This window comes from Paraburkholderia sp. EG286A (assembly GCF_040965375.1).
GTDB lineage: Bacteria > Pseudomonadota > Gammaproteobacteria > Burkholderiales > Burkholderiaceae > Paraburkholderia.
Map to the genome: position 1 here is coordinate 1 of NZ_JBFRCB010000009.1, position 230,048 is coordinate 230,048.

Consider the following 230,048-nt stretch of genomic DNA (forward strand, 5'->3'; position numbering starts at 1 on the left):
CAGCTGTGTATAAGAGACAGGAAGGTGGCGCACGCCCCTTCGCGCGTCGGGCCGAGGGTGATGATCGCCGTCCGCCGCGCAGCCGCGAAGAAGGCGGCGCACACTCTTTCGCGCGCCGCCCCGAGGGCGATGACCGCCGCCCGCCTCGCAGCCGTGACGAAGGTGGCGAACGCCGCTTCGAACGACGCACCGAAGGCGATGACCGACGCCCCGCACGTGGCCGCGACGAAGGCGGTGCACGCCCCTTCACGCGCCGCCCCGAAGGCGACGACCGCCGCCCGCCCCGCAGCCGCGAGGAAGGTGGTGCACGCTCCTTCGCGCGCCGCCCCGAGGGTGATGACCGCCGTCCTCCGCGCAGCCGCGAGGAAGGTGGTGCACGCTCCTTCGCGCGCCGCCCCGAGGGTGATGACCGCCGTCCTCCGCGCAGCCGCGAGGAAGGTGGCGAACGTCGCTTCGAACGGCGCACCGAAGGCGATGATCGCCGTCCGCCGCGCAGCCACAGCGAAGGCAGCGAGGGACGCTTCGCCCGCCGCACGGACAGCGACGAGCGGCGCCCCGCACGCGCACACGACGAGGGCACGGAGCGCCGTTTCGCGCGCCCGGTGAAAGCCACCTCGCGCGATGACCGCGAAGGCGGCGGCCGCAAGACCGCCAGCCCGGTCAAATCAGCCGGGAAAGCCCCACGCCGCACCGAGGACGCCGACTCCGCACCGCGCCGCGCGCCGCGGGAAGAAGTCGACGGCGACAACACCCTGCGCCTGTCCAAGCGCATGTCCGAACTGGGCCTGTGCTCGCGCCGCGAAGCCGATGAATGGATCGAGAAAGGCTGGGTCTATGTGGACGGCGAAGTCGTCGACACGCTCGGCGCCAAGGTCACGCCGAATCAGCGCATCGAAGTCGATCCGGCCGCGCTCGCGGCGCAGGCTCGCCAGGTGACGATCCTGCTGCACAAGCCCGTGGGCTACGTGTCGGGCCAGGCCGAGGACGGCTATGAGCCCGCCGCTACGCTCGTCACCGGCGAGAATCATTGGGACGGCGACCACTCGGGTATCCGCTTCTCGGCGAAGCATCTGCGCACGCTCGCACCCGCCGGCCGGCTCGACATCGACTCGACCGGCCTGCTCGTGCTGACCCAGGACGGTCGCGTGGCCAAGCAGTTGATCGGCGAGAGCTCGGACATCGACAAGGAATACCTCGTGCGCGTCACCTACAACGACATCGAGACCGAAGTCGACCAGCACTTCCCGCCCGAGTCGCTCGCACAGCTGCGCCACGGCCTGTCGCTCGACGACGTGCCGCTCAAGCCCGCGCAGGTGAGCTGGCAAAACGGCGAGCAGTTGCGTTTCGTGCTGCGCGAAGGCAAGAAGCGCCAGATCCGCCGCATGTGCGAACTGGTCGGCCTCAAGGTCGTTGGCCTCAAGCGCGTGCGCATGGGCCGCGTGCTGCTCGGCGCGCTGCCGCAGGGCCAATGGCGCTATCTGGCCGCCGACGAAGCGTTCTAACGTCACATCGGGTCGCATCGGCGCCTGACGCCGCGCCAAATGAAAACGGGAGCCATCTGGCTCCCGTTTTTTCTTGATGCTTCGATCTTCAGTCGTCGCGGTTCGGGTCGAGTTCCGGAAACAGGACATCGGTGAAGCCGAACTTCGAGAAGTCGGTAATGCGCATGGGGTACAGCTTGCCGATCAGGTGATCGCATTCGTGCTGGACGACCCGAGCGTGAAAGCCCTCGGCCACCCGCTCGATGGGCGTGCCGTACTGATCGAAGCCGTCATAGCGGATCATCGAATAGCGGCTCACGGCGCCGCGCATGCCCGGCACCGACAGACAGCCCTCCCAGCCCTCTTCCATGTCGTGCGACAGCGGATGGATGACCGGGTTGATGAGCACCGTTTGCGGCACGGCCGGCGCCTCGGGATAGCGCTCGTTCTGCTCGAAACCGAAGATCACCACCTGCAGGTCGACGCCGATCTGCGGGGCGGCGAGTCCGGCGCCGTTGGCCGCGTGCATGGTGTCGAACATATCGGCGATGAGTTCGTGCAACTCGGGCGTGTCGAAGTGATCGACTGGCCTCGCTATGGCAAGCAGGCGCGGATCGCCCATTCTGAGAATTTCGCGAATCATGTCGTTTGCCCCTCCAGGAGCTTGCGCATTCCTTCTTCGTCGAGCACCGGCACGCCGAGTTCCTCGGCTTTCGCAAGCTTGCTGCCCGCGTCGGCGCCCGCCACCACATAGTCAGTCTTCTTCGACACCGAGCCGGCCACCTTCGCACCGGCTGCTTCCAGCATCTCCTTCGCCTCGTCGCGCGAGAGCGTGGGCAGCGTGCCGGTGAGTACCACCGTCTTGCCGGCCAGCACGCCCACCGGCGCCTTCGGCGCGGGCGGGCCTTCCGCCCATGTTACTTTGCCCGGCGCACGCAGTTGCTCGATCACTGTGCGGTTATGCTCTTCCGCAAAAAACTCGTGGATCGCGAGCGCGACGATCGGGCCCACATCGTTCACTTCGAGCAATTCTTCGACCGACGCGCTCATGATCGGATCGAGCGAGCCAAAGTGCTTCGCAAGATCCTTGGCCGTCGATTCGCCCACGTGCCGGATGCCGAGCGCGTAGATGAAGCGCGCGAGCGTCGTGGCCTTGGCCTTCTCGAGCGAGTCGAGCAGGTTCTGCGCCGACTTGTCCGCCATGCGCTCGAGCTGCGCGAGCGTGCCGAAGCCGAGATTGAACAGATCGGCGGGCGTGCGCACGAGGCTCTGGTCGACCAGCTGGTCGATGATCTTCTCGCCCAGGCCGTCGATATCGAGCGCGCGGCGCTGGGCGAAGTGCCAGAGCGCCTGCTTGCGCTGGGCCGGACAGAACAGGCCGCCCGTGCAGCGTGCGATTGCCTCGTCGGGCAGCCGCTCGATGCGCGATCCGCAGACCGGGCATTCGGTCGGCATCACGAATTCGTGGGCGTCGGCCGGACGGCGGTCCATGAGCGCGCTGACCACCTCGGGAATCACGTCGCCGGCGCGTCGCACGATCACCGTGTCGCCGATGCGGATGTCCTTGCGCCGCACCTCGTCTTCGTTGTGCAGCGTGGCGTTGGTCACGGTCGCGCCGCCGACGAACACCGGCTCGAGCCGCGCCACCGGCGTAATCGCGCCCGTGCGGCCGACCTGAACGTCGATGGCCAGCAGCTTCGTGAGCGCCTCCTGGGCCGGGAACTTGTGCGCGAGCGCAAAGCGTGGCGCACGCGAAACGAAGCCGAGCGCGTCCTGCTCGTCGCGGCGGTTCACCTTGTAGACCACGCCGTCGATGTCGTACGGCAGGCCGTCGCGCTTCTCGCCCACGGCGCGGAAGAATTCCAGCAGGCCTTGCGCGCCCTTCACGACCGCGCGCTCGGCATTGACCGGCAGGCCCAATTCCGCGTACCAGTCGAGCAGCTCGCTATGGGTGGCCGGCATCGGCTCGCCCTCGAGCACGCCAATGCCGTAGGCGAAAAACGACAGCGGCCGCTGCGCCGTGATTTTCGGATCGAGCTGGCGCAGGCTGCCCGCCGCCGCGTTGCGCGGGTTCGCGAATTCCTTGTGGCCGGCGTCGCGCTGACGCTGGTTCATGCGTTCGAAGTCGCGGCGGAACATCAGCACCTCGCCGCGCACGTCGAGCACCTTCGGCACACGCTTGCCCTTCAGGCGCAACGGCAGCGAGCGGATCGTGCGCACGTTCTCCGTGACGTTCTCGCCGGTCGCGCCGTCACCGCGCGTGGACGCCTGGACGAACACGCCGTCGACGTAGCGCAGCGAGATGGCGAGGCCGTCGAACTTGAGTTCGGCGGCGTATTCGACCTCGACGACGCCGGCGCCCTCGATCTTGCCGAGCGCGTCGGCCACGCGCTTGTCGAACGCGACGATGTCCTCGTCGGCAAAGCCGTTGTTGAGCGACAGCATCGGCACGTCGTGGACCACGGGCTCGAAGCCCCCGGCGACTTCGCCACCCACGCGCTGAGTGGGCGAATCGGGTGTGATGAGGTCGGGGTGCTCGGCCTCGATTCTCTGAAGTTCGCCGAACAGCTTGTCGTATTCCGCGTCGGGCAGCTCCGGCTGGTCGAGCACGTAGTAGGCGTGATTCGCACGCTCGAGTTCGGCGCGCAACCACACCGCGCGCTGCGCAGCGGTGGCTTCTTCGGGAGGACGGGCGGGAGTACGGACCATGCCTTGGGCAACTCGCTGTTGAAAATGATTTCGGACGTCAGATTATCTCAGGAAGCGGCACCTGTCGCATCGGCCGAGCGGCCATCTTCGTGCGCCGCCGAACGGGCCTCGCCAGCGTCCTGGCCGAACGGCGAACGCCGCCTCCGTCGCATTGACGCCCAGGTCCTGCAAGACGAACCCAAATGCACTGCAACACGCGTGCCGATACCCGCTACGCTGTACCGCCTGCGCGCAAAAAAAGCGCGGCGCCCTTAGGGCGTCGCGCCTTGTGTGTTGGCCGCCTGCAGGCCTGCGGCGTTACTGGCTGAACAGACGCCGCGTGGCCGGCGAGCCGGCCGGAATACCGGCCTGCTCCAGCTTCGCGTAGAGCGTCATGAGCTGCTTGTCGATCGACTGCAGCACCGATTCCGGCAGCGGCCGGCGCTGGTCGTCGACCACGCGCCCGCCAATGCGCTCGGCGAGCGATTTCGCGTAGTCGCACATCAGGCGGAACGGCAGGATGTCTTCGTCGGCCACGGGCACGTCGAGGATCAGCGTGATCAGCTCGCCGCCCTTGTACGTGAGGTCGTCGCGCAGGAAGTTGGTATCGCCGAACTGCAGCATGAAAACCGGGCTCTGCTTCGCGTCGAGCTTCACGAAGCGCGTGCCGTCGCGCGAAAGCAGCAGGCCGTCCTGCGCCGCCACCGCCTGCACGTAGTTTGCCGACCACGGCGCGCCATCCGACATCACGTTGACGGAAAGCTGTGCGTCGCATTGCGCCGCGAAGCCGTCCAGTTCGCGCGCCATGGCGACCGTTTCCATCATGTCCGGGAACTCGGGCGCGGCGTCGAGCGCGTCGGCGAACTGCTGCACGCCGGTCACGAATTCCGAGAATTCGAGTTCGTTGAGCGGGCCGTTGCGATTCGCGAGTTGCGCAGCCGCGCGCAGTTCTTCGTAGCGCACGCCGCTCTGGAGCAACTCCCAGCCGTCGCCCCCTTCGGGCTTGCCTTCGATGTGAACCGGCTTGCTGCCCGCGCGGCGCAGCCGCTGCGCAAACGGAATCACCCGCTCGCCCGCCACCGGCGCACCGAGCCGGATCGGCACGATGCAGTCGATGCGACGGTCGACCACGGCGGGCGGCGCCGAAGAGATCGTCGTGGCGGCCGGCATGACCGGCTCGATGCGCCCGGCTTCGTCGGCGTCGTCCTTCGCGGATTGCGGGGCAGCCGCACTTGCAGCCGGCGCCTTGTCAGCAGCCTTGTCGGCAGCCTCCTCCGCACCGGATTCGGCCTCCGGAAAGCCGTTGGGCGTCGTCGTTTCCGCCTGGATGTCGGCCGGCGTGTCGAGCGGCGCCGCGGTCCCGAAACCCGGCTCCACGCGCTCGGCTTCCGTGCCGCCCGCGAGCGACGGCTCACGGCGCGACGGCGCATGCGCCGGTTCGATGAACGGGCTCGGCTCCTGGAACTCGTCGCGCTGCGGCGCTTCGACCGCCTCTTCGGGCATCGGGCGCGGCATGCGCCGGCGCACCCTCGCGCCCTGCCACGCGTTGTACACCACCACGCCCCCGACGACCACGGCGCCCGCGCCGATCAACCCGAGAGTCAACTCATCCATGCATGCTCCATCAGCAATTCTTATTCGACGGCGCGCGCACTCTGTGCGCCGTTGCTCTGGCGAGCGCATTGCGCGCGGCGGCTGCCTCACCGATGGCGCCGCCGGCCGCGCATTGCGCGCCGTCCGTTAGACCGTATAAATCGATTAGACCGTATTTTGGGCGAAACCCGCCGCAGTTTCCATGTCGACCGCGACGATGCGCGAAACGCCCTGTTCCTGCATCGTCACGCCAATGAGCTGCTGCGCCATCTCCATGGCGATCTTGTTGTGCGAAATGAACAGGAACTGTGTTTTGTCCGACATCGCGCGAACAAGGTTCGCGAAACGCTCGGTGTTCGCGTCGTCGAGCGGCGCGTCCACTTCGTCGAGCAAACAGAACGGCGCCGGGTTGAGCTGGAACATCGCGAACACGAGCGCCGTGGCCGTGAGCGCTTTCTCGCCGCCGGAAAGCAGGTGAATCGTCGAATTCTTCTTGCCGGGCGGTTGCGCCATCACCTGCACGCCGGCGTCGAGAATCTCGTCGCCGGTCATGATGAGCTTCGCCTGACCGCCGCCGAACAGGCGCGGGAACAGCTCGCCGAAATGACGATTCACCTCGTCGAACGTGCCCTGCAGCAGCGTGCGCGTTTCCTGGTCGATCTTGCGAATCGCGTCTTCGAGCGTTTCGATTGCGCTCGTGAGGTCGGCCGACTGCGCGTCGAGGAAGGTCTTGCGCTCCTTCGCCGCGGCCAGTTCGTCGAGCGCGGCCATGTTCACGGGCCCAAGCGCCGTGATCGCGTTGTTGATGCGCGTGACCTCGCCTTGCAGATACGACGGCTTCATATCGGCCGTGAGCTTTTCCTGCAGCGCGGCCTCGTCGACGCCCGCGGCCTGCAGCTGCTCGACGAACTGCTCGCCGTTCAGGCGCGCGGCCTGCTCCTTCAACTGAAGCTCGGTGATGCGGTCGCGCAGCGGCTGCAGCGCGCGCTCCGCGGCGAGGCGCGTTTCGTCGGCGGCGCGCAGCTTCGCGCTCAGGTCGTCGAGTTCGGCGCGCGCGGCGCGCAGCGTGTCTTCCTTCTGCGCGCGAATTTCCAGCGCGTCCTGCAGGCCCGTGTGCGCGGTCTGCTCGTTGATCGTTTCCAGCTCGGCGCGCGCGTCTTCGAGCGATGCGGCCACGCGTTCGCTCTGATCGTGCGCGACCTGAATGTTGCGCTTCAACTCCTCGATGCGGTTCGCCATGTTGCGCGCGGCAAAGCGCGCGTCGGCCGCCGCGCGTTCGAGGTCGCGCGCCTCGTTGCGAGCCGCGCCGAGTTCCTCGTCGAGCGCCTCGAAGGCGAGCTGGTTGTCCTCGAAGCGGGCCTGCAACTCGGCGAGTTCCACGTCGTGGCGCTCGAAGTTCGCTTCCGACTCCGCGCGCAACGCGCGCTGCTCTTCGATCTGCGTGCGGATCTCGTCGAGCTCTTCGCGGATCTGCGTGCTGCGCGCCGTGTAGCGCTCATGCGCCTGGGTCAGCTTGAGCACGTCCATCTGCAGCGCGTGCACGCGCTGGGTCGCGCGCTCGGCCTGCTGGCGCACATCGGCGAGCACCTGGGCAGCCTGCGTGTGCGCCGCTTCCGCGCGCACGACAGCCGTGCGGGCGTCGTCGGCGAGCAGCGCCTGGGCGCGCACCTGGCGCTCGAGATTCTCGATTTCCTGCTGACGCGCGAGCATGCCGGCCTGCTCGGTGTCGGCGGCGTACAGCTGCACACCCACGCGCGTCACCATATGACCGGCCTTCACGACGAACGCACCACTGCCGGGCAGTTGCGCACGCTGGGCGAGCGCCTCGGCGAGGTCGCCCGCGACGTAAGTCGAGCCGAGCCATTCGGTGAGGACCGCGCGCAGGCCCGCATCGTCGATACGCACGAGCGAGAGCAGCGGCGTGAGACCCGCGGCCGCAGCGGGAGCCTGACCCGCGGCCGGCGGCGAATAGAACGCGAGCTTCGCGGGCGGCGCATCGCTCGCGAAGGCCTTCACCCAGTCCAGGTTCGACACCTCGAGCGCGGCGAGCCGCTCGCGCAGCACCGATTCGAGCGCCGTTTCCCAGCCCGCTTCGACGTGCAGCTTTTTCCACAGTCGCGGCAACGCGCCCAGTTCGTGACGTTCGAGCCACGGCTGGATCTTGCCTTCTGTCTGCACGTTTTCCTGCAACTGCTTGAGCGCAGCGAGACGGGCTTCGAACTGGTGGATCTGTGCGTTTTCCGCCTGCACGCGCTCGTGCGCGGCGCGGCGTTCAGCGTCGAGGCGCGGCACTGTTTCCTGCGCATCGGTAAGGCGCGCCTGCGCTTCGTTAAGGACTTCCTCCTGCTCGGCCAGCTGCATGCGCAGCTCTTCGAGCTGGGCTTCGTCGGGGGCGTCGAGGCCGCCTTCCTCCGACTTCAGACGCTCGTGGCGCTGCTGAAGCTGCTGGAGCATCTGGTCGGCGTTGCGTTGATGCGCGGCTTCGAGCTTGATGGCCTGCTCGGTGCGCGCGATGCCCGCGCGCTCGTCGTTCAGTTGCGCCTGCGCGTCGCGCCAGCGGTTTTCGAGCGCGGGCAGCGCTTCCTGCTTCGCCGCTGCATCTTCCTCGGCCAGCGCCGCCTTTTCCTCGGCGATCGCCAGCTGTTCTTCGGCGTCTTCGATATCGTCCTGCGCCTTCTGCGCCTGGACCTGCCATTGCTCGCGCTGCGCGGTGAGCGCGGCGATCTGCGCCTGCACGCGGTTGCGCGACTCGACGATGAACTTGATCTCGGCCTCGAGGCGGCTCACCTCGGCGTTCGCTTCGTAAAGCGCGCCCTGCGCGCCCTGCATGGCGTCGCTCGCCGAGTAGTGGGCCACGCGCAGCGTTTCGAGCTGCGCTTCCACTTCGCGCAGCTGCGCGGTATGGCGCTCCAGGTCGATCTGCGCCTGCTCGATCGCGCGCTGCTGGCGTTGCTGCTCGCCCGCTGCCTCGTTCTTGCGCAGGAGCCACAGAAGGCGCTGCTTTTCCTCGCCCTCGGACTGCAGCTCGCGGTATTTCGTGGCAACGACCGCCTGGCCCTCGAGCTTTTCGAGGTTGCTGGACAGCTCGCGCACGATGTCCTCGACACGCGTGAGGTTCTCGCGCGTGTCGTGCAGGCGGTTCTCGGTCTCGCGGCGGCGTTCCTTGTATTTCGACACGCCCGCGGCTTCTTCGAGGAACACGCGCAGCTCTTCGGGCTTCGCCTCGATGATCCGCGCGATCATGCCCTGCCCGATGATCGCGTAGGCGCGCGGGCCTAGGCCCGTGCCGAGGAAAATGTCCTGGATATCGCGCCGGCGCGCCGGCAGGTTGTTGATGTAGTAGCTCGACGTGCCGTCGCGCGTGAGCACGCGCTTCACGGCGATTTCGGCATACTGGCCCCACTGCCCGGCGGCGCGGCCATCGGCGTTGTCGAACACCAGTTCGACGCTCGCGCGGCTGCCCGGCTTGCGCGCGGTGGAACCGTTGAAGATGACGTCCTGCATCGACTCGCCGCGCAGCTCGGACGCCCGGGATTCACCCAGCACCCAGCGCACCGCGTCGATGATGTTGGATTTCCCACAGCCGTTTGGCCCGACCACCCCGACGAGTTGGCCCGGAACCTGGAAATGCGTGGGATCGACGAAGGATTTGAAGCCAGCGAGTTTAATCGAGGTCAGACGCACGGCGATATCGCTGTTTGAATAGTGGTGAACGGGACCGCCCGTGCCGTACCTCGCTTGCCGCCGCGCATCCGCAACCAATCGCGCGACGGCGGAGTGCACACTGGGCAGCCGCCACGGCTCGCCGTACGAACGCGCATGCGCGCGTGCGGCCGGCGGGAATCAGCGGCAATCATACCATCGCACGCGCGCCATTCCGCGCGCGGGAAGGCCCTGGGCCCGTGCCGCCGCCTGCGCTGCCATCGCCGTTGCCGTTGCCGTTGCCGCCGCCGTTGCCATCGTCGCCGCCGGGGCCATTGCCGTCGGCGTCGTCCGCGTCATCGGTGCGGCTCGCGTCGGCGTGGGTCATGACGCTCGCATCGGCGCTCGCGTGCGCGCCGCGCTTGCGCGCGTCCTGCGCCCGGTGCACCCAGCTCGACAGCAGGGAAGCCAGCACGATGCACGCGCCGCCCGCCCATTCGCGCGGGCCCGGCGTCTCGCCGGCGAAGAGCCACGACGTGAGCGCCGTCACGACGATCTCGAACAGCATGATGATGGAGGCGCGGTTCGCCGGCACGCGGGCGAGCCCGTACTGAACGAGCATGTTGTTGCTGCCGAGCACGATGCCGAGCGCGAGCACGAGCAGCACGACACGCGCGAGATGCTCACCCGCCGGTGCAACCGACATCGGCTCGAAACAGGAGGTCAGCAAGCCGAACAGCGCCGCGCCCGCGAAGATCACGGCGGTGCGCATCTCGGGCTTCATGTGCGGCAGCACGCGGCTCGTCTTCACCACCAGCACGTTGCTCATCGCGAAACCCATGCCGCCGATGAGACCCGCCCATTCGGCCGCGTTGGCCGGCAGCGGCACGCCGAGCCGCGGCGACCAGAGCATCAGCACCGCACCGAGCAGCGAAAGCGCCGCAAGCGCGCCGCCCGCCCAGTTCAGGCGCTCATGCAGGATGAAGTGCGCGAAGATCGCCGTCCACGCCGGGGTCAGATAAAAGAGCAGCAGCACGCGCATTACTTCGCCGTGGATCGCGCCCCACACGAAACCGACGTTGGTCACGCCCGCGGCAAGTCCGAGCATCGGCAGCACCCAGTGCCAGCGCACGCTCGCGAGCGAGCGCCAGCGCAGCACCAGCACGAAGAGACAGCCGGCCGCGCTCGTTGCCGCGCTCGAGGCCGTACCGGTGAGCCCGGCGGCCGCCAGCATGCGAAGCGGATACCAGACAAAACCCCAGACGGACGCGCCAATCATGATGGCGAGCGTCGGCCACGCGGCGCGCAAGCCCGTGCTGTGGCTCATGGCTCGCGCTTCCCGTGGCCCGGCCGCGGGTTCGCGGCACGTGCGCCGCGGTTCGAAACGTCGTTCGAGAATTTCATGCTTTTCCTTTATTTCGTCGCCCGGCAGGCACCGGCGGCGCCGGGGCGGGATCCGGCCGGCGCCCGCAGCAGCAGCGGCGCCACGCTATAATCGACCGCTTGCAGCCGCAAGGCCGCGCCGCGCATCCGTGTTGTTTCGCCCAGCGCGGCGCAACCGGCTCGCCGGCCCGCAGTGGCCACTCTCATCCTGCGCGCCACGCCATCCGTCTTTCGCTCACGCCTGTCCAGCCCCAAGTGAATCCGCTACTCGACACCCTTCAGTCCTATCCCTTCGAAAAGCTGCGCGTGCTCTTCAAGGACGTCACGCCGAACGCCGGCCTGCGCCACATCAGCTTCGGGATCGGCGAGCCGAAACACCCGACGCCGGCGCTGATCCGCGACGCCATCGTCGCGTCGCTCGACGGCCTCTCGTCGTACCCGGCCACGGCGGGCACCCCGGCACTGCGCGAGTCGATCGCGAACTGGGTAAAGGCGCGCTACGGGCTGCCGGCCATCGATGCGAACACGGAAATCCTGCCCGTGTCCGGCTCGCGCGAGGCGCTGTTCGCGCTCGCGCAGGCCGTGATCGACCCGACGGCGGGCGTGAAAGACCCGGCAAAGCGGGCGATCGTACTCTGCCCGAACCCTTTCTACCAGATCTACGAAGGCGCCGCGCTGCTGGGCGGCGGCGAGCCGTACTTCGTGAACAGCGATCCGGCCCGCAACTTCGCCTGCGACTATTCGCAGGTTCCCGAAGAAGTCTGGGCGCGCACGCAGCTGCTGTACGTGTGCTCGCCGGGCAATCCCACGGGTGCCGTGATCACGCTCGACGACTGGCGAGAGCTGTTCGCGCTTTCCGACCGCTACGGCTTCGTGATCGCCTCGGACGAGTGCTACTCGGAGATCTACTTCGACGAAGCCACGCCGCCGCTCGGCGGTCTCGAAGCGGCACACAAGCTGGGCCGCGGCTTCGAGCGCCTCGTCATGCTGTCGAGCCTTTCGAAGCGCTCGAATGCGCCGGGCATGCGCTCGGGGTTCGTCGCCGGGGACGCCGCCATTCTCAAGCAGTTCCTGCTGTACCGCACCTATCACGGCGCGGCCCTGTCGCCGGTCTGGCAATCCGCCAGCATCGCGGCCTGGGGCGACGAGGCGCACGTGCGCGAAAACCGCGCGAAGTACGTGAAGAAGTTCTCGACCGTCACACCCATGCTCGCCGACGTGCTCGACGTGAAATTGCCCGACGCCGCGTTCTACCTCTGGGCCAACGTCGCGCGCACCGGCCTCACGGACACCGCGTTCGCCCAGCGTCTCTACGCCGACTATAATGTGACGGTTCTGCCCGGCTCGTTCCTCGCGCGCGAGGCGCACGGCACGAATCCGGGTAAAGACTTCGTGCGCATGGCGCTCGTCGCCGACGTCGAGGAGTGCATCGAGGGCGCGCAGCGCATCGTCGAGTTCTGCCGCTCGCTCAAACCGTAAAGCCTTTTTCGTGCGCGCCGGGGTCCCGCACCTCGCGGCGCGCAACACCGCTTTCAACCATCAATCTCACGAAATCACCACCATGTCGCAACAACTTCAGCAGATCATCGACACCGCCTGGGAAAACCGCGCCGACTTCTCGCCCAAGTCGGCTCCGAACGACGTGCGCGAAGCCGTCGCCCACGTCATCGCCGAGCTGGACAAAGGCGCGCTGCGCTGCGCCGAGAAGAAGGACGGCGACTGGGTCGTCAACCAATGGGTGAAGAAGGCCGTGCTGCTGTCGTTCCGCCTGGAAGACAACGCACCGATGCCCGCCGGCGGCTACAGCCAGTTCTACGACAAGGTGCCCTCGAAGTTCGCCAATTACACGGCCGAAGATTTCGCCGCGGGCGGCTTCCGCGTCGTGCCGCCGGCCATCGCGCGCCGCGGCTCGTTCATCGCGAAGAACGTCGTGCTGATGCCGTCGTACACCAACATCGGCGCGTATGTCGATGAAGGCACGATGGTCGATACGTGGGCCACGGTCGGTTCGTGCGCGCAGATCGGCAAGAACGTGCACCTCTCGGGCGGCGTCGGCATCGGCGGCGTGCTGGAGCCGCTGCAGGCCAACCCGGTCATCATCGAAGACAACTGCTTCATCGGCGCGCGCTCGGAAGTCGTGGAAGGCGTGATCGTCGAAGAGAACTCGGTCATCTCGATGGGCGTGTACCTCGGCCAGTCGACCAAGATTTACGACCGCGAAACCGGCGAAGTCTCGTACGGCCGCATCCCGGCGGGCTCGGTCGTGGTCGCGGGCAACCTGCCCTCGAAGGACGGCTCGCACAGCCTGTACTGCGCCGTGATCGTCAAGAAGGTCGACGCCAAGACGCGCGCCAAGGTCGGCCTGAACGAGCTGCTGCGAGGCGACTGATGGCGAAATCCGCCAAGACCGTCGTCTACGGCATTCCGAACTGCGACACCGTGAAGAAGGCCCGTGTGTGGCTCGAAGAGCACGGCGTCGAGTTCGAGTTTCACGACTTCAAGAAAGCGGGCGTCTCGAATGCGCTCGTCCAGGACTGGCTCAAGGACGTGTCGCTCGATCAGCTCATCAACAAGCGCGGCACGACCTGGCGCGGCCTGTCGGACGTGCACAAGGCCGAAGCCGACACGACCGCCGGCGCGATCGCGCTGATGATCCACAAGCCGTCGATCATCAAGCGGCCCGTCGTCGTGGTGAACGGCCGCGTGAAGACGCTCGGGTTTTCCGCCGACCAGTATGCGGAGCTGTTCGCTTGAGCGCCGCATGAGACCGGTGCGCCTGAACTGCTGCATGGCAGGTCGGGCACACGGTCATGACAAGTTGTTGCCGGCCCCTGCTCCATCAGCAGTGCCGGCATTTTTATTGAAAGTGGTCTTTTTATGTCCGCCACCCTCGCCCTTACCGAAGCCCTGATCGCGCGCGCGTCCGTCACGCCCGACGACCAGCACTGCCAGCGCATCATGACCGAACGCCTTGGCGCGCTCGGCTTCGCGTGCGAAACGATCGAATCCAACGGCGTGACCAACCTGTGGGCCGTCAAGCGCGGCACCGCCGGTGCGCAAGGCCCGCTGCTCGCCTTCGCGGGCCACACCGACGTCGTGCCCACCGGCCCCATCGAGCAATGGAGTTCGCCGCCGTTCCAGCCCTCGCATCGCGACGGCATTCTCTATGGCCGCGGCGCCGCCGACATGAAGACCTCGCTCGCGGCCTTCGTGGTGGCGAGCGAAGAGTTCGTGGCGGCGCATCCGCAGCATCGCGGCGCCATCGCGTTTCTCATCACGAGCGATGAAGAAGGCCCGGCCACCGACGGCACCGTGAAGGTCGTCGAGGCGCTGCAGGCGCGCGGCGAGAAAATGGATTACTGCATCGTGGGCGAACCGACTTCGACGCATACGCTCGGCGACTGCGTGAAGAACGGCCGCCGTGGCTCGATGTCGGGCAAGCTCGTCGTGAGGGGTGTGCAGGGGCATATCGCCTATCCGCATCTCGCGAAGAACCCGGTGCATCTGCTGGCGCCCGCGCTCGCCGAACTCGTCGCCGAAAAGTGGGACGACGGCAACGAGTACTTCCCGCCCACCACGTGGCAGGTGTCGAATATGCACAGCGGCACCGGCGCGAGCAACGTGATTCCGGGCCACGCCGACGTGATGTTCAATTTCCGCTTCTCGACCGCGAGCACGGTGGAAGGCCTGCAAAAGCGCGTACACGCGATCCTCGACAAGCACGGCCTCGAATACGACCTGCACTGGAGCGTAAGCGGCCTGCCCTTCCTCACGCCGCGCGGCGCGCTCTCGAATGCGCTCGAAAAAGCGATCCACGACGAAACCGGCGTGAGCGCCGAACTTTCGACCACGGGCGGCACGTCCGATGGCCGCTTCATCGCCCGCATGTGCGAGCAGGTGGTGGAGTTCGGTCCGCCGAACGCCAGCATCCACAAGATCGATGAGCATATCGAAGTGAAATTCATCGATCCGCTCAAGAACGTCTATCGCCGCGTGCTCGAACAACTGATCGCCTGACCGGCCCACCGAACACGCTCTGGAGTCCAGAACATGACCCATCCGCTCGCCGCTACCTTCGCCACCGTTCGCGACCTGCTGCGCTACGGTGTCTCGCGCTTTTCGGCCGCGCAACTCGCGTTCGGCCACGGCTCGAACAACGCCTACGACGAAGCCGCGTACCTGATCCTGCACACGCTGCATTTGCCGCTCGACCTGCTCGACCCGTTTCTCGACGCGCGCCTCACGAGCGAGGAAATCGACAAGGTGCTCGGCGTGATCGAGCGCCGCGCGACCGATCGCGTCCCCGCGGCCTATATCACGCAGGAAGCGTGGATGCACGGCCTGCGCTTCTACGTCGATGAGCGCGTCATCGTGCCGCGCTCGTTCATCGGCGAACTGCTCGCAGACGGCCTGCAGCCCTACGTGGAAGATCCCGAACAGGTCACCGCGGTGCTGGAGCTGTGCACCGGCTCGGCGAGCCTTGCGATTCTCGCGGCGCACGCGTTTCCGAACGCCGACATCGACGCCGTCGATCTGTCCGCGCCCGCCCTCGAAGTCGCGCGGCGCAACGTGCACGAACACGCTCTCGACGAGCGCATTGCCCTCTTCGAAGGCGACCTGTACGCGCCGCTGCCCGAGCGCCGCTACGACGTGATCATCACGAACCCGCCCTACGTGAATGCCGACTCGATGCAGGCGCTGCCGCCCGAGTACCGCCACGAGCCGGAAATGGCGCTCGCGGGCGGCGCGGACGGCATGGACATCGTGCGCCGCATCGTCAAGGAAGCACGCAACTGGCTCACCGACGACGGTGTGCTGGTGATCGAGATCGGCAACGAGCGCGAGAACGTGGAAGCGGCGTTCGGCGGCCTCGATCTCGTCTGGCTCTCGACGAGCGCCGGCGACGACCAGGTCTTCCTGATTCAGGCCTGCGACCTGCCGGTCTGACTGTCTTGTGCGACCGAGCCGCGGCGCCCGAGCGCCGTGTCTCGCCGCGTGCAGGACCGGGACGATCACCGTCATCGCAGCGGGTTCGGTAAGATTGAGCCCTCCGGCTGTGCGCTTCCCGGCGCGGGCCGGTCCTGCGTCCGGCTGAAGGAGCGTCCCACGCATCTATGCGATTCGACTGGTCACACCTCGGTACGCTGCTCGCGCTCATCCATCTGCTTGGACTGATCGCAGCGTGCCACGCCATCCTCAACACGCGCACCTCGCAAGGCGCGATTGCCTGGGCCGTCTCGCTCGCGACGATGCCCTACCTCACGCTCGTCCCGTATCTCTTTCTCGGCCGCAGCAAGTTCGCGGGCTATGCGGACGCGCGGCGCCTGCGCAACGAAACCTTGCGCTCGCGCGCCCACGCGCCCGACTGGGACAAGCTCGTCTCCGCGGGCGAATGGCCCGCCGACGAGCTGGGCGTACGCGTGATCCGCACGTTCGCGCGCCTGGGCGGGATGCCGCTCGTGCCGGGCAACGCCGTGCGCACGCTCGTGAACGGCGAAGCGACCTTCTCCGCCATCTTCGATGCGATCGAGCAGGCCCGGCACTACGTGATCGTGCAGTTCTTCATCGTGCGCGCCGACGCGCTCGGCGACATGCTCAAGGACGTGCTGCTCGACTGCAGCAAACGCGGCGTGCGCGTGTACTTCCTGTACGACAGCATCGGCTCGTTCGACCTGCCCGCCAGCTACGTGCACGAGTTGCAGGACTCCGGCGTGGAAGTGCACCCGTTCTCCACGAAGCGCCACTTCGTGAATCGCTTCCAGCTCAACTTCCGCAACCACCGCAAGATCGTCGTGGTAGACGGCCAGCACGCGTTCGTGGGCGGCCACAACGTGGGTATCGAATATCTGGGCGCGAACGCGCGGCTTTCTCCGTGGCGCGACACGCATATCGAGCTGCGCGGACCGGCGGTCGCCAACGTGCAGTTCGCCTTCACCGAGGACTGGTACTGGGCCACCCAGCAGCTGCCCGGCTGCGAGCCGCCCGCGGTCGTGCCGCAGGACGGTGACGACATGTATTGCCTCGTCCTGCCCACGGGGCCGGCGGACCGCCAGGAGACCTGCTCGCTTTTCTTCGTCGAGGCGATCAACGCCGCGAAAAAACGCCTGTGGATCACGACGCCCTACCTCGTGCCCGACGAGGCCGTGTTTTCGGCCCTGCGCCTCGCAGCGCTGCGCGGCGTGGACGTGCGCATCATGATCCCGAGCCGGCGCGACCATTACGTGGTCTTCGAGGCGTCGATGCTGTACGCCTTCGATGCGGTGCGCGCGGGCATCCGCATCTTTCGCTACAAGCCGGGTTTCCTGCACCAGAAGGTCGTGCTGATCGACGACGTGGCTGCCGCCATCGGCAGCGCGAATCTGGACAACCGCTCGTTTCGCCTGAACTTCGAGATCATGGTGCTGACCGTGCATCGCGGCTTCGCGGCCGAAGTCGAAGCGATGCTGCTGCGCGATTTCAGCGAGACGTTCGAGATCGATCGCAGCGAGTACCGCGACGCGCCCGCGTGGCGCAAGATCACGATGCATCTCGCGCGGCTCTTCGCGCCGATTCTCTAGCGCACCGGTGCCGCCCGGCTGCGTTCAGAGCTGCTTTTCGATGTCCGCCGCAATGGCCTCGGGTTTCGTCATCGGCGCATAGCGCTTCACCACGTCGCCGTTGCGATCGACCAGAAACTTCGTGAAATTCCACTTGATGGCGCCGAGCCCGAGCAGCCCCGGCGCCTCGCCCGTGAGCCAGCGATACAACGGATGCGCGTTCGCCCCTTTCACGTCGATCTTTTCGAACATCGGGAACGTGACCCCGAAGTTCTTCTCGCAGAAGCTGCCGATCTGCGCGGCGTCGCCGGGTTCCTGCTTGCCGAACTGGTTGCACGGAAAGCCGAGCACCGCGAGCCCGCGCGCCGCGTACTGGTCGTAGAGCGTTTGCAGACCCGCGTACTGCGGCGTGAAACCGCATTCGCTCGCGGTGTTGACGATCAGGAGCACCTTGCCCGTATAGCGCTCGAGGCTCACCGGCTCGCCGCCGCCGAGCGGTTGCGCCGAAAACGAATAGATCGATGTCATCTGGCTCTCCCGTGGAAAAGCGCCAGTCTACGTGAGAAAACGCGCAATTAGCACTCGACCAGACGGCTAGCCGTCCGGCCAATGTCGGCCGGAGCACGCCCAGGCTGCGCGCCCCGGTCTGCGCGCCCCGGTCTGCGCGCCCCGGTTTAAAATACCGCCTTCTTTGGTTTTCTTCCCGCCGGCGCCGTCGTGATCCGCTTCAACCAATTCAGTCTTGCCCGCGGCACCAAGCCGCTTTTCGAACAGGCCTCGTTCACGCTGAACCCGGGCGAAAAGGTCGGTCTCATCGGCGCGAACGGCGCGGGCAAATCGACCCTGTTCGCCGTGCTGCGCGGCGAACTGCACGCGGACGCCGGCGACTTCTCGCTGCCGCCGTCCTGGCGCATCGCGCACGTCGCGCAGGAAACTCCGGCGGTCGACCGCACCGCGCTCGACTACGCGCTGGACGGCGACGCCGCGCTGCGCGACATCGAGGCCCGCATCGCCGCGGCCTCGGCGGCGCACGACGGCGCGGCCGAAGCCGAAGCGCACGGCGCCTTCGCCGACGCCGATGGCTACACCGCCCCCGCGCGAGCGGAAGCGCTGCTGCTCGGCCTGGGCTTCACGCTCGAGCAGACGCGCCAGAGCGTCTCGAGCTTCTCGGGCGGCTGGCGCATGCGCCTGAACCTCGCGCAGGCGCTCATGTGCCGCTCCGACCTGCTGCTGCTCGACGAGCCCACGAACCACCTGGATCTGGACGCGATCGTCTGGCTCGAAGACTGGCTGCACCGCTATCCCGGCACGCTCGTCGTGATCTCGCACGACCGCGAATTCCTCGACTCGATCTGCAACGTCACGCTGCATCTCGAGAACCAGCAGATCAAGCGTTACGGCGGCAATTACTCGCAGTTCGAGATCCTGCGCGCGCAACAACTGGCGCTCCAGCAAAGCGCGTATGAAAAGCAGCAGCGCACCGTCGCCCATCTGCAGAGCTTCATCGACCGCTTCAAGGCCAAGGCCACCAAGGCGCGCCAGGCCCAAAGCCGCGTGAAGGCGCTGGAAAAGATGGAGCTGATCGCACCGGCGCACGCCAGCTCGCCGTTCACGTTCGAATTCCGCACGCCCGACTCCGCGCCCAACCCCATGCTCGTGATGGAAGACGTGCGCTGTGGCTATCGGGCGGAAGACGGCAGCGAAACGCCCATCGTCGAGCGCGTCACGCTCTCGATCCAGAACGGCCAGCGCATCGGCCTGCTCGGTGCGAACGGCCAGGGCAAGTCCACGCTCATCAAGACGCTCGCGGGCACGCTCGCGGCGCTCTCCGGTGAGCTGGGCACGGGCAAGGGCCTGCAAATCGGCTATTTCGCGCAGCACCAGCTCGAAACGCTGCGCCCGGACGACTCGCCGCTCCAGCATCTCGCCCGTCTCGCGCCCGACACGCGCGAGCAGGAGCTGCGCGACTTCCTCGGCGGTTTCAACTTCCCAGGCGAAATGGCCACGGCGTCCATCGCGCCGTTCTCGGGCGGCGAGAAGGCGCGCCTCGCGCTCGCGCTCATCATCTGGCAAAAGCCCAACCTGCTGCTGCTCGACGAGCCGACCAACCACCTCGACCTCGAAACGCGCCATGCGCTGACCATGGCGCTCGCGCAGTTCGAAGGCACGCTGATCCTCGTGTCGCACGACCGGCATTTGCTGCGCGCCACGACCGATCAGTTCATGCTGGTGGCGAAGCACCGTCTGCAGCCGTTCGACGGCGACCTCGACGACTACCGCGACTGGCTGCTGCAACACGCGGCCGAGCAACGCGCGGCGCTCAAGGAGGCCGCTTCCGGCACGGCCGATGCGCCAAACGGCGCAACTGCCGCCGATGGCGTCAATCGCAAGGAGCAGCGCCGCCAGGAAGCCGGGCAGCGCCAGAAGGTTGCGCACCTGAAGAAGCCGTTACAGGCGAAAATCGGCAAGATCGAAAAGGAAATGGATGCGCTCAACAGCGAAAAGAGCACGCTCGACGCCTTCGTCGCCGACCCGGCGAGCTACGAGCCTCAGCAGAAGAGCCGCCTGACCGATGCGATTCGCCGCCAGGCCGAAGTCGCCGCGCGCCTCGAAACGCTCGAAGCCGAATGGCTCGATGCGCACGAGGAACTCGAGCAGATCGGCTAAGCGCAGCGCTGAGTCACCATCGCGCCATTTGGCGCTTTCGCCAGGTATTTTCGCCAGGGAGCCACGAGTGTCGTCACCCGCCGCATTGCAGGGCCTTCGCGTACTGGATCTGACCCGCCTTCTGCCCGGGCCCGTGGCCACCTTGCGGCTCGCGGAAATGGGCGCCGATGTCCTGAAAATCGAGCCGCCCGGCGCCGGCGACGCGGCGCGCGTGATGATGCAGAGTGCGGTGGACGAAGTGGCCGCGCGCCCCGGTGCGTTCTATCGCCTCGTCAATCGCGGCAAGCGCGAAACGCGCGTCGATCTGAAGACCGAGAGCGGCCGCTCGGTGTTGCTCGCGCTCGCGCGCGACGCCGACGTGCTCGTCGAAAGTTTCCGGCCCGGTGTGATGGACCGCCTCGGCGTAGGCTACGAAGCATTGCGCAAGGTCAATCCGAAACTCGTCTACTGCGCAATCACGGGCTACGGCACGACCGGCCCGTTCGCCGGCCATCCGGGCCACGACATCAACTATGTCGCGTATTCGGGCGTACTCGACCAGTTGGCCACGCGCGACGGCGTGCCGGTGCTGCCCAACTTCCAGATCGCCGACCTGCTTGGCGGCGCGCTCAGCGCGGTCACGCAGATTCTCGCGGCGCTCTGGCATGTGGCGCGCGGCGGCGAGGGTCGATTCGTCGATGTTTCGATGGCGCACGCGAGTTACGCGCACAACGTGGTCGCCCAGGTCGCGCTGGCCAACGACGACGCCGCGGCGCTGCAACCGGGCGGCGGGCTGCTCAACGGCGGCGTGCCCTGCTACAACCTCTATCGCACGCAGGACGGACGGTGGCTCGCCGTCGGCGCGCTCGAACTGAAGTTCTGGCAGACGCTGTGCCAGGCCATTGGCCGCGACGACTGGGCCGAGCGCCACTGGAGTCTCGGCCAGGCGATCGGCGGTGCCGATGCCGCCGCGCTCACGCGCGAGCTGGCAGCCATCATCGAGTCGGAGTCGCTGCAGACCTGGATCGACCGTCTGGAGGCGATCGACACCTGTGTTTCGCCCGTCCTCACGCCAGGCGAGGCGTCGCGCCATCCCCTCTTCAATGCCGAAGTGCTGCAGGCCATGATGGACGAAATGGCCGCGAGACAAGCGCAGCAGGCGGCGCCCGGCATGCAGCCGGCGCCTTTTCAGCCGGGCGGTCAGCCGCCGGGCACGCATGCCGTCCAACCTGCCCGGCCGATCCAACCCGGCCAGCCTGCGCAACCTGGCCAGGGCGCCGAAACATCGGGCGCGCCTGGCGGCAAAAAGCCCTTCACTTACGGGCCCTGGGGCTAGTCCTCGCCGTATCCCGCATCGTCCGTGGGCACAATGAAAAATGGGCGCTGCGCAGCGCCCATTTTTGCTTAGCGTCGCGGCAGCGTTTGCCGCGGCGACCGTTCGTCGTCGTACATCACGTATTTGCGGCCTTCCACGTGGTGCGCAATCGTGCTGCGCACTTCGGCCGCCGTCACGTCTTCCGCCACGACGCGGCGCGAAATGCGCCCGTCGCCGTCGATCCACTCGACGATGCGGCACGTGCTGCCCCAGGGTTGCATGAGCGGCTCGGACACCCGGCAGCCGCGCACGACGATCGAACGACCGTCGAAGGACGTATCAGTCTGTTTCAAGTCGCTATCCTTTCCGCTCGACACGGGTTGAACACCGCGCCAAGGATAGGGAAATCGCAGTCTGAAATGGTTACAGCCGGAACCAGGGTTGTTACTAATCATTACGCGCCAGTACACGCCATCGGCACGTGCGCGACGGGCTCAATCCAGCTCGCGTATCCGGTCGATCGCTTCTTCGAGGCGCTCCACGGCAATCACCTGTAAACCTTCGATCGGCTGTTTCGGCGCATTGGCGCGGGGAATCAGGGCGCATGAAAAACCGAGCTTCGCCGCTTCCTTCAGACGATCCTGGCCGCGCGGCGAGGGTCGGATCTCACCCGCGAGGCCGACTTCGCCAAAAACGATCAGACCCTTGGGCAACGCCTTGTTACGCATCGAAGAATGAATGGCGAGCAGCACAGCGAGATCGGCGGCCGGCTCCGTGATCTTCACGCCGCCTACGGCGTTGAGGAACACATCCTGATCGAAGCACGCGATGCCGGCATGGCGATGCAGCACCGCCAGCAGCATGGCAAGCCGGTTTTGTTCGAGACCGACGGCGAGGCGCCGCGGATTCGGCACGTGCGCCGTGTCGACGAGAGCCTGCACTTCGACGAGCAGCGGCCGCGAGCCTTCCTGGGTCACGAGCACGCAGGAGCCCGGCACGCTCTGCTCGTGCTGCGAGAGGAAGAGCGCCGACGGATTGGCCACGCCGCGCAGGCCTTTCTCGGTCATCGCGAACACGCCCAGCTCGTTGACCGCGCCGAAGCGGTTCTTGAACGCGCGCACCAGCCGGAACGACGAATGCGTGTCGCCCTCGAAATACAGCACGGTGTCGACGATGTGCTCGAGCACCCGCGGCCCCGCGAGGTTGCCCTCCTTCGTCACGTGGCCGACCATGATGATCGCCGTGCCCGACTGCTTCGCGATGCGCGTGAGCTGCGCCGCGCACTCGCGCACCTGCGCGACCGAGCCGGGCGCGGAAGTCAGCGCTTCGGAGTAGATCGTCTGGATCGAGTCGATGACCGCGACGTCGGGCTTCTCGGCCTCGATCGTCGCCTGGATCTTTTCGAGCTGGATCTCGGCAAGCAGCTGCAGCTCGCTCGCCATGGAGCCGGGGTCGAGCAGCGCCAGTCGTTGCGCGCGCAACGCGATCTGCGCCGCCGATTCTTCACCGCTTACATAGAGCGCGCGACGCTCAGCCGCGATTTGCGCGAGCGACTGCAGCAGCAGCGTCGATTTGCCGATCCCGGGGTCGCCGCCGATCAGCACCACGCCGCCCGCCACGAGGCCGCCGCCCAGCACGCGATCGAACTCGCCTACGCCGGTCGTGAAGCGCGGCACGTCGGACGCCTCGATATCGGCGAGACGCCGCACCGGGGCGCTCTTCGCGAGCGACTGGAAGCGGTGGCTGCTCGCCGTTTCGGCAACGCCTTCCACGAGCGTGTTCCACGCGCCGCACGCGGGGCACTGGCCCTGCCACTTGGGCGCCTGCCCGCCGCATTCGGTGCACGTATACAGTGTCTTGACCTTCGCCATGCTCTTTGCCATGGCGTTATTCGGCCCGCACGGGAACACGCGGCGCAACGGCGCACATCAGCTCGTAGCCGATCGTGCCGCAGGCTTTCGCGACGTCGTCGATCGGCAGATTGTTGCCCCACAGTTCCACGCGCGCGCCCACGCCCGCGGTGTGCACCGGCGTGAGGTCGACGGTGAGCATGTCCATCGAGACGCGGCCCACCACATGCGTGAGCACGCCGTCGACGATCACGGGCGTGCCTTCGGGCGCGACGCGCGGATAGCCGTCGGCATAACCGCACGCCACCACGCCGATGCGCATGGGCTTGCGCGCCGTGAAGATCGAGCCGTAGCCAACGGTCTGCCCTTCGGCCACATGCTGCGTGGCGATCAGTTCGGACGCGAGCGTCATGGCCGGCTGCAGACCGGTGCCTTCGAGCGCCGAGGCGAAGCCCGATGGCGACGCGCCATAAAGAATGATGCCGGGGCGCACCCAGTCGAAGTGCGTCGACGGATGCCAGAGCGTGGCCGCCGAATTGGCGAGGCTGCGCGCGCCGGCAATGCCTTGCGCGCCGCGCTCGAACGTCTCCATCTGCTCGCCGACGCCGCGCGGCGTGTCGGCGTCGGAGAAGTGCGTCATCAGCGTGATCTGGCCGATGCCCGCGCAGGCGCGCGCACGCTCCCATGCGGCACGGTACTTCTCCGGCGTGTAGCCGAGCCGGTTCATGCCGCTGTTCATCTTGAGCTGGATGTTGACCGGCTTCGACAGACGCGCCATTTCGAGCATGCGCATCTGCTCGTCGCTGTGCACGACGGTCGTAAGGCTATAGCGGTCGATCACGTCGATGTCGGTCGGCCGGAAAAAACCTTCGAGCAGGAGGATCGGCCCGGCCCAGCCGAGTTCGCGCAGCTTCACGGCCTCCTCGAGGTCGAGCAGGCCGAAACCGTCGGTTGCGCGCAGGCCGGGGAACGCGCGCGCAAGCCCGTGCCCGTAGGCGTTGGCCTTCACCACGGCCCAGATTTTCGACTTTGGCGCGTACTTGCGGACGACGGCGAGGTTATTGGCGAGAGCGGCGGTGTGAATCGTTGCTGAGAGGGGGCGCGGCATGGGAGATTTTTTCGCAAAGACGCTTTCGAATCAGGAGCTTACAGGGTGTTTTCAGCACCCCGCAGGCCCGCCTGACGGGCGCTCAAGGATTGTGCTAGTCCGAATGCACCTATTTTCGTGATATAAAGCCCTGCGCACAACCCATTTCGAACGTAATAAGCCCGGATGCCTCCCACCCGTCCGGGGCGGACGGACCGCAGCGAGGAAAGCATCGCATCAGATGAAAAAAGGCTTTTACACCATCATGGCCGCGCAGTTTTTTTCGTCGTTGGCCGACAATGCGCTCCTCATCGCTGCAATTGCACTGCTGAAAGACCTCAACGCCCCGAACTGGATGACGCCGCTGCTCAAGCTGTTCTTCGTCCTCTCCTACGTCGTTCTTGCCGCCTTCGTCGGCGCCTTCGCAGATTCCCGCCCCAAGGGCCGCGTGATGTTCATCACGAACACGATCAAGGTCGTGGGCTGCGCGATGATGCTGGCAGGCACCCACCCCTTGTTGGCCTATGGCGTAGTGGGTTTCGGCGCTGCGGCTTATTCGCCCGCCAAGTACGGCATCCTGACCGAACTGCTGCCGCCTGAGCGCCTCGTCGCCGCCAACGGCTGGATCGAGGGCACGACAGTCGGCTCGATCATTCTCGGCACCGTACTCGGCGGCGCTTTGATCAGCCCCCACATCGCCTCGCATGTGCTGCGCCATACGCCCGCCGCGATCAGCACGCCCGCCGAAGCCGCGATGGTCGTCATCATGGTGATTTACGTAATCGCCGCCCTCTTCAATCTGCGCATTCCCGACACCGGCGCACGCTACCCGCGCCAGCAGCACGGTGTCATTCGCCTCATCACCGACTTCGCCGACTGCTTCAACACGCTCTGGAGCGACAAGCTCGGGCAAATCTCGCTCGCGGTCACGACACTGTTCTGGGGCGCGGGCGCGACGCTGCAGTTCATCGTGCTGAAATGGGCAGAAGTCTCGCTCGGCATGTCGCTTTCCGAAGGCGCGGTGCTGCAGGCCGTGGTGGCCGTCGGCGTGGCGGCCGGCGCCATGATCGCTGCCGCGCGCGTGCCGCTCAAGAAGTCGCTCTCGGTGCTGCCGGTCGGCATCATCATGGGTCTTGCGGTCATGCTGATGGCGTTCTACACGCGCCATCTCTTTCCGCCGCATTGGGGCTTGCATATCGGCCACATGCGCATTCCCGGCTACCTGATTTTCGCGTACCTCTTCCTCATGGTCGTGGGCGGCCTGTCGGGCTTCTTCGTCGTGCCGATGAACGCGCTGCTCCAGCACCGCGGCCACGTGCTGCTCTCCGCCGGCCACTCGATCGCCGTGCAGAACTTCAACGAGAACCTCTCGGTGCTCGTGATGCTGTGCCTCTATGCCGTGCTCGTCTGGCTCGACGTCCCGGTGACCATCGTGATCGTGCTGTTCGGCACCTTCGTCTGTCTGATGATGTGGCTCGTGATGCGCCGCCACCAGGCGAATCAACGCTCGTTCGACTCGGTCGCCCTGATCGGCGAAAATCACAGGCATTGACGGGCGTGCCTGTGCGCACACCATCCGGCCGCCACGTCTGCTGAATCGATCCTTCCTCCCTGCGCACGCGCGGCACGTCTTGTCGACCCGGCCGCGCGCGACGCGCACCTGACGCTGCCATGACTTCACCGATTTCCAACGTTCTCACGATCGCCGGCTCCGACTCGGGCGGCGGTGCGGGCATTCAGGCCGACCTCAAGGCGTTCTCCGCGCTCGGCGCGTACGGCGCGAGCGTCATCACGGCGCTCACCGCGCAGAACACGCGCGGCGTCACCGCGATCCACGCGCCCGACGCGGGTTTCGTCACGGCGCAGCTCGACGCCGTGTTCGACGACATCCGCATCGATGCCGTGAAGATCGGCATGCTCGCCAACGCGCAGATCGTGCGCGCCGTCGCCGACGCGCTGCGCCGCCATCGGCCGCCGCGCGTCGTGCTCGACACCGTGATGATCTCGAAGAGCAATCACGCCCTGCTCGCGCCCGAAGCCGTCGCTGCGCTGCGCGACGAGCTGCTGCCGCTAGCGGGCGTCGTCACGCCGAATCTGCCGGAAGCCGCCGCGTTGCTCGGTGTGCCGCCCGCCGCAGACGAAGCCGCGATGGTCGAGCAAGGCGAAGCGCTGCGCGCGCTCGGTGCGCAGGCGGTGCTGATGAAAGGCGGGCATCTGGGCAGCGCGGACAGCCCCGACTGGCTCATCGAGGCCGGCGGCACACTGCGCCTGGGCGGCCCGCGCGTGCCAGTCACGAATACGCACGGCACGGGCTGCACGCTTTCGTCTGCGATTGCCGCACTGTGGCCGCAGCGCGGCGCGCTCGCCCCGGCCGTTGGCGAAGCCAAGCAGTATCTGACGGCGGCGCTGGAAGCCAGTGATCGGCTCGACGTCGGTCATGGCGTCGGCCCCGTGCATCATTTCTGGCGCTGGTGGTGAGCGTGCTTGCTCGCGCTCATTGACGTGCAAATGTCGCGGCGCGAGCAGGCCAGTCGTCGGGAACGATGAAGCCGCGCGACTGTTCGCGGTAGCCGCCTGCGCTGTCGACCGTGAATGCCGCGATCAGTACGGGGTCGTCTGGCCGGGCCAGCGCGTCGAGTAACGCGTTGGGGTCGACGGTGGGCGCAGCCGCCAGCCTGCGCGGCGCGAGCCACGCGAGCCTCGGCAGCACGCTCCAGCCATCGGCCGCCTGTTGCCCGGCGAACGCCGGCCAGTCCGAGCGCGTCACCCACCAGCCGCGTCCATGATCGGCGGCCAGTTCAGGGGCGTCTTCCACGCGTGACGGCGCCGCCTCTCCCGCCCGGTAGAAAAGCCAGCCCTTCACGAACATCTGCGCAAGCCACTGGCCTTCGTAGCCCAGCGAGGCGAATGCTTCGTGCGCGCTCAACCGCAGTTGACGGTCGCGCAGGTGCGTAAGTTTCAGATCGAAGCGATCGCGCAGATTCGGCCCGACGAATTCGGCAAGCGAGGCACGTGCGTCACCGCCGGGTCCTGCGTGCAGGTAGCACTTCACCGCCAGCTCCCAATGCAGACGTTCTCCGGCGCGCGTGCGCACGAGAAAATCGCATTCGCCGAGCGTGAGCCCGGCACGCCGCAGCGGCACGTTCTGCGCGACGAGCCGCGCCGCCGGTCCATGCGCGAGAAACCATCCCAGCAGGTTTTCGGCATAGCGGCCAAGGCGATGCGTCGGCGCGGCCAGAAGCGCTTCGTGCAGACGCGCCGGATCGCGATCGAGTTGCGCGAGCCAGTCGCGCGTGGCGTGCGCTTCGTCGGCATCGGCGCACCATTGCGCCAGCGGCGCTAGCGGTGGTTGCGCACGCAACAGATCGGCGCTGAAGAGCAGCCACGCGAGGTCGCGCACGGCCGGATCGGCGAGGCGATCGAGTCCGTCGCGGTTCGCGCCTGTACCGGGCACGTGTTGAGACCCAGCCTCATCTTGCGGCCCGCCGTCGCCCCCGGCACCTTGGGCGCCGGAACCGTCCGCGGGCCGCGCGGCGTTCATTGCTCGCCGCCGGACGCCGCGCGCCAGGTGTCGCGCGCGAGACAAAGGTCGGTCCAGGCCTTCGCCTTGTCGTGCAGGCTGCGCAGCAGATAAGCGGGGTGATAGGTGACGATGACGGGCACGCCCTCGTACTCGTGGACGCGTCCGCGCAGCGACGCGATGCTGCCGTCGGTCTTGAGCAGGCTCTGCGCCGCGAATCGCCCGAGCGCGACGATGATCTTCGGCTTCACGAGCGCCACCTGACGCTGCAGATACGGCTCGCAGCGCGCGACCTCTTCGGGCTCCGGATTGCGGTTGCCAGGCGGGCGGCACTTGATGACGTTCGCGATATAGACGTTCTCTCCACGGGCGAGCGAGAGCGCGCGCAGCATGTTGTCGAGCAGCTTGCCTGCCTGGCCGACGAAGGGCTCGCCCTGGCGGTCCTCGTTCTCACCGGGCGCCTCGCCGATCAGCATCCAGTCGGCCTCGCGATCGCCTACGCCGAACACGGTGTTGGTGCGCTTTTCGCACAGGCGGCAGCGCGTGCACGAGGCCACGCGTTCGGCGAGCGCGTCCCAGTCGAGCGTCGCGACATCGTTGCGCGGTGCGCCGCCAGCCCGATCCGGCTCGGCGTCGTGTGGCAGAACCGGCTGGGCCACAGTGTCGAACCAGGCGAAATCTTCGTCGGTGAGGGGCGGCGGTTCGTCGGACGAATGCGGTGCGAGCGTCGATGGCGAAGCGGCGCGCGCAACGGGTTGCGACGGTTGCGAGCGCTCCTCGGCGGCCGGTCGTGCTTCGGCCGGCTGCGGCGCAGCGACCGGACGCGTGGTTTGCACGACCGGCACCGCAGACGCCAACTGCGCTTCGGCTTCGGCGCGCGTCACCGCGGACGACGGCGCAACGGCCTCACCTTCGCGACCCGCTTCGAGCGGCGCGGCACCCCGCGCCCCTTTACGCACCCAGCGCGGCGCGAGCCCAAGCTCCTCCAGCGCGATCTCATCGAGCGACATCCGCGCCCTCCCCTGCAAAAGAAAAACGCATCACGAGTGCGTCCTCGCGGCTGTGATGCCGGGCCGGATAGTAGTTCTTGCGGCGGCCGATCGTGACGAAACCGAACTGTTCGTAAAGCCGGATTGCCCGGTGATTCGACGGCCGGACTTCGAGCAGCAGGCCTTCGAGACCCTGCATGCGCGCGATGCGCACCGCCTCGCGCAGCATGGCGAGCCCCGCGCCCGCCCCCTGCGCCTGAGGCGCGACGCACAGATTCAGCAGATGCATCTCGTCGACCACGGGCATCAACACGCAATAGCCGATCAGCGTGCCGGTGACGTGACGCATGCACAGCCCGTAGTAGCCGTTGCGCAGCGAGTCCTCGAAGTTGCCGCGCGACCACGGAAACTCGTACGCGGAGCGCTCGATGATCGCGACTTCGTCCAGGTCGCTCTCGGTCATCGGCGACAGGTAGCGGTCGGTCATGAGCACGCCGCTCATTGCGCGCCCTCGCCGCCTGCGCCACCGTGGGCGGCGGCCTTCGCGGCAAGCCGCTCGGCCGTGGTCTGCGCGACCTTGTTGCGCACGTATTCGGGCGCGGCCTGGTCGGCGGGTTGCGTGCGGCCCGCGCGATACGCGCGCAGCGCCGCGTGCGCCAGCGGCAACGCGTGCGGGAGCGCCTCGGCGTCGATCGTGCGCGCGGCGGCAGCCGCCGTCAGGCGCGCGCCGAACGCGGCGGCGGCGTTGCCCGCCAGCGTGAACGGTGCGTCGGGCGCGGCAATGTGCTCCGGCGAGTCGAGCGATGCGGCCTGCAGCGTGCGCCAGTCGCCGGCTGCGGCGTCCCACGCGTAGTCGGCCCAGTAGGCTTCGTCCATGCGCGCGTCGAGCGCAGCCAGCACGCGGGTCGCGGCGGGATCGCGCAGCCGCGCGCTCTCCGCACACACGAGCAGCGTGCCCACGGGCACCACCGGGATATCGAGGCCGAACGCGAGCCCCTGGGCCACGCCCGTCGCCGTGCGCAGCCCCGTGAAGGAGCCCGGACCCGCGCCGAACGCGATCGCATCGCAGTCGGCGAGCGTGAGGCCGGCTTCGTCGAACAATTCGCCGATGGCCGGCAGGAGCCGCGTGCTGGAGACGGCGCCCGTGGCTTCGTGGCGCACCCAGACGCTGACTTCCGAGCGCGACGCGGTAGCGGCCTCGCCGCCTGTAGAGGGAGAACGATCTGCGTCGCCAGGGGCGACGCGAAGCAGCGCGACCGAGCAATATTCGGTCGAAGTATCGAGGGCAAGCAGCACGGTTTCGGTCATGAGCGCTATTGTAATGCCCCGCCCCCCGCGCGGGCCCAGGGCTCTCGCCAACTGGCGGATGCGCAGGCGTCAAGGCCGCTTTTGACTCATCCATGCCCGGCGCGAGTGGAGGAATCGCTCCAGCTTTTCCGGGGTCTGCGCTGCTACCATCGGCGCGCTGACCTGAACCACTATGCGGAGGAAACAACCATGAGCGACTTGAACACACAGTTCGCCCAAGCCCAGCAAGACGTGCAGCAACTGCCGGAGCGTCCTGGCAATCTGACGCTGCTGCGCCTCTATGCACTCTTCAAGCAGGCCACCGAAGGCGACGTGCACGGCGACAAGCCCGGCTTCACCGATATCGTCGGCAAGTACAAGTACGAGGCATGGGCCGCGCTGCAAGGCACCGCGCAGGAAACGGCCAGGCAGCAATACGTCGAACTCGTCGAATCGCTCAAGAGCGGCGCCACGAGCTGAACCCGCGCAACTGACACGGCGCGCGTGACGGAGGCGGGCCGCCCCGCCTTCTGCTGCGTCACGCCGCCGCACCCGTCCCCGCGCGGTGCGTCGCTCTGGCGCGCCGCAACAAAACAAGCTATACTTCGCGCTGCGTTGCGCTCCGGTCGCCCGTTCGATCAGCACAACGCCTCGTAGCGTTAAGCTCCAATCCAGTTTAGAACCTGTCCCCCCTGCCATGGCCCTGTTTTTCGGGCCGTCAATATCAGGCTGGCGGCTGGCCAATCCCGGCCTGAGCCGCACCCAAAACAGCTTCTAACGAAAAATCCGCCATTGTGGGCGGATTGCCCCCGTTTTTCGATTTGCTCGCAAAATCCGACGACTTGGGTATGCCGATTGGCGCCGACGTTCTATTTCCTGTGTAACAAGGATTTTCATGACTTCGAGCAATACCCAAAGCCCCCTGGACGCCATCGCCGATCAGGCCCTCGGTCTTTCCGCCGCCGCCGACGCTTCCGCTGAAGCCCCCGCGCAGGCCGCCGATGCGACCGACGGTTCGGAGTTCGCGTCGCTCGGTCTGTCGCCGGAGATCGTCTCCGCGCTGATCGCAGCGGGCTACAAGGCCCCGACGCCCGTGCAGGAACGCGCCATTCCTGCCGCCATCGCCGGCCGCGACCTGCTGGTCTCGAGCCCGACCGGTTCGGGCAAGACCGCAGCCTTCATGCTGCCCGCCATCGAGCGCTTCGCGCAGATCCAGAAGGCCCAGGCCGCCCAGCCGCGCGAGCCGCGCCCGCAAGGCGCGAACGGCCAGCAAGGCGATCGCCGCCAGCGCCGTCCGCAACCGGTGGCACGCCCCGGTCTGCTCGTCCTCACGCCTACGCGTGAGCTGGCGATGCAGGTGACCACGGCCGCTTCGACGTACGGCAAGCACCTGCGCCGTCTGCGCACGGTCAGCATTCTCGGCGGCGTGGCGTACGGCCAGCAGCTGATGCTGCTCGCGAAGAACCCCGAGATTCTCGTGGCGACCCCGGGCCGTCTGCTCGATCACCTCGAGCGCGGCCGCATCGACCTGTCCGAACTCAAGATGCTCGTGCTCGACGAAGCCGACCGCATGCTCGACATGGGCTTCATCGACGACATCGACACGATCGTCGCCGCGACGCCCGAAACGCGTCAGACGATGCTGTTTTCGGCCACGCTCGACGGCAAGATCGCGTCGATCACCGGCCGCCTGCTGAAGGACCCGGAGCGTATCGAGATCGTGCGCAAGGTCGAAGCGAACTCGAACATCGCGCAGACCGTGCACTACGTGGACGACCGCGATCACAAGGATCGTCTGCTCGACCACCTGCTGCGTGACGAGAGCCTCGACCAGGCCGTCGTGTTCACGGCCACCAAGATGGACGCCGACCAGCTCGCCGGCAAGCTCGCCGACGCCGGCTTCGAAAGCGCCGCGCTGCACGGCGACCTGCCGCAAGGCGCGCGTAACCGCACGATCCGTGCGCTGCGCGAGCGTCGCGTGCGCGTGCTCGTCGCGACCGACGTCGCGGCGCGCGGTATCGACATCCCCGGCATCACGCACGTGTTCAACTACGACCTGCCGAAGTTCGCCGAAGACTACGTGCACCGTATCGGCCGTACCGGCCGCGCTGGCCGCTCGGGCACCGCGGTGAGCCTCGTGCATCATGCCGAGCAAGGCGCCCTCAAGCGCATCGAGCGCTTCGTGCGCTCGCCGCTGCCCGTGAATGTCGTGGAAGGCTTCGAGCCGCGCAAGGCGCCGCCGGCCAACCGTGGCTTCGGCGGCCGCGGCCGTCCGGGTGGTGGTAACGGCGGTGGCCGTCGCTTCGGCAACGGTAACGGCAAGCCGGGTGGCTACGGCGCCCGTGGCGGCAACGGCGGCAACGGTGGCGATCGCAACAGCAACAGCTGGGGCAACAAGCCGGAAGGCTCGCGCGGCGGCTACGGTGCCCGTGAAGGCGGCTATAACTCGGGTTCGCGTGAAGGCGGCTTCGGCGGCGGCTCGCGCGGCGGCGAAGGCAACCGTGGCGGCGGCTACGGCCAGCAACGCGAAGGCTACGGCCGCTCGCGCGAAGGCGGTGGCGGTTACGGCGCGCGCCGTAGCGACGGCCCGCGTGGCGCACGTCGCGACAGCTAAATCGCCCTAAACGGCGCGCGGCGCGGCCTTCGAGCCGCCCCGCCGCCGCAGCGAAATACCCAGGACCGGTGCTCAGGCACCGGTCTTTTTTTATCTCCGCGCAGATTTCACGATACGAGAAATTTTTTTGCTTCGTAAAAAATCGTGCTGCGTGGCACAAAGGGACCCATTGCAAGATGGAAAATAACGTTTCACATCTCAAAATAAACCACATAACTTGTTGATTTTTTTCAAATAAAAAACCTCGAAAAAGCTCATTGCCCGCCTGTTGCCGGTCGATCGATTTGCCTAGACTCTTATATAAGAGTTCGCGAAACGAAACGCCCAACCCAGAACCCCGGCGCCTGCGTTTCGCGAGATTCAGCGGTTCAGCAGTTTCGTTTCAGCGATCCACTCATCAGGCAAACGAAGGAGCCCACCATGTCGACTCGTCAACAGCAAGCTCAGCAACTCCAACAGCAATGGGAAACCGATCCGCGCTGGAAGGGCATCAAGCGCAACTACACGGCTGAAGACGTGGTGCGGCTGCGCGGCTCGCTCCAGCCGGAGCACACGCTCGCGAAGCACGGCGCCGAAAAGCTCTGGAAAGGCGTGAACACCGAGCCGTTCATCAACGCACTGGGCGCGCTCACGGGCAACCAGGCCATGCAGCAGGTGAAGGCCGGCCTCAAGGCGATCTATCTCTCGGGCTGGCAGGTCGCGGGCGACGCCAACCTCGCCGGCGAAATGTACCCGGACCAGTCGCTCTACCCGGCCAACTCGGTGCCGCAGGTGGTCAAGCGCATCAACAACACGCTCACGCGCGCCGACCAGATCCAGTGGTCCGAAGGCAAGAACCCCGGCGACGAAGGCTACGTCGATTACTTCCAGCCGATCGTGGCCGACGCGGAAGCCGGCTTCGGCGGCGTGCTGAACGCGTTCGAACTGATGAAGGCGATGATCGAAGCGGGCGCCGCGGGCGTGCACTTCGAAGACCAGCTCGCCTCGGTGAAGAAGTGCGGCCACATGGGCGGCAAGGTGCTCGTGCCGACGCGCGAGAACGTCGCCAAGCTCACGGCCGCGCGTCTGGCCGCCGACGTCTGCGGCGTGCCGACCGTGCTGCTCGCCCGCACCGACGCGGAAGCCGCCGACCTCGTGACCTCGGACATCGACGACAACGACCGCCCGTTTCTCACCGGCGAGCGCACCGTGGAAGGCTTCTTCCGCACGAAGAACGGCCTCGACCAGGCGATCTCGCGCGGTCTCGCCTATGCGCCGTACGCCGACATGATCTGGTGCGAGACGGGCAAGCCGGATCTGGAATTCGCGAAGAAGTTCGCCGAAGCGATCCACAAGCAGTTCCCGGGCAAGCTGCTCTCGTACAACTGCTCGCCGTCGTTCAACTGGAAGAAGAACCTCGACGACGCGACGATCGCGCGGTTCCAGCGCGAGCTCGGTGCGATGGGCTACAAATTCCAGTTCATCACGCTCGCGGGCTTCCACTCGCTCAACTACTCGATGTTCAACCTCGCGCACGGCTACGCGCGCCAGAACATGAGCGCTTTCGTGGAACTGCAGCAGGCCGAATTCGCCGCCGCCGAGAAGGGCTTCACCGCCGTGAAGCATCAGCGCGAAGTGGGCACCGGCTACTTCGACGCCGTGACGCAGACGGTCGAGCGCGAGGCTTCGACCACGGCGCTGCACGGTTCGACGGAAGACGAGCAGTTCTTCGACAAGAAGGTGGCGTAAGACCACCGGCAGCATCGGCGGCGCCAGCCGCCGCGCTCGAACGGGCAGCCGGCACGCGTACCTTGGCGGGGCGCGCCGGCCGCCTGCCGACGCGGCCCAGGCGCTTGCCGCAGGACGTTCAGGGAGGAAGCGGCAAAGGACACAGGCCGCGCGTGCTGGACAGAATCCGGCCCGCGGCTCGCCCAGCCAACGCAGCGGGCGAGCATGGCCTCGTGCTTCATCGCGAATCCACGCGAACACGCCTGCTAGCGATACACGATCACCGGAATCTTCGTATGGGTGAGCACGCGCTGCGTCTCGCTGCCGATCAGCAGGCTGCCGAGCCCGCGACGCCCGTGCGAGGCCATGAAGATGACGTCGCAGCCGCCCGCTTCGGCGGCTTCGATGATGCCGAGATACGGCGAAGGATGCACGCTCGTGCGGCTGTCGCAGATCACGCCTGCGTTGCGCGCCGCCGCCTCGATTTCGTCCAGATGCACGCGCGCCTCTCGCTCACTGCGCGTCTGGAAGTCGCCGGGCGGCTCGATCACCACGTCGGCGTAAGGCGAGTACGGATATTGCGGCAGGCACGCGTAGGCCGTCACGCGCGCGCCCACGGTACGGGCGAGGTCGATCGCGCCGTCGATCGCCTTTTTCGACAGTTCGGAACCGTCCGTCGGAACGAGGATGTGCTTGAACATGGCGCCCTCCGTGGTCTATCGGATTACGGGCAAGGCTAGGGTCAAAGTCAAGAATGAAGCCGCGGGGCAACGACTCGGCGGACGTCTCGCGCAAGCAAGCGCCTGGGCCCTCAGGTCGATTGTAGTGCGCGAAAAATCAGTGCAAGCCGTGCGTGCGGGTCATTCCGGATATCGGAAACACGCACGGCGCCCCTATCCCCAGTAACCGGGTTGACCGTAGGTATGCTTGAGATAGTCGAGAAAGAGGCGTACGCGCAGCGGCAAATGGCGGCGCTGCGGAAACACGGCGTGAATGCCGATGGGCGGAGCGGCGAACGCGTCGAGCACGGTCACGAGCCGGCCCGCCGCGATGTCCTCGCCGACTTCCCACCACGAGCGCCACGCCAGACCGTGGCCTGCGAGACACCACTCATGCAGCACGGCGCCGTCCGAGCATTCCATCGTGCCCGCCACGCGGATCGACACCACCTTGCCGTCCTGCTGGAACGCCCAGCCGCGCTGCTGGTTCAGACTCGCGCCGAAGGCGAGGCAGTTATGGCGCGCGAGGTCGGCGGGCGTTTCCGGCTCGCCGCGGCGCGACAGATACGCGGGCGCCGCCACGCACACGCGGCGGTTCTCGCCGAGCTTGAGCGACACGAGAGACGAATCGGGCAATTCGCCGAGGCGCACGGCGCAGTCGAAGCCTTCGTTGACGAGATCGACGAGCCGGTCCGAAAGATCGAGCGCGATGCTCACGTCCGGATGCGCAACCGTGAAATCGGGCACGAGCGGCGCGACATGGCGACGCCCGAAGCCCGCCGGCGCGGACACGCGCAGGTGCCCGCTCGCCTTCACGCCGCCCTCGGACACACTCGCCTCGGCGTTCTGCATGTCGTGAATGATGCGCTGGCAGTCCTCGAGGAACGCCGATCCTTCGAACGTGAGCGTGATGCGCCGCGTGGTGCGCACGAGCAGCTTCACGCCGAGGCGCTCTTCGAGCGCGTCGATGCGCCGGCCGATGATCGCGGGCGCCACCCCCTCGGCCTGGGCGGCGGCGGAAAGGCTGCCCTTGGCAGCCACGGTGACGAAGGTCTCGATCTGCTTGAAGCGGTCCATCGGTCGATGCTGCGCGCACTGGGCGACAGAAACAGTGGAAAAGAGAAGACAGGTCGACAGATTAGGTGGGTAAAAGTAAAAGATCAAGTGATCAATCTCGCCTTTTTCAGTGATACGACTCATGAATACAATCGACCTCGACCTCTGAAGATGGAGTGCAAGGCTATGTCGGCCACAACGACACCCTCAACGACACGATTTCCCAAGGCAGTGATCTTCGACGCGTACGGCACGCTGTTCGACGTGCATTCGGTCGTCGCCGCCGCCGAGCAGATGTTCCCCGGACAGGGCGAAGCGCTCTCGCAGCTGTGGCGCCTCAAGCAGATCGAGTACACGCAGCTGCGCACGCTCTCCGACCCGGCCGGCGCGCGCTATCGCCCGTTCTGGGACATCACGCTCGACGCGCTGCGCTACGCCGCGCGCCGCCTGAACCTGTCGCTCACGGGCGCGGGCGAAAAGCGTCTCATGGACGAATACGCCTGCCTGTCGGCGTTCCCCGACGTGCTGCCCGTGCTGCGCCGCCTGCGTGAGCCACGCGAAGACGGCACGCGCATGGGCCTTGCGATCCTCTCGAACGGCAACCCGCAGATGCTCGACATCGCGGTGAAGAGCGCCGGCATGAGCGGCCTCTTCGACCACGTGCTGTCGGTCGATGCCGTGCGCGCCTACAAACCTGCCGCCGCCGCATATTCGCTCGGCACGGGTGCCTTCGACGCCGCGCCACGCGAGCTGGTGTTCGTGTCGTCGAACGGCTGGGACGCCGCCGGCGCCGGCTGGTTCGGCTACACCACGTTCTGGATCAACCGCCAGCGCCTACCCGCCGAAGAGCTCGGCGTGGCGCCGCATGGCACTGGCAGCGGCATGGCAGAACTCGCCGCCTTTCTCGAAACCGCCGCGCCCGAACGACAAGGCCGCCCTCGCCCCAGCCCGGGCGCGTGACGGACACGCCGCTCGCCGCAGCCACAACAACCACACATTCACAAACTGACCGACCAAGGAGCAAGCAAATGGCGAACACATTGCAGCTGCCGCAAGGCATGCAGATCACGGCTGACATCCAGCCCGGCTTCGAAACGATCCTCACGCCCGAAGCGCTCGAACTCGTCGCGAAGCTGCACCGCGCGTTCGAGCCGCGCCGCCAGGAACTGCTGAAGGCACGCGTCGAGCGCACGAAGCGCCTCGACGCCGGCGAGCGCCCCGACTTTCTTGCCGACACCAAATCGATCCGCGAAGGCGACTGGAAGATCGCGCCGCTGCCGAAGGATCTCGAATGCCGCCGCGTGGAAATCACGGGCCCGGTCGAGCGCAAGATGATCATCAACGCGCTGAACTCGGGCGCGGATGCGTACATGACCGACTTCGAGGACTCGAACGCGCCGAACTGGGAAAACCAGATCGTCGGCCAGCTCAACCTCAAGGACGCGGTGCGCCGCACGATCTCGCTCGAACAGAACGGCAAGACCTACCAGCTCAACGACAAGACCGCCACGCTGATCGTGCGTCCGCGCGGCTGGCACCTCGACGAGAAGCACGTGACGGTGGACGGTCAGCGTGTGTCGGGCGGCATCTTCGACTTCGCGCTCTACCTCTTCCACAACGCGAAGGAACTGATCGCGCGCGGCAGCGGCCCGTACTTCTATCTGCCGAAGATGGAAAGCCACCTCGAGGCGCGTCTGTGGAACGACGTCTTCGTCGCGGCGCAGGAAGGCGTGGGCATTCCGCGCGGCACGATCCGCGCGACGGTGCTGGTCGAGACGATCCTCGCGGCGTTCGAGATGGACGAAATCCTCTATGAACTGCGTGAACACAGCTCGGGTCTGAACGCCGGCCGCTGGGACTACATCTTCTCGGCGATCAAGAAGTTCAAGAACGACAAGGACTTCTGTCTTGCCGACCGCGCGCAGATCACGATGACGGTGCCGTTCATGCGCGCCTACGCGCTCGAACTGCTCAAGACCTGCCACAAGCGCAACGCACCGGCGATCGGCGGCATGAGCGCGCTCATCCCGATCAAGAACGACGCGGCCGCCAACGACAAGGCCATGGGCGGCGTGCGTTCGGACAAGGCGCGTGACGCCACCGACGGCTACGACGGCGGCTGGGTGGCGCACCCGGGCCTCGTGCCCATCGCGATGGAAGAGTTCGTGAAGGTGCTCGGCGACAAGCCGAACCAGATCAGCAAGCAGCGCGCGGACGTGAATGTCGCGGGCAAGGATCTGCTCGACTTCCGTCCGGAAGCGCCGATCACCGAAACGGGCCTGCGCAACAACATCAACGTGGGCATCCACTACCTCGGTTCGTGGCTCGCGGGCAATGGCTGCGTGCCGATCCACAACCTGATGGAAGACGCCGCGACCGCCGAAATCTCGCGCTCGCAGGTGTGGCAGTGGATCCGCTCGCCCAAGGGCAAGCTCGAAGACGGCCGCAAGGTCACGGCCGAACTCGTGCGCGAACTGATCCCGCAGGAGCTGGACAAGGTGAAGGCGTCGGTCGGCGGCGACACGAAGCCGTACGAGCGTGCCGCGCAGATCTTCGAGCAGATGTCGACGTCGGAAAACTTCGTCGAGTTCCTGACGCTGCCGCTGTACGAAGAGATCTAATCGCTCGGCACGTCTAACGAATCGCCGATGAAAAAGGCCCGGCGGGTGTGAGCCCGCCGGGCCTTCGTGTTTTCATGCGCCGCGTCTTGAGAGCGATCAGCGCGTGCGCCGATGCGCGACCCAGTCGCCGCCTGCGATCTCGGGGCGCCCGGCAATGGCGGCGGACGCCACCGGATAGTAGAGGCAAGCGATGCGTTCGCCCTGCACCTCGATATCCACTTCCTGCGAAACGAACAGATTGTCGACGCCCGGATACACCTGCTCGATTTCGTCGAGCACGGCGAGGAGCGCGTCGTCGATTTCGTAGACGTCGCCGACGACCGTCGATTTCGCACCCGCCGACCCGGCCACCATTCCAGGGTAGCTGCCGAAGTCGAAGAGCCGGCCGGCGAGCGTGGTGAGACCGAGGTGCCGCGGGCGCGCGATCGCGTTGCGATCCGCCGCGAGGTTGATGTCGTTGATCTCGCCCGCGCGCAGCGTGCCGTAGACGAACACGTATTTCATGGCTTTTCTCTCCTTCAGGGCGGCTCGCGCCACACGAGCACGCTGTCGATTCGCCCACATTATGCCCGGCCATAAATGCGTGCGGCCCAAGCCTTCGCGCGCGAGACGTCTACAATGAATGCGCTTATCGCCAAAGTCGTCGCCAAACCCGCCGCCCTGCCCGTCATGCCCGAGGACCTGCCCAACTCCGCATCCAGCGGCGCTCGCAACGCGGCGCTGCCGCGCGCCGAACTCGTCGATATCCCGCCCGAGTTCGCGCCGACACCCACGCATCCCATCCGCGTGCGCTCGCGGCCCATGCCGGCCGGTGTGTGCATCGCGCAGCACACGCACGCGTGGGCGCAACTCGCCTACTCGTCGCGCGGCGTGCTGCGTATGGCGACGCCGGGCACGACGTGGATGGTGCCGCCCTCGCGCGCGATCTGGGTGCCGCCTCACATCACACACGAAGTGGCGATCGTCGAGGACGCGTTCCTGCGCACGCTCTACGTAGACGAATCGGTGATTCCGCCCGGCCTCGGCGCGTGCCGCGTGGTCGAGGTCTCGGGCCTCCTGCGCGAGACAATCGCGGCCCTCGACGAGCGCGGCATTCCCACCGCGCGCGAGCGCCTGCTCGGCGCGCTGGCGCTCGACGAGATCACGCGCTCGGCGCCGCTGCCGCTCGCCGTGCCGATGCCCGAGGAAAAGCGCCTGCGCGCGCTGTGCGAAGCGCTGATCGCCGACCCGGCGGGACCCGGCTCGCTCGAATACTGGGCTGCTCACGTGGGCGCGAGCACGCGCACGATCGCACGGCTCTTTCGTCAGGAACTCGGGGTGAGCTTTTCGCAATGGCGTCAGCAGGCGATCCTCGCGCGCGCGATCCCGCTGCTCAATCAGGGACGCCCGATGGCCGTCGTGGCGCAGGAACTCGGCTACCAGAGCCAGAGTGCGTTTTCGGCGATGTTTCGCCGCGCCTTCGGCGAGAGCCCGCGCGCCTTCATCGCGCGCGGCACAGGCGATCGCGACTACGACGAACCGGAAGATTCCGTGGCCGCCGGGCGTGACGACCACGTGGGTTGAGCGAGTGACTGGCCAGCGTCAGACGAGCCGCGTCATGTGGCGAATCGAGCCGAGGCGAGCAAGCCTCGGACCCGCCACGCGATACCCCATGCGCAGATAAAGACGCGCCGCCGGATTGTCGACGAACACGCGCAGCTGCAACTCGCGCAGGCCGCGCTCGCGGGCCCACTGGTGCGAGATGTCGAGCAGGAACGTACCGGCGCCATTGCCGCGATACCCCTGGGCGATCTGCACGTCGCGAATGTGCAGCGAGTCGCCCTCCTGCGTCACGCGCAGCACGCCAATCGGCTCGCCGTCGAGTTCGAGGATGAAATTCTCCGACTCGCGATAGCTCGCCAGAAAGAGATCACCGCGCCAGACAAGGTGATGCCGCAGATAGTAGCCACCCATGTTGTTGCGCGTGAGCGTCTCCGCGAACTCGAAATCGTCCATGGTGGCGCGGCGCAGCTGAAACGGCGATGGGATGTCGTTCGGTGCGAACATGTCGGCAAGCGAGGAAACCAGGTTTCGACAACGCTACGATAACGCGCGGCCGCCGGCAATCGCAGATTGTCCGTACGGCCAACGAAATGAAGGATGCGGATGGACGCGGGAGAAACGTCTGTGGAAAAAGAAAAAGCCCGTTGGACGTATCCAACGGGCTTCGTTCTGGCGGAGCGGACGGGACTCGAACCCGCGACCCCCGGCGTGACAGGCCGGTATTCTAACCGACTGAACTACCGCTCCAGCTTGCTGCTCACCGGCGGGCGTCGGTCGATTCCCGCTGGCGGCGTCGCCACACTGCTCGCAGTACTACTGCTTTGGCGCCGCATTTTGATTTGGCGTCCCCTAGGGGATTCGAACCCCTGTACTCACCGTGAAAGGGTGATGTCCTAGGCCTCTAGACGAAGGGGACAACACGGGTATAAGCGCAGGCTTACACCTTTGAACTGCAGCGGTTCGCAGTTGCCGAAGCAACGTCGGAACGGCTTTGAATCTGGCGGAGCGGACGGGACTCGAACCCGCGACCCCCGGCGTGACAGGCCGGTATTCTAACCGACTGAACTACCGCTCCAGCTTGCTGCTCACACCGGCGGGCGTCGGTCGATTCCCGCTGGCGGCGTCGCCACACTACACTTTGGCGCCGCATTTTGATTTGGCGTCCCCTAGGGGATTCGAACCCCTGTACTCACCGTGAAAGGGTGATGTCCTAGGCCTCTAGACGAAGGGGACAACACGGGCTTGCGCCTGTAATCGTCACTTTAACTAAAAAGCCCGCTCACAGTTTCTGAACGGGCTCGATCTGGCGGAGCGGACGGGACTCGAACCCGCGACCCCCGGCGTGACAGGCCGGTATTCTAACCGACTGAACTACCGCTCCAGTTCGACACAGTCAGATGGATGTCGGTTGATTTCCACCTGATGCCTCGCCAATCTCATTGACGACGCTCATGTCTGGCGTCCCCTAGGGGATTCGAACCCCTGTACTCACCGTGAAAGGGTGATGTCCTAGGCCTCTAGACGAAGGGGACATGATCTTTTCAGATAATGCCTTTACCGCACTCTACTGCTTACTGCGTGTTCTGTTGGTGGAGGTAAGCGGGATCGAACCGCTGACCTCTTGCATGCCATGCAAGCGCTCTCCCAGCTGAGCTATACCCCCTTGCAGAACAGAAGCGAGATTTTAAACATCAATTTCGCTTTCGTCAAGAGCTTTTGAATCGTTTTTTGAAGCGCTTCGAGGTTTCCTTGAAACATCGTTGCCCGATTCTGCGGCTCTTTGCGTGAGATTTACTGCTCATTTGCCGCTTATTGGCGACTCTCTCGCGCTCCGTATTCAACGGAGCCCGAATACTACAAGAACTGCCGCCCGGGCGCTAGGGTCCGGGCGAAAAATTCTTCAAAAAATTTAATTTCCAGCCGAAATGCCCTTCTCGAGGCGGCTCACCACTGCATCGCGACCGAACAGCACGAGCACCGCATCGACCGACGGCGTGTGCGTCGTCCCCGCCACGAGCAAGCGGGCCGGCATCGCGAGCTGCGGCATCTTGAGCTTGTGGGTGGCGAGCGTGGCCTTCAGCGCGGCCGAGACACCCGCCTTCGTCCACTCCGCGCCCTTGAGCGCGACGGCGAGATCGGCGAGCGCGGGGCGCACGGCGTCCGTGATGTGCTGCGCCAGCGCTTCGGCTTCCGGCTGCGGCTCGCGATAGAACATCATCGCGCTCTCGGCGATCTCCTTGATCGTGTTCGCACGGTCCTTGAAAAGCGCGACGACGCCTTCGAGCGATGGCCCCCTGGCGAGCGCCGCGTCGTCCACGCCGAGCGCGGCAAAGAACGGCTTCGAAAGCTCGGCGAGGCGCGCGTTGTCCACTTCCTTCAGGTAGTGGTTGTTGAGCCAGTTGAGCTTGTTGTGGTCGTACTGCGCGGGCGACTTGCCGAGATGCTCGAGATCGAACCACTCCACGAACTGCTCGCACGTGAATACTTCGGCGTCGCCATGCGACCAGCCCAGACGCGCGAGATAGTTGAGCACCGCTTCCGGCAGATAGCCAGCGTCGCGATAGCCCATCACGCTCATCGCGCCGTGGCGCTTGCTCATCTTTTCACCCTGCTCGTTGAGCACGGTAGGCAGGTGCGCGTAGACCGGCGGCTCGCCGCCGAGCGCGCGCAGGATGTTGATCTGGCGCGGCGTGTTGTTCACGTGGTCGTCGCCGCGAATCACGTGCGTGATCTTCATATCGAGGTCGTCCACGACCACGCAGAAGTTGTAGGTCGGCGTGCCGTCCGGGCGCGCGATCACGAGGTCGTCGAGCTCTTCGTTCGAGATCTCCACGCGGCCCTTGACGGCGTCCTCCCATGCCACCACGCCCGTGAGCGGGTTGCGAAAACGCAGCACCGGCTCCACGCCCGCCGGCGGCGTGGGCAGCACCTTGCCCGGCTCCGGGCGCCACGTGCCGTCATAGCGCGGCTTCTCGCCGGCGGCGCGCTGGCGCTCGCGCAACGCGTCGAGCTCTTCGGTCGACATGTAGCATGGGTACACGAGGCCCTGCTCCTGCATATCCTTGAGCACTTCGCGATACCGGTCCATGCGCTGCATCTGGTAGAACGGACCTTCGTCGAAATTCAGGCCGAGCCACTCCATGCCTTCGAGGATCGCATCGACCGATTCCGACGTCGAACGCTCGAGGTCGGTGTCTTCGATCCGCAGCACGAAGACACCCTTGTTGTGGCGTGCGAACGCCCACGGGTAAAGCGCGGAACGGATGTTGCCGAGGTGGATGAAGCCGGTCGGGCTCGGCGCGAAGCGGGTACGGACAACAGAGGTAGTCATGGGCGATTACTCGAAGACGATGCCATCCGGAGCGCGGCGCTGGCGATACAGGCAGCGACGGCGGCGGACGGCCGGGGTTCGCGGCGCGTTCGGCCCGCGCGGCTAGCGCGGGAACGCCGGGGCGCGCGCAGCCTCGCGCACACGAACGGGAATCCGGAAAATTAGAGACGGGATTATACCCGCCATGCACCGCTTCGGCCTGCGGGCGAGGCCCGCAGCGCGTGTGCGGACGCCCCGTTTCTCACCTGCAAACGTCCGCGCGCCCGCAAGCCGCCGAGCACGTTGTCATCTGCCGTCACATCGTGGACACATCGCGTTACATGCACGCCTGCTAAACCGGCCGCGCTTTGCCTTATGATGTCGGCGCGCCGCCACCACGATGCGGCGTCGCGCGCGCAAACACAGATACTCGGCCGCCCGCGCGAGCAGACCGGGGTACCGCGTCGTTCCTTGCCGGACACGCCCGCGGACCGCATGGAGAACCTTCTTGAAGCAGTCATCGCCCTCGTTGAGCCGCCGGCACTTTTCGCTTGCGGCCGCCTCCTCCGTCCTTGCCGCGTGCACGACCGCGGGCACGCAGACCGCCAGCGTCCCGCCGCCCGTCACCACCGCGCCCCCGCCGCCCGTCGCCAGGCCGGCGCACCCGGTTCGCGTGGGCCTCGCGCTCGGCGGTGGCGCGGCGCGTGGCTTCGCGCATATCGGCGTGATCAAGGCGCTCGAGGCGCGCAACGTGCAGGTCGACTTCGTGGTCGGCACGAGCGCAGGCTCGGTCGTCGCGGCGCTTTACGCCTCGGGCATGAACGGCTTCGCGCTCAACAAGCTCGCGCTGACGATGGACGAAGCCTCGATCAGCGACTGGGCAATGCCGTTTCGCACGCGCGGCCTCCTGCAGGGCGTGGCGCTCCAGAACTATCTGAACACCACACTGCACGACCGGCCCATCGAGAAGATGGCGAAGCCGCTCGGCGTCGTCTCGACCGACCTGCGCACGGGCCAGCCCATCCTGTTCCAGCGCGGCAACACGGGCATTGCCGTGCGCGCGTCGTGCAGCATTCCGTCGATTTTCGAGCCCGTGAAGATCGCGGGACATGAATACGTGGACGGCGGCCTCGTGAGCCCGGTGCCGGCCTCGTTCGCGCGCAAGATGGGCGCCGACTTCGTGATCGCCGTGGACATCTCGGCGCGCCCGGAGACGGCCTCGACGCTGAGCCAGTTCGACGTGCTGATGCAGACCTTCACGATCATGGGCCAGACGATCAAGACCTACGAACTCGACAAGTACGCCGATGTCGTGATCCGCCCGAACCTCAACGCGATGTCGTCCAGCGACTTCACGCAGCGCAACGCGGCGATTCTCGCGGGCGAGGAAGCCGCTGCGCGCATCATGCCGGAGCTCGAGCGCAAGCTCGCCGCAGCGCGCCTGACGGCTTGATCGCTTGATCTGAGCGCCCCTTCGGCGGGCGCAGGGGCGCAGAAAACGCAAAAAGCCTGCTTCGCAAGAAGCAGGCTTTTTTGTTCGCTACAAAACCCCGATCAGTTGCCGCCGTTGCCGTCGAACTGAGCGCTCACGCGCTTGAGGTTTTGCTGCTGGTCCGGCGTGAACGACGTTTCGACGCGGCGCGCACCCGTGAAGCGCTTTTCCCAGTAGCCGTCGTCGAGGTCGTCGACACGGATCGTGCTGCCGGTGGACGGCGAATGCACGAACTTGTTGTCGCCGATGTAGATGCCGACGTGCGAGAACGTGCGGCGCATCGTGTTGAAGAACACGAGGTCGCCCGGCTTCAGGTTGCTCATGCTGACCTTCTCGCCCACGCGGCTCATTTCCTCGGCGCGGCGCGGCAGCGACATGCCGAGCGTGTCCTGGAACACGTAGCGCACGAAGCCGCTGCAGTCGAGGCCGGAGTCGGGCGTGTTGCCGCCCCAGCGGTAACGCACGCCGATCATATTGAGTGCGCCGACAACGACGTCGCCGGCTTTGCCGGCCATGCCGGACAGGAATGCCTTGGCGCCGCCTTCGGTCGGGGCCGGAGCCGCCGCCGGGGTCGCCTGGTTGGCATTCTGGAGGGCGTTCTGAACTGCGGGGATGGACTGCGGATTCGCCGAATTGCTCGGCGAAAATGAGGCATTCTGGTTAAAGCTGCTTACTTCGTCGGCGAACGCGCCGGGAGCTGCGGCCATCAGTACGCCGATGAACATCCCGGCGACGACGCGCGTGCAAGCCTGGGTCAGGTATCGGTGCTGCATTGGTCGGTAGAAATTGCCCGTAAATCAGGGAGTTAGTAGAAAAGTTTGGACGATACTAGCCAGTAAGTATTTGTGTGTCAAAACAAATAGAAAAATTCAATCGCGACATTCACCTCATTGGTGAATTTCACCGAAATTCACTCTAAAGTTCCGCCAAAGCCTAGCGATCGAATGCAGCCTTCAACAATTTTCGGGTGTAAGGATGGGCCGGTCTGTCGAAGATATTCGCGACCTCTCCTGCCTCGACGATCGCCCCGTCCTGCATCACCACCACCCTGTGCGCCATCGCGCCGATCACCTCCAGGTCGTGGCTGATGAACACGTAGCCCAGGTTGTACTTGCGTTGCAATTCCGTCAACAATCTCAACACCTGTTGCTGGATCGACACGTCGAGCGCACTGGTCGGTTCGTCGAGCACGATCACACGCGGCTCCAGCACCAGCGTGCGCGCAATGGCGATACGCTGGCGCTGGCCGCCCGAAAACTCGTGCGGGTATCGTTGCAAGGCGGTGCGATCGAGGCCCACTTCACGCAGCACGCCGACGACGCGCTTGCGCCGCTCCTCGCTGGAGAGATCGGGCCGATGCAGCGCGAGCCCCTCCCCCACGATGCGCTCGATGGTCTGGCGCGGAGAAAGCGAACTGAACGGGTCCTGAAAGACAACCTGCAAATGCGAGCGCAACGACAGCCTGTCGCGGCCCTTGTAGCTCGCGATCGGCCGCCCCTGGAACTCGACGACACCGCCTGCCGTTCGCTGCAATCCCAACATCGCCATCGCCAGCGTCGTTTTTCCCGATCCTGACTCGCCGACGATGCCGAGCGTCTCGCCCTGGCGCACCGCAATGTTCGCGTCGTTCACGGCGCGATAGCGCCCCTTTTGCCACCAGCCGCGAAACCCCGGCAGCTTCGTTGCGAAGTCGACGATCACGTCCTTCGCCTGCAGGAGAACCGGCGCGATCGGCAGGACGGGCAGCACGTGGCGCTCGGGCCGGCTCGCGATGAGCCGTTGCGTATACGGGTGTTGCGGCGCCTCGAAGATCTGCTCGACGCTGCCCGACTCCACGAGCCTGCCCTTCTCCATCACGGCCACGCGCTGCGCGAAGCGGCGCACGAGGTTCAGGTCGTGCGTGATGAGCAGCACCGACATGCCGCGCCGCGCCGCCTCCTCGCGCTGCAGTTCGAGCAGCAGATCGACGATCTGGCCGCGGATCGTCACGTCGAGCGCCGTGGTCGGCTCGTCGGCGAGCAACAGGCGCGGACGGCACGCGAGCGCCATCGCGATCATCACCCGCTGGCGCTGGCCGCCCGAAAGCTGATGCGGATAACTCGACACGCGCCGCCGCGCATCGGTGATGCCCGTGCGCTCGAGCAAGCCCACCGCCTGCTCGTAGGCCGCGCTCTTCGAGACGCCGTCGTGCAGCACGATGGTTTCCGCGATCTGCTCGCCGATCGTGTAGAGCGGATTGAGCGCCGTCATCGGCTCCTGGAAGATCATCGCGACGTCGTTGCCGCGCAGGCCGCGCATCGCGCGCTCGCTCTTTGCGAGCAGATCGTCGCCGTCGAGGCGGATGGTTCCGCTGATCTGCGCGTCCTGCAGGAGGCGCAGCACCGCGAGCGCGGTGACGGTCTTGCCCGAGCCCGACTCGCCGACGAGCGCCACGCGCTCGCCGCGCCCGATCGCGAGCGTGACGTCGTCAACGGCAAGCGTCTCGTCAAAGCGCACGCTCAGGTGTTCGATCGAGAGGAGCGGCGCGGCGGCGTCCTGTGGCACGGCGCTCACTGGTTGCCTCCGGCCTTCATGGCGTCGGAAATGCGCGTGTCGAGCGCGTTGCGTAGCGCGTCGCCGATGAACGTGAGCAGCAGCAGCGTCGCCACGAGCACCCCGAAGGTCGAGAGCGCGATCCACCATGCGTCGAGATTGCGCTTGCCCTGCGCGAGCAGCTCGCCGAGGCTCGGCGTCGGTGCGGGCACGCCAAGGCCCAGGAAGTCGAGGCTCGTGAGCGCGAGAATCGCGCCGCTCATGCGAAACGGCAGGAACGTGATGACCGGCGTGAGGCTGTTGGGCAGCACGTGATGCCAGATGATCTGCCAGTTCGACAGGCCCATAGCGCGCGCGGCGAGCACATAGTCCTGGTTGCGGTTGCGCAGGAATTCGGCGCGCACATAGTCGGATAGTCCGATCCAGCCAAACAGCGAAAGCAGCACGATCAACAGCACGAAGCCCGGCTCGAAGATCGCTGCAAAAATGATCAGCAGATAAAGCTCGGGGAGCGAACTCCAGATCTCGATGAGACGCTGCCCGAAGATATCGACCTTGCCGCCGAAATACCCTTGCACCGCGCCCGCCAGCACGCCGAGCAGCGTGCCGATAGCGGTCAGCACGAGCGCGAACTCCACCGACACGCGAAAGCCATAGAGCAGGCGGGCAAACAGGTCGCGGCCGCTCTCGTCGGTGCCGAGCCAGTTCTGGCGCGACGGCGGCGCCGGGTTCGGCACTTTCGCGAAGTAGTTGAGCGTGTCGTAGTAGTACGGGTTCGGCGGATAGATCGCGAAGTTGCCCGGCGCGTCGAAGCGGTGCCGAATGTATGGATCGAGGTAGTCGGCAGGCGTCGGAAAATCGCCGCCGAACGTGGTTTCCGGATAGTCCTTGAACAACGGGAAATACAGGTGCCCGTCGTAGTGCACGACGAGCGGCTTGTCGTTGCACCAGAGCGGACCCGCGAGACTCGCCGCGAACGCGACGAGAAACACGATCAGGCTCCAGTAGCCAAGACGCTGCTGCCTGAAGCGCAGCCACACGCGGCGGGCCGGTGTGGGGGACTTGAAGGCGTGCACGCTCTCGGTACGCAGTTCGGGCTCGGCGCCAGCGCGGACTCGGTTCAACTCAGCGCTCCAGTTGTTCGAATTGGATGCGGGGATCGACCCACACGTAGCACAGATCGGAGATCAGTTTGGTTAGCAGTCCGATCAACGTGAAGAGGTACAGCGTGCCGAGCACGACCGGATAATCGCGCCGCACGACGGATTCGTACGAAAGCAGCCCGAGCCCGTCGAGCGAGAACAGCGTTTCGATCAGCAGGCTGCCGGTGAAGAACGCGCCGATGAACGCCGCCGGGAAGCCCACCACGAGCGGCAGCAGCGCGTTGCGAAAGACGTGCTTCCAGAGCACGGTGCGCTCCGAGAGGCCTTTCGCACGCGCGGTCAGCACGTATTGGCGGCGGATCTCTTCGAGAAAGGCGTTCTTGGTCAGCATGGTCGTGACGGCGAAACTGCCCACGACCGAGGCCGTCACGGGCAGCGTGATGTGCCAGAGATAGTCGAGAATCTTGCCGCCGAGCGAGAGCGTCTCCCAGTTGTCAGAGGTGAGATTGCGCAGCGGGAAGAGCTGCAGGAACGAGCCGCCGCCGAACAGCACGAGCAGCAGCACGCCCAGCACGAAGCCCGGAATCGCATAACCGACGAGCACGACGAGACTCGTCACGAGGTCGAACCGGGAGCCGTTGCGCACCGCCTTCGCGATGCCCAACGGCACCGATATCAGATACGTGAGAAAGAAGGTCCAGAGGCCGATGCTGATCGAAACCGGCAGCTTGGAAATAATCAGCGACCACACGCTCTGGTGATGGAAATAGCTCTGTCCGAGATCGAAGCGCGCAAAGCGCCCGAGCATCAGGAAATAGCGTTGCAGCGGCGGCTTGTCGAAGCCGTAAAGCTGCTTGAGCTGCGCGATCTGCTGCGCGTCCACGCCCGAATGCGCGCGCATGCCGAACGGCATGCCCTGCTCCGCGCCCCGCCGCAATTCGCGCACCGCCTGTTCGACGGGGCCGCCGGGCACGAACTGGATCACGCCGAAGGTCAGCGTGAGCACGCCGAGCAGCGTCGGGATCATCAGCAGCAGGCGCTTGACGATGTAGCTCCACATGATTCGTTGCTCCCGTCGTGTCCGTTGTCAATGACCGGCCGCTTGGGGCTCGGGCTGCGGCTTGAACCACCACGTCGAGATGATCCAGTCGTTCGCCCCATAGTACAGCGGCAATTTCGCCGGATACGCCAGCGTGTTCTTGAACGCCACCCGGTGCGTCGCGCTGTACCACTGCGGCACCACATAGTAGCCGTGCATCAGCACCCGGTCGAGCGCATGCGTGGCGTCGAGCAATTGCTGGAGCGTCTGCGCCTGCGTGAGCGCCTTGAGGATCGCATCGACGGCCGGCGACTTCAGGCCGAGCAGATTGCCCGAGCCCGGCTCGTCGGCGGCCTTGCTGCCGAAGCGGTCGACCTGTTCCGCGCCCGGCACCTGGACGTCGGGGAACTTGATGGTCGTCATGTCGAAGTCGAAGGCATCGAGCCGCTTCTGGTAGAGCGCGAAATCGACCGAGCGATAGTTCACCTGGATGCCAAGGCGCCTGAGCGCCTGCGTGTACTGCGCCATGATCGGCGCCCACTGCGCCGAAGCGCTCGTATCGTCGAGCACCTCGAACGTGAACGGTTCGCCCTTCTCGTTGCGCAGCGCGCCGTCGCGATAGGTCCAGCCGGCCTCGGCGAGCAGCGCGCGCGCCTTGAGCAGATTCGCGCGCAGCGAGCCCGGCGGGGTCGTATCGGGCTGCAAGGGCGGCGGCCCGAACACGGCGGGATCGAGCGACTTGCGCCACGGCTCGAGCAAGGCAAGCTCGCCAGGCGATGGCAGACCCTTCGCCTGCAGCTGCGTGTTCGCGAACCAGCTGTCGATGCGGCGGTACTGGCTATAGAACAGCATGCGGTTGAGCCACGGGAAGTCGAGCGCGAGATCGAGGGCGCGGCGCACGCGCACGTCCTGGAACACGGGCTTGCGCAGATTCATGACGAAGCCCTGCATGCCCGTGCCGTTGTGCTGCGGAAATTCTTTCTTGATCAGCTCGCCGCTGTCGAAGCGCTTGCCGACATCGCGCCGCACCCAGTTGCGCGCGACGTATTCGACGAGCGCGTCGTACTCGCCCGCCTTGAAGGCCTCGAGGCGCGCCACGTCGTCCGAATAGAGCTTGTAGGTAATGCGCTCGAAGTTGTTGGTGCCCACGCGCACCGGCAGGTCCTTGCCCCAGTAGTTGGGGTCAAGTTTGTAAGTGATCGTGCGGCCGTTCGAGTAGCGATCGATCATGTACGGGCCGCTGCCGATCGGTTGCTCGAACGCGAGCTGATCGAAGGCGATGCGGCTGCCGTCCGGGCGCAAGCCCCACTTGTGCGAGAACACCGGCATGCCGCCCGCGATGAGCGGCAGCTCGCGGTTGTTGCTGCGGAACTCGAAGCGGATCGTCGCGGGATCGACCACCACCGCGCGCGTGATCTCGCTGAAATACGCCTGCATGGAGGGCGCGGCCTGGTGGCTCTTGAGCGTGTCGAGCGAGAACTTCACGTCTTCGGCTGTCACCGGATCGCCGTTCGAGAAGCGCGCCTTCGGGTTGATGTGGAACGTCACCGAAAGCGCGTCGGGCGCGATGCGGATGTCGTCGGCGAGCAAACCATAGGCCGACGCCACTTCGTCGAGGCTCCCCGTCGTGAGGCTCTCGAACAGCATGCCGAGCCCCGGCGCCGCGTTGCCGCGCAGCGTGAACGGGTTGAACTTGTCGAAGCTCGTGAGTCGGTCGGGATTGGCGAGGACGAGCGTACCGCCCTTGGGCGCATCCGGATTCACGTAGTCGAAGTGCGCGAAGCCTTGCGGATATTTGGGCTCGCCGTACTGCGCGATGGCGTAGACCGCGTGCGCGCACGGCATGGCCAGCAGGCCGCATGCGAGCGCCAGCCCCATCGCCGCCAGCCTTTTGGCAAGTGCGAGCCGAGCCGCAGGAACGGTTGCCCCAAGCGCGCCAAGCGCCGTCCTGCCTCGCGTTCCTGTCGTCATAGATCGGTAATTGTCCAGGCTGCCTTGTCAGTTGTGAGAGAATTCTACCCAAACCACGCGGCGCCGCCCCCACTGGCGCTGGCGCATTGACCTGATTTAGGAGAATTCATGGGCTTCCTCGCTGGCAAACGCATCCTGTTGACCGGCCTGCTGTCGAACCGTTCGATCGCGTACGGCATCGCGCAGGCATGCAAGCGCGAAGGCGCGGAACTGGCGTTCACGTACGTCGGCGACCGCTTCAAGGACCGTATCACCGAGTTCGCGCAGGAATTCGGCAGCGACCTCGTGTTCCCCTGCGATGTGGCCGACGACGCACAAATCGAAGCGCTCTTCACGAACCTCAAGCAGCACTGGGATACGCTCGACGGCCTCGTCCACTCGATCGGCTTCGCGCCGCGCGAAGCGATCGCGGGTGACTTCCTCGACGGCATGACGCGCGAGAACTTCCGCATCGCGCACGATATTTCGGCATACAGCTTCCCGGCGCTCGCCAAGGCCGCCAAGCCGATGCTCGCCCAGAACGCTTCGCTGCTGACGCTGACCTATCTCGGCGCGGAGCGCGCGATTCCGAACTACAACACCATGGGCGTCGCGAAAGCCGCACTCGAAGCGAGCGTGCGTTATCTCGCGGTGGCGCTCGGGGCGCAAGGCGTGCGCGTGAACGGCATTTCCGCCGGTCCGATCAAGACGCTCGCGGCAAGCGGCATCAAGGGCTTTGGCAAGATTCTCGACTTCGTCGAGCAGAACGCCCCGCTGCAGCGTAACGTGACCATCGAGCAGGTCGGCAACTCCGCCGCGTTCCTGCTCTCCGATCTGGCTGCCGGCGTGACCGCCGAGATCATGCACGTCGACTCGGGCTTCAACGCCGTGGTTGGCGGCATGGCCGGCCTCGAGTAAGCCTCTCTTCGCGGCGTCGTTGCGCGCACAACGGCAAGAATGCAAAAGCCGCCCACTGGGCGGCTTTTCTTTTGGCGCGACGCCTGGTGTGCGATGCGCACCGTGTCACGCGCATCACGCCGGCAACGAGCCTCGCGGCTTAGTGCCAATGTCCCGGAGGACCACCGTGGTCGCGGTCGTAGTGGCCGCGGCCCGGACCGCCATAGCCGCCGTGGTGGCGATACCAGTCGTCGCGCCCCCAGTAGCGGCGGCCATCCCAGTAACGATCGCCGTGCCAGCCGATGACGATGGCCGGCGGCGCCGCATAAACAGGCGCCGGCTGATAGACGACCGGCGGAGGCGGCGGCGCGTAGACCGGTTGCGGAGCGACATAGACCGGGGCCGGAATACCGATGTTGACACCAACGCTCACGCCAGCCATAGCAGCACTCGATGCGCCGATAGCCACGCCCCCGAGCAGCATTGCAACAACACGTGGGAACTTCATGGACTCACCTTTCGGGTTTGATGTTTTGTTGAAGCCAATATAACGCACGGCTTTCGCCCGCGTATTTCAAACTTGTAATAACTGATGCACAAACCTGGCCTGCGTTCGATGTCGTTACGTCTCGTTACACTGGGCGGCGGATGGCCAACAGCGCCGGGGAGAATAGCATCGCTTGCGCCGGTGTGCAGGAGACTCCGCACGACTCGCGAAGCCTGTTCCATTTATCGGCGCCTCAATGCAAAACCTTTGTCCGCGAGTGCGCCACCACATTTTACCTGGCATTCCTGAGGACACTTGCAGCACCTATTCCCTCCCTTCGAACGACGACTCATTGCTTCCTCAGATGGAGCAATTTACGCTCCGGAAAAACAAAAACCCCGCAAGCCGAGACTTGCGGGGTTTCGCCGCCATTACTGGCGGAGACGGAGGGATTCGAACCCTCGATCCAGGTTTTGGCCCAGATGCTCCCTTAGCAGGGGAGTGCCTTCGACCTCTCGGCCACGTCTCCCGAAAACTTCGTTCGCGCCAGGGAGGCAACGCAACGAAGCCAAGATAATAGCGGGTTAGCGCCTTCCGGTCAATTCATACGACGCTTTTTTGCAAAGTTTTTTCTGCAAGCGCACAACCAACGTCATGCGCGGCATCGCGAAGCGGAATTGAGCGGAAAAACCGCGTCACACCCTCGTCACACAAACAAAACGCTGCACAAAAACAGCGCGATTTACGCGTGCTCGAGGTCGAACGCCTTGTGCAGCGCGCGCACCGCCAGTTCCATGTACTTCTCGTCGATCAGCACCGAGATCTTGATTTCCGAGGTCGAGATCATCTGGATGTTGATGCCCTCTTCCGAGAGCGTGCGGAACATCTTGCTCGCCACGCCCACGTGCGAGCGCATGCCCACGCCGACCACCGAAACCTTCGACACCTTCGCGTCGCCGAGCACCTTCTCCGCGCTCACGTGGCCCTTCACCTGGTTGTTCAGGACGTCGATCGCGCGCTGGTAGTCGCCGCGCGGCACCGTGAACGTGAAGTCGGTCTTGCCGTCCACGCTCTGGTTCTGGATGATCATGTCGACGTCGATGTTCGCGTCCGCCACCGGGCCGAGGATCTGATACGCGATGCCGGGCTTGTCGGGCACGCCCATCACGATGATGCGGGCCTCGTCGCGCTGGAACGCGATACCCGAGATGACTGCTTTTTCCATGGTCTCGTCTTCTTCAAAAGTAATCAGGGTGCCCGAGGACATTTCCTCGTCGAGGTTCATCATCGGGTCGGTCAGGCTGGAGAGCACGCGCGTCTTCACCTGATACTTGCCCGCGAATTCAACCGAGCGGATCTGCAGCACTTTCGAGCCGAGGCTGGCCATTTCCAGCATCTCTTCGAACGTAATGCGGTCGAGACGGCGTGCGTCGTCGACCACACGCGGGTCGGTCGTGTAGACGCCGTCGACGTCCGTATAGATCAGGCATTCGTCGGCCTTAAGCGCCGCTGCGACTGCAACCGCCGACGTATCCGAGCCGCCGCGGCCGAGCGTGGTGATGTGGCCTTCCGGGTCGATGCCCTGGAAGCCCGTGATCACGACCACCTTGCCGTCGTCGAGATCGGCCAGCACGCGCTCGCCGTCGATGTCGTTGATGCGGGCCTTGGTAAACGAGCTGTCGGTTTTGACCGGCACTTGCCAGCCGGTGTAGCTGATGGCGTCGACGCCTGCTTCCTGCAGGGCGATCGACAGGAGGCCGACGCTCACCTGCTCACCGGTCGACGCAATCATGTCGAGCTCGCGCGGGCTGGGCTGCGGCGAAATTTCTTTCGCGAGACCGAGCAGACGATTGGTTTCGCCGGACATCGCCGAGGGCACGACGACCATCTTGTGGCCGGCCTTGTGCCATTTGGCGACGCGCTTGGCGACGTTCTTGATGCGCTCGACCGAGCCCATCGAGGTGCCGCCGTATTTGTGTACGATGAGTGCCATTGTCGTTCTGAACTGGAGATGTTACCGCGCTGGCGCACTGAAGAACCGGGCCGCCCGGACGCCTTGGGGCCACGGCGGCGGCTTCAGCGCGTGCAGCACGCGCGGGGTTTTGCCTCAGGGGCGCGAAGGCCGGCGCATCGTATAGACGCGCGCTGGTGCCTTGCACTCGCGCCCTGCCCGCATGCCGCTACGACGTCCCTGCAACCGTCGGATACCGCTCGAAGGAAAAATCGCGCCTTCACGAGACACGCCGCTTTTGACGGCGTCCGCGAACGCGAAAAAGCGGGCTGGACAAACGACTTACACTACCCGATTGACGCCCAAATTACAAGACAGAACACGCTTGCGGATGCCGAAAAAGGCTTGCGCCGCAAGGATTTGCGGGGGAACGATCACCCTTCCATTGGAGGACTGGACGGTGTCTTCGCATGCGCATTCAAGCGATCAGCAGATCCTCGCGCCATTCGATGCGACGCCAGGCCGCGCCAGGTTCGCCGCGTGTCGCACCGAACGCCGACCGGTTCACGCCGATACGGGGCACGAACAGCAAAGTCTCGCCCACATAGAGCAACGGCACGTCGCGCTCCCATGCAGGCACGCCGCGCGTCTGGAACAGGTTCTTGAGCGTGCGGCTCACGTTCGCGGCTTCGTCGCGCAGGCGCTCGCCGCCGCTGCGCTCGCGCGCGACGAGCGGCGCGCTCGCGAGCACGCGCTCCGGAACGGCGTCGGCATCGTCGGGAGCGGCGGGCGCGAAGACGTAGGTCCCGCGCCATGCCGGCAGCCGCCAGACTTCCTCGCCGCGCCAGGTCAACGACACGGGCGCGCGCGCATGAGCGGCGCCCTCGCCTGCGCGTTCGTCGCGCGCGCGCACGGCTTCCCACGAGACGATGCCGCGATACACGCGCAAGCGGTGTCCGGCGTGATCGACGCGCAATGCGTGACCGCTCACATCATCGCGCGCAATCTCGCGCAACTGCCGCAACATATCCGCAAGCCGCGCCGTCGATGCCGCCGGCAGGCCAAGCGCGCGCATCCAGTAACGCAGCACATTGAGCGCGCGCGCATCGTCGAGCGCGAGCAGCGCGGTGTGTGAGAGCGCGCGATCGCCCTCGCGTCCAGCGTCGCGCAAATCGATGCGCGCGAGATCGTCGAGCAGACGCTGCGAAGAAGCCGCATGCGCCGCCGTGCGCGCGAGCGCATCGCGATAACCGGGAAAATGGGCCGAGAGCGCCGGCATCACGTCGTGACGCAAGGCGTTGCGCGCGTAGCGCGTGTCGTCGTTCGATTCGTCGTCGATCCAGTGCAGGCCGTGCGCGCGGGCATAGCGCTCCAGTTGCGTGCGCAACAGCGCGAGCAGCGGCCGCATGCGCGCCACGCCATTCACGCTCGCCCGTGCGGGCGCCATCGCCGCGAGCCCCGCGAGCCCGGCGCCGCGCAGCAACTGCAGCAGCACCGTCTCCGCCTGATCGTCCGCATGCTGCGCGAGCCAGAGCGCCTGCACGCCGTGCGCCGCGCACATCGCGTCGAGCGCGCGGTAGCGCGCGTCGCGGGCAGCCGCCTCGACGCCGGCCGCGTCGTCGCGCGCCAGCTCTACGCGCCTCGCGTCGAACGTCACGCCATACGCGTGCGCAGTCGCCTCGCAGTGGGCAAGCCATGCGTCGGCATTCGGGCTCAGGCCGTGATGCACATGCAGTGCGACGAGACGCTGCGCTCCGGCCGCCCGCACCGCGGCGTCCAGCAGCACGGACGAGTCGAGCCCGCCGCTATACGCGATCGCGATGCGTGCGTCGTCGGCAAGCGTGGAAAGCACAACGCCGAGCGCATCGAGAACGATGCGCCCGGCGTCGGATTCGGGATGGTCGGTCACAGCAGGACCGCAGACGTCGAGGAGCGTTGGCGTCGCGCGCCTTACGCGCCCGGCGTCGTTTCCTTGAACTTGCCGTAGGCCATCAGGCGCTCGAAACGGCGCTGCTTCAGGTCGGCGATGCTCATGCCCTGGAACTGGCGCAGCGAGTCCGCAAGCGCACGGCGCAGCAGCGCGGCCATGCCCTTCGGGTCGCGATGCGCGCCGCCGAGCGGCTCGTTCACGATCTTGTCGATGAGGCCCAGCGCCTTCAGACGGTGCGCCGTCAGGCCCAGCGCTTCAGCGGCTTCCGGCGCCTTCGCGGCGCTCTTCCAGAGAATCGACGCGCAGCCTTCCGGCGAAATCACCGAGTAGGTCGAGAACTGCAGCATCATGACGGTATCGGCCACGGCCACGGCGAGCGCGCCGCCCGAACCGCCTTCGCCGATGATCGTCGTGATGACCGGCGTCTTGAGTTCGGCCATCACGTAGAGATTGCGGCCGATGGCTTCCGACTGGCCGCGCTCTTCCGCGCCGATGCCCGGGTACGCACCCGGCGTGTCGACGAACGTGAAGATGGGCAGGCCAAACTTCTCGGCGAGGCGCATCAGGCGTTCGGCCTTGCGATAGCCTTCCGGGCGCGGCATGCCGAAGTTGCGCGCGGCGCGCTCCTTCGTGTCACGGCCCTTCTGATGGCCGATCACCATGCAGGCCTGGCCATTGAAGCGCGCGAGGCCGCCGACGACGGAAAGGTCGTCCGCGAACGAGCGGTCGCCATGGAGTTCGTGAAAATCGGTAAACAACTCGTGCACGTAGTCGAGCGTGTACGGACGCTGCGGATGACGCGCGATCTGCGAAACCTGCCACGGGCTCAGGTTCGCATAGAGGTCCTTCGTGAGCTGCTGGCTCTTCTTCGACAGCCGCTCGATTTCTTCCGAAATATCGACGGCCGAATCGTCCTGAACGAAGCGCAGTTCTTCGATCTTCGCTTCCAGTTCAGCGATCGGCTGTTCGAAATCCAGAAACGTGGTCTTCATGTGTGGGAATCCTTCACTTTGCGGCAGCGCGTATTCTAACCGCGCCAGCCCGCGCCGAAATCGGCTCAGAACTATCGATTTCTTCGATCGATAGCATTTTTCTTAGTCACTGACGACTGCCCCGGGCCTCACGACGGCTCGAGGCTGCGCCACATATACCAGGTCGCGACGGTACGCCACGGCTCCCAGTTGGCCGCGACTTCGCGCGCTTCGCTGCGCGTGACCGGCTCGCCACTGAAATAGTTGACGCTGATCGCGCGGATCAGGCCCAGATCGTCGAGCGGCAGCACATTCGGGCGCGCGAGATTGAAGATCAGGAACATTTCGGCGGTCCAGCGGCCAATGCCGCGAATCGCCGTGAGCTCCGCGATCACGTCTTCGTCGTCCATCGACGTCCACTTGCCGACGTGCAACGCACCCGAAACGAAATGCTGCGCGAGATCGAGGATGTATTCCGTCTTGCGTTTCGAGAGGCCGCACGCGGCCAGCTTTTCGTGACCGAGTTTGAGGAATTGCTGCGGCACGAGCTTTGGGCATGCGGCTTCCACACGCTGCCAAAGCGCCTGCGCCGCCGCCGTCGAAATCTGCTGGCCGACCACCGAGCGCGCGAGCGTGACGAACGGATCGTCGCGGCTCAACAAATGCACGGGGCCGAACTTCGGAATCAGCTTCTTGAGAATACGGTCGCGCTTGACGAGGTCCGCGCAGGCCTTGTCCCAATAGTCGGGACGCTGCACTTCGAACTCGAGATCGCCCAGCGCGTTCGCCGCGGGCTCCACGGCTTCGAGTGCCGCCGGACCATTGGAGAGCGCAGCCTCGATGGCCGCGCCGTCGAGCACTTCGTGCGAGCCGGACGCGCCGTTGGTTTTCCCACGCGCCGTCTTCGCAGCCGCCTTTGTCGCTGCCTTGCCGCCCGCTCCATTGAGCGCACGCTTTGCACCTGCGGGTGCGCCCGCAGTTCCGCCCGTTAGCGACGCAGACCGCCTGGTCTGCGTCTTCGTGGCCGTTGCCATCCTGCCTCCTGCCTCGCGAATCGATCAGTGGAAACTGGACAGCCCGCTTACACGCGGCGCCACTCGGTCAACCCGCCCGGTTTGTCTTCGAGCGCGACACCGGATTCGAGCAGTTCGGCCCGAATCCGGTCCGCCTCCGCATATTGCTTCGCCTGCTTGGCCGCCGTGCGCGCCGCGATCTTTGCTTCGATCGCTGCCACGTCGAGCGCGCCTGCATCTTGTGCGCCCGCGGCCTGTTGCAGGAACACGCGCGGCTCGCGCACGAGCAGCCCGATCACACGTGCGAGGCGCTGCAGCTGACGCGCGAGCATGGCGTCGCGCGTGCGGTTCACCTCGCTCGCGAGTTCGAACAGCACGGCGATCGCCACCGGCGTGTTGAAATCGTCGTTCATTGCCGCACGAAAACGTTGCGCGTACGGCTCGTTCCAGTCAAGCTCGCCCGCGTCCGGCGCCACGTCCTTCAACGCGGTGTAAAGACGCGTGAGCGCGTTGCGCGCGTCGTCGAGATGCGCGTCGCTGTGATTCAGCGGCGAGCGGTAATGCGCGCGCGCCATGAAGAAGCGCACCACTTCGGCATCGTACTTCGCCAGCACTTCGCGGATCGTGAAGAAGTTGCCGAGCGATTTCGACATCTTCTCGTTGTCGATATTCACGAAGCCGTTATGCATCCATGTATTGACGAACGTCTTGCCGGTCGCGCCTTCGCTCTGTGCGATCTCGTTCTCGTGGTGCGGAAACTGCAGGTCCTGGCCGCCGCCATGAATGTCGAAGTGCTCGCCGAGCAACGTGCAGCCCATGGCCGAGCATTCGATATGCCAGCCCGGACGCCCGCGTCCATACTTCGAGTCCCAGCTCGTGTCGGCCGGCTCTTGCGGTTTTGCCTGTTTCCACAACACGAAGTCAAGCGGATCCTGCTTGGCATCGTTCGTCGCCACACGCTCGCCCGCGCGCAGGTCTTCGATCGACTTGCCCGAGAGCGCGCCATAGTTCGCGAACTTGCGCACCGCGTAGTTCACGTCGCCGTCCGCACCCTGGTACGCGTAGCCGTTGCGCTCGAGCTTGCCGATCATGTCGAGCATCTGCGGGATGTACTGCGTCGCGCGCGGCTCATGATCGGGACGCTCGATGCCGAGCGCGTCCGCGTCTTCGTGGAGCGCTGCGATGAAGCGGTCGGTGAGCTGCTTGATCGTCTCGCCGTTTTCTACCGCACGACGAATGATCTTGTCGTCAATATCGGTAATGTTGCGCACATAGGTCACGTTGTAGCCGATCGCGCGCAGCCAGCGTTGCACGATATCGAACACCACCATCACACGCGCATGCCCGACATGACAATAGTCGTACACCGTCATCCCGCAGACGTACATACGCACGACGCCGGGCTCGAGTGGCACGAAATTTTGCTTGTCACGCGCGAGCGTGTTGTAGATGCGCAGTGATTCCATAAAGGCGATGGATACGTGGGTCGAAAGAAATCCGCGGCGGCGCCGACCGCAGCCAGCGGGTGATGCCCGCATTGCTCAGGCTGCTGTCTGTCGGCGTCCGGACTGCAACCAGGTTGCTATCGGGGCGGAGACGACCACGAGTGGCGTTGGAAAGCCCGGCGACTCGCGCAGCGCGCCCGGAATGCGAATGAAACGGGCGAGGGACAAAGCGCGCGACGAAAACGCACAGACCTTTTGTTAGAATGGCTCGGAGTATAACACCGCGACCTCACCCTATGAAACCTTCCAGCGGCCGCGCGCCCCGTGCTGCGACCCTTGCCGCGTCGGCTCTCTCGAGCGTCGCGATCGTGCTGTGCAGTGTCAGCATCGCGCATGCCGCGCCCCCGGCGACCTCCGACGCGACGCCCGGCGCCGACGCCGCGATCAGCCAGCACGACTGGGCTGGCGCGCTCAGCCAGCTCGACGCGCGCATCAAGACGAACCCGCGCGACGTGCAGGCGAAGTTCAAGCGTGCGACCATTCTCGCGCGCCTGAACCGCGACGACGACGCGATCGAGGCGTTCACCGAACTCACGCAGCTCTACCCCGAATTGCCCGAGCCTTACAACAATCTCGCGGCGCTTTACGCGAAGCATGGCCGCTACGACGAGGCGCGCGTCGCGCTCGAAACCGCGGTCAAGGCGAACCCGTCGTACGGACTCGCGTGGGAAAATCTCGGCGACCTGTACCTGCGTCTGGCCGACGCGTCATACCGCCGCGCGCAAACGCTTGGCCATGCAAGCGCCACCACGCAGCAGCGCCAGGCCGACATCGCGAAGATCATCTCGCCGCCGCCCGCGCAAAAGAAGTCGGCCGCCGCAGCGGCTGAAGGCGCATCGGCCGCGAGCCCGTCGGCCATCGTGCCCGCGCTCAGCAACCCCGCGTACCAGTTCGGCGGCTCGACGGGGTCGCTCGCGATGCCGCCTTTCGTGGCGCCGTCGAACTAACATCTGGCGCGCAGCGTGCGCGCCCCGACACGTTTTTCCCGCACTTCCGAGGATACTCATGAAATGGTTGATGTTGGCGCTCGGCAGCGCCGCCCTGATCGCGAACGCACCCGCCTTTGCGCAAAACGGCCAGCCGGCCGCCGCGCATCCGCAAGTGCTCTTCAAGACCAGTGAAGGCGACATTCGCGTCGAGCTCTATCCGGAGAAAGCGCCGAAGACCGTCGACAATTTCCTGCAGTACGTGAAGGCTGGCCAGTACAACGGCACCATCTTTCATCGCGTGATTCGCGGTTTCATGATCCAGGGCGGCGGCTACACGCAAAGCTTCGTCGAGAAGCCCACGCGCGCGCCGATCGCGCTCGAGAGCAAGAACGGCCTGAAGAATCTCACGGGCACGATCGCGATGGCGCGCACGAGCGACCCGAATTCGGCCACCGCGCAGTTCTTCATCAACACGGTCGACAACGCCGGCCTCGACTATCCGAACCCGGACGGCAACGGCTATGCCGTGTTCGGCAAGGTCACGCAAGGCATGGACGTCGTGAAGAAGATCGAAGCGGCGCCCACCACCTCGCGCGGCCCGATGGCCGACGTGCCGCAAAAGGAAATCGTGATCGAGTCGGCGACCGTCGTCGGCAAATAAGCACGCCGGCAACACGCCAGTTAATCATCGACTAACCGGGCGGCAGCGCCGCCCTCACCCGTCGCACGTCGCGGCGCCGGCACACGCGTTGGGCAACACGCCCCGCCTCTTGCCGATGCAGCGACGTTCATTCCCCCAGCCACAGGCAAAGGAACCCATCATGGTCGAACTGCACACGAACCACGGCGTCATCAAGCTCGAACTGAACGCCGAGAAGGCCCCGAAGACGGTCGCCAACTTCCTCAACTACGTGAAGAACGGCCACTATGACGGCACGGTGTTTCACCGTGTCATCGACGGGTTCATGATCCAGGGCGGCGGCTTCGACGCCGGCATGAAGCAGAAGCCGACCGAAGCGCCGATCGAAAACGAAGCGAACAACGGCCTGAAGAACGAGCGCGGCTCGATCGCCATGGCGCGCACCAACGACCCGCATTCGGCGTCGGCACAGTTCTTCATCAACGTCGCCGACAACGACTTCCTGAACCACTCGTCGCCGACGCCGCAAGGCTGGGGCTACGCCGTGTTCGGCAAGGTCGTGGAAGGCCTCGAAGTGGTCGACAAGATCAAGAAGGTCAAGACGGGCTCGAAGGGCTTCCATCAGGACGTGCCGGTCGACGACGTCGTGATCGAGAAGGCTGTCGTCGCCGAATAAGCTTCATACAACTCTCACGCCCCCCCTTCATCGATGCTGCAGGAAAAGGCTTTACGACACGCTGCCGCGGGCGTGCCCGGCGAGGGCAAGCGCCCGCACGCGGCTCGTCCGTTTCTGTTCATTTCCGATGTGCATCTGAATGAAGGGATTCCGCGCACGGTCGCCGCGTTCGAGCGCTTCATCCGGGTCACGGCCGATCAGGCCGACTCGGTGTTCATACTCGGCGACCTCTTCGAATACTGGATCGGTGACGACATGCTCACCGATGCGTTCCCCGCGCGCATGGCTGCGCTGATGCATACGCTCTCCGAGCGCGGCATCGCGCTCTACATCATGCACGGCAACCGCGACTTTCTGATGGGCAAGCGCTTCATGAAAGCCGCGGGCGCGATCTGGCTGCCCGACCCCATCGCGATCACCGCGTTCGGCACGCGCCTCGCCCTCGCGCACGGCGACGCGATGTGCACCGACGATCACGGCTATCAGCTCTTTCGCAAGCTCGCGCGCAACCGGCTCGTGCAGTTGCTGTTTCTGGCGTGGCCGTTTCGCTGGCGGCGGGCGATCGCCGAGCGGGCGCGCCGCGCGAGCGAGAACAAACGCAGCGGCCCGCGTCTGCCGAAGTACGACGTCACCGTCAAAGGTGTCGCGGCGCTTTTCAAGCGCGCGCGGGCGAACACCATCGTGCACGGCCACACGCACCGGCCGGCGCGCCACCAGGAGCCCGGCGGCACGCGTTGGGTCTTGCCCGACTGGGATCTCGATCACGGCAAGCCGCGCGGCGGCTATCTGCGCGTGGATGCCGAAGGCTTCAGGGTGCTGCCGCTGGACTGAGGCGCGACGCTTTTACTTTTAGCCCCGCGCTTTTGGCGCCTCGCTTTTAGCACCCGCCTCGCGCCACGCCTCAAACGCGCGCAGGCGCCTTCTCTTCTTCGCGGCTCGACGCTTCGGCTTGCGGCCCGCCGCATTCCAGCCCCTCGGATAGACGCCGCAATTCGGCGAGCGCCGCATCGGCGCCGTGCAGCGCCTCGAGTCGCGCGCCGAGCCGCTCGAGCGCGACGACGATCGCATCGACGCGCTGCGTCTGCGTAGCCGCGTGGTCGATCAGGCCGTGGATCGCGAGCGAAACCGGGTCGTCGGCATTGGGCGTGATGCCATAGGCGCAAAAGCCCTCGCGCGCCGACGCCGGCCTGGCCTGCACCGGCGCGGTCTTCGCGGGCGCGACGACACGCGCGGGGTTGCCCACCGCCGTCGCGCCTTCCGGCACCGGCTTCACGACCACGGCGTTCGAGCCGATTTTCGCCCCGGCGCCCACCGTGAAGCCGCCGAGCACCTTTGCGCCCGCACCGACGATCACGCCCGGACCCAGCGTCGGGTGGCGCTTCGCGCCCCGCGTGAGCGACGTGCCGCCGAGCGTCACGCCCTGGTAGATCGTGCAGTCGTCGCCCACCTCGGCCGTCTCGCCGATCACGACGCCCATGCCGTGATCGATGAACACGCGCCTGCCGATGGTCGCGCCCGGATGGATCTCGATGCCCGTCAGGAAACGCGCGACTTGCGAAACGTAGCGCGCGAGCCAGCGGCGCCTGGCGAGCCAGCACGCATGCGCGAAGCGATGCAGCACGAGCGCGTGCAGACCCGGATAACAGGTCAGGACCTCCCATGCACTGCGGGCGGCGGGATCGCGCTCGCGGATCGTGGCAATGTCTTCGCGAAGTCTCTTGAACATGGCAGTCACGCTAAAAACGGGTGAAACATGGGGAATGGCGGCCGCGCGACGCCGCAGCGTACGCGCAAGCGGCGCAACGGCTATTGCAGCCGCGCGCATTTGCTTATGAATTTTTCGCCGGTTTTCAGCCGATTGTAGGCGCAAAGCCGATTCGAGGTCGGAAGCCCCCGTCGGCGGCAAGGTTGGAGCCGGCGCGCACGCAGCCGCGCCGGCGCAGAGGATCAGCGGTTCTCGCCCTTGCCGTCGCCTTTGCCCTTGAGCAGGAGGATGTGCTTGGCGATACCGCGCACGATATTGACCTCCTCGCGCTCGAGCCCCGAGCGGGCGAACAGCCGGCGCAGCCGCGACATCAGCTTCTTCGGGTTGGCGGGGTCGAGAAACTCGAGCGCGATGAGCGCGTTCTCGAGGTGCACGTACATGCGCTCGATGTCGTCGCTCGTCGCGAGCGGCGACCCGGCCGCAGGCTGGGCGGCGCCGCCCGCTCCGCCCGCCGCTGGCAGTGCGGCGGCTGGCGCGCTCTCCCCGAGGTACGCGAGGCGCAGCTCGTAGGCGAGCACCTGGACCGCCTGGGCAAGATTGAGCGAGCTATAGGCGGGATTGGCCGGAATATGCGCAAGCGCGCTACAGCGCTCGACGTCGTCGTTCGACAGGCCCGTGCGCTCGTTGCCAAACACGAGTGCGATGTCGCCGCCGTGCACCGCCTGGCGGCAGGCGTCCTGCACCGCCTGGCGCGGCGCCGCAGGCGGCGGACCGTACTCGCGCGTGCGCGCCGTGAGCGCGAGCGACCATTGCACGCCCGCCAGCGCGTCGGCGAGCGTCGGCACGATGTGGGCGGCCGCGAGCACGTCGTCGGCGCCGCTCGCCATGGCCACGGCTTCCGGGTCGCAGTGGACCTGCGGCACGCGCGGGGCCACCAGCACGAGGCGCGAGAATCCCATGGTCTTCAGCGCGCGCGCGGCCGCGCCGACGTTGCCGGGGTGGCTCGGCTCGACGAGCACGAAGCGGGTAGACGTGAAGCCGCCGCGCAGCGGCTCGTGGGCGTCGCCGGAAGCCGGCGCCGTAGCGTGGGAAGTTGCGTGGGAATCAGGTGAATCGGGGTGCGCCAAGATGGTTCTCTAACCGCGAAAAGGATATTGAAATGTCTATGTTAGCGCGCCCGGCGCCGCGGCGATGCGCGCTCATGCACGTCCTGCCGCGCATGGCCGCCGTGCGCCACGGTTGCCTGGGCGGGCGCGCTGACCGAACGTCCTATCCATAGAAATCCCGATATCCTGCCCGGGGGAAGCCATGGAAACGCCGATACTCGGGTAAAATGGCGGTTTCGCGCGCGTCGGGCGAATCGTGCAGCCGTTTTGCTGCCCGCCAGGCGCCCGGCAAGTCGCTGGCCAACAGCGCCGCCGCGCCCCGCTCTTATCCAATTCGTCTCCGTTGACGGGACAGGTTCCGCAGGTCCGCTCGAGGCCCGCGCCCTGTCCAATCGTTAGACGCTTTTATCTTTTGCACCACCGGCGCGCATCCAGCCTTCGCGAGCGCCGGACAACAAGGATCCTGGCTCATGCATCCCATGCTCAACATCGCTGTCAAGGCCGCGCGCCGCGCCGGACAGATCATCAACCGCGCGTCGCTCGACCTCGATCTCGTGCAGGTCGCGAAGAAGCAGCACAACGATTTCGTCACGGAAGTCGACAAGGCGGCCGAAGCCGCCATCATCGAAACGCTCAAGACCGCCTACCCCGACCACGCCATCCTCGCCGAGGAATCGGGCCAGTCGGAGAACGAGTCCGAGTACCAGTGGATCATCGATCCGCTCGACGGCACCACCAACTTCATCCACGGCTTCCAGTACTACTGCGTCTCGATCGCGCTCGCACACAAGGGCCTCGTCACGCAGGCCGTGGTCTACGACCCGACGCGCAACGACCTCTTCACCGCCTCGCGCGGCCGCGGCGCGTTCCTGAACGACCGCCGCATCCGCGTGGGCCGCCGCGACCGTCTCGCCGACGGCCTGATCGGCACCGGCTTCCCGTTCCGCGAAAAGGACGGCCTCGACAGCTACTGCGAGCTGTTCGCCGCAATGACCAACGCATGCGCGGGCCTGCGCCGCCCGGGCGCGGCCGCGCTCGATCTGGCCAACGTCGCCGCCGGCCGCATGGACGGTTTCTTCGAGCAGGGCCTCAACCCGTGGGACGTCGCCGCGGGCGGCCTGCTCGTGACGGAAGCCGGCGGCCTGATCGGCAACTACACGGGCGACTCGGACTTCCTGCACGTGGGCGAAGTCGTTGCGGGCAACCCGAAGATCTACGCGCAGATGGTGCCGATCCTCTCGAAGTACACGCGCGTGCCGAAGGCGGCGTAAGCGCCATCGCGCGTCGCGGTGCACGCCTTGTTCCACCGCGACGCGTGCAGAGCGCGCGCCAGGTGACGCCTGGCCCACGCATGCGCAGCGAGCGGCTTCGGCCGCTTTTTTGTTTCGCCCGTCGCCCGGCTGCAAGAGGACCACGCACGCATCCGATGAAAAAAGGCTTCTACACGATCATCGCCGCGCAGTTCGTGTCGTCGCTCGCCGACAACGCGCTCCTCATCGCGGCGATTGCGCTGCTCACGGTGATTGCTTCGCCCGCCTGGGTGACCCCGCTGCTACAGATCTTCTTCACGATCTCCTACGTACTGCTCGCGCCTTTCGTGGGTGCGTTCGCCGACGCCCTGCAAAAGCGCCACGTGATGTTCGTCTCGAACGCGCTCAAGGCGTGTGGCTGCCTGCTGATGATCGCGGGCGTGCATCCGATGATCGCGTACGGCGTGGTCGGCTTCGGCGCGGCGGCTTATTCGCCGGCAAAGTACGGAATCCTGACGGAATTGCTGCCGGCCGAAAAGCTCATCGCCGCCAATGCGTGGCTCGAGTCGGCCACGGTGCTTTCCACCATCGTCGGCACGATGATGGGCGGCGCACTCGTTTCGACTTACGCCGACCGCTTCGTCACGCGTCATCCGTGGCCGGCGATCCATTCGGCCGCCGACCTCGCGATGCTCGCCGTCATGATCACGTACGTGTTCGCCGCGATCATCAACATCGGCATTCCCGACACGGGCGCGCGCTATGAGAACCGGCTCAGGGAGCCGGCTCGCCTCATGGGCGATTTCACGCATAGCTTCAACGTGCTCTGGACGGACAAGCTCGCGCAGATCGCACTCTGGGTCACGACCCTGATGTGGGGCGCTGCAGTCACGCTGCAGCTGCTCGTGCTCAAGTGGGCCGACGCGAATCTCGGACTCTCACTCTCGAAAGCCGCCGTGATGCAGGGCGTGACGGGACTCGGCATCGCGCTCGGCGCGGGCGCGGCCGCCGCATGGGTGTCGCTGCGCGCCTCGCTGCGCGTGCTGCCCGTGGGCGTGCTGTGCGGCGCGGTGGCGATCGGCATGGCGTTCTACAGCAAAGGCCTCTTTCCGCAAGGCGTTGGCGTGCGCTTCGGCACGTTCATCGTGCCCTTCTATCTGCTTTTCGCGTACCCGCTGATGGTGCTGCTCGGCGTGCTCGCCGGTTTTTTCATCGTGCCGATGAACGCCCTGCTCCAGCATCGCGGCGCGACGCTGCTTTCGGCGGGTCACTCGATCGCGGTGCAGAATTTCAACCAGAATCTCGCGGTGCTGCTCATGCTCGGCGCGTATGCGCTGCTGCTCACCGCGAAGATCCCCGTGCAGTGGATCATCGTCGTGTTCGGCCTGTTCGTTTCGACGATGATCTGGCTCGCCATGCGGCACAGTGCGGCAAACGCGCGCACCGTGGACCTGCAGGCGCTGGTCGACGAATGACGGAAGCACTGGTGACGGCGTTAGCCGAAAGGCTGGCTTTACATGCAATCGGCGCGCGTTAAACTCACGCCCTGAACCCCTAGCAAGACACCGAGGATGGCTACACACACCGCAAGCGCTGCCGACATCGCGCAACACACTCCCATGATGCAGCAATACCTGCGCATCAAGGCCGACCATCCGGGCACGCTCGTGTTCTACCGCATGGGCGACTTCTACGAGCTCTTCTTCGAAGACGCCGAGAAGGCCGCGCGCCTGCTCGACCTCACGCTCACGCAGCGCGGGGCCTCGGCGGGCAATCCGATCAAGATGGCGGGCGTGCCGCATCACGCCGTCGAGCAATATCTCGCGAAGCTCGTGAAGCTGGGCGAGTCGGTGGCGATCTGCGAACAGATCGGCGACCCGGCCACCTCCAAGGGTCCGGTCGAGCGCAAGGTCGTGCGCGTGGTGACGCCCGGCACGCTGACCGACGCCGCGCTCCTTTCCGACAAGAACGACGTCTACCTGATGGCCGTTTGCCCCGGCCACAACCGGCGCGGCGCGACCGTCAACGTGGGCCTCGCGTGGCTCAATCTCGCGAGCGGCGCGCTGCGCCTCGCGGAAGTCGCGCCGGAACAGGTCGCCACGGCGTTCGAGCGCATTCGGCCCGCGGAAATTCTCGTCGCGGAAATGCCGGCGGAAACCGCCGCCTGGGCGCCGCCGTCCGGATCTGGCGCGCTCACCCGCGTGCCTGCCTGGCACTTCGACGTCGGCTCGGGCAAGCAACGCCTGTGCGACCAGCTCGACGTGGCGAGCCTCGACGGCTTCGGCGCGCAAACGCTCACGAGCGCGTGCGGCGCGGCGGGCGCGCTGCTGCTCTACGCGGCGGCCACGCAGGGGCAGCAACTGCGCCACGTGCGCAGCCTGAAGGTCGAAGCCGAATCGGAATACATCGGGCTCGATCCGGCCACGCGCCGCAATCTCGAGCTCACGGAAACGCTGCGCGGCACCGAATCGCCCACGCTCTGCTCGCTGCTCGACACGTGCAGCACGGCCATGGGCAGCCGCTTGCTGCGTCACTGGCTCCATCACCCGCCGCGCGAAGCCGCGATCGCGCAAATGCGCCAGCAGGCCATCGGCGCGTTGCTCGAGGCGCCGCCGCAAGCGAGCGTCGATACGTTGCGCGGCGCCTTGCGCCAGATCGCCGACGTCGAGCGCATCACCGGGCGCCTCGCGCTGCTTTCGGCGCGCCCGCGCGATCTGTCGAGCCTGCGCGACACCTTTGCGGCACTGCCCGCGCTGCGCGAACAGGTCGCCGCCGCCAGCGGCGCGGCCACGTCGCTCGCGCACATTGCCGAGGCGCTCGAACCGCCCGCCGAGTGCGCGGCGCTCCTGCAGCGCGCGGTCGCGCCGGAACCGGCGGCGATGGTGCGCGACGGCGGCGTGATCGCACGCGGCTACGACGCGGATCTCGACGAACTGCGCGACATCTCCGAGAACTGCGGTCAGTTCCTGCTCGACCTCGAAACGCGCGAACGCACGCGTACCGGCATCGGCAATCTGCGCGTCGAGTACAACAAGGTGCACGGCTTCTATATCGAAGTCACACGCGGCCAGACCGACAAGGTGCCCGACGACTATCGCCGTCGCCAGACGCTCAAGAACGCCGAGCGCTACATCACGCCGGAACTGAAGACGTTCGAGGACAAGGCGCTGTCGGCGCAGGAACGCGCGCTTTCGCGCGAAAAGGCGCTCTACGACGCGCTGCTGCAGTCGCTGCTGCCGTTCATTCCCGATTGCCAGCGCGTGGCCGCCGCACTCGCGGAACTCGACCTGCTGGCCGCGTTCGCGGAACGCGCGCGCGCGCTCGACTGGAATGCGCCCACGTTTACGCAGGCACCCGGCATCGAGATCGAGCAAGGTCGCCATCCCGTGGTCGAAGCGCAGGTCGAGCAGTTCATCGCCAACGACTGCCTGCTTTCGGCCGAGCGCAAGCTGCTGCTCATCACCGGCCCGAACATGGGCGGTAAATCGACCTTCATGCGGCAGACCGCGCTGATCGCCTTGCTCGCTTACGTGGGCAGCTACGTGCCGGCAAAGCGCGCGAGCTTCGGGCCGATCGACCGCATCTTCACGCGCATCGGCGCCGCCGACGACCTCGCGGGCGGCCGCTCGACCTTCATGGTCGAGATGACCGAAGCCGCGGCCATTCTCAACGACGCTACGCCGCAAAGCCTCGTGCTCATGGACGAGATCGGGCGCGGCACGTCGACGTTCGACGGCCTCGCGCTCGCGTGGGCCATCGCGCGACATCTGCTCGCGCACAACGGTTGCCACACGCTCTTCGCCACCCACTACTTCGAGCTCACGCAACTGCCGGCCGAATTTGCGCAGGCGGCGAACGTGCATCTTTCGGCCGTCGAGCATGGCCACGGCATCGTCTTCCTGCATGCGGTGCAGGAAGGCCCGGCGAACCAGAGCTACGGCCTGCAGGTCGCGCAGCTCGCGGGCGTGCCTGCCGCCGTGATCCGCGCCGCGCGCAAGCATCTCGTGCATCTGGAGCAGCAATCGGCGGGGCAGCCCACGCCGCAACTCGACCTGTTCGCCGCGCCCGCCGCCGAGTATGAGGACGATGCACCCATCGTCGAAGATCGCGCCGCGCCGGTCGAGGAAGATCGTGGCGCGTCGCTCGTCGCACAGCGGCTGCGCGAACTCGATCCGAACGAACTGCGCCCGCGCGACGCGCTCGACCTGTTGTACGAACTGCATGAGCTGGCCACGGCGCCGGACGCCAATCGCTGAGCGTCGCCTCGCGACGCCGCCGCGGCCACCGCAACCGGCGGGCCGCGGCGGTCCCCGCGCGCGCTATCTGAAAATGATGCGCCGTGCGTCGTGCACGTTGATGCTGGCTGCTTCGCTGGGTTCGCCGCTCGCGGCGTTCGCGCAGGCGCCGCGCTATGCCTTCGCGGTCGTGGCGAACGCGCTCACCTCGCAGTCCGAGGAGGCGTCGGCGCAGCGACTCATCGACGCCATCGGGCGCGATCCGCAAATCGCGTTCACGGTCTACGACGGCAATCTCAAAGGCGCACACGAAACCTGTGCCGACCATCTTTACGAGCAGCGTCACGACCTGCTCGATGCGTCACGTGCGCCAATCGTGTTCGTGCCCGGCGAACGCGACTGGGTCACCTGCGGCATGAACGGCTCGGGCGCCTACGATCCCACTGAACGACTCGACTTCCTGCGCCAGAACTTCTTCTCCGATCCCAACGCGCTCGGGCAAACCCCCTTGACGCTCACGCGCGAGAGCGAAGTCTCGCGCTTCCGGCCGTACCGGGAAAACGTGCGCTGGCAACTTGGCGACACCGTGTTCATCGGGCTGAACGTGCCGGACGGCAACAATCACTATCTCAATGCGGGCGGACGCAACGGCGAGTTCGAAGACCGCGTGATCGCCAACGGCTTCTGGCTCGAACACGCGGCCGAGTATGCGAAGCGCCGCAACGCGCGCGCGATCGTCATCTTCATGCAAGGCAACGCGATGCCCGAGCATTACGAGCGTCCCGACCGCTTCGCGTGGCTGCGCTTTCACCGCGCACCGCGCGACGGCTATCTCGAGTTGCGCCGCAGCCTCGTGAAGCTCGCCGAGATTTTCCGTGGCCAGATCATCGTCGTGAATGCCGACGACTCGAAGCTCGCACATGGCTTCACGATCGATCAGCCGCTGCGTAACGACAAGGGCGCAAGGATAGAAAACGTTACGCGCATCGCATTCTCACTGCACGATCCGCTCACGCAATGGCTACAGGTGGACGCCGACATGGCGCGCCGTACGCCGCTGCGCGTGAGCGTGCGCGATGTGCCGAAGCACCTGCCGCTGTTGCCCGCGCAGCCTTCGCCGTACACGCCCGGCGCGGGATCGTCGCCCGCGATGCCGGAAATGCCCGAAGTATCGTCGATGCCGGACGTGACCGAGATTCCCGGCATGCCGCAATCGCCCGATGTCGCGCCCGCGACGCCTGGCGCATCGGGAACCGCCGTGCCGCCCGGCTTGCCGCCGGCCGGCAACGGCGTGCTGATGCCAGCGTGGCCCACCCAGGGTGGCCCGAATGGACTAAATGGTCGGAACGATGCGAACGGCCAGAACGGCCAGGAGGGTGGAAACGGCAGCGGCAATGGCCAGCCGCCTGGTCAGCTGCAGCCGCCCGGCGCACCGGCGTCAGGCGGCTTCGCGCATTGAGCGGCGCTTAGTGCAGGGTGGGTTTCGAGGCGCCTTCGTCGCCGTCGTCTTCTTCGTCTTCGTCAATGATTTCGAGGCCGTCCGCGCCATGCGCGTGCTCATGCTCGATTTCGTCTTCGGTGGCGGTGCGCACTTCCTTGACCGTCAGCGCGAAACGCAGCGCCATGCCCGCCAGCGGATGGTTGCCGTCGAGCACGACCTTGTCTTCGGCAACATCCGTGACCGTATAGATGAGCGTGTCGAGATCTTCATCGCCTTCTTCGGGCGTGCCTTCGAACTGCATGCCGACTTCGAGCGGCTCGGGAAAGCGGTTGCGCGGCTCGATCTTCACGAGCTCGGGATCGTACTCCCCGAAAGCGTCCTGCGGCTCAAGCTGGATCTGGGTCTCGAAGCCCGGCTCCTGCCCGTCCAGCACTTCCTCGATCTTGGGGAACGTGCCATCATAGCCGCCGTGCAGATAGACCATCGGCTCGTCGCTTTCCTCAATCAGATTGCCCTGCGCATCCGATAGCTTGTAAGCGACCGACACGACGGTGTCCTTTGCAATTTTCATTCGTTCCTCCAGATTACAGACCACATTATACGATGCCGAAGCGGTCCCCAGACCACCCGGTGGACGCGCGCAAGCGGCGCGCCTCCCTCCCCCTGGCATGCCCCGCGCCCGATGTTGCCACGCCGCTTCTGGGCGGCCTGACGCCGGCGCAGTTCATGCGCAAATACTGGCAGAAAAAGCCGCTGTTGATCCGCCAGGCGATTCCCGACATCGAAGCGCCGCTCTCGCGCGAAGCCCTCTTCGCGCTCGCAGACAGCGACGATGTCGAGTCGCGTCTCATCACACATTTTCGCCGCCGCTGGGCGCTCGAGCACGGCCCGTTCTCGCAGGACGACCTGCCGACGCCGAAGACCCGCCAGTGGACGCTCCTCGTGCAGGGTGCCGACCTGCACGACGACCGCGCGCGCGCCCTGCTCGAGCGCTTTCGCTTCGCGCCCGACGCGCGGCTCGACGACCTCATGATCTCGTACGCATCGGACGGCGGCGGTGTCGGCCCGCACTTCGATTCGTATGATGTCTTCCTGTTACAGGTGCACGGCAAGCGCCGCTGGCGCATCGGCGCCCAGCGCGATCTCTCCCTGCAGGAAGGCCTGCCGCTGAAGATTCTCGCGAACTTCGAGCCTGAAGAAGAGTGGGTGCTGGAGCCGGGCGACATGCTGTACCTGCCGCCGCACATCGCCCACGATGGCATCGCCGAAGGCGAATGCATGACTTGCTCGATCGGCTTTCGTTCTCCTTCCACGAACGAATTGACGAGCCAGTTTCTTTACTGGCTCGCCGAGCGCGGCGCCGATGACGGCAACGGCAAGCCCACGCTGTACCGCGACCCCGACCAGCCGGCCGTGGCGCATCCCGCGCAGCTTCCTCCGGCACTCGTAGAGCGTGTCGGCGGCGTGCTTGCTAAAGTGCGCTGGAGCGACGCCGACGTCTCCTCGTTCGTGGGCTCGTGGCTGTCCGAACCGAAAGCCAATGTGGTGTTCGACGCCCCCGAAAAACCGCTCGACGAAGCCCGTTTCGTTGCGCAAGCGGCAAAAAACGGGATAACACTCGACCGCAGGACGATCCTGCTTTACGATTCGCGGTCGTATTACCTGAATGGGGAACAGTACTTGCTCAAAGAGGCAAGAAAGTGGCTGCCGGCACTGGCCGACAGGCGCTCTATGGACGGGAAACGCTTTGTAACACTCTCACACGATTCGTGTGTGACAGCGTTGCTACACGAGTGGTATCGTGCGGGCTGGATTCGGACCGGGGTGCTTGCCTAAGCGCTTCGGACTGTTATACCGTACTAAAATAGTGCTTGTATGAGAAAGACAACGTATTGTCCCCGGATTTGTCGACGGTCGATACGAAAGTGCCTATAATTTCCGGCCAGGCCGTAGGGAAGATTCACGCTCTTGCAGTGCGTCTCCACCAGCGGCTCAGGTCGGTGTTGGGGCACATTTACCGGTATTATTTTGCGCTGTTGCTTACCTTTAACCATAAAAGGACGTGATCATGAAGAAATCCCTCCTCGTAGCATCCCTGCTGGCAGCTGTTGCACTTGCTGCGTGCAACAAGAGCAGCGACCAAGCTGCTGCGCCGGCTAGCGATGCTGCTGCTGCTTCGGCACCGGCTGCTGCTGCTTCGGATTCGGCAGCTGCTGCTTCGGGCGCTGCTGCTGCTGCGAGCGACGCTGCTGCTTCGGCTACCGCCGCTGCTTCGGACGCTGGCGCTGCTGCTTCGGACGCAGGCGCTTCGGCTCCGGCTGCTGCTTCGGGCGCAAGCCAGTAAGTTGCGTTCGCGCGACGCTCGCCCGGGGCCTCGGTCCCGGCGGGCATCGCAGCGAATCGCCGTACGGTCTGCTGCTTGCGTCAAACGCGCTTCAGACATACGGCGGGCAAGCAAAAAAGCCACGAACTCACGTTCGTGGCTTTTTTGTTATGCGGTGCGCATGAAACTCAATGCGCTTCGCCAGGCTCCCCCGCCTGCCCGTTCTTCTCTTCGAAGAACGCCTGCACCACTTCGATCTCCCGGGTCCGCTTGAACGGCGGCAGGCTTTGCCAGATGCGTCGTCCATACGGCTTGTCGACGAGACGGGTGTCGCAAATCATCAACACGCCGCGGTCGGTTTCCGCGCGGATCAGTCGCCCCGCGCCCTGCTTGAGCGTGATCACCGCCTGCGGGAGCTGGTGGACCGCGAACGGGCTCAGACCTTTCTTCGCCAGCGCGTCGAGGCGCGCCGCCAGCACTGGATCGTCGGGCGGCGCGAACGGCAGCTTGTCGATAACCACGAGCGAGAGCGCATCGCCGCGCACATCCACCCCCTCCCAGAAGCTCTGGCTGCCCACGAGGATCGCATTGCCATAGGCGCGGAAACGCTCGAGCAGCTCCGTGCGGCTCGCGTCGCCCTGCACGAGCAGCGGCGTGTTCCAGCCGCGCGCCTCGATCGTGTCGCGCAGCTTCTGGGCAATGCGATCGACGGCACGCAGCGTCGTGCATAGCATGAAGACACCGCCGCCCGACGCCTCGATCGCCGGCAGCGCCGCATCGAACACGGCGTCGGTGAACTGCGGCGACGACGGCTGCGGCATGTTGCGCGGCACGTAAAGCAGCCCTTGCGTGGGATAGTCGAACGGGCTCGGCAGCGTCATCGAACGGCGCGAACTCAGGCCCATTTGCGCCGCGTAGTGCGTGAAGTCGCCACGCACCGAAAGCGTCGCCGACGTGAAGACCCAGGTGCGCGGCACGCCGGCGCGCTGCTTGGCGAAGATCGGCGCCACGGAAAGCGGGGTTTCGTGCAATTGCACCGTGTGCGAGAACACCTCGACCCAGCGGACTTTCTCGTCCGCGTCGGCCGGCGCGTGCGCGTTGTCGTCCTGCCCGTCCGCGTCGGCCTTTAGTGTTTCGCGCGCTGGCGCGGCGCCCTGCGGCGCGGTCCAGCCCGCGAGGATGCCCTGCAGCTCGCGCGCGCGGCGCAGGCACGCGCCGATCGATTCAGCGCGCTCGGCCTGCCCCGCGAGTGCCGTGGCAAGCGTGCCCAGTTCGGTCTGCAGCGCGTCGAGCGCATCGAAGAGCGGGTGATCCTCGGGCAACTGCGTGATCGACAACCGCAGCGAATCTTCCTTGAACGCGAGCCGCACGTCGCGTGCAGCGCGTTCCAGCGCCGCGCCGAGCTTGACCCACTCCACCGCGTCGCGCGCGTGGCTCAGGCCTTCGGCCACGCAATCGCGCGCGAGCTCGAGGAACTGCGCCGTCGAGAGCGTTTCGCCGAAAAAGAGCGTTGCCGTTTCGGGCAGCTGGTGTGCTTCGTCGAAGATGATCGTATTCGCGCTCGGCAGCAGTTCGGCCATGCCGGTGTCGCGCAGCATGATGTCGGCGAAGAACAGATGGTGATTGACCACCACGATATCGGCCTGCTGCGCCTCGCGGCGCGCCTGCATCACGAAGCAGTCCTTGTAATGCGGGCACTCCTGGCCAAGACAGTTATCGCGCGTCGACGTGACCATCGACCAGACGGCCGCCGTCTCGGGCACGCTCGCAAGCTCGGCCTTGTCGCCCGAGCGCGTGATCTTCGCGAAGCGCACGATCTCCTGCAGATACGCGGTTTCCTGGCGCGACGGCAGCCGACCATTGTCGGCCGTGCGCTGCAGGTAGTAGTGGCACAGATAGTTGGCGCGCCCCTTGAGCATCGCCACGCTCACGGGCACCGCCAGGGCGTCGCGCACGGTGGGGATGTCGCGCGCGAAGAGCTGGTCCTGCAAATGCTTCGTGCCCGTCGAGACGACCACCTTGCCGCCCCACAGCATGGCCGGCACGAGGTACGCATAGGTCTTGCCCGTGCCCGTACCCGCCTCGACGATCAGCGTGTTGTCGCCGTTCTCGGCCGCGGCGCGCGCCGCTTCCCCGGCGGCGGGCTGCGCCGGCGCACCACGCTCGACCCGCCGCGCCGGGCGCGACTGGAGTTCGAACGCCGCGGGATCGGGCAGGGATTGCGCGGCGGCTTCCATTGCGGCCGCGACCGCGCGCGCCATTTCGATCTGGGCAGCGCGTGGGCGATAGCCGTCGATCTCGCGGGCGAGCAAGCCGTCGGCCGCGAAGAGCTCCTCGAGCTCGGCGGCGCGGCGTGCGCTCAACATGGGTGCAGCGGCTGTTTGCGCCGCGCGCGCGTCGGCCTCCGGCGCGCCGCCTTCGCGCGCGGGCCGGGAACGGGAAACGGTCGTTGAATTCAAGGCAAGCGGTTCCTGCTCGGTCCGGAACGGCGCAACGCGCCGACTGCCGCGCCCCGGCGCCTGCCAGGACCCGGAATCAGGCGTGCCCGTCCGAAGTCTTCGTTGAATCGGGGTCCAGCTGCAGTTGCAGCAGGAGGATGTTGTCCTTGACCTTGAGCTTGCGCTTCTTCAGCCTCTGCAGTTCGAGATCGTCATAGTCCGGGGTGTCGGACATCCTGTCTATCAGGCGGTCCAGATCGCCATGTTCCGATTCCAGTTGCAGAATGCGGTCACGAAGGACCTCGGTCTTGACTTCACGATGCTCGCGCATGCTCGCCTCCTCGACATATGCGGCGCGCGCTTGCGAAGGACGACGCGCCTGAGGTTGCAGTCCGGCTGAAAAAGCGTGCTACTCGTGCTACTGGTCCTGCTGTTGTTCCTGCTGCTGCTTTTCCTGTTGCTTCTGCTGTTCTTCTTGTTGCTGCTTTTGTTGCGCCTTGTCGGCCGCCTGTTTCTGACGCTCTGCGACATCGGCCTTGTGCTTCACCGCGTCTTCCTGCTTCTGCTGGTAGCGCTGGGCCTTGTCGGCGCGTTCCTGAGCCTTTTGTTCGCCCTGGCGGTGCGCTTCGTCGAGCTGGTGCTGGTAGTTCGCCTGCTTCTGGTCGTACGCCGCCTGGTTCGCGTTGCGCTGCGATTGCTCGCCCTGGCGCTGTGCCTGGGCCAGCGCATGCTGCCGCTGCTTTTCCTGATACGCCTGCTCGTTCGCCGCACGCTGCGGCGCTTCGGCCTGGCGCTGCGCCTGATCGAGCGCGTGTTGCTGCTGCTTCTGTTCGTACGCCTGTGCGCTGGCAGCTTCGTTGGCGGCGCGCTGCGGCGCATTGGCTTCGTCCTGCGCGCGTTGCAAGGCGGCCTGCTGGTCGCGCTGCTGCGCATGCGCGGCACGTTTTTCGTCGTCGAGCGCCAGTTGCTCGCGGCGGATATCGGCCTGCACGACACGCATCTTGTCGCGCGCCTTGCCGATGCAATGATTCACGAAGAACGTGCTGTAGCAGTCGTGCTGCGCGACTGCAAACTGATAGTCGTTCTCCGCGGTACGACGGTCCAGCACCTGTTGCCGCGCGTCGAAATCGTTCTGCTGCGACGAGGGCGTGCCGGCGATCCCAGCCGCGTCGGACGCCGCGAGCGGCGCGTTGCCCGAAGGCGCCGGCTGCACCGGCGCAGCTGCCGCACCTTGCTGCTGCAGCGGCCCTGTCACCCCGACCGCCTGCGCGAGGGCCGGAACGCTTGCACCGAGGCTCAACGCGACGGCACAAATTGCCCCAAGAGCGGGGAACCGCCGCGTGACGCCATGAGGCGTGCGAAACCGGGCAAGGGGCAAATCAGGGGAGAAGCGGGAGGTCGTCAACGTCTTCTGTGGGCAGCGGAACATGAGGGAAATTCTAACACCCCCCGGGTTGAGCGCTCGGCCATTTATGGCAAAATGCCCCGCTCCACCGGCCGGCGGACGCACCCGGCAACGTGCCGTTTTGCACACCGGGCGCCCCGGGCGCTCGAGCCCGCACCGGCCGCCGGACCGCAAACCCGGACCGCAATCCGATCCTCGCAGGAATATCCAGACCCTATGACGGAAACCGTAGCACTCAAGATCGTCCAGCGTATCGCCACTGAACTGAGCGTGCAGCCGCGCCAGGTCGCAGCCGCCGTGCAGCTTCTCGACGAAGGCTCGACCGTTCCGTTCATCGCCCGTTACCGCAAGGAAGTCACGGGCAATCTCGACGATACGCAACTGCGTACGCTCGAAGAGCGCCTGCTTTATCTGCGCGAACTCGAAGACCGCCGCGCTGCGATCCTCGCCAGCATCGAGGAACAAGGCAAGCTCACCGACGAATTGCGCAGCGCCATCGAAGCGGCCGACAGCAAGCAGGTTCTCGAAGACCTCTATCTGCCCTACAAGCCCAAGCGCCGCACGCGCGCGCAGATCGCGCGTGAAGCCGGCCTGCAGCCGCTCGCCGACGCTCTGCTCGCGAACCCGCTGCTCGACCCGCAAACGGAAGCCGCACAGTACGTCGACGCCGAAAAGGGTGTCGCCGACGTCAAGGCCGCGCTCGACGGCGCGCGCGACATCCTTTCCGAGCAGTTCGGCGAAACGGCCGAGCTGCTGGGCAAGCTGCGCGACTGGCTGCACAACCAGGGCGTGGTGATGTCAAGCGTGGTCGAGGGCAAGGAGAACGAGGAAGGCGAGAAGTTCCGCGACTACTACGACTATTCCGAGACCATCAAGACCGTGCCGTCGCACCGCGCGCTCGCGCTGTTCCGCGGCCGCAACGCCGGTGTGCTGATGGTCAAGCTCGGCCTCGGCGGCGAGCTGGACACGCAGGTACCGCATCCGGGCGAAGCGATGATCGCGCGCCACTTCGGCATCGCGAACCAGAATCGCCCGGCCGACAAATGGCTCTCCGATGTCTGCCGCTGGTGCTGGCGCGTGAAGGTGCAGCCGCATATCGAAAACGAGTTGCTCACCAACCTGCGCGAGCAGGCGGAAAACGAAGCGATCCGCGTGTTCGCGCGCAACCTCAAGGATCTGCTGCTTGCCGCGCCGGCCGGCCCCAAGGCCGTGATCGGCCTCGATCCGGGCCTGCGCACGGGCGTGAAGGTCGCCGTGGTCGACCGCACGGGCAAGCTGCTCGCCACCGACACGATCTACCCGCACGAGCCGCGCCGCGACTGGGACGGCTCGCTCGCGAAGCTCGCGCGCATCGCCGCGCAGACGCAGGCGGAACTCATCAGCATCGGCAACGGCACGGCCTCGCGTGAAACCGACAAGCTCGCGAGCGAGCTGATCTCGAAGCATCCCGAACTGAAGCTGCAGAAGATCGTGGTTTCCGAAGCCGGCGCATCGGTTTATTCGGCGTCCGAACTGGCTGCGAAGGAATTCCCCGAGCTCGACGTGTCGCTGCGCGGCGCCGTTTCCATCGCGCGCCGTCTGCAGGACCCGCTCGCCGAACTCGTGAAGATCGAGCCGAAAGCGATCGGCGTGGGCCAGTACCAGCACGACGTGAACCAGCGCGAACTCGCGCGTTCACTCGACGCCGTGGTCGAAGACTGCGTGAACGCCGTGGGCGTCGATGCGAACACGGCCTCCGTTGCCCTGCTCGCCCGCGTGTCGGGCCTGAACTCGACGCTCGCGCGCAATATCGTCGATTTCCGCGATGCGAACGGCCCGTTCCCTTCGCGCGAGCATCTGAAGAAGGTGCCGCGTCTGGGCGACAAGACCTTCGAGCAGGCCGCCGGCTTCCTGCGCATCAACGGCGGCGACAACCCGCTCGATCGCTCGTCGGTACACCCGGAAGCGTACCCCGTCGTCGAGCGCATGCTCGCGAAGATCAAGCGTACGATCGGCGACGTGCTCGGCAGCCGCGAAGCGCTCTCGGGCCTCGCGCCCACCGAGTTCGTGGATGAACGTTTCGGTCTGCCGACGGTGCGCGACATCCTGAGCGAGCTGGAAAAGCCGGGCCGCGATCCGCGCCCCGAGTTCAAGACGGCGACGTTCCGCGACGGCGTCGAGAAAGTCTCCGACCTCGTGCCGGGCATGCTGCTCGAAGGCGTCGTGACGAACGTGGCCGCGTTCGGCGCATTCATCGACGTGGGCGTGCATCAGGACGGGCTCGTGCACGTCTCGGCCATGTCGACGAAGTTCATCAAGGACCCGCATGAAGTCGTCAAGGCCGGCCAGGTCGTGAAGGTGAAGGTGCTCGACGTCGACGTGAAGCGTCAGCGCATCGCGCTCACGATGCGTCTGGACGACGACCCCTTGAGCGCCGGCGCGTCGCGCAGCGGCGGCAGCGCGGGCCATTCGGGCAACCGCGACAATCGCGGCGGCGGTCGTGACAACCGCGGCGGTCAGCGTTCGCGCGATGCGGAACCGGCAGGCGCGATGGCGGCGGCGTTCGCGAAACTCAAGCAGCGCTGATGTCCGCATGACGCAGCGTGGGCCGCAGCGGCTCGCGTTGCGTGCGCAACAAAAAGGCACCCGAGGGTGCCTTTTTTACGGGTCGAAACGACGCGATCAGATCTCGATCTTCGTCCCGAGTTCGACCACGCGGTTCGCAGGAATGCTGAAGAAGTCGGTGGGCTTCGCAGCGTTCTGATGCATCCACGCGAACACGCGTTCGCGGAAGATCGACATGCCCGGCAACTGCGTCGGTACGACCGTCTCACGCGCGAGGAAGAACGACGTGTCCATCATCTCGAACGTCATGTTGTGGGTTCGCGAAATCTCGTCGAGCACCGCCTGCACGTCGGGCGTTTCGTTGAAGCCGTAATCGGCCTTCACGAGATAGAGCCCGCCGCCGATATCCTTCACCGTCACGCGCTCGGCGTCCGCCACATACGGAATGTCGCGAATCACGAACGTGAGGAAGATCGTGCGTTCGTGCAGCACCTTGTTGTGCTTGAGGTTGTGCAGCAGGCTCACCGGCACGAGCGACTCGCTGCCCGTGAGATAGATCGCCGTGCCCGAAACGCGATGCGGCGGATGCGCGAGCAGCCCCTGCAGGAAGGGCATGAGCGGAATACCGTCGGCGGCCGTGCGGTCCTTCACGATCATGCGGCCCTTGAACCAGGTCATCAGCAGGAAGAACAGCAGCGCGCCGATGCCGAGCGGCAGCCAGCCACCCTCCTCGACCTTCAGCAGGTTCGCGCCGAAGAAGCCCAGATCGACGGCCAGCAGCACCGCGATGATGCAGGTGACGAGCGCCTTGTTCCACTTCCACACCTTCGTCATCACGACGGCGACGAGCACCGTGGTGATCACCATCGTGGCGGTCACGGCGATACCGTATGCGGCCGCCAGGTTGTCCGAACTCTTGAAGGCGACCACGATGCACAGAATGATGAAGAGCAGCATCCAGTTCACGACCGGCACGTAGATCTGGCCGATGGCGAGGTCCGACGTGTGGAGCACCTTCATGCGCGGCACATAGCCAAGCAGAATGGCCTGGCTCGTAAGCGAATACGCACCCGAGATCACGGCCTGCGAAGCGATCACGGTCGCCACCGTGGAAAGCACGACGAGCGGCAGCAAGGCCCATTCCGGCGCGAGCAGGAAGAACGGATTTTCGATCGCGTGATGGTCCTGCATCAGCAGCGCGCCCTGCCCGAAGTAGTTGAGCACGAGCGAGGGCATCACGAGCGCGTACCAGGCGAAGCGAATCGGCTTCGCGCCGAAGTGGCCCATGTCGGCGTAGAGCGCTTCCGCACCGGTCAGCACCAGCACGACCGAGCCGAGCACCACGTAGGCCTGCAGCATGTGCGCGCCCATGAAACTGACCGCGTAATACGGGCTGAGCGCCGCGATGACGCCGGGCGCCTGGACGATGCGCGAGACGCCGAGCACGCCGATGGTGATGAACCAGAGCACCATGATTGGGCCGAACAGGCGGCCGACCAGCGCGGTGCCGTGCCGCTGGATCCAGAACAGCAGGATCAGGATCACCATCGTGAGCGGCAGCACCAGATGCGTGAGCTTGGGCGCGGCGATTTCGAGGCCTTCCACCGCCGACATGACCGAGATGGCCGGCGTGATCACGGCATCGCCGTAGAACATGCATGCGCCGAAGATCCCCAATGCCGTGAGGAGCGCAGCCGACCTGCTCTTGCGGTTGAACGAGCGCATGGCAAGCGCCATGAGCGCGAGCACGCCGCCTTCGCCGTTGTTGTCGGCGCGCATCACAAAAAGGACATATTTGACGCTCACGACGATCACGATCGCCCAGAACAGCAGCGAAATGACGCCGAGAATGGACGTGTCGTTGAGCGGAATGCCGTGCGATGGGCTGAAGGCCTCTTTCAGCGAATACAGCGGGCTTGTGCCGATGTCGCCGAACACCACGCCGATGGCCGCTACGGCGAGAGTAGGTAGCGGCTGCTTGGCCACGTGTGTGCTAGTTGTCATATACGCGGTAATCCGTTGCGAGGCGGAAAAAACGAGCGCTATTCTAAACCGGGCTGCGGCGGAAACCGAGCGGTCGTCGCGGCACTGCGACATCCGCCGATCCCCGCGCAGTTTAGCACCGGCCCCAGATGCCGTCTGCCCGCCTGCGCCGCCGCCGGCGAATCAGTGGGCGACGCACAAAAAAAACGGAGCCATGAAGGCTCCGTCACTGGATCTGGCCGCCGCGGGTATGGGAACCCTGGCGGCGGCACGATCCCTGCATTACTTCTGCGCGTCTTGCGCTCGCTGCAGACCACGCTTGATCCACGCACTGAGATTGTGCGGGCGCACCGTATCCCACTCCTCGAACGGCTGGTGGATCCACGGATTGGTCGGCAGATGCTGGACGAAATAGTCCGGCGTCACCTTCGAGCAGCCCTTGTACCAGAGCACCGCCGAACGCACGCCGGTCACGGCCGGGTAGCGCTCCTTGAGGTGCTCCTGCACGCGTGCGAGCGTGACGCCCGAGTCGACGAGATCGTCGACGAGCAGCACGTTGCCTTCCAGGTGACCGCGCGTCATCGTGATGTACTGCGCGATGTCGAGCTCGCCCTGCTCCGTGCCGGCGGCTTCGCGATACGAGCTGGTTGCGAGGATGGCCAGCGGCAGGTCATAAATGCGCGAGAGCTGGTCGCCCACGCGCAGACCGCCGCGTGCGAGGCACAGGATCTGGTCGAACTTCCAGCGCGACTCGTGCACCTTGAGCGCGAGCAGTTCGATCAGCCGGTGATACTCGTCCCAGCCGACCCACAGGTTCTTTTCGTCGTTGCGCGGGTCCATCATTTGAATCATTTTTGCTTCTGCCTTCTTACCACTTAGACCTTGAACGGATGACGCAGCAGGATCGTTTCGTCGCGATCCGGGCCGGTCGAAACCATGTCGATCGGCACACCGGCGACTTCCTGCACGCGCGTGAGATACGCCTGCGCGCTCTTCGGCAGCGCGTCGAACTGCGTGATGCCGATGGTGCTTTCGTTCCAGCCTTCGAACGTCTCGTAGACCGGCTCACATGCGGCCACTTGCGAGGCGCCGCGCGGGAGGATGTCCACGTCCTTGCCGTCCACCTTGTAGCCGACGCAGAGCTTCACTTCGTCGAGACCGTCGAGCACGTCGAGCTTCGTGATGCACAGACCCGTCACGCCGTTGATCTGGATCGAGCGGCGCAGCGCGGCGGCGTCGAGCCAGCCGGTGCGGCGCGGACGGCCGGTGACCGAACCGAATTCCTTGCCGACCTTGGCGAGCGTGAGGCCCACTTCTTCCTGGCGATCGGCGTTGTCGGCGTCGTACAGTTCGCTCGGGAACGGGCCCGAACCGACGCGCGTGCAGTACGCCTTGGTGATGCCGAGCACGTAGTTGAGCTTTTGCGGACCCACGCCCGCGCCAGCGGACGCCGCGCCCGCGACGCAGTTGCTCGACGTGACGAACGGATAGGTGCCGTGGTCGATGTCGAGCAGCGTGCCTTGCGCGCCTTCGAACAGGAGGTTGCCGCCTTCGTGGTTCACGTCATACAGACGACGCGAAACGTCCGTGACCATCGGCTTCAGACGATCGGCGTACGAGAGCATCGTGTCGAGCGTTTGCTGATAATCGACAGCCGGCGCACCCAGGTACTGCGTCAGCACGAAGTTGTGGTAGTCGAGGTTCTCGCGCAGGCGCTCGGCGAAAGTTTCCGGCTCGAACAGGTCCTGCACGCGCAGGCCGCGGCGTGCCACCTTGTCTTCGTAGGCCGGACCGATGCCGCGACCCGTCGTACCGATCTTCGCGGCGCCGCGCTTGGCTTCGCGCGCCTGGTCGATGGCGATGTGGTACGGCAGGATGAGCGTGGTGGCTTCGGAGATGAACAGACGCTTCTGGACGTCGATGCCCGCATCTTCGAGCTCGCCGATTTCCTTGAACAGGGCCTCGGGCGAAAGCACCACGCCGTTGCCGATGTAGCAGGCGGTGCCGGCACGCATGATGCCCGACGGGATCAGTCGGAGAATGGTCTTCTTGCCGCCGATGATGAGCGTATGGCCGGCGTTGTGACCGCCCTGGAAACGCACCACGCCTTGCGCGTGGTCCGTCAGCCAGTCGACGATCTTGCCCTTGCCCTCATCGCCCCATTGGGTGCCCACGACGACGACATTGCGCCCCGGGGTTACATTCACTGCGCTGGCAGACATGGTGTTTCGTTAGCTGGTTAAAAACGTATTCTACCTGGGTTCAGCGGCAAGGCCGCCTTTTTTTCCCGAAATTCGCGGAATTTCCTTTTGCACTCAACGGCATGCGCGATCCGAAGCGTGCTTTGGCACGCTTGCGCGGAGGCTTGCTGGGCGGCGCGAATGGCCGCCCGAATGCGGTATCAGGCGTGCTTTTCGACGACCCAGACGCCGTCGCGCTCGACCAGCACGCGGTCGCAGGCGAACTCGTCCATGTCATGCTCGTGGCCCGGCAGCGCCTGGATCACGACCTCGCCTGCATCGCGCAGCGCGGCGACCGCGGTGCGCAACGCGTCGTCGTGGCGCCACGGCGCGAGAATCGCGCTGCTGCGCGCTTCGACCGGCGAAATACGCGCCACTTCGCGCAAATCGAGCGAGAAGCCCGTTGCCGCGCGGGCACGCCCGTAAGCCAGGCCCACCTTATCGTAACGGCCGCCGCGGGCCACGGCGTTCGGCACGCCGTCGACGTAGGCCGAGAACATCACACCGCTGTGGTACGCGTAGCCGCCGAGATCCGCGAGGTCGATCATCAACTCCGCACCCTTGATCTCGCGCACGAGGAACGCGAGGTCGTCGAGCGCACGGGCAATGCCCGGCAGCGCCGGCAGACGCGTGCGCGCCTCGTCGATCACGCTCGCGTCGCCGTAGAGCGACGGCAGCGCGCGCAAGGCGTCGCGCGTGGCGGCTCCGAGGTTTTGCGTGAGTTCCGCGAGACGCGGCACGTCCTTGCCAGCGAGCGCTTCATACAAAGCATCGCCGAGCGCCGCCGCAGCGGGATCCGCTTCGAAGATCGCCGCGAGCACACCGGCGTGCGAAAGGTCGAGACGCACCTTCGCGAGGCCCGCGAGGCGCAGCGCATCGAGCATCAGTTGCTGGATTTCGAGGTCCGCTTCGAGGCCCGCGTGACCGTAGATTTCCGCGCCGGTCTGGATCTGTTCGCGCGTGGCGTGCAGACCGCGCGGCAGCGTGTGCAGCACGTTGCCCGCGTAGCACAGGCGCGTCACACCCTGGCGGTTCAGCAGGTGCGCGTCGATGCGCGCGACCTGCGGCGTCATGTCGGCGCGCAGGCCGAGCGTGCGGCCCGAGAGCTGATCGACGAGCTTGAACGTGCGCAGGTTCAGGTCGCGGCCGCTGCCCACGAGCAGCGACTCGAGATACTCGAGCAACGGCGGCATGACCATTTCGTAGCCATAGGCGCGAAAACGGTCCAGCAGGCGGCGGCGCAGCTCTTCGATCTTGCGCGCTTCGGACGGCAGCACGTCCGCAATATTCTCGGGGAGTAACCAGGTCGACATCGGTTGAGTCCTACCACAATGAGGGCCGCGCGCGGCCAAACGCCACGCGGCCCGATATTTCGGAATCCGTCAAAAACGCCAATCGCACACCGCCTCTGAGGGCGACTGCGGCACGAGGCCGTCAGGTCGCCAGCATCAGCAGGACGAGGCCGAGCCCCATCACGATGAGCCCGCCGATCCTGATGTGATGCGGCGGCCGTTCCGCGATTTTACGGAATGTGTCGCGCCACGCCGTCGGAAAGACGAACGGGAACATGCCCTCGATAATCAGCATCAGCGCGATCGCGAGCAAGAGGGAGCCAGCTATGTCCATGCGAAGAAATACGCCGCGCAGAGCGCGGCGCGTGTGTCTCGTTTTGTCTAGTGTTTGCGCGGGGTGGCGGAAGCGGGAGCGTTATCCCCGCTATTCGCGCCGCCGTTCGGACCACGCATGAAGCGGAAGAAGTCGCTCGACGAATCGACCACGATGACATCGCCAGGCCGGAAGCTCTCGCGGTACGCGAGCATGCTCTGATAGAACCGGTAGAAGTCCGGGTCGCGCCCGAACGCCTCGGCGGCAATCGCGGCGGCCCGGCCGTCACCTTCGCCCTTGATCGCTTGCGCCTGAGCATAGGCATCGGCCAGCACGCCCTGCTGCTTGCGCTCCGCGTCGTCCTTGATCTGCTGCGCTTCGGCCACGCCCTTCTCGCGAATCTCGGCAGCGGCCTGCTCGCGCGCGGCGCTCATGCGCTTGAAGACCGTCTGCGCCAGCTCCGGCGGGTAATCGACGCGCGTGAGCTCGATCGCGATCACGTCGATGCCGAGCGGCGCCGCGGTTTGCCTCAGCGCGTCGCGCGCGCCGTTGGCGATGGCTTCCTGCTGCGCGAGCGCCTCGCTGAGCGTGACCTTCGAGATCGCGTCGCCGAGCGCGTCGCGCGACAGCGAAGCGAGACGATCGGACAGCGTCTGCGCATCGCCCTTGGTCGCTGCGAAGAGCTTGAGCGGATCGGCAATGCGGTAACGCACGACCGGGTTCACGAGCAGCTCGGTCTTGTCCGAGGTCGTGTAGCGGTCGGCGTCGGGCGCATCGAACGCCTGAATGCGCGTGTCGATGAACGTGACGGTCTGGAACGGCGGCGGCAGCTTCACATGCAGCCCGGGACCGGCGAGCGTGGCATTGGCCCCGCCCGACGAAGAAATGATGGCGACGTGGCGCGGATCGACCATGAAGACGGCCGATGACGCAACCAGCACGACAACCACGACGGCAACGACGAGCGCAATGATCTTGTTCATATCGGCGCGCCCCTTATTGCACGTCGCTTTCGCGGCCGCGCGAGCGGAACGCATCGCGCGAACGGAAGGCGTCGCTCGCGGCGGCTGCCGCGTCGCTGGCCGTGGTTGCGGGAGCCGCGCCTTGCTGCTGCGAGCCTTGCTGCTGGGCGCCCGGCTGGGCCCCTGGCTGTGGCTCGCTGCCCGCTGCCGGCGCGGAAGCCGCATTGGCGTCCGAAGCCGCGCTTGCCGGCGCAGCGCCGCCGCCCGAGGCCGCAGCCGCGCCCGTTGCGCCCGCCGCCACGGCGGCGCGCTGACGCGTCGTATCGACGAGTTTGTCGAGCGGCAGATAAATCACGTTGTTGCCCGACTTGCTGTCGACGAACACCTTCGTCGCATTCGAATAGATGTGTTGCATCGTCTCGAGATACATGCGCTCGCGAATCACAGCCGGCGCCTTCGCATATTGTTCGTAGACCTGCGTGAAGCGCTGCGCGTCGCCCTGCGCCTGCGAGACCACGCGTTCGCTGTACGCCTTGGCTTCGTCGACGAGACGCGCCGCCTCGGTCTGCGCACGCGGCAGCAGCTGGTCGGCATAGGCCTGCGCGTCGCGCTTCGCGCGTTCGCGGTCCTGGCGCGCCTTGGCTTCGTCGTCGAGCGCGGCCTGCACCTGATCGGGCGCCGAGACGCTCTGGATCGCGACGCCGGTCACGCCGAGGCCCGTCTTGTACTCGTCGAGCGAGTGCTGGATCGTATCGGCAAGCTGGGCGCGAATCGGCTCGCGGTCCGCGTACAGCATGTCGTTCGTGCTGCGCGCGCCCACCACGGTGCGCACCGCCGCCTGGGCGGCCTGCGTCACGGTGAGGTCGGGATCGACGCTGCGGAACAGGTAGTCGGTTGGCTGCTTGACCTGGTACTGCACGGTCAGGCGCACGTTGAGAATGTCGCCGTCATGCGTGATGACCGCGGCATCCTTCACGTTTGCCGGACGCACGAGGTTGCTGCGGCCGATCTCGACGGTGCGGATCTGACCGATGTTGACGATTTCGTGAGTCTGGAACGGATAGGGCATGCGCCAGTGCACGCCCTGGCCAACCGTGTGGCGATACTGGCCGAACTGCAGCACGACACCGGCCTGGCCTTCCTGCACGACGAACACGCCGCTGCCCACATAGATCGCGATCAGCACGCCGAGCACGATGCCCACGCCGATGCGCGCGCCATGGCCATTGTCCGGGCGCGGTCCGAAGCCGCCCGGACCCTTGCCCTTGCGGCCGAAGAAAGCGGACATGCGGCGGTTGAAGTCGCGCCACATTTCGTCGAGGTCCGGCGGACCGTCGCCCTTGTCGCCGTTGCCACCCTTGTTGCCGTTATTGCCCGGCGGGCGGCGCCCGTCGTCAGAACGCTGGCCATTGCCGTCGCCTCGACCCCAACGCGGGTCGTTCAGCGAGAAAATGGCGCGCGCGCGCTGCCAGCCAGTCCGCTTGTTGTAATCGTTCACCTGTGTTCGTTCACCAGAGTAGACAGCGGGTCAATTGCGTGCGGATTCCGTCGGAGCCGCTGGGCCGGCCTTGCGTGCAAGACAATGCCGGGCGCGCCTCAGCGCTCGTGTTCGGGTTCCCAGCGAGGTTCTTCCTGCACCGCGCTCCAGTCTGCGGCCAGGGACTGCGGCGCATCGGCAAGCGGCTCGGCAGTCGCGATTTCGGCGATGACGGAGCGCAGCGCATCCAGTCCGACACCTGTGCGGGCGCTCAAAAAGACGCGCGAAATATTACCATATTCATCACGCTCGACCGTTCCGCCGCGGGCCGCCAGTTCCGGCACGGCGTCGATCTTGTTGAAGACCAGCACCTGGCGGATCGTGTCCGCGCCGATATCGTGCAGCACCCCGTTCACCTGATCGATCTGATCGAGGCGCACGGCGCTCGACGCGTCCACCACGTGCAACAGCAGGTCGGCCTGCACCGTTTCCTGCAGCGTCGCGCGAAACGCGGCGACGAGCTGGTGAGGCAGTTCGCGGATGAACCCGACCGTATCGGACAGCACGATCTGCCCCACTTCGTCGCCGAGCCAGACGCGCCGCGAGGTCGTGTCGAGCGTCGCGAACAACTGGTCGGCGGCGTAGGCCTGCGCCTTCGTGAGCGCATTGAAGAGCGTGGACTTGCCCGCGTTCGTATAGCCCACGAGCGACACCGACATCGTGCGGTTGCGCTCGCGCTGACGCCGCTGCGTGCCGTGCTGGCGACGCAGCTTCGCAAGCTTGCCCTGCAGCATCTTGATGCGCTCGCCGATGAGCCGGCGGTCGGTTTCGAGCTGCGTTTCACCCGGGCCGCGCAGGCCGATACCGCCCTTCTGGCGCTCGAGGTGAGTCCAGGCGCGCACGAGGCGCGTGGCGAGGTATTGCAGCTGCGCGAGCTCGACCTGCAGCTTGCCTTCGTGGCTGCGGGCGCGCTGGGCGAAGATGTCGAGGATGAGGCTCGTGCGGTCGACCACGCGGCGATTGAGCGCGCGCTCCAGATTACGTTGCTGGGCGGGCGACAGCGCGTGATTGAAGATGACGATTTCGATGTCGTTCGCCTCACAGGCGAGACGCAGTTCCTCGGCCTTGCCGCTGCCGATGAACATGGCGGCGTCAGGGCTGGAGCGTCGCCCGGTGAGCGTGACAGCGGGAGTGGCGCCCGCGCTTTTGGCGAGCAGGCTGAGTTCTTCGAGACTGGCTTCGAACTCGGTCTTGCCGAAGTCGATGCCGACGAGTGCGGCGTTGATCAAATTAGAGGATGTCAAAATGAAAGCGGCCGGACCAGAGCAGCCTGCGAGGCGCCCCGGGCCGGCCGCGTCATGGGTCAGGACGCTTCCGTATCCGGGTGGAAGTTCACCGGACGGGCCGGAACCACCGTGGAGATGGCGTGCTTGTAAACCATTTGCGTAACCGTATTACGGAGCAACACGACGTACTGGTCGAACGATTCGATGTTCCCTTGAAGCTTGATGCCGTTGACCAGATAGATCGAAACAGGCACGTGCTCCTTGCGCAGCGCGTTCAGAAACGGGTCTTGTAACAATTGCCCTTTGTTGCTCATAGCAAACTCCGTATTTTTTTGCAGGTTTAACTTATATTGGGGTGAAGAAAAAGAAATCCACCACCAATCGCTACACTATAGCCGATTCTCGTTCCCCCGCGCGGTTCCTGGCGGTTCGGCCAGGAGGCCTTTGCGGGGTAGCGAACGCTATTCAGCAACAGCCTAGTTTTTCTCAGTATAGGGATTCGTCGAGGAGCGAAACTCTATGCGCAATGGAGTGCCGGTGAGCGAGAAAGTTTCCCGGAAACGGTTCTCCAGATAGCGCTTGTAGGTCTCCGTCACGGCGTCGAGTGCGTTGCCGTGAATGACGATGATCGGCGGGTTCTGTCCCCCCTGGTGCGCGTAGCGCAGCTTCGGACGCACGGGGCCGCGGCGGCGCGGCTGCTGGAACTCCACGGCTTCGATGAGCGCGCGCGTGAGCTTCGGCGTGGGCAGTTTCGCCATGGCGGCGGCGTAGGCGTCGTCGACCGAGCGCATCAGCGGGCCGATGCCGAACTTCTCGGTCGCCGAGATGAAGCGCATTTCCGCGAAGTCGAGGAACTTCAGCTTGCGCTGCAGGTGGTGCTTGGTGCGCTCGCGCGCGTGATCGTCCATGCCGTCCCACTTGTTCACGCCCACCACGAGCGCGCGGCCCTGCTCGACCACGAAGCCCGCGATATGCGCGTCCTGGTCCGAGATTTCCTGCTGCGCATCGAGCAGCAGAATCACGACGTTGGCGTCGGCGATCGACTGCAGCGTCTTCACCACCGAGAACTTCTCGATCGCTTCGAACACCTTGCCGCGGCGGCGCAGACCCGCCGTGTCGATCAGCGTGTACTTCTTGCTGTTGCGCTCGAAATCCACATAGATCGAATCGCGCGTCGTGCCCGGCATGTCGAATGCGATCACGCGGTCTTCGCCGATCAGCGTGTTGACGAGCGTCGACTTGCCTACGTTCGGGCGGCCGACGATCGCAATCTTGACGCCGTGCTTCGCGGCGTCCTCTTCGCTTTCTTCGGGCTGGTCGGCGTACGCCTTTTCGAGCGCCTCGTTGATCATTTCCGTCACGCCGTCGCCGTGCGCGGCGGAAATCGCGCGCGGGTCGCCGAGACCGAGTTCGTAGAAGTCGGCGGCCACGGCGCTGTACTTCATGCCTTCGGCCTTGTTGACGACGAGGAAGATCGGCCGGCCGGTCTTGCGCAGGTAGTCGGCGATGTGCTTGTCCTGCGGTGCCAGGCCATTGCGGCCGTCACAGATGAACACGACGATATCGGCTTCTTCCACGGCCTGGCGCGTCTGGCGAGCCATCTCGTGCAGGATGCCGTCCTTGGCGACCGGCTCGAAGCCGCCGGTGTCGACCACGAGATACGGGCGATCGCCCGTGCGCCCTTCACCGTAGTGACGGTCGCGCGTGAGGCCGGGCAGGTCGGCCACCAGCGCATCGCGCGAACGCGTGAGCCGGTTGAACAGCGTGGATTTCCCCACATTGGGGCGCCCGACGAGGGCGATTACGGGTTTCATCTGATCTTTTCTACAGTAAGGCGCAGCGCCGGCGAGTCCGGCGCGCTGCGCGGCAAACCCCGCGCCTGCGGGGCTGCATCAGTTGCAAATTATCACGAAATTCACGGGCCGGGCCGTGGCCCCGAGCCGAAAGCGCCGCGCGACCGGGGCGGGACGCCGCGCAACCGCCGGGTGGCGGTAACGGTAAACGGCGGGGTCGTGCACGCCGCCATCCTAAAATGCGCACGGCCGGCTTCAGCCGGCCAGCGGGCGAGGCGTCGGAACCTGCGGGCTCCAGCGCCTCATGCACCTGCATCCATCCGCGCGACGCTCGTGAGGCGCCGCCGCAGACGACGCTTAATGCGGACGCAGACCGTACAGGTCGCCGTCCTTCGTCTGCACGACGAGCGTGTTGCCAGCGAGCACCGGCGCGGCCGTGATCGGGCTGCCGTCGGTCTTCACGCGCGAGACGAAGCTGCCGTCGTCGAGCGAGAGGAAATGCACGTAGCCCTGAAAATCGCCCAGCACGACCGCGTGGCCCAGCACGGCGGGCACGCTCACGTCGCGGCTCTTGAGCTTCTCGTTCGTCCAGGTCGGCTCGCCCGTCGACACGCTGAAGGCCTTCACGACCGACCAGTCGTCGCCGCCCACCACCGTGGTTTCATCCTGCGCGATGCCGCTCGTGCTCGAGAACGGCTTTTGCCACATCGGACGACCGGAATTGGCGTCGAAGCAGCCAAGCTGACCCTGGAACGTGACCGCGCAGGTCGTGGCTCCGACCAGCGTGGGCGGACCGCTCACGTCGTTGATGCGCTCGACTTCCGTCACGCCCTTCGGGTACGAGACCGGCGTTTCCCAGAAGGCGTCGCCGCTTTGCAGGTTGATCGCCGCGAACGAGCCGCCCGGGAACCCGGCCAGCACGGCCTGCTCGCCCGCGAACGTCATGCCGGCCGAAACGCGCAGGTTCAGCGGCACGGCGCGGTTGCGGTAGATCCACTTCTGCTCGCCCGTCTGGCCGTTGAAGGCGACGATCTGGCCGTCGATCGTGCGCACGATCACGAGGCCGTTACCGACGAGCGGCGGCGAGATGATCTCGCCCGGCGCCTTTGCCTGCCACGAGAGCTTGCCATTCGAGTCGAGCACGTAGACGTCACCCTTCAGGCCGCCGACTGCCGTGAGATTGCCGTCGCTGCCCACGCCTGCCGAGAGGTCGTCCTTGAGCTTGGTGCGCCAGACGTCCTTGCCCGATGCGGCGTCGATCTTCGCGACCGAGCCGTTCTCGCCCGCCGCGTACACAGCGTCGCCCACGGCGACCGGCGCGAACAGATAGCGACCCGCCTTGCCGACACTCGACTTCCACACCTGCTGGACGTCCAGCGCCGGCTTGAATTCGGTCAGCGGCACCGGCACGCGGCGCACGTCTTTCGTCGATGAGCAGGCTGCGAGAGCCAGGACGGTCATCGCGAGCGCGACGGGCACAACGGTTCGTTTCAGCAGATTCATCGGTGAACGACGCATGAATGAAGTTGGTTTGAATGGTTTCGCAACGCGGCGCGCACGTCCGGCACGCTTCGCAATTTAGCCAGCGATTCAGCCGCCGAGCGCATCCAGCTTGAACTGGATCAGCTGACGCTCGGAAGCGTCGCTCTTCGGCAGGCTGTCGAGGGCCAGCTTGTAGGCCGCGCGCGCGTCGTCGCGCTTGCCGGCCGCGGCCAGCAGATCGCCGCGACCGTCGGCCACGATGCCCTTGAACGGACCCGAATCGGGTTGCGGAATCAGCGCGAGGCCCTGATCGTAGGCCTTTTCGTCGAGCAGGAGCGAAGCGAGACGCAGCTTTGCGATCTGGCGGAATTCGTCGTCCTTGGCGTGGTCGGCGGCCCATTGCAGCTGTGCCTTCGCGCCGGCCGTGTCGCCCGCCATGTAGAGCGCCTTGGCCACGCCGAGCGCCGTCATCTGCGCGTACGCCGTGCCGCCGAAGCGATCTTCCATGTCGGACGCCACGCGCGTGAGCATGGCCTTGTCACTGCTGTTCGCGGCCTGCTGCACCTGGTCGTACAGCACGGCGGCTTCGGCCGCCTCGCGGCGCTGCCAGAAGTTCCAGCCGTTCCACGCTGCGAGCGCGAGCAGAACGATCAGCACGACCCACGTAGTGGCGTTACCCCACTGCCCCCACCATGCCTTGAAGCTCTCGATCGATTCCTGTTCGTCGTGGTAACTCATCGCGTAGCGATTCCTCGTTTATTCTGAAGCCTGTTTTCGAATGCGCAGCGACCTGGGCAGCCCCACCGGGGCGGCCCCTTGGGCGGCCCTGTTAGTCGTCGCCGTCTTCGGCGGATGCAACCATCGCATTGATCAGATATTCGGTCAAGTCCTCAAGCGCTACCGTTTGTTGCTCGCTGCGGGCCTCCGCAGCCGTGCCGCGCAGCGCCTTCACACCGGCCTCGCCCCTGGCCACTTCGTCCTCGCCAAGCACCACGGCAAAGGCCGCGCCGCTGGCATCCGCACGCTTCATCTGCGACTTGAAGCTCGCGCTCTGACCGTCGGCGCTGCAATGCAAGATCACGTCGAGACCCGTATCGCGCAGACGCTCCGCCACGATGAACGCCTGCTCGCGCGCGGCTTCGCCCTGGTGGACAACGTAGACGTCGCAACCATCTTCTTCCGGCACGAGGTCCTCTTCCTTGAGCAGTTCGAGAATGCGCTCGATGCCCATGGCCCAGCCGCACGCTGCCGTCGGCTTGCCGCCCAGCTGCTCGATCAGCGGATCGTAGCGGCCGCCCGCCGCGATGGTGCCCTGCGCGCCGAGTTTGTCGGTCACCCACTCGAACACGGTCAGATTGTAGTAATCGAGACCGCGCACGAGACGCGGGTTGATCTTGAACGGAATGTTGTTCGACTTGAGAATGCGCTGCAGCCCTTCGAAGTGCGCACGCGATTCTTCGCCGAGGAAGTCGATCAGCTTCGGCGCCTTGTCGGCGATCTCCTGCAGCGCGGGATTCTTCGTGTCGAGCACGCGCAGCGGGTTCGTGTAGAGGCGGCGCTTGCCGTCTTCGTCGAGCACCTCGACGTGCTGCTCGAGATACTTGATCAGCTCGACGCGATGCGCCGCGCGCTCTTCGGCCACGCCGAGCGAGTTGATCTCGAGCTTGATGCCGGTAAGGCCGAGGTCGTCCCAGAGGCGTTGGCACATCAGGATGATTTCAGCGTCCGCATCGGGGCCCGCGAAACCGAGCGCCTCGACGCCCACCTGATGGAACTGGCGATAGCGGCCGCGCTGCGGACGCTCGTGACGGAACATCGGGCCGATGTACCACAGGCGCTTCGGACCGTCGTAGAGCATGTTGTGCTCGATCGACGCGCGCACGGCGGCCGCCGTGCCTTCCGGGCGCAGCGTGAGGTTCTCGCCGTTGAGCGCGTCGGTGAAGCTGTACATCTCCTTCTCGACGATATCGGTCACTTCGCCGATTCCGCGCGTGAACAGTTGCGTGTGCTCGACGATCGGCGTGCGGATATTTTGATAGCCGTACGAACGAAGCAGCGACTTCACCGTGGTTTCGAAGAACTCCCACAGCCCTGCCTCCTGCGGCAGGATGTCGTTCATGCCCTTCACGCCCGAGAGCTTTTCGGGCTTGCGTTTTTGTTCAGTCATTGCGTTGCGAATTGGCTTTATGCGGTTGTGCGTATCGAGCGACAAACGAGCGACAAGCGGGCTACATGCGAACTACGAGCGGATCGACCGGCCTGCTCAGTTCGTCGCTTCGGCCTTGCCGTACTTGCGCGCGACGTAGTCGCTCACGATCTGCTGGAATTCTTCGGCGATGTGCTCGCCGCGCAGCGTCTTCACCTTTTCGCCGTCGATGAAGACCGGCGCCGCGGGGTTCTCGCCCGAGCCCGGCAGGCTGATGCCGATGTTCGCGTGCTTCGACTCGCCCGGGCCGTTCACGATGCAGCCCATCACGGCAACGTTCATCGTCTCGACGCCCGGATACTCGTCGCGCCACAGCGGCATCTGCGCGCGCAGATAGCCCTGGATCTGCGAAGCCAGTTCCTGGAACAGCGTGCTGGTCGTGCGGCCGCAGCCGGGGCACGCGATGACCATCGGCGTGAACGAGCGCAGGCCCATGGTCTGCAGGATTTCCTGGCCGACCACGACTTCGCCCGTGCGCGCACCGCCCGGTTCCGGCGTGAGCGAGATGCGGATCGTGTCGCCGATGCCCTGCTGCAGCAGCACGGAAAGCGCCGCCGTCGACGCGACGATGCCCTTCGAGCCCATGCCCGCTTCCGTCAGGCCCAGGTGCAGCGCGAAATCGCAACGCTTCGCGAGTTCCTGGTAGACGGCGATCAGGTCCTGCACGCCGCTCACCTTGCACGACAGGATGATCTTGTCGCGGCCGAGGCCGAGTTCGACGGCTCGTTCCGCCGAGCCGATGGCCGACTGAATGAGCGCTTCGTACATCACGCTCTGCGCTTCCCACGGCTCCTTGCGCGCGCCGTTCTCGTCCATCATGCGCGCGAGCAGGTCCTGGTCGAGGCTGCCCCAGTTCACGCCGATACGCACCGGCTTGTCGTACTTGATGGCCGCTTCGATCATCTGCGCGTACTGCGTGTCGCGCTTCGCGCCCTGGCCCACGTTGCCCGGGTTGATGCGGTACTTCGACAGCGACTCGGCGCAGGCGGGATAGTCGCGCAGCAGCAGGTGGCCGTTGTAGTGGAAGTCGCCGACGAGCGGCACCATCACGCCCATGCGGTCGAGCTGCTCGCGGATATGCGGCACGGCCGCTGCCGCTTCCGGCGTGTTGACCGTGATACGCACGAGCTCCGATCCCGCCTGCGCGAGTTCCTTGATCTGGATCGCGGTGCCGATGGGATCCGCAGTGTCGGTGTTGGTCATCGACTGCACGCGCACCGGCGCGTCGCCGCCGATCGTCACCAGCTGGCCGCCCCAGCGCACATGCACGGCATGCGACTTGCGGCGCGGCGCGTGGCCGCCGAGAACCGGCTCGTTCGAGCAGATCTGACTGTTGCTGGTCGAGGATTGCGTTTCGCTTTGCATCGAAAAACCCATTTACGCCTCACGCGCACTAGCGCCGGCTAGCCGGCGGCGGCACTGCGTGAATTGAAAAAGCGTCGCGGCCGGCAATCAGACTTGCCAGGCCGCGACGCATGCCATGTCTTGATCAGGGCAGCACGAAGCGCGCGACATTGCCACGCGCCGACGCGTACTTCGACGTGTCGACCGGCTGGCCGTCGATGGTCATCGACTCGATGCCGGCCTTGTTGCCCACGGTGACCTTGAGCGGCTCGGTGCCGCTGATCTCACGCGCGTCGCTGCCGTGGATCATGCCCGAGAACACTTCCTTGCCGTCCTTCTGGCGCACGCTGACCCAGGTGTCCTGCGTCACGCGGATCGCGAACGTCGAGGTGTCGGCGCCGTTGTCGGCTGCCGCGGTCTGCGCTGCCGCTGCGGCCGGCGCGCTCCCCGCCTGGGCGCGCGCAGCGCTGGCCGCGTTGGCAACGGCCGCAGCCGGCGCGGCGCTTGCAGCGGCGGGCTTCGCGGCCTGGGGCGCCGGCTGCGTTGCTTGAGGCGCCGGTTGCACCGCTTGCGGCGCCGTTTGCGGTGCACTCGCAGCGCCTTGATCGGGCGCCGCGTTGGCGTTGTCGCCCGCGTCGTTTGCGTCACCGGCCTGCGGCGCAGCGGACTGATCCGTGCCCTGGGCGGCCGATGCATCTGCGCTGCCGGTCGCAACGCCCTGCGTGACTGTGGGCGACGATGCGCCCGTCTGCACGCTCGCGCCGTTCGCCATCGCCTTCAGACGCGCAAACCAGGCCGACGATTCGCCACTGTTCGTATGCCACATGGAAATCGCGAGCACCGCGATCACGATGATCGCCACACCCCACAGCCACGACGCGCGGCGGCGCGGCGCCCGCGCGCCACTGCCGCCGAGCGAGAGCGAAACGCGGCCACGCGGCAGATCGGAGCCCGCCGAAGCCGGCATCGACAGATCCGGCTGCGCCATGCCGCGCTCGCGGCGCAGCGCCTGCGTAAACGGCGCGGAATCGGTACCGAGCAGCTTCGCATAGGCGCGCACCACGCCGAGCGCGAACGTCGTGTCCGGCAGATGGCTGATATCGCCCGCTTCGAGTTCGCGCAGCTTCGACACCGACACCTTCAGGCGCGCCGAGACGTCTTCGATCGCCCAACCCTTGGCCTCGCGCAGCTGCGCAAGACGCGCGCCGGCTGCGGCCAGCGTGTCGGGCACTGCCTGCACCGGCGAAGGTGTGGCGCCCGGCGCCGAACGACCTGCGTTGCTGTCAGTTCCGTCTGTCCCGAAAGGGTGCTGCGGCTCGCTCATCCCAAAGTCCTTGCGTCGATTCTTTTCAATACTGGAACCGGTTGGGCGCGTCCCGCCCCGCCTCTACCCGATTCGCAGACCGTTTATAACAAAATGTGCGGCCAGTGTGCCGCTTCCGATCGCTTCTGCAACGTTTCTTTTACTACCGCCCACGGCCGCGCGTTTCCCCCGCACGTGGCCGTCGGCCCTCCTGATGCCGGCTCAGTGCTGAACCGGCCGTACTTCGATGACCTTGCCCGCGGCCCGGCCCGTGCGCTCAGCGAGGCGCGTGCGGTCCTTCACCTCGCCGGCGAGCTGCCCGCAGGCCGCGTCGATGTCGTCGCCGCGCGTCTTGCGCACGGTCGTGACGACGCCCGCATCCATCAGGATCTGCGCGAAGCGCTTGATCTGGTCCGATTTCGAGCGCAGCAAGCCCGACTCGGGGAACGGATTGAACGGGATCAGATTGAATTTGCATGGCACGTCACGCGTCACGGCGAGCAACTGGCGTGCGTGCTCTTCCGTGTCGTTGACGCCGTCGAGCATGCAGTACTCGAACGTGATGAAGTCGCGCGGCGCCACTTCCAGGTAACGCTGGCACGCCGCCATCAACTCGCGCAGCGGGTACTTGCGGTTGAGCGGCACGAGTTCGTCGCGCAGCGCGTCGTTCGGTGCGTGCAAGGAAACGGCGAGCGCCACGGGCAGCTCGGCGCCGAGACGATCCATCATCGGCACGACGCCCGACGTGGACAGCGTGACGCGCCGGCGCGACAGGCCGTAGGCGTTGTCGTCGAGCATCAGGCGCATGGCGGGCACGACCGCGTCGTAGTTCAGCAGCGGCTCGCCCATCCCCATCATCACGACGTTCGTGATGACGCGTTCGCCCTTGCCGTCACCGCCGGTCGCACGGCCTCCAGCCTCGCCCAGAAGCGAGGCGCGCAGGGCGAATTCCGCCATGCGCAACTGGCCGATGATCTCGGCGGTGGTGAGATTGCGTGAAAAACCTTGCTTGCCGGTGGAGCAAAACCGGCAGTTGACCGCGCATCCCGCCTGCGACGACACGCACAGCGTGCCGCGGTTGTCTTCGGGGATGAACACGGTTTCGACCGCGTTGCCGTTGCCGACATCCACGAGCCACTTGCGCGTGCCGTCGGAGGAAACGTTGTCGCTGATGATGCCGGGCATGCCGATGGTGGCGCGCCCTTTGAGCTTCTCGCGCAGCGATTTGGCGAGATCCGTCATGCCGTCGAAGTCGGCGGCGTTGTACTGATGGATCCAGCGCTGAAGCTGTTTGGCGCGAAACGGCTTCTCGCCCAGGCTCTCGCAATAGGCGACGAGCCCTTGGGCGTCGAGATCGAGAAGGTTGACGGTGGAACTGCTCGTCATGTCGAATCCTGCCATTTCAGTGCGAGAGCGCGCTCACCGCCCGCGCTGCCCGGCTGCCTGCGCACTTGCGCGGCATCGGGAACTGGACGGTGAGCGTCATCGCCGTTCGCGACCCTATGCTACTACTGCAGTCAGCTCGCGCCGTGCTTAGCGCGAGTAGACGTTGACTTGCGGGAAGAAGAACGCGACTTCCACGGCTGCCGTTTCAGCGGCGTCCGAGCCGTGCACGGCGTTCGCGTCGATGCTGTCGGCGAAGTCGGCGCGGATCGTGCCCTTCTCAGCCTTCTTCGGATCGGTTGCGCCCATCAGATCGCGGTGCTTCAGGATAGCGTTCTCGCCTTCCAGAACCTGGATCACGACCGGACCCGAGATCATGAAATCGACGAGGTCCTTGAAGAACGGGCGCGCTGCGTGAACAGCATAGAACTTCTCAGCGTCGGCGCGCGAGAGGTGAACCATGCGGGAGGCAATGATCTTCAGGCCAGCGTTTTCGAAGCGGCTGTAGATCTGGCCGATCACGTTCTTCGCCACAGCGTCCGGCTTGATAATCGACAGGGTGCGTTCGATCGCCATAAAAACTCCAGAAAATTAAGAGGTTACAGATTCAAATGAATCCGCAATTGTAGCATGTTCCCATGTATGATTGCGATTGAACCCTCATAGCCCGGCAAACCGGGGCAAATGAGCGCAAGCCTGGCACATGCACTGCGCTGCCGTACCATTCAGAGAGGCTTAAGATTGGCGGCATACGCTGTGCAAACATAACGGAAACTGTGTGGCAACCCGTTGAAACTCTGGGTCGGCGCACTTATCTTATGGGGGAGCGGACCGCGCACCTGCGCGCCCTCACCCACGCGTCTCACGCAAGGAGAAAGCATGAACGAGTATCCCTATAACTTCGGCCGCGGCGGCAGCGTCACCTCGGCGGAGACCCGCAACCGCGTGCTGCGCAACACCTATTGGCTGCTCGCGCTGTCGATGGTGCCGACGGTGCTCGGTGCGTGGGTGGGCGTCGCGACCGGCTTCTCGCTTTTTGCCGCTACCAGCCCGGCCATGAGCCTGCTCGCGTTCTTCGCGATCGCCTTCGGTTTCATGTTCGCCATCGAACGCACCAAGAACAGCTCGATCGGCGTGTTCGTGCTGCTCGGCTTCACGTTCTTCATGGGCCTGATGCTCTCGCGCCTGCTGTCGTTCGTCCTCGGCTTTTCGAACGGCCCGCAGCTCATCATGCTCGCGTTCGGCGGCACCGGCATCATTTTCACCGCCATGGCCACCATCGCCACGGTCAGCAAGCGCGACTTCTCGGGCCTCGGCAAGTGGCTCTTCATGGGCGTGATCGTGATCCTGCTGGCCGGCGTCGCGAACATGTTCCTGCAGCTGCCCGCGCTGATGCTCACGGTTTCGGTGCTCGCCATCGCGATCTTCTCGGCCTACATGCTGTTCGACGTGCAGCGCGTCGTGAACGGCGGCGAGACGAACTACATCTCCGCCACGCTCGCGATCTATCTGGACCTGTATAACGTGTTCACGAACCTGCTGGCCATCCTCGGCATCTTCGGCGGTAATCGTAACTAAAGTCTAATCAAAGCTTGGCGGGGCCGGATCGACGGATTCCCGCCTCTACAAGCAAAAAGCCCATGACTTTCGTCATGGGCTTTTTTTCGTCTATTCGTTTGGCTGCGTCGCGGGCGCGGGACTCAAAGCACAACCCAGTCGAAACCCTCGGCCTGCGAAGCGACCCCGATTTGTGTCGCGGCATTGCCCAGAACCGCGGCCATCGCCGCACGCGCAAGCTCCGGCGTGTTGTTCTGCTGGCTCAGGTGCGCAGCGATCAAATGCCGCAGCTTCGCGCGATCGAGCCCCGCGAGGATGTCGCCGGCCGCCTCGTTGTTCAGGTGGCCATGCGACCCGCCGATGCGCGCCTTGAGCGAAGCCGGATAGCGGCTCGCCGCGAGCATCTCGAGGTCGTGGTTGCATTCGAGCACCAGCGCGTCACAGCCGCTCAGCACATTGCTGATATGCGAGGTCGACTCGCCGACGTCGGTCAGCACGCCAAGTCGGCTCGCGCCATCGCTGAACACGAACTGCAGCGGCTCGCGCGCGTCGTGCGGCACCGTGTAGGGCAACACGCCGAGTTCGCCGATCTCGACCGTCTCGTCGCCCCACAAGACGTTGAGTTCGACGCCAGCGGCGTCGTCGGCCCCCACGGCCTGCGCCGTGCCCCAGCTCATGCAAAGCGGAATCGACCAGCGGCGCGCGAGCGTAAGCGCGCTGCCGATGTGATCGCTGTGTTCGTGGGTGATGAGAATCGCGGTGAGCGAGTCGGCGGCCAGGCCCGCGCGGGCGAGGCGCCGCTCGACTTCCTTCGCTGAGAATCCGCAGTCGAGCAGCACGCGCGTGGGCGTCGTGCCGCTGCCTGCTTCTACGACCAGTGCGTTGCCCTCGCTGCCGCTGCCGAGGCTCGCAAATCGCATATCAGCGCACGTTAGTTCAGCTGCGCGTGGAGCGCGGAGACGATACGCTGTGCGTCCGACGAGGTGTCGACGCGGCCGCTCTGGTCGACCACGGCAACCTGGGTCGAATTGCCCGTCGAGCGCACGGCTACGCGGTATTCGGGACCCTGATCCTTCGTGGCCTTCTTCGGGTTGTAGAAAAGCTTGCCGAGCAGGCCGTCACCCTTGAGCTCCTGCATCGAATCGGCGTAGCGCACGAAGTAGAGGCCCTTCTCGCGGTCGCGGTTGTCGACCGTGAAGTTCGTGCGGTCGAGCGCGAGGCCCACGCGCAGCCACGCGGTGTCGAACGCTTCCGGCAGGTCGAGCGTCGTGCCGTCAGGACCGGCGGCGACCTTGACGCCAGCCGTCGACGGGCGCGCGTCGGTCAGCAGCTGCTTGGACTGCGCGTCGGTCAGGCCGAACTTCTGCATGATCTTGGCGAGGAAGGCGGCTTCGAGCGCCGGGTCGCGCGGACGCTCGACCCACTTCGACCCCGTCTTGTCCTGCCCCGTCAGCACTTCTTCCATCGCGTTATGCGTGACGGAAATATCGGTTTGACCGTCCGGGCCACGCGAGACCAGCACGCGGAAGCGGTCGCGCGTACCCGACGAGTACGCGAAGTCGATCACGCGGCCGATCGTGCGGCGGAACCAGTCGTCCGGAATGTTGGCGCGGTTCTCGGCCCAGTCGGTCGTCATGATGCCCGTGGACGGCGAGTCGGTCGTCAGCGTGAAGCCGTTCTCCGTCCAGAATTCCTGCAGTTGCGGCCAGACGTCGTCAGGCGAGCGGCCGTCCACCACGAGCCAGCGGCGGTCGCCGTCGCGCTCCACGTGCATGCCGAACGGATCCTGCGCATCCGGCACGCCGAGCGTGGCGTTGCCGGCCGGCGTGACCGTGCGCTGCGCGGAGCCGCCAAGCGTGATCGTGGGCGGCGGCGCGACGTACTTCTGGTCGTTCGGCGCCGACGACAGATCCTGCGGCACATTCAGCGGCGGCGCGGTCGGCGTGTCCTTGTAGTTGACGCGATCGGACGCGAACATGTCGTTCAGCGACTCGCAGCCTGCGAGCGAGCCGAGGGCAAGCGCCAGCACCGCCATGCGGGTTGCGTGGAGGGAAAAAGCGGAACGTTTCATGTGGGCCTTCGTGATACGGGAACGCTAAGCCTTGCTCTGCGAGACGGTGGTCCGGGGTCGGTCCGAGGTCTATCAGTGAATGGGCAGTTGGGCCTTGGCGGCGTCGGTTGAAAAATCGGCGACTGGCTGATCGGATCAGCCAGCCAGACCGGCTTCGCGCAGCGCGGCGCGCACCACGTCGTGGTAGCGCACGTCGAGCGGCGTGAGCGGCAGTCGGATGCCGCCTTCGATGCGGCCGAGTTCCTGCAGCGCCCACTTCACCGGAATCGGATTCGATTCGATGAACAGGTTCTTGTGCAGCGACAACAGCTTCATATGGATCGCACGCGCCGTTTTCACGTCGCCGGAGAGCGCGGCCTTGCACAGGTCGCTCATCTGGCGCGGCGCAACGTTCGCAGTCACCGAAATATTGCCGTGGCCGCCAAGCAGCATCAGCGCGATCGCCGTGGGATCGTCGCCACTGAAAATCTTGAAGCCTTTCGGCGCATGCTTGATGAGGTGCGCGGCGCGGTCGATATTACCCGTCGCTTCCTTCACCGCGATGATGCCCGGCACTTCGGCCAGACGCAGGATGGTCTCGTTCGCCATGTCCGCGACCGTACGGCCCGGCACGTTGTAGAGGATGACCGGCAGGTCCACGTCCTCCGCGATCTTCGCGAAGTGGCGGTACATGCCTTCCTGGGTCGGCTTGTTGTAATAGGGCACGACCTGGAGCGACGCCTGTGCGCCCACTTCCTTCGCGTGCTTCGTGAGTTCGATGGCCTCGGCAGTGGAATTGCCGCCGGCGCCCGCGATGATCGGCATACGGCCGGCAGCGTGCTCGACCGCCGTCTTGATCATCAGGATGTGTTCTTCGACGTCCAGCGTGGCGGACTCTCCGCTCGTACCGACGACGACGAGGGCATCCGTCCCCTCTTCCACGTGCCAGTCGATCAGTTTGCGGAATGCCGGCAGGTCGAGACTGCCGTCCCCGTGCATGGGGGTGACGATCGCGGGAATGCTGCCTTGCAGCGTAATGCCGTCCTGAGTGCCGTTAGCCATGAAACGCCAGAAAAATGAGTCGGTTAAACCGCGATTGTAGCGGATTAGCCGGTCAGATCGTAACGCGTTACGGGTAGGCCCTGGTTCTCAGGTACATTACTGGCTCTTTCGAGGGACACTGAGGTCGTTTTTTCCCGTACCGCGCAGATGCGCTGAATATACGCCTCACGCGGTTGCGAAAGAAATCCGTCCTGATAGGCGATTACCCGCAGCGCCGGCGTACAGACGGCCAATAACTCGCCCGGAGCGAGCAGGAAAGCGGGGTTCGATGGCTTTCCTACCGTTTCGTTGCCTTGCGCGAAGGTTTCGTAAATCAGGACGCCGCCCGGCGCCAGCGCCTCGATGAGACGGGGCATGAGCGGGCGATGCAGGTAGTTCGTGACGACGACGGCCGCGAAGCGGGCGTCCGGTGCGAGCGGCCAGGGCGCGCCTTCGAGGTCGCACTCTAACGTCGCGACACCCGCTACGTCATGCAACGTGGCGAGTGCGGCGGCGTCGCGATCGAGCGCCGTTACCGGGTGCCCCTGGCTGGCCAGCCAGCGCGTGTGCCGGCCCGCGCCGGAGGCCACGTCGAGCACCGTGCCGCCGGGCGCGATGAGGTGCGCCCAGCGGCGCACCCAGCGCGACGGCTCGGAAAGCCCATGGGCGTGCGAACCGGCGGCAGGCGTCGACGTCATCGGCGCGATCAGCTGTACGAGAGGCCCATGGCCTCACGCACGTCGCGCATCGTCTCGTTGGCGAACTTGCGCGCCTTGTCGCAGCCGTCCGCGACGATTGCACGCAGCAGCGAGGGGTCGTCCATGTACTTCTGCGCGCGCTCGAGCATGGGCTGCTGCTCGCGCAGGATGCCCTCGATCACGGGCTGCTTGCACTCCAGACAACCGATGCCGGCCGAACGGCAGCCCTTCTGCACCCAGTCGTGCGTCTGCTCGTCGGTGTAGACCTGGTGGAGCTGCCACACCGGGCACTTGTCCGGATCGCCCGGATCGGTGCGGCGCACGCGCGCGGGGTCGGTCGGCATGGTGCGGACCTTCTTCGTGATCGACTCGGCGTCTTCGCGCAGGCCAATGGTGTTGCCGTACGACTTCGACATTTTCTGGCCGTCGAGACCCGGCATGCGCGAGGCTTCCGTGAGCAGCACCTGCGGCTCCGGCAGGATGATCTTGCGCGAGCCTTCGAGGTAGCCAAAGAGGCGCTCGCGATCGCTCATCGAGAGGCTTTGCGACTCGGAAAGCATCGCGCGGGCCTGTTCGAGCGCCTCTTCATTGCCTTCCTGCTGATAGGCGTTGCGCAGCTCGTGGTAGAGCTTCGAGCGCTTGCCGCCCAGCTTCTTCGCCGCATCGTTGGCCTTCTCTTCGAAGCCCGGCTCGCGGCCGTACATGTAGTTGAAGCGGCGTGCCATTTCGCGCGCCATTTCGACGTGCGGCACCTGATCCTCGCCCACCGGCACGAGCGACGCACGGTACAGCAGGATGTCGGCGGCCATCAGCACCGGGTAGCCGAGGAAGCCGTAGGTACCGAGGTCCTTGTCGCGCAGCTTCTCGATCTGCTCCTTGTAGGTCGGCACGCGTTCGAGCCAGGACAGCGGCGTGCTCATGCCGAGCAGCAGCGCGAGTTCGGCGTGCTCGGGCACGCGGCTCTGGATAAAAAGCGTGGCCTGGTTCGGGTCGATGCCCGAGGCGAGCCAGTCGATCAGCACGTCCCAGACGTTCTTCTCGATGACATCCGGCGTTTCATAGTGCGTGGTGAGCGCATGCCAGTCGACCACGCAGAAGAAGCACGGATACTCGGACTGCAGGCGCACCCAGTTTTTCAGCACGCCGTGATAGTGGCCGAGGTGCAGCGACCCGGTGGGCCGCATGCCGGAGAAGATACGGTCTGGGAACATGATGTTATGAAAAGAGCGACACAAGTGGGGTAAGGATGGCCGTGACCGCGTCGTAACCTAGACTCACGAGCGGGCGCAGCCAGAATCGCGTGAAGATGCCACTCACGAGCAACCCCATCACGATGATGAAACCATAGGGCTCGATACGGGCGAGCGCAATGCTCGCGCGCGTGGGCAGGAGCGCCCCGAGCACGCGGCCGCCGTCGAGCGGCGGCAGCGGAAAGAGGTTCAGCACGCCGAGCACGAGATTCACGCCCACGCCGGCGGCGGCCATGCGCGTGAAGAACGGCTCGTCCACGCCGAGCACCGCGAGCCCCACGCCGAACACGCCCCATACGATGGCCTGCACGAAGTTGCACAGCGGTCCGGCCGCCGCGACCCACAGCGTGCCCCAGCGCGGATTGCGCAGATTGCTAAAAGCGATCGGCACCGGCTTCGCGTAACCGAACACGAACGCGCCGTTCGTCAGGAAATAGAGCACGAGCGGCATGGCGATCGTGCCGATCGGGTCGATGTGGCGCATCGGGTTGAAGGACACGCGGCCGAGCACATACGCGGTGTTGTCGCCGAGCATGCGCGCGACGTAGCCGTGCGCTGCCTCGTGCAGCGTGATCGCGAAGATCACGGGCAAGGCGTAGACGACGATCGTCTGAATCAGATTGGCTTCCATGGCGGGCTATTGTATCAATGCGTCAATGCGCGCTGGCCACGGTGATGCCGGGTTTATCCGCGCATGTCTCATCACGCCTCTTCTTCTTCGATGCCGAACGGCGCGAGCGCCCCCCGGCCCGGGCGCACGAGCACCGGTTCCTCGCCCGTGAGATCGATCACGGTAGACGGCTCGCACGGACATGCCCCGCCGTCGATCACGAGATCGAGCTGTTTCTCGAGGCGCTCGCGAATCTCCTCGGGGTCGTTGAGCGGCTCCGTGTCGGGCGGCAGGATCAGCGTGGTGGCCAGCAGCGGCTCGCCCAGTTCTTCGAGGATCGCCAGCGGAATCGGATGACCGGGCACGCGCAGGCCGATCGTCTTGCGCGACGGATGCGAGAGGCGCCGGGGCACCTCTTTCGTCGCCACCAGCACGAACACATATGGCCCCGGCGTCACCGACTTGATGAGCCGGTATTGGCGGTTGTCCACCATGGCGAAATTCGCGAGTTCGGACAGGTCCCGCACCATCAGCGAGAGCAGCGCCTTTTCGTCGAGCCCGCGGATGCGGCGCAGGCGTTCGGCGGCGTGCTTGTCGTCGATGCGGGCGGCGAGCGCGTAGCTCGAATCGGTCGGCAGTGCGATCACACCGCCGTCACGGATGATCTCCACCGCCTGCTTGACGAGACGCGGCTGCGGGTTTTCTGGGTGAAGCCGAAAGAACTGGGACATGGCAGTAATCAGCTGACGAATGGCGATGAAAACAGCGGGCGATGAAAGCAGCGGGACGATGCGCGAGAACGGCAGGCGACGGCACGTAGTTACCACAAAGCGACGACAAAGCGGGATTGACCGGCGCGAAACGCCTTGCAGCAAACCGGCGGGATCAGTGGGCCGCGCGCCGTGCGCGGCCTACAGCCATCGCTCCCAGACAGGCTTGAGGTCGGAAGGCAAAGGCGGCAGCGTGCCGGGCTCGATCGCGTCGGGCCCGGGCGCATGGAAGTCGGAGCCGCGCGACGCCTCGAAGCCAAAGCGCCGCGCAACGGCCGCGTACTCGCCGTACTGGTCGGGCGTATGGCTGCCGGTGACGACTTCGATGGCCTTGCCGCCCAGATCGAGGAATTCGCCGAAGAGCGTGTCGAATTCGAGCTGGGTGTAAGCATAGCGGCCCGGATGCGCGATGATCGCCTCGCCGCCCGCCGCCTTGATCCACGCGACGGCGTCGGCGAGCTTGGCCCAGCGGTGCGCGATGTAACCGGGCTTGCCTTCGCCGAGCCAGCGCGAAAACGCGTCCTGGGTGTTCTGCGCACGGCCGCTTTCGACGAGAAAGCGCGCGAAGTGGGTGCGCGAGACCAGGTCGGGATTCGAGACGTACTGGAACGCGCCTTCGTACGCGTCGGGAATGCCGAGTTCGCCGAGGCGCTCGCCAATCGCTTCGGCGCGCGCCGCGCGGCCGTCACGCGTGCGCGCGAGCCCGTCGACGAGCGCGGCGCACTCCGGATCCACATGCAAACCGACGATGTGCACCGTACGCGACGCCCAGGTGACCGAGATCTCGACGCCGCTCAGATAGCGCATGCCGAGCGCCTCGGCCGCCTCGCGCGCTTCGCGCTGGCCGCCGAGCACGTCGTGATCGGTGAGCGCCCACAAGCCCACGCCACCCGCTTTCGCCAGCTGCGCGACGGCAGCCGGGGCCAGTTGCCCGTCGGAGACAGTGGAGTGACAGTGGAGATCGGCGTTCATTGGATGCGTGAAAAGGATGAACGTTTATTTTACTGCAACGCAGTGAAGTCGTCGGGCGGCGCCGCGTGCCTCGCCGCCGCCCGAATGCGCACTCGAAGTGCCTTGTACTCAGGCGCAGAACGCCTCGATCAGGCGCGCGACCTCTTCCGGCTGGTCGTGGTGCACCATGTGCCCCGCCCCTTCGACGATCCGTTCACGCCAGTCGGGAAACGCCTCGAAACGCTTCTTGAATGCGTCGATGGGCACCGCCCCGGCGAGCCGCGCGAGCGTTTCGGACCCGGCTGCTTCGACGTGCAGCACCCTCGCGCTCACCTGCGACCAGATCGCCATCACCTCGTCGAGCTGGTACAGCAGCGGACCGCGCATCTTGTGCGCCGGATCGCCGAGCAGCAGGTAGCCGCCCTCGCCGTCGGGCTTCGACCAGTGCTGCGCGAGAAAGCGCGCGCGCGGTGCGATCAGACGCGGATTGGTCTTCACGAGCCGCGCGGCCACCTCGTCGAGCGACGCGTACGTGCGCAGTTGCGGTGGCGTGCGCACCTCGTCGAGCCACTCGCGCATGCGGGCCGGCGCCTGCCTGGGTGACGGCGCCGGCAGCCCGAAACCCTCCAGGTCGACCACGCGCCGCACGCGCTCGGGCCGCACACCCGCATAGAGGCAGACGATGTTCGCGCCGAGACTGTGCCCGACGAGATCCACCTGCCCCTCGGGCGCGTAATGGGCGAGCAGCGCATCGAGATCGGCGAGGTAGTCGGGGAACCAGTAATTGCTGCCCTGCCCCTGCGCAACGGGCCAGTCGGACAGGCCGAAGCCACGCAGGTCGGGCGCGATGACCTGCCAGTCGCCGCCGCGAACATCGAGCGCATCGACGACGAACTGGAACGACGCCGCCACGTCCATCCAGCCGTGCAGCATGAACAGCACGGGCGCGCCCTCGGCGCCCCAGCGGCGCACGTGCAGCCGGATGCCATTGACATCGACGAATTCGGATCGGGATTGATTCATTTGCGCCGCCGCAAAAAAGAATGATCGTTCGATTATATAGGCGCTGGGCGCTTGCAGTACGTCATCCGTTCGACTGACGCCCCGTTGACTGCTTCGAGGCGGTCTGTTCCGCGGCGTCCTGGGCCGCCAGCGTGTCCAGTTCGGCTTCGTCGAAGCCCGCCGAGCGGCGCGCCTCGAAGTTGAACGGACCGCGCATGCGCGGCGCGTGGTACTGCTCCGCGAGCGTGAGCCATGCCGCGTGCGGGTCGAGACCGCGCGCCTCGCACAGGTGGCGGAACCAATGGTTGCCGATGCGCACGTGTCCCACTTCGTCGCGCAGGATGATGTCGAGGATCGCGGCCGATGCGTCGTCGCCAGCCTGCTTCAGGCGCGCGCGGATGGGCGGCGAGGCGTCGAGCCCGCGCGCCTCCAGCACGCGCGGCACCAGCGCCATGCGCGCGAGCACGTCGGCGCTGGTGCGCTCGCACATCTCCCACAGGCCGTTGTGCGCGGGGAAATCGCCGTACGCGTGACCATAGTCGGCGAGCCGCGCACGCAGCAGCGAGAAGTGATACGCCTCCTCCGCCGCGACCTTGAGCCAGTCGGCGTAGAAGGCGTCGGGCATGGCGGGGAAGCGCCAGACCGCGTCGAGCGCGAGATTGATCGCGTTGAATTCGATGTGGGCCAGCGCGTGCAGCAGCACGACGCGGCCTTGAGGCGTGCTCATGCTGCGGCGCTGCAGCTCGCGCGGCTCGACGAGCGGTGGCTCGGCGGGGCGGCCAGGCAAGCCGGCCGGCGTCGGGATAACGCGCTGCGGCTCCCAGCGAGGCGCAGCGGCCTGCGCCTGACTCTGCACGTGCAGCGCGCGCACCGCATTGGCCTTGGCGACCGGGTCGCATTTGCGCAGCGCGGCAAGCGCGGCGAGGCGCCAGCAGGCGGGCTCGACATCGGTGGGTCCTGGGACATCAGCGCTCGCGCCGGCGGCAGAGAAAACGGAATTCATCGGCAAAAGAAACAGGGACCGAAAAGCGGGAGTGGAAAACTGTCGCGCGGGGGCGCCCGAAAAGCCCCCAAGCGGACCGCGCACGCAACCGTTTACAATACGCGATTCACCTGCCTCGCGTCGTGCGCAGCCGTTGCGCGTCGCCCGCAGACCGGCAGCAGCCCCGAAAGACACAGGAGACTCAACACCGTGGCCATCTACAAGCTTGGCGAAGCCGCACCGACCATTCACGAAAGCGTGTTCGTCGCGGACAACGCGACCGTCATCGGCAAGGTCGAACTGGCCGAAGACTCGAGCGTCTGGTTCGGCGCGACACTGCGCGGCGACAACGAGCCGATCACCGTCGGCGCGCGCAGCAACGTTCAGGAAGGCGCGGTGCTCCACACGGACCCCGGCTACCCGCTCACGCTCGAAGCGAACGTGACCGTGGGCCATCAGGCCATGCTGCACGGCTGCACCGTGAAGGAAGGCGCGCTGATCGGCATTCAGGCCGTGGTCTTGAATGGCGCGGTGATCGGCCGCAACTGTCTGGTTGGCGCGGGTGCGGTGGTCACGGAAGGCAAGGTGTTCCCCGATAACTCGCTGATTCTCGGCGCGCCGGCCAAAGTCGTGCGCGAGCTGACCGAGGCCGACATCGCCGGCCTCAAGCGCAACGCGGATGTCTACGCGCAGCGCCGCGAATATTTCAAGGCGCAGCTCGTGCGCATCGGCTGAGAGCGGCACGCTCTCGCCGTGTGCGGCGCGGGCCGCGCCGCCCCGATTGAAACGAAGGAAAAGATTGTGAACGACCAGTTGCAAAAATTCATGTTCAGCGCAGCGCCGGTGCGCGGCGAGATCGTCTCGCTGGGCAACACGTGGCAGGAAGTGCTCAAGCGCCGCCAGTATCCGGCGCCCGTGCGCACCGTGCTCGGCGAGATGATGGCGGCGTGCTCGCTGCTCTCGGCGAATCTCAAGTTCGACGGCACGCTGATCATGCAGATCTTCGGCGACGGCCCCGTGAAGATGCTGGTCGTGCAGTGCGGCTCGGATCTGACGATGCGCGCCACCGCCCGCCTCGGCGAAGACTTCACGGGCGAGAACGCCCTGCCGCTCGGCGAGGAACTCACGTTCGCCGACCTCGTCAATCCGGACGGCCAGGGCCGCTGCGTGATCACGCTCGACCCCGCGAAAAAGCAGCCGGGCCAGCAGCCCTATCAGGGCATCGTGCCGCTGAATGGCGAAGACGGCCCGCTCAAGTCGATCGCCGCCGTGCTCGAGCATTACATGCATCACTCGGAACAGCTCGACTCGCGCCTGTGGCTCGCCGCCAACGACGACCGCGCGGTCGGCATGCTGCTGCAGAAACTGCCGGGCGACGGCGGGATCGTGCCGCACCAGGGCGAGCACGACCTCGATACGTGGGAGCGCGTCTGCACGCTCGGCAGCACGCTCACGCGCGACGAAATGCTCAAGGAAGACGGCGAGACGCTGTTCCGCCGCCTCTTCTGGCAGGAGAACGTCCGTCACTTCGAGCCGCTTGCGCCGCGTTTCCAGTGTTCGTGCTCGCGCGAGAAGGTGGGCGCGATGCTCAAGATGCTGGGCCGCGAGGAAGTCGACGGCGTGATCGAGGAACGCGGTCATGTCGAGATTCATTGCGACTACTGCAATCAGCGCTATGAGTTCGACCCTGTGGATGTGGCGCAACTTTTTGCCGTGACGGGCCTCTCAGAAAGCGTGAGCCCCGCCGCGGAGCGTCGTCACTGAGGCAAACTGAGGCGCACAAGGGCACATTGAGGCGATAACACCGAGGCGGCGCAACGCGAGTTGCGTCGCCTCCCCGCGCAGCGGCACGCAGGCAGGACCGGGAACCGTGTTGAAATGCGGAGCTGCCTTCATCGCAAATTGCTTAGGCGTCCGACAGATGGAGAGAAGCATGATCAAGAACAGGCGCTTCGTACGTCCCTTCGCACGTCCACTACGCGAGCGCATGCCGCGCGTGAGCGCGTTGCTCGTACTCACAACGCTCGGCGCGGCCGTTGCGTCGACGAGCGGCTGCATGATGGACCCGCCGGGCCCGTCGCCAATCTACAGCCGGCTGCCCCCGGCGCAGTCGGGCCTCCCGGACAACGCGCCCGTGCTCACGCCCGACGAAAAAGCGCGCTACGACGCGATCGACCGTCAGGTACTCGCCGAGCAGGACAACGCCATGGCTGCGGAAGCTGCCGCACAAGCCTGGTCGCGCGCGTATGCGCCGCCGGTCTCCGTCTACGGCAGCTATTACAGCGGCGGCTGGGGGCACGGCTGGGGTACCGGGATTGGCTACGGCTATCCAGGTTGGGGCTGGTGATCGCGCGGCGTCGCGACGTGAACGCACACAACGAAAAAAGGCGCGGCTCAATGCCGCGCCTTTTTGTTTGCTCCTGGCTTGCTCGCCTGCTCGGCGCAAGCGGACCGCTCAACCCGCCTTCTTCGCTTCCTTCGCGTGCCCGTGCTTCTTCTCTGGCACACGCGAAACCGGGTTCGGCACCACCCTCACCGGCGCCGCCGACATCTCGCCGCGCGTCGAGGTATTCGACGAACCGCTCGGCGTAACCGGCGGCGTCTGGTTCGGCGAGACGAACTGCACGAACACCTCGCTGTCCTTCACCATGCCCATCTCATAGCGGGCCCGCTCCTCGACCGCCGCCGTGCCGTTCTGCAGATCCTGCACTTCGCCCGCAATGCGTTCGTTGCGCAGTTTCTCGTCGTCGTTCTGCTTTTGCTGCTGCGCGAGTTGCTGCTGCAGTTCGTGGACACGTAGCCAACCACCATGGCCCCACCAGAGCGGATACTGGATCAGCACGAGCAGGATGATCAGAACGACAGTGACAAGCCGCATGAAAGGTGCCGGATAAATACACGCCGCCCTGCGCTATACGCAGGGCGGCGGAGAGAGATGACGAAGGGTGACAGCAAGGCTGCTGCCGGCGCTGGGTCCGCTTAGCGGAGGTTATAGAACGCCGACTTGCCCGGGTAGCTGGCGATATCACCGAGATCTTCCTCGATGCGCAGCAGCTGGTTGTACTTCGAGATGCGGTCGCTGCGCGAGAGCGAACCGGTCTTGATCTGACCCGCGTTCAGGCCCACGGCGATGTCGGCGATCGTCGAGTCTTCGGTTTCGCCCGAGCGGTGCGAGATCACGGCCGTGTAACCCGCGCGCTTGGCCATTTCGATGGCCGCGAAGGTTTCCGTCAGCGTGCCGATCTGGTTGATCTTGATCAGGATCGAGTTGGCGATGCCCTTTTCGATGCCTTCCTTCAGGATGCGCGTGTTGGTCACGAACAGGTCGTCGCCCACGAGCTGGACCTTCTTGCCGAGCTTGTCGGTGAGCGTCTTCCAGCCGGCCCAGTCGCTTTCGTGCATGCCGTCTTCGATCGAGACGATCGGGAACTTGTCGGCGAGGTTCGCCAGGTAGTCCGCGAACTCCGTCGACGACAGTTGCAGGCCTTCGCCCGCGAGCTGGTACTTGCCGTCGTGGTAGAACTCGCTCGCTGCGCAGTCGAGCGCGAGCAGGACGTCTTCACCGGCGCGGTAGCCAGCCTTTTCAATGGCTTGCAGGATGGTCGAGAGGCACTCGTCGTTGCTGCCGAAGTTCGGTGCGAAGCCGCCTTCGTCGCCCACTGCCGTGCTCATGCCGCGATCCGAGAGGATCTTCTTGAGCGCGTGGAACACTTCCGCGCCGCAACGCAGCGCTTCGCGGAAGGTCGGCTGGCTCACCGGCACGATCATGAATTCCTGGATGTCCAGGCTGTTGTTCGCGTGCGCGCCGCCGTTGACGATGTTCATCATCGGCACCGGCAGTTGCATTGCGCCCGAGCCGCCGAAGTAGCGGTACAGCGGCAGGCCGGCTTCTTCAGCGGCGGCCTTCGCCACGGCCATCGAAACGGCCAGCATGGCGTTTGCGCCGAGGCGCGACTTGTTGTCGGTGCCGTCGAGCTCGAGCAGGGTCTTGTCGAGGAAGGCTTGTTCCGACGCGTCGAGGCCCATGATCGCCTCGGAGATTTCGGTGTTGATGTGCTCGACGGCCTTCAGCACGCCCTTGCCGTTGTAGCGGCCGGCTTCGCCGTCGCGCAGTTCGATCGCTTCGCGCGAGCCCGTGGATGCGCCCGACGGCACTGCCGCGCGGCCCATCGTGCCCGATTCGAGCAGCACGTCGCATTCGACGGTGGGATTGCCGCGCGAATCCAGAATCTCGCGACCGATGATATCTACGATTGCACTCATGGTTTCCTCAGGAAATGACAGTAATTCTTGCGCGAGCTGCGCCGCCTGCTGCATCGGCCCGCGAGGCACAGTTTCTATGCTCGTTCGGGGCACACCGTCACATGGGACAGGCTGCGTGCTCGCCAGGTTCAACTTGCCGCAGCGCGAGGCTCACGTTCCCGTGACCGATGCGCTGCCACGCTGCCTTGTACATCGAGCGCGGTGCGGTGGCTGCACTGCGCACAGCATGATGTCGTTGCATGACACCGCTGTGCGCGCGTTCCTGCGCCGCGCTGCTCCTCCATCGCGCCGCTCATGCAATCGAAGCGGCGCGCCGTACTACGTAATTCCCTGCTCAGCTGAAGTCGTTCTCGAGGAACGGCGTGCGCTTGACCGCCTGGTCGAGCGTCACGAGGGTTTCGAGCAGGTCGGCCATGCGGTTCAGCGGCACGGCGTTCGGGCCGTCGGACTTGGCCTGCGCGGGGTTCGGGTGCGTCTCCATGAAGAGACCCGCCACGCCCGTGGCGACGGCCGCGCGGGCCAGCACCGGCACGAATTCGCGCTGACCGCCCGAGCTCGTGCCCTGCCCGCCCGGCAACTGCACCGAGTGGGTCACGTCCATCACGACCGGCGCACCCGTCTCGCGCATGATAGCGAGCGAGCGCATGTCCGAGACGAGGTTGTTGTAACCGAACGAAACACCGCGCTCGCAGGCGAAGAAGCGGTCTTCGGAAAGACCTGCCTCGCGCGCGGCTTCGCGGGCCTTGTCGATCACGTTCTTCATGTCGTGCGGCGCGAGGAACTGGCCTTTCTTGATGTTCACAGGCTTGCCCGAGCGCGCGCACGCGTGGATGAAGTCGGTCTGGCGGCACAGGAACGCGGGCGTTTGCAGCACGTCCACGACCGAAGCCACGGGCCCGATCTCTTCTTCCGAGTGCACGTCGGTCAGCACGGGCAAGCCGAGCTGACGCTTCACTTCGGAAAGGATGCGCAGGCCCTCGTCCATCCCGAGGCCGCGAAACGACTTGCCGCTCGAACGATTGGCCTTGTCGTAAGACGACTTGTAGATGAACGGAATGCCGAGCTTCGACGTGATTTCCTTCAGGCGGCCCGCCGTGTCGATCGTCATCTGTTCGGATTCGACGACACAGGTGCCTGCGATCAGGAAGAACGGCTTGTCGAGGCCTACCTCGAAACCGCACAGATTCATGCTTTCTCCTCGGCGCGCGCCTCATGGTGCGCGACTGCCGCTTCGACATACGCCTTGAAGAGCGGATGGCCGTCACGCGGCGTGGACGTGAATTCCGGGTGGAACTGGACGCCGACGAACCACGGGTGCATGTCGCGCGGCAGTTCCATCATTTCCGGCAGATCTTCAGTCGGCGTACGGGCGCTGATGATAAGGCCGCCGGCTTCGAGCTTGGGCACGTAGCCGTTATTGACTTCATAACGGTGACGGTGACGCTCGTTCACGTCCTTGCCATAGATCTCTGCTGCGAGCGTGCCGGGCTTGATCGGGCAGCGCTGCGAACCGAGGCGCATCGTGCCGCCGAGGTCCGAGTCTTCGGTGCGCTTCTCGACCTTGCCTTCGCGGTCGGCCCATTCGGTGATGAGCGCGACGACGCGGTCGGGCGTGTCCGGATCGAATTCCGTGCTGTTCGCGTGCTTCAGGCCCACTACGTCGCGCGCGAATTCGATCACGGCGAGCTGCATGCCGAGGCAGATGCCGAGGTACGGCACCTTCGCTTCGCGGGCGTACTGGATGGCCTTGATCTTGCCTTCGGTGCCGCGACGGCCGAAACCGCCCGGCACGAGGATCGCGTCGAGATGCTTGAGGCTCTCGACACCTTCTTCGTCGATCTGCTCGGAGTCGATGTACTCGATGTTCACCTTCGCCGAGGTCTTGATCGACGCGTGGCGCAGCGCTTCGATGAGCGACTTGTACGACTCGGTCAGGTCGACGTACTTGCCGACCATGCCGATCGTGACTTCGTGCTTCGGATGCTCGAGCTTCTCGACCATTTCCGCCCAGATCGACAGATCGGCCGGCTTGGCGGAGAGCTTCAGTTCGTCGCAGACGATCGAGTCGAGGCCCTGGTCGTGCAGCATCTGCGGGATCTTGTAGATGCTGTCGGCGTCCCACACCGAGATCACGGCGTCTTCGGGCACGTTCGAGAACATCGAGATCTTCGAGCGCTCGTCGTCGGGGATGCGGCGATCGGCGCGGCACAGCAGCACGTTCGGATAGATACCGATTTCGCGCAGCTTCTGCACGCTGTGCTGCGTGGGCTTGGTCTTGAGCTCACCCGCCGTGGCGATGAACGGCACCAGCGTGAGGTGCACGAAGCACGCGCTGTTGCGGCCAAGGCGCAGGCTCATCTGACGCGCGGCCTCGAGGAACGGCAGCGACTCGATGTCGCCCACCGTGCCGCCCACTTCGACGATCGCGACATCCGGCTCACCGCACGTCGCCGATGCGGCGCCGCGTTCGATGAATGCCTGGATTTCGTTCGTGATGTGCGGAATGACCTGCACGGTCTTGCCCAGATAGTCGCCGCGGCGTTCCTTGCGGATCACCGATTCGTAGATCTGGCCCGTGGTGAAGTTGTTGGCCTTGCGCATCTTCGTGGTGATGAAGCGCTCATAGTGGCCGAGGTCGAGGTCGGTTTCCGCTCCGTCTTCCGTCACGAACACTTCGCCGTGCTGAAACGGGCTCATCGTGCCGGGGTCGACGTTGATGTAGGGATCGAGCTTGAGGAGGGTGACTTTCAGACCGCGCGATTCGAGGATCGCGGCGAGGGAGGCGGCGGCAATACCCTTGCCAAGGGAGGAAACTACGCCGCCGGTGACGAAAACATATTTGGTCATCGCTGGATGCTCGCGGGAAAAACGGATTATACCTGAAAGCAAGGGCTAACCCTGAATTTTGAGCGAGCCGAATATGGGTCGAACGCGATGCGCGACGCGTCGCCCCGCGCTCCACCCTGCCCCGCAAGCAACCGCGCCGGAAAGCGGCCGCTCAGGCTCCGTTTTCCATGGCGTAAAGCATGCGCTGCACCGCGCGCGCGGTCTCGATCGGACGCTCCATCGGATACAGATGACTGCCCTCGATCCACTCGAAGCGCTCGCCGGCGATGCGCCGAGTTGCCGCAAGCCCGACCTGGCGGACTTCGCGCGACTGCGTGCCCGCGAGGAAGCTCACCGGCACGGGCGAGCCGTGCGCGAGTCGCGCGCCGAGCGTGTGCGGCAGCGTGCGGTAGATCATGTATTCGGTCTGGCGGTCGAAGGCGAGCGTGCGGCCGCCGTCGACCGAAGTCTGAGGAATGCCGAAGTCCACATAGTCGGAAAGCACGCGCTCGTCCCAACGCGCGAACGCCGCCTTCGAATGGAAATGCCGCCAGGCCTCGTCGCGGCTCGCCCAGTCCGTGCGGCGCGTGCGCGTGGCGACGGCTGGCGACAGGCGCTCGTCGAGGCCGGTCCACTGCGAGACCCGCAGCATGCTGCTGCGCCAGCCCGCGATCACGGGCGAATCGAGCATCACGACGCCCTTGACCCACTGCGGTTTTTTCAGCGCGGCCATCAGCGACAGATAGCCGCCGAGCGAATGGCCGACGAGCCACACGGGCTCCTCGTAGCTGCGGCCGATGTCGTCGAGCAGCTGCTCGACGAGATGCGGCCAGTCGCGGGTGACGGGAAAGCGCGCGTCGTGCCCGATGCGCTCGATATAGCGCAGCTCGTAGTTGTCGCCCAGTTCGGCGAAGAACGTGCGATACGTCGAGGCCGGAAAGCCGTTCGCGTGCGAGAAATGGATGACGTTTTTCAAAGGCGGCGTGTCTCTCTATTTTGTTGATCTCTTTCGTCGTGCGCGCTTTCCTTCACGCTGCTAGCGGCCCGGCACGTCAGTCCTGCGTGGGCGGGTCCATCCAGTAGCGCCGCTGCGTATCGCGAAAGCGCTCGACGGCGAGTGCGCCGGGTCGCGCCTCGACGCGCACGGCGCCATGCGCGTCGCTGCGAGCGAGCACGATCTGGCGGGCCGCGTAGCGCGCGTAGACGCCCGGATGCGGGTGATGAAAGCGGTTCAGATAGCCTACCTGAAATATCGCGACGAGCGGCCAGACAGAATCGAGGAACGGTTCAGTCGACGAGCTGCGGCTGCCGTGGTGCGGCACCACCAGTACCTGTGCGCGCAGCCGCCCGCGGTCGCGCGCGACCAGCGTGCGCTCGCCGCCCGCTTCGATGTCGGCGGCGATCAGCGCGGATACCGGCGCTGCCTGTGCGTCGGACGCGGCGCTGGCCGCCGCCGTCGTCACCCGCAGGACGCAGCAATGCGCATTGGGTTTGCCCGCGAGCGGCCCGGGGTCGGGCCACAGCACCTCGAAGTCGACGCCGTCCCATCGCCAGCGCTGGCCGGCGGCGCACTGCACGGTCTGCGCGCCCTTCATACGCGCGCTCGCCCACAGCGGATGCGCGGGCAGAACGGCCGCCACGAATGCCCCTACGTCGACGGCATCGAGCACGGCTTGTGCGCCGCCCGCATGATCGGAGTCGTCGTGGCTGATCATCAGCGCGTCGAGGCGCCCTATGCCGTGCGCCTGCAGATACGGCACGACGATGCGCTCGCCCGCCTGGGTCGATTCGGGGCCCGGGCCCGCGTCGAACAGCAGGCGATGCCGGGCCGTCTCGACCAGCACCGACGTGCCCTGCCCGATGTCGAGCGCCGTGAGCCGGAAAGCGCCCGGCGGCGGCCCCGTGGGCGCGGGCACCAGTAGCGGCAGCCACGTGAACGGCGCGATCCAGCGCAGCGGCCAGCCGCGCGGCGCAAGCCACCAGGCGACGCCCACAGCTGCGCTGGCGAGCGGCCACGCCCCGGGTTGCGGCAGACGCAAAACCGCCCACGGCAAGCCCTCCAGCGCGCTCAGCGCCACAACGAGCCAGTCGAGGCAGATATGCGCCGCGCGCAGCGCGAGGGCGTCGATCGGCGCGGGCATCGCGGCGCTCGCGATCACCAGCGGCGCGACGAGCATGCTCACCCAGGGAATCGCAAAGGCATTGGCGATCGGACCGATGAGCGGTATTTGCGCGAACCAGTAGACCGTGAGCGGCGCGAGCGCCAGCGTCACGGCCCACTGCACGCGAGCGCCATCGCAAAGGCGTGACGCAAGACGTCGCATCGCGCCACGCCAGCCGCCCGGTGGATAGGCGATGGCGGCGAGACGTCGAAGCCAGCCGCCGCGCGCGGTTGGCTCCGCTAGTGGCTCAGATCGCTCGCGCATCGGATCGGCAGCGTCCGCGGCAGCATCTTGCGGCGCGTCCCTGTGCAAGCGCGGCACGCCACTCGCTGCGAAGAGGATCGCCGCGACCGCGCAAAACGAGAGCCAGAAGCCGGCTGCGGTCACCGCCCACGGATCGCGCAGCAGCACGAGCCCGAGCGCCCACGCCAGCACGTGCGAGCGCGCGACCTCGCGCCCGGCGCACAGCGCGAGCGCAACGACCGCCAGCATCCAGAGCGCGCGCTGCACCGGCACGTTGAAGCCGGCGAGCGCGGCATAGACGCCCGCCGCCAGCAACGCGCCCGCAACGGCTACCTTCTGCGCGGGCACGATGAGCGGCGCCTCGACGCCGCGCCAGCGGGCGCGCCGCCACAGTGCGCCCGCGATCCCCCCGGCGAGCCCCGCGACGAACGCGAGGTGCAGCCCGGAGATCGCCACCAGATGGCTCGTGCCCGTATTGCGCATGAGACGCCTGTCCGCGTCGCTAAGCGCGTCCTGCGCGCCGGTGGCGAGCGCAATGACGATGCCGCGATGCGGCGCGTCGCCGAGCACCGCGTCGATGCGCGCACGCAGCGCGGCACGCGCCCGCTCGATGCGCACGCCGATGCCGCTGGCGTCAACGGGCAGAAGCACGGCATGCCCGGGATCGCTCACGTAGCCGACGGCGCGCACGCCGCGCGCGAGCAGCGCGACTTCCGTATCGCGCAGGCCGAAGTTGCCGTTGCCATGCGGGCGTTTGAGCCGCACGGCGAGGCGCCAGCGCGCGCCGGGCACGAGCGGCGGCAGCGGCGCTTCGCGCGCCACCCACGACAGTTGAATCAAATGCGGTAGCGGCGTGGCGGCTTTGTGCGTTGCCCAGGATTCGACACGAAAGAGGAAGCTTGCGCCGTTCGCGCCGTAAGAAGGCAAGCTGGAAATATAGCCGGTGATGGTGATGTTGCGCGCCTGCCAGGCAGCGGGAAGCGCCTCAGCAAGCCGCGTTTCGGCGCGCCACGCCGCGTAGCCGAAGCCCGCGCATCCGGCCGCAAGCCACACCGCCGCCCAGCCGAGCGCCATACGCCAGCGTCGCGCGCAAGCCAAGCCGAACGCACGGCGCGCCGCCTCGTGAGATTCGTCCGCCGGTGGCGCGGCGCCCAACGCCCACGCGGCCCACCCGGCCGCAAGCGTGCTTGCCAGAACGAGCCCGACCCATGCGCCCCACCCCGGCAACGCCGCCTGTCGCTGCAAGACAATCACGCCCAGCGCAAACCCGCACCAAATCGCCCGCATCCCGCCTCCTCGCAACGAGGGGGCTCAATGCCCGGGCCGCGTCAATCGCGCCGCTCCAAATGCACGCCGTGCACGCCACCCTGGAAACGATTATGCAGACGAAAGCGCGAGCCGCGGCAGCGCAGCCGCCGCGTTAGCCGTCGTGCCAAGTGCGAGTTCCTCGGGGCTCAAGCCCCGCAAGCCCGCGAGCACGGCGCCGATGCGCGGCACCTGGTCGGGCGTGTTGCGCGCGCGATAAAGCCAGGCGGGCGAAATATCCGGCGCATCGGTTTCCATGACGATGGCCTCGAGCGGCAACTGCTGCGCGAGCCTGCGAATCTGCAGCGCGCGCTCGAACGTCACATTGCCGCCGAAGCCCAGATGCATCCCTTGATCGATGAACGCTCGCGCCTGCTGGAAGCTGCCGTTGAACGCATGCGCGATGCCGCTTTTCACGCCGTTGCGGCGCAGCCCCTTGAGCACCTGATCCTGCGACTTGCGCACATGGCAGATCGCCGGCAAGCCGAACTCGCACGCAAGGCGCAGCTGGGCATCGTAGAAGTGCTGTTGACGCGCCTCGTCGAGGCCCGGCACGAAGTAATCGAGCCCGATCTCGCCAATGCCGACGAAGCGCGGATCATCGAGACTCGCTTCGATCTCGCGGCGCAACACTTCAAGGTCTTCGTCGCGCGCCTGCGGCGTATAGAGCGGGTGAATGCCGAGCGCGTAGACCGCGCCCTGGGTGCGGTGCGCGAGCGCGCGCACCACTTCGAAGTTCTCGCGCGCCACCGCCGGGATCACGATGCGCGACACGCCCGCCGCGCGCGCCGCCGACGCGACCGCGTCGCGGTCGGCGTCGAACTCGGCGGCATCGAGATGGCAGTGCGTATCGATCCACATGGCGCTCGCTCGCGGGAAGGCTCAGACCGGCACGACCGGTTCCTCGTGCAGCATGCCGTCGCGCAGGCGCACAATGCGGTCGCAACGCGCCGCGAGGTCGGCATCGTGCGTGACGATCACGAAGCTCGTATCGAACTGGTCGGAGAGTTCGAGCATCAGGTTGAAGACGTTATCCGCTGTCGCGCCGTCGAGGTTACCCGTGGGCTCGTCGGCGAGCACGCATGCGGGCTTCGTCACGAGCGCGCGCGCGATGGCCACGCGCTGGCGCTCGCCGCCCGACAGCTCGCCCGGCCGGTTGCGCGCGCGATGCGAGAGGCCAACGCGCTCGAGGATCTGCATCGCCTCGGCACGCGCGTCTTCCTGCGTCATGCGGCGAATGCGCAGCGGCATCGCCACGTTGTCGAGCGCCGAAAACTCCGGCAGCAGATGGTGGAACTGATAGACGAAGCCCAGCGCGCGATTGCGGAGTTCGTTGCGCTCGCGCTCGGACAGCTCGGTGAACGGCTTGCCGAGCACCGAGACCTTGCCCGCGCCCGGCTCGTCGAGTCCACCGAGCACGTGCAGCAGCGTGCTCTTGCCCGAGCCCGACGCGCCCACCACGGCGAGCTTCTCGCCGCGCTTCACTTTCAGATCGGTGTCGTGCAGTACCTGCACGGCAAGCGGGCCCTGGCCAAACACCTTCGAGACACCGTGCGCTTCGAGCACGTACGGATAATCGCCAGCCGCGGCGATCAGCGATTGACGGTCATTCATAGCGCAGCGCCTCCGCGGGACGAACCTTGGCCGCGCGCCAGCTCGGATAGAGCGTGGCGAGCGCGGACAGCACGAAGGCGATCACGCCGATGCGGATCACGTCGGAAGGCACGAGTTCCGAAGGCAGCTCGCTGATGAAATACACCGAAGGCGGCAGGAACTGGATGCCGAGCAGATGCTCGATCGCCGGCACGCTCCATGGAATGCTCCATGCGATCAGGCAACCGAGCGCGATGCCGATGGCCGTGCCCACGAAGCCGATCGTCACGCCCTGCACGACGAAGATCTTCATGATCGAGCCCGGCTGCGCGCCGAGCGTGCGCAGGATCGCGATATCGGCCTGCTTGTTGGTGACGGTCATGACGAGAGACGAAACGAGATTGAACGCCGCGACCGCGATGATGAGCGTGAGAATGATGAACATCATGCGTTTTTCGATCTGCACGGCCGAGAACCAGGTCTTGTTCTGCTGCGTCCAGTCGCGGATATAAAGATCGCCCGAAAGCGTATGCACGAGCTGGCGCGCCACCGCTGGCGCGCGCTGCATGTCCTTCAGGCGCAGGCGCACGCCGCTTGGCGCGCCGAGGCGATAGAGCACTTCGGCGTCGCGGATGTTGGTGAGCGCGAGCGTGCTGTCGTACTCGTAGTGGCCCGACTCGAACACCCCCATCACCGTGAACTGCTTCAGGCGCGGCAGCATGCCGGCCGGCGTGATCGAACCCTCGGGCGCGACGAGCGTGACCTTGTCGCCCACCGTCACGCCCAGGTTCACGGCGAGATCCGCGCCGAGCACGATGCCGAAGCTGCCGGGCGTGAGGTCGTTCAGGCTGCCCGCCTTCATTTCCCTGCCGATGTCCGAAACCTGCGGCTCCTCGGAAGGCTCGATGCCGCGCAGCGCGACGCCGTTGACGCTGTCGCCGCGCGTGAGCAGCGCCTGGGCGTCCACGTAAGGCGCCGCGCCGATGACTTCAGGATTGGTCTTCGCTTCCTTCGCGGTGAGCTGCCAGTCGGGCATCGTGCCGGTGGGCGAAAAGATCTCGATGTGCGCGAGCACGGAAAGCATGCGGTCGCGCACGTCACGCTGGAAGCCGTTCATCACCGAGAGCACGACGATCAGCGCCGCGACGCCGAGCGCGATGCCCGACATCGATATGAGCGCGATGAACGAGATGAACCCGTTGCCGGTCGTGCGTTTGCCGGCGCGGGTGTAGCGCCAGCCTATCTGCCATTCGTAGGGAAGTTTCAAGCGAATCCTTTTGCGTCTTCGTTGCGCTCCGGCGCCGTATTGACCCTGGGGCCAGTGCGCCGGACGGCCGGAGAATATCGTGCCGGGTCGGGCGGCGATCAACCGCGAAGTTTGCCACACTGGCGGCGGGTCACGGATATTCGACGAAGTTCCCCACGCACTTTCGCGCGTGAGAACCGCTACCCGGCGTCCGCCCGCCCTCTGCTTCGAGCCGCAATTCGCCCACAAGTGCCGCAGCGCCAGCATAACGGGTCGACGCGATACCGTTGCGGCACGCCCGAGGGCCGCCCGGCGCACGAAGCGCCGAAGTACAATGCGCACCATCATGCCCGCCGACCGACTCCATCTCCTCGTCCCCTTTGCCTTGCCGTCCGCCGCGGCCGCCTCCACCGCCCTCGCGGGCCTCGAATACCCGGCGCTCGCGAAACTGGTTGCGCGCGCGACACTCGGCGAGCAGGTGATCGGCGAGGACTTCCAGCGCACGCTGCCGCACGAGCGCTGGGTCGCGCGCCAGTTCGGCGCGCTCGGTCCGGCGAGCGCGAACCGCGCAAACTCCGCGCCGGCCGCCGACGACGAAGCACCGCTTGCGCCCTACATGCTGCTCGCCGATGGCGGCACGCCCGGCGACGCCACGTGGGCGTGCGTGCAGCCTGTGCACGTGCGCATCGCTCACGATCACCTGGTGCTGATCGACCCCGCCTCGCTGGAACTCGCCGACGCCGACGCCGCCACGCTCTACACCATCGCCCGCCCGCTGATCGAAGAAATGGGCGTGCGCATCGAGGCCCCCACGCCGCAGCGCTGGTATCTCTCGTCGGAAGCGTTCGGCACGCTAGCGGGCGCGTCGCCCTTGCGCGCGAGCGGCCGCAACATCGAGATCTGGCTGCCGCACGAGGCCCATTCGGGCCAACGTTCGCGCGCCTGGATGAAGGTGCAGAACGAAGTGCAGATGGCGTGGTTCGAGCATCCTGTGAACGAGGCCCGCGAAGCGCGCGGCCTGCCCGCCGTCAATTCGATCTGGTTCCACGCCCAGGGCGCGCTGCGCACCGTCACGAGCCCCTATGCGCGCGTGCGCTCCGATGCGGCCGCCACGCGCGGCCTGGCACTCGCCGCAAAGGCGGAAGTCGGCGCCGCGCCCACAACCTTTGCCGCGCTCGCAGCCTCGCTCAACAACGGTTCGGGCACGGGCGCGACGCTCGTCGAACTCGATCCGTTCTCGGCGGCCTTCATCCAGCAGGACTGGGGCCGCTGGAACGCCGCGTTCGCCCAACTGGAGCGCGACTGGTTCGCGCCCGCGCTCACGGCGCTGCAAACGGGCGCGCTCGCCGCGCTCGAGCTCACGCTGTGCGGCGACACCGGCTCGGTCACGCTGTCCATCACGCGCGGCGATTTGCGCAAGTTCTGGCGACGCCGCCTGTTCGCGTCGCTCTTTATCGAATGATCCCCGAATGACTTCTTTTTTCCGCGCTCACGCATGACCCGAATCGTCACCCGCGCCTGCTCGCCCGCCGACACCGAAGCGCTCGTGCGCCACGGCCTGCATCCGGTGCTCGCACGCCTCTACGCCTCGCGCGGCGTTTGCCAGCCCGACGAGATCGAAACCGGCCTCGCGCGCCTGATCCCGCCCACGGGCATGAAGGGCCTCGACGAGGCCGCCGAACTGCTCGCCGACGCGCTCGAAGCCGACTGCCGCATGCTCGTGGTCGCCGACTACGACTGCGACGGCGCGACGGCCTGTGCCGTGGCCGTGCGCGGCCTGCGCATGTTCGGCGCGCAGATCGACTATCTGGTGCCGAACCGCTTCGAGTATGGCTACGGCCTCACGCCCGAGATCGTCGCACTCGCCGCGCAACGCAAGGGCGGGCCACCCGACGTCCTGATCACGGTGGACAACGGCATCGCCAGCGTGGAAGGCGTCGAAGCCGCCAACGCGCTCGGCATCGAGGTGCTCGTGACCGACCACCACCTGCCCGGCGACACGCTCCCCGACGCGCGCGCCATCGTCAACCCGAACCAGCCGGGCTGCGAGTTTCCGAGCAAGTGCATCGCGGGCGTGGGCGTGATGTTCTACACGCTGCTCGCGCTGCGCGCGGAGCTGCGCAAGCGCGGCTTCTTTGGCGACGGCAAGCCCGAGCCGCGCCTCGACGGCCTGCTCGATCTCGTCGCGCTCGGCACTGTCGCCGACGTCGTGAAGCTCGACTGCAACAACCGCGTGCTCGTCGCGCAAGGCTTGCAGCGCGTGCGCAACGGCCGCATGCAACCGGGCATCGCGGCGCTCTTTCGCGCGGCCGGCCGCGACGCGAAAAGCGCCTCGGGCTTCGACTTCGGCTTTGCGCTCGGGCCGCGCCTGAACGCGGCGGGCCGGCTCTCGGACATGTCGCTCGGCATCGAGTGCCTGACCACCGACGACGTGGGCCGCGCGTGGGAGCTTGCGCAGCAGCTCGACGGCATGAACCGCGAGCGCCGCGAGATCGAAGCCGGCATGCAGCAGCAGGCGCTAGCCGATCTCGCCGACGTCGATCCGCAAGGTAAGGCCACGCTTACGCTGTTCAACGAAGGCTGGCACCAGGGCGTGATCGGCATCGTCGCGGGACGGCTCAAGGAGCGCTTCCACCGCCCTTCGTTCACCTTCGCGCCTGCCGACGATGACGGCGCACTCGTGAAGGGCTCGGGCCGTTCGATCCCCGGTTTCCATCTGCGCGACGCGGTCGATCTGATCAGCAAGCGCGAGCCCGGTCTGATCCAGAAGTTCGGCGGCCACGCCATGGCCGCGGGCATGACGATCGCCGCCGCAGACGTGCCGCGCTTCGCCGAGGCGTTTGAGCGCGTGGGCCGCGAGTGGCTCACCGAAGAGGCCCTCGCGCGCACGGTCGAAACCGACGGCGATCTCGAAGACGCCTACTTCACGCCCGATTTCGTCGAGATGCTCGATGCCGCCGTGTGGGGCCAGGGCTTCCCGGCGCCCGTGTTTTCGGGGGAATTCGAGGTGGCCTCGCAGGCGCTCGTGAAGGACAAGCACCTCAAACTGCAACTGCTGCGCGGGCGCCAGCGCTTCAACGCGATCTGGTTCAACCACACGGAGTCGTTGCCGCAGCACACCACGGTCGCCTACCGGCTCGTGCGTGACACCTGGAATGGCGTATCGCGCGTGCAGCTCGTGGTGGAGCACGCTGCGCTCTAAACCCGCTTCGAACTGCACGTTACGCTGAGAAGCGCGGGCCGCCCGAAGCGCCCGCGCCGCCCTTGATCCGGGTCCAATCGGCTATAATTCAATGTTTTACACGCCGGATCACGACACAAATGGAAGCGGAACGTCTCAACGCGATCGAAGCCCTTTTGGCGGACCTGCGCACGCGCGCGGGCGAGCTACGGGGGTATCTTTGACTACGACGTAAAAGCCCGACGGCTCGTCGAAGTCAACAGCGAACTCGAAGACCCCAACGTCTGGAACGACTCCAAGCACGCCCAGGGTCTCGGCAAGGAAAAGAAACTGCTCGAGGGCGTGGTGCACGTGCTCGACGGCATCGAGAACGACACGCGCGACACCCAGGATCTCTTCGAGATGGCCCGCGAGGAAGGCGATGAAGACACGCTCGTCTCCATCGAGTCCGACGCTCACGCGATCGAAGCGCGCGTAGCCGACGTCGAGTTCCGCCGCATGTTCGCGAATCCGGCCGACCCGAACAACGCGTTCATCGACATTCAGGCCGGCGCCGGCGGCACCGAGGCCTGCGACTGGGCGTCCATGCTGCTGCGCCAGTACGTGCGCTACTGCGAACGCAAGGGCTTCAAGACCGAAGTGCTCGAAGAATCCGAAGGCGACGTGGCCGGCATCAAGAGCGCGACGATCAAGGTCGAAGGCGAATACGCCTACGGCTTCCTGCGTACCGAAACCGGCATTCACCGCCTCGTGCGCAAGTCGCCGTTCGACTCGTCGGGCGGGCGTCATACGTCGTTCTCGTCGGTGTTCGTGTATCCGGAAATCGACGACTCGTTCGAGATCGACGTCAATCCGGCCGATCTGCGCATCGACACATACCGCGCTTCGGGCGCGGGCGGTCAGCACATCAACAAGACCGACTCCGCCGTGCGTATCACGCACGTGCCGTCGGGCATCGTCGTGCAGTGCCAGAACGACCGCTCGCAGCACCGCAACCGCGCCGAAGCCATGGCCATGCTGAAGTCGCGCCTGTACGAAGCCGAAATGCGCAAGCGCCAGTCGGAACAGGACAAGCTCGAAGCGGGCAAGTCGGACGTGGGCTGGGGTCACCAGATCCGCTCCTACGTGCTCGACAACAGCCGGATCAAGGATCTGCGCACCAACGTCGAAATCAGCAATACCAAGGCCGTGCTCGACGGCGATCTCGACGCCTTCATCAGCGCGAGCCTGAAACAGGGCGTGTAAGCTTGCCGCACGCCACGGGCGCAGCAGTTCACCGCATGCCGCCCTCTCCTGCTGCGCCGCGCGCCTCGACTGCGAGGCGCGCGACGCGCAGCGGGAACCGAAGTCCGCTTATCTGCGCGCAATGCGCGCCGTGTCCCGCGAAGGACCATGCCGGGGCCGCAGCCCCGAAAACTCGCCGAAACACCTGCGAATCAAAGAACTCCGAGCCATCATGACCGAACCGACCCAGCAGAACGCGCCCAGCGCCGCGCCCGAACTCGACGACAACCAGATCATCGCCGAGCGCCGCGAGAAACTGCGCGCGCTGCGCGAGGCAGGCGTCGCCTATCCGAACGACTTCCGCCCGACCCACCACGCCGCCGACCTCGCGCGCGACTACGCCGACACCGACAAGGACGCGCTCGAAGCGAATCCGCTCGAAGTGGCGATCGCCGGCCGCATGATGCTCAAGCGCGTGATGGGCAAGGCGAGCTTCGCCACGGTGCGCGACGGCTCGGGCCAGATCCAGTTCTTCATCACGCCCGCCGACGTGGGCGAGGCAACCTACGACGCGTTCAAGAAGTGGGACCTCGGCGACATCGTCGCGGCCAGGGGTGTGCTGTTCCGCACCAACAAGGGCGAGCTTTCGGTGCGCTGCACGGAACTGCGTCTGCTCTCGAAGGCGCTGCGTCCGCTGCCGGACAAGTTCCACGGCCTCGCCGACCAGGAAATGCGCTATCGCCAGCGCTACGTCGACCTGATCGTCACGCCGGAAGCGCGTCAGACCTTCCAGGCGCGCACCAAGGCGATTTCTTCGGTGCGCCGCTTCATGGCCGACTCGGGCTTCATGGAAGTCGAAACGCCGATGCTGCACCCGATCCCGGGCGGCGCGGCCGCCAAGCCGTTCGTCACGCACCACAACGCGCTCGACATGCAGATGTTCATGCGCATCGCGCCCGAGCTTTATCTGAAGCGTCTGGTCGTGGGCGGCTTCGAGCGCGTGTTCGAGATCAACCGGAATTTCCGTAACGAAGGCGTTTCGCCGCGTCACAATCCAGAATTCACGATGATGGAGTTCTATGCCGCGTACACCGACTACGCGTGGCTCATGGACTTCACCGAGCAACTGATCCGCCAGGCCGCCATCGACGCGAGCGGCACCGCTGTGCTCACGTATCAGGGCCGTGAACTCGACCTCTCGAAGCCGTTCCATCGCTTGACGATCGTGCAGGCGATCCAGAAGTACGCGCCGCAATACACGAACGAACAGCTTGGCGACGCCGCCTTCCTGCGCGCAGAACTCAAGAAGTTCGGCGTGGACGCGAACCAGCCGCAATTCCTCAACGCGGGCGTGGGTTCGCTGCAGCTGGCGCTCTTCGAAGAGACGGCCGAGTCGCAGTTGTGGGAGCCGACCTACATCATCGACTACCCCGTTGAAGTCTCGCCGCTCGCGCGCGCTTCGGACACGCTGCCGGGCATCACCGAGCGCTTCGAGCTGTTCATCACGGGCCGCGAGATCGCCAACGGCTTCTCGGAGCTAAACGATCCGGAAGACCAGGCTGCGCGCTTCAAGAAGCAGGTCGAGCAAAAGGACGCCGGCGACGAAGAAGCGATGTTCTACGACGCCGACTACATCCGCGCGCTCGAATACGGCATGCCTCCGACGGGCGGCTGCGGCATCGGCATCGACCGTCTGATCATGCTGCTCACGGACAGCGCGAGCATCCGCGACGTGATCCTCTTCCCGCACCTGCGCCGCGAAGACTAAGCCGAACACTGCCTGACAAGACGGGGCGCATGCGGTTCACACCGTATGCGCCCCGTTTCCGTTGGGGCATCTGAAGTGCACACGTTTGTAACCATCGGTAAAATCTGCCTGCGAGCGCAGCGGCTGGGATGGGTACGTCAATTGCGCCCACGTGGAAAACCGCGCTGTGCAACGCTGCGCGACGACCACGCGCTCAGCGTCTGCCCACACCCACCGCGCGGGGTTACAAATTGAAACGCTCACAGAATTCGATTGGCTCAAACTGGGTCTCACAAGAGAGCCAACTCTGCCAAAGACGGAGCCTGTCATGAACACAACCGATCCGACCACACCGAAACGCCGCCTCCATCCGCTGATCGCAACCGCGGCGGCAGCCGTCATCGTCGCGAGCCTTGCGGCCACGGCGGCCATCACCGGCGTTTTCCCGAAAGCTTCCAGCACCGCCGAACAGAGCGCCCAGGTTCAGACGGGCCAGACGGCCATGACGGCTTCCCAGCCGCCGGTCGTCGACTCGACCAAGCCGGTGCAGGCCTCGCAATACGCGCAGAACGAACAGAATGCGCCCGCCGAGCCGCAACCGGCGCCGGCTCAAGCGCAAGAGCAAGCGCCGATGCCGGTCGCCCCGGCGCAGCAATATGGCCAACAGCCTGCCCAGCAGCAGCAGCCTTCGCAGCAGCAGTACGCGCAGGAAGCGCCGCCCGCCCAGCCCGCATGTTCGACGTGCGGCACGGTCGTCGCGATTTCCGCGGTCAAGCAAGAAGGCCACGGCACCGGCATCGGCGCGGTAGGCGGCGCGGTGGCCGGCGGCGTGGTCGGCAACCAGTTCGGCTCGGGTAACGGCCGCACGGCCATGACGCTGCTTGGCGCACTGGGTGGCGGCTTCGCGGGCAACTCGGTCGAAAAGCACCTGCGCAGCACGACGACCTATTCTGTGCGCGTGCGCATGGAGAACGGCAAGATGCGCTACTTCACGTATCACGACGCGCCGCCGTTCCAGCAGGGCGAGCGCGTGCGTGTGGAGAACGGCACGCTGGTCGCGGGCTGATCGCGCCTAAGCTGGCAGTGCAATAAAAAAGGCGATTTGCCGTACTGGCAAATCGCCTTTTTCTCGTCTGCTTGCCGGGCGTACCGGAAATCAGTAGTCCGCGTCTTCGATCCACGCGGCCTGGATCGCTTCGAGAATCTTCTCGTTCGAGCGCTCGGGGTCGTCGTCGAAACCGTCGAGCTGGGTGATCCAGCGGTGCAGATCGGTGAAGCGCACGTACTGCGGATCCACTTCGGGATGGGTGTCCGTCAAGGCCATCGCGATGTCCTGCGTATCGGTCCATTTCATGGCTGCGCGCTCCTCCTGGTGTTCAGTGGCTCAGTGGTTTTCTTTCGCGTGGTTGATCGAGTAACGCGGAATCTCGACCACCAGGTCGTCGTTCGCGGGCACGATGGCCTGACACGACAGCCGCGACGTCGGCTCGAGGCCCCACGCCTTGTCGAGGAGATCGTCTTCGTCTTCCTCGGACGGCACGAGCGCATCGAAACCTTCGCGCACGATCACGTGACAGGTCGTGCAGGCGCACGACTTCTCGCATGCGTGCTCGATTTCGATACCGTGTTCGAGCAGCGCGTCGCACACGCTCTCGCCCGGTTTGGCGTCGATGACCGCGCCTTCAGGGCACAGTTCGACATGGGGCAGCACCACGATTTGAGGCATTGTGATTTCCGTATCCAATAACTTTCATATCGGGCGCATGCCCCGCCTCCGACGGCGGCATGTGCCCATTCTACTGTCGGTGCGCGCTCAGCCACATCGGGAAAGCACGCACGCGTGCGCCGTTTGCTAACGACGCGTTCGCCTTTACGCTGTTGAGGCTGCAGGCGCGCTCCTGGCCGCGCCTTTAGCCGATCTCGTCGAGCTTCTTGCCGGCCAGCGCGCGCTTAATGCCCTTGTCCATGCGGCGCGCCGCAAACTCGTCGGTGCCCTCGGACAGTGCCTTGGTGGCGGCTTCGATCGCGCCGGCGTCCTCGCCCTGCGCGACTTGTGCCAGCGTGACGATCAACGCATCGACTTGCGCGCGCTCGGCTTCGTCGAGCAGTTCGCCGTCGGCGCCCAAAGCGGCGTTCGTCGCTTCGATGATGCGTTGCGCCTCGACCTGCGCCTCGCGCAGCGCGCGGGCGCGCATGTCGACTTCGGCGGTCTTGAAGCTGTCTTCGAGCATGCGGGCCACGTCGTCGTCGGCGAGACCGTAGGACGGCTTCACCACCACCGAGGCTTCCACGCCCGAGAGCTGCTCGCGCGCGAACACCGACAAGAGACCATCCGCATCCACCTGGTAAGTCACGCGAATGCGCGCCGCGCCCGCCGCCATCGGCGGAATGCCGCGCAGTTCGAAACGCGCGAGCGAGCGGCAGTCGGCGACGAGTTCGCGCTCGCCCTGCACCACGTGAATCGCCATGGCCGTCTGGCCGTCCTTGAAGGTCGTGAAGTCCTGCGCACGCGCGACCGGGATGGTCGAATTGCGCGGGATGATCTTCTCGACGAGGCCCCCCATCGTCTCCACGCCGAGCGACAGCGGAATGACGTCGAGCAGCAGCCAGTCGTCCTCGCCGCCGCGGTTGCCCGCGAGCAGGTCGGCCTGGATCGCCGCGCCGAGCGCGACGACCTGATCCGGGTCCAGATTCGTGAGCGGCGCCTGGCCGAAGTGCTGCTCCACGGCGCGGCGGATCACGGGCATGCGCGTCGCGCCGCCAACCAGCACCACGCCCTTCACGTCCTTCGCGGCGACCTTCGCGTCGCGCAGCGCCTTCTTCGTCGGCGTGAGCGTGCGCTGCACGAGCGCCTGCGTGAGCGCTTCGAAGCGCGGCTCGTCGATCGTCAGCGCGATCTGCTGGCCGCTCGACAGGGCCGCCTCGATGCGCGCCTCGGGTGCGGACGAGAGCGCTTCTTTCGCATCGCGCACGCGGTCGAGCAACAGACGCACGTCTTCGGGCGCGAGCGTCGCGCGCTCGATGCCGGACTGCTCCAGCGCGTAAGCAAAGAGCGCGTGGTCGAAATCGTCGCCGCCGAGCGCCGAATCGCCGCCGGCCGCCAGCACTTCGAACACGCCCTTCGTGAGCTTGAGAATCGACAGGTCGAAGGTGCCGCCGCCGAGGTCGTAGACCGCGTAGAGGCCTTCGGCGCCGTTGTCGAGCCCGTACGCGATCGCCGCCGCGGTCGGCTCGTTGAGCAGACGCAGCACGTTCAGGCCGGCGAGACGCGCGGCGTCCTTGGTCGCCTGGCGCTGCGCTTCGTCGAAGTACGCCGGCACCGTGATGACGGCGCCGACCAGTTCGTCGCCGAGCGTGTCTTCGGCGCGCTGGCGCAGCGTCGCGAGAATTTCCGCCGAGACTTCGACGGGGCTCTTCACGCCGTCGATCGTCTGGATTTGCACCATGCCCGGCGCATCGACAAAGTCGTACGGTGCGTTGGCCGCGCCTTCGACCTCGGACTTGCCGCGGCCCATGAAGCGCTTGACCGACACGATCGTGTTACGCGGGTCGGTCGCGGCTTGCGCCTTCGCCGTGCGGCCGATGCGCCGGCCGCCGTTCGCGAGATAGCGCACGACCGAGGGCAGCAGCATGTGGCCGTCTTCGTCGGGCAGCACGTCGGGCACGCCGCTGCGCACCGCGGCGACCAGCGAGTTCGTCGTGCCGAGGTCGATGCCGACGGCGAGTCGCCGCTGATGCGGCGCCGGCGCCATGCCGGGTTCGGAGATTTGCAGTAAGGCCATCTGTGTGATCTGCTTTTTAACCTGATGGGCGCGAGCGCCCGATATCCGTTTGCGCGCCCGGTCTCAGCCTTCGAGCCGCTCGATCTGCGAGTCGATTTCGCTCGCCACGCGCTCGATGAACATGAGCTGGCGCACCGCCTCGGCCGCGGGCTGGTTCGAGCCGCTGTCGAGCAGCGCCGCGAGTTTCGTGAAGCGCACGCGTTCGTCGTCGCGCAGCTCGCCCGCGAGTGCGTCGAGCGCATCGACGTTCTTCGCCGCGACCGCGTCTTCGATCGACTCGCGCCACTCCATCTGCTGCATGAGGAACGCGGGCTCCATCGCGGTGTTGTTCTCCGCGCCCACGTCGATGCCGCGCAGATGCAGCAGGTACTTCGCGCGCTTGAGCGGATCGCGCAGCGTCTGATACGCCTCGTTCGTGCGCGTGGCCCATTGCATGGCGATGCGCTTTTGCGCCTCGCCGGCCGCCGCGAAGCGGTCGGGATGCACCTGCGCCTGCACCGTGCGGTAGGCATGGTCGAGCGCGTTCGCGTCGATCGCGAACTGCTCGGGCAGGCCGAACAGCACGAAGTGGCTGTCGGAGAGCGACCGGGAAGGCGTGGAAGGCGTGCTCATCGGCTGGAACGTTCTTGTGGGGCTATGAGGGGCTGAGAGGGGCTGAGAGGGGCTAACCCGCGGCCGTCAAAATCAAAAAGGCGGCACAGGCCGCCTTTTCACCGCTCGACGCGGGCTCAAACGCGGAAGGACTCGCCGCAGCCGCACTCGTCCTTCACGTTCGGGTTGTTGAACCGGAAGCCTTCGTTCAGCCCTTCACGCACGAAGTCGAGCTGCGTGCCGTCGATATAGGCGAGACTCTTCGGGTCGACGATGACCTTCACGCCGTGGCTCTCGAAGACGTTGTCTTCGGGCGCGAGTTCGTCGACGTACTCGAGCTTGTACGCGAGGCCCGAGCAGCCCGTCGTGCGCACGCCAAGACGCAGGCCCACGCCCTTGCCGCGACGGGTCAGGTACTTTTGCACGTGCTGTGCCGCTTTTTCAGTCAACGTAATTGCCATAGCATCTTCGCCGCGCCTCGCGCCGCCAGTTGGGCTTTCGCCTTCCCTCGCGTCGCGACGCAACCCTGCTGCATCCAAAATCGTTAGTCCCAGAGCGCCGGGTTTTCAGGCCGGACGCCGTCCTGCATCTATTACGCCGCAGCGCCGTGCTTTACGCCGCGTCGGCCTTCGCTTCGGTCGTGTGACGCTGGCGATAGTCCGCAACTGCTGCCTTGATCGCATCTTCCGCGAGAATCGAGCAGTGGATCTTCACCGGCGGCAGCGCCAGTTCTTCGGCGATCTGCGTGTTCTTGATGTCGAGCGCCTGGTCGAGCGTCTTGCCCTTCACCCACTCGGTCACGAGCGAGCTCGAAGCGATCGCCGAGCCGCAGCCGTAGGTCTTGAACTTCGCGTCTTCGATCACGCCGTCCGCGCCCACGCGGATCTGCAGCTTCATCACGTCGCCGCACGCCGGTGCGCCGACCATGCCGGTGCCCACTGCGTCGTCGTCCTTGGCGAACGAGCCGACGTTGCGCGGGTTTTCGTAGTGGTCCAGAACCTTGTCGCTATATGCCATGATCACACTCCTTCAATTCGTGTTTGCCGCGCTGCACGCAGTTGACTGCTCATTGCGCTGCGGCCGGTTCGTTGTTCGCTGCTAACTGCGCCGCCTTGCTTAGTGCGCGGCCCACTGGATGGTCGACAGATCGATGCCGTCCTGATGCATTTCCCACAGCGGCGACAGCTCGCGCAGCTTGGCGATCTTCGTCTTCAGCAGGTTGATCACGTAGTCCACGTCCTGTTCCGTCGTGAAGCGGCCCACGGTGAAGCGGATCGAGCTGTGCGCCAGCTCGTCGTTGCGGCCGAGCGCGCGCAGCACGTACGACGGCTCGAGCGATGCGGAAGTGCACGCCGAACCCGACGACACCGCCACGTCCTTCACCGCCATGATCAGCGACTCGCCTTCGACGAAGTTGAAGCTGATGTTCAGGTTGTGCGGGACACGCTGTTCCATGTCGCCGTTCACGTAGGTTTCTTCGATTTCCTTCAGGCCGCGCAGGAGCTTGTCGCGCAGCATGCGCACGCGCTCGTTTTCCGTGGCCATCTCTTCACGCGCGATGCGGAACGCTTCGCCCATGCCGACGATCTGGTGCGTGGCCAGCGTGCCCGAGCGCATGCCGCGCTCATGGCCGCCGCCGTGCATCTGCGCTTCGATGCGCACGCGCGGCTTGCGGCGCACGTACAGCGCGCCGATGCCCTTCGGGCCGTAGGTCTTGTGCGCCGAGAACGACATCAGGTCGACCTTGAGCTTTTGCAGGTCGATGGGCGCCTTGCCGGTGGATTGCGCAGCGTCGACGTGGAAAATGATGCCCTTCTCACGGCAGATTTCGCCGATCGTCGCGATGTCCTGGATCACGCCGATCTCGTTGTTCACGTGCATGACGGAAACGAGGATCGTGTCGGGGCGCAGCGCGGCCTTGAACGCTTCGAGGTCGATCAGGCCGTCGTCCTTGACGTCCAGATACGTGACTTCGTAGCCTTCGCGCTCGAGCTCGCGGCAGGTGTCGAGCACGGCCTTGTGCTCGGTCTTCACCGTGATGATGTGCTTACCCTTGCTCTTGTAGAAGTGCGCAGCGCCCTTGATCGCGAGGTTGTCCGATTCGGTGGCACCGGAGGTCCAGATGATTTCGCGCGGGTCGGCGTTGACGAGCGCTGCGACCTGCTCGCGCGCCTCTTCGACGGCGCGCTCCGCATCCCAGCCATAGGCGTGGCTGCGCGACGCCGGATTGCCGAACTGCTCGCGCAGATACGGAATCATCTTGTCCACCACGCGCGGGTCGACGGGGGTCGTCGCGCTGTAGTCCATGTAAATGGGCAGGTGGGGAATGTCGTTATTCATCTATCGCTCCGGGGAATCTTGTGTGCTGCGCTGTACTGTGTATTGCTTTCTGGCGACGCTCGAAGGACTTACGAACCCGCCATGTTGAAGATCGAGTTCGGACCCAGCGGCATCGCCCTGACCGGCTCCACCGCCGGCGCCTCGGCGCGGCGATCGCGCAGGACGGCGGGCGCGGCGCCTTCGCGGGCGCGCTGCTTGTCCACCAGATCCTTGAGCGACACCGAATCGAGGTACTCGACCATTTTCTGGTTCAGCGTCGACCAGAGTTCGTGCGTCATGCAGTGGCCGTCGTGCTGCTTGGTGCCCTCGCAGGCGCCCTTGCCGCCGCACTGGGTGGCGTCGAGCGGCTCGTCCACCGCGATGATGATGTCCGCGACCGTGACGTCCTCCGCGCGGCGCGCGAGGTTGTACCCGCCGCCCGGCCCACGGACCGATTCGACGATTTCATGACGGCGCAGCTTGCCGAACAGCTGTTCGAGGTACGACAGCGAGATGTGCTGCCGCTGGCTGATACCCGCAAGCGTCACCGGGCCCTGCTCCTGGCGCAGCGCCAGGTCAATCATCGCCGTGACGGCGAAACGGCCTTTGGTGGTGAGTCTCATGATGTATGGGAACCGCAATTCTCGACAATTTTCGTCAAGTATAAATACATGACTAGTTTAGTCAAGTATCAACGTCGCGATCTGGGTTATTAGGTGCGCGGCGAATCGCAAAAATGGCGCGATTTCTGCATTCGGCAGATCCGCGCCGCTCATCTCAATCCGCCAGTTGCGGACGCAATGCGGCGAGCAGACCCGCGCAGGCGGCTTCGCATTGATCGAGCACCGTTTCGAAGCCCGCGTCGCCGCCAAAATAGGGATCGACCACGACGCGCGTTTCGGCCTGCGGCGCGAATTCCATCAGCAGGCGGATCTTGTCGCGCTCGCTCGCCGGGCAGACGCCCTGAAGCGCGCTGACGTTGGCGTCGTCCATCGCCACGATCAGGTCGAAACGGCGAAAATCGTCGGCGTCGATCTGCCGGGCGCGCAACGCCGCGAGCGCGTAGCCGCGCAGGCCGCCGGCGCGCTGGGCGCGCTCGTCGGGCGCCTCGCCGATGTGCCAGTCACCCGTTCCCGCCGAATCGACCTCGACGCGACCCGCCAGCCCCGCCTCGTCGACGAGACGCAGCATCACGGCCTCGGCCGTGGGCGAGCGGCAGATATTGCCAAGACAAACGAAGCAGACGGAAACCTTTTTCATTCGTGGGGGCTGGGGCAACGGAAGGCGTTCAGCGCGCGGCGGCGAATCTCAAATTATACAAAGCGCACGAACAACGCGCTGCGCGGCGCGTTGGCGCCGGCGCGATCATCAGATCGCGTTCGAGCGCGGCAGCGTCGCGATGCCGTTCATCGCCTTCACCGGCGTCTTGCCTTCGCTGCCCACGAGGCCATACGACACGGCGCGAGCGAGTTCTGCCGTGACCTGATCGGCGGCGAGCGGCATTTGCTGCTCGGCGGTCTTCCATGCATGGATCCATGCGATCACCGCGAGCGGCACGATCAGCGCCAGCGGCCAGTACACCGTTATTTTCTTTCTCATGATGCGACTCTCTATCGACTGTGAAGCGACAGGTGCGGACGCACTATCGCCAGTCGAGATGATATAGAGAGTCGCAATCAGGAAAAACCCGGTCCGGATGAACACACTGTTGCGCCAGCTTAAATAGTCGGCAAACCCGACTTGACCGATGCGCGCGCGTCAGGCCTGCTCGGAGCGCTTCGTCGTGTCCAGGTGCGTGTGCCGCGCCGCGTACAACTCGCGAAACGTGCGCCCGACCGGCGCGGGCATGTCGCGCCCGTTGCTCCAGCCGTGCGCGAATGGCAGCTTGCGAATGAGCCTGGCCTGCCCGCCCATGCGCTCGAGTATGCGCACGCCGAGCTTGGTGAGCAGCGCGTAGGCCGTTGGGTGAAGCGCGAGCCAGCCCCAGGCTGCGAGCGCCGCGCGCTCGCGCCACGGACGCAGGTGCCGCTCTGTTTGCTTCTCGCGCAGTTTGCGCAGCAGGTCCGAAAGCGGGATGCCCACCGGGCAGACGCTATTGCACTCGCCGCACAGCGTTGCGGCCTGCGGCAGATCGAGCGTCTTTTCGATGCCGACGTAGCTTGGCGTGAGCACCGAGCCCATCGGCCCCGGATAGACCCAGCCGTACGCGTGGCCGCCCACCTTCTGGTAGACCGGGCAGTGGTTCATGCACGCCCCGCAACGGATGCAGCGCAGCATCTCCTGGAATTCGCCGCCGATCAGGCCGGTGCGGCCGCCGTCCACGAGCACGACGTACATGTGCTCGGGGCCGTCCCGGTCCTCGGGCCCGCGCGGGCCTGTGAGAACCGAGAAGTAGTTCGACGTGGCCTGCCCCGTTGCCGAACGCGGCAACAGACGCATGGCGGTGGCGAGGTCTTCGAGCGTAGGCAGCACCTTCTCGATGCCCGTCACCGCCACATGCACGCGCGGCATCACGGTGCACATGCCCTCGTTGCCCTCGTTGGTCACCAGCACGACCGAGCCCGTTTCCGCGACGAGGAAGTTGCCGCCCGTCACGCCCATGTCCGCCGACAGAAAATGCGGGCGCAGGACTTCGCGCGCCTCGCGGGTCATGTCGGGGATTTCGGTCAGGCGCGGCTTGTGGTGCGTCTTCGCGAAGAGATCGGCGATCTCGTCCTTGTCCTTGTGGACGACGGGCGCAATGATGTGGCTCGGCGGCTCGTTGTCGTTGATCTGCAGGATGTACTCGCCCAGATCGGTCTCGATGGACTGCACGCCCATTTCCGCGAGCACCGTATTGAGCCGCATCTCCTCCGAAACCATCGACTTGGTCTTGATGACCTTGTGCACGTCGTGGCGCCGCGCGATGTCCGCGACGAGCTTCGCCGCGTCTTGCGCCGTTTCCGCGTAGAGCACGGTCACGCCGCGCCGCGCCGCCTCGGTCTCGAACTGCTCGAGCCAGACGTCGAGATTGTCGAGCGCGCGGTTGCGGCGCGCCTTGAGCGCCGCGCGCGTGGCCGGGAAATCGATCGCGGTGATCGCTTCGGCGCGCGCGGAGACGAACTTGGTCGAAAGTTTCTTGAGGTTGTGCTGCAGACGCTGATCGGCCAGCTTCTGACCGGCGCGCGCCTTGAACTGCATCGATTGGACTTGCATGGCGTGAGGGCGAGGTTGAGCGGTGTTCGGCGAGGTCTGGGGTCGAGGTCCGAGGCTATTCGGACGTTCCGCACGAAGCGAGCGGCGGCAGCCGGCGGCGCATCACACGTCGCCGGCCAGCACTTGCGCGATGTGCAGCACGCGCGTGGTGGTGTCGCCGGTGCGGCGCAAACGCCCTTCGATATTCAACATGCAGCCGAGGTCGCCGAGCACCACCGCGCCCGCGCCGCTCGCCTGAACATTCGCGCATTTTTCGTCTGCAATGGCCGTCGAGATGTCCCCGTACTTCACCGCAAAGGTGCCGCCGAAGCCGCAGCAGTGCTCGCAGTCCTTCATCTCGCGCACTTCGACGCCGCGCTGGGCGAGCAACGCGCGCGGCTGCGCCTTGACCCCAAGCTCACGCAGGCCTGAACACGAGTCGTGATACGTCACCGGCCCGCTGAACTCGCCTTGCGGCAGCGTGACCTTGGCGACGTTCACGAGGAAATCCGTGAGTTCGTAGACGCGCTCGCGCAACTTGCCGTAGCGCGCCATCAATTCCGGATCGTCGCGAAACAGATCGCCGTAGTGCACGCGGATCATGCCGCCGCACGAACCCGAAGGGACGACGAGATAGTCGAACTGCTCGAATTCGCGCAGCGTCTTTTCGGCGAGGTCACGCGCGATGGCGCGCTCGCCGGAGTTGTAGGCCGGCTGGCCGCAGCAGGTTTGCGCGGGCGGCACGACGACTTCATAGCCCGCCTCTTCGAGCAATTTGAGCGTCGAAAAGCCAATTTCCGGACGCATCGTGTCGATGAGGCACGTGACGAACAAACCGACTCGCATGGGAACTCCTCGTGAAAACCGTCCCCGATTATCCTTTGTTTCGCCGCCATGACCAACGCCGGCCTGCATCGCCCTCGCCCGTCGCGCGCGATGCCGCAGCGCAGCGCGAGTCTTGGTCCTGGCGCTTACTTTTTTCACAATACGAGATACAATGCATTTTCCGCCTCACGTGTCAAACGAATCTGAACTCATGAGCGACACCCATCCAGATCCGAAGACCTCGATTCAGGTGATCGAGCGCATGATGCGCCTGCTGGACGCGCTGGCCGCGCACAGCGACCCTGTCAGCCTGAAGGAACTTGCGCAGCGCACCGAACTGCATCCTTCGACTGCGCACCGCATCCTGAACGATATGGTGAGCTGCCGACTCGTCGACCGCTCCGATCCCGGCACCTACCGGCTTGGCATGCGGTTGCTCGAACTCGGCAACCTCGTGAAAGCGCGGCTTTCGGTGCGCGACGCGGCGCTTACGCCGATGCGCGAACTGCACCGTCTCACGGGCCAGACCGTCAACCTCTCCGTGCGTCAGGGCGACGAAATCGTCTATATCGAACGCGCCTATTCGGAGCGCTCGGGCATGCAGGTGGTGCGCGCGATTGGCGGCCGGGCTCCGCTGCACCTCACTTCGGTCGGCAAGCTCTTTCTGGCCGCCGACGAAGCGAACCGCGTGCGCGCGTACGCCACGCGCACCGGCTTGTCGGGTCACACGCGCAACAGCATTACCGACCTCGGACGCCTCGAGCGCGAACTCGCTCACGTACGCCAGCAATTCTGCGCACGTGATAACGAAGAACTCGAACTGGGCGTGCGCTGCATCGCCGCCGGCATCTACGACGACACGGGCAAACTGGTGGCGGGCCTTTCGCTCTCGGCGCCCGCGGACCGCCTGCAGGATTCGTGGCTCGGCCAGTTGAGCAAGACGGCGCTCACGATTTCGGAGTCACTGGGCTATCACCCGGAGCCCGCCGAAGGCAACGTGCAGCCCGCCTGAAGTCGGGGCGAAGCACATCGAGAAGAGCGGAGGCGTGCCCTCCGCTTTTTTTTGGCTCGCCGCGTGCCTCACGCGACCACTTCATCGAGTTTGCGGCTCAGCTTCGTGTCGAGATGGCGCGCTTCTTTTGCCAAGTTCACCTGCTTCGCCGTTCGCGCCGTTTCGAGCAGCGCCATGTCGATGCTGTATGCGTCGCGCCCCTTCAGCCAGGCCAGGATGTCGCTAAGATGCCATAGCGACGGATTGCCCTCGTGCACGGGCTGAGGAAATTCCGCCGCGTGCCCGAGCATCAGCTTGCGCAGGTTCTGGCGGGACATGCCGGTCATGTCCGCGGCATCGGTCAAACCGACAAAGTCTGGTGCGGCTTCCACGAGGCGCGCGGTAGGCACCGCCTGCTTCACGTCCTGCAGCGCCGTGAAGATTGCCGACCATGCGTTCGCACTGTCGCGCGAGAACGTCAGCGCGATTCGGCCCGGCAACCCCACACCGATCGTCGCGTCGTCGCAGCCGGCAACGGCGAGGCGCTCCACGAGATCTTCGTGATCGCTGTCTTCGATTGCCAGCTGGTACTTGAGAGTGAACAGGTAGTTCATGACTTACTCCGGCGCTTCGGCCGCCGCACACGCAGCTGCCGCGTTGATACGATGTGTCGTGCAGTTGTCGACCACGCGTTTGAGCACATAGGCGTGATTGCCTGCATTACGCGGCGTGCTCCAGATGCTCGTAATGCAGAATTCCCCGCAACGACAGGCAGCGTCGTTGTATGGGCAGTACATTCGCCCCCATGCGTGCCCGTGACTCTTACCTGGTTGAACTAACCAGCCCTGTTTCTCGGCATGAACAAGCACGGCCTCGATTTCTTTCTTTGGGTGCAATCGTCTCATCGACAGACTCAGTGTATGCATGATCACTATGGTTGTCAATTGACAACCATCAAGAGCCAGCATCACCGCGCGCCGAAGTCAGGCGGGATTGGACGCCAGGCCACCATTGAATGAACAATGTTGCCGACGAACCAAACGACGAAACAGTCTGCCGATCGTCATAGGACGAACGGCACGCACCAGAAAGCAAAACGCCCCGCGGTTGCGGGGCGTTTGTCGGGAAATCCGCAAAGGCGGGGATCAGGTCCCAGCGCCGCCTGCGTCGGCGCTCGTAATGCGCGGCTGCTGGTCGGCGCCGCCATTGTCGAGCCACGTGCGCACGCGCGTTGCATCCGCGAAGCGCGAGTACTTGCCGCTCGAATCGAGCAGGACCATGATCACCGGACGATTGTGGATCGTCGTCTGCATGACGAGGCACTCACCCGCTTCGTTGATGAAGCCCGTCTTCTGCAGGCCGATGTCCCACGACGCATTGCGGACCAGCGCATTCGTGCTGTTGTAGGCGAGATTGCGCTTGCCCGTGAATACGTCGTAGCTGCGGTCGGTCGAGAACTGGCGAATCATCGGGTACTGGTACGCCGCGTTCACCATCTTCACGAGGTCACGCGCGGTCGAGACGTTGTGGCTCGTGAGCCCCGTCGAATTCTCGAAGTGCGTATCGGTCATGCCGAGTTGCTTCGCCTTCGCGTTCATCGCTGCGATGAACGCCGGACGCCCGCCCGGGTAATAGCGCGAGAGCGCCGCCGCCGCGCGGTTTTCCGACGCCATCAACGCGATGTGCAGCATGTCCTCGCGCGAGAGCACCGAACCCACCGAAAGACGCGAGCCCGTGTTCTTCTCGTAGTCGCGGTCTTCGTCCGTGACTTCGATCGGTTCCGAGAGCGACGCCTTCGAGTCGAGCACGACCATCGCGGTCATGAGCTTCGAGATCGAGGCGATCGGCACGACGGCGTGCGAGTTCTTGTCGAACAGCGGCTCGAGCGTGTTCTGGTCGACCACGTACGCCACGCCCGAGCGCAGCATCAGCGAGTCGGGCGAATCGTGCAGACCGAACGCCTGACCCACGGTCGGCTGGCGCGGTTCGAACGCGACACGGCGCACCGCCGAGTGGTGGCGACCGTTCATCGTATAAGTGACGCGGCGTTTTTTGGCCACCGGACGCGCATCGTCGTCCTTTGCGGCGACGGTACGGGTTGCGCCCGCCTTCTTGCTGGCCTTGGCCGTTTCCGGCTCGGCCTTCGCAACCTTCTTGGTGGCTTTTTTCGCCTTGGCCGTTTTGGCCGGCGCAGCGTCTTGCGACGCAGCAAAGGCGCCCTCAGGCGCCACGAGCGTCGCACTGATCGCGACGGAAACAGCCACCGACAATGCGGTGCTGATAACCGACGACGGCATCAGTGAGAACGACAGGAGCTTGTCGGATTTCATTAGTGTTCTTGATGGAGCGGCGGGATCGTTCGCCAAGTGTAGTAAAACCACGAAAAATTCGCAAATTGAAGCACTTATAGGCGCTCATTAAACCGAAGTATGACCTCCGATTGAGCTGGCCAATGCACTTCCCGCATTCGATGGAGTCAGACAATTGCCAAGCCACTCCTCTCGCCGCGACGCCGTTTTCTGACAACGTTTGCGGCACACGCAAAATGCGCTTGCTGCGTTAACGGCGTTCGTCGCAGGAACTTGAACTGAGGAAAAAACGGGTGAGATTTGTCTGACTACCAGTGCCGCCGTGCCGCGCGACGCGCGTTCGACCGCAATGGATCATTAACGTTCCATGAAGGAATTCGGTGGACGCACCCAGGTGAAATCCTATAGACGCGTTCACGTGATCCATGCCGCATCTTGCCAGAAGCCGCGTTTGCGCGCTTGCCCCACCCTGCGCGCTGCCTTCGTCAACGCGCCGCGAGCCCCGCGCTACGGGGCATTGGCAGGTTGTCGCGGTTGCGCGATGCGCCGGGCATAAGTGATTGTTTAATAATAAATTATCGACATTGTGCGACGCACCAAAAAGCCTTGACTTTCTTCTGGAGCATCCTAAAATCGAATCAATGTTGCGACGCACAAAGCGAGCGACAGAGCACCAGCGCCGTGCCACTTACTTCAGGCGACCCACGAAGGCCGCCGACATCCAGGAGCGTAAACATGAGTCTGCTGACCCCTGAGCAATTCGCCGCTGCCCAGAAAGCCAACCTCGAAACCCTGTTCGGCCTCACCGGCAAGGCATTCGAAGGCGTGGAAAAGCTCGTCGAATTGAACCTTCAGGCCGTCCGCTCGAATCTGGCGGAATCGCAGGAACACGCCCAGCGCGCACTGTCGGTGAAGGACGCGCAGGAATTCCTGGCCCTGCAAACGAGCTATGCCCAGCCGCTGACCGAAAAGCTGCTGTCGTATGGCCGTCATGTGTATGAAATCGCCTCGGCCACCCAGGCTGAGTTTGCGAAGGTCGCCGAAGCCCACTACGAAGAGCAGAACCGCAAGGTTCAATCGCTCGTCGACAACGTCGCGAAGAATGCGCCGGCTGGCTCGGAAACCGCAGTCGCCGTGATCAAGTCGGCCATCAACGCCGCGAACACGACCTACGAAACGGTCCACAAGGCGACGAAGCAAGCCGTGGAAATGGCGGAAAGCAACTTCAACGCCGCCACCGCTGCTGCGAGCAAGGCTGCCGCCCAGGCGTCGCGCTCGGCTGCCGCTTCGGCCACGGCCAAGAAGACGGTCTGAAGGTTGTAGCTTGATCCGGTGCGTGCGCTGAAGCAGCGTCGCACCGGGCGCCGGACCTGAACGCTCCGGCATGCCGCCTGGCATGTCACTTGCCCGGTCGCCGACCGGGAATCTTTTTTACGCTCCGGCGCCTCTCGCAGCACCTACCGCAGAACCCAAAAGCAAACGGCGCACCCCTCACGGAGTGCGCCGTTTCTTCATGCGCGCCGCAACGAGCGGCGCGGCACGAACTCACTTCTTCTTCTGCGGCGGCAGGTCGGTACAGACGCCTTCGTACAGCTCGGCGGCCATGCCGATCGACTCGCCCAGCGTCGGGTGCGGGTGGATCGTCTTGCCGATGTCGGTCGCATCCGCGCCCATTTCCACCGCGAGGCAGACTTCGCTGATGAGGTCGCCCGCGTTCAGGCCGACGATGCCGCCGCCGATCACGCGATGCGTCTCTTCGTCGAAGATCAGCTTCGTGAAGCCTTCGTCGCGGCCATTGGCGATCGCGCGGCCCGAAGCGGCCCACGGGAACACCGCCTTGCCGTACTTGATGCCTTCGGCCTTGCACTGGTCTTCGGTCTTGCCGGCCCACGCCACTTCCGGATCGGTGTAGGCCACCGAAGGAATCTGCAGCGCGTCGAAGTAGGCCTTCTCGCCGTGCGCCGCTTCCGCCGCGACGTGGCCTTCATGCACGGCCTTGTGCGCGAGCATCGGCTGGCCGACCACGTCGCCGATCGCGAAGATGTGCGGCACGTTGGTGCGCATCTGCTTGTCGACTTCGATGAAGCCGCGATCCGTCACCGCCACGCCCGCCTTGTCCGCGCCGATCTTCTTACCGTTGGGCGAGCGACCCACGGCGACCAGCACGAGGTCGTAGCGCTGTGGCTCGGCCGGCGCCTTCTCGCCCTCGAACGACACGTAGATGCCGTCGTCCTTCGCCTCGGCCATCGTGGTTTTGGTCTTGAGCATGACGTTCGCGAAGCGCTTCGCGTTGTACTTCTCCCAGACCTTCACGAGGTCGCGGTCCGCGCCGGCCATCAGGCCGTCGAGCATTTCCACGACCTCGATCTGCGCGCCGAGCGTCGCGTAGACGGTGGCCATTTCCAGACCGATGATGCCCCCGCCGATGACGAGCATCTTCTGCGGAATCTGGCGCAGTTCCAGCGCGCCGGTCGAATCGACCACGCGCGGATCTTCCGGCATGAACGGCAGCTTCACGGCCTGCGAACCCGCAGCGATGATCGCCTGCTTGAACTTGACGATCTTCTTGCCGTTCTCGCCCACCACTTCCATGTGGTTCGGATCGAGGAACGAACCGACGCCCGTCACGACTTCGACCTTGCGCGCCTTCGCCATGCCGGCGAGGCCGCCCGTGAGCTTCTTGACGACGCCCGACTTGAAGTCGCGCAACTTGTCGAGATCGATCTGCGGCTTGCCGAAGGTAATGCCGTGCGAGCCGAGCGCTTCGGCTTCATCGATCACGAGCGCCGTGTGCAGCAGCGCCTTCGACGGAATGCAGCCCACGTTCAGGCACACGCCGCCGAGCGTCGAATAACGCTCGACCAGCACGGTCTTCATGCCGAGGTCGGCGGAGCGGAACGCCGCCGAGTAGCCGCCGGGGCCCGCGCCGAGCACGAGCATGTCGCATTCGACATCGGCGCTGCCGCTGAAGCTGCCGGCTTGCGCAGCCGGCGCTGCGGCCTTCGGGGCTTCGGCGGCCTTGGGCGCTTCCGCCTTCGGCGCTTCAGCCTTCGGAGCCGGCGCGGCCGCCCCTTCCGACGCTTCGACCAGTGCGATCACCGTGCCCTGCGAAGCTTTGTCGCCGGCCTTGATCTTCACTTCCTTGACGGTGCCCGCGACGTCGCTGGGCACTTCCATCGTGGCCTTGTCCGACTCGAGCGAGAGCAGCGTCTGCTCCTTCTCGATGACGTCGCCCGCCTTGATGTTGACTTCGATGACGTCGATGTCCTTGAAGTCGCCGATATCCGGCACTTTCACTTCGACGAGACTCATGGTGTCCCCTACCCCTAAAGGATGACCGGCCGCGCCTGCCGCAGCGCGCACGTCGTGGACGTGCGGCGCGTCGGCGCGAGCCGGTCAGATCGGTTTTACAGAATCACGCGGCGGAAATCGCCGAGGATCGTAGCGAGGTACGCGTTGAAGCGCGCGGCGGCTGCGCCGTCGATCACGCGGTGATCGTACGAGAGCGACAGCGGCAGCGTGAGGCGCGGCACGAACTGCTTGCCGTCCCACACCGGCTTCATCGCGCTCTTCGACAGGCCGAGAATCGCCACTTCCGGTGCGTTGATGATCGGCGTGAAGTGCGTGCCGCCGATGCCGCCGAGCGACGAGATCGAGAAGCAGCCGCCTTGCATCTGGTCCGGCTTGAGCTTGCCTTCGCGCGCGAGCTTCGAGAGCTCGGCCATTTCCTTCGCGATGTCGGCGAGGCCCTTCTTGTCCGCGTCGCGGATCACCGGAACGACGAGGCCGTTCGGCGTGTCGGCGGCAAAACCAATGTGGTAGTACTGCTTGAAGACGAGGTTGTCGCCGTCGAGGCTCGCATTGAACGCCGGGAACTTCTTGAGCGCCGCGACGCAGGCCTTGATGACGAACGCGAGCATCGTGAACTTCACGCCCGCCTTCTCGTTTTCCTTGTTCAGCTGCACGCGCAGCGCTTCGAGGTCGGTGATGTCCGCTTCGTCGTTGTTCGTGACGTGCGGGATCATGACCCAGTTGCGGTGCAGGTTCGCGCCGGAGATCTTCTTGATACGCGACAGCGGCTGCGTATCGATCGGGCCGAACTTCGTGAAGTCGACCTTCGGCCAGGGCAGCAGGTTCAGACCCGCGCCGCCCGCAGCCGGTGCGGCGGCAGCGCCGGCCGGTGCTGCGAGCTGGCCCGTCATCACGCCCTTCACGAACGCGGTGACGTCGTCCTGGGTGATGCGGCCCTTCGGACCCGTACCCGTCACGCGGGCAACGTCCACGCCGAGTTCGCGCGCGAACTTGCGCACGGACGGCGAGGCGTGGCTCGGGCGGCGCGAGCCGCCTTCGCCTGCCGGAATGATCGGCGCCTGCGCGAGTGCCGACGGTGCGGCGGCCGCGGCCTTGGCCGGCGCTTGCTGGGGCGCATCCGACGGCTCTTCGACGTGCTTCGCAGCCGGTGCGGCGGCGGGCGCCGCGGCGCCTTCCGCTTCGACGACGACGATCTCGGTGCCTTCCGACACGTTGTCGCCGACCTTGACCAGGATTGCCTTGACGACGCCGGCCACGGGGCTCGGCACGTCCATGGTCGCCTTGTCCGACTCGAGCGTGACGAGCGACTGTTCCTTCTCGACCCGGTCGCCGACCTTCACGCCGATCTCGATGACCGGCACGTCCTTGTAGTCGCCGATGTCGGGGACCTTGACCGACTGCGCGCCGCCGCTCGCGGCGGGTGCTGCAGCGGGTGCCGGCGCAGCCGCTTGCGCGGGCGCGGCGGCAGGAGCGGCCTTCTCTGCCTTCGCGGCGGGCGCGGGAGCGGCGGGCGCAGCGCCTGCACCGGCGCCGTCCAGCACCAGCACGAGCGAGCCTTCCGACACGTTGTCGCCGACCTTGACCTTCACTTCCTTGACCGTGCCCGACGCCGGGCTCGGCACGTCCATGGTCGCCTTGTCAGACTCGAGCGTGACGAGGGACTGCTCTTTTTCGACGGTATCGCCCGCCTTCACCAGCACCTCGATCACAGGAATGTCCTTGTAATCGCCGATGTCCGGCACCTTGACTTCGATCGCTTGACTCATTGTTAGTGTCTCCGGGGCCGCATACGACACGCCTCCCCGCTTCGGGGAGGCGCACATGCCATGCACAGGGGTGATGGGTTAGACGGTCATCGGGTTGGGTTTGGACGGATCGAGGTTGTACTTGGCGATCGCCTCGCCAACCACCTTGCGCTCGATCTTGCCTTCGTCTGCGAGCGCGTTGAGCGCTGCAACCGTGGTCCAGTAACGATCGACTTCGAAGAAGTGACGCAGCTTCTCACGCGTATCCGAACGGCCGAAGCCGTCGGTGCCGAGCACCACGAACTTGCGCGGCACCAGACCGCGGATCTGGTCGACCAGTGCACGCACGTAGTCGGTCGAAGCGATGATCGGACCTTGCGTGTCCTTGAGCAGCTTCTCGACGTGCGATTCGCGGCGCGGCTCGCTCGGGTGCAGCAGGTTCCAGCGCTCGACTTCGTGACCTTCGCGGGCGAGTTCGGTGAAGCTCGGCACGCTCCAGAGGTCGGCTTCGACGCCCCAGTCGTTCTTCAGCAGGTCGGCGGCGGCGATCACTTCGTTGAAGATCGTGCCCGCGCCCATCAGCTGAACGCGCGGCGCCTTGGCGTTCGCGTCGGCCTTCCTGAACGAGTACATGCCCTTGATGATGTCGGCCGCCACGCTCTCGCCCTGCGGGATCGCCGGGTGCTCGTAGTTCTCGTTCATCACCGTGACGTAATAGAACACGTCTTCCTGGTCCTGCACCATGCGGCGCAGACCGTCCTGCATGATGACCGCGAGTTCATAGCCGAACGTCGGGTCGTAGCTGACGCAGTTCGGCACCGAAGCGGCCCACAGGAGCGAGTGGCCGTCTTCGTGCTGCAGACCTTCGCCGTTGAGCGTCGTACGGCCCGCCGTACCGCCCAGCAGGAAGCCGCGCGAACGCATGTCGCCCGCTGCCCAGGCCAGGTCGCCGATACGCTGGAAGCCGAACATCGAGTAGAAGATGTAGAACGGGATCATGATCTCGCCGTGCGTCGAGTACGACGTCGCAGCTGCGATCCAGTCCGACATGCCGCCGGCTTCGTTGATGCCTTCCTGCAGGATCTGACCGGTTTCCGATTCCTTGTAGAACATCAGCTGGTCGGAATCTTCCGGCACGTACTTCTGGCCTTGCTGATTCCAGATGCCGATCTGGCGGAACAGGCCTTCCATACCGAAGGTACGCGACTCGTCCGGCACGATCGGCACGACGCGCTTGCCGAGCGCCTTGTCCTTCAGCAGGATGTTCAGGATCCGCACGAACGCCATCGTCGTGGAGATCTCGCGGCCCTCGCCCGTGCCCTTGAGCAGCGGCTCGAATGCGTCGAGCGCCGGCACCGGCAGCGACTCGGCCTTCTGGCGGCGAGCCGGGAGGTAGCCGCCGAGGTCCATGCGCTTCTGGCGCATGTACTCGAGTTCCTTCGAGCCTTCCTCGAACGTGAGGTACGGCACGTCGACGATCTGCTCGTCCGTGATCGGCAGGCGGAACTGGTCGCGGAACTTCTTGAGCTGATCCACCTGCATCTTCTTCTGCTGGTGGGTGATGTTCATGGCCTGGCCGGCTTCGCCCATGCCATAGCCCTTGATCGTCTTCGCGAGGATGACGGTCGGCTGGCCCTTCGAGTTCGATGCTTCGTGGAACGCCGCGTAGATCTTGTGCGGGTCGTGGCCGCCGCGGTTCAGGTTCCAGATGTCGTCGTCGGACCAGTCGGCGACCAGCGCCTTCAGTTCCGGCGTGTTGAAGAAGTGCTCGCGCACGAACGCGCCCGACTCCGACTTGTACGTCTGGTACTCGCCGTCGACCACTTCCATCATGCGGCGCATCAGCGCGCCCGACTTGTCGCGTGCGAAGAGCGCGTCCCAGCGGCTGCCCCAGATGACCTTGACGACGTTCCAGCCCGCGCCGCGGAACTCGCTTTCGAGTTCCTGGATGATCTTGCCGTTACCGCGCACCGGGCCGTCGAGGCGCTGCAGGTTGCAGTTGATGACGAACACGAGGTTGTCCAGACGCTCGCGGCCGGCCATGCCGATCGCGCCGAGCGATTCCGGCTCGTCCGTTTCGCCGTCGCCGAGGAAGGCCCAGACCTTGCGGCCGTCGGTCCTGGCGATGCCGCGCGCCTGCAGGTACTTCATGAAGCGCGCCTGGTAGATCGCCATGATCGGGCCGAGACCCATCGAGACGGTCGGGAACTGCCAGAAGTCCGGCATGAGCCACGGGTGCGGGTACGACGAGATGCCCTCGCCGCCCACTTCCTGGCGGAAGTTGTCGAGCTGCTTTTCGGTCAGACGGCCGAGCAGGAACGCGCGCGAGTAGACGCCCGGCGACGAGTGGCCCTGCACGAACACGAGGTCGCCGCCATGCTCAGCCGAGGGCGCGCGCCAGAAGTGGTTGTAGCCGACGTCATAAAGCGTGGCCGCCGATGCGAACGAAGCGATGTGGCCGCCCACGTTCGTGTGCTTGCCCGCGCGCAGCACCATGGCCATGGCGTTCCAGCGCGTGTACGAGCGGATGCGGTGTTCGATGTCCTGGTCGCCCGGGTTCTTGGCCTGGTTGGCAACGGGGATCGTGTTGATGTACGGCGTGTTCGCCGAGAACGGCAGATGCTCGCCGTGCACGCGGGCGAATTCGATCTGCTTTTCGATCAGGTAGTGGGCGCGATCAGGGCCGACAGTCGAAATAACGCCATCCAGCGCTTCAAGCCATTCGGCGGTTTCCTGGGGATCCTCGTCCTTGTCGGCGGCAACGTACTTGAGGACTTCGTCGGGTACAGCGGACATGCTCGTCTCCTGGATGTAGGGGAACGCTGTTGATCGGACCATGCGGGCGGCAACGCTTAAGACGTGACCGGGCCAACCGCAGCAGCTTCGGGGCGATTGTAATGACCCCCCTCACCATTGCGCAACAAAATTTTCGAATTGCGAGATGTGATTTTATAATGTGAAAAATTGGTGCAGCGCACGCTTAATCGTTCGCGCCCCTGCGCCGATAACGGCCAGTTTGCACCTGTTTATCGGCGATTTACGGCTTTTTTCGCGGCATTTCCGTGTCTTACGCTGAGCTACAATCCTTGCCATGTTGACCGAACGGCTTTTCGCACGCTCGGCGCGGCCGCCCGGAACGCCCGGCGAGTCGTCGCCATCCCGCTGGCACCACGGACCCTGGTGGTCGAATTCCTATTTGCTGACGCCGCTCCTGTCGATCCTCGTGTTCCTGATCGTCATGAGCCTGATCTTGTGGAGCCTGAACCGCCGCGAGCAACAGCAGCAGGAAGACACGCTCTACCGCAACGTCGCATGGGCCCAGCAGCAGATCCGGCTTTCCATGACAGGCGCGCAGGAGCAGCTGCAGGCGCTCGCCCGCGACCTCGCCGCGGGCCACAGCGATCCGCAATATTTCCAGACGTCCACCACGGACATCATGCAGGGCCATCCGGAGATCCTCTATCTCAACTGGTACACGAGCCAGGAGGAGCCGCGCTGGCCCAACACGGCAATGCCGGTCTTCGGCCAGCGCCTCGCGAAGCCCAACGACGCGCAAATGGACGAGGCCGTGAAGGCCGCTTTCGCCGAGGCGCGCGCCACGCGCCGCCAGGTGTATTCGCCGCTTATTTACGACGACGTCGGTAACGGCTACATCACGCTGCAAACGCCGGTATACCGCGATCGTGAATTTCTTGGGTCGATCGCGGCCGTGTTTTCGGTCGAAGGCATCCTGAAGCACGACATCCCGCCCGAGCTGTCGGCCAAGTACAAGATTTCGATTCTCGACGCGAACAACCGCGAGCTCGCGACCACCTCGACGCGTCCGCGCCTGCCGCGCGACGTCTATTACGACCTGCCGCTCGACCCGCCTGGCCAGGGTGTTTCGGTACGCGTGTACTCGTATCCGCAGATGACCAACTTCACGAACAACACGCTCGTGTGGCTGGTCGCGGGGCTGTCGTGCTTCGTGCTGTGGAGCCTCTGGAGCCTCTGGAAGCACACGCGGCAGCGCTTCGAGGCACAGCAGGCGCTTTACGCGGAGGCGTTCTTCCGCCGCGCGATGGAAAACTCGGTGCTGATCGGCATGCGCGTGCTCGACATGCACGGCCGCATCACGCACGTGAACCCGGCGTTCTGCCGCATGACCGGCTGGGACGAAAGCGACCTCGTGGGCAAGAACGCACCGTTTCCCTACTGGCCGCGCGACGCCTACCCCGAAATGCAGCGCCAGCTCGACATGACGCTGCGCGGCAAGGCGCCCTCCTCGGGGTTCGAACTGCGCGTGCGCCGCAAGGATGGCTCGCAGTTCCACGCGCGGCTCTATGTCTCGCCGCTCATCGACAGCTCGGGCCGCCAGACTGGCTGGATGTCGTCGATGACCGACATCACGGAGCCCAAGCGCGCACGCGAAGAACTCGCCGCGGCGCACGAGCGCTTCACCACCGTGCTCGAAAGCCTCGACGCCGCCGTCTCGGTGCTCGCCGCCGACGAAGCCGAACTGTTGTTTGCGAACCGCTATTACCGCCATCTCTTCGGCATCCGTCCGGACGGCCATCTGGAACTCGCGGGCGGCGGCGGCTTCGATTCGGCGAGCGCCTCTTCCGACTCGATCGACATGGTCGACGCCTTCGCCGGCCTGCCCGCCACCGCGCTCACCGAGAGCACGGCGGACGCGCAGGAGGTCTACGTCGAGAGCATCCAGAAGTGGTTCGAAGTGCGCCGCCAGTACATCCAGTGGGTGGACGGCCACCTCGCGCAGATGCAGATCGCGACCGACATCACCACGCGCAAGCAGGCGCAGGAACTGGCCCGCCAGCAGGACGAGAAGCTCCAGTTCACGAGCCGCCTGATGACGATGGGCGAAATGGCCTCGTCGCTCGCGCACGAACTGAACCAGCCGCTCGCCGCGATCAACAACTATGCCTCGGGCACCGTCGCGCTCGTGAAGTCGGGCCGTGCCGCGCCCGACAACCTGCTACCCGTGCTCGAGAAAACGGCGCAGCAAGCCGTGCGCGCGGGCATGATCATCAAGCGCATCCGCGAATTCGTGAAGCGCTCCGAGCCCAAGCGCCAGGCCACGCGCGTGGCCGACATCGTCGCCGACGCAGTGGGCCTCGCCGAGATCGAGGCGCGCAAGCGCCGCATCCGCATCGTGACCGACATGCGTTCGCGCATGCCCGTGATCTACGTCGATCCGGTGCTGATCGAACAGGTGCTCGTCAATCTCTTGAAGAACGCCGCGGAAGCCATGGCCGAAGCGCGCCCGAATGCGATCGACCCGGTGATCCGCGTGATCGTGAAGCGCGAAGGCGGCAACGTCTGCATCAGCGTGGTCGATCAGGGCCCCGGCGTCGACGAAGCCACGGCCGAGCGCCTCTTCGAGCCCTTCTACAGCACCAAGTCGGACGGCATGGGCATGGGCCTGAACATCTGCCGCTCCATCATTGAATCGCACCGCGGGCGTCTCTGGGTGGTCAACAACGTCGAATCCGACGGCCACATCAGCGGCGCAACGTTCCATTGCAGTCTGCCTATCGGCGAATCGGACACCCTCTCGCGGAACACCGACGAACCGACTCCACAAACCGTTACGGGAGAGCCATGAACAGCCCAGTCACCACCCAGGAAACCGTCTTTGTTGTCGATGACGACGAGGCCGTACGAGACTCCCTGCGTTGGCTCCTCGAAGCGAACGGCTACCGCGTCCAGTGTTTCAATAGCGCGGAGGAGTTCCTCGAGTCATACCAGCCGGCGCAACAGGCTGGCCAGATCGCCTGCATGATTCTGGACGTGCGCATGCAGGGCATGAGCGGCCTCGAACTGCAGGAACGTCTGATCGCCGAAAACGCCTCGCTGCCGATCATCTTCGTGACGGGCCACGGCGACGTGCCGATGGCCGTCTCGACCATGAAGAAGGGCGCGATGGACTTCATCGAGAAGCCCTTCGACGAAGCCGAGCTGCGCAAGCTGGTGGAGCGCATGCTCGACAAGGCGCGCAACGAAAGCACCAACGTGCAGCAACAGCGCGCGGCCGCCGAACGCCTCGGCAAGCTCACGGCGCGCGAGCACCAGGTGCTCGAGCGCATCATCGCGGGCCGCCTGAACAAGCAGATCGCCGACGACCTCGGGATCAGCATCAAGACGGTGGAGGCGCACCGCGCCAACATCATGGAGAAGCTCAACGTCAACACGGTCGCCGACCTGCTGCGTCTCGCGCTCTCCAACAAGCCGCAACAGGCGCAACAGTAAGCGTGCGTCTTTCTCCGGCAGCATTCGCGCGCCACGCCGCGCGAATGCTGCCGGCGGCATCTCGCCGCAGCTCTCTTCCCTCGCCCATCGTCCGTTCAGGGCGGAGCACGCCCGCCGCGCGGGTATAATGTCGGCCTTCGAATGGCGCCCGCCCCACGCGCGCCAGCGCTCGCGCCCAAACGAGCCCAAACAGAGCCCGCATTGCCCACTCTCGACCCCGACCGACCATGACTGCCACTATCATCGACGGCAACGCCCTCTCCAAGAAACTGCGTGCGGAGGTCGCCACGCGCGCCGCCGCCCTCACCGCCCGCGGCCATCAGCCGGGACTCGCCGTCGTGCTGGTCGGCGACAATCCGGCGAGCGAAGTTTACGTGCGCAACAAGGTCAAGGCCTGCGAAGACAACGGCCTCTACTCGTCGTACGATCGCTATCCCGAGTCGCTTTCCGAAGCCGACCTGCTCAAGCGCATCGACGAACTGAACCGCGACCCGAAGATCAACGGCATTCTCGTGCAGCTGCCGCTGCCCAAGCACATCGACAGCCACAAGGTGATCGAGGCCATCGCGCCCGAAAAGGACGTGGACGGCTTTCACGTCGCCAACGCGGGCGCGCTCATGACGGGCCAGCCGCTGTTCCGCCCCTGCACGCCCTATGGCGTGATGAAGATGTTCGAGGAATACAGGATCCCGCTCGAAGGCGCGAACGCCGTGGTGATCGGCCGCTCGAACATCGTCGGCAAGCCGATGGCGCTCCTGCTGCTCGAAAAGGGTGCGACGGTCACGATCTGCCACAGCAAGACGCGCGACCTCGCGAAGCACACACGCGACGCCGATATCGTGGTCGCCGCGGTGGGCAAGCGCAACGTGCTGACCGCCGACATGGTCAAGCCCGGCGCGACCGTGATCGACGTGGGCATGAACCGCGACGACAACGGCAAGCTCTGCGGCGACGTCGATTTCGCGGGCCTGAAGGACGTAGCCGGCTTCATTACGCCGGTGCCGGGCGGCGTCGGCCCGATGACCATCACGATGCTCCTCGTGAACACGATCGAAGCCGCGGAGCGCGCGGCAGGCGCGTAAGCCACGCGCTGCGACGCGTCGCAGCATGACATTTTCCGAAGCGGCCCATCACGGGCCGCTTTCTTTTTGCGGCGCCGCCCGCGTGAACGAGCGCAGCCGCGATTGCGGCACCGCCCCCCGACATCTGTTAATTTGCTCGGATAACCCGGTTGGAAAGCGCGCCTGGCGCCCCAATACTCTGGCTATCGGGCGCGCGTGCCGCGCCCCCGGTCCCCTAACCCGCGACAGACAGGAACAGGAAGCATCATGGCTACTACCCCCTCCGACAATCCGCTCCTCGACTTCACCGGACTGCCGCGCTTTGGCGAAATCCGCCCCGAGCACGTAACGCCCGCGCTCGACGTCCTGCTCGCGAACGCGAAGGCCGCGGTCGAGCGCGCCGCGCAACCCATGACGCCCGCGCAATGGAGCGACGTGGTCGAACCGGTCGAACGCGCCAGCGAGCCGCTTTCGCGCGCCTGGGGCGTGGTCGGCCACCTGAACGCCGTCGCCGACACGCCGGAACTGCGCGCCGCCCACGGCGAGAACCTGCCGCGCGTGACCGAATTCTGGTCGAGCGTCGGCCAGAATCTCGAGCTTTTCAAGAAGTACAAGGCCATTACGAATCACAACTCGTTCGAGCTGCTTTCGGGCGAGCGCAAGAAGATCCTCGACAATTCGCTGCGCGACTTCCGCCTCTCCGGCGCGGAACTGCCCGAAGACCAGAAGCCGCGCTTCGCCGAGCTGCAGGAGCGCCAGGCCGCGCTCGCCAAAGCCTTCTCCGACCACGTGCTCGACGCGACCAACGGCTACGCGTTCTATGCCACGACTGAAGCCGACCTCGCGGGCCTGCCCGAGGACGTGATCGCCGCCGCGCGCGAAGCCGCCGAGCGCGAGAACAAGGAAGGCTGGAAGTTCACGCTGCACTTCCCCTCGTACTTCCCGGTGCTGCAGTACTCGGAAAACCGCGCGATGCGCGAGACGATGTACCGCGCCTACGTCACGCGCGCGTCCGAGCTTGGCCCCGTCTACGGCGGCGGCAAGACCGAATGGGACAACACGGCGATCATCGAGGAGCAGCTGAAGCTTCGTGCCGAAGAAGCGAAAATGCTCGGCTACAACAACTTCGCCGAAGTCTCGCTCACGCCGAAGATGGCGGAAACGCCGGCCCAGGTGATGAGCTTCCTCGAAGACCTCGCCACGCGCGCGCGCCCGCACGCCGAAAAGGACTGGGAAGAGCTGCGCGAATTCGCCGCGAGCGAACTGGGCCTCACGCAGATCGAGCCGTGGGACATGGCATTCGCCGCCGAGCGTCTGCGCCAGAAGCGCTACTCGTTCTCGGAAAACGAGGTGAAGCAGTACTTCCCGGAAGACTTCGTGCTGCAGGGCCTGTTCAAGGTCACGGAAACGCTGTTTGGCGTGCGCATCCGCCCGGACACCGCGCCGGTATGGAATCCCGATGTGCGTTTCTTCCGCGTGGAAAACGCGGACGGCACGCTCGTCGCGCAGTTCTATCTCGACCTCTATGCACGCGAAGGCAAGCGCGGCGGCGCATGGATGGACGACGCCCGCTCGCGCCGCAAGCTCGAAGGCAATGACGTGCAAACGCCCGTCGCGTATCTCACGTGCAACTTCTCGGCCCCGGTCGGCGGCCGCCCTGCGTGCTTCACGCACGACGAAGTCATTACGCTGTTCCACGAGTTCGGCCACGGCCTGCACCACATGCTCACGCGGGTGGACGAACTGGGCGTGTCGGGCATCAACGGCGTGGAGTGGGATGCCGTCGAATTGCCCTCGCAGTTCATGGAAAACTTCTGCTGGGAATGGGACGTGGTGCGCGAAATGAGCTCGCATGTCGAGACGGCCAAGCCGCTGCCGCGCGAACTCTTCGACAAGATGCTTGCCGCGAAGAACTTCCAGAGCGGTCTCGGCACGCTGCGCCAGATCGTGTTCTCGATGTTCGACATGGCGCTGCACGTGGACTTCGACGCTTCGAAGGGCAAGAGCGCGAACGACCTGGCACGCGAGATCAACGAGCGCTACCACGTCATTCCGCAGGCGCCGTTCTCGCGCTGGCCGAACACGTTCAGCCACATCTTCGCGGGCGGCTACGCAGCCGGCTACTACAGCTACAAGTGGGCCGAAGTGCTTTCCGCCGATGCCTATGCGGCCTTCGAGGAAGCCGCACAAGCCGCGAAGTCGAGCGTGCTCGATGAAGCGACCGGCACGCGCTACCGCAAGGAAATCCTGGAAGTGGGCGGCAGCCGCCCGGCGATGGAATCGTTCAAGGCCTTCCGCGGCCGCGAGCCGAACATCGACGCGCTGCTGCGCCACAACGGCATGGAGCAGCCGCCGTCACAGCAGTGATCACGTGACTCGTTCGTAAGCGATCCGAACGAAAACCGCGCATGGGTGGGCAACCCATGCGCGGTTTTTTATTGCCGCGCCTTTTATCGATGCAGCCTGAAATCGACGCTTTGCGGCCGTCCTTCGAGCGCAAGCGCCGCGCGCTGTGCGGGCTGCCGGCTCACCACCCTGCCCCGGCTCACGACCGCGAGCCGCGCCGCGCGCAGCCGGATCGCCTCGATGGGATCGCGCGCGTCGAGCACCACGAGGTTCGCCGCGCAACCGGGCGCCACGCCGTAGCCTTCGAGGCCGAGGATCGTCGCGGCATTCACGGTCACCGCATCGAAGCAGGCTCGCGAGGCGTCGGTGCCCGTCATTTGCGCGACATGCAGGCCCATGTGCGCGACTTCGAGCATGTCGCCCGAGCCGAAGCTGTACCACGGGTCCATCACGCAGTCGTGGCCGAACGCGACGGTCACGCCTGCCGCCATCAACTCGGGCACGCGCGTCATGCCGCGGCGCTTCGGGTAGGTATCGGCGCGCCCTTGCAGCGTGATATTGATGAGCGGATTCGCAATCGCCGCGACACCCGACTCGCGCATGAGCGGGATCAGCTTGCTCACGTAGTAGTTGTCCATCGAATGCATCGAGGTGAGATGCGAGCCAGTCACGCGCCCATGCAGGCCCAGCCGATGCGTCTGCGCCGCGAGCGTTTCGATGTGGCGCGAGAGCGGGTCGTCGGACTCGTCGCAATGCATGTCCACGCGCAGGCCCTTGTCGGCGGCGAACTCGCAGAGCAGGCGCACCGATTCGGCGCCCTCCGCCATCGTGCGCTCGAAGTGGGGAATGCCACCCACCACGTCCACGCCCATCGCGATCGCGCGCTTGAGATTGTCGAAGGCACCGGGGCTGCGCAATACGCCGTCCTGCGGAAACGCCACGAGCTGGAGATCGAGATACGGCGCGACGCGGCGCTTCACTTCCAGCAGCGCCTCGACCGCGAGCAGCCGTGCGTCGCATACGTCGACGTGCGAGCGGATCGCGAGGAGCCCGCGCGCGACGGCCCAGTCGCAGTACTGCAGCGCGCGTTCGACGAGCGCCTCCTGCGTGAGATGCGGCTTGAGCTCGCCCCATAGCGCGATGCCCTCCAGCAGCGTGCCCGACGCATTCACACGCGGCAGGCCATACGAAAGCGTGGCGTCCATGTGGAAATGCGCATCGACGAACGGCGCGCTCACGAGCGCACCCGCGGCATCGATCTCCTCGCGCGCCGCCGTCGTGAGCTGCGGCTCGACGGCCGTAATGCGCCCGCCCTCGATGCCGATATCCACCGTGGGATACCCGGCGGGATGCGCATGCGCGAGCACCGCGCGGCGAATGATCAGGTCCATCTGCGGCTCCTTGTTCTGGCGTGGCACTTTCGTTAAGACTCGCGTCGATTCTATCGACGCCAGAATGACGCCGCCAGCGGCGTGGCCCGCCTCTACGCGCAGGCGTCAGACGGGCGCGATCGGACCGTCGTCTTCCGCGGGATCGTCGTCGAAGAGTGCGAATTGCCCGCGCAACGCCGGGTTGTCCTCTTCGAGCCGCACGCCCACGCCGAGCAGTCGCACCGCCAGCTTGCGCCGCGCGAGCCCTTTTTCGAGCATCAGCAGAAGGGTGCGCACATCGGCGGCGTCGGCCACACACTCGACCGTCGTACGCTGGAAGTCGGCGAAACGGATCTTCACGAAGAGCTTGCGCACCGCGTGCGCGCAAGCCGCGCGTTCGATGCGCGCGTCGAGCTGCACCGCAAGCCGCTTGAGCTCTTCGCTGCACGCTTCGAGCGTGAGCAGATCGTTCACGTAGGTCGTCTCGACGCTCACCGACTTGCGCTCCTGATCGGCTCGCACAGGCCGGTCGTCCAGGCCGCGCGCGAGTTCGTAGAGCCGCTTGCCGAAGACGCCGAAATGCCGATGCAGATCGAACAACGACCACGTGCGCAGTTGCGCGCAGGTCGTGAGCCCGAGGTTTTCGAGCTTCGCGGCCGTGACCTTGCCGACGCCGTGGATCTTGCGCACGGGCAGCGCGGCGACGAAGGCATCGACTTCAGGCGGGCGCACGACGAAGAGGCCATCGGGCTTGTTCCAGTCCGAGGCGATCTTGGCGATGAACTTGTTGGGCGCGACGCCGGCCGATACCGTCACGCCTACGGTTTCGCGCACGCGCGCGCGTATTTCCTCGGCGATCAGCGTGGCGCTGCCCTTGCAGCGCGAGGCGCGCGTGACGTCGAGATAGGCTTCGTCGAGCGAGAGCGGTTCGACGTCGGGCGTGTAGTCGCGGTAGATCGCCATGATCGCGCGCGAGGCGATGCGGTACTTCTCCATCGCCGTGGGCAGGATCAGCAGCTCGGGACACTTGCGCATGGCGAGCGCCGACGACATCGCCGAATGTATGCCGAAGCGCCGCGCCTCGTAGTTGCAGGTGGCGATCACGCCGCGCTGGTCGGGCCGGCCGCCCACCGCGAGCGGACGGCCGCGCAGTGAGGGGTCGTCGCGCATTTCGACCGACGCATAGAAGCAGTCGCAATCGCAATGGATGATCTTGCGAGCGGCGGCGATAAGTGCGGCGGCGGAGCGCTCCGGGGCGGGCGCAGCCGGCGGCGCGAGGTCGGAAGAAGGCGAGTTCACGGTCTCGATACTGTACAAAAACACAGTACTATTTTCAAGACAAGTGTCCGCGCCCTTTATCGGCTCCCGTACCGCTTCGGATCGGCCAGACCGTCTCTGGACTGCTGGCTGCGCGGGCCTATACTCGTGCGGACTGAACAGGCCACGAGAGCGAGGAACGAATCGATGAAGACGATCGGCGTGATTGGGGGGATGAGCTGGGAATCGTCGGCCGAGTATTACCGGCTGCTGAACCGCCACGCGAAGGCGCGTCTGGGCGGCCATCACAACGCGCGCAGCCTGATGGTGACCGTGGACTTCGCGCAGGTCGAAGCGCTCCAGCGCGCGGGCGACTGGGACGCGCTGGGCGTGCAGATGGCCGAGGCCGCGCAGCAGCTCGAACGCGGCGGCGCCGAGATCGTGCTGCTCGCGACGAATACGATGCACCGCGTGCGCGCGGCGATCGAGGCGACGATCTCGATCCCCTTCCTGCATATCGCGGACCCGACCGGCCAGGCGCTGCGCGCCGCGGGCTTCACGCGGGCGGGCCTGCTCGGCACGCGCTACACGATGGAACAGGACTTCTACGTGGGGCGACTGCGCGAGGCGCACGGCATCGAAGCAATCGTGCCGAACGAACACGATCGCGCGGACGTGCACCGGATCATCTACGACGAACTGTGTCACGGCAACGTGGATGGAGAGTCGCGGCGCGTGTATCAGCGCGTGATCGAAGACCTCGCGGCACGCGGCGCGCAGGCGGTCATTCTCGGCTGCACGGAAATCACGCTGCTGATTGGACAGAACGATTCGGCACTGCCGGTGTTCGACACGACCGCGTTGCACGCGCAGGCCGCGGTGGATTGGGCGATTGGAGGCGAGGCAGGTGCCTAGCGATGGCGCTCGTTGCAGCTTCGAGCCGCAGAAAACAAAAAACCCGCTCAGAGCGGGTTCATTGTTTGGCACGAGGCCTTGCTGCTTAAGACGTTTGGTTGCGGGGGTAGGATTTGAACCTACGACCTTCGGGTTATGAGCCCGACGAGCTGCCAGACTGCTCCACCCCGCGTCCGTCAGAGAAAAGAATTATAGGGTGCCTCGATCACTCCGTCAAGCGTCTTTTTCACACGACTGAAACATCACGCATTCGGACATCGTCGAGCCGGCGATCGTGACGCGAATCTCAAAGCGAGAATTACTTCGGACAACCTGGCACATTTCACTGTGCCTGCGGGGGTTCCACCAGCGTGCGCACCTCTTCCGCCCACGCAAGCCACATCTCCTGCGTATGGATGCCCGCCTTGAGGATCGCGTACTGCAACTGCTGCCCGCGCGTGAGCGATGCCGCGCCAAAATCGCGCTGCTCGATCTCCCGATAGGTCGCGAGCCGCGCACGATTTTCTTCGATGAGCCGCGCGAGTTCCTCGGCGAGGCCGAGCGGCCCGATCACGGCATCGGCGCGCAGCTTGAGCAGAAACACGTTGCGCGAATCGAGGTCGAGCGCGGTCTCGCGCACCCAGCGCGCCACTTCATCCCGCCCGACCGGCAACACGCAATACACCTTCTTGCGCGACGCGGCGGCCGTCTCGTCCTCGATGACCGACACCCACCCCGCGTCGACCATGCGGCCCAGTTCGCGATAGATCTGCTGATGGGTGGCGTGCCAGAAGTAGCCGATCGCGCGATCGAAGCGGCGCGCGAGGTCGTAGCCCGATGAAGGCTTTTCCAGCAAGGCGATGAGGATGGCATGCGGCGTCGACATGCGGCGATTCTAAACCACGCCCCGCCCGATACCGGATCTGTTGCGGAGCGAATTTTCCCACTATGCAACTGGTTGCATAGTTTCGGCGGCTTTGCTATGTTTGAGCCTGCCAGCCGGCGCGTACGCCGGCGCATCGAATCACGCGACGGCAGCCGCACCCGGCGGCCGCCCCAGTCCAGGAGATATGGATGTCCCTTCCCGCCGTGCTGCGCCGCGGCCTGTCGATTCCGGTCGTCGGCTCGCCCCTCTTCATCATTTCGAATCCCGATCTCGTGATCGCCCAGTGCAAGGCAGGCGTCGTCGGTTCGTTCCCCGCACTCAACGCGCGCCCCGAGCACGTGCTCGGTGAATGGCTCGACCGCATCACCACCGAACTCGCCGAGTACAACGCGAAGCATCCGGACGCCCCGGCGGCGCCGTTCGCCGTCAACCAGATCGTCCACAAGTCGAACGACCGCCTCGAGCACGACCTTGGTGTGTGCGCCCAATACAAGGTGCCGATCGTCATCACGTCGCTCGGCGCGCGCGAAGAGGTCAACCACGCGATCCACGCATGGGGCGGCATCGTGCTGCACGACGTCATCAACAACACGTTCGCGAAGAAGGCCATCGAGAAAGGCGCGGACGGCCTCATCGCCGTGGCCGCCGGTGCGGGCGGCCACGCGGGCACGCTCTCGCCGTTCGCCCTCATCCACGAGATTCGCGAATGGTTCGACGGCCCGCTGCTGCTGTCGGGCGCGATCGGCAACGGCAACGCAATTCTCGCGGCGCAGGCGGCGGGCGCCGATCTCGCCTATATCGGCTCGGCGTTCATCGCCACGCACGAAGCGAATGCCGTCGACGCCTACAAGCAAATGATCGTCGAAGGCGGCGCGGGCGATATCGTCTACTCGAATCTCTTCACGGGCGTGCACGGCAACTATCTGCGCCAGAGCATCGTGGCGAGCGGCCTCGATCCGGAAGCGCTGCCGCAGTCGGATCCGTCGGCGATGAATTTCGGCTCGACGCGCGTGAAGCCGTGGAAGGACATCTGGGGCTCGGGCCAGGGCATCGGCGCGGTGAAGAGCGTCGTGCCTGCGGCTGAACTCGTCGCGCGTTTGCAGCGCGAATACGAGGCGGCGCGCGTGCGTCTGGGCGTGGTCGCCACGCCGCAAGCCGAGGAACAAACGGTGGAACAAGCCGCGCTCTGATGCGCGGCGCGAGGCGGGAGCGATCATGCCGCGCCCGCCTCGCCTCGTGCTGCAGCGCCGCGTTTTATGCGTGCGACTTCACACGCGCGATTTCCTCTTCGACGTCGCGCAGTTGATCCTTGCCGAAGTACATTTCGTCGCCGACGAAGAACGTCGGCGAGCCGAACGCGCCGCGCTCGAACGCCGACTGCGTGTTCGCAAGCAGCGCGGCCTTCACATCGGCGCCCTGAATCGCCGTTTCGAATGCCGTGGCGTCGAGGCCGTCCGCCTCGAGCGCCGCGCGGATCACGGCGGGGTCGTCCATCTTGAGGCCCTCTTCCCACATGTGCGCGAACATGCGGTCCACGTAGCGCTCGAACGTGCCGTTGCGCTGCGCCGCAATGGCGCCGCGCATGATCTGCAACGTGTTCACCGGGAAGTGCGGATTGTGCCGATAGGCGCTCAGCCCATGCTGCCCGATGAAGCGCCGCATCTCGAGCATCATGAACTTGCGTTTGTTCTCGATGTCCGCGAACGCCTCGGCCGGCGAGCGATTGCCGCTCAGCTTGAAGAGGCCGCCGAGCAGGATCGGCACATATTCGAAACGCACCTGCTGGCGCGCTTCGATGCCGCCGATCACCTTGTGGCACAGGTAAGCGTTAGGACTACCGAAGTCGAACAGAAACTGCACCTTGATGTCAGCCATCGTGTCTCCCTTATGTGAATGCGCGCACCTTTGCCCGGGCGCGCCGACGTCCTAAGATACCTGAAACCGGGCCGCTGTAATCGACAGTGAGACAAACACCATGACGCAAAAGAAAGCCGTACTGGTAATCGGCGCAGGCGACGCCACCGGAGGCGCCATCGCGCGCCGCTTCGCACGCGAGGGCTACATTGCCTGCGTGACGCGCCGCAATGCCGACAAGCTCGCGCCGCTCGTCGCGCAGATCGAAGCCGAGGGCGGCGAAGCGCACGCCTTCGGCTCGGACGCGCGCAAGGAAGAGGACATGATCGCGCTCTTCGCGGAGATCGAAACGCGCATCGCGCCCATCGAGGTGGCGATCTTCAATATCGGCGCGAACGTGCGCTTCGGCATTACCGAGACCACGGCGCGCGTCTATCACAAGGTCTGGGAAATGGCCTGCTTCGCCGGGTTTCTGATGGGCCGCGAAGCCGCAAAAGTCATGCTGCCGCGCGAGCGCGGTTCGATCTTCTTCACGGGTGCCACGGCGAGCCTGCGCGGGCGCGAGGGCTTCGCGGCGTTCGCGAGCGCGAAGCACGCGCTGCGCGCCCTCGCCCAGTCGATGGCGCGCGAACTCGGACCGCAGGGCATTCACGTCGGGCAGATCATCGTCGATGGCGCGATCGACACCGAGTTCATCCGCGAGAATTTTCCCGAGCGTTACAAGCTCAAGGAACGCGACGGCATCCTGAACCCCGAGCACATCGCCGACGCCTACTGGACGCTGCACCAGCAGCCGCGCGATGCGTGGACGCACGAACTCGATCTGCGGCCGTGGCTGGAGCAATGGTGAGGCAACAGTTGCCCGCTCTGCGAAGCAGGCGATAATGGCGGCGAAGTGCACCGAACGCACACCGTCACCCTATCGAGCCTCACATGAAAATCGCAACGTGGAACGTCAACTCCCTCAAGGTCCGTCTGCAGCACGTCATCGACTGGCTCAACGAGAGCAAGACCGACGTGCTCTGCCTCCAGGAGCTCAAGCTCACCGACGACAAGTTCCCGCGCGCCGATCTCGAGGCGCACGGCTATCGCAGCTGGTTTGCGGGCCAGAAGACCTATAACGGCGTGGGCATTCTTGTGCGCGAAGGCCTGTTCGTCGACGAGGCCACCGTTGTGCGCAACATTCCGGGCTTCGAAGATCCGCAGCAGCGCGTGATCGCCACCACGATCGGCGATGTGCGTATCGTGAGCGCGTACTTCCCCAACGGCCAGGCGCCCGGCACGGAAAAGTTCGCGTACAAGCTGCAATGGCTCGACGCCATGCACGACTGGCTCGCGCAGGAGATGCAGCGCTACCCGAAGCTCGCGCTGCTCGGCGACTACAACATCGCGCCCGAAGACCGCGACGTGCACGATCCGAAGGCCTGGGAAGGCCAGAACCTCGTCTCTCCCGAAGAGCGCGCGCAGTTTCGCCGGCTGATCGAACTGGGTTTCGTCGATGCGTTCCGCCAGTTCGAACAGCCCGAAAAGCTCTTCACGTGGTGGGACTATCGCATGTTCGCGTTTCGCCGCAACGCGGGCTTGCGCATCGACCATATCCTGCTCTCGCCCGCGCTTGCCGGGCACCTCACCGCGTGCGAAGTCGACAAGGTGCCGCGCAAGTGGGAACAGCCGTCCGACCACACGCCGGTGATCGCCACGCTCGATATGGCGGGCTGAACGCGCGCCTTACCAGTTCCCCGCGAGCGTGGTCCACAGAAAGCGATAGACGAGCGCGTCATACTCCGCGCGCTCGAGCGAATCGCTGCCGGGGCCGTGACCGCCTTCGGTGTTCTCCAGATACCAGACATTCGCGTGCCCCTGCTTCTCCATGCGCGCGACCATCTTGCGAGCGTGCGAGGGGTGTACGCGATCGTCGCTCGTCGAAGTCGTGAACAGCGACGGCGGATACACGACGCCTGGCTTCACATGGTGGTAAGGCGAATAGGCGGCCAGCGCGCCCGATTCTTCGGCATCCTCAGGATCGCCATATTCGTCGATCCATGACGCGCCCGCATGCAGCAGCGGGTAGCGCTGCATGTCGAGCAGCGGCACCTCGCACACCACGGCGCCGAACAGCTCGGGGCGCTGCACCATGCAGGCGCCCACCAGCAGCCCGCCATTGCTGCCGCCCTTGATGCCCAGTTGCGCGGCGCTCGTAAAGCCATCGGCGATCAACTGCTCGGCCACCGCGATGAAGTCGTCGAACGAACGCTGGCGATGCTCGCGCTGCGCCTCGACGTGCCAGGCGGTGCCGTACTCGCCGCCGCCGCGAATGTGCGCGATCGCCACCACGCCGCCCTGCTCCAGCCAGCCGATGCCCGAGCCCACGAGATATTGCGGCGTGAGCGCGATGGCGAAGCCGCCGTAGCCCGTGAGCAGGCACGGCGACGCCTTGCGCGACTCGCCTTCGAGCACGGCCTTCGGGCCGATCACGGTGAACGGGACGCTCGTGCCGTCCGCCGAACGCGCGTGCGAGCGGATGACCGTGAGCGGGCCGGAGTCGAACTGCGTGGGCCAGCGGTCGAGCAATTCCCACTGCTGGAGATCGGTTTGCGCGAGATCGGCGAGCCAGTATTCGGGCGGCAGCAGATAATCGTCGACGTCGACGAAAACCTCGTCGTTGAGCGTGTCTTCAATGGGCGAGACATCGACCTGCGAGCTCGCACGCGCAGGAAACACGCGCGACTCCCAGCGCCATGCGCCCTCTTCCTGCTGCGGTTGCCACAGCATCGTGCGGCTCTCGACATCGTCGAGCCACGAGACGATCAGGACGTTGAGCGTATTGGTCCAGTCGCACGCCGACGTTACCGGCGTGGGCGTGAAGAGCGGCGTGAACGCGCGCTCGCCCGCAAGGAACGCCTCTTCGCGGATCACGAGCAACGCGCCGCCCTTGTACGTCACGCCCGCAACGCTCCAGTCGAGCCGCGGCTCGAGCAGCAGCCAGCCATGCCACGCGCCCACCGAGACATGCGTGGGCACGTCGTACACCTGCCAGTCGCCACGCTCGTCGAGACGATACGTGTATGAATCGAAGAAGTCGACGCTGCGCACCACGTCGTGGCGCTTCTCGACCGGATCGTAGTCGCCCTCCACGCTGATGTCGTCGAACTCGCCGCTGAAGACCACAGGCGCATCGGCGAGCGCGGTGCCGCGGGTCCAGCGGCGCACGTCGCGCGGGTAGCCCGAGCGCGTGAGCATCTTCTTGCCGCTCTTGCCGCCCGCGTCCCAACCCAGGTACACGGTATCGCGATCGATCCACGAAATGATGTGCTTGCCTTCCTTCGCGATGGCGAAGCCATCGCCGAGGAATTCGCGCTTCTCGATGTCGAACTCGCGCACGATAACGGCGTCGGAGCCGCCATCGGAAAGCTGGATCAGCGCGCGGTCGCCGTCCGGGTAGAGGATATCGATGCCCGCGCACACCCATGGCTTGCCCTCTTTCGCGCCGAGCGCGTCGAAGTCGATCAGCGTTTGCCACTGCGGCTTGTGGGCGCGCCAGTCGGCCCAGAGCGCGCGGCGCCACAGGCCCTTGGGATTGTCCTCGTCCTCCCACAGGTCGTAGGCCCACTCCTGCCAGCGGCTCGGGATCACGGGCCGCTCGCGCGGCAAATAGGCCTGCGCAAGGCGCTTTTCGAGCGCCTCGAAGCGCGCACCACCTTGCCACGCGGCGCGTGTGCGCGCGTTCCGCGATTCGACCCAGGCCATGACGGCGGGGTCGTCGAGCGATTCGAGCGAAAGGAACGGATCGGCCTCGGTGGGCCAGGGAGAAGTCACGGGCATGATCGGTCGTCGACAGGAAAACAGCGTCGATTATGCCCTGTGTGCGCGCCGATGGACTGCGCGCCGGGCCGGCTCGCGTGGCGCGAGGCCGGCCCGGTGCTCCATGCTAGTCCGCGCTCATTCCAGATTGAGTTCCTGGATCTTGCGCGTGATGGTGTTGCGGCCGATGCCGAGACGCTCGGCCGCCTCGACCTTGCGCCCGCGCGTAAAGTCGAGCGCCTCGCGGATCACGGCGGCTTCGAAGCGCCGCGAGAGTTCGTCCATGACGTCGGCGCTGTTTTCGCGCAACAGACGCGCGACTTCCGTGCGCAGACCGCTCTCCCACACGCTCAGCGGCGAGACCGCGGCAGCAACGCCGTTGGACGCGCCGAACGCCGGCGTGCCGAACACCACGCCGCCCGGGACGCCGCCGATCGCGCCGGCCACGGCGCCCCCAACCGGCGATACGCCGCCCGCGCCATTGGTCGCCGCACCCGCTTCGGAAGCGGCCGAAGCATCGGCGAGATGCACCACCGAACCCGCCGAGCCGTGCGCAGGCACGAGGTCAGGCGGCAGATCCTTGATCTCGATGGTTTGCGCGGGCGCCATCACGGTGAGCCAGTTCGCGAGATTCTCGAGCTGGCGCACGTTGCCGGGAAACGGCAGCGACGACATCCACGCCAGCGCCTCGTCCGATACGCGCTTGGGCTCGACGCCCAGCTCTCGCGCGCTTTTCTGGAGGAAGTGGCGCGTGAGCAGCGGAATGTCCTCGCTGCGCTCGCGCAGCGCAGGCAAACGCAGCCGAATCACGTTGAGCCGGTGATACAGGTCCTCGCGGAACAGCCCCTGGCGCACGCGCGTTTCGAGGTTCTGGTGCGTCGCGGCGATCACGCGCACGTTCGCACGCAGCGGGTTGTGCCCGCCCACGCGGTAGAACTGGCCATCGGAGAGCACACGCAGGAGGCGCGTTTGCAGGTCGAACGGCATGTCGCCGATTTCGTCGAGGAACAGCGTGCCGTTCTCGGCCTGCTCGAAGCGGCCCTGGCGCATGGCCTGCGCGCCCGTGAACGCGCCGCGCTCGTGGCCGAACAGTTCGGATTCCAGAAGATCCTTCGGGATCGCCGCGGTGTTCAGCGCGATGAACGGACCGTTCGCGCGTGGGCTATGTCGGTGCAAGGCGCGCGCGACAAGCTCCTTTCCGGTGCCAGACTCGCCGGTGATGAGCACGGTGGCCGCCGAATGCGAAAGCCGTCCGATGGCGCGGAACATGTCCTGCATGGCCGGCGCCTGGCCGAGCATCTCGGGCGCTTCAGCGGGACGCTCGTCCCACTGCTGCTCGCCGCGCATGCTTTCGTCCACGGCGCGGCGAATCAGCTCGACGGCCTTGTCGACGTCGAACGGCTTGGCGAGATACTCGAACGCGCCGCCCTGAAACGCGGCAACTGCGCTGTCGAGGTCGGAGAACGCCGTCATGATGATGACGGGCAAGCCCGGCACACGCTCACGCACGGTTTGCAGCAGCTCGAGGCCCGAGCCGCCCGGCATGCGGATGTCGGAGACGAGCACCTGCGGGCTGTCGTGATCGAGCGCGCTCGCGGCTTCGCGCACGTTCGAAAAGCTGCGGGTGGCGAAGTTTTCGCGGGCAAGGGCCTTTTCGAGCACCCAGCGTATCGATTGGTCGTCGTCTACTATCCAGATCGGCTTCATAAGATCGGTCAGAAGTCCTGGTGGCGTGCGGTATCGGTAAATCTAAATTCAGGCTTGGCTATCGATGCAACGGATTCAACTATCGAGCGGCAGCAAGATCTGAAACTCGGTGTGACCCGGCCGGCTATCCACTTCGATGAGTCCGTCGTGCTGCTGGACGAACGTTTGCGCGAGCGTGAGGCCGAGACCGCTGCCATCCTCGCGTCCGGAGACGAGCGGATAGAAGATGCGGTCGCGAATATCCTCGGGAATGCCGGGTCCGTTGTCAGTGATATGCAAGTCCAATGCCAGCTTGCACAGGCGTTTGGAAATCGTGACCTTGCGCGCGATGCGCGTGCGCAATTCAATGCGCGCGTCGCCCTGCGAAATGCGTTCGCGCAGCGCCTGCGCCGCATTGCGCACGATGTTCAGCAGTGCCTGGATCAACTGCTCCTTGTCGCCGCGCAGGTCGGGCACGCTCACGTCGTAGTCGCGCTCGATGGTGAGGCCGCGCGGGAATTCCGCGAGGATCACGGCGCGCACGCGCTCGCACACTTCGTGAATATTCACGTCGCCGACGATGTGCGGATGCCGGTGCGGCTCCAGCAGCCGGTCGACGAGCGTCTGCAGGCGGTCCGACTCCTTGATGATCACCTGCGTGTACTCGCGCAGCTCGTCGCGCTCCAGCGTGCCGAGTTCGAATTCGAGCAGCTGCGCCGCGCCGCGAATGCCGCCGAGCGGATTCTTGATCTCGTGCGCGAGATTGCGGATCAGATGCTTGTTCACGGCCGTGAGGTCGTGAATGCGCTCCTCGCGGTCGCTGCGCAAATGACGCTCGTTCTCGAACAGTTCGAGCAGCACGTAATCGGGCGTGCTCTCGAGAAAGCCCACGACCACATGCACGTTCAGCGGTTCGCGTCCGGGGCGTTCCAGCGAAGCGTCGAGCCGCGTCGCGTGAAAGCGATGCTCGGCGATCGACGCGATCGTCGAGAGCAGTTCGTCCGCGTTCGAGAATAGATCGGACCACGCCATCTGCGCGAGCTGACGGCGCGAGAGATCGAGCATCGCCTCCGCAGAAGGATTCGCGAAGGCCACGCGCAGCGTGCGCTTGTCGAGCACGAGCACGACCGTGGGCAGCGCCTCGAAGCCGGGCAACAGGCCCGACTCGACGAGCGGCGCGTCGTCGGAGAGCGGTTCGGCGTGGCCCTTTCTTGCCTTGATCAGATTCTTGAGCACCATGTTTCAGGCCGGCCGCCATACGGCGCGCCAGCAACGGTCCTGGTCGTTAATTCTGGTCAATACGCTGGTCAACAAGCGGGTCGATACGCCTCGTCGACGAGCGACAAGGCGTCCCAACGAAAAAGGGACGGCACCGCCGTCCCTTGGAGACCCAACGCGCACGCGTCCTGCGAGTCGAAGACACTGAACCGGCGCTTCGCTGTGTAGCAGGCAGCGAAGCGCCATCGCCAATTACAGCGAGTAGTACAGTTCGAATTCGACCGGGTGCGTGGTCATACGCACGCGTTGCAGTTCGCTTTCCTTCAGCGCGAGGTACGCGTCGATCATGCCGTCGGTGAACACGCCACCGCGCGTCAGGAACTCGCGATCCTTGTCGAGCGCTTCGAGAGCCTGGTCGAGGCCGGCGCAAACGGTCGGGATCTTTGCATCCTCTTCCGGCGGCAGGTCGTACAGGTTCTTGTCGGCGGCTTCGCCCGGGTGGATCTTGTTCTGCACGCCGTCCAGACCTGCCATCATCAGTGCCGAGAAGCACAGGTACGGGTTGGCGAGCGGATCCGGGAAGCGCGTTTCGATACGGCGGCCCTTCGGGTTCGACACGTGCGGAATACGGATCGATGCCGAACGGTTGCGTGCCGAGTAAGCGAGCTTGACCGGCGCTTCGAAGTGCGGCACGAGACGCTTGTACGAGTTCGTACCCGGGTTCGTGATGGCGTTCAGCGCGCGAGCGTGCTTGATGATGCCGCCGATGTAGAACAGCGCGAATTCCGACAGGCCAGCGTAGCCGTTACCCGCGAACAGGTTCTGGCCGTCCTTCCAGATCGACTGGTGAACGTGCATGCCCGAACCGTTGTCGCCGACGACCGGCTTCGGCATGAACGTCGCCGTCTTGCCGTACGTGTGCGCCACGTTGTGGACGATGTACTTCAGCTGCTGCGTCCAGTCCGCGCGCTGAACCAGCGTCGAGAACTTCGTGCCGATTTCGTTCTGGCCCTGGCCCGCCACTTCGTGGTGATGCACTTCGACCGGAATGCCGATCTGCTCGAGCAGCAGGCACATTTCCGAGCGGATGTCCTGGAACGTGTCGACCGGTGCGACCGGGAAGTAGCCGCCCTTCGTGCCCGGACGGTGACCCGTGTTGCCGCCTTCGATTTCGCGGCCCGACGACCACGGTGCTTCATCCGAGCCGATCTTCACGAAGCAGCCCGACTGATCCGTGTTCCACTGGACCGAATCGAAAATGAAGAATTCCGGCTCCGGACCGAAGAAGGCGGTGTCGCCGAGGCCCGTGCTCTTCAGGTACGCTTCAGCGCGCTTGGCGAGCGAACGCGGGTCGCGCTCGTAGCCCTTGCCGTCGGCCGGCTCGACCACGTCGCAGGTCAGCACGAGCGTCGATTCTTCGTAGAACGGGTCGATGAAGGCCGTGTTCGGGTCCGGCACGAGCAGCATGTCCGAGGCTTCGATGCCCTTCCAGCCAGCGATCGACGAACCGTCAAACGCATGACCCGACTCGAACTTGTCTTCGTCGAATGCCGACATCGGAACCGAAACGTGCTGCTCCTTGCCGCGCGTGTCCGTGAAGCGGAAGTCGACAAACTTGACGTCTTCGTCCTTGACGAGTTGCATGACGTCGGCCACGGATTTACTCATAACCTATTCTCCTGATTAACGATTTCGGCGAACGCTGCCGCCGTCCCAATCTTGTTGATCCCCCGCCGGCCGCCTCCTTCCCGGGCCTGTCCTGCTGACCCCGGTTGGCCGGCTGCGAATCGATCGAGACATATAAAGCAGCTTCCGTGCCATGCATGCGCCAACGTGGCGCAAATCCCTTTCGCGACATGCACTTGGAGTCAAAAATCGTGCGCCGCGCTTTTATGGAGCCGCCAGTGTGGCGGCTCATCGGCACCAAATTCGTGCAATCCCGAATTTGGCGCGCGAATCTCTCTTCATTATGGTGCAAAACACCTCGCATGCACCATTTCAATGCATCCCGCCCTTTGTGCCGCGAAGAGCATCGCTTACGCCCGGTTTCACAGTGCCCGGATCGTCCTGCCCGCTCCGTCCCCACGCGCTAGAATGGTTTTTTGGTCCAACGCGAAACAGGAGATCCGTTGTCATGAGTACGCTCGAACAGTTGTACGCCCAGGCCGAGAAACGCCGCGTCGAGAACCAGCTGCCCTACGCGGGCGCGGTGTCGCCCGCAGAGGCATTCGAGCTTCTGCAGCTCGACCCGCGTGCGCGCCTCGTCGATGTGCGCACGCGCGCTGAACTCGACTGGGTCGGCCGTCCCGTCGTGGGCGACGGCCAGTATTCGCACGTCGAATGGACCCGCTATCCGGGCGGCGTGCCTAACGCCGAGTTCCTCACCCAGCTCAAGAGCGCCGTGGAAGCCGACGCGCCAGTGCTGTTCCTGTGCCGCAGCGCCGCGCGCTCCAAGCTCGCCGCCATCGAGGCCGCCAAGGCCGGCTTCACGAAGGCCTATGACCTGCTCGAAGGATTCGAAGGCGACAAGGACGGCCAGGGGCATCGCAAGACCGTTACCGGCTGGTGCTTCCGCGGCCTGCCGTGGATCGGTGCCTGACACCGCCCCGCTCCGGCCCAGCGGGCCACTCTGAGCGCCCCGTGTGACACGCCGATGATGCGTCGCCGGCCCTCGAGCCGCACGCGGCGCCCCTCCGCGCGCTGGATCAAAAACCGGCGCGCGGCCCGCTGCGGCGCTCGCGATCGGGCGTCCCCTCGCCCGGCGCCGCCGGCTCGACCACATCGCCACCCAGCTCGTGCACGCCTTCGCGCAGCTTCACGAAGGCGGCCGCCACGGCCTCGGGCTCGCCCTTCACGCCCAGATCGATGTGCCGGCGCGCATAAATGCCGCCGCGCTCCGTATCGCCCACGCTCGGCAGGCTGAACACCCGCACGCCCGGAAAATCGCGCTCGATGCGCTCCATGAGCGGCGTGAGCGTCGACTCCGGCAGCTCGAACACGAGCAGCGACTTCTCGGCGTGCGGCGTCTGGTGATGCAGATGCGCGTACTTCGTGTCGAGCACCCACTCGATCATCGGCCAGGCCATCACGGGGAAACCGGGCACGAAGTAGTGATCGCGAATCGAAAAGCCCGGAATCTTGTTGTAGCCGTTCGGGATGATCTCGCAGCCCTGCGGGAACGTGCCCATCTGGAAGCGGTGCAGATTCTCGGGCGACTGGTAGTTCACGGGATCGGCGCCGGTGTGCATGTCACGGATGCGCTCGCGGATCGCCACCCCGGCGTCAGGGTGCAACACGAGCGGCACGCCCAGCGCCGCCGCCGCGCACTGGCGCGTGTGGTCGTCCGGCGTCGCGCCGATGCCGCCCGTCGAGAACACGATGTCGCCCGAAGCGAACGAGCGCCGCAGCGTCTCGGTGATGCGCTCGGGGTCGTCGCCCACGTACTGGGCCCACTCGAGCGAGAGGCCGCGCGCGCCGAGCAGTTCGATGACCTTCGGCAGATGCTTGTCGGAGCGGCGCCCCGAGAGAATCTCGTCGCCGATGATGATGACGCCAAATGCCATGGGTCGCCTCGTTGATTGTCTTGATGATTGAGCGTTAGTGCACGATCGTCACGTCGCCGGACGCCTGCTGCACTTCGTGCGCGCGCATGCGCTGCAGCGCGCGCAGGCAGTAGTGCCCGAACCAGAGCGCCGTGAACACCAGAATGAACGCATAGATCCAGATCGTCACCGCCGCCAGCACCGGGAAGAACAGCAGCAGCCACGCGGACACGGCCCAGATCGCCGTGGGCAGCGAGCCGAGCAGTCCGCTCACCACGCCGATCACGAGCAGCGGCAGCCGGTGGCTGCGCACCAGCGCGCGGCGCTCCTCGACGGTTGCGTGCAGCGCGAGCGCATCGTAGGTCATCACCCGATACGTGAGCCAGCCCCACAACAGCGGCGGAATCAGCGCGAAGAACGGCGGAATGAGCCACAGCGGCAGCGTCACGATCATCACGATCAGGCAGACGACGGTCGTGACGAGCGAATAGAACAGGCTGCCGTACCAGCTGCCGCCGCGCCGCATCTCGAGCATCCCGTACTGGCGCTTCGATAGATGGCCGATCACGCGCGGCATCGAAATCGCGACGATCAGCAGCAGCACCGTGATCACGATGAGCGGAATCGTCAGGATGATGACGAGAAACGGCGCGATCGTCGCGCGCAGCCAGCCGAAGCCGAGCGCGTCGAACAGATGATAGAGGTAGGCCGTCGAGGACCAGTTCGCGAGCGCGCCGCGCATCAGGTCGAGCAGCGGCTGCCAGAACACGTAGAGCACGGCGCCCCACACCGCCGCCGCCACGAGAAATGGCACGAAGGTGAGCAGCAGCATGGCGGGATGGAACACGCTCGCGAGCGCGCGTCCGAACGAACGCAACAGGTCATTCATGCGAGCGGAATACGGCGAAAAGGACGGGTGGAGAACACGGTGTCGGCGAAATCGGTGCGACCAAGCCGACAGCATAAACCACCGCGCGCATGGCGGGTAAGACGGCGGCGAGGAAGCGCGAGGACGCCGCGCCGGCCGCTCAGGTCACGGTGGCGTCGTCGCGCGCCTCGGCCGGCGCGGCGGTGGCGGCGTGGGCGCGCGAACGCAGGCGCCGCGCGATGCGGCCGAACGCATAACCCTGCTGCGCCCAGAAGCCCTCGCCATAGCTCGCGCCTTCGAGCTGGTCGCGAATGCCCGTGGGCTCGATCTCGCGATTGAACGACGCGCTGCCGAACAGCATGTCCCACCAGGGGAACAGCACGCCGAAGTTGCAGCCATAGTGGGTGCCTTCGTGGCCATAGCCGATGGCGTGATGGCGGCGGTGAAAGCGCGGGCTCACCAGCAGCCGCTCGCCGAGCCAGCCGAAATGCACGCGAATATTGGCGTGCTGCACGCTCTGCACGAAGTTCGTGAGCGCGACGAGCACCACGAATTGCGCGGGCGGCACGCCGATGACGAGCGCCACGGCGGCGAACATGCACGACTGGCCGATCACGTCGAGCAAATGGTTGCGGTCATCGCACCAGAGCGACATCTTGCGCTGGCTGTGATGCACGGCGTGCAGCTCCCACCAGACGCCGTACCGATGCGAAAGCCGGTGATACCAGTAGCTGAAGAAGTCGAGCACCACGAGGTAGATCGCGAACGCCACGAGCGGCTGCGTGGTCACGCCCGGCCAGAGATTGTCGAGGTCCACCGTCTTCACGCCCATGAGCCGCAGCGCGCCCTGCGCACGGTCGAAGAACGGCTGCATCGTGAAGAAGAACAGCAGGTTCAGAATGCCGAGACGCGTGATCCACGTGTAGAGCGCATCGACGCCCACGCCCTTGCGGTCGCGCCACTTCTCCGCGGGCACGAGCGCTTCGAGCGGGCGCAGCAGCGCGTACATCAGGCCCACTTCGAGCAGGCCCACGATCACCCAGTACAGCGCGTCGTAGGTGTCTTCGTCCACGTTCATCATGCCGATGCGGAAGAGCAGCGGCTGAATGACGTCGATGTAGAGAAGCGTTTGCAGCCAGGAGACGAGGTCGTCTGCCGAAGCGACCACGGACTGCCCCGCGTGCGCGACGAAGGCCAGCAGCGACGCCACCGTATCCATGCGCGCGCCCCGCTGCCTTACGCCCCGTTCGGCGCCGTGACGGGCGCGCGATCGTAGAAGTAGATGCCATGCGGCGAGCGGCCCACGGCGATGGTCTTGATGAGCTTCCTCGTTTGCATGTCGATGAGGCCGATGTGCTTCGCGAAACGGAACGTCACCCACAGGTAGCGCTTGTCGGCGGTCAACTCCATGTCGTCGGGGCCGGGCATCAGGCCGCTGATCTCGCCGGTCTTTTCGAGCGTGTCCTCGTCGATGATGCTGATGACGTTCGCCACGCGGCTCGACACCAGCACGTGGTGGCCGTCCACGAGCGAGCGGAAGTTGTGCGCGGCCTTGCCCACCTGGATCGTCTTGACGATCTTCTGGTTGCGCCAGTCCACCACCGCCACGTAGTCGGCGCCCGTCATGCCGATGAGCAGGTACTTGTCGCCGGGCGTGAGCCACAGGCCAGCCGGCGCGGCGCCGACCTTCATCTTCCAGAGCACCTTTTGCGTCGGCAGATCGACCGCGGCGATTTCGCCCGACACCTGCAGCGAAACGAACACGGTGCGGCTGTCGTTCGTGAACGCCAGGTGGCTCGGCATGGCCGAGAGCGGCAGGCGTTTGGCGAGCGTGATGTTGCTGCCGCCCGCGTAGTTGTAGATGTCGAGGCGGTCGAGGCGCAGGCCCGTGGTCACGAACCACTTGCGGTCGGGCGAGAAGCCGAGCTGGTACGGGTCTTCGACGTTTTCGACCCAGCGCTGCGGCTTGCCGGTTTTCGGATCGACGAACAGGAGGTTGTTCGACACCGAGTTCGCGACGATCAGCGAGGTGTTGTCCGGCGTGGGAAAGAGGTGATGCGGTTCCTTGCCCGTGGGCACGGTGCCGACGACTTCGTGCGTCTTGTCGTCGATGAGGCTCAGCGTGGCTTCGCCCGAATTCAGGACGATGATGTTGTTCGCGTAAGCGGCCGTGGAGGCGAAGGTGGCAACCGTCGCTGCGCAGGCGAGCGCAAACATTGCGGCCTTGGAGGCGACGCGGCTAAAAGTGTTGTTGTTCGGCATGAAGAATCGTTCCCGGGCAGATTCGTGATTGTAGAACGTCTACCCGCACGCAAGGTTGACGTAGGGCCCTTGAAATATGCAAGGGGCGCAATCAAGCGCCCCTTTTTCGAACCATTCGAACAACTGTTATGGCCCGCAATGCGCTTTATCGCTGCATTGATTCCCATACCTTGTGGAGACGCTTGACCGAGACCGGCATCGGCGTGCGCAATTCCTGCGCGAAGAGCGAGATGCGCAGCTCTTCGAGCAGCCAGCGGAATTCGGAGAGACGCGGATCGAACACGCCGCCGCGCTGCGAGAGCGCGCGCTGATACTGCTGCGCGAGCGGCTGGAATTCGGCGGCCTGGCGCGCGTCGCGCGCGGGGTCGGCGCGCAGCTTGTCGATGCGCAGCGCGACGCCCTTCAGATAGCGCGGGAAATGCACGAGCTGCGCATAGGGCGTCTCCAGAATGAAGCGCTTGCTGATGAGCGCGTCGACCTGCGCCTGCATGTCCGCGGCTGGCGCGCCGAAGGCCTTGGCCTGCACGAGCTTCTTCGCCAGCGACGCATATTCGGCAAGGATCTGCCCCACCAGACGCGCGATTTCCTGCGCGAGCAGCGAGAGACGTCCGCGGCCTTCGTCCTTGCGTGCGTGGAAGCTCGCGTCGTCGTCGGGCAGCGGGTCTTGCAGGCAGGCGCGGTCGAGCGCGAGTTCGACCAGCTGGTCGCGCAGCTCCTCCTGCGTGGCGCGCGCCATGAACTGCATCGCCATCTCGCGCAGACCCGGCAGGTTCTTCTCCAGGTAGCGGATCGGCTCGCGCAGCTGCAGCGCGAAGAGCCGGCGCAGCCCGGCGCGATGGATGCGCGCGGCCTCCTCCGGCGAATCGAACACTTCGACGTCGCAATGCGTGCCGCGATCGACGAGCGCCGGATAGCCGAACAGCGTCTGTCCGCCGCGGCGGATTTCCAGCAGCTCGGGCAGCTTGCCGAAATTCCACGTCGTGAGGTTTTCGTAGAGCGCCGTGGCAGGCGCGGCGTCGCCCGGCGAGGGTGTGTGCGGCGCATTGCTCTTCTGCGGCGCGTTGCCGGGCGCATCGCGCCCGACCTGAGCGTTCTGCGGTGCCTCACCGCCCTGCGCGTGCGTTTCCAGCGCAGCGAGCGCCGTCGCGCTCGCGAGCTTCTGGAATTGCTGCTGCGCCTGCGCGCCGAGTTCCGCGCGCAGCTGCGCGAGGTTGCGGCCCATCGCGAGCTGGCGACCGTGCTCGTCGATCACCTTGAAGTTCATGAAGAGGTGCGCGGGCAGCGTCTCCAGCTTGAAGTCGGCGGACTTCAGGGCGATCTGCTTTTGCTCGCGCACGTCGGCGATCAGCGCTTCCAGCAGGCCGCCCGCGCCGAAACGCTCGCCGCCCACGCGCTCCGCGAAGCCGGCCGCGTACTCGGGCAACGGCACGCAGTGGCGGCGCAGCTTCTGCGGCAGCGACTTCAGCAGCAGTTGCGCCTTCTCCTTGAGCATGCCCGGCACGAGCCATTCGCAGCGGCGCGCATCGACCTGGTTGAGCGCGTAGAGCGGCACCGCGAGCGTCACGCCGTCGCGCGGCGAGCCCGGCTCGAAGTGATACGTGAGCGCCATCGCCACGCCCGACATCGTCATGCGCTTCGGGAACAGTTCGGTCGTCACGCCCGCCGCCTCGTGGCGCATCAGGTCGTCGCGAGAGAGGTACAACAGACGCAGCTTGTCCTCGGGCTCGCCGCCCTTCCTCACCTCGTCGCGATACCAGCGCTCGAACGACGCGCCCGAGTAAATGCCTTCGGGAATCGCCTGATCGTAGAAGCCGTAGATCAGCTCATCGTCGACCAGCACGTCCTGGCGGCGCGACTTGTGTTCCAGTTGCTCGATATCGGCGAGCAGCTTGCGGTTGTGCGCGAAGAACGCGAGCTTCGTGTCGAATTCGCCTTCCACGAGCGCGCCGCGAATGAAGAGTTCGCGCGCACGCGCCGGGTCCTGCCTGCCGAACGCCACGCGCCGGCGTTGATAGACCGGCAGGCCATACAGCACGCCACGCTCGAACGCGCTCACCTGCGCCGCGCGTTTTTCCCAATGCGGCTCGGAGAGCGACGTCTTCAGCAGATGCGCGCCGACCTTCTCGAGCCACTCGGGTTCGATCTTCGCGATGCAGCGCGCGTAGAGGCGGCTCGTCTCGACGAGTTCCGCGGCCACCACCCAGCGCCCCGCCTTCTTCACGAGTGCCGAGCCCGGCCACAGATGGAACTTGATGCCGCGCGCGCCGAGGTAATGCGGCTCGTCGTCGGCCTTCAGGCCGATATTGCCGAGCAGGCCCGTGAGCAGCGCGTGATGGATCTGCTCGTAGGTCGCATCCGCTTCGTTGATGCGCCAGCCGTGCTCGCGCACCACCGTCAGCAATTGCGAATGCACGTCGCGCCATTCGCGCAGACGCAAGTGGGACAGGAAATTCGCGCGGCACGCATCGAGCAGCTGCCGGTTGGACTTCTTGTGCGCAACGGCCTCTTCGAACCAGGCCCAGATCTTGAGCCACTGGAGAAACTCGGAGCGCTCGTCGGCAAAACGGCGATGCGCCTGGTCCGCCTGCTCCTGCGCTTCGATCGGCCGGTCGCGCGGATCCTGCACCGAAAGCGCGCTCGCGATGATCAGCACTTCGCGCAGCGCCTGCTCGTCGCGTGCGCCGAGAATCATGCGGCCCACGCGCGGATCGAGCGGCAGGCGCGCGAGTTCGCGGCCGAGCGGCGTGAGCGCGTTGTCGTCGTCCACGGCGCCGAGTTCGTTGAGCAGCTGGTAGCCGTCGGCGATCGCGCGGCCCGGCGGCGGCTCGATGAACGGGAACGTCTCGATCGCCGTGAGATGCAGCGACTTCATGCGCAGAATCACGGCGGCGAGCGACGAGCGCAGGATTTCGGGATCGGAAAAGCGCGGCCGCGCGATGAAATCCGCTTCCTCATAGAGCCGGATGCAGATGCCGTCCGCGACGCGCCCGCAACGGCCCGCGCGCTGGTTCGCCGCCGCCTGCGCAATCGACTCGATCTGCAGCTGCTCGACCTTGTTGCGGTACGAATAGCGCTTCACGCGCGCGAGGCCCGTATCGACCACGTAGCGGATGCCCGGCACCGTGAGCGACGTTTCGGCCACATTGGTCGCGAGCACGATGCGGCGCGCGTTCGACGCCTTGAAGACGCGCTCCTGCTCCTGCGCGGAAAGCCGCGCGAACAGCGGCAGGATTTCCGTGTGCGGCGGATGATGCTTGCGCAGCGCTTCCGCGGCGTCGCGAATCTCGCGCTCGCCGGGCAGGAACACGAGCACGTCGCCCGAGCCTTCGCGGCAGAGTTCGTCGACGGCGTCGACGATCGCCTCCATCAGGTCGCGATCCGTGTCGCGTTGCGACTTCGCGCCTTTTTCACGGCCGGTCGTGCCCTGCGCGGCCTTCACCGCCGGGCTGTCTTCCTGCACCGGGCGATAGCGCACCTCGACGGGATACAGCCGCCCGCTCACCTCGATCACGGGCGCGGGCTGCTCCTCGCTGCCGAAGTGGCGCGCGAAGCGATCGGCGTCGATGGTCGCCGACGTCACGATCAGCTTGAGGTCGGGCCGGCGCGGCAGAATCTCCTTCAGATAGCCGAGCAGGAAGTCGATATTCAGGCTGCGCTCGTGCGCCTCGTCGATGATGATCGTGTCGTAGGCCTTGAGCAGCGGATCGGTTTGCGTCTCCGCGAGCAGAATGCCGTCGGTCATGAGCTTGACCGAAGCGCCCGGCGAGAGATTGTCGGTGAAGCGCACCTTGTAGCCGACCACTTCGCCGAACGGGGTATTGAGTTCGTCGGCGATGCGCCGCGCCGTGGCCGAAGCCGCGATCCGGCGCGGCTGCGTATGACCGATCAAACCCGTGCCGCCCGTGCCGAGGCCGCGGCCCAGCGCGAGCGCGATCTTCGGCAACTGCGTGGTCTTGCCCGAGCCCGTTTCGCCGCTCACGATCACGACCTGATTCTGCGCGATCGCACGCGCGATTTCTTCGCGGCGGCCGGAGACCGGCAGCGCTTCGGGGAACGTGATCGGCGGGACCTTGTTCGGCTCGACGTTCGTGCGTGGTGCACGCGGCGCTCGTTCCTGGCGTTCGGCGCGCGGCGGACGTTCACGCTCGCCTTCGTTGCCGGCGCGCGGCGCGTGTTCGGATTTCGGCTTTGCGGGTCGCTGCGGATTCGGCGGGTTCTGCGGCCTCGCCTGCTTCGGAGTCTGCTGCGCGCGCGGCGGTTGATTACGCGGCGCCTCGGGGCGCGCCTCGCGCGATTCGTTGGAGCGATCTCGCGGTGCGTTTCGCTGCGCCGGACGTCGATCGTCGCGCTCCTCGCGCGGCCTGGCCGGCTGCGCGGCGCTGCGCTCCGTGCGCGGTTCGCCTCGCGATGGCGATTGTGACGGCGGCCCGGCTTTCGTTTCGCTTCGCTGCTCAGGGCGTTGATCCGGGCGCTGCTCCGCGTGCGGCGGCGTCTGCTGTTGAGGCTGCGGTTGCGGCTGCGGTTGCGGCTGTGGTTGCGTCTGCTCCGCACGCTTGTCCTGCACGCGCGCGCCGCCCAGCGCGCCGCCGCCCATCAGCGCGGCAAGCTTGTCCGTCGACGCGAGCTTTTGCCCGTCGCCATACTTCTGCGACGCGCTTTTCGCTTTCGCGCCGTCCTGCGCCGTTTCCTTCCCGGCCGGGGTGTTGCTGCCCTGCGCCGAGGCAGGTCTTTTGGGTACATTCGACATGGGGGCGCATTATAATCCCGGGCATGAATTCCCAAACCGACCTCGTCCCCGCCACCGCCAGCGCGCCGGCCTCCGCCGCCGCTGCGGATTCCGACTCGCAGATCATGGCGCAGCACGCGCAGTTCGTCGACTGGATGCGATCGGTCGCGCCCTACATCCACGCGTTCCAGGGCAAGACGTTCGTCGTCGGTTTCGGCGGCGAGGTCGTGCACCAGAACCTGCTCAACGCGCTCGTCGCCGACATCGCGCTGCTGCAAGCCATGGGCATCCAGATCGTGCTCGTGCACGGCTCGCGCCCGCAGGTCGAAGAGCAGATGAGCCTGCACGGCGTCGAGTCCGAGTTCTCGCACGGCATGCGCATCACCAATGCCCGCGCGCTCGAATCGGCGAAGGAAGCGGCCGGTGAAGTGCGTCTCGACATCGAGGCCGCGATCAGCCAGGGTCTGCCGAACACGCCGATGGCGCACGCGCACATCAGCGTGGTGTCGGGCAACTTCGTGACGGCACGGCCGGTCGGCATTCTCGACGGCGTGGACTTCCAGCACACGGGCGTCGTGCGCAAGATCGACGCCGATTCGATCCGCCACTCGCTCGCGAGCCGCAAGCTCGTGCTGCTCTCGCCGCTCGGTTTTTCGCCCACGGGCGAGGCGTTCAATCTGTCGATGGAAGACGTCGCCTCGGCGGCGGCCATCGCGCTGCGCGCCGACAAGATCATTTTCCTCACGGAAACGCAGGGCCTGATCGACGAGGAAGGCGAGCTGATCCGCGAAATGTCGCTCGACGACGCCTACAAGCTGCAGGAAGGCGGCACCGTGCTCGGCGACGAGGGCTTCTACCTGAAGCACTCCATTCGCGCCTGCCGCGGCGGCGTGGGCCGCGCGCACATCATTCCCTACGCGCTCGACGGCAGCGTGCTGCTCGAACTGTTCCTGCACGATGGCGTGGGCACCATGATCTCGTACGAGAATCTGGAGAGCCTGCGCGAAGCCACGCCGGACGACGTCGGCGGCATTCTCACGCTGATCGAGCCGCTCGAAACCGACGGCACGCTCGTGCGGCGCGGGCGTCACCAGATCGAGCGCGACATCGACCACTTCTCGGTGATCGAGCACGATGGCGTGCTGTTCGGCTGCGCGGCGCTTTATGCGTACTCGCAGGAGCGTATCGGCGAAATGGCGTGCCTCACGGTCTCGCCCGAAGCACAGGGCTCCGGCGACGGCGAACGTCTCTTGCGCCGCATCGAGCAGCGTGCACGGGCACGCGGCCTCACGCGCATTTTCGTGCTCACCACGCGCACCGAACACTGGTTCCTGAAGCGCGGCTTCGTCAAGGCAACGGTCGACGACCTGCCCGAGGACCGCCGCCGCCTCTATAACTGGCAGCGCAAATCGCTCGTGCTGATGAAACAGCTCTGAGCGCGCCGCCACCCACACATACGACTACAGGAGAAGCACAGCATGGCCCGTATGATCCAATGCGCGAAGCTCGGCAAGGAAGCCGAAGGTCTCGACTTTCCGCCGCTGCCGGGCGAGCTCGGCAAGCGCATCTACGAAAACGTTTCGAAAGAGGCATGGCAGCAGTGGCTCAAGCAGCAGACCATGCTCATCAACGAAAACCGCCTGAACATGGCCGATCCGCGCGCGCGCCAGTACCTGATGAAGCAGACCGAGAAGTTCTTCTTCGGCGAAGGCGCCGACCAGGCTTCGGGCTACGTGCCGCCGACCGAAGGCTAAGGCCTCGCGATGCGCGCCGGGATCTGTCCCTGAGCGGTACATACGCAGCAGATTGCCCTGCAAAAACCGCGCCCCCGGCGCGGTTTTTTTATGCGCTTCATGGGCTTTCCGGGCTGCGGAAACGGTTCCATCGAAACGGCGCAATCCCCCGCCACATGGGGCTTCCAGCCCGCGCCCCGAATCCCCGCAGATACCGGGGTTTGCGCGATCTTCCGTTATCGTGCTAACATGTGGCCTCGTTCAACAGGCATTAGCCATTAACTGCATTTGGAACGGCACCCCAAAACGCCAGTATCCCGAATGCGCATATGACAAAAGGAACGCTCCGCCACGCGGGCTTCTTTTTCGTTTCAGCGGCGCTTTGACCAGGCAACCCCAGGCACCTCGTGCCGGTCCAGCGTCCTCATGCGACCTGCCCCCCATCCACGGCCACGCAGGCGCAACGTTAACAACAATTTGTCCGAGTGTCGTTTCGCGACACTTCAGCATTGCTTTCGTGCGCCGCTCGCCTTGTGCGATGCACCATCGGCCCGCCCTCGTCTCTGACGCAACGTGGCGTGCCGTGCGCGAAATGTCGCCGCTATCGCGAAACGGTACTCTCCGGCAACCGTGGCGGGCCCACGTGGGTTCGTCGCAGTCATTGGAGATGCAGACCTTGACCGCTTCCACTTCCGGCGCGTCGGCCCAGACCGACCTCACCCTCGACGACATCACGATCGTCGATAAAAGCCTCCTCAAACGCGCCGTCGGCGCCATGGCACTCGGCAATGCCATGGAATGGTTCGACTTCGGCGTGTACAGCTACATCGCCGTCACGCTCGGCCAGGTGTTCTTCCCGTCGAGCAGCCCTTCGGCGCAGCTCATCGCCACGTTCGGCACGTTCGCGGCCGCGTTCCTCGTGCGCCCGATCGGCGGCATGGTGTTCGGACCGCTCGGCGACCGCATCGGCCGCCAGCGCGTGCTCGCGATGACGATGATCCTGATGGCCTGCGGCACCTTCGCCATCGGCCTGATTCCCTCGTACAAGTCGATCGGCATCGCAGCGCCGGCGCTGCTGCTCGTGGCGCGCCTGGTTCAGGGCTTCTCGACCGGCGGCGAATACGGCGGCGCGGCGACCTTCATCGCCGAATTCGCCACCGACAAGCGCCGCGGCTTCATGGGCAGCTTCCTCGAATTCGGCACGCTGATCGGCTATGTGTTCGGCGCGGGCACGGTTGCCGTGCTGACCGCTGTGCTCTCGCACCAGCAGCTGCTCGACTGGGGCTGGCGCGTGCCGTTCATGATCGCGGGCCCGCTCGGCCTCGTGGGTCTCTATATCCGCATGAAGCTCGAGGAAACGCCCGCGTTCAAGCGCGAAGCGGAACTGCGCGAAGCCGAAGAGCACACGCGCCCCAAGCTCACGCTGCATTCGCTCCTCACGCAGCATCTGCGTCCCTTCCTGTTGTGCGTGGGTCTCGTGCTGATCTTCAACGTGACCGACTACATGGCGCTGTCGTACCTGCCAAGCTACCTCTCGGCGACGCTGCACTTCAACGAGACGCACGGCCTCTTCCTCGTACTGGTCGTGATGGTGCTGATGATGCCGATGACGCTCGCGTTCGGCCGCCTGTCCGACGCCGTGGGCCGCAAGCCCGTGATGCTCGCGGGCTGCGTGGGCCTGATCCTGCTGTCGATCCCCTCGCTCACGCTGATCCAGACGGGCGAGCTCGTGCCGGTGTTTTTTGGTCTCCTGATTCTCGGCGCACTGCTCTCGTGCTTCACGGGCGTGATGCCGTCGGCGCTGCCGGCGCTGTTCCCGACCGCGATCCGCTATGGCGCGCTCGCCATCGGCTTCAACGTCTCGGTGTCGCTGTTCGGCGGGACCACGCCGCTCGTGGCGGCATGGCTCGTCGAGCACACGCAGAACCTCATGATGCCCGCGTACTACCTGATGGGCGCGGCGGTGATCGGCATCATCTCGGTGCTGGCGCTGCATGAAACGGCGCGCCGCCCGCTGCCGGGCTCGGCGCCGAGCGTGAGCACCAAGGCGGAAGCGCACGCGGTGCTGCGCGGCGTGCGACTCGCGCGCGAACTCGACGAGGAATACGCCGTCGCCAACGCCGTGCGCGCCTGATACGGCACCACTGAAACGCAAAAAGGCCAGCTTCGTGCTGGCCTTTTTTCTTGTGCGCCCGCTTGGGGCTATTCGACGAGCGTGACGTGCTCCACGTCCAATGCGCCGTCGCGGCCGACAGTCAGCATCGCCGCCGAGATCGGCAACTTGAAGCGGCGCGGCCCCGCGCTGCCGGGGTTCGCGTACAGCACGCCCTCGCGCGTTTCGAGCGCGGGCTTGTGCGAATGCCCGCTCACGACCACGGCAATGCCATCGGCGGCGGGATCGCCCTGCAGGTCGGGCAGTTCGTGGACCACCGCAAGCCGGACCCGACCCAGCGCGACGGTGGTCTGCACCGGCAACGCCTCGGCCCACGCGCCATGATCGTTGTTGCCGCGCACGGCGGTGAGCGGCGCGATGGCCGCGAGCGTGTCGAGCACGCGCTGATCACAGATGTCGCCCGCATGCACGATGGCGTCCGCGCCCTCGACGAAGGCGAGCAGCTCCGGACGCAGCAGATTGTGCGTGTCGGACACCAGGGCGATACGTAGCGGAGGTAGCGGATGTTTCGCGGACATGACGTTGCGCTTCGGTTGAATACTGCCGATTATCGCCGCGCTCACGCCTCGCCGTCGCCTTCCCCAGGCGCTGCGCCGATATACACCGCGAGCCACACGCTCGGCACCGTCGGATCGGTCCACGACACGCGATGCCGGCAGTGCGCCGGAATGTGCACATAGTCGCCGGGCAGCAGGCGTCGCGGCGGCTCCGCCGGGTCCTCGAATTCCAGCGTCGCCGCGCCGGCGAGAAGCGCCACCCATTCCTCGCGCGCGTCGTCGTACCAGAAACCCGGCGGGCTTGCCTGGCCCGTGGAGACGATGCGCTCGATGAGCACGCCGTCGCGAGAAACGAGCGTATCGAAGCGCTCCTCACTGGCGTCGCTGTCGATGCCTGCGAAGAGATTGCTGAATGCGGCGGTGTCCGGTTCGTTCATGCCAATGCGCTCATTCGAGAGGTTTCAGGCCGTCGAGCAAGGTCGGCACCAGCTCGCTCACGGTCGGGTGGATGTGCATCGCGTATTGCAGCGTCGTATAGGGCGCGTCGGCCGTCATCGTGTCGATGAACGTATGGATCGCCTCGTCGCCCTCGATGCCGAAGATCGCCGCGCCGAGAATCCGTTGCGTCTGCGGGTCCACCAGCGCCTTCATGAAGCCGTCCGTCTCGCCGCGTTCGCGCGCGCGGCCCACACGCGACATCGGCATGGTGGCGATGAGCGCGGGTTTGGCGCGCTCGCGCACCTCGCGCTCGCTCATGCCGACGCGCGCGAGCGGCGGATCGACGAACACCGCGTAGGCGGGAATGCGGGTGTCGGCGCTGCGCGCCTTCCCGTCCAGCAGATTCGCCGCGACGATCTGAAAGTCGTCGTATGAAGTGTGCGTGAACGCGCCGCGGCCATTCACGTCGCCGAGCGCCCAGACGCCCTCGACGCGCGTGCGCAACTGGCCGTCCACGGCGATGAGCCCATGGGCGTCGCGCTCGATGCCCGCGGCGCCCAGCCCCAGATCGTCCGTGTTCGGCAGGCGCCCGGTCGCAAAGAGCAGATGCGAAACATCGAGCGGGCCGGTGTCGAGCGCGATGCGTACGCCCGCCTGGCCATCGAGCGGCGCGACGCTGCGCGGCTCTGCGCCAAAGCGAAATTCCACGCCTTCGCGCGCGAGCACGTCCTGGACCGCGCGCGAATAATCCTCGTCCTCGCGCGCGAGCACGCGCTGCCCGCGCACGAGCACCGTCACGCGGCTGCCGAAGCGGCGGAACATCTGCGCGAATTCGAGCGCCACGTAGCTGCCGCCGCAGATCGCCAGATGCTCGGGCAGCTGCTCCAGCGCGAGCAGCGTCGAGTTGGTCTCGTAGCGGATCGTCTCGACGCCGGGAATGGCAGGAATCAGCGCGCGCGTGCCCGTGTTGATGAAGATCTCGGGCGCTTCGAGATCGACCTGCGCGCCATCGTGCGCCGCCACGCGCACCGTGTGTGCGCCCGTGAAGCGCGCGTGCCCCTTGAATACGCTGACGTTTGGCGCGTGGCGCAGCCACTGCTCGACGCCATCGCGCGACGCCCCGATGATGCGCTCCTTGCGCGCCTTAACGAACGCGAGATCGACGCGCACGTCGCCCGGCTGCGCGCCCTTGCCGATCTGCACGCCGAAGTCCGCCGCATGGCGCGCGACGTGCGCGGCACGCGCGCAGGCGACATACGCCTTGGTCGGCGTGCAGCCCACGTTCACGCAGGTCCCGCCGAACAACGCGCGCTCGATCACTGCGGTCTTGCGGCCGCTCTTGCCGAGCCGCACCGCGAGAGGCGGGCCGCTCTGCCCCGTGCCGATCACGATCGCATCGAAACGTTGTGCCATGCCGCTCTCCTTTGCCGTTGACGCGAGTTGAGCCGCGAGTCGCGAAAGGCGGCCGATCGCGCCATCTTACGCGCGACGAATGGCCATCGCCCGCAGCGTGATGCTGCGAATCGGGTACGCATCGGTGTGTATTGCGGAGGGAAACGAGCGCGCAAAAAAAGAGCCGCCTCGCACGTCGAGGCGGCTCACAGGGTGACGCTACAACAGCAAACGGGCGAAGCCGCTGCGCGTCAGGGGGATCGTCGAACGCGCGGCGCGCTTGCGTCAGGCGTTCGGTGAATCTGTGACTGGAGATTTAGTCGTTAGAGTGTGGGAAGCTCAGTGCGCGTGCAATCAGCACACAATCAGTGCACGCAATCGGTGGCCGCAGATTCTCCGTGGCCCGCGTTCCAGAGTTCGCGCGAGCGCAGGAATGCGGCGCGCGCGCCGCGCGTCGCCATCATCAGTCCGACTTGCCCCATGTTGAAGTCGTGCGACACCATCAACTGCATCAGGTCCACCATCGGCAGGACCAATGCTGGCTGATATAACTGTCGTTCGATAAAGGATTTCATGACCGCTCCCGCTGCATGCCCCGCGTCCTCCTGACGCAAGGTCATTCGATGGTTGTCATTCTAGGAATGCAGCGTGCGCGGATAAATGGGCCGCCCGCGAAGTCACTTGTCGAAAATTGCAAACAATCGACCCGGATGCGGAGGCAGAGGGCGCGGCGGCGCGCCCGCCGTGCCCGCCGGGTATCGCGCGCGACCGCGCCACACGGTGCTTTGCACGAATGCTGGCCGCGCGGAAGCGCTTCAGTCGAGGGGCGTCGCGACGAATTCCGGCAGCGTCTCGGCGCGCGCAGAAAGCGCGGCGATCGCCGGATATCGGGCGGGATCAGCGCAGCCAGGCAGCATGTACTGGTTGAAACGCCACGCAACTGCCGCGGTGATGTCGGCCTGCGTGATGCGGCCCGCGCACAGCCAGCCGTCGCGGCCCGCGACGAGCTGGTCGAGCACCGCCCAGGCGGCATGCATCTGGGCGTTCACGCGCTCGAACCACGGCTCGTGCTGGCGCTCGGCGGGGCGCAGCTGGCGCTCATAGACCTGCTGCACCGTCTTTTCCATGGCCGCGAGCGCGAAGCCGTTCACGCGCAGCGCGAAGGTCCGCTCCTGCGTCTCCTCCGGCATCAGCCGCCGCGCGGCGGGCACTTTGCGGTCCAGGTAGTCGAGGATCAGCGTCGAGTCGATCAACTGGGTGCCGTCGTCGTCAATGAAGGTCGGCGCCTTCACGACGGGATTGATCTGGGCAAATTCGTCGTACTGCCGAAATACCGAAATGCTGCGGTGCTCGAACTCGAGCCCGAGCACATGGAGCGAAATCGCGACGCGACGCACATAGGGGGAGTCCATCATGCCGATCAACTGCATGGGTTCACCTCGCACAGAAAAAAGGGATCGGACGTCGATCTTGCAGGAAGCCCCATCGCATTTCAAGACACGTTGAGCCCACCCGGATCGACGTCATGCCGACGCGGCGCGTTGTGCAAAAACACACCGTGTCGATGTGCCACGTCGGGCTCGCCGCACAACGGGGCTACATTTGTTAGCAGACGTCGAATCTGACGCGGCGCGGCATTGTTGCGACGCAGCGCCCCGCCCTGCGTACCGGCGCTTTTTTACCGTGCCGCGCTGCTCAAGGCGCAGCGGTGCGCGCGGTGCAAGCGAAGGATGCCGAAGCATTACGCAGACCGCATGAAAGCGGGCTTTTGCGCGCCACATGTGCTGCAGTGCATCGCCGGGAAACTCCTGGATTCGGACGCCGAACGGCTGAGATAGTCTCAATGCACAAGGAGACGAAATCATGAGACAGGCATTCAATGTTGGTGTTGTCATCGTCCTCGCACTCCTCCTCGCGAATCGTGCCATGACACGTGTGCAGGCTCACGAGGCTGGCTCGCTTACCTGTGCCCAGGGCTCCGCACTCGTCAAGGCCGAAGCACTCGTGCGCGGTTTCGGCGAACGCGGCGCGAGCGCCCAGAGCGAAAACTTCCTCTCTTCCTGTCTCGTTTCGGGCCAGGGTCAAGTCGGCGACCTGATCGCCCACGACTGAGCGCCCTGCGCGCCGCGACCGCCCTGGCGCGTTGCGCGGCGCGGACGCCGTTCAACGGCGCGGCGCATATTACCAGGCTCGCTTGCGGCGCCACCGCCGGTGCGCGGTCGTGACGAGCCCGCGCAACGCCGTACATCATCCGGCTGCACCGGGCTACACGCCCGCCGCCGCGGACCACCTTGGCCGCGGCCGCCCCGATTACCCGCCAGAAGTGAACGCCTCGCCGCGCGTCACACTCGGGCGTCGCCCCGGGCGCCTGTCCCGGAATATTCACGCGCTGCCTGCTGGAAACCGGCTCGCCCGTGGCCGCCAGGTGGGCGAAGTTCGCCGCCACACTCCCCGAAATCGATACCCGCGCTGGCGCGGTTCGGTCGCTCCCGCGCGACGACGCCAGCGCCAAGGCGCACCGACGCGGGTTGCCAATGCCCCGGGTTGGCGGCGAGAATGCTCGCGGACCACGGAGAATCTATGAAAGGTTGCATCCTGTTGTTTGGAGTCAGCATGCTGGCGGCGTGCACATCGGTGACGGCCGTCAATTCGAGACAGGATGGCCATCTCACCGTCACGAGCCGCGCGCGCTGGGATCTGGTTTCGTGGAACCACGTGCGCGCAGCCGGGCTCAGCGAAGCCGAAGACTACTGCGAGAAACAGAAGAAGCAGTTGCACACGGTCGAGATCCACAGCGAAGGCCTGCGCGGCGTGACGTCCCAGACAGTAGAAGTCATCTTCGACTGCATCTGATGGGGGCCGCACTGTCTTCTCGCTCATCCGCGCCAAACGGGCGTTGCAGCCCGTTAGCGCGCTGTTGCAGACGAAATTGCTCGCGATAGCGCAATAGTTTGTTGTCGTTCACCCTGATACTCAAAACGCATGACAGCGCTAAACTGACGATACATTTTGTTACGTTTAGGGCCGAGTCACATGTTGACCGCATTCTTCATCGCCTGCCCGTTTGGCATCGCGGCATTGTTCGGATTCGCAAGGCTGATCAATCCGCTGACGGGGAAGATCGGTAATCGTTGAGTGCGCAAGCGCCTTGTTGCGGCGCAGCGCCCGACCGATCCTCGCGCCGCCATTCTGCGCGGCTGCTGCGGGTTTTTCCCGCCCTCTCCTGTTTTTCCCTCCGCCGTAGCCAGATCTCTTTGTGCGCCCCGCACGGATTTAGCCATGCCAATAAAAAACCCGCGAAGCGTCAAGCCATCGCGGGTTCTCGGAATCCAGTGCAATTCACTGGAACAACATCTGGTGCCGGGGACCGGACTCGAACCGGCAAGCCGTTAGGCGGCGGATTTTCGTCACACCACGTCTTTCGACGCCTCGCGTCCCGCCTGGACGCGCGTTCGTGCGCTGGACTATGCCTTCGCCGTCGCCCAGCGCAGCGTATCTCACGCCGCGCCTGGCCTTAGGCGCCCCCCGTCTAGTCTCTACACCTTCCTGATCGCCGCTTTGCGCGGCAGCCGGCTTGGCTCGGCGTTGCCTCGGCGCCTCGCGCGCAACGCGCTTCCAGGCCCAGGGGGTTCGCCGAATTTGAGGGGTTCTGCACCGGCCGTTTCCGGTCGGGCACTCAATCGTTTCTTAAGTCCGCTATGTTTACCAATTTCATCACCCCGGCAGGGCGGACGCGATTCTACCATTGCCCGGCGCGCGTCCCAAAGGCGCGACGGGGGACGGCAGCCGTCATCTGCCGGTCATACGCGTTTTTCATAATCGGCCCCATCGAAAACGTTTACATACGACGCCGGGGCCGCTCGCATGACGCCAACCATCAAGGATGTCGCCGCACACGCCGGATTCTCGATCGCCACCGTGTCGCGCGCAATCAACGCGCCTCACACCGTCAACCCCATCACGCTCGCGCGAGTGCGCGAAGCGATCGACGCGCTGAAGTTCCGCCCGAACCCGCTCGGCCGCCAGTTGCGCGGCGAGCGCACGCGTCTGATCGGCGTGGTGCTGCCCACCCTCGCCAATCCGGTGTTCGCGGAGTGCCTGCAGGGCATCGACGAACTGGCCGCGGCGCAGGGCTTTCGCCTCATGCTGATGACCACGCAGTACGACGCGGAACGCGAGCGTCATGCGATCGAGACGTTGCGTGCGCAACGTGTCGAAGGTCTGATCCTGACCGTCGCCGACGCCGACACCCACCCGCTGCTCGACGAACTCGACGCGGACGGCCCGCTCTACGTGCTGATGCACAACGACACGAAGCGCCGCCCGTCGGTGTCGGTGGACAACCACCAGGCCGCCTGCGACGGCGTGCGCATGCTCATCGCGCACGGTCATCGCCGCATCCTCATGCTGGCCGGCACGCTGGCCGCCTCCGACCGCGCGCGCCAGCGCCATGCCGGCTATGCCCTCGCGATGCAGCAAGCCGGCCTCACGCCGGCGCCGGCCCTCGAAGTCGATTTCAACGCGCAAGAGCTCGCGCCTTCGGTGCTCGCGCATCTGACGAGCGGGCCCGCGCGCCCCACGGCCCTCTTCTGCAGTAACGACCTGCTGGCCATGGTCGTGATGCGCGGACTGCGCCGCGCCCGCCTGCGCGTGCCGCAGGACATGTCGATTCTCGGCTTCGACGGCCTCGCGATGAGCGAACTGCTCGCGCCGCCGCTCGCGAGCATCGGCACGCCGAATCGCGACATCGGCTGCGAAGCGTGGCAATGCCTGATGGCGCGCATCGGCGGCCAGTACGCGGGGCCGCTCGCCAATACGCTGGCGCACACCTTGCGCACGGGCGGCACCATCGCAGCGATCGCGCACGCGCCGCTCGGCGCACGTGGGAGCCCGATCGACCGCGACCTCGAACTCGGCGGCGCGCGCTCGTGAGTCCATCGCGCGTCTGAAGATCAAACCAAACCAACCAGACAATCCGGGCCGTGCACGCACGCGGCCCTCATCCACCAGAACGCTCTCGCAACCGACCTGGAGACCTGCCGTGACCAGCCGATTCGCCTTTGCCGGCCCGCTTTCGCTTGCGCCCGTGCGCGCCGTCCTGCGCACGCTAGCCGCGCCCGTGTGGCGCCTGACCCGCTTGCCCCGCTTCTCCCGTACGCTGCCGCTCGCCGCGAGCGCCGCCGCCCTCGTAGCCGGTCTTGCCGCGCCACTTGCCGCACAGGCCGATCAAACCGCCATCTGCTACAACTGCCCGCCCGAATGGGCCGACTGGGCGAGCCAGATCCAGGCGATCCAGAAAGAGACCGGCATTCGCGTGCCGTTCGACAACAAAAACTCCGGCCAATCCATCGCACAACTGATGGCCGAGCAGAAGAGCCCGGTCGCCGACGTCGTCTACCTCGGTGTGTCTTCCGCGTTCCAGGCGAAGGACAAGGGCGTGATCACGCCGTACAAGCCGGCGCACTGGAACGACATTCCCGCCGACCTCAAGGACCCGCAAGGCTACTGGTTCGCCATCCATTCGGGCACGCTCGGCTTCTTCGTCAACAAGGACGCGCTCGAAGGCAAGCCGGTGCCGCGTTCGTGGGCCGATCTCCTCAAGCCCGAGTACAAGGGCATGGTCGGCTACCTCGATCCGTCGAGCGCCTTCGTGGGTTATGCAGGCGCGGTGGCCGTGAATCTCGCGTTGGGCGGCACGCTCGACAACTTCCAGCCCGCTTTCGAATGGTTCGGCAAGCTCAAGGCCAACCAGCCGATCGTGCCGAAGCAAACCGCCTACGCGCGCGTGCTTTCGGGCGAGATTCCGATCCTGCTCGACTACGACTTCGACGCCTACCGCGCCAGGTACAAGGACCACGCGAACGTCGAGTTCGTGATCCCGAAGGAAGGCACGATTTCGGTGCCCTACGTGATGAGCCTCGTGAAGAACGGCCCGCACGAAGCGAACGGCAAGAAGGTACTCGACTTCGTGCTCTCCGACGAAGGCCAGAAGCTCTGGGCCAATGCCTACCTGCGCCCGGTGCGCGCGAGCGCGCTCTCGCCGGAAGCGGCTGCGAAGTTCCTGCCCGCGAGCGACTATGCGCGCGCAAAACCGGTGGACTTCGCGAAGATGGCGGCACAGCAGCAGGCATTCGGCGAGCGCTATCTGCAGATCATGCACTGAGACCCAAGCCGACCACTTCCATGCATGACCTCACTTTTCCGCTGCGCTGGCGTGTGGCGCTCATCGCGCCCGCGCTCGCAGTGTTCCTCGCCTTCTGGCTGCTGCCGATGATCGCGCTCGTGCAGGTGAGCGCCGACGGCCACTTCGTCGAGACTTATCGCGCACTGCTGACGAATGGACGTTATATGAGGAGCCTTGGCGCGACCATCGCGCTCTCCGCCGCGGTGACCGCGGCAACGCTCGTGATCTCGACGATCTGCGGCCTTCTGCTCGCACGGCGCACGTTTGCGGGGCGCCGCGCACTCGTCGCGCTGCTCACGTTTCCGCTGGCGTTTCCCGGCGTAGTGGTCGGCTTCATGGTGATCATGCTCGCCGGCCGCCAGGGGCTCATCGGCGCGCTTTCGCTGCGGCTCACCGGCGAACGCTGGGTGTTCGCGTACTCGATGGCGGGACTCTTCGTGGGCTATCTGTACTTTTCGATCCCGCGCGTGATCGTGACCGTGATGGCCTGCGCAAGCCAGCTCGACGGCTCGCTCGAAGAAGCTGCGCGATCGCTTGGCGCGTCGTCGTGGCGCGTGCTCTGCGACGTGATCCTGCCCGCGCTCGCGCCCGGCCTCGTCGCCGCTGGAGCAATCTGCTTCGCGACCGCGATGGGCGCGTTCGGCACGGCCTTCACGCTCGCCACCGACATCGACGTCCTGCCGATGACGATCTATACCGAGTTCACGCTCAACGCCAACATGGTCACGGCGGCCGGCCTCTCGATCGTGCTCGGACTCGTCACGTGGGCGGTGCTCACGCTCGCGCGCAGCGTGACGGGCGCGGCCGTCGCGGCCACGGCATGAGCACGCGGTGGTTTTCGAGGACTCCAGAATGAATTCGGTCGTCAACCCCGCCGCAACGGCTGCGCAAGACATGCACGAAGCGCCTGGCCAGCCGCCCGCCGCGCGGCGGCGCCTGGCGCCCTCGGCGCGCGCCTGGATTGCGTGCGCGCAATGGCTCGTCACGCTCGCCACCTGCGCGTTTCTCATCGTGCCCGTGGTGATGTCGATCCTCGCGGGCCTGACCGTCAACTATTTTCGCGGCGTGGCGAGCGGTCTCACGCTGCGCTGGCTCGACCAGGTCTGGACGCAGTATCACGCGAGTGTCTTTCTCTCGCTCGAAGTGGCGGCCGCCACGCTCGTCATCACGCTCGTGACCGGCGTGCCCGCGGGCTATGCGCTCGCGCGCAGCCGCACGCGCCTGTCGCGCCTGATCGAGGAATTGCTGGTGCTGCCCGTGGCCCTGCCCGGCCTTGCTTCGGCGCTCGCCCTGCTCGTGGTGTACGGCGGCTTCAGCACGTTTCGCATGAGCGCGGCGTTCATCGTGGTCGGCCACGTGGTGTTCACCCTGCCGTTCATGGTGCGGCCCGTGGCGGCCGTGTGCGCGTCGGCGGACCTGCGCACGCTCGAAGAAGGCGCGGCCAGCCTCGGCGCGAGCTTCTGGCAACGCTTCACGACCATCGTGCTGCCCAACGCGCGGCCCGGCATCGTGGCGGGCGCGCTCGCGGTGCTCACGCTTTCGATCGGCGAATTCAACCTCACGTGGATGCTGCACACGCCCGACACCAAAACGCTGCCAGTCGGCCTCGCGGACACTTACGCGTCGCTGCGCATCGAAGTGGGCAGCGCCTACACGATCCTCTTCTTCGTCATGACGATGCCGCTGCTCGTGGCGATGCAATGGCTCGGCGTGGACGTGCCCGGCTCCTCGGGAAAGCCCTCTGGCAAGCAGCGCCTCGCAGGCCAGCAAAATAACAACAAGGATTCCGAATGAAACTCGAACCGATCCCGATCACACTCACGCGCTGCGCGAAGACGTTTCGCGGCACGCGCGTGCTCGAGCCGCTCGATCTCGCGATCGGCGCAGGCGAGACGCTCGTGCTGCTCGGCCCTTCGGGCTGCGGCAAGACCACCACGCTGCGCATGATCGCGGGTCTGGAAACGCCCGACGCCGGCGGCCGCGTGGCCTTTGGCGACGAAGACGTGACCGCGCAGCCCATCGAGCGGCGCAAGGTCGGCATGGTGTTCCAGAACTACGCGCTCTTTCCGAACCTCGACGTGCGCGGCAACATCGGCTATGGCCTGAAGATCCAGCGCGTTCCCGCCGCCGATGTGCGCGCACGCGTCGACGAGCTGCTCGCGATGATGCGTCTCGAAGCGCACGCGGCCAAGCCGATCAACCAGCTTTCGGGCGGCCAGCGCCAGCGCGTGGCGCTCGCACGCGCGCTCGCGCCGCGCCCGCGTGTATTGCTGCTGGACGAGCCGCTCACCGCGCTCGATGCGCGCCTGCGCGACACCTTGCGCAGCGAGATGAACCTGCTGTTGCGTGAGCTGGGCGTGACGACGGTCTACGTCACGCACGATCAGGCCGAGGCGATGGAGCTGGGCGACCGCATCGTCGTGATGGGCGCGGGCCGCATCGAGCAGATCGGCACGCCGCGCGAGATCTACTTCCAGCCGGCGAGCCGTGCGGTCGCGCAGTTCGTCGGCACGCTCAACCGGATCGCCGGAGAATGGCAAGGTGGCATGCTGCGCACGAGCGGCGGCGCCGTGCCGGCCAGCGCGTCCCAGACCAGCGGCGCCGCCGAACTGTATTTCCGCCCCGAAGACGCCACGCTCGCCGACCCCGTCGGCGCGCAACTGCGCGGCGTGATCGAGCAGGCGACCTTTCTCGGCGAGCGCACGCGTCTCACGATCGGCGGCGCGGCGCCCGATGCCCTGCTCGTCGACGTGGCGGGCCGCGTCGAGCTGGCGCGCGGCACGCCGGTCGGCATTTCGATCGCCCCTGAAGCGCTCATCGCGCTCGCGTAACTTTTACTCAATGAGGACTACCATGCTGCTCGCCCAGATCAGCGACCTGCACATCAAGCCACCGGGCGCGCTCGCCTATCGCCGCGTCGATACGGCCGCTAGCCTCGCGCGTACCATCGCGCGGTTGAACGCGCTCACGCCGCGCCCCGACGCCGTGCTCATGACCGGCGACCTCGTCGACCAAGGCTCGGTCGAGGAATACCGGCACCTCAAAACGCTGCTCGACACGCTCGAGATTCCGTACTGGCTCCTGATCGGCAACCACGACGCGCGCGAGCCGCTGCGCGAAGTATTCGCTGATCGGCCCGAACTGCGCGAATGCGGCGAGTTCATTCAGTACGCCGTTGACCTCGGCGCGCTGCGCGTGATCGCCCTCGATTCGATGCAGCCGGGGCAAAGCGCTGGCACACTCTGCGCGGCGCGCCTCGCGTGGCTCGCGCAGCAACTCGACGCGGCGCGCGGCAAGCCCGTGGTCGTCGCGCTCCATCACCCGCCGTTCGACTGCGGCATCGGCCATATGGATGCGATCCGGCTCGACGACAGTGCCGCGCAGGCACTCGAAGCGCTCGTGTCGCAGCATCCCAACGTCGAGCGCGTGCTGTGCGGTCACGTGCACCGGCCCATGTTCGTGCGCTTCGGCGGCACGATCGCTGCGGCGGTGCCCGCGCCGGCCCACCAGGTCACACTCGACCTCGCGCCCGACGCGCCCTCCACCTTCACGCTGGAGCCGCCCGCCTTCGCGCTGCATCGCTACGATCCGCAGGGCGGGATCGTCACGCACCATGGCTATGTCGATACTTTCGACGGCCCGTATCCGTTCTACGAGCCCTCGGGCGAGCTGATTGCCTGAAAGCGCGACTGGCGGCGCGCTCCCGGGCCGCCAGCGCGATTGTGCGCGCTCCGGTATGATCGGCACGCTCGAAGCCTGCCTTTCGTATCACCGGGCGCCGCCCGCATCGCACATGTCCACACCTGATTCCGCAAACGCTGGCGCAGGCCAGTCTCTGCGCGGCCTGCTGCTCCTGCTCGCGACCATCGCGGGCGTCACGGTCGCGAACATCTATTTCAACCAGCCGCTGCTCGACGATTTCCGCCAGAGCTTCCCGTCCGGCGCCGCGTGGATCGGCGCCGTGCCGGCCGGCACCCAGCTCGGCTACGCAGCCGGCATGCTGCTGCTCGCGCCACTCGGCGACCGCTACGACCGCCGCCGCATCATCCTGCTGCAAACCGCCGGCCTGTGCGCCGCGCTGCTCGTCGCGGCCACCGCGCCTTCGCTTGCCGTGCTGGTCGGCGCGAGCCTCGCGATCGGCATTCTCGCCACCATCGCGCAGCAGGCCGTGCCGTTTTCCGCGGAACTCGCACCGCCCGAGGCGCGCGGCCACGCGGTGGGCACGGTCATGAGCGGCCTCTTGCTCGGCATCCTGCTCGCGCGTACGGCGGCCGGTTTCGTCGGCCAGTACTTCGGCTGGCGCGCGGTGTTCGGGGCGTCGATCGTCGCGCTGCTCGTGCTCGCGCTCGTGATCGTGAAGAAGCTGCCGAAGAGCCAGCCGACCTCGAAGCTCGGCTACGGCAAGCTGCTCGGCTCGATGTGGCATCTCGTGCTGGAGCTGCCCGGCCTGCGTGAAGCATCGGCGACCGGCGCGTGCCTCTTCGCAGCGTTCAGCCTCTTCTGGCCCGTCCTCACGCTGCTGCTCGCGGGCGAGCCGTTCCATCTCGGGCCGCAGGCGGCGGGCCTGTTCGGCATCGTCGGCGCGGCGGGCGCGCTGGCCGCGCCGATGGCGGGCCGCTCCGCCGACAAGCGCGGGCCGCGCGCGGTCATCACGATGTCGATCGTGCTGATGGCGCTCGCGTTCGTGATCTTCGCGTTCTCCGGCACGAGCCTGATCGGCCTCGTGGTCGGCGTGATCGTGCTCGACGTGGGCGTGCAGGCCGCGCAGATCTCGAATCAGTCGCGCATCTACGCGCTGCGCCCCGAGGCGCGCAGCCGCGTGAACACGGTGTTCATGGTCTGCTACTTCATTGGCGGCGCGACCGGTTCCGCCGTGGGCGTGACCGCCTGGCACGCATTCGGCTGGATCGGCGTGTGCGCGGCGGGCATCGCATTCACGGCGCTCGCCGGCTGGATTCACCATGCGACGCGCCCGCGCATGGGCGCGGGCGCGCAGACCTCTTCCTGAGCGCTAGCGGCAAGCGCGATTTGCGGAACAGCAAGTCCGTCATATCGTCGGCATGCTCTTCCTCCGTCGCGAGGATCTGCTCGAAGATGCGCCGCGTGGTGGTGTCGTCGTGGCCGAGATAGTTGATGATCGCGCGATAGCTCTCGATGGCGATGCGCTCCGCAACCAGATTCTCGCGGATCATGTCCTTCAGGTCGGATCCTTCCTTGTATTCCGAGTGCGAGCGCTCGACCAGCGTTGCCGGCGAGAAGTCGGGCTCGCCGCCGAGCTGCACGATGCGGGCCGCGAGCATGTCGGCGTGCTGCTGCTCCTCGGTCGCGTGCTGGAGAAACTCGGCGGCCACCGACTCGGACTCGATGCCCTTCGCCATGAAATGGTGCCGCTTGTAGCGCAGCACGCACACGAGCTCCGTGGCGAGCGAATCGTTGAGCAGCTTGAGCACGGTCTGGCGATTCGCGGGGTAATCCGGCGTGACCGGACCCTGATCGAGATTGCGGCGCGCCTCATCGCGCACGCGCTTGAGATCGAACTCAAACGAGGCGTGTGTCTTCGACATCTGACTCTCCTTCGAACATGGCATGCATGAGTGGGGTTGGCTTCGCATGGCGCGCATCATCGGTGCATCACGCCTAGCAGCAGCGTGACGACGAAGACCACGAGGAAGATGTAGAACAGGATCTTGGCGATTTCGGCCGCGCCCGCAGCGATGCCCGTGAAGCCGAACACGGCGGCGATGATCGCGATGATGAAAAACACGATGGCGTAGTGAAGCATGGCGTAGTCCTCCTTGTGGGCGGATGCGCTGCGCTATGTCGCGCCTGCATCGGCGCTAGCGCAAGCAGCGGACCCGACGCATGCGTGCACGCCGACGCATGGCGGCACAAATGACCGGGCACGCGACATGCTGGTGAGTCGTCTCCTTTGACACCGTGGAGGACTTCCTCATGAAACGCCTGATTGCCCTCTTTCTCGTTACCGCTTCTGTGGCAGCGCTCTCGGCCTGCAACACGATGGCGGGTGCCGGCGAGGACGTTTCCGCAGGCGGCCACGCCCTCACGAACTCCGCGGAAAAGGCGAAATAGTGTCTGGCAGACGGTAAAGGCGCCGGGATGACGGCTAACGCCCGAAAGGCTGCCGGTCACCGGTGAACGATGAAGTCGCGGCCGCTGTGCGCCTCAGGTGCGCAGCGGCCGCGCGCGCAACGCAACGCGATGATGCGAAACGCGTCGCGAAGTCAGGTTGAACTCAGGACGTGCGGCGGCGGTCGTCGAACAGGAACGACAAACCCACGCTGCCGAGAATCAGCACGGTCGCGACGACGGTTGCACTCGTGACCGGCTCGCCGAGCAGCAGCGCGCCGAGCGCGACGGCCACGACGGGATTCACGTACATGCAGCTACTCGCGACGAGCGGGCTGGTATGGCGGATCAGGTAGCCATACGCGACATAGGCCGCCATCGTGCCGATGAAAAGCAGGTAGAGGAACGCGAGGAGCGGCAGGAAATGCAGCTCGCCCATGCGTTCGCCGCTGATCCACGCGACCGCCGTCGAAATGGCGCCGCCGAGGCCGATCTGCAGCGCCGTCGCCAGGAAGAGATCGGTCGGCAACGTGAGCTTGCCTGCCAGATGCGCACCGATTGCCCAGAAGAGCGCGCCGCACAGAATCGCGAGACTGCCGCCCGCCGAGCCGGACGCGGCCCCGCCGTGGCTAAGGATGGCAATGCCGACGAGGCCGAGCGCGACCGCGGCCCATTCGGCCTTCGCCACGCGCCGCCCGGTGACCGCCGAGATCACAGTCGCGAACAGCGGCACCGTGGCGACCATCACGGCCGCCTTGCCGGTGCCCACCGTACGCATGCCGTAGGCGAGCATGCCGCTCGACAGGCCCACGAGCAGCGTGCCCACCACGCCCGCGTTGCGCACTTCGAGCAGCGTAGGCATGACGGGCCGCCGGCGCATGGCGAAGACGAACAGGCCGATCCCGGCGAGCAGATTACGCAAGCCGGAGAGCAGGAGCGGCGGGAACGAATCGAGCGCGACCTTCACGCCGAGATACGTCGAGCCCCAGACGAAGTAGACGACGGCGAGCGAGAGCGCGACGCGTCCGGTGCGCGATTGCGGCAGCCGTACGGCGCGCACGAAACGCCATAGCGCGGCTGCAACCTGTCGGGCCCCGGCGAATAAAGATTGAGTGTTCACGTGGAAAGGCAAACGGGGAGGCATCGTCATTTCACCGCGGCAGGTGAAAGGCAGGACCGCGGGCGCCCCGGCAGCAAGGTGGCGGGACGGGTGAAGCTCGACGGCATGGTGCAGATGCGCAAGAACGCGAAAAAAAGACGGAGTACGAAGGACACCCGGGACGGGCGAAGCGCATTATGCAACAACGCCGGGCGTTGCGGATGCTTTCAGGATGCTTTATGCGCGGCGATTCGTTGCGTGCGCGTCACAGTGGCAGCGGCGCAAGCCAGCACGGCCGATCGCGCACCATATCGACGTTCGCCGACCCGGTCACGCCACGCCGGTTGGATCGTGCTAGCATGAGACAACCTTTCGTTTAACTTTCATTAATCAGGTTTCGTACACGTCGCTCGCCATGCTTTCGCTCGTTTCGCGTCCCGTATTCGCCTTGCCGCCGCACCGTTTGCGCGGCGCGCCAGCGCGTGCACGCGCAAGGCGCGAGCGAACGGCGCCGTGGCCTCTCGACACCCGAGCGCGCACCCTGCCGCCCCTTTCCGCCCCGCTCTGCGCCGCCCGGCGCCCGCACTGAACCCGTCTCCCCCAATCCATCGGAGCCGTTCGGTCGGGCTCCGGGCCGATCCGTTACGCCCCGTTATGCCCCGCTGCGGCCCGCGCCCGATTGCGCGATTTCGCCCGCCGGCCCTCGCCGTTACCTCGAATCTTTTCTGGATCGCAAGGAAAACTGCCATGTCGAAGAAAATCCGTTACTTCACCGAACTCGATGTTGCCCGCCTCGAAAGATGCGCCGCCGAACCCGGCGCCGCCCCCGCGCGCCAGGCCATGCTCGACGAGCTGCTCGAACACGCCGTAATCGTGGAAGCGCGCGACATGGCCGCCAACGTCGTGACGATGAACTCGCAGGTCACGCTCGTCGATGAGCGCAACGGCGCCTCCCTCACGTACACCGTCGTCTATCCGCATGAGGCGAACGTCGACGCCGGGCGCCTGAACGTGTTCTCACCCGCGGGTCTCGCGCTCCTCGGCGCGAAGCGCGGCAACGCCGTGCGCTTCACGACGCCGGGCGGCGCCGTCGAAACGCTGAAGATCGAACGCATCCTGTTTCAGCCGGAAGCCTCGCAGGATTTCACGCTGTAAGATCCGCCGGCACGAAACACCGCGCCACACCGCGCCTGGCACATCGCACGCGAGATGGCACTTGCCAGATCGTCGCAGCGCGGTGTATCGTTTGGCCTTGCTTACGCGGGGGTCCTGCGTCATGCGCCGCATCGAACGAAAGTCGTGCAGCGTATTGCGCGGGTGAGAAATACCCTTTGAACCTGATCTGGATAATGCCAGCGCAGGGAAGCGTCCGGACTTCGCAACATCGCTCAACGCCTCACCTCATCACAGCGAAGTCCGTCCACGTTCCGTCTCGTCTCCTGCTAAGCCGCTGTTCCCACTTTGCTTTGCATGGAGAGAGAGACGCATGAACGCGAATCCCAAGTTCATTTCCGCCAACGCGCACGTCGACGAAGCCGCGATCGCGCCGCTGCCCAATTCCCGCAAGATCTACGTGACCGGTTCGCAGCCCGATATCCGCGTGCCGATGCGCGAGATCACGCAGGCGGATACGCCCACGGGCTTCGGCGGCGAGAAGAATCCGCCGATCTACGTCTACGACACCTCGGGTCCATACACCGACCCTGAAGCGAAGATCGACATTCGCGCGGGCCTGCCCGCGCTGCGTCAGGGCTGGATCGAGAAGCGCGGCGACACCGAAGCGCTGCCGGGCCTCTCCTCCGAGTACGGCCGCGAGCGCGCCGCCGACCCCGCGACGGCCGAGCTGCGCTTCCCCGGCCTGCACCGCACGCCGCGCCGCGCGACGGCCGGCAAGAACGTCACGCAGATGCACTACGCGCGTCAGGGCATCATCACGCCGGAGATGGAATACATCGCGATTCGCGAGAACCAGCGCCGCGCCGAGTATCTGGAAAGCCTCAAGGCCAGCGGCCCGAACGGCGCGAAGCTCGCCGCGATGATGGGCCGCCAGCATCCGGGCCAGGCGTTCGGCGCAGCCGCCTTCGGCGAGAACGCGCTCAAGGAAATCACGCCCGAGTTCGTGCGCGACGAAATCGCGCGCGGCCGCGCGATCATTCCCGCGAACATCAACCACCCGGAAAGCGAGCCGATGATCATCGGCCGCAACTTCCTCGTGAAGATCAACGCGAACATCGGCAATTCGGCGGTCACCTCGTCGATCGGCGAAGAAGTCGACAAGATGACCTGGGCGATCCGCTGGGGCGGCGACACGGTCATGGACCTCTCGACCGGCAAGCACATTCACGAAACGCGCGAGTGGATCATCCGCAACTCGCCGGTGCCGATCGGCACGGTGCCGATCTACCAGGCGCTCGAAAAGGTCAACGGCAAGGCCGAAGATCTCACGTGGGAAATGTTCCGCGACACGCTCATCGAGCAGGCCGAGCAGGGCGTGGACTACTTCACGATCCACGCGGGCGTGCGCCTGCAGTACGTGCCGCTCACCGCGAACCGCATGACGGGCATCGTCTCGCGCGGCGGCTCGATCATGGCCAAGTGGTGCCTCGCGCATCACAAGGAGTCCTTCATTTACGAGCATTTCGAAGAGATCTGCGAAATCATGAAGGCCTACGACGTGAGCTTCTCGCTCGGCGACGGGCTGCGTCCCGGCTCGATCTACGACGCCAATGACGAAGCGCAGCTCGGCGAACTGAAGACGCTTGGCGAACTCACGCAGATCGCGTGGAAGCACGACGTGCAGGTGATGATCGAGGGCCCCGGCCACGTGCCGATGCAGCTCATCAAGGAGAACATGGATCTCCAGCTCGACTGGTGCAAGGAAGCGCCCTTCTACACGCTCGGGCCGCTCACCACCGACATCGCGCCGGGCTACGACCACATCACCTCGGGCATTGGCGCCGCGATGATCGGCTGGTTCGGCACGGCCATGCTCTGCTATGTCACGCCGAAGGAACACCTGGGCCTGCCGAACAAGGACGACGTGAAGGAAGGCATCATCACGTACAAGCTCGCGGCACATGCGGCCGATCTCGCGAAGGGTCATCCGGGCGCACAGGTGCGCGACAACGCTTTGTCGAAGGCGCGCTTCGAGTTCCGCTGGGAAGACCAGTTCAACCTCGGCCTCGACCCGGACAAGGCGCGCGAGTTCCACGACGAAACGCTGCCCAAGGACTCGGCCAAGGTCGCGCACTTCTGCTCGATGTGCGGCCCGCACTTCTGCTCGATGAAGATCACCCAGGACGTGCGCGACTTCGCGGCCAAGCAAGGCGTGAGCGACGACGAGGCCCTCAAGAAGGGCATGGAAGTGAAGGCGGTCGAGTTCATCAAGCAAGGCGCCGAAATCTATCAGCGCCAGTAAGCGCTGACTTCGGGCCGACTCAGGGCTCACTACGCCCCGGCGGGCGCTCGCCGTCCGCCGAAACATTTTCTAACGACTCCCACAACTCTCTGACAAGCGCACACACCCGGATACGGGTCGCGTGGCTAGGATGGGGGTATCGAAGGTGTGGCGTGCGCGCCAGCGCACGTCGGACCGCCCACTCGAACGCATCATGCGTGGGGAGTCGAACAATGAATACGCTCAAACGTGCACGTACGCTACTCACGGTGACGACACTCGTCGCCGTGCTGGGCAGTCTTGGCGCTTGCGACAACATGTCGAGACGCGACCGCGATACGGTGATTGGCGCGGGCGTGGGCGGCGTGGCCGGCGCGGCGATCGGCGGCAATGCGCTCTCCACCGTGGGCGGCGCAGCGGTGGGTGGCGTGATCGGCAATCAGGTTGGCAAGTAAGTGGCAAACAGGCATTAGCGCCAGGACGAAGCGACGATGCGGCTGCACGACTGGCCGCACGATCGAAGCGACGGCACGGAACAGAAACGACACGGCAGGCAACACGCCATCCCAGGCGTGCATCAGGGAAGGATGCGCGGCGCAGACCCTCACGGGCTGCGCCGCGTTTGCTTGGGTCGATGCCATCGCAGCACCGTGCTACGCGAAATATTCGGTTAACGATGCACAACACAAAGCGCGTTCGTACGGCGTAAGCTCAAGCGATCAGACGGCTCGGGCCTGATGGCGATCATCCTGCGCGGCCGTTCGCCACTCGCGGAGCCCGCCATGAAACGTCCGTCTGTGTTTGTGATCGCCGCCGCGAGCGCGCTCCCCGCGCTTTCCGGCTGCTACTACTACGCCCCCTACGGCTACCCGCCCTACTACTACGGCACCGTGCCCGTCGCGGCCACCCAGCAGGAAACCGTAGTCGCGCAAACGGCGCCGAACCCGGCTCCGGCCGCGGTGCCCGACTCACAGTATCCAGGGCCGCTCTATCCTTCGCCGCCCGTTGCGATCGCCGTGCCCGCGTGGCCGGCCTATCCCGCTTATCCCGCCGCGTATCCCGCGTACTACCCTTACCCCGCGTACGGCTGGGGCTGGGGCGCGCCCGCCGTCTCGTTCGGCTTCGGCTACTGGGGCGGCGGCGGTGGGCACTGGCATCACTGACGCTCACGCTGCGCGCCACGCCGCCAAATGCGCCGCAAAACAGTGCCGGACCGTACTTTCCCTCCTTGACGCTCCCGTGTCGTTTTCTATCCTCCAAGTGGGCTTGCGGGGGATTGAAGCACCGCCTTAACTCGGCCGCCTGGCCGGGCACCGAACTCCACAGCCGACGACGCGCCCCGGCGCATGCTGCCACTGCTGCGCCGATAACGAACCAGCATAAAGGAGACGTGATGTTCCACCAGCTGTTGACCCCTATCGGAAATTCGCTGCTGTTTTCGTTTCTGATCGCCGCGCTGCCGATTCTCACCGTGCTCGCCCTGCTCGGCTGGGCGCGGCGGCCCGCATGGCAAGCCTCGCTCGCGGGGCTCGTGGTCGGTCTGATCGTTGCGATCGCCGGCTGGCAGTTTCCGGTCAATCTCGCGATCAGCTCGGTGCTCGCGGGCGTGGTGTTCGCGCTCTGGCCGGTGATGTGGATCGTCGTCACGGCGATCCTGCTCTACAACATCGCGCTGCGCTCGGGCCGCTTCGCGGCGTTTCGCATGTGGCTGCTCGACAATCTGCCCAACGACCGGCGCATCGTGCTCGTCGTGGTCGGCTTCTCGTTCGGCGCGCTGTTCGAAGGGATTTCCGGCTTCGGCACGCCGATCGCCATCACGAGCTCGCTGCTCATCATGCTCGGCTTCCCGACACTCGAGGCCCTGACCTTCACGCTCATCTTCAACACGGCGCCCGTGGCCTTCGGCGCGCTCGGCGTGCCGATCACCGTGCTCGGCGCAGTCACGCACCTGCCCTCCGATCTGCTCGGCCAGATGGTCGGCCGCCAGTTGCCGTTCTTCGCGTTGCTGCTGCCGTTCTATGTCATCGCGATCTACGCGGGCATGGGCGGCATGCTGCGCATCTGGCCGGTGCTGCTCGTCTCGGGCGGCAGCTTCGCCCTCACGCAGTTCGTCACCGCCAACTTCATCAACTACAGCCTCACCGACGTGCTCTCGTCGCTCGTCTCGCTGATCCTCACCATCCTGTTCCTGCGCGTGTGGAAGCCCGCGTCCGATCCGCGCTTCGCCATCAAGGTCGATCGCGCGAAGGAAGCGCGCGGCGCCGTGCCGGGCGCGCAGGGCTGGTATCCGTGGATCATCGTCGCGGCTGTCGTGATCATCTGGACCGTCGCGAAGATCTTCACGATCGGCGAGGTAAAGGTGCCGTGGCCGGGCCTCGACAAGGCCGTCTACATCACGCTCTACAGCACGCCCTATGGCGCGATCTGGGACTTCCAGCCGCTCGCCACCGGCACGGCGATTCTCGTCGCGGCGATCATCACCGCGTTCGTCGTGCGCCTGAAGCCCGCCGATTTCGGCGTCGCAATCGTCGATACCTGGGTGCAGACGCGCATCGCCATCCTCACGGTCGCGACCATCGTCGGGCTCGCGTTCCTCATGAACTACTCGGGGCTCACCTATACGCTGGGTCTCGGGGCGGCTTCGGTCGGCGCGTTCTTCCCGCTCGTTTCGGCCTTCCTCGGCTGGGTCGCGGTGTTCCTCTCAGGCAGCGACACCTCGGGCAATGCGCTGTTCGGCAACCTGCAGGTGGTGGCCGCGAAACAGCTCAACCTCAACCCGATCCTGATGGCCGCGACCAACTCGTCGGGCGGCGTGATGGGCAAGATGATCTCGCCGCAGAACATCGCGACGGGCGTCGCCACGACGGACCTCAAGGGGCAGGAAGGCATTGTGTTCGCGAAGACCTTCAAGCACTCGATCCTGTTGACGGTGCTGCTCGGCATCCTCGTGTGGCTGCAGCAGAACGTGCTCACCTGGATGATTCCGCACTGAGTACGGCTCGCGCGCGGGCATGAAAAAACCCGCCTGCGCGGCGATGCGCAGGCGGGTTTTCTTTTGCGGCTTGAGCCAGACTACGCTGGCTCAGGCGCAATGCTTAGTGCAGTTCGTCGACCACGAGGCTCATGATCTCCTGCGCCGGGCGCGACGAGTCGATCTGGCCGCTGTCGTCCACGATCGCGACGCGCGTCTGGTTGTCGGTCACGGCGCGCACGTTGAGCTTGTACTGCTTCGCGGTCTTTTCCTTGCGGCCGTGGAAGATCTGGTTCCAGAAGCCCTGCTCGTCCGAGCTGTGGTCCTTCGGATCGACGTAGCGCACGTAGTAGATGCCCTTCGTGCGGTCGCGATCGTCCACCGTGAAGTTCGCGCGATCGAGCGCGATGCCCACGCGCACCCACGCGCGGTCGTACGGCTCGCCGAGCGTGAGCTCCGACGAGGTGTACTGGCCCGAAGTGCCCTGCGCGTTCGACGAGCCGCTGCCCGATTGCTGGCCCACGGCTGCGACGTTCTGCGCGGCCATGGCGGCCGCAGCGGCGTCCGGAGCCTTCGACTTCGCGTCGGTGCCCTTGCTGTTGGCCTTGGCGTCGGCTTCGGCCGCGACCTGCGCGTCGGGCACACCCGGCTTCGCGTTCGCGAGCGTCATCATGAGGCGCTTGAGGTATTCGGCTTCGAGCGCGGGATCGTTGGGCTTCGGCACCCACTTGCTGGTGTCGTTGTTGGTGCCCGAGAGCTGTTCGCTCAGACCCTTCTGGCTGATGAACACATAGGTGCCGCCAGTGGGCGACGTTTCGAGGCGCGTGCGGTACTTGTTACGCTCGGCGGTCACGTACGAGTTGCCAGTGGCCCACGAGAGCGTGTTGCGGATGAGGCCGTCGCTGATCTTCGGATGGGTTTCGTTCCAGTCCGTTTCCATCACGCCCTTGTCGCGCTGGTCGACCACGAGCAGGAAGCCCTGTTCCTGCCAGAAGCGGCGCACTTGCGCCCAGACCTGGTCGGGCGTGCGGCTGTCGATCACGAGCCAGCTCTCCGTGCCGTCACGCTGGATATGCATGCCCGGCACCTGCGGAACCACCTGGGCCTCGTCGGACTGCGGCGCGGCGGCCTGGGTCTGCTTGAGGGAAGACAGCGAGGTTTCGCCGCCCTGCGGCGCGAGCGAGCGCTGGTCGGACGCTTCGTCGAGCATGTTCGGCGGCACAGCGAGCGAGGACTGCTTCGCCTTGGCGTCACTACGGTAATCGATCTTGCCCGGCGTCGGCGAGCTGCAGCCGGCGACCAGCCCGCCCGCCATCAGAAGCGCGAGTGCGCGTGCGGCAAGACGTTGATGAAAATCACTCATGTTCGGGTAATCCCTTCGGCTACGCCACGGCCAGTTTCCGTGGATCAACCAAACATTTTACCGGTCCGGCGGCCCGCTGTGCAAAAACCACGGGGTGGCACGCGATCCAGGCCCGGTATCCGCCGCGGCGACGCGCACCGAACCGCGCTCGCGGCTCCCCAAACCGACCGCACCGTAACATTCATCGACATTCGATCCGGCGCAGCCAACCTGCTGAAAAGCCGCCAATTTCCTTTTGGATCAATGCATTAACTCCGCTCCACGCCAAAACGTTGCTTTGCGCTATGCCGCCCTCCCACTCCGGGACGCTCGCAAGAACGACCCTGGTGCTAATTTCATTTCGAAATCTCAAAAAAAAGATTCATAAAAAGCAGGACCGGAGAGCGTCATGAAAACTTGCAATCTCACCCAGGCGGGCCGCGCCGCAGCCTTCGCCTGCGCGCTCAGTTGCCTCGGCTTCACCGCCGCCGTGCCGGCCCGCGCCGCGCTCGGCGACACCGCAGCCGTGCCGGCCGGCGCCGCCCTGCGCAGCGTCGGTGGCGGCGCCGGCCGCGTCGTCAGTTACGTCGACGACAACGGCACGACCATCAACGCCTATGTGGGCAGCGCGACCGGGACGGTCTTCGCGTACACGTGGCAGGGGCCGGCTCAGCCCAACGTGGAGGCGCTGCTGGGCCGTTACGCAGCCGACTGGCGCAGCGCCGCCGCGGCGCTTCACGCCACAGGCCGCAACGGCCTGCATGCCGCGCGCGTGGACGGCGCTCAGGTCGTGGTCGAGACGGCCGGCGGCCATATGCGCGCCTACGCGGGACGGGCATGGCTGCCCGCCGCGCTGCCCGCGGGCGTGAGCGCCGGGGATCTCCAATGAAAGCCCGCCCTCCGCGCCTCGCCCCCCACGCCCTCCTCGCACTCCTCCCGCTTTGCGCCGCGCTCACGGCTTGCGGTGGCGGCGATGCCGGAACAGCGTCCGCGACCACCGGCGCCACGGCACCCGCCAGCGTCCCGGGTGTCGCAAGCGCGCCGTCGACCACCGGCACGAGCGGCACCGTGCCGCAATCGACCACGCCCAATGTCGTGGCCGTCACGGTCGGCCCGACGCCCACCTCGACGCGCAACATGCTGATGACGAGCGTCACGGTCTGCGTGCCGGGCACCGCGGACTGCGCGAGCGTCGACCACGTCCAGGTCGATACTGGCTCGCAGGGCCTGCGCCTGCTCGCTTCGGCGCTGCCGGCGGGCTTCGCGCTGCCCGCCGTGCCAGCCGGCGCGGGGGCCGACATCGCCGGCGAATGCGCCGTGTTCGGCACGGGCTACACGTGGGGCGCGGTGCGCAGCGCCGACGTGAAGCTCGCGGGCGAAATCGCCGCCGCGCTGCCGATCCAGGTGATCGCCGACCCGGCCGTGCCGGCCGCGGCGCCGGCAGCGGCCTCGCGATGAACAGCGCCGCCACGCTGCGCTCGAACGGCATCCTCGGCGTAGGGCCGTTCAGCGCCGATTGCGGCGTGTCCTGCGTCAGGGCGGCAGTCACGCCGTGGTACTACGCGTGCCCCGCGAGCGGCTGCACGGCGAGCATGCAACCGCTTGCGCAACAGGTCAGCAACCCGGTGGCGGGCTTCGCCACCGACAACAACGGCGTGATCATCGACTTGCCGGCGCTGGCCGACAGCGGCGCGTCCGGGCTGACCGGGTCGATGATCTTCGGCATCGGCACGCAGGCGAACAACGCGCTCGGCAGTGCAACCGTGCTGCGCGCGAACTCGGGCACGGGCTATGTGAAGACGACGACATCGGACGGCACCGTCTACTCGCTGAGCTATCTCGACACGGGCTCGAACGCGCTGTACTTCAACAGCCCGACGATGACGCGCTGCGGCTTCTGGTATTGCCCGAGTTCGCCTGTCAGCCTCGGCGCGACGATAGCCGGCATCGACGGCGTGGGCGCTCCCGTGACCTTCGCGGTCGCGAGCTCGACGACGCTGCTCGCCACCGGCAACTGGGCCTTCAGCAATCTCGCGGGCTACAACGGTCGCGCGTTCGGCTGGGGACTGCCGTTCTTCTTCGGGAGGCGCGTGTTCACGGCGATCGCCTCGCAGGCCACGCCTGCAGGCAGCGGACCATTCTTCGCGTTCTGAGCGCGCCGGCGGCCGCCTACGTCTCATCAGTCACAAACGACGAAGGCCTCCTGGGAGGCCTTCATGAGCGCGGATTGCGCCAGCGACGGGTGCCGCCGCAGCCGCGCCACGGCGAGCCGCGTGCGTTCGATTTAGTCGTTCGCGGCGTTCGGGTCGGGCGTGGTCTTCGCGAGTTTCGGCGGTGCGAGCCAGCGGAACGTCGCGAGGCCCGATTCGTTGAAGGTGCACTCCGCAGCCGCCGGCGTGACCGCGGCCTTCTTGATGCCGAGCTTTGCGGCCAGCAGCGCGACCGGCGTAGTCGGCTTGCCCTCCGCCGCGCCGCCCTGGGCGACCGGAGCGGTGGGAACCGAAATCGTGCCGGGCAGCGCTGCCGCCTGCACCGTCGGCGCCGTAACCGTGGTCGCCTCGTTGGCGCCCTGCGCCGCGGTGGACGACGCTGCCGATGCGGCCGAAGCCGCCGAGGCAGACGGCGCCGATGCGGCCACGGCGGCCGACGCCGCGCCGTTCTCGAGGCGCCCTTCGACCACCACGCGGGCGCCGCGATACGTCGTCGCGCTATGCGTGACTTTGAGGTCGCCGAGCGTCGTCTCGGCAAGGCGGCTACGCATCGCCTCTTCGCAAGCGCTGGTGTTGCGGTACTGCGCCGCGCATCCCGCGAGCAGGGTGACGGCGGCCGCGAGGCCGGCTAAGCATGCGTTACGTTTGTTCATCGCTCATCCGATTTTCAGGCTGCGGCAATTGTAGCGTACGGGGCGGGGAATCCCTGACGGCGCTCGCGCTCACGCGCGACCCTGCTATCATCGCCGCTGTATATCCATACAGTGCCGCGCGTGCTTCCCGACTCTCCCGATCCGTTCTACTACCTCGCCAACTTCGAGCGTGCGCTAGCGTGGCTCGACACGCGCTGCGCCGACCTGTTCGACGACGCCGAGCGCCGCTTCGCCGACGATTTCGCCCAGATGCCGCAGGCGTCGCGCGCGCTCTTCGTGCGCATGCTGATGCGCAAGGGACCCCATTTCCGCGCGAGCCGTCTCGCGTACGACGAGATCGGCTGCCCGCGCGCGGCGGCGGCACCGCTCGTCGCGGCGGGCTGGCTCGACGACGCACCCGCGCTCGATCTCGACGCGCTCGCCGCGCTGGTCACGAAAGCCGAACTGCAGACGCTCGCCCCGCGCCTCGGCATCGCGCTCGAAGCGCGCGCCACACGCTCGGCGACGCTCGAGGCGCTCGATGCACACTATGCCGCCGCACCCGAGCCGCGCGACTGGCATGCGTGGTTCCCGGCCTCGCCCGACACCGTGCTGCGGTTCGCGAGCGCCCCGCTCTGCGAGCGCCTGCGCCTGATGTTCTTCGGCAACCTGCATCAGGACTGGTCGGAGTTCGTGCTCGCCGACCTCGGCGTCTTTCGCTACGAAAGCGTGCCCTTCGATCGTGCCTCGCGCGCGTTCCAGCGCCGCGAGGACATCGACGCGTATCTGGCGCTGCGCGATTGCCGCGACGGACTCGAGAGCGGCGCGGGGACCCAGGACTTCGACGCTGCCGCCGCCATCGGCGCAACCCTCGAAGCGCTCGACACGCTGGCGCCGCGCACGCAAGCCAACGCGTGGCTGCGCGCTCGCCACGACAAGCTGCGTCACGCCGCGGGGCTCGCAGCCGAGCGCGCGGGCGAAGCCGAACTCGCGTGGCGCGCTTATCTCGACTGCGGTCATCCTGAATCGCGCTATCGCCGCGTGCGCGTGCTCGAACAGCTGAACCGCCGCGAGGAAGCGCTGGCGCTGGCGCAGACCATTGCCGATACGCCCGCGAACGAAGAAGAAGCGCAGCGCGCGGCACGCACACTCGGGCGTCTCGCCCGCACGCGGGCGAAGTCGAAGACGAGCGCGGAGCCGGGGTTCGCGCAGCTCGAACTCTCGCTGCCCGCGGCGCCCGGCGCGCTGCGCGTCGAGGAAGCCGCCCGCATCGCGCTCGCCACGCCGCAAGCGCCCGTGTTCTATGTCGAGAACACGCTGATCAACGCGCTCTTCGGCCTGCTCTGTTGGCCCGCGCTGTTCGCGCCGCTGCCGGGCGCGTTCTTCCATCCGTTCCAGCGCGGCCCCGCCGACCTTCACGCCCCCGACTTCGTCGCACGCCGTGCCTCGCAGTTCGACGCCTGTCTCGCCGAACTCGAAACGCACGCCTACCGCGACTCGATTCTGCGGCGCTACGCGGAAAAATCCGGCACCCAGTCGCCGTTCGTCGCCTGGCCCGCGTTGAGCGACGAACTGCTCACGCTCGCCCTCGACTGCTTCCCCGCCGCCCATCTGCGCCTGTGGTTCGAGCGGCTGCTGCGCGAACCCGTTGCCAACCGTTCGGGGCTGCCCGATCTCGTACGCTTCTGGCCGCACGAGCGGCGCTACGAACTGATCGAGGTGAAAGGCCCCGGCGACCGTTTGCAGGACAACCAGCGCCGTTGGCTTGCCTATTGCGTGCAGCACGGCATGCCGGTTTCCGTGTTGCAGGTGCGCTGGCCCCACCTGCCCGACCCAGCCAACGAAGCCGATGAAGCCGACGACAGCGCCGCCCAGGCGCTGCCCGCGCCATGAGCTACACAGTAGCCGTGCGCACGCTGTGCGAGTTCACCGCGAAGCGCGGCGACCTCGACTTGCGCTTCACGCCTTCGCCCGACGCCAGCGATGGCCGCGCCGGCCACGCGGCCATCGCCGCGCGCCGCCCGCCCGGCTACGAGACCGAGGTCGCGCTTGCCGGCACGTTCGAATCACTCACCGTGCGCGGCCGCGCCGACGGCTACGATCCCGCGCGGCGCAGGCTCGAAGAGTTCAAGACCTATCGCGGCGACCTCGATGCGATGCGCGAGAATCAGCGCGCGCTGCACTGGGCGCAGTTGCGCGTCTACGGCGCGCTCCTGTGCGACAAGCTCGGCCTCGACGCGCTCGAACTCGCTTTGGTGTACTACGACATCGGTTCGGGCCGCGAAACGGCGCTCGTCGAGCAGGCGAGCGCGCCGGAATTGCGCGCCGCGTTCGAAACGCAATGCCGCCGTTTCGTCGCATGGGCCGAGCAGGAAAGCGCCCACCGCGCCGCGCGCGACGCCGCGCTCGCCGCGCTGAGCCTGCCGCATCCGCAGTTTCGACACGGCCAGCGCGACCTTGCCGAAGCCGTCTGGCGCGCGGCGACCCAGGGACGCTGTCTGCTCGCGCAGGCGCCCACCGGCATCGGCAAAACCATCGGCACGCTCTTTCCGCAGTTGAAGGCGTTGCCGCGGGCGGCGATCGACAAGGTCGTATTTCTGAGCGCAAAAAGCTCAGGGCGCCAACTGGCGCTCGATGCGCTCGCCACGCTCACAAGCGCGCAAGACGAAGCAAGCGCCGATGCGCAACGAGTGCACGTGCCCGTGCGCGTGCTCGAACTCGTCGCGCGCGAAAAGTCTTGTGAGCATCCCGAAGCGGCATGTCATGGCGAATCGTGCCCGCTCGCGCGCGGCTTCTACGACCGTCTGCCGGCCGCGCGTGCCGCGGCGCTCGAACGCGTGCGGCTCGATCGCGCAGCACTGCGCGAGGTCGCGAGCGAGCATGCCGTGTGCTCCTACTACCTTGGCCAGGAACTCGCGCGCTGGAGCGACGTGATCGTCGGCGACTACAACTACTGGTTCGACGCGAGCGCCATGCTGTTCATGCTCGCCGCGCACAACCAGTGGCGCGCGAGCGTGCTGGTGGACGAAGCGCACAACCTGCCCGAGCGCGCCCGCGCGATGTATTCGGCGGAACTCGTGCAAACGCGCATCGACACCGTGCGCCGCGCCGCGAGCGCGCCGCTCAAGCGCGCGCTCGCGCGCCTGCAGAAGCACTGGAACGCACAGAACGCCGTCCAGCCGGGCGCCTGGCGCGCGAGCGACACCTTGCCCGAGGGCCTCGTTGCCGCGCTCGGCGACGTGATCGCGGCGATCGGCGACCAGCTCGCCGAACCCGCGCTCGTGCGTGACCCCGAACTCGAGCGCTTCTATTTCGACGCCCTGCACTTCACGCGCATTGCCGAACGCTTCGATACGCATTCGCTCTTCGACGTCACGCCGCTGGCGCAGCAGAACGCGCGCCGCCCGCGTTCCACGCTCGCCATCCGCAACATCGTGCCGGCCGATGCACTGCGCCCCCGCATCGCCACGGCACACAGCATTACGCTTTTTTCAGCGACACTCTCGCCCACGCATTACTACAGCGACATGCTCGGCCTGCCCGCCAACACGGTGAGCATCGACATCGACACGCCGTTTCGCGCCGAGCAGCTCGATGTCCACATCGCCCGCCATATCTCGACGCGTTATAAGGACCGCGAACGTTCGCTCGACGCGCTGGTTGGGCGCGTGGCCGCGCAATTTGCCGAACGCCCGGGCAACTATCTGTGCTTTTTCAGCAGCTACGACTATCTGCAGCAAGCCGTCGACGCGTTTGGGGCGCGCCATCCAGAGGTCGACGTCTGGATTCAGTCGCGCACCATGGACGAGGCGGGCCAGCAGGCCTTCGTCGCACGCTTCGTGGAAGGCGGCTGCGGCATCGGTTTCGCCGTGCTGGGCGGCGCGTTCGGCGAAGGCATCGATCTGCCGGGCACGCGCCTCATCGGCACGTTCATCGCGACGCTCGGCATGCCGCAGGTGAACGCCGTGAACGAGGCGATGCGCGCACGCATGGATACGCTCTACGGCGACGGCTTCGACTACACCTACCTGATCCCTGGCCTGCGCAAGGTCGTGCAGGCCGCCGGGCGCGTGATCCGCACCGAGCACGATCGCGGCGTCGTGCATCTGCTGGACGACCGCTTCGCGCAGCCCGGCGTGCGCGCGCTGCTGCCCACGTGGTGGCGCATCGCCGCCAGTTAATCTGGATTCCATATCAATCAGAAGGGAAAAAAGCTGGCGCACGTTCCGGTGCGCCAGCCGTCGCTCTACTCGATCAAGCAGGCTTCGCCTTGCCCCCGCCCTTGCCGCTCTTCTTCGGCGGCGGCGGTGGATCGCCTTCCATGTCGTCCGCGGCCATTTCGCTCGCGATTTCGTCGACCGGCGGCGTCGCCGTTTTCTTCGCCTTCTTCGCCGGCTTGCTCTCCTTCACGTCGGGCGGCACGGCAACCTTGCTGATCGTGACGTCGTCGTTCGTCTTGTCGTAGCCGATCTCGACGGTATCGCCGGACTGCAGCGCGTCGCCGAGTATCTCTTTGGCCAGACGCGTTTCCACTTCCTGGCGAATCTGCCGCTTGAGTTCGCGCGCGCCGAACTCCGGCTGATAGCCGGCCTCCACGAGATGATCGACGAGCGTCTGACCCATCAAGAGCGTGATGCCCTGCGCGGCCGCCGTGCGTGTGACGCGCTCGAGCTGGATCTGCACGATCGCGCGGATGTTGTCGCGCGAAAGCGCATGAAACACGATGATTTCATCGATGCGATTGAGGAACTCGGGCCGGAAATGGCCCTTGAGCACCTTCATGAGTTCGGCGCGGATCGTCTTGTCGTCGAGACGCGACTTCTCGGGGCGCTCGAGGTTGTCCATGATGATCGACGCGCCGAGGTTGCTCGTCGCGATCAGGATCGTGTTGCTGAAATCGACCACGCGACCTTTGCCGTCGGTTAGCCGCCCGTCGTCGAACACCTGCAGCAGCACGTTGTAGACGTCGGCGTGCGCCTTCTCGATCTCGTCGAGCAGAATCACGCTGTACGGGCGGCGCCGCACGCGCTCGGTAAGCTGGCCGCCCTCGTCGTAGCCCACGTAGCCCGGCGGCGCGCCGATGAGCCGCGCCACCGCATGACGCTCCATGTACTCGCTCATGTCGATGCGGATGATGGCCTGCTCGTCGCCGAACACGGTTTCTGCCAGCGCCTTGGCGAGCTCGGTCTTGCCCACGCCGGTCGGCCCGAGGAACAGGAAAGTCGCGATCGGCCGGTTCGACTGACCGAGACCCGCGCGCGACAGGCGCACGGCGTCGCTCACGGCGACCACGGCGTCCTCCTGGCCTACCACGCGCTCGCGCAGCGTCTCTTCCATCTTGAGCAGCTTCTGGCGCTCTTCCTGGGTGAGATCCGCGACCGGAATGCCGGTGAGCCGCGACACGACTTCGGCGATCGACGCCACGGTGACTTCGAGCGTTTCCGAGCCTGTCTTGCGCTGCCACGCCTCGGTCAGCTCTTCGAGCTTTTCCTGCTTTTCGTTGATGCGCTCTTCGAAACCCTTGGCCTCGTCAAAGCGCTTGCGCGACGCCGCGTAGTCCTGCTCGCGCTTGAGCTGGGCGATCTCCGCTTCGAGTTCCTGCATCTCGGCGGGACGCGAGGTCGAACCGATGCGCACGCGCGCGGCCGCCTGATCGATGAGATCGATCGCCTTGTCGGGCAAGAAGCGCGACGTGATGTAGCGATCCGATAGCTCGGCGGCGGCCACGAAGGCGTCGTCGGCGAAGGTCACCTGATGGTGGGCTTCGAGCTTGTCGCGCAAGCCGCGCAGGATCACGATGGTTTGCTCGACCGTGGGCTCCGGCACGAGCACGGGCTGAAAGCGACGTTCGAGCGCCGCGTCCTTCTCGATGTACTTTTGATACTCGTTCAGCGTCGTCGCGCCGATGAGACTCAACTCGCCGCGCGCCAGCGCGGGCTTCAGCACGTTGGCAATGTCGAGCCCGCCTTCGCCGCCGCCCTGCCCCGCGCCGACGATCGTGTGCAATTCGTCGATGAAGAGAATCAACTCGTCATGCTTCGCGCTCACTTCGTCGATCAACTGCTTCGCGCGCTCCTCGAACTCGCCGCGGTATTTCGCGCCCGCGACCATCGAATTGATGTTCACCTCCACGAGCCGCTTGCCGCGCAGCACCTCGGGCACGTCGCCATTGACGATGCGCTGTGCGAGTCCTTCCACGATGGCGGTCTTGCCGACGCCCGGCTCGCCGATCAGCACCGGGTTGTTCTTCTTGCGCCGCGCGAGCACCTCGATCGTGCTCTCGATTTCCTGCGCGCGGCCCAGCACCGGATCGAGTTTGCCTTGCCGCGCCATGGCCGTCAGGTCGCGGCCGAACTTGTCGAGCGTGGGCGTGCCCGTGGGCGCATCCACGCGGCCGTCTTCCGCGCCCTTGCCCACCACCTTCACGACCTTCTGACGCAGCGCCTCGGGCGTCACGCCGTACTTCTTGAGCAGCGCGCCCGCAATGCTGTCGGGCACCGCGGCGAGACCGATCAGCAGATGCTCGGGGCCGACGTACGAGTGGCCGAGATCGCGCGATGCCTGAAACGCGAATTGAAACGCTTTCTTCAGGCGCGGCGAGATCGTCATCTTGTCGATGGGCGCGTCGGGCGAAGCCGTGCCCTTTTGCGCATGCTGATCGATATAGCCTTTGATGTCCTGCGGCGAGAGCTTCAGCTCCTTCAGGAGTGCCGCGCAAACATCGGTGTCCGCCAGTACGTACAGCAGGTGTTCCGTATCGAGTTCATTGCGCTGCAGTTCATGGGCTTTTTCCGCGGCGCGCTGCAGGATTTCGAGCGTCTGCTCGCTGAACGCATCGGTCGCATCGACGGATTCGCGCGGCACCTCGGCGGCGAGGTCGTGCCCCTCGTCGTCGTGCTCGTCCTCTCCGCCTTGCCCGCCGAAAAAGCGCGACAGGCCGCTGCCGCCCAGCAGCGAATCGAACGGGTTGAGCATGCTTTGGTGACGCATCAGTTGGCGGTAGTCGTAGTCGCAGATCGACATGGACTTGCGCTGCCCGTTTTGCACGACAGTCACGCGCGCGACTGCAGGCCGGGAATTACAGATTTCGCAAAGAGTGGGCATGGTCGGCTTGTCTCCGGAGGATCGGAATCGCGCCGCCGAAGCTGGCAAAACGCTGGCACAACCTCGCGGCCTGATTCGGTGCAACGCGAGCGCTCACGCGGCGGTTGCACCAGCAAAGCGACAAATCGGCGAGCACGCGCTGGAGCATGACGACGCGATGCTGTGGCTGACGATGACCTTGCAGAGGGCATGATTCGCGCGCATCGCGTGCGTACGCCGCCCTGCACAGGTGCGAACGATTGTGGCAGGAAACGATTGCCGGCGCGTCGAACCTGCGCCGTCCAGCGCGAGGTTTTCGATCGGCCACAGCAAAGAAAAAGGGCGGGACATGCGTCCCGCCCTGAGAGCGCGCTCGGGGCGCGCGAGGAGAGCAACTGCACGTGGCAGTCATCCGCGAGAGATCCGTCGCGGTGTCACGCGCGATGCAAGAACACGGTCAAGAATTTCATGGCGCCGGCAGGTTTGCAATCGTATCTGCTGTGCGTTTCTCAGCGGCGGTTCGAGCCCGACACCACATCGATCCACACGGCGAGCACGAGAATGCCGCCCTTCACAATCATCTGCCAATACGCGTCCACGTCGAGCATCGACATGCCGTTGTCGAGGCTCGCCATCACGAGCGCGCCGATCAGCGCACCATACACGGTGCCGGAACCGCCGCGCATCGACGTGCCGCCGATAAAGCAGGCCGCGATCGCGTCGAGCTCGCCCATCGTGCCCGCCGAGGGCGAACCCGCCGCGAGACGCGCCGTATTGACGATGCCCGCAAACGCACACATGAGCCCCATCAGCGCGAAGATGACGAGCTTCACGCGGTTCGTATTGACGCCCGAAAGACGCGTGGCTTCGAGGTTCGAACCCACCGCGTAGATGCGGCGGCCGAACACGGTTTGCGTGGCGATCCATGTGAAGATACCGAGCAGCGCGAGCAGCAGCAGCACGGGCACCGGAATGCCGCCATAGCTGTCGAGCATCAGCACGAAGGCAAGCAGGATCGCGCCCGCACCGACGATCTTCACGCCGTCTTGCCAGAGCGGCACGACGCTCAGCTGATAGCGCCGGCGATTCGCCCGCTGGCGCACCGTGAGCACGGCGAGCAGCACGAACAGCGCGAGCGCCAGCACGTCGCCCGCCACGCGCGGCAGATAGCCCTGGCCGAGAAACACGAAATGATCGGACACCGGCGCGATGGTCGAGCCGCCCGTGATGCCGAGCAGCACGCCGCGAAACGCGAGCATGCCGCCGAGACCCACGATGAACGACGGCACGCGGCGGTACGTCGACCACCAGCCGTTGAAGAGTCCGACGAGCACGCCAAGCACGAGCACCGCCGGCACGGTTACGCCGATGGGCCAGCCGCGATTCACGTCGAGAATCGCCGCGACGCCGCCGAGCAGGCCCAGCAGCGAGCCGACCGAAAGATCGATCTCGCCCGCGATGATGACGAACACCATGCCGCACGCGAGCATGCCGGTGATCGACATCTGCCGCAGCAGGTTCGACACGTTGCGCGGCGTGACGAACGCGCCATGCGTGAGCAGCGAAAAGAACAGCCAGATCACGGCCACTGCGAGCAGCAGCGCGAGGATCTTGTAGCGCGCGAAGAGTTGCTGGAAACGCATGGCGAAGCCATTGCCGCCTTGCGGCAGGTCTTCGCGTGCGCCTGGGGTCGTGACGTCGGGGGTCATACTGCACTCGCTGTATCGGGTTGGGCGCGCACGCTCTGGATCGCCGCGCCAAGAATGTCTTCCTGCGTGAGGTCGTCATTGACGAAGTCGCCGCGCAACTCGCCCTCGCCGATCACGAGCACGCGGTCGCTGATGCCCAGCACTTCGGGCAGTTCGGACGACACCATCACGATCGCCACGCCGCGTTTGGCCAACTGGAAGATCAGCTTGTAGATCTCGTACTTCGCGCCGACGTCCACGCCGCGCGTCGGCTCGTCGAGGATCAGCACCTTCGGGTCGGTGAGCAGCATCTTGGTGAGCACCGCCTTCTGCTGATTGCCGCCCGAGAGGCTCGCAATCGACAGCATGGGGTTCGCTGCGCGCACCGACAGGCGCTGCATCTCCGTGCGGATCGTATCGAGTTCGGCAGCCGTGTCGATGCGTCCGCGCCGCGAAAAACGTTGCAGCACCGAGAGCGTGATGTTGTGGCCCACGCCCAGTTGCGGCACGATGCCGTGGCGCTTGCGGTCCTCGGGCACCATGGCGATGCCCGCCTTGATCGCGTCGAGCGGCGAACGGATTTTCAGCGGCTTGCCTTCGAGCAGGACCGTTGCCGTGCAGGTGCCCGCATACGCACCGAAGATCGCCTGCATGGTTTCCGTGCGGCCGGCACCGACGAGCCCGGCCACGCCCACGATCTCGCCGCGGCGCACCGAGAACGAGACGTCGTCCACGCGCTTGCGGCGCGGGTTCGTCACGTCGTAGCAGGTCACATTGCGGGCCTCGAACACGACCTCGCCAATGTCATGCGGCTCGCGCGGAAAGAGATTGCGGATCTCGCGCCCCACCATCTGCGCAATGATGCGGTCGGTGGTGAGCGTCGCCATCGGCTCGGTGGCTACGTGACGGCCATCGCGAATCACGCTCACCGTGTCGCACACGGCTTCGACCTCGTCGAGCTTGTGCGAGATGTAGACGCACGCCACGCCGCGGCGTTTCAGGTCGCGCACGATGTCGAGCAGGATCTTCGTTTCCGCCGCCGTGAGCGAAGACGACGGTTCGTCGAGAATCAGCAGCTTCGCGCGCTTGTTGAGCGCCTTCGCGATCTCGATGAGCTGTTGATGGCCGCCGCCATAGTTCATCACCGGCTGCGCCACGTTGATGGCGTCGATGTTCAGCTCGCGCAGCAATTCGTCGGCGCGCTGGTACATCGCCGCGTAATTCATGCGCCCGCCCGGCAGCGTGATTTCGTTGCCGAGAAAGATGTTCTCGGCAACCGACAGCTCGGGCACGAGCATCAGCTCCTGGTGGATGATGACGATGCCCGCGCGTTCGGTGTCGCGCACGCTTTGCGCTTCGAGCGGCGCGCCTTCCCAACGGATCTCGCCGCTCCAGGTGCCGTGCGGGTACACGCCCGAGAGCACTTTCATGAGCGCGGATTTGCCGGCGCCGTTCTCGCCGCACAGGCCCACACATTCGCCGGGCCGCACCATGAGGTCGATGCCGTCGAGCGCTTTCACGCCCGCAAAGGACTTGACGATGCCGCGCATCGTCAGCAAGGGTTCGGTCATACGCTGGTTACTCGCTGCGATGGCCCGCGCGCGCCGCAGTGGCCACTTTCGTGGCCATACTCCTGGCGCGCGCGGGCCGTCAGGCCATAAGCGTTACTGGCTTGCCAGTTGCGCCTGCGTGTAGAAGCCGTCCTTCACGACGACGTCCACGTTGCTCTTCGTGAGCAGCGTCGGCTGCAGCAGCACCGTATCGACCTTCTTCTTGCCGTTGTCGTACTGCGCGTTGTACGCTGGCTTCTGGCCCTTCGCGAGATCGACAGCGAGCTTCGCGGCTTCGCCCGCGATGAGCTTGAGCGGCTTGTAGACCGTCATGGTCTGCGTGCCCGCCACCACGCGCTTGACCGCCGCGAGGTCCGCGTCCTGGCCCGACACCGGCACCTTGCCCGCGAGATGCTGCGCGGCGAGCGCCTGGATCGCGCCGCCGGCCGTACCGTCGTTCGAGGCGACGACTGCGTCGATCTTGTTGTTGTTCGCGGTGAGCGCGTCTTCCATGATGCGCAGCGCCGTCGATGCGCTCCACTCCGGCACCCACTGCTGGCCGACCACCTTGATGTCGCCGCGGTCGATGGCAGGCTTGAGGACCTTCAGTTGGCCTTCACGCAGCATCTTCGCGTTGTTGTCGGTGGGCGCGCCGCCCAGCAGGAAGTAGTTGCCCTTGGGCTGCGCGTCGAAGACACCCTTCGCCTGGAGCTCGCCCACCTTCTCGTTGTCGAACGAGATGTACGCATCGATATCGGCGTCGAGAATCAGGCGGTCATACGAAACGACCTTGATGCCGGCCTTCTTCGCTTCGGCCACGACATTGGTGAGCGCCTTCGAGTTGAACGGTACGATCACGATCACATCCACGCCGCGCGAGATGAGGTTTTCGATCTGCGAGACCTGACGCTCTTCGCTCGCGTCGGCCGACTGCACCGACACCTTCGCGCCCATCTTCTCCGCGGCCGCGACGAAGTAGTCGCGGTCGCGCGACCAGCGCTCGACACGCAGGTCGTCGATGCAGAAGCCGATCTCGGGATGATCCTTGCTCGCGTGCGCGAGCGGTGCGGCAAGCGACAGGCTCGCGAGCACGGCCCCGCATACGAGCGAACTCAGAACCGAACGACGTTTGGCGAAATTCATGTCTCCATACTCCTCTTGATGCCGGTGCGCAGGCGCGCGCGAACGCGTCGCCGCCGCGGCGATGGTTTTCAGGGTGTTGCCGATATCATTGCGGAACACACGCGAAACGGCACAGCGTGCGGTATAACCGTAGGACGACTAATCAGCTGCACGACTACACTGGCCGTGCAGTTTTTTCTTCGCCGGCGCCGCTAGTCAGGCGCCGGTGGCGAAAACCGGTTCGAGCGCGCGATACAGCGCGCCAAAGGTTGGACGGCGCGCCTCGCGATACCAGGCGTGGCGTGCGGCGTCAGGTTCGCGCACCGCCAGCACGGGCGGCTGCGGGCACACTTCGTCGAGCGTCGCGCCCGGTTCGAGCGCGAGGTGCGCGAGGCGGGCGGCGCCCAGCGCCGGCCCCACCTCGCCGCCCGCGCGCAGCGTGAGCGCGCGGCCGCTGATATCGGCGAGCATCTGCGTCCACCAGGCACTGCGCGAGCCGCCGCCGATTACCGTGATCGTGTCCGGCACGAGCCCCGCCGCATGCAGCGCGTCCATGCCGTCGAGCAGCGCGAAACCCACGCCTTCCAGCGTTGCGTTGGCGAGATCGGCGCGCGAGGTCTGCGGGGTCATGCCGTAGAACACGCCCTTCGCGTTGACGTTGTTGTGCGGCGTGCGCTCGCCGCTGAGATACGGCAGGAACCACGGCCGGCGCGCGTCGCGCTCGGCGGTCGAGTTTGCTTCGGCGTCGGCGAGCAACGCGGCAACGCTTTCGTATCCCGTCAGTTGCGCCGTGAAGTCGAGGCAGCTCGCCGCGTTGAGCATCACGGACATCAGGTGCCACGTATGCGGCAACGCATGGCAGAAGCTGTGCACCGCGGAATCGGGATTGGCGAGAAAGCCGTCCGAGACCGCGAAATAGACGCCCGACGTGCCGAGCGACAGCATCGCGTCGCCGGGCCGCACGATGCCCACGCCCACGGCGCCCGCCGCGTTGTCGCCGCCGCCCGCCACTACCGGAATCTCGCGCAGGCCGAACTGGCGTGCGAGTTCGGGCCGCAGCGTGCCGGTCACCTGGTTGCCTTCGAATACGTCCGGCATGTGCGCACGCGTGAGGCCGCAGGCCGAAAGCAGCGTGTCGCTATAATCGCGCTTCGCAATGTCGAGCCACAGCGTACCGGCGGCATCGGACGGATCGGTGGCGAACACGCCCGTGAGCAGCCAGCGCAAATAGTCCTTCGGCAACAGCACGTGCGCGATGCGCGCGAAGATCTCCGGCTCGTGCTTGCGCACCCACAGCAGCTTCGGCGCCGTGAAGCCCGGCATCGCGAGATTGCCCGCAATGGCGTGCAACTGCGGCACGGCGCGTTCCAGTTCGATACATTCGGTATCCGAACGACCGTCGTTCCACAGAATGGCGGGACGCAGCACCTCGCCCTGCGCGTCGAGCAGCGTCGCGCCGTGCATCTGGCCGGTCAGGCCGAGCGCCTCGATGCGCGCCGGGTCGATGCCGCGCCCGCGCGCCTCGTCGATGAGCGCGCGCAATGCGCTCTGCGTGGCGAGCCACCAGTCTTGCGGCGCCTGTTCGGACCAGCGCGGCTGCGGCCGGCTCACGGTGAGCGGCGCGCTCGCGCTGCCGAGCACATCGCCCGCGCGGTCGAGCAGCACGGCCTTTACGCCCGACGTGCCGAGGTCGATACCGATGAACATGTCTCCGTCCTGATTTTTTGCGTCAGTTTGCCTTCAACGTCAAACGGCGCAATTGCGAATTTGACGGCGCGCGCTAATGTTTTTTCGCGCGCGCCGCGGCACCGCTAGCGCTGGCCGTAGATGGCCTGGTTCACGACATTCTCGAGCCGCTCCTGCTGGCCGCTCGCGTGCTGCGGGTTCATGCCGTGCGAGAGTGCGTCGGCGGCGAGCGACGAGAGCGAATAGCCACCCGCGAGAATCTTGCGGCCAAACTCGCTGTCCCAGCCCGCGTAACGCTGACTGCGGAACTGCTCGAGCCGGTCGTTTTCCACGAGCGCCGCACCGCGCTCGAGCGCCAGCGCGAGCACGTCGATCGCGCCCACGTGGCCATAGAACATGTCTTCCGGATCGCTGCTCGCGCGGCGCACCTTCGCGTCGAAGTTCATGCCGCCCGTGCTGAACCCGCCGTGGCGCAGGATCTCGTAGAACGCCAGCGTCAGTTCTTCGACGCTGTTCGGGAACTGGTCCGTATCCCAGCCGTTTTGCGGGTCGCCGCGATTCGCGTCGACGCTGCCGAACACGCCCAGCGCGAACGCCGTGGCAATTTCGTGATGGAACGAGTGGCCCGCGAGCGTCGCGTGATTCGCCTCGATATTCACGCGGATTTCGTTTTGCAGCCCGTATTGCGTGAGGAAGCCGTGCACCGTCGCAACGTCGTAGTCGTACTGGTGCTTGGTCGGCTCCTGCGGCTTCGGCTCGATCAGCAGCGTGCCGGTGAAGCCGATGCGGTGCTTGTGCTCGACCACCATCGAAAGGAAGCGTGCGAACTGCTCGCGCTCGCGCTTGAGGTCGGTATTGAGCAGCGTGTCATAGCCTTCGCGGCCGCCCCACAGCACGTAGTTCTCGCCGCCCAGCTTGCGCGTCGCGTCGAGCGCATGACAAACCTGCGTGGCCGCGTAGGCGAAGACTTCGGGGTTGGGGTTGGTGGCGGCGCCGCCGGCGTAGCGCGGATTCGAAAACAGGTTGGCGGTGCCCCAGAGCAGCTTCACACCGCTCGCCTGCTGGCGCTCGCCGAGGTAATCGACCATGCGCTTGAAGTTTTCCGTGTAGTCCTTCAGGTCCTTGCCTTCCGGAGCGACATCGGTGTCGTGGAACGTGTAATAAGGGGTGCCTAGCTTCGAGAAAAACTCGAACGCCGCGTCGGCCTTCTGGTGCGCGCGCTCCATGGCGTCGCCGGGCTGCTGCCACGGGCGGTGAAACGCGCCCTGCCCGAAGATATCGTTGCCGGGCCAGACGAACGAATGCCAGTAGCACACGGCGATGCGCAGATGCTCTTCGAGCGTCTTGCCGAGCACCTTTTTGGTACGGTCGTAGTGATGGTACGCAAGCGGGTTGTCCGACTGCGGGCCTTCGTATCGAATGGCGGGGATATGTTCGAAATACGACATGATGTCTCCAATGTTGTTGCAGCGCAGCGGCGCAGCGTGCATCCCTCTGTGTGACGCCATACTGCCCGCGACGCGCAAAGCGCGGCAATTGCGAAATTGCGTGAGACCCTTAACGTTTCCTGCCGACGGACGCGGCCGGTGTGCCCGCGAACCCGAATGTGGGCCTAAAATAACCGGACGCTTAAAATGACGCGCCGCAGGCGCCAGAGACATCGTAGCGCGGCGCACCCTGGCGCGCACCGCGCCCGAACTGGAGACATGGCGGTTTTCCGCCGGCGCTGCGCGCCGGGCGACCAGCCGCCGACACGACATGACCCGTGCCCCCGCTTCCCAGACGCCCCACCGCATCGCGCTGCTGTTCAACGCGAATAAGGTGTACGACCGCGAGATCATTGCGGGGATCGGCCACTATCTGCGCTCCACGCGCGTCGCGTGGGACCTCTTTCTCGAGGAGGACTTCCGCTGCCGCCTCGCGGGCATCGAGCGCTTCGACGGGGACGGCATCATCGCCGACTTCGACGACCCCGACGTGGCCGACGCCCTGCGCGGCTGCCCGCTGCCGGTGGTCGCCGTGGGCTCGTCATTCGAAGACGCGGCCCAGTACCCCGCCGACGTGCCCTATATCGCGACCGACAACCGCAAACTGGTCTCGCTCGCGTGGACGCATCTGATCGGCGCGGGCCTGCCGAATCTCGCGATGTACAGCCTGCCTGTCGCGCAGGAAAACCGCTGGGCCCAGGAGCGCGAACTGGCGTTCCAGGCGCTCGCCCGCGAAGAAGGCGTACAGGCGCCGATCTACCGGGGCCAGGCCACCAGCGCCAGCGCCTGGAACCAGGCCATCGAGCAGTTGAGCGTCTGGCTGCATAGCCTGCCCAAGCCCGTGGGCGTGATCGCCGTGACCGACGCACGGGCGCGGCATTTGCTGCAGGCGTGTCTGATTCACGGCATTGCCGTGCCCGAGCAGGTGGCGATCATCGGCATCGACAACGATCCGCTCACCCGCACGCTCACGCGCATTCCGCTCTCATCGGTCATCCAGGGCACGGAGGAAATGGGCAAGACCGCCGCCCACCTGCTGCACCAGATGCTGCGCGGCGCACGTTTTCCGGGCCAGCGCATTCTGGTTCCGCCCGTCGGCATCAACGTGCTCGAATCGACCCGCCACGAACCGCTGTCGAGTCCGCATGTCATGCGCGCACGCCATTTCATTCGCCAGTACGCCTGCCAGGGCATCAAGACCGAGCAGGTGGCCGACTACGTGGGCGTATCGCGCTCGTCGCTGGAAGACTACTTCCGGCGCGAACTGCAGTGCACGGTCCACCAGGAAATCCTGCG

At 65.9% G+C, this 230,048-nt stretch carries 194 protein-coding genes, 9 tRNA genes and 1 riboswitch (1 of these 204 running past the window's edge); of the genes, 74 read left to right on the forward strand and 129 right to left on the reverse strand.

Going from position 1 to position 230,048, the window contains the following annotated elements:
- The coding region (locus AB4Y35_RS33535) for a hypothetical protein (RefSeq protein ID WP_368707819.1) at positions 1–500 on the reverse strand (500 nt) is incomplete at its 3' end.
- Positions 501–602: 102 nt separating this feature from the next.
- Between AB4Y35_RS33535 and AB4Y35_RS33540 the strand changes: the two genes are divergently transcribed.
- Positions 603–1,502: a pseudouridine synthase gene (locus AB4Y35_RS33540; RefSeq protein WP_368707820.1), complete on the forward strand. Its 900-nt coding sequence runs from the start codon at positions 603–605 to the stop codon at positions 1,500–1,502.
- Positions 1,503–1,590: 88 nt separating this feature from the next.
- Here AB4Y35_RS33540 and def read toward each other — a convergent pair whose 3' ends face one another.
- The 5 genes from def to AB4Y35_RS33565 form a co-directional block, all read right to left on the reverse strand.
- Positions 1,591–2,124: a peptide deformylase gene (gene def, locus AB4Y35_RS33545; RefSeq protein WP_324153259.1), complete on the reverse strand. Its 534-nt coding sequence runs from the start codon at positions 2,122–2,124 to the stop codon at positions 1,591–1,593.
- A complete protein-coding gene (gene ligA / locus AB4Y35_RS33550; protein WP_368707821.1) occupies positions 2,121–4,190 on the reverse strand; it encodes an NAD-dependent DNA ligase LigA in 2,070 nt (689 codons plus the stop codon). Before ligA ends, def begins: the two co-directional genes overlap by 4 nt.
- A 297-nt stretch (positions 4,191–4,487) precedes the next feature.
- On the reverse strand, positions 4,488–5,783 hold the full coding sequence (locus tag AB4Y35_RS33555; RefSeq protein WP_368707822.1) for a cell division protein ZipA C-terminal FtsZ-binding domain-containing protein: 1,296 nt from the start codon (positions 5,781–5,783) through the stop codon (positions 4,488–4,490).
- 144 nt (positions 5,784–5,927) lie between these two features.
- Positions 5,928–9,446, reverse strand: coding sequence for a chromosome segregation protein SMC (gene smc, locus AB4Y35_RS33560; protein WP_368707823.1), 3,519 nt, complete (start codon positions 9,444–9,446; stop codon positions 5,928–5,930).
- Positions 9,447–9,615: 169 nt separating this feature from the next.
- A complete protein-coding gene (locus AB4Y35_RS33565) occupies positions 9,616–10,731 on the reverse strand; it encodes a DMT family transporter (RefSeq protein ID WP_368707824.1) in 1,116 nt (371 codons plus the stop codon).
- A gap of 311 nt (positions 10,732–11,042) precedes the next feature.
- Between AB4Y35_RS33565 and dapC the strand changes: the two genes are divergently transcribed.
- The 6 genes from dapC (at position 11,043) to cls (ending at position 17,344) form a co-directional block, all read left to right on the forward strand.
- Positions 11,043–12,266, forward strand: a complete 1,224-nt coding sequence (dapC, locus tag AB4Y35_RS33570; protein WP_368686142.1) for a succinyldiaminopimelate transaminase — start codon at positions 11,043–11,045, stop codon at positions 12,264–12,266.
- Positions 12,267–12,348: 82 nt separating this feature from the next.
- Entirely contained in the window at positions 12,349–13,176 is an 828-nt protein-coding gene (gene dapD / locus AB4Y35_RS33575) for a 2,3,4,5-tetrahydropyridine-2,6-dicarboxylate N-succinyltransferase (protein ID WP_028204072.1), read from the forward strand.
- Positions 13,176–13,541 (forward strand): ArsC family reductase, encoded by a 366-nt coding sequence (locus AB4Y35_RS33580; RefSeq protein ID WP_028204073.1) that lies wholly within the window; start codon positions 13,176–13,178, stop codon positions 13,539–13,541. The genes dapD and AB4Y35_RS33580 overlap by 1 nt, the downstream gene beginning before the upstream one ends.
- A 123-nt stretch (positions 13,542–13,664) precedes the next feature.
- Positions 13,665–14,804 carry a succinyl-diaminopimelate desuccinylase gene (gene dapE, locus AB4Y35_RS33585; RefSeq protein WP_368707825.1) on the forward strand — a complete coding sequence of 380 codons (1,140 nt, stop codon included), beginning with the start codon at positions 13,665–13,667 and terminating at the stop codon, positions 14,802–14,804.
- A 33-nt stretch (positions 14,805–14,837) separates the two neighbouring features.
- On the forward strand, positions 14,838–15,734 hold the full coding sequence (gene prmB, locus AB4Y35_RS33590) for a 50S ribosomal protein L3 N(5)-glutamine methyltransferase (protein WP_368686144.1): 897 nt from the start codon (positions 14,838–14,840) through the stop codon (positions 15,732–15,734).
- 167 nt (positions 15,735–15,901) lie between these two features.
- A complete protein-coding gene (gene cls / locus AB4Y35_RS33595) occupies positions 15,902–17,344 on the forward strand; it encodes a cardiolipin synthase (RefSeq protein ID WP_368707826.1) in 1,443 nt (480 codons plus the stop codon).
- A 24-nt stretch (positions 17,345–17,368) separates the two neighbouring features.
- Here the strand turns inward: cls and AB4Y35_RS33600 are convergent, their stop codons facing one another.
- The gene (locus tag AB4Y35_RS33600) at positions 17,369–17,851 is read right to left on the reverse strand and encodes a glutathione peroxidase (protein WP_324141169.1); all 483 of its coding nucleotides are present in this window, start codon (positions 17,849–17,851) and stop codon (positions 17,369–17,371) included.
- A 189-nt stretch (positions 17,852–18,040) separates the two neighbouring features.
- Between AB4Y35_RS33600 and AB4Y35_RS33605 the strand changes: the two genes are divergently transcribed.
- Positions 18,041–19,990, forward strand: a complete 1,950-nt coding sequence (locus AB4Y35_RS33605; RefSeq protein WP_368707827.1) for an ATP-binding cassette domain-containing protein — start codon at positions 18,041–18,043, stop codon at positions 19,988–19,990.
- Between the two features lie 67 nt (positions 19,991–20,057).
- The gene (locus AB4Y35_RS33610) at positions 20,058–21,305 is read left to right on the forward strand and encodes a CaiB/BaiF CoA transferase family protein (RefSeq protein ID WP_368707828.1); all 1,248 of its coding nucleotides are present in this window, start codon (positions 20,058–20,060) and stop codon (positions 21,303–21,305) included.
- Between the two features lie 68 nt (positions 21,306–21,373).
- Here the strand turns inward: AB4Y35_RS33610 and AB4Y35_RS33615 are convergent, their stop codons facing one another.
- The 3 genes from AB4Y35_RS33615 to alr form a co-directional block, all read right to left on the reverse strand.
- Positions 21,374–21,637, reverse strand: a complete 264-nt coding sequence (locus AB4Y35_RS33615) for a DUF2866 domain-containing protein (protein ID WP_233271643.1) — start codon at positions 21,635–21,637, stop codon at positions 21,374–21,376.
- 141 nt (positions 21,638–21,778) lie between these two features.
- Complete coding sequence (gene radA / locus AB4Y35_RS33620) at positions 21,779–23,155, reverse strand: DNA repair protein RadA (RefSeq protein ID WP_069265603.1); 1,377 nt, start codon at positions 23,153–23,155, stop codon at positions 21,779–21,781.
- 16 nt (positions 23,156–23,171) lie between these two features.
- Positions 23,172–24,242, reverse strand: a complete 1,071-nt coding sequence (gene alr, locus AB4Y35_RS33625; protein WP_368701846.1) for an alanine racemase — start codon at positions 24,240–24,242, stop codon at positions 23,172–23,174.
- A 220-nt stretch (positions 24,243–24,462) separates the two neighbouring features.
- Here alr and lplT (AB4Y35_RS33630) point away from each other — a divergent pair, with 220 nt between their 5' ends.
- On the forward strand, positions 24,463–25,773 hold the full coding sequence (gene lplT, locus AB4Y35_RS33630; protein ID WP_368707829.1) for a lysophospholipid transporter LplT: 1,311 nt from the start codon (positions 24,463–24,465) through the stop codon (positions 25,771–25,773).
- Positions 25,774–25,892: 119 nt separating this feature from the next.
- Entirely contained in the window at positions 25,893–26,699 is an 807-nt protein-coding gene (gene thiD / locus AB4Y35_RS33635) for a bifunctional hydroxymethylpyrimidine kinase/phosphomethylpyrimidine kinase (RefSeq protein WP_368707830.1), read from the forward strand.
- A gap of 16 nt (positions 26,700–26,715) precedes the next feature.
- On the opposite strand, the gene AB4Y35_RS33640 is transcribed toward thiD, so the two are convergent.
- The 4 genes from AB4Y35_RS33640 to tsaB all read right to left on the reverse strand — a co-directional run bounded on the left by AB4Y35_RS33640 (position 26,716) and on the right by tsaB (position 30,038).
- Positions 26,716–27,675 carry a DUF1853 family protein gene (locus AB4Y35_RS33640; RefSeq protein WP_368707831.1) on the reverse strand — a complete coding sequence of 320 codons (960 nt, stop codon included), beginning with the start codon at positions 27,673–27,675 and terminating at the stop codon, positions 26,716–26,718.
- 83 nt (positions 27,676–27,758) lie between these two features.
- On the reverse strand, positions 27,759–28,751 hold the full coding sequence (locus tag AB4Y35_RS33645) for a uracil-DNA glycosylase family protein (protein WP_368707832.1): 993 nt from the start codon (positions 28,749–28,751) through the stop codon (positions 27,759–27,761).
- Entirely contained in the window at positions 28,738–29,232 is a 495-nt protein-coding gene (gene rimI, locus AB4Y35_RS33650; RefSeq protein ID WP_368686153.1) for a ribosomal protein S18-alanine N-acetyltransferase, read from the reverse strand. Before rimI ends, AB4Y35_RS33645 begins: the two co-directional genes overlap by 14 nt.
- Positions 29,229–30,038 carry a tRNA (adenosine(37)-N6)-threonylcarbamoyltransferase complex dimerization subunit type 1 TsaB gene (gene tsaB, locus AB4Y35_RS33655; RefSeq protein ID WP_368707833.1) on the reverse strand — a complete coding sequence of 270 codons (810 nt, stop codon included), beginning with the start codon at positions 30,036–30,038 and terminating at the stop codon, positions 29,229–29,231. Before tsaB ends, rimI begins: the two co-directional genes overlap by 4 nt.
- Positions 30,039–30,227: 189 nt before the next feature.
- Here tsaB and AB4Y35_RS33660 point away from each other — a divergent pair, with 189 nt between their 5' ends.
- The 3 genes from AB4Y35_RS33660 to aceA all read left to right on the forward strand — a co-directional run bounded on the left by AB4Y35_RS33660 (position 30,228) and on the right by aceA (position 34,359).
- Positions 30,228–30,497, forward strand: coding sequence for an acyl-CoA-binding protein (locus AB4Y35_RS33660; RefSeq protein WP_368686155.1), 270 nt, complete (start codon positions 30,228–30,230; stop codon positions 30,495–30,497).
- A 415-nt stretch (positions 30,498–30,912) separates the two neighbouring features.
- A complete protein-coding gene (locus tag AB4Y35_RS33665; RefSeq protein WP_368707834.1) occupies positions 30,913–32,631 on the forward strand; it encodes a DEAD/DEAH box helicase in 1,719 nt (572 codons plus the stop codon).
- Between the two features lie 420 nt (positions 32,632–33,051).
- The gene (gene aceA / locus AB4Y35_RS33670; RefSeq protein ID WP_324159905.1) at positions 33,052–34,359 is read left to right on the forward strand and encodes an isocitrate lyase; all 1,308 of its coding nucleotides are present in this window, start codon (positions 33,052–33,054) and stop codon (positions 34,357–34,359) included.
- A gap of 245 nt (positions 34,360–34,604) precedes the next feature.
- On the opposite strand, the gene AB4Y35_RS33675 is transcribed toward aceA, so the two are convergent.
- Both AB4Y35_RS33675 and AB4Y35_RS33680 read right to left on the reverse strand, forming a co-directional pair.
- Positions 34,605–35,039, reverse strand: coding sequence for a universal stress protein (locus tag AB4Y35_RS33675; RefSeq protein ID WP_028204090.1), 435 nt, complete (start codon positions 35,037–35,039; stop codon positions 34,605–34,607).
- A gap of 192 nt (positions 35,040–35,231) precedes the next feature.
- On the reverse strand, positions 35,232–36,134 hold the full coding sequence (locus tag AB4Y35_RS33680; protein ID WP_254352784.1) for a LysR family transcriptional regulator: 903 nt from the start codon (positions 36,132–36,134) through the stop codon (positions 35,232–35,234).
- Between the two features lie 165 nt (positions 36,135–36,299).
- Between AB4Y35_RS33680 and AB4Y35_RS33685 the strand changes: the two genes are divergently transcribed.
- Together AB4Y35_RS33685 and aceB are read left to right on the forward strand one after the other, a co-directional pair.
- The gene (locus AB4Y35_RS33685) at positions 36,300–37,073 is read left to right on the forward strand and encodes a haloacid dehalogenase type II (RefSeq protein ID WP_368707835.1); all 774 of its coding nucleotides are present in this window, start codon (positions 36,300–36,302) and stop codon (positions 37,071–37,073) included.
- Between the two features lie 68 nt (positions 37,074–37,141).
- Entirely contained in the window at positions 37,142–38,734 is a 1,593-nt protein-coding gene (gene aceB, locus AB4Y35_RS33690) for a malate synthase A (RefSeq protein ID WP_368707836.1), read from the forward strand.
- A 96-nt stretch (positions 38,735–38,830) separates the two neighbouring features.
- On the opposite strand, the gene AB4Y35_RS33695 is transcribed toward aceB, so the two are convergent.
- Entirely contained in the window at positions 38,831–39,238 is a 408-nt protein-coding gene (locus tag AB4Y35_RS33695) for a gamma-glutamylcyclotransferase (protein ID WP_368707837.1), read from the reverse strand.
- Between the two features lie 114 nt (positions 39,239–39,352).
- Between AB4Y35_RS33695 and AB4Y35_RS33700 the strand changes: the two genes are divergently transcribed.
- Complete coding sequence (locus AB4Y35_RS33700; RefSeq protein WP_368707838.1) at positions 39,353–40,297, forward strand: helix-turn-helix domain-containing protein; 945 nt, start codon at positions 39,353–39,355, stop codon at positions 40,295–40,297.
- Between the two features lie 18 nt (positions 40,298–40,315).
- Here AB4Y35_RS33700 and AB4Y35_RS33705 read toward each other — a convergent pair whose 3' ends face one another.
- The 9 genes from AB4Y35_RS33705 to gltX form a co-directional block, all read right to left on the reverse strand.
- Complete coding sequence (locus AB4Y35_RS33705) at positions 40,316–40,780, reverse strand: GNAT family N-acetyltransferase (RefSeq protein ID WP_342921395.1); 465 nt, start codon at positions 40,778–40,780, stop codon at positions 40,316–40,318.
- 166 nt (positions 40,781–40,946) lie between these two features.
- Positions 40,947–41,023: transfer RNA gene (locus AB4Y35_RS33710), tRNA-Asp, on the reverse strand.
- A 93-nt stretch (positions 41,024–41,116) separates the two neighbouring features.
- Positions 41,117–41,192 (reverse strand) — tRNA-Glu (locus tag AB4Y35_RS33715).
- Between the two features lie 82 nt (positions 41,193–41,274).
- A tRNA-Asp gene (locus AB4Y35_RS33720) sits at positions 41,275–41,351 on the reverse strand.
- Between the two features lie 82 nt (positions 41,352–41,433).
- Positions 41,434–41,509: transfer RNA gene (locus AB4Y35_RS33725), tRNA-Glu, on the reverse strand.
- Between the two features lie 71 nt (positions 41,510–41,580).
- A tRNA-Asp gene (locus AB4Y35_RS33730) sits at positions 41,581–41,657 on the reverse strand.
- A gap of 75 nt (positions 41,658–41,732) precedes the next feature.
- Positions 41,733–41,808: transfer RNA gene (locus AB4Y35_RS33735), tRNA-Glu, on the reverse strand.
- A gap of 55 nt (positions 41,809–41,863) precedes the next feature.
- Positions 41,864–41,939 (reverse strand) — tRNA-Ala (locus AB4Y35_RS33740).
- Positions 41,940–42,185: 246 nt separating this feature from the next.
- The gene (gltX, locus tag AB4Y35_RS33745) at positions 42,186–43,607 is read right to left on the reverse strand and encodes a glutamate--tRNA ligase (protein ID WP_368707839.1); all 1,422 of its coding nucleotides are present in this window, start codon (positions 43,605–43,607) and stop codon (positions 42,186–42,188) included.
- A gap of 487 nt (positions 43,608–44,094) precedes the next feature.
- Here gltX and AB4Y35_RS33750 point away from each other — a divergent pair, with 487 nt between their 5' ends.
- Entirely contained in the window at positions 44,095–45,039 is a 945-nt protein-coding gene (locus tag AB4Y35_RS33750) for a patatin-like phospholipase family protein (protein ID WP_368686164.1), read from the forward strand.
- Positions 45,040–45,140: 101 nt separating this feature from the next.
- Here the strand turns inward: AB4Y35_RS33750 and AB4Y35_RS33755 are convergent, their stop codons facing one another.
- The 5 genes from AB4Y35_RS33755 to AB4Y35_RS33775 form a co-directional block, all read right to left on the reverse strand.
- A complete protein-coding gene (locus AB4Y35_RS33755; protein WP_368707840.1) occupies positions 45,141–45,851 on the reverse strand; it encodes a C40 family peptidase in 711 nt (236 codons plus the stop codon).
- A gap of 160 nt (positions 45,852–46,011) precedes the next feature.
- Complete coding sequence (locus AB4Y35_RS33760) at positions 46,012–47,631, reverse strand: ABC transporter ATP-binding protein (RefSeq protein WP_368707841.1); 1,620 nt, start codon at positions 47,629–47,631, stop codon at positions 46,012–46,014.
- Positions 47,628–48,701 (reverse strand): ABC transporter permease, encoded by a 1,074-nt coding sequence (locus tag AB4Y35_RS33765; protein WP_368707979.1) that lies wholly within the window; start codon positions 48,699–48,701, stop codon positions 47,628–47,630. Before AB4Y35_RS33765 ends, AB4Y35_RS33760 begins: the two co-directional genes overlap by 4 nt.
- A 34-nt stretch (positions 48,702–48,735) precedes the next feature.
- Entirely contained in the window at positions 48,736–49,773 is a 1,038-nt protein-coding gene (locus AB4Y35_RS33770; protein WP_368707842.1) for a microcin C ABC transporter permease YejB, read from the reverse strand.
- Between the two features lie 27 nt (positions 49,774–49,800).
- The gene (locus tag AB4Y35_RS33775) at positions 49,801–51,630 is read right to left on the reverse strand and encodes an extracellular solute-binding protein (protein ID WP_368707843.1); all 1,830 of its coding nucleotides are present in this window, start codon (positions 51,628–51,630) and stop codon (positions 49,801–49,803) included.
- A 201-nt stretch (positions 51,631–51,831) separates the two neighbouring features.
- Between AB4Y35_RS33775 and fabI the strand changes: the two genes are divergently transcribed.
- Positions 51,832–52,620 (forward strand): enoyl-ACP reductase FabI, encoded by a 789-nt coding sequence (gene fabI / locus AB4Y35_RS33780; protein WP_368686169.1) that lies wholly within the window; start codon positions 51,832–51,834, stop codon positions 52,618–52,620.
- A 139-nt stretch (positions 52,621–52,759) separates the two neighbouring features.
- On the opposite strand, the gene AB4Y35_RS33785 is transcribed toward fabI, so the two are convergent.
- From AB4Y35_RS33785 to cysS, 7 genes are all read right to left on the reverse strand, one after another.
- A complete protein-coding gene (locus tag AB4Y35_RS33785; RefSeq protein WP_342921402.1) occupies positions 52,760–53,107 on the reverse strand; it encodes a hypothetical protein in 348 nt (115 codons plus the stop codon).
- A gap of 414 nt (positions 53,108–53,521) precedes the next feature.
- Positions 53,522–53,615 (reverse strand) — tRNA-Ser (locus AB4Y35_RS33790).
- A gap of 213 nt (positions 53,616–53,828) precedes the next feature.
- Positions 53,829–55,079: an aspartate kinase gene (locus AB4Y35_RS33795; protein ID WP_042265048.1), complete on the reverse strand. Its 1,251-nt coding sequence runs from the start codon at positions 55,077–55,079 to the stop codon at positions 53,829–53,831.
- Positions 55,080–55,515: 436 nt separating this feature from the next.
- Entirely contained in the window at positions 55,516–56,946 is a 1,431-nt protein-coding gene (gene tilS / locus AB4Y35_RS33800) for a tRNA lysidine(34) synthetase TilS (RefSeq protein WP_368707844.1), read from the reverse strand.
- Positions 56,947–56,987: 41 nt separating this feature from the next.
- A complete protein-coding gene (locus AB4Y35_RS33805) occupies positions 56,988–57,959 on the reverse strand; it encodes an acetyl-CoA carboxylase carboxyltransferase subunit alpha (RefSeq protein ID WP_342921404.1) in 972 nt (323 codons plus the stop codon).
- A gap of 128 nt (positions 57,960–58,087) precedes the next feature.
- Positions 58,088–58,972 carry a DNA-3-methyladenine glycosylase gene (locus AB4Y35_RS33810; RefSeq protein WP_342921405.1) on the reverse strand — a complete coding sequence of 295 codons (885 nt, stop codon included), beginning with the start codon at positions 58,970–58,972 and terminating at the stop codon, positions 58,088–58,090.
- 47 nt (positions 58,973–59,019) lie between these two features.
- Positions 59,020–60,417 (reverse strand): cysteine--tRNA ligase, encoded by a 1,398-nt coding sequence (gene cysS, locus AB4Y35_RS33815; protein ID WP_368707845.1) that lies wholly within the window; start codon positions 60,415–60,417, stop codon positions 59,020–59,022.
- A 275-nt stretch (positions 60,418–60,692) separates the two neighbouring features.
- Here cysS and AB4Y35_RS33820 point away from each other — a divergent pair, with 275 nt between their 5' ends.
- The 4 genes from AB4Y35_RS33820 (at position 60,693) to AB4Y35_RS33835 (ending at position 63,532) form a co-directional block, all read left to right on the forward strand.
- A complete protein-coding gene (locus AB4Y35_RS33820; RefSeq protein WP_368686174.1) occupies positions 60,693–61,403 on the forward strand; it encodes a tetratricopeptide repeat protein in 711 nt (236 codons plus the stop codon).
- A gap of 58 nt (positions 61,404–61,461) precedes the next feature.
- Positions 61,462–62,046 carry a peptidylprolyl isomerase gene (locus AB4Y35_RS33825; protein ID WP_324141487.1) on the forward strand — a complete coding sequence of 195 codons (585 nt, stop codon included), beginning with the start codon at positions 61,462–61,464 and terminating at the stop codon, positions 62,044–62,046.
- Between the two features lie 160 nt (positions 62,047–62,206).
- Positions 62,207–62,701, forward strand: a complete 495-nt coding sequence (locus AB4Y35_RS33830; RefSeq protein WP_368686176.1) for a peptidylprolyl isomerase — start codon at positions 62,207–62,209, stop codon at positions 62,699–62,701.
- A gap of 33 nt (positions 62,702–62,734) precedes the next feature.
- Entirely contained in the window at positions 62,735–63,532 is a 798-nt protein-coding gene (locus tag AB4Y35_RS33835; protein WP_342921408.1) for a UDP-2,3-diacylglucosamine diphosphatase, read from the forward strand.
- Positions 63,533–63,602: 70 nt separating this feature from the next.
- On the opposite strand, the gene cysE is transcribed toward AB4Y35_RS33835, so the two are convergent.
- Both cysE and AB4Y35_RS33845 read right to left on the reverse strand, forming a co-directional pair.
- A complete protein-coding gene (cysE, locus tag AB4Y35_RS33840) occupies positions 63,603–64,427 on the reverse strand; it encodes a serine O-acetyltransferase (RefSeq protein ID WP_368707846.1) in 825 nt (274 codons plus the stop codon).
- Positions 64,428–64,648: 221 nt separating this feature from the next.
- Positions 64,649–65,455: an RNA methyltransferase gene (locus AB4Y35_RS33845; protein ID WP_368707980.1), complete on the reverse strand. Its 807-nt coding sequence runs from the start codon at positions 65,453–65,455 to the stop codon at positions 64,649–64,651.
- Positions 65,456–65,982: 527 nt separating this feature from the next.
- Between AB4Y35_RS33845 and AB4Y35_RS33850 the strand changes: the two genes are divergently transcribed.
- The 4 genes from AB4Y35_RS33850 (at position 65,983) to AB4Y35_RS33865 (ending at position 72,456) form a co-directional block, all read left to right on the forward strand.
- Positions 65,983–66,783: an inositol monophosphatase family protein gene (locus AB4Y35_RS33850; RefSeq protein WP_368707847.1), complete on the forward strand. Its 801-nt coding sequence runs from the start codon at positions 65,983–65,985 to the stop codon at positions 66,781–66,783.
- A 155-nt stretch (positions 66,784–66,938) separates the two neighbouring features.
- Positions 66,939–68,237: a lysophospholipid transporter LplT gene (gene lplT, locus AB4Y35_RS33855; protein WP_368707848.1), complete on the forward strand. Its 1,299-nt coding sequence runs from the start codon at positions 66,939–66,941 to the stop codon at positions 68,235–68,237.
- A 96-nt stretch (positions 68,238–68,333) separates the two neighbouring features.
- A complete protein-coding gene (mutS, locus tag AB4Y35_RS33860; protein ID WP_368707849.1) occupies positions 68,334–71,018 on the forward strand; it encodes a DNA mismatch repair protein MutS in 2,685 nt (894 codons plus the stop codon).
- Between the two features lie 100 nt (positions 71,019–71,118).
- Positions 71,119–72,456 carry a hypothetical protein gene (locus tag AB4Y35_RS33865; protein WP_368707850.1) on the forward strand — a complete coding sequence of 446 codons (1,338 nt, stop codon included), beginning with the start codon at positions 71,119–71,121 and terminating at the stop codon, positions 72,454–72,456.
- A 7-nt stretch (positions 72,457–72,463) separates the two neighbouring features.
- On the opposite strand, the gene AB4Y35_RS33870 is transcribed toward AB4Y35_RS33865, so the two are convergent.
- On the reverse strand, positions 72,464–73,009 hold the full coding sequence (locus AB4Y35_RS33870; protein ID WP_342921414.1) for a peptidylprolyl isomerase: 546 nt from the start codon (positions 73,007–73,009) through the stop codon (positions 72,464–72,466).
- A 32-nt stretch (positions 73,010–73,041) separates the two neighbouring features.
- Here AB4Y35_RS33870 and AB4Y35_RS33875 point away from each other — a divergent pair, with 32 nt between their 5' ends.
- Positions 73,042–74,274: a cupin domain-containing protein gene (locus tag AB4Y35_RS33875; RefSeq protein ID WP_368707851.1), complete on the forward strand. Its 1,233-nt coding sequence runs from the start codon at positions 73,042–73,044 to the stop codon at positions 74,272–74,274.
- 675 nt (positions 74,275–74,949) lie between these two features.
- On the opposite strand, the gene AB4Y35_RS33880 is transcribed toward AB4Y35_RS33875, so the two are convergent.
- The 3 genes from AB4Y35_RS33880 to AB4Y35_RS33890 form a co-directional block, all read right to left on the reverse strand.
- On the reverse strand, positions 74,950–77,220 hold the full coding sequence (locus AB4Y35_RS33880; RefSeq protein ID WP_368707852.1) for an ATP-dependent DNA helicase: 2,271 nt from the start codon (positions 77,218–77,220) through the stop codon (positions 74,950–74,952).
- A gap of 76 nt (positions 77,221–77,296) precedes the next feature.
- Positions 77,297–77,530, reverse strand: a complete 234-nt coding sequence (locus AB4Y35_RS33885) for a DUF465 domain-containing protein (RefSeq protein ID WP_028204122.1) — start codon at positions 77,528–77,530, stop codon at positions 77,297–77,299.
- Positions 77,531–77,617: 87 nt separating this feature from the next.
- Positions 77,618–78,628 (reverse strand): colicin transporter, encoded by a 1,011-nt coding sequence (locus AB4Y35_RS33890; RefSeq protein WP_368707981.1) that lies wholly within the window; start codon positions 78,626–78,628, stop codon positions 77,618–77,620.
- A 192-nt stretch (positions 78,629–78,820) separates the two neighbouring features.
- Between AB4Y35_RS33890 and AB4Y35_RS33895 the strand changes: the two genes are divergently transcribed.
- Positions 78,821–81,169 (forward strand): Tex family protein, encoded by a 2,349-nt coding sequence (locus AB4Y35_RS33895; RefSeq protein WP_368707853.1) that lies wholly within the window; start codon positions 78,821–78,823, stop codon positions 81,167–81,169.
- Between the two features lie 96 nt (positions 81,170–81,265).
- On the opposite strand, the gene AB4Y35_RS33900 is transcribed toward AB4Y35_RS33895, so the two are convergent.
- From AB4Y35_RS33900 to ndk, 17 genes are all read right to left on the reverse strand, one after another.
- A complete protein-coding gene (locus AB4Y35_RS33900; protein ID WP_368686186.1) occupies positions 81,266–83,152 on the reverse strand; it encodes a potassium transporter Kup in 1,887 nt (628 codons plus the stop codon).
- Positions 83,153–83,413: 261 nt separating this feature from the next.
- Entirely contained in the window at positions 83,414–83,983 is a 570-nt protein-coding gene (locus AB4Y35_RS33905; RefSeq protein ID WP_028204126.1) for a phosphoribosyltransferase, read from the reverse strand.
- Positions 83,984–84,006: 23 nt separating this feature from the next.
- Positions 84,007–85,353, reverse strand: coding sequence for an adenylosuccinate synthase (locus AB4Y35_RS33910; RefSeq protein ID WP_368707854.1), 1,347 nt, complete (start codon positions 85,351–85,353; stop codon positions 84,007–84,009).
- 179 nt (positions 85,354–85,532) lie between these two features.
- A complete protein-coding gene (locus AB4Y35_RS33915; protein ID WP_368707855.1) occupies positions 85,533–86,684 on the reverse strand; it encodes an ATP phosphoribosyltransferase regulatory subunit in 1,152 nt (383 codons plus the stop codon).
- 121 nt (positions 86,685–86,805) lie between these two features.
- Positions 86,806–86,997: a DUF2065 domain-containing protein gene (locus tag AB4Y35_RS33920; protein WP_028210024.1), complete on the reverse strand. Its 192-nt coding sequence runs from the start codon at positions 86,995–86,997 to the stop codon at positions 86,806–86,808.
- A 47-nt stretch (positions 86,998–87,044) separates the two neighbouring features.
- Positions 87,045–87,959, reverse strand: coding sequence for a protease modulator HflC (hflC, locus tag AB4Y35_RS33925; protein WP_368707856.1), 915 nt, complete (start codon positions 87,957–87,959; stop codon positions 87,045–87,047).
- A gap of 13 nt (positions 87,960–87,972) precedes the next feature.
- Complete coding sequence (gene hflK / locus AB4Y35_RS33930) at positions 87,973–89,436, reverse strand: FtsH protease activity modulator HflK (RefSeq protein WP_368707857.1); 1,464 nt, start codon at positions 89,434–89,436, stop codon at positions 87,973–87,975.
- A 98-nt stretch (positions 89,437–89,534) separates the two neighbouring features.
- Entirely contained in the window at positions 89,535–90,719 is a 1,185-nt protein-coding gene (hflX, locus tag AB4Y35_RS33935) for a GTPase HflX (RefSeq protein ID WP_342925033.1), read from the reverse strand.
- 59 nt (positions 90,720–90,778) lie between these two features.
- Positions 90,779–91,015, reverse strand: a complete 237-nt coding sequence (gene hfq / locus AB4Y35_RS33940; RefSeq protein WP_027793540.1) for an RNA chaperone Hfq — start codon at positions 91,013–91,015, stop codon at positions 90,779–90,781.
- Between the two features lie 162 nt (positions 91,016–91,177).
- Positions 91,178–92,515, reverse strand: coding sequence for a ribosome biogenesis GTPase Der (der, locus tag AB4Y35_RS33945; protein WP_368707858.1), 1,338 nt, complete (start codon positions 92,513–92,515; stop codon positions 91,178–91,180).
- A 336-nt stretch (positions 92,516–92,851) separates the two neighbouring features.
- Positions 92,852–93,997 (reverse strand): outer membrane protein assembly factor BamB, encoded by a 1,146-nt coding sequence (bamB, locus tag AB4Y35_RS33950; RefSeq protein ID WP_368707859.1) that lies wholly within the window; start codon positions 93,995–93,997, stop codon positions 92,852–92,854.
- An 87-nt stretch (positions 93,998–94,084) separates the two neighbouring features.
- Positions 94,085–94,714 carry a YfgM family protein gene (locus tag AB4Y35_RS33955; protein ID WP_368707860.1) on the reverse strand — a complete coding sequence of 210 codons (630 nt, stop codon included), beginning with the start codon at positions 94,712–94,714 and terminating at the stop codon, positions 94,085–94,087.
- A gap of 91 nt (positions 94,715–94,805) precedes the next feature.
- A complete protein-coding gene (hisS, locus tag AB4Y35_RS33960; protein ID WP_368707861.1) occupies positions 94,806–96,143 on the reverse strand; it encodes a histidine--tRNA ligase in 1,338 nt (445 codons plus the stop codon).
- Between the two features lie 96 nt (positions 96,144–96,239).
- On the reverse strand, positions 96,240–97,559 hold the full coding sequence (gene ispG, locus AB4Y35_RS33965) for a flavodoxin-dependent (E)-4-hydroxy-3-methylbut-2-enyl-diphosphate synthase (protein WP_321925303.1): 1,320 nt from the start codon (positions 97,557–97,559) through the stop codon (positions 96,240–96,242).
- 112 nt (positions 97,560–97,671) lie between these two features.
- Complete coding sequence (locus AB4Y35_RS33970) at positions 97,672–98,850, reverse strand: helix-turn-helix domain-containing protein (RefSeq protein WP_368707862.1); 1,179 nt, start codon at positions 98,848–98,850, stop codon at positions 97,672–97,674.
- Positions 98,851–99,051: 201 nt separating this feature from the next.
- Complete coding sequence (gene rlmN, locus AB4Y35_RS33975) at positions 99,052–100,215, reverse strand: 23S rRNA (adenine(2503)-C(2))-methyltransferase RlmN (RefSeq protein ID WP_342925028.1); 1,164 nt, start codon at positions 100,213–100,215, stop codon at positions 99,052–99,054.
- Positions 100,216–100,362: 147 nt separating this feature from the next.
- Complete coding sequence (gene ndk / locus AB4Y35_RS33980) at positions 100,363–100,788, reverse strand: nucleoside-diphosphate kinase (RefSeq protein ID WP_133181406.1); 426 nt, start codon at positions 100,786–100,788, stop codon at positions 100,363–100,365.
- Positions 100,789–101,091: 303 nt separating this feature from the next.
- On the opposite strand from ndk, the gene AB4Y35_RS33985 reads away from it, so the two are divergent.
- Positions 101,092–101,790, forward strand: a complete 699-nt coding sequence (locus tag AB4Y35_RS33985; protein WP_342925027.1) for a Bax inhibitor-1/YccA family protein — start codon at positions 101,092–101,094, stop codon at positions 101,788–101,790.
- A gap of 122 nt (positions 101,791–101,912) precedes the next feature.
- Here the strand turns inward: AB4Y35_RS33985 and AB4Y35_RS33990 are convergent, their stop codons facing one another.
- The 10 genes from AB4Y35_RS33990 to AB4Y35_RS34035 all read right to left on the reverse strand — a co-directional run bounded on the left by AB4Y35_RS33990 (position 101,913) and on the right by AB4Y35_RS34035 (position 111,144).
- Entirely contained in the window at positions 101,913–102,689 is a 777-nt protein-coding gene (locus AB4Y35_RS33990; RefSeq protein ID WP_368707863.1) for an MBL fold metallo-hydrolase, read from the reverse strand.
- Between the two features lie 11 nt (positions 102,690–102,700).
- Complete coding sequence (gene bamC / locus AB4Y35_RS33995) at positions 102,701–103,840, reverse strand: outer membrane protein assembly factor BamC (RefSeq protein WP_324160517.1); 1,140 nt, start codon at positions 103,838–103,840, stop codon at positions 102,701–102,703.
- A gap of 135 nt (positions 103,841–103,975) precedes the next feature.
- A complete protein-coding gene (dapA, locus tag AB4Y35_RS34000; RefSeq protein ID WP_368707864.1) occupies positions 103,976–104,881 on the reverse strand; it encodes a 4-hydroxy-tetrahydrodipicolinate synthase in 906 nt (301 codons plus the stop codon).
- A gap of 44 nt (positions 104,882–104,925) precedes the next feature.
- Complete coding sequence (locus AB4Y35_RS34005) at positions 104,926–105,558, reverse strand: class I SAM-dependent methyltransferase (protein WP_368707865.1); 633 nt, start codon at positions 105,556–105,558, stop codon at positions 104,926–104,928.
- Between the two features lie 8 nt (positions 105,559–105,566).
- Positions 105,567–106,769, reverse strand: a complete 1,203-nt coding sequence (locus AB4Y35_RS34010) for a tryptophan--tRNA ligase (RefSeq protein WP_042264918.1) — start codon at positions 106,767–106,769, stop codon at positions 105,567–105,569.
- A gap of 4 nt (positions 106,770–106,773) precedes the next feature.
- Positions 106,774–107,439 carry a site-2 protease family protein gene (locus AB4Y35_RS34015; protein WP_233881344.1) on the reverse strand — a complete coding sequence of 222 codons (666 nt, stop codon included), beginning with the start codon at positions 107,437–107,439 and terminating at the stop codon, positions 106,774–106,776.
- A gap of 71 nt (positions 107,440–107,510) precedes the next feature.
- Positions 107,511–108,149 (reverse strand): L-threonylcarbamoyladenylate synthase, encoded by a 639-nt coding sequence (locus AB4Y35_RS34020; protein ID WP_368707866.1) that lies wholly within the window; start codon positions 108,147–108,149, stop codon positions 107,511–107,513.
- 180 nt (positions 108,150–108,329) lie between these two features.
- On the reverse strand, positions 108,330–109,160 hold the full coding sequence (locus AB4Y35_RS34025; RefSeq protein WP_368707867.1) for a 3',5'-nucleoside bisphosphate phosphatase: 831 nt from the start codon (positions 109,158–109,160) through the stop codon (positions 108,330–108,332).
- Positions 109,161–109,268: 108 nt separating this feature from the next.
- Complete coding sequence (locus AB4Y35_RS34030) at positions 109,269–110,162, reverse strand: alpha/beta fold hydrolase (protein WP_368707868.1); 894 nt, start codon at positions 110,160–110,162, stop codon at positions 109,269–109,271.
- 61 nt (positions 110,163–110,223) lie between these two features.
- Positions 110,224–111,144 carry a ferritin-like domain-containing protein gene (locus tag AB4Y35_RS34035; RefSeq protein ID WP_368707869.1) on the reverse strand — a complete coding sequence of 307 codons (921 nt, stop codon included), beginning with the start codon at positions 111,142–111,144 and terminating at the stop codon, positions 110,224–110,226.
- Positions 111,145–111,333: 189 nt separating this feature from the next.
- Between AB4Y35_RS34035 and AB4Y35_RS34040 the strand changes: the two genes are divergently transcribed.
- The 3 genes from AB4Y35_RS34040 to AB4Y35_RS34050 all read left to right on the forward strand — a co-directional run bounded on the left by AB4Y35_RS34040 (position 111,334) and on the right by AB4Y35_RS34050 (position 113,470).
- Complete coding sequence (locus AB4Y35_RS34040; protein ID WP_322029757.1) at positions 111,334–111,858, forward strand: gamma carbonic anhydrase family protein; 525 nt, start codon at positions 111,334–111,336, stop codon at positions 111,856–111,858.
- A gap of 66 nt (positions 111,859–111,924) precedes the next feature.
- Positions 111,925–112,887 carry an Hsp33 family molecular chaperone HslO gene (hslO, locus tag AB4Y35_RS34045; protein ID WP_368686203.1) on the forward strand — a complete coding sequence of 321 codons (963 nt, stop codon included), beginning with the start codon at positions 111,925–111,927 and terminating at the stop codon, positions 112,885–112,887.
- Between the two features lie 223 nt (positions 112,888–113,110).
- Entirely contained in the window at positions 113,111–113,470 is a 360-nt protein-coding gene (locus AB4Y35_RS34050) for a hypothetical protein (RefSeq protein ID WP_368707982.1), read from the forward strand.
- A 108-nt stretch (positions 113,471–113,578) separates the two neighbouring features.
- On the opposite strand, the gene ftsB is transcribed toward AB4Y35_RS34050, so the two are convergent.
- The 9 genes from ftsB to AB4Y35_RS34095 form a co-directional block, all read right to left on the reverse strand.
- A complete protein-coding gene (gene ftsB / locus AB4Y35_RS34055; protein WP_324160854.1) occupies positions 113,579–114,001 on the reverse strand; it encodes a cell division protein FtsB in 423 nt (140 codons plus the stop codon).
- A 101-nt stretch (positions 114,002–114,102) separates the two neighbouring features.
- Entirely contained in the window at positions 114,103–115,386 is a 1,284-nt protein-coding gene (gene eno / locus AB4Y35_RS34060) for a phosphopyruvate hydratase (RefSeq protein WP_064268981.1), read from the reverse strand.
- Positions 115,387–115,720: 334 nt separating this feature from the next.
- Positions 115,721–116,575, reverse strand: a complete 855-nt coding sequence (kdsA, locus tag AB4Y35_RS34065) for a 3-deoxy-8-phosphooctulonate synthase (RefSeq protein WP_028204156.1) — start codon at positions 116,573–116,575, stop codon at positions 115,721–115,723.
- Positions 116,572–118,233 (reverse strand): CTP synthase, encoded by a 1,662-nt coding sequence (locus tag AB4Y35_RS34070; protein ID WP_069265538.1) that lies wholly within the window; start codon positions 118,231–118,233, stop codon positions 116,572–116,574. The genes kdsA and AB4Y35_RS34070 overlap by 4 nt, the downstream gene beginning before the upstream one ends.
- Positions 118,234–118,384: 151 nt before the next feature.
- A complete protein-coding gene (locus AB4Y35_RS34075; RefSeq protein WP_368707870.1) occupies positions 118,385–119,188 on the reverse strand; it encodes an alpha/beta fold hydrolase in 804 nt (267 codons plus the stop codon).
- 76 nt (positions 119,189–119,264) lie between these two features.
- A complete protein-coding gene (locus tag AB4Y35_RS34080; RefSeq protein ID WP_368707871.1) occupies positions 119,265–121,904 on the reverse strand; it encodes a ComEC/Rec2 family competence protein in 2,640 nt (879 codons plus the stop codon).
- Positions 121,905–121,994: 90 nt separating this feature from the next.
- Positions 121,995–122,783 (reverse strand): TatD family hydrolase, encoded by a 789-nt coding sequence (locus tag AB4Y35_RS34085; protein ID WP_368707872.1) that lies wholly within the window; start codon positions 122,781–122,783, stop codon positions 121,995–121,997.
- 21 nt (positions 122,784–122,804) lie between these two features.
- On the reverse strand, positions 122,805–123,536 hold the full coding sequence (gene lolD, locus AB4Y35_RS34090; RefSeq protein WP_368686207.1) for a lipoprotein-releasing ABC transporter ATP-binding protein LolD: 732 nt from the start codon (positions 123,534–123,536) through the stop codon (positions 122,805–122,807).
- Complete coding sequence (locus AB4Y35_RS34095) at positions 123,529–124,782, reverse strand: lipoprotein-releasing ABC transporter permease subunit (RefSeq protein WP_368707873.1); 1,254 nt, start codon at positions 124,780–124,782, stop codon at positions 123,529–123,531. Before AB4Y35_RS34095 ends, lolD begins: the two co-directional genes overlap by 8 nt.
- Positions 124,783–125,095: 313 nt before the next feature.
- On the opposite strand from AB4Y35_RS34095, the gene AB4Y35_RS34100 reads away from it, so the two are divergent.
- The 5 genes from AB4Y35_RS34100 (at position 125,096) to AB4Y35_RS34120 (ending at position 131,979) form a co-directional block, all read left to right on the forward strand.
- Positions 125,096–126,223 (forward strand): regulator, encoded by a 1,128-nt coding sequence (locus AB4Y35_RS34100; protein WP_368707874.1) that lies wholly within the window; start codon positions 125,096–125,098, stop codon positions 126,221–126,223.
- Positions 126,224–126,256: 33 nt separating this feature from the next.
- A complete protein-coding gene (recJ, locus tag AB4Y35_RS34105) occupies positions 126,257–127,963 on the forward strand; it encodes a single-stranded-DNA-specific exonuclease RecJ (RefSeq protein WP_368707875.1) in 1,707 nt (568 codons plus the stop codon).
- Positions 127,964–128,082: 119 nt separating this feature from the next.
- Positions 128,083–129,187, forward strand: a protein-coding gene (gene prfB, locus AB4Y35_RS34110) for a peptide chain release factor 2 (RefSeq protein WP_368707876.1) whose coding sequence is annotated in 2 segments (ribosomal slippage) — positions 128,083–128,163 and positions 128,165–129,187 — 1,104 coding nt in all. Because the reading frame shifts where the segments join, the coding sequence is not laid out codon by codon here.
- Between the two features lie 211 nt (positions 129,188–129,398).
- Positions 129,399–130,934: a lysine--tRNA ligase gene (gene lysS, locus AB4Y35_RS34115; RefSeq protein ID WP_368707877.1), complete on the forward strand. Its 1,536-nt coding sequence runs from the start codon at positions 129,399–129,401 to the stop codon at positions 130,932–130,934.
- 307 nt (positions 130,935–131,241) lie between these two features.
- Entirely contained in the window at positions 131,242–131,979 is a 738-nt protein-coding gene (locus AB4Y35_RS34120; protein WP_368707878.1) for a glycine zipper 2TM domain-containing protein, read from the forward strand.
- A gap of 90 nt (positions 131,980–132,069) precedes the next feature.
- On the opposite strand, the gene iscX is transcribed toward AB4Y35_RS34120, so the two are convergent.
- The 12 genes from iscX to AB4Y35_RS34180 all read right to left on the reverse strand — a co-directional run bounded on the left by iscX (position 132,070) and on the right by AB4Y35_RS34180 (position 141,625).
- Positions 132,070–132,267, reverse strand: coding sequence for a Fe-S cluster assembly protein IscX (gene iscX / locus AB4Y35_RS34125; protein ID WP_028204168.1), 198 nt, complete (start codon positions 132,265–132,267; stop codon positions 132,070–132,072).
- Positions 132,268–132,297: 30 nt separating this feature from the next.
- Positions 132,298–132,639 carry an ISC system 2Fe-2S type ferredoxin gene (gene fdx, locus AB4Y35_RS34130; RefSeq protein ID WP_158757575.1) on the reverse strand — a complete coding sequence of 114 codons (342 nt, stop codon included), beginning with the start codon at positions 132,637–132,639 and terminating at the stop codon, positions 132,298–132,300.
- Positions 132,640–132,823: 184 nt separating this feature from the next.
- The gene (hscA, locus tag AB4Y35_RS34135) at positions 132,824–134,695 is read right to left on the reverse strand and encodes a Fe-S protein assembly chaperone HscA (RefSeq protein ID WP_368707879.1); all 1,872 of its coding nucleotides are present in this window, start codon (positions 134,693–134,695) and stop codon (positions 132,824–132,826) included.
- Positions 134,696–134,758: 63 nt separating this feature from the next.
- Entirely contained in the window at positions 134,759–135,307 is a 549-nt protein-coding gene (hscB, locus tag AB4Y35_RS34140; protein ID WP_368707880.1) for a Fe-S protein assembly co-chaperone HscB, read from the reverse strand.
- A 116-nt stretch (positions 135,308–135,423) separates the two neighbouring features.
- The gene (gene iscA / locus AB4Y35_RS34145) at positions 135,424–135,747 is read right to left on the reverse strand and encodes an iron-sulfur cluster assembly protein IscA (RefSeq protein ID WP_028210067.1); all 324 of its coding nucleotides are present in this window, start codon (positions 135,745–135,747) and stop codon (positions 135,424–135,426) included.
- Positions 135,748–135,898: 151 nt separating this feature from the next.
- Positions 135,899–136,303: a Fe-S cluster assembly scaffold IscU gene (iscU, locus tag AB4Y35_RS34150; RefSeq protein WP_028216879.1), complete on the reverse strand. Its 405-nt coding sequence runs from the start codon at positions 136,301–136,303 to the stop codon at positions 135,899–135,901.
- A 99-nt stretch (positions 136,304–136,402) separates the two neighbouring features.
- Positions 136,403–137,626: an IscS subfamily cysteine desulfurase gene (locus tag AB4Y35_RS34155; protein ID WP_069265526.1), complete on the reverse strand. Its 1,224-nt coding sequence runs from the start codon at positions 137,624–137,626 to the stop codon at positions 136,403–136,405.
- A gap of 68 nt (positions 137,627–137,694) precedes the next feature.
- The gene (gene iscR, locus AB4Y35_RS34160) at positions 137,695–138,228 is read right to left on the reverse strand and encodes a Fe-S cluster assembly transcriptional regulator IscR (RefSeq protein ID WP_042264865.1); all 534 of its coding nucleotides are present in this window, start codon (positions 138,226–138,228) and stop codon (positions 137,695–137,697) included.
- Between the two features lie 154 nt (positions 138,229–138,382).
- Positions 138,383–138,865 (reverse strand): low molecular weight protein-tyrosine-phosphatase, encoded by a 483-nt coding sequence (locus AB4Y35_RS34165; protein ID WP_368707881.1) that lies wholly within the window; start codon positions 138,863–138,865, stop codon positions 138,383–138,385.
- 108 nt (positions 138,866–138,973) lie between these two features.
- A complete protein-coding gene (locus tag AB4Y35_RS34170; RefSeq protein WP_069265523.1) occupies positions 138,974–139,204 on the reverse strand; it encodes a hypothetical protein in 231 nt (76 codons plus the stop codon).
- Positions 139,205–139,363: 159 nt separating this feature from the next.
- Entirely contained in the window at positions 139,364–140,800 is a 1,437-nt protein-coding gene (locus tag AB4Y35_RS34175) for a lactate utilization protein B (RefSeq protein WP_368707882.1), read from the reverse strand.
- Between the two features lie 102 nt (positions 140,801–140,902).
- Entirely contained in the window at positions 140,903–141,625 is a 723-nt protein-coding gene (locus AB4Y35_RS34180) for a (Fe-S)-binding protein (RefSeq protein WP_368707883.1), read from the reverse strand.
- A gap of 190 nt (positions 141,626–141,815) precedes the next feature.
- On the opposite strand from AB4Y35_RS34180, the gene AB4Y35_RS34185 reads away from it, so the two are divergent.
- Positions 141,816–142,616 carry an IclR family transcriptional regulator gene (locus AB4Y35_RS34185; protein ID WP_028204180.1) on the forward strand — a complete coding sequence of 267 codons (801 nt, stop codon included), beginning with the start codon at positions 141,816–141,818 and terminating at the stop codon, positions 142,614–142,616.
- 68 nt (positions 142,617–142,684) lie between these two features.
- On the opposite strand, the gene AB4Y35_RS34190 is transcribed toward AB4Y35_RS34185, so the two are convergent.
- The 3 genes from AB4Y35_RS34190 to pbpG form a co-directional block, all read right to left on the reverse strand.
- On the reverse strand, positions 142,685–143,209 hold the full coding sequence (locus tag AB4Y35_RS34190; protein ID WP_368707884.1) for a helix-turn-helix transcriptional regulator: 525 nt from the start codon (positions 143,207–143,209) through the stop codon (positions 142,685–142,687).
- A 3-nt stretch (positions 143,210–143,212) separates the two neighbouring features.
- Positions 143,213–143,500, reverse strand: a complete 288-nt coding sequence (locus AB4Y35_RS34195; protein WP_368707983.1) for a hypothetical protein — start codon at positions 143,498–143,500, stop codon at positions 143,213–143,215.
- A gap of 240 nt (positions 143,501–143,740) precedes the next feature.
- The gene (pbpG, locus tag AB4Y35_RS34200) at positions 143,741–144,925 is read right to left on the reverse strand and encodes a D-alanyl-D-alanine endopeptidase (protein ID WP_368707885.1); all 1,185 of its coding nucleotides are present in this window, start codon (positions 144,923–144,925) and stop codon (positions 143,741–143,743) included.
- A gap of 714 nt (positions 144,926–145,639) precedes the next feature.
- Here pbpG and AB4Y35_RS34205 point away from each other — a divergent pair.
- Complete coding sequence (locus AB4Y35_RS34205) at positions 145,640–146,218, forward strand: phasin family protein (protein ID WP_324140430.1); 579 nt, start codon at positions 145,640–145,642, stop codon at positions 146,216–146,218.
- A 231-nt stretch (positions 146,219–146,449) separates the two neighbouring features.
- Here the strand turns inward: AB4Y35_RS34205 and lpdA are convergent, their stop codons facing one another.
- From lpdA to aceE, 3 genes are all read right to left on the reverse strand, one after another.
- Positions 146,450–148,216: a dihydrolipoyl dehydrogenase gene (lpdA, locus tag AB4Y35_RS34210; RefSeq protein WP_368707886.1), complete on the reverse strand. Its 1,767-nt coding sequence runs from the start codon at positions 148,214–148,216 to the stop codon at positions 146,450–146,452.
- Between the two features lie 95 nt (positions 148,217–148,311).
- On the reverse strand, positions 148,312–149,982 hold the full coding sequence (aceF, locus tag AB4Y35_RS34215; protein WP_368707887.1) for a dihydrolipoyllysine-residue acetyltransferase: 1,671 nt from the start codon (positions 149,980–149,982) through the stop codon (positions 148,312–148,314).
- Between the two features lie 78 nt (positions 149,983–150,060).
- On the reverse strand, positions 150,061–152,757 hold the full coding sequence (gene aceE, locus AB4Y35_RS34220; RefSeq protein WP_368686222.1) for a pyruvate dehydrogenase (acetyl-transferring), homodimeric type: 2,697 nt from the start codon (positions 152,755–152,757) through the stop codon (positions 150,061–150,063).
- A gap of 295 nt (positions 152,758–153,052) precedes the next feature.
- On the opposite strand from aceE, the gene fixL reads away from it, so the two are divergent.
- The 4 genes from fixL (at position 153,053) to AB4Y35_RS34240 (ending at position 159,638) form a co-directional block, all read left to right on the forward strand.
- Complete coding sequence (gene fixL, locus AB4Y35_RS34225) at positions 153,053–155,566, forward strand: oxygen sensor histidine kinase FixL (protein ID WP_342923684.1); 2,514 nt, start codon at positions 153,053–153,055, stop codon at positions 155,564–155,566.
- A complete protein-coding gene (fixJ, locus tag AB4Y35_RS34230; RefSeq protein ID WP_368707888.1) occupies positions 155,563–156,210 on the forward strand; it encodes an oxygen response regulator transcription factor FixJ in 648 nt (215 codons plus the stop codon). The genes fixL and fixJ overlap by 4 nt, the downstream gene beginning before the upstream one ends.
- A gap of 227 nt (positions 156,211–156,437) precedes the next feature.
- Positions 156,438–157,292: a bifunctional methylenetetrahydrofolate dehydrogenase/methenyltetrahydrofolate cyclohydrolase FolD gene (gene folD, locus AB4Y35_RS34235; protein WP_342923683.1), complete on the forward strand. Its 855-nt coding sequence runs from the start codon at positions 156,438–156,440 to the stop codon at positions 157,290–157,292.
- A gap of 246 nt (positions 157,293–157,538) precedes the next feature.
- Positions 157,539–159,638: a M3 family metallopeptidase gene (locus tag AB4Y35_RS34240; protein WP_368707889.1), complete on the forward strand. Its 2,100-nt coding sequence runs from the start codon at positions 157,539–157,541 to the stop codon at positions 159,636–159,638.
- Between the two features lie 83 nt (positions 159,639–159,721).
- On the opposite strand, the gene AB4Y35_RS34245 is transcribed toward AB4Y35_RS34240, so the two are convergent.
- On the reverse strand, positions 159,722–161,008 hold the full coding sequence (locus tag AB4Y35_RS34245; protein ID WP_368707890.1) for an amidohydrolase family protein: 1,287 nt from the start codon (positions 161,006–161,008) through the stop codon (positions 159,722–159,724).
- Between the two features lie 105 nt (positions 161,009–161,113).
- Positions 161,114–162,286 (reverse strand): DNA polymerase IV, encoded by a 1,173-nt coding sequence (dinB, locus tag AB4Y35_RS34250; protein ID WP_368707891.1) that lies wholly within the window; start codon positions 162,284–162,286, stop codon positions 161,114–161,116.
- A gap of 165 nt (positions 162,287–162,451) precedes the next feature.
- On the opposite strand from dinB, the gene AB4Y35_RS34255 reads away from it, so the two are divergent.
- The gene (locus AB4Y35_RS34255) at positions 162,452–163,159 is read left to right on the forward strand and encodes an aspartate/glutamate racemase family protein (RefSeq protein WP_368707892.1); all 708 of its coding nucleotides are present in this window, start codon (positions 162,452–162,454) and stop codon (positions 163,157–163,159) included.
- A 95-nt stretch (positions 163,160–163,254) separates the two neighbouring features.
- Here AB4Y35_RS34255 and AB4Y35_RS34260 read toward each other — a convergent pair.
- Both AB4Y35_RS34260 and AB4Y35_RS34265 read right to left on the reverse strand, forming a co-directional pair.
- Positions 163,255–163,331, reverse strand: a tRNA-Met gene (locus AB4Y35_RS34260).
- A gap of 150 nt (positions 163,332–163,481) precedes the next feature.
- The gene (locus AB4Y35_RS34265) at positions 163,482–164,024 is read right to left on the reverse strand and encodes a PadR family transcriptional regulator (RefSeq protein WP_368686229.1); all 543 of its coding nucleotides are present in this window, start codon (positions 164,022–164,024) and stop codon (positions 163,482–163,484) included.
- A gap of 188 nt (positions 164,025–164,212) precedes the next feature.
- Between AB4Y35_RS34265 and AB4Y35_RS34270 the strand changes: the two genes are divergently transcribed.
- A complete protein-coding gene (locus AB4Y35_RS34270; protein ID WP_368707893.1) occupies positions 164,213–165,214 on the forward strand; it encodes an NAD(P)H-dependent flavin oxidoreductase in 1,002 nt (333 codons plus the stop codon).
- A 64-nt stretch (positions 165,215–165,278) separates the two neighbouring features.
- On the opposite strand, the gene AB4Y35_RS34275 is transcribed toward AB4Y35_RS34270, so the two are convergent.
- A complete protein-coding gene (locus AB4Y35_RS34275) occupies positions 165,279–165,899 on the reverse strand; it encodes a 2-hydroxychromene-2-carboxylate isomerase (protein ID WP_368707894.1) in 621 nt (206 codons plus the stop codon).
- 100 nt (positions 165,900–165,999) lie between these two features.
- On the opposite strand from AB4Y35_RS34275, the gene AB4Y35_RS34280 reads away from it, so the two are divergent.
- Positions 166,000–166,728 (forward strand): SDR family oxidoreductase, encoded by a 729-nt coding sequence (locus tag AB4Y35_RS34280; RefSeq protein WP_368707895.1) that lies wholly within the window; start codon positions 166,000–166,002, stop codon positions 166,726–166,728.
- Between the two features lie 83 nt (positions 166,729–166,811).
- On the forward strand, positions 166,812–167,597 hold the full coding sequence (xth, locus tag AB4Y35_RS34285; protein WP_368707896.1) for an exodeoxyribonuclease III: 786 nt from the start codon (positions 166,812–166,814) through the stop codon (positions 167,595–167,597).
- Between the two features lie 9 nt (positions 167,598–167,606).
- On the opposite strand, the gene AB4Y35_RS34290 is transcribed toward xth, so the two are convergent.
- The 4 genes from AB4Y35_RS34290 to glnA all read right to left on the reverse strand — a co-directional run bounded on the left by AB4Y35_RS34290 (position 167,607) and on the right by glnA (position 174,251).
- The gene (locus AB4Y35_RS34290) at positions 167,607–169,700 is read right to left on the reverse strand and encodes a prolyl oligopeptidase family protein (RefSeq protein ID WP_368707897.1); all 2,094 of its coding nucleotides are present in this window, start codon (positions 169,698–169,700) and stop codon (positions 167,607–167,609) included.
- Between the two features lie 117 nt (positions 169,701–169,817).
- Positions 169,818–171,386, reverse strand: a complete 1,569-nt coding sequence (ntrC, locus tag AB4Y35_RS34295) for a nitrogen regulation protein NR(I) (protein ID WP_368707898.1) — start codon at positions 171,384–171,386, stop codon at positions 169,818–169,820.
- Positions 171,387–171,461: 75 nt separating this feature from the next.
- Positions 171,462–172,604 carry a nitrogen regulation protein NR(II) gene (gene glnL / locus AB4Y35_RS34300; RefSeq protein ID WP_368707899.1) on the reverse strand — a complete coding sequence of 381 codons (1,143 nt, stop codon included), beginning with the start codon at positions 172,602–172,604 and terminating at the stop codon, positions 171,462–171,464.
- Positions 172,605–172,835: 231 nt separating this feature from the next.
- The gene (gene glnA / locus AB4Y35_RS34305; protein WP_342923671.1) at positions 172,836–174,251 is read right to left on the reverse strand and encodes a type I glutamate--ammonia ligase; all 1,416 of its coding nucleotides are present in this window, start codon (positions 174,249–174,251) and stop codon (positions 172,836–172,838) included.
- Between the two features lie 466 nt (positions 174,252–174,717).
- Here glnA and AB4Y35_RS34310 point away from each other — a divergent pair, with 466 nt between their 5' ends.
- A complete protein-coding gene (locus tag AB4Y35_RS34310; protein ID WP_133181498.1) occupies positions 174,718–175,182 on the forward strand; it encodes a rhodanese-like domain-containing protein in 465 nt (154 codons plus the stop codon).
- A 106-nt stretch (positions 175,183–175,288) separates the two neighbouring features.
- Here the strand turns inward: AB4Y35_RS34310 and AB4Y35_RS34315 are convergent, their stop codons facing one another.
- The 5 genes from AB4Y35_RS34315 to hrpA form a co-directional block, all read right to left on the reverse strand.
- The gene (locus AB4Y35_RS34315) at positions 175,289–176,146 is read right to left on the reverse strand and encodes a competence/damage-inducible protein A (protein ID WP_368707900.1); all 858 of its coding nucleotides are present in this window, start codon (positions 176,144–176,146) and stop codon (positions 175,289–175,291) included.
- A gap of 34 nt (positions 176,147–176,180) precedes the next feature.
- Positions 176,181–177,014: an EI24 domain-containing protein gene (locus tag AB4Y35_RS34320; RefSeq protein WP_368707901.1), complete on the reverse strand. Its 834-nt coding sequence runs from the start codon at positions 177,012–177,014 to the stop codon at positions 176,181–176,183.
- Between the two features lie 139 nt (positions 177,015–177,153).
- A complete protein-coding gene (locus AB4Y35_RS34325; protein ID WP_368707902.1) occupies positions 177,154–178,212 on the reverse strand; it encodes a sterol desaturase family protein in 1,059 nt (352 codons plus the stop codon).
- 17 nt (positions 178,213–178,229) lie between these two features.
- The gene (locus AB4Y35_RS34330; protein ID WP_368693566.1) at positions 178,230–179,255 is read right to left on the reverse strand and encodes a beta-propeller fold lactonase family protein; all 1,026 of its coding nucleotides are present in this window, start codon (positions 179,253–179,255) and stop codon (positions 178,230–178,232) included.
- A gap of 145 nt (positions 179,256–179,400) precedes the next feature.
- Positions 179,401–184,002, reverse strand: coding sequence for an ATP-dependent RNA helicase HrpA (gene hrpA / locus AB4Y35_RS34335; RefSeq protein ID WP_368707903.1), 4,602 nt, complete (start codon positions 184,000–184,002; stop codon positions 179,401–179,403).
- A gap of 23 nt (positions 184,003–184,025) precedes the next feature.
- On the opposite strand from hrpA, the gene argA reads away from it, so the two are divergent.
- The 3 genes from argA (at position 184,026) to proP (ending at position 187,848) form a co-directional block, all read left to right on the forward strand.
- Positions 184,026–185,417, forward strand: coding sequence for an amino-acid N-acetyltransferase (argA, locus tag AB4Y35_RS34340; RefSeq protein ID WP_133181507.1), 1,392 nt, complete (start codon positions 184,026–184,028; stop codon positions 185,415–185,417).
- 42 nt (positions 185,418–185,459) lie between these two features.
- On the forward strand, positions 185,460–185,735 hold the full coding sequence (locus tag AB4Y35_RS34345; RefSeq protein WP_028204208.1) for an oxidative damage protection protein: 276 nt from the start codon (positions 185,460–185,462) through the stop codon (positions 185,733–185,735).
- A 655-nt stretch (positions 185,736–186,390) separates the two neighbouring features.
- Entirely contained in the window at positions 186,391–187,848 is a 1,458-nt protein-coding gene (gene proP / locus AB4Y35_RS34350; protein WP_368707904.1) for a glycine betaine/L-proline transporter ProP, read from the forward strand.
- A 68-nt stretch (positions 187,849–187,916) separates the two neighbouring features.
- Here proP and AB4Y35_RS34355 read toward each other — a convergent pair whose 3' ends face one another.
- The 5 genes from AB4Y35_RS34355 to AB4Y35_RS34375 all read right to left on the reverse strand — a co-directional run bounded on the left by AB4Y35_RS34355 (position 187,917) and on the right by AB4Y35_RS34375 (position 191,644).
- Positions 187,917–188,405, reverse strand: coding sequence for a metallophosphoesterase family protein (locus AB4Y35_RS34355; protein WP_368707905.1), 489 nt, complete (start codon positions 188,403–188,405; stop codon positions 187,917–187,919).
- Between the two features lie 41 nt (positions 188,406–188,446).
- Positions 188,447–188,821 (reverse strand): cupin domain-containing protein, encoded by a 375-nt coding sequence (locus AB4Y35_RS34360; RefSeq protein ID WP_368707906.1) that lies wholly within the window; start codon positions 188,819–188,821, stop codon positions 188,447–188,449.
- Positions 188,822–188,831: 10 nt separating this feature from the next.
- Positions 188,832–190,235 carry an FAD-containing oxidoreductase gene (locus AB4Y35_RS34365; RefSeq protein ID WP_368707907.1) on the reverse strand — a complete coding sequence of 468 codons (1,404 nt, stop codon included), beginning with the start codon at positions 190,233–190,235 and terminating at the stop codon, positions 188,832–188,834.
- Positions 190,236–190,579: 344 nt separating this feature from the next.
- Positions 190,580–190,789: a hypothetical protein gene (locus tag AB4Y35_RS34370; protein ID WP_342923660.1), complete on the reverse strand. Its 210-nt coding sequence runs from the start codon at positions 190,787–190,789 to the stop codon at positions 190,580–190,582.
- Positions 190,790–191,029: 240 nt separating this feature from the next.
- On the reverse strand, positions 191,030–191,644 hold the full coding sequence (locus AB4Y35_RS34375) for a glutathione S-transferase family protein (RefSeq protein ID WP_110388677.1): 615 nt from the start codon (positions 191,642–191,644) through the stop codon (positions 191,030–191,032).
- Positions 191,645–192,077: 433 nt separating this feature from the next.
- Here AB4Y35_RS34375 and AB4Y35_RS34380 point away from each other — a divergent pair, with 433 nt between their 5' ends.
- Positions 192,078–192,326: a hypothetical protein gene (locus tag AB4Y35_RS34380; RefSeq protein WP_042264780.1), complete on the forward strand. Its 249-nt coding sequence runs from the start codon at positions 192,078–192,080 to the stop codon at positions 192,324–192,326.
- A 468-nt stretch (positions 192,327–192,794) separates the two neighbouring features.
- Positions 192,795–193,067, forward strand: a complete 273-nt coding sequence (locus AB4Y35_RS34385; RefSeq protein WP_028204216.1) for a hypothetical protein — start codon at positions 192,795–192,797, stop codon at positions 193,065–193,067.
- A 176-nt stretch (positions 193,068–193,243) separates the two neighbouring features.
- Here AB4Y35_RS34385 and AB4Y35_RS34390 read toward each other — a convergent pair whose 3' ends face one another.
- On the reverse strand, positions 193,244–193,522 hold the full coding sequence (locus AB4Y35_RS34390; RefSeq protein WP_368707908.1) for a hypothetical protein: 279 nt from the start codon (positions 193,520–193,522) through the stop codon (positions 193,244–193,246).
- A gap of 556 nt (positions 193,523–194,078) precedes the next feature.
- Between AB4Y35_RS34390 and AB4Y35_RS34395 the strand changes: the two genes are divergently transcribed.
- The 7 genes from AB4Y35_RS34395 to AB4Y35_RS34425 all read left to right on the forward strand — a co-directional run bounded on the left by AB4Y35_RS34395 (position 194,079) and on the right by AB4Y35_RS34425 (position 201,406).
- Entirely contained in the window at positions 194,079–195,146 is a 1,068-nt protein-coding gene (locus AB4Y35_RS34395; protein ID WP_368686246.1) for a LacI family DNA-binding transcriptional regulator, read from the forward strand.
- 187 nt (positions 195,147–195,333) lie between these two features.
- Positions 195,334–196,377 carry an ABC transporter substrate-binding protein gene (locus tag AB4Y35_RS34400; RefSeq protein ID WP_368707984.1) on the forward strand — a complete coding sequence of 348 codons (1,044 nt, stop codon included), beginning with the start codon at positions 195,334–195,336 and terminating at the stop codon, positions 196,375–196,377.
- Between the two features lie 20 nt (positions 196,378–196,397).
- Positions 196,398–197,222 (forward strand): ABC transporter permease, encoded by an 825-nt coding sequence (locus tag AB4Y35_RS34405; RefSeq protein WP_368707909.1) that lies wholly within the window; start codon positions 196,398–196,400, stop codon positions 197,220–197,222.
- A gap of 70 nt (positions 197,223–197,292) precedes the next feature.
- Positions 197,293–198,192, forward strand: coding sequence for an ABC transporter permease (locus tag AB4Y35_RS34410; protein ID WP_368707985.1), 900 nt, complete (start codon positions 197,293–197,295; stop codon positions 198,190–198,192).
- Positions 198,189–199,229, forward strand: coding sequence for an ABC transporter ATP-binding protein (locus AB4Y35_RS34415; RefSeq protein ID WP_368707910.1), 1,041 nt, complete (start codon positions 198,189–198,191; stop codon positions 199,227–199,229). Before AB4Y35_RS34410 ends, AB4Y35_RS34415 begins: the two co-directional genes overlap by 4 nt.
- Positions 199,230–199,251: 22 nt before the next feature.
- Positions 199,252–200,079, forward strand: a complete 828-nt coding sequence (locus AB4Y35_RS34420) for a phosphodiesterase (protein WP_368707911.1) — start codon at positions 199,252–199,254, stop codon at positions 200,077–200,079.
- Positions 200,080–200,191: 112 nt separating this feature from the next.
- A complete protein-coding gene (locus AB4Y35_RS34425) occupies positions 200,192–201,406 on the forward strand; it encodes an MFS transporter (RefSeq protein ID WP_368707912.1) in 1,215 nt (404 codons plus the stop codon).
- On the opposite strand, the gene AB4Y35_RS34430 is transcribed toward AB4Y35_RS34425, so the two are convergent.
- Complete coding sequence (locus AB4Y35_RS34430) at positions 201,333–201,962, reverse strand: bacterioferritin (protein ID WP_368707913.1); 630 nt, start codon at positions 201,960–201,962, stop codon at positions 201,333–201,335. The genes AB4Y35_RS34425 and AB4Y35_RS34430 overlap by 74 nt on opposite strands.
- Positions 201,963–202,018: 56 nt before the next feature.
- Positions 202,019–202,180 carry a DUF1328 family protein gene (locus tag AB4Y35_RS34435; protein ID WP_028204224.1) on the reverse strand — a complete coding sequence of 54 codons (162 nt, stop codon included), beginning with the start codon at positions 202,178–202,180 and terminating at the stop codon, positions 202,019–202,021.
- Positions 202,181–202,350: 170 nt separating this feature from the next.
- Between AB4Y35_RS34435 and AB4Y35_RS34440 the strand changes: the two genes are divergently transcribed.
- Complete coding sequence (locus AB4Y35_RS34440) at positions 202,351–202,488, forward strand: entericidin A/B family lipoprotein (protein ID WP_368686251.1); 138 nt, start codon at positions 202,351–202,353, stop codon at positions 202,486–202,488.
- 163 nt (positions 202,489–202,651) lie between these two features.
- On the opposite strand, the gene AB4Y35_RS34445 is transcribed toward AB4Y35_RS34440, so the two are convergent.
- On the reverse strand, positions 202,652–203,545 hold the full coding sequence (locus AB4Y35_RS34445) for an EamA family transporter (protein WP_368707914.1): 894 nt from the start codon (positions 203,543–203,545) through the stop codon (positions 202,652–202,654).
- A gap of 786 nt (positions 203,546–204,331) precedes the next feature.
- Between AB4Y35_RS34445 and AB4Y35_RS34450 the strand changes: the two genes are divergently transcribed.
- The 5 genes from AB4Y35_RS34450 (at position 204,332) to AB4Y35_RS34470 (ending at position 209,973) form a co-directional block, all read left to right on the forward strand.
- Entirely contained in the window at positions 204,332–204,739 is a 408-nt protein-coding gene (locus AB4Y35_RS34450; protein WP_368686253.1) for a GreA/GreB family elongation factor, read from the forward strand.
- A 97-nt stretch (positions 204,740–204,836) separates the two neighbouring features.
- Positions 204,837–204,966: riboswitch (TPP riboswitch) on the forward strand.
- A gap of 104 nt (positions 204,967–205,070) precedes the next feature.
- The gene (gene thiC, locus AB4Y35_RS34455) at positions 205,071–207,002 is read left to right on the forward strand and encodes a phosphomethylpyrimidine synthase ThiC (RefSeq protein WP_368693593.1); all 1,932 of its coding nucleotides are present in this window, start codon (positions 205,071–205,073) and stop codon (positions 207,000–207,002) included.
- 212 nt (positions 207,003–207,214) lie between these two features.
- On the forward strand, positions 207,215–207,436 hold the full coding sequence (locus AB4Y35_RS34460) for a glycine zipper 2TM domain-containing protein (RefSeq protein WP_042264685.1): 222 nt from the start codon (positions 207,215–207,217) through the stop codon (positions 207,434–207,436).
- A gap of 327 nt (positions 207,437–207,763) precedes the next feature.
- On the forward strand, positions 207,764–208,144 hold the full coding sequence (locus AB4Y35_RS34465; RefSeq protein ID WP_368707915.1) for a hypothetical protein: 381 nt from the start codon (positions 207,764–207,766) through the stop codon (positions 208,142–208,144).
- Positions 208,145–208,374: 230 nt separating this feature from the next.
- Positions 208,375–209,973, forward strand: a complete 1,599-nt coding sequence (locus AB4Y35_RS34470; protein ID WP_368707916.1) for an L-lactate permease — start codon at positions 208,375–208,377, stop codon at positions 209,971–209,973.
- A 103-nt stretch (positions 209,974–210,076) separates the two neighbouring features.
- Here AB4Y35_RS34470 and bamC (AB4Y35_RS34475) read toward each other — a convergent pair whose 3' ends face one another.
- The gene (bamC, locus tag AB4Y35_RS34475; RefSeq protein ID WP_368693596.1) at positions 210,077–211,315 is read right to left on the reverse strand and encodes an outer membrane protein assembly factor BamC; all 1,239 of its coding nucleotides are present in this window, start codon (positions 211,313–211,315) and stop codon (positions 210,077–210,079) included.
- Between the two features lie 388 nt (positions 211,316–211,703).
- On the opposite strand from bamC (AB4Y35_RS34475), the gene AB4Y35_RS34480 reads away from it, so the two are divergent.
- Genes AB4Y35_RS34480 through AB4Y35_RS34490 form a run of 3 tightly spaced genes read left to right on the forward strand, consistent with a single transcriptional unit; the run spans position 211,704 to position 213,447 of the window.
- Entirely contained in the window at positions 211,704–212,183 is a 480-nt protein-coding gene (locus tag AB4Y35_RS34480) for a DUF2844 domain-containing protein (protein WP_368707917.1), read from the forward strand.
- Positions 212,180–212,752 (forward strand): DUF3443 family protein, encoded by a 573-nt coding sequence (locus AB4Y35_RS34485; RefSeq protein ID WP_368707918.1) that lies wholly within the window; start codon positions 212,180–212,182, stop codon positions 212,750–212,752. The genes AB4Y35_RS34480 and AB4Y35_RS34485 overlap by 4 nt, the downstream gene beginning before the upstream one ends.
- Positions 212,749–213,447, forward strand: a complete 699-nt coding sequence (locus tag AB4Y35_RS34490; RefSeq protein ID WP_368707919.1) for a DUF3443 family protein — start codon at positions 212,749–212,751, stop codon at positions 213,445–213,447. Before AB4Y35_RS34485 ends, AB4Y35_RS34490 begins: the two co-directional genes overlap by 4 nt.
- A 131-nt stretch (positions 213,448–213,578) precedes the next feature.
- Here the strand turns inward: AB4Y35_RS34490 and AB4Y35_RS34495 are convergent, their stop codons facing one another.
- A complete protein-coding gene (locus AB4Y35_RS34495) occupies positions 213,579–214,157 on the reverse strand; it encodes a hypothetical protein (RefSeq protein WP_368707920.1) in 579 nt (192 codons plus the stop codon).
- A gap of 120 nt (positions 214,158–214,277) precedes the next feature.
- Between AB4Y35_RS34495 and AB4Y35_RS34500 the strand changes: the two genes are divergently transcribed.
- Together AB4Y35_RS34500 and AB4Y35_RS34505 are read left to right on the forward strand one after the other, a co-directional pair.
- Positions 214,278–216,029, forward strand: a complete 1,752-nt coding sequence (locus tag AB4Y35_RS34500; protein WP_368707921.1) for a VRR-NUC domain-containing protein — start codon at positions 214,278–214,280, stop codon at positions 216,027–216,029.
- Positions 216,026–218,317 carry an ATP-dependent DNA helicase gene (locus AB4Y35_RS34505; protein ID WP_368707922.1) on the forward strand — a complete coding sequence of 764 codons (2,292 nt, stop codon included), beginning with the start codon at positions 216,026–216,028 and terminating at the stop codon, positions 218,315–218,317. Before AB4Y35_RS34500 ends, AB4Y35_RS34505 begins: the two co-directional genes overlap by 4 nt.
- 73 nt (positions 218,318–218,390) lie before the next feature.
- On the opposite strand, the gene AB4Y35_RS34510 is transcribed toward AB4Y35_RS34505, so the two are convergent.
- Entirely contained in the window at positions 218,391–221,240 is a 2,850-nt protein-coding gene (locus tag AB4Y35_RS34510) for an AAA family ATPase (RefSeq protein ID WP_368707923.1), read from the reverse strand.
- Here AB4Y35_RS34510 and AB4Y35_RS34515 point away from each other — a divergent pair.
- Positions 221,239–221,433, forward strand: coding sequence for a hypothetical protein (locus AB4Y35_RS34515; protein WP_368707924.1), 195 nt, complete (start codon positions 221,239–221,241; stop codon positions 221,431–221,433). The genes AB4Y35_RS34510 and AB4Y35_RS34515 overlap by 2 nt on opposite strands.
- 295 nt (positions 221,434–221,728) lie before the next feature.
- Here AB4Y35_RS34515 and AB4Y35_RS34520 read toward each other — a convergent pair whose 3' ends face one another.
- The 5 genes from AB4Y35_RS34520 to xylA form a co-directional block, all read right to left on the reverse strand.
- On the reverse strand, positions 221,729–222,928 hold the full coding sequence (locus AB4Y35_RS34520; RefSeq protein ID WP_368707925.1) for a sugar ABC transporter permease: 1,200 nt from the start codon (positions 222,926–222,928) through the stop codon (positions 221,729–221,731).
- Entirely contained in the window at positions 222,925–224,478 is a 1,554-nt protein-coding gene (xylG, locus tag AB4Y35_RS34525; RefSeq protein WP_368707926.1) for a D-xylose ABC transporter ATP-binding protein, read from the reverse strand. Before xylG ends, AB4Y35_RS34520 begins: the two co-directional genes overlap by 4 nt.
- Before the next feature lie 93 nt (positions 224,479–224,571).
- Positions 224,572–225,600 carry a D-xylose ABC transporter substrate-binding protein gene (gene xylF / locus AB4Y35_RS34530; protein ID WP_368707927.1) on the reverse strand — a complete coding sequence of 343 codons (1,029 nt, stop codon included), beginning with the start codon at positions 225,598–225,600 and terminating at the stop codon, positions 224,572–224,574.
- A 195-nt stretch (positions 225,601–225,795) separates the two neighbouring features.
- A complete protein-coding gene (gene xylB / locus AB4Y35_RS34535) occupies positions 225,796–227,286 on the reverse strand; it encodes a xylulokinase (RefSeq protein WP_368707928.1) in 1,491 nt (496 codons plus the stop codon).
- Positions 227,287–227,390: 104 nt separating this feature from the next.
- Positions 227,391–228,713 (reverse strand): xylose isomerase, encoded by a 1,323-nt coding sequence (xylA, locus tag AB4Y35_RS34540; RefSeq protein ID WP_368707929.1) that lies wholly within the window; start codon positions 228,711–228,713, stop codon positions 227,391–227,393.
- Between the two features lie 310 nt (positions 228,714–229,023).
- On the opposite strand from xylA, the gene AB4Y35_RS34545 reads away from it, so the two are divergent.
- Positions 229,024–230,048, forward strand: the 5' portion of a protein-coding gene (locus tag AB4Y35_RS34545; protein WP_069268209.1) for a DNA-binding transcriptional regulator. Its footprint extends 187 nt past the window's final position; only the first 1,025 of its 1,212 coding nucleotides appear in the window; it begins with the start codon at positions 229,024–229,026; its stop codon lies beyond the right edge, outside the window.

Coding starts and splice junctions, on each gene's coding strand:
- AB4Y35_RS34425 (WP_368707912.1), top strand. CDS start 200,192: ATGTCCACACCTGATTCCGCAAACGCTGGCGCAGGCCAGTCTCTGCGC.
- lplT (WP_368707829.1), top strand. CDS start 24,463: ATGAAAAAAGGCTTTTACACCATCATGGCCGCGCAGTTTTTTTCGTCG.
- AB4Y35_RS34290 (WP_368707897.1), bottom strand. CDS start 169,700: ATGCCCGTGACTTCTCCCTGGCCCACCGAGGCCGATCCGTTCCTTTCG.
- def (WP_324153259.1), bottom strand. CDS start 2,124: ATGATTCGCGAAATTCTCAGAATGGGCGATCCGCGCCTGCTTGCCATA.
- ligA (WP_368707821.1), bottom strand. CDS start 4,190: ATGGTCCGTACTCCCGCCCGTCCTCCCGAAGAAGCCACCGCTGCGCAG.
- AB4Y35_RS34510 (WP_368707923.1), bottom strand. CDS start 221,240: ATGCCCACTCTTTGCGAAATCTGTAATTCCCGGCCTGCAGTCGCGCGC.
- AB4Y35_RS34470 (WP_368707916.1), top strand. CDS start 208,375: ATGTTCCACCAGCTGTTGACCCCTATCGGAAATTCGCTGCTGTTTTCG.
- bamC (WP_368693596.1), bottom strand. CDS start 211,315: ATGAGTGATTTTCATCAACGTCTTGCCGCACGCGCACTCGCGCTTCTG.
- cysE (WP_368707846.1), bottom strand. CDS start 64,427: ATGTTCAAGAGACTTCGCGAAGACATTGCCACGATCCGCGAGCGCGAT.
- AB4Y35_RS34360 (WP_368707906.1), bottom strand. CDS start 188,821: ATGAACGAACCGGACACCGCCGCATTCAGCAATCTCTTCGCAGGCATC.
- AB4Y35_RS34005 (WP_368707865.1), bottom strand. CDS start 105,558: ATGACGTCGACGCCTGCCGCCGGTTCGCACGCCCATGGGCTTTCCGAG.
- AB4Y35_RS34410 (WP_368707985.1), top strand. CDS start 197,293: ATGCACGAAGCGCCTGGCCAGCCGCCCGCCGCGCGGCGGCGCCTGGCG.
- AB4Y35_RS33835 (WP_342921408.1), top strand. CDS start 62,735: ATGCTGCAGGAAAAGGCTTTACGACACGCTGCCGCGGGCGTGCCCGGC.
- fixJ (WP_368707888.1), top strand. CDS start 155,563: ATGAACAGCCCAGTCACCACCCAGGAAACCGTCTTTGTTGTCGATGAC.
- AB4Y35_RS34190 (WP_368707884.1), bottom strand. CDS start 143,209: ATGAACTACCTGTTCACTCTCAAGTACCAGCTGGCAATCGAAGACAGC.
- ntrC (WP_368707898.1), bottom strand. CDS start 171,386: ATGAAGCCGATCTGGATAGTAGACGACGACCAATCGATACGCTGGGTG.
- AB4Y35_RS34485 (WP_368707918.1), top strand. CDS start 212,180: ATGAAAGCCCGCCCTCCGCGCCTCGCCCCCCACGCCCTCCTCGCACTC.
- argA (WP_133181507.1), top strand. CDS start 184,026: ATGAATTCCCAAACCGACCTCGTCCCCGCCACCGCCAGCGCGCCGGCC.
- AB4Y35_RS33555 (WP_368707822.1), bottom strand. CDS start 5,783: ATGGATGAGTTGACTCTCGGGTTGATCGGCGCGGGCGCCGTGGTCGTC.
- AB4Y35_RS33890 (WP_368707981.1), bottom strand. CDS start 78,628: ATGTTCCGCTGCCCACAGAAGACGTTGACGACCTCCCGCTTCTCCCCT.
- AB4Y35_RS33785 (WP_342921402.1), bottom strand. CDS start 53,107: ATGAAGTTCCCACGTGTTGTTGCAATGCTGCTCGGGGGCGTGGCTATC.
- aceA (WP_324159905.1), top strand. CDS start 33,052: ATGTCGACTCGTCAACAGCAAGCTCAGCAACTCCAACAGCAATGGGAA.
- AB4Y35_RS34245 (WP_368707890.1), bottom strand. CDS start 161,008: ATGGACCTGATCATTCGCCGCGCGGTGCTCGCGCATGCGCATCCCGCC.
- AB4Y35_RS34380 (WP_042264780.1), top strand. CDS start 192,078: ATGAGACAGGCATTCAATGTTGGTGTTGTCATCGTCCTCGCACTCCTC.
- fabI (WP_368686169.1), top strand. CDS start 51,832: ATGGGCTTCCTCGCTGGCAAACGCATCCTGTTGACCGGCCTGCTGTCG.
- lpdA (WP_368707886.1), bottom strand. CDS start 148,216: ATGAGTCTCGTCGAAGTGAAAGTGCCGGATATCGGCGACTTCAAGGAC.
- AB4Y35_RS34030 (WP_368707868.1), bottom strand. CDS start 110,162: ATGAATCAATCCCGATCCGAATTCGTCGATGTCAATGGCATCCGGCTG.
- AB4Y35_RS34315 (WP_368707900.1), bottom strand. CDS start 176,146: ATGGCATTTGGCGTCATCATCATCGGCGACGAGATTCTCTCGGGGCGC.
- xylG (WP_368707926.1), bottom strand. CDS start 224,478: ATGACCGAACCCTTGCTGACGATGCGCGGCATCGTCAAGTCCTTTGCG.
- alr (WP_368701846.1), bottom strand. CDS start 24,242: ATGCCGCGCCCCCTCTCAGCAACGATTCACACCGCCGCTCTCGCCAAT.
- AB4Y35_RS33695 (WP_368707837.1), bottom strand. CDS start 39,238: ATGAAATACGTGTTCGTCTACGGCACGCTGCGCGCGGGCGAGATCAAC.
- AB4Y35_RS34255 (WP_368707892.1), top strand. CDS start 162,452: ATGAAGACGATCGGCGTGATTGGGGGGATGAGCTGGGAATCGTCGGCC.
- xylB (WP_368707928.1), bottom strand. CDS start 227,286: ATGTTCATCGGTATCGACCTCGGCACGTCGGGCGTAAAGGCCGTGCTG.
- der (WP_368707858.1), bottom strand. CDS start 92,515: ATGAAACCCGTAATCGCCCTCGTCGGGCGCCCCAATGTGGGGAAATCC.
- dapD (WP_028204072.1), top strand. CDS start 12,349: ATGTCGCAACAACTTCAGCAGATCATCGACACCGCCTGGGAAAACCGC.
- iscA (WP_028210067.1), bottom strand. CDS start 135,747: ATGGCAATTACGTTGACTGAAAAAGCGGCACAGCACGTGCAAAAGTAC.
- tsaB (WP_368707833.1), bottom strand. CDS start 30,038: ATGACCGAAACCGTGCTGCTTGCCCTCGATACTTCGACCGAATATTGC.
- AB4Y35_RS33825 (WP_324141487.1), top strand. CDS start 61,462: ATGAAATGGTTGATGTTGGCGCTCGGCAGCGCCGCCCTGATCGCGAAC.
- bamC (WP_324160517.1), bottom strand. CDS start 103,840: ATGAAACGTTCCGCTTTTTCCCTCCACGCAACCCGCATGGCGGTGCTG.
- AB4Y35_RS33770 (WP_368707842.1), bottom strand. CDS start 49,773: ATGTGGAGCTACATCGTCAAGCGCCTGCTGCTGATGATCCCGACGCTG.
- hfq (WP_027793540.1), bottom strand. CDS start 91,015: ATGAGCAACAAAGGGCAATTGTTACAAGACCCGTTTCTGAACGCGCTG.
- AB4Y35_RS33565 (WP_368707824.1), bottom strand. CDS start 10,731: ATGAGCCACAGCACGGGCTTGCGCGCCGCGTGGCCGACGCTCGCCATC.
- AB4Y35_RS34015 (WP_233881344.1), bottom strand. CDS start 107,439: ATGGAAGCCAATCTGATTCAGACGATCGTCGTCTACGCCTTGCCCGTG.
- glnA (WP_342923671.1), bottom strand. CDS start 174,251: ATGAGTAAATCCGTGGCCGACGTCATGCAACTCGTCAAGGACGAAGAC.
- aceE (WP_368686222.1), bottom strand. CDS start 152,757: ATGTCCGCTGTACCCGACGAAGTCCTCAAGTACGTTGCCGCCGACAAG.
- AB4Y35_RS34180 (WP_368707883.1), bottom strand. CDS start 141,625: ATGCGAGTCGGTTTGTTCGTCACGTGCCTCATCGACACGATGCGTCCG.
- AB4Y35_RS33645 (WP_368707832.1), bottom strand. CDS start 28,751: ATGTCGCTCGATGAGATCGCGCTGGAGGAGCTTGGGCTCGCGCCGCGC.
- dapE (WP_368707825.1), top strand. CDS start 13,665: ATGTCCGCCACCCTCGCCCTTACCGAAGCCCTGATCGCGCGCGCGTCC.
- AB4Y35_RS34275 (WP_368707894.1), bottom strand. CDS start 165,899: ATGGCTGACATCAAGGTGCAGTTTCTGTTCGACTTCGGTAGTCCTAAC.
- lolD (WP_368686207.1), bottom strand. CDS start 123,536: ATGAATGACCGTCAATCGCTGATCGCCGCGGCTGGCGATTATCCGTAC.
- AB4Y35_RS34330 (WP_368693566.1), bottom strand. CDS start 179,255: ATGCCGAACAACAACACTTTTAGCCGCGTCGCCTCCAAGGCCGCAATG.
- lysS (WP_368707877.1), top strand. CDS start 129,399: ATGACCGAACCGACCCAGCAGAACGCGCCCAGCGCCGCGCCCGAACTC.
- AB4Y35_RS34170 (WP_069265523.1), bottom strand. CDS start 139,204: ATGAGAAAGAAAATAACGGTGTACTGGCCGCTGGCGCTGATCGTGCCG.
- AB4Y35_RS34505 (WP_368707922.1), top strand. CDS start 216,026: ATGAGCTACACAGTAGCCGTGCGCACGCTGTGCGAGTTCACCGCGAAG.
- AB4Y35_RS34195 (WP_368707983.1), bottom strand. CDS start 143,500: ATGAGACGATTGCACCCAAAGAAAGAAATCGAGGCCGTGCTTGTTCAT.
- AB4Y35_RS34320 (WP_368707901.1), bottom strand. CDS start 177,014: ATGAATGACCTGTTGCGTTCGTTCGGACGCGCGCTCGCGAGCGTGTTC.
- AB4Y35_RS34165 (WP_368707881.1), bottom strand. CDS start 138,865: ATGAAAAAGGTTTCCGTCTGCTTCGTTTGTCTTGGCAATATCTGCCGC.
- AB4Y35_RS34185 (WP_028204180.1), top strand. CDS start 141,816: ATGAGCGACACCCATCCAGATCCGAAGACCTCGATTCAGGTGATCGAG.
- ndk (WP_133181406.1), bottom strand. CDS start 100,788: ATGGCGATCGAACGCACCCTGTCGATTATCAAGCCGGACGCTGTGGCG.
- AB4Y35_RS33685 (WP_368707835.1), top strand. CDS start 36,300: ATGTCGGCCACAACGACACCCTCAACGACACGATTTCCCAAGGCAGTG.
- AB4Y35_RS33985 (WP_342925027.1), top strand. CDS start 101,092: ATGAACGAGTATCCCTATAACTTCGGCCGCGGCGGCAGCGTCACCTCG.
- hflC (WP_368707856.1), bottom strand. CDS start 87,959: ATGAACAAGATCATTGCGCTCGTCGTTGCCGTCGTGGTTGTCGTGCTG.
- AB4Y35_RS33775 (WP_368707843.1), bottom strand. CDS start 51,630: ATGGGGCTGGCGCTCGCATGCGGCCTGCTGGCCATGCCGTGCGCGCAC.
- AB4Y35_RS34450 (WP_368686253.1), top strand. CDS start 204,332: ATGTCGAAGAAAATCCGTTACTTCACCGAACTCGATGTTGCCCGCCTC.
- aceB (WP_368707836.1), top strand. CDS start 37,142: ATGGCGAACACATTGCAGCTGCCGCAAGGCATGCAGATCACGGCTGAC.
- ispG (WP_321925303.1), bottom strand. CDS start 97,559: ATGGGTTTTTCGATGCAAAGCGAAACGCAATCCTCGACCAGCAACAGT.
- hrpA (WP_368707903.1), bottom strand. CDS start 184,002: ATGTCGAATGTACCCAAAAGACCTGCCTCGGCGCAGGGCAGCAACACC.
- AB4Y35_RS34495 (WP_368707920.1), bottom strand. CDS start 214,157: ATGAACAAACGTAACGCATGCTTAGCCGGCCTCGCGGCCGCCGTCACC.
- AB4Y35_RS34415 (WP_368707910.1), top strand. CDS start 198,189: ATGAAACTCGAACCGATCCCGATCACACTCACGCGCTGCGCGAAGACG.
- AB4Y35_RS34385 (WP_028204216.1), top strand. CDS start 192,795: ATGAAAGGTTGCATCCTGTTGTTTGGAGTCAGCATGCTGGCGGCGTGC.
- AB4Y35_RS34375 (WP_110388677.1), bottom strand. CDS start 191,644: ATGCAGTTGATCGGCATGATGGACTCCCCCTATGTGCGTCGCGTCGCG.
- xylA (WP_368707929.1), bottom strand. CDS start 228,713: ATGTCGTATTTCGAACATATCCCCGCCATTCGATACGAAGGCCCGCAG.
- AB4Y35_RS34430 (WP_368707913.1), bottom strand. CDS start 201,962: ATGTCGAAGACACACGCCTCGTTTGAGTTCGATCTCAAGCGCGTGCGC.
- AB4Y35_RS34480 (WP_368707917.1), top strand. CDS start 211,704: ATGAAAACTTGCAATCTCACCCAGGCGGGCCGCGCCGCAGCCTTCGCC.
- hscB (WP_368707880.1), bottom strand. CDS start 135,307: ATGAGCACGCCTTCCACGCCTTCCCGGTCGCTCTCCGACAGCCACTTC.
- AB4Y35_RS34265 (WP_368686229.1), bottom strand. CDS start 164,024: ATGTCGACGCCGCATGCCATCCTCATCGCCTTGCTGGAAAAGCCTTCA.
- AB4Y35_RS33955 (WP_368707860.1), bottom strand. CDS start 94,714: ATGAGTTACCACGACGAACAGGAATCGATCGAGAGCTTCAAGGCATGG.
- AB4Y35_RS33885 (WP_028204122.1), bottom strand. CDS start 77,530: ATGCGCGAGCATCGTGAAGTCAAGACCGAGGTCCTTCGTGACCGCATT.
- AB4Y35_RS34240 (WP_368707889.1), top strand. CDS start 157,539: ATGGCTACTACCCCCTCCGACAATCCGCTCCTCGACTTCACCGGACTG.
- ftsB (WP_324160854.1), bottom strand. CDS start 114,001: ATGCGGCTTGTCACTGTCGTTCTGATCATCCTGCTCGTGCTGATCCAG.
- AB4Y35_RS34280 (WP_368707895.1), top strand. CDS start 166,000: ATGACGCAAAAGAAAGCCGTACTGGTAATCGGCGCAGGCGACGCCACC.
- cls (WP_368707826.1), top strand. CDS start 15,902: ATGCGATTCGACTGGTCACACCTCGGTACGCTGCTCGCGCTCATCCAT.
- AB4Y35_RS33875 (WP_368707851.1), top strand. CDS start 73,042: ATGCCGAAGCGGTCCCCAGACCACCCGGTGGACGCGCGCAAGCGGCGC.
- radA (WP_069265603.1), bottom strand. CDS start 23,155: ATGGCGAAGGTCAAGACACTGTATACGTGCACCGAATGCGGCGGGCAG.
- AB4Y35_RS33910 (WP_368707854.1), bottom strand. CDS start 85,353: ATGTCTGCCAGCGCAGTGAATGTAACCCCGGGGCGCAATGTCGTCGTC.
- thiC (WP_368693593.1), top strand. CDS start 205,071: ATGAACGCGAATCCCAAGTTCATTTCCGCCAACGCGCACGTCGACGAA.
- cysS (WP_368707845.1), bottom strand. CDS start 60,417: ATGGAATCACTGCGCATCTACAACACGCTCGCGCGTGACAAGCAAAAT.
- AB4Y35_RS33600 (WP_324141169.1), bottom strand. CDS start 17,851: ATGACATCGATCTATTCGTTTTCGGCGCAACCGCTCGGCGGCGGCGAG.
- AB4Y35_RS33920 (WP_028210024.1), bottom strand. CDS start 86,997: ATGGACATAGCTGGCTCCCTCTTGCTCGCGATCGCGCTGATGCTGATT.
- AB4Y35_RS34345 (WP_028204208.1), top strand. CDS start 185,460: ATGGCCCGTATGATCCAATGCGCGAAGCTCGGCAAGGAAGCCGAAGGT.
- AB4Y35_RS33705 (WP_342921395.1), bottom strand. CDS start 40,780: ATGTTCGCACCGAACGACATCCCATCGCCGTTTCAGCTGCGCCGCGCC.
- AB4Y35_RS33905 (WP_028204126.1), bottom strand. CDS start 83,983: ATGATTCAAATGATGGACCCGCGCAACGACGAAAAGAACCTGTGGGTC.
- AB4Y35_RS34395 (WP_368686246.1), top strand. CDS start 194,079: ATGACGCCAACCATCAAGGATGTCGCCGCACACGCCGGATTCTCGATC.
- AB4Y35_RS34435 (WP_028204224.1), bottom strand. CDS start 202,180: ATGCTTCACTACGCCATCGTGTTTTTCATCATCGCGATCATCGCCGCC.
- AB4Y35_RS34490 (WP_368707919.1), top strand. CDS start 212,749: ATGAACAGCGCCGCCACGCTGCGCTCGAACGGCATCCTCGGCGTAGGG.
- AB4Y35_RS34035 (WP_368707869.1), bottom strand. CDS start 111,144: ATGAATTCCGTTTTCTCTGCCGCCGGCGCGAGCGCTGATGTCCCAGGA.
- AB4Y35_RS33755 (WP_368707840.1), bottom strand. CDS start 45,851: ATGCAGCACCGATACCTGACCCAGGCTTGCACGCGCGTCGTCGCCGGG.
- AB4Y35_RS33870 (WP_342921414.1), bottom strand. CDS start 73,009: ATGAAAATTGCAAAGGACACCGTCGTGTCGGTCGCTTACAAGCTATCG.
- AB4Y35_RS34080 (WP_368707871.1), bottom strand. CDS start 121,904: ATGCGGGCGATTTGGTGCGGGTTTGCGCTGGGCGTGATTGTCTTGCAG.
- rlmN (WP_342925028.1), bottom strand. CDS start 100,215: ATGACGAGCAGTTCCACCGTCAACCTTCTCGATCTCGACGCCCAAGGG.
- xylF (WP_368707927.1), bottom strand. CDS start 225,600: ATGAATTTCGCCAAACGTCGTTCGGTTCTGAGTTCGCTCGTATGCGGG.
- AB4Y35_RS33820 (WP_368686174.1), top strand. CDS start 60,693: ATGAAACCTTCCAGCGGCCGCGCGCCCCGTGCTGCGACCCTTGCCGCG.
- AB4Y35_RS34460 (WP_042264685.1), top strand. CDS start 207,215: ATGAATACGCTCAAACGTGCACGTACGCTACTCACGGTGACGACACTC.
- AB4Y35_RS34020 (WP_368707866.1), bottom strand. CDS start 108,149: ATGTCCCAGTTCTTTCGGCTTCACCCAGAAAACCCGCAGCCGCGTCTC.
- AB4Y35_RS34100 (WP_368707874.1), top strand. CDS start 125,096: ATGCGCACCATCATGCCCGCCGACCGACTCCATCTCCTCGTCCCCTTT.
- aceF (WP_368707887.1), bottom strand. CDS start 149,982: ATGAGTCAAGCGATCGAAGTCAAGGTGCCGGACATCGGCGATTACAAG.
- AB4Y35_RS34050 (WP_368707982.1), top strand. CDS start 113,111: ATGCCGCGCGTGAGCGCGTTGCTCGTACTCACAACGCTCGGCGCGGCC.
- thiD (WP_368707830.1), top strand. CDS start 25,893: ATGACTTCACCGATTTCCAACGTTCTCACGATCGCCGGCTCCGACTCG.
- AB4Y35_RS33895 (WP_368707853.1), top strand. CDS start 78,821: ATGACGGAAACCGTAGCACTCAAGATCGTCCAGCGTATCGCCACTGAA.
- AB4Y35_RS33970 (WP_368707862.1), bottom strand. CDS start 98,850: ATGAGCGAGCCGCAGCACCCTTTCGGGACAGACGGAACTGACAGCAAC.
- AB4Y35_RS33990 (WP_368707863.1), bottom strand. CDS start 102,689: ATGCGATTTGCGAGCCTCGGCAGCGGCAGCGAGGGCAACGCACTGGTC.
- AB4Y35_RS34025 (WP_368707867.1), bottom strand. CDS start 109,160: ATGAACGCCGATCTCCACTGTCACTCCACTGTCTCCGACGGGCAACTG.
- AB4Y35_RS34205 (WP_324140430.1), top strand. CDS start 145,640: ATGAGTCTGCTGACCCCTGAGCAATTCGCCGCTGCCCAGAAAGCCAAC.
- AB4Y35_RS34520 (WP_368707925.1), bottom strand. CDS start 222,928: ATGACCCCCGACGTCACGACCCCAGGCGCACGCGAAGACCTGCCGCAA.
- hisS (WP_368707861.1), bottom strand. CDS start 96,143: ATGACTGAACAAAAACGCAAGCCCGAAAAGCTCTCGGGCGTGAAGGGC.
- mutS (WP_368707849.1), top strand. CDS start 68,334: ATGGCTACACACACCGCAAGCGCTGCCGACATCGCGCAACACACTCCC.
- AB4Y35_RS34070 (WP_069265538.1), bottom strand. CDS start 118,233: ATGACCAAATATGTTTTCGTCACCGGCGGCGTAGTTTCCTCCCTTGGC.
- AB4Y35_RS33675 (WP_028204090.1), bottom strand. CDS start 35,039: ATGTTCAAGCACATCCTCGTTCCGACGGACGGTTCCGAACTGTCGAAA.
- AB4Y35_RS33795 (WP_042265048.1), bottom strand. CDS start 55,079: ATGGCACTCATCGTACACAAATACGGCGGCACCTCGATGGGCTCGGTC.
- AB4Y35_RS33900 (WP_368686186.1), bottom strand. CDS start 83,152: ATGACAACTAGCACACACGTGGCCAAGCAGCCGCTACCTACTCTCGCC.
- lplT (WP_368707848.1), top strand. CDS start 66,939: ATGAAAAAAGGCTTCTACACGATCATCGCCGCGCAGTTCGTGTCGTCG.
- AB4Y35_RS34270 (WP_368707893.1), top strand. CDS start 164,213: ATGTCCCTTCCCGCCGTGCTGCGCCGCGGCCTGTCGATTCCGGTCGTC.
- AB4Y35_RS34355 (WP_368707905.1), bottom strand. CDS start 188,405: ATGTCCGCGAAACATCCGCTACCTCCGCTACGTATCGCCCTGGTGTCC.
- AB4Y35_RS33915 (WP_368707855.1), bottom strand. CDS start 86,684: ATGTCGACCTGGTTACTCCCCGAGAATATTGCGGACGTGCTGCCGTCC.
- AB4Y35_RS34010 (WP_042264918.1), bottom strand. CDS start 106,769: ATGTTCCCAGACCGTATCTTCTCCGGCATGCGGCCCACCGGGTCGCTG.
- iscU (WP_028216879.1), bottom strand. CDS start 136,303: ATGGCATATAGCGACAAGGTTCTGGACCACTACGAAAACCCGCGCAAC.
- AB4Y35_RS34120 (WP_368707878.1), top strand. CDS start 131,242: ATGAACACAACCGATCCGACCACACCGAAACGCCGCCTCCATCCGCTG.
- AB4Y35_RS33810 (WP_342921405.1), bottom strand. CDS start 58,972: ATGGCAACGGCCACGAAGACGCAGACCAGGCGGTCTGCGTCGCTAACG.
- kdsA (WP_028204156.1), bottom strand. CDS start 116,575: ATGAATCTGTGCGGTTTCGAGGTAGGCCTCGACAAGCCGTTCTTCCTG.
- gltX (WP_368707839.1), bottom strand. CDS start 43,607: ATGACTACCTCTGTTGTCCGTACCCGCTTCGCGCCGAGCCCGACCGGC.
- AB4Y35_RS33700 (WP_368707838.1), top strand. CDS start 39,353: ATGAATGCGCTTATCGCCAAAGTCGTCGCCAAACCCGCCGCCCTGCCC.
- bamB (WP_368707859.1), bottom strand. CDS start 93,997: ATGAATCTGCTGAAACGAACCGTTGTGCCCGTCGCGCTCGCGATGACC.
- rimI (WP_368686153.1), bottom strand. CDS start 29,232: ATGAGCGGCGTGCTCATGACCGACCGCTACCTGTCGCCGATGACCGAG.
- AB4Y35_RS34310 (WP_133181498.1), top strand. CDS start 174,718: ATGAGTACGCTCGAACAGTTGTACGCCCAGGCCGAGAAACGCCGCGTC.
- hscA (WP_368707879.1), bottom strand. CDS start 134,695: ATGGCCTTACTGCAAATCTCCGAACCCGGCATGGCGCCGGCGCCGCAT.
- AB4Y35_RS33830 (WP_368686176.1), top strand. CDS start 62,207: ATGGTCGAACTGCACACGAACCACGGCGTCATCAAGCTCGAACTGAAC.
- AB4Y35_RS34155 (WP_069265526.1), bottom strand. CDS start 137,626: ATGAATAACGACATTCCCCACCTGCCCATTTACATGGACTACAGCGCG.
- fdx (WP_158757575.1), bottom strand. CDS start 132,639: ATGCCTCAAATCGTGGTGCTGCCCCATGTCGAACTGTGCCCTGAAGGC.
- recJ (WP_368707875.1), top strand. CDS start 126,257: ATGACCCGAATCGTCACCCGCGCCTGCTCGCCCGCCGACACCGAAGCG.
- dapA (WP_368707864.1), bottom strand. CDS start 104,881: ATGGCTAACGGCACTCAGGACGGCATTACGCTGCAAGGCAGCATTCCC.
- AB4Y35_RS33665 (WP_368707834.1), top strand. CDS start 30,913: ATGACTTCGAGCAATACCCAAAGCCCCCTGGACGCCATCGCCGATCAG.
- glnL (WP_368707899.1), bottom strand. CDS start 172,604: ATGGTGCTCAAGAATCTGATCAAGGCAAGAAAGGGCCACGCCGAACCG.
- iscR (WP_042264865.1), bottom strand. CDS start 138,228: ATGAGACTCACCACCAAAGGCCGTTTCGCCGTCACGGCGATGATTGAC.
- AB4Y35_RS34405 (WP_368707909.1), top strand. CDS start 196,398: ATGCATGACCTCACTTTTCCGCTGCGCTGGCGTGTGGCGCTCATCGCG.
- pbpG (WP_368707885.1), bottom strand. CDS start 144,925: ATGAAATCCGACAAGCTCCTGTCGTTCTCACTGATGCCGTCGTCGGTT.
- AB4Y35_RS34515 (WP_368707924.1), top strand. CDS start 221,239: ATGGTCGGCTTGTCTCCGGAGGATCGGAATCGCGCCGCCGAAGCTGGC.
- AB4Y35_RS34370 (WP_342923660.1), bottom strand. CDS start 190,789: ATGAAATCCTTTATCGAACGACAGTTATATCAGCCAGCATTGGTCCTG.
- AB4Y35_RS34325 (WP_368707902.1), bottom strand. CDS start 178,212: ATGGATACGGTGGCGTCGCTGCTGGCCTTCGTCGCGCACGCGGGGCAG.
- prmB (WP_368686144.1), top strand. CDS start 14,838: ATGACCCATCCGCTCGCCGCTACCTTCGCCACCGTTCGCGACCTGCTG.
- iscX (WP_028204168.1), bottom strand. CDS start 132,267: ATGAAATGGACCGATACGCAGGACATCGCGATGGCCTTGACGGACACC.
- AB4Y35_RS33865 (WP_368707850.1), top strand. CDS start 71,119: ATGCTGGCTGCTTCGCTGGGTTCGCCGCTCGCGGCGTTCGCGCAGGCG.
- folD (WP_342923683.1), top strand. CDS start 156,438: ATGACTGCCACTATCATCGACGGCAACGCCCTCTCCAAGAAACTGCGT.
- AB4Y35_RS33680 (WP_254352784.1), bottom strand. CDS start 36,134: ATGGACCGCTTCAAGCAGATCGAGACCTTCGTCACCGTGGCTGCCAAG.
- AB4Y35_RS34465 (WP_368707915.1), top strand. CDS start 207,764: ATGAAACGTCCGTCTGTGTTTGTGATCGCCGCCGCGAGCGCGCTCCCC.
- AB4Y35_RS34420 (WP_368707911.1), top strand. CDS start 199,252: ATGCTGCTCGCCCAGATCAGCGACCTGCACATCAAGCCACCGGGCGCG.
- AB4Y35_RS34175 (WP_368707882.1), bottom strand. CDS start 140,800: ATGCAAGTCCAATCGATGCAGTTCAAGGCGCGCGCCGGTCAGAAGCTG.
- AB4Y35_RS33850 (WP_368707847.1), top strand. CDS start 65,983: ATGCATCCCATGCTCAACATCGCTGTCAAGGCCGCGCGCCGCGCCGGA.
- AB4Y35_RS34085 (WP_368707872.1), bottom strand. CDS start 122,783: ATGTGGATCGATACGCACTGCCATCTCGATGCCGCCGAGTTCGACGCC.
- eno (WP_064268981.1), bottom strand. CDS start 115,386: ATGAGTGCAATCGTAGATATCATCGGTCGCGAGATTCTGGATTCGCGC.
- AB4Y35_RS34365 (WP_368707907.1), bottom strand. CDS start 190,235: ATGGCACAACGTTTCGATGCGATCGTGATCGGCACGGGGCAGAGCGGC.
- AB4Y35_RS33580 (WP_028204073.1), top strand. CDS start 13,176: ATGGCGAAATCCGCCAAGACCGTCGTCTACGGCATTCCGAACTGCGAC.
- AB4Y35_RS33660 (WP_368686155.1), top strand. CDS start 30,228: ATGAGCGACTTGAACACACAGTTCGCCCAAGCCCAGCAAGACGTGCAG.
- AB4Y35_RS34440 (WP_368686251.1), top strand. CDS start 202,351: ATGAAACGCCTGATTGCCCTCTTTCTCGTTACCGCTTCTGTGGCAGCG.
- AB4Y35_RS33805 (WP_342921404.1), bottom strand. CDS start 57,959: ATGAAGACCACGTTTCTGGATTTCGAACAGCCGATCGCTGAACTGGAA.
- fixL (WP_342923684.1), top strand. CDS start 153,053: ATGTTGACCGAACGGCTTTTCGCACGCTCGGCGCGGCCGCCCGGAACG.
- xth (WP_368707896.1), top strand. CDS start 166,812: ATGAAAATCGCAACGTGGAACGTCAACTCCCTCAAGGTCCGTCTGCAG.